A 230686-nucleotide genomic window follows, 5' to 3' on the forward strand; every position below is an offset into this window, starting at 1 on the left:
CAATTTGATTAACATGATAAATTTTTCTCAATTCAGCCGCATTCATGCGGTCTGGAAAATCTAAAACAGGATGTGGAAAATCGTTAGCTGTTAAGCAATGACAGGCCCGGCGCGGATGCCATGAATAGCAGCCTGCCAGTCAGCAGAAGTGTGAATTTGAGGTTCGCGATGACGCAGCGTTTCCTGCGGCTCTAATGCAATAGCGGGTTGAGCTGGCGATGTGAGTAGCGCCTGCAGCGAATCGATTAACGCCAGCTTTTGTGCCGCCAACGGGACTGTATGACTCTGTTCCGCTTCTGCAGGTGGCGTCATGCTAAATGAGAGGTGGCGAATGACCGTGCGAATGGCATGCTGATGCCAGTAATCGACATTGAAATTAGGTCGACGCGCACTTTCCTGCAGACGGATTAAATGATCGAAATGAACAACATTGCCGACAAACAGGCTGCTGATGGGCGAGTCTGTCGCCGTGGACTCCGCACTTTGCGCACAGGCAGGCAAGCCCAAACTGGCCGCCACCATCCCTAATAAGAGATGAGGCCAGAAGTAGCGTCTGCCTAATTGTCGCCAGCGTGAGAAAATCCCGATCACAACCTGTCCACAGTTAAATAAAGTAATGAAGCCGTTGCGGTTATCCGCGAACCTGCTCATATGAGCGCCAGATAATAGCACTTATGTGGGGCCAGGACACCAGTGATTAAAGGGCTTACGGGGGATTTCACGTTTATTTGTACAGGCTTTCGCCAGTGATAGCAGAGAATTGAGAGCGGTCTTGCAGGAATAAAAAACAGGCAATAAAAAACGGCAGCTTCCACTGACCGGAGAGGGTGTCAGGGAAACTGCCGTTTTTATGACTGACTTACGCCAGGACTAAATTTGGTGCTTTGAATGCCAGTGGCAGTTCAGCTTCGTCTTCGAAGGTTGCCCATTCCCAGGCTTCCTGCTTCGCCAGTACCGCTTGCAGCAATTTATTGTTTAAAGCATGACCAGATTTAAACGCAGAGAAAGCGCCAATCACGTTGTGGCCACACATAAACAGATCGCCGATCGCGTCCAGCATTTTGTGACGAACGAACTCATCTTCAAAGCGCAGACCGTCTTCGTTAAGTACACGGAAATCATCAAGACCAATCGCACAATCTAAGCTACCGCCCAGGCACAGGCCTTTAGACTGCAGATATTCGATTTCACGCATAAAACCAAAGGTGCGCGCACGACTGATTTGGCGAACAAACGCCTCAGCCGAGAAGTTCAGCTGGTAACGCTGCGAGCTTGAGTCAATTGCCGGATGTTTGAAGTCGATAGTAAAGTCGAGTGAGAAACCGTTATAGGGTTTGATCTCGGCCCACTTATCGCCATCTTCAACACGCACCGTCTGCTTAACGCGTACGAATTTCTTCGCACTGTTCAGCTCTTCGACGCCTGCATCCATCAGCAAGTAGACAAAAGGCGCGGCACTGCCATCCATAATCGGAATTTCGGGCGCATCGACTTCAACAATGATGTTGTCGATACCCAAGCCAGCCAATGCAGCATTCAGGTGTTCAACCGTCGATATACGCACGCCTTCATCATTCACCAGGCAGGTACTCAGCATGGTGTCGCGCACGTATTTTGCATCAGCCGGGAAATCAACCGGTGGATTCAAGTCAGTGCGACGATAGATGACCCCGGTATTAGCCGACGCAGGGCGTAAGGTCAGCGTGACTTTCTTGCCGGTATGTAAACCGACACCAGTCGCCTGAACAATACGTTTTAATGTCCTTTGTTTGATCATCGCATTATCTCGCAATATTACCCATCCGACCGCCAGTATAAATCACCAGCGGGCGAATACTTTAGCACAAAGAGCGGAGAATCCCAATTCTCAGGATATTCTTAGTCTGCCTGCTTACGCAGGAAGGCTGGAATATCAAGATAATCTGGCTCTTTATTGGACGATGCTGGCTGGTCGTTGACCACTTTCGCTGCCGGCTTCTGCTCCTGCGGCAACGGCGCCATGCCGTGCTGCTGGTAGCGATGATCCATCACTGGCTGCGAAGCCGGTTTGTTGGTCACCAGCGTAATTTCTGGACGCTTGTCCATGCCAATACCGGTCGCAACGACGGTCACGCGCAGTTCGTCGTTCATCTCTGGGTCCAGAGAAGTACCGATTACCACGGTCGCGTTGTCAGAGGCGAAGGCGCGGATAGTGTTACCCACGGTTTCGAACTCATCCAGACGCAGGTCGAAGCCCGCCGTGATGTTGACCAGCACGCCGCGCGCACCAGACAGATCGATATCTTCCAGCAGTGGGCTGGAGATCGCCATTTCGGCTGCCTCTTCGGCACGGTCTTCACCGCACGCCACGCCGGAGCCCATCATGGCGTAACCCATTTCTGACATCACGGTACGCACGTCCGCGAAGTCAACGTTCATCAAGCCTGGGCGAGTAATCAGCTCGGCGATACCCTGCACCGCACCTTTCAGTACGTCGTTGGCTGCACCAAAGGCATCCAGCAGAGAGATACCGCGACCCAGCACTTTTAACAGCTTGTCGTTCGGGATGGTGATCAGTGAATCGACATGCTTAGACAGCTCAGCGATACCCTGTTCAGCAAAAGCCATACGCTTTTTGCCTTCGAAGTTGAAGGGCTTGGTCACCACCGCAACGGTCAGGATACCCAAATCTTTTGCTACTTCTGCCACGACTGGCGCGGCACCGGTACCGGTACCGCCGCCCATGCCTGCAGCGATAAACACCATGTCTGCCCCTTCCAGTGCAGAACGCAGTGCTTCACGATCTTCCTCAGCTGAGGTACGACCCACTTCCGGGTTTGCACCCGCACCGAGACCCTTGGTGATACCGGTCCCGATCTGGATCGTCTGGCCAACCGCTGTCTTACGCAACGCTTGCGCGTCGGTGTTTACAGCGAAGAATTCTACACCTTCGATACGCTCGCGTACCATGTGCTCTACGGCGTTGCCACCGCCGCCGCCGACGCCGATGACTTTAATCACCGCGTCATTGGTTAATTCCATAGGTTCAAACATGATTTCTCTCCGTTATGTGCCTGTCGCCTGGAGATCATAAACATTGCCTGCATGATCTCCTTTTTCAAAAATTAAAACTCTTTCTTCAGCCAGCTATTGATACGTTTAAACCAGTTGCCCACTGAAGCACGTTTTTCCGTTTCTGCATCACCGTTCATGTGTGACTCTTTGCCGTAATGCAGCAGACCGACTGCAGTTGAGTAATACGGCTCCTGCGCATAATCCGTCAGGCCGGTGATGTTAAGTGGCTGACCAATACGCACCTGCGTATGGAACACACGCTGGGCGCAAGCGGCCAAACCTTCAATCTGTGCTGCGCCACCGGTCAGCACGATGCCTGCTGCCAGGTGGTGTTTCACGCCCTGCTGGCGCAGTTGCTCCTGCAGTTGCAGAATCTCGTCATTCACCAGATTCAGCAATTCGGTGTAACGCGGCTCAATCACTTCTGCCAGCGTTTGGCGTTGCAGACTGCGCGGTGGACGTCCACCGACGCTCGGCACTTCGACGTTTTCATCTTTGCCAACAATCGAACCCAGCGCACAACCATGGCGTACTTTGATCGCTTCCGCATCGGTTGGCGGTGTGCCGAAGGCATAGGCGATATCACTGGTCACCACATTCCCTGCATAAGGGATCACTTTGGTGTGACGCAGTGCGCCGCCGGTGTAAACCGCGATATCCATTGTACCGCCACCGATGTCAACAACACAGACGCCCAGCTCACGTTCATCTTCAGTCAGAACCGAGAAACTGGATGCCAGTCCGGCAAAAATCAGTTGGTCAACTTTCAGGCCGCAACGTTCAACGGCTTTAACAATATTTTTCGCCATATCATTATGGCAGGTGATCAAGTGCACTTTCGCCTGCATACGCACGCCGGAAAGTCCCACCGGATTCTTGATGCCTTCCTGATAATCAATGGCATATTCCTGAGGAATAACATGCAGGATACGATGTTCATCGCGTACGCGTACGGATTTCGCCGTATGTACCACGTTCTCTACATCATCCTGAGTCACTTCCTCTTCCGAAATCGGAACCATCCCGATTTCGTTCTGACAACTGATATGTTTGCCCGATAAAGCAAGGTAAACCGACGAAATCTGGCAATCAGCCATTAGTTCAGCCTGGTCGATGGCGCGTTGAACGCATTTCACCACCGACTCAAGGTCATTTACGCCGCCTTTATCCATACCGCGAGACGGGCAGCTGCCCACCCCAATAATGTTGACCATACCATCAGGCAGAATTTCCCCAACCAGGGCGGCAACCTTTGCGGTGCCGATTTCAAGTCCTACTACCAGTTTTCTGTCCGTTGCCTTGATCATTGTGGTTTAGCCTGTGCCTGGTTTTGTTGCTGATTACTGTCCTGTGGCTCCAGCGGGGCCGCTGCCCAGCCTACTGCGGCACCGGAGTCGTAGCGCAAATCGACATAGGTAATGCGCTTGTTCTGACTCTGGCCTTGCTGCAGCAGCTCCGGATAGAGCTCAATAAAACGGTTCAGACGCTTCATGGTGTCGCTGCGTCCCAGTTCGATGCGCACATCGTCGCTGGTCACTAACTGCCACGAGCGCCGCGCTGTCATCGACGCGACCTTCAGGGTAAACTTGCCGGCTTTGAGCACATCACTCATGGTGTGATAGCCCGCCAACACCTCTGTTTCACTGCCTTCCGGGCCATATAACATCGGCAATGTTTCTTTACCGATGTGACTGGCCGGGACGCTGAAGGAGACGCCATCGGCGTCTACCATGTGTGAGTCATTCCAGCGAGCCACCGGAACGTACTCCACCAGGTTAATCTTCAGCTCATCAGGCCACTGCTTACGCACACTGACCTGTTTGATCCAGGGTAAACGCTCAATCTGTTGCTGGATGATGTCCACGTTTTGCGACATAAACGTGCCAGGCGCCCCGAGCGACAAAATGGCCTGGCGAATGTCATCATGCGTGGTGTAATGCGTTTCCCCGGTCACCACAAGCTTCGACAGCGGTAAACGCGACGCATCATTCATCCACTTCAGCACCACCAGCCCACCGGCGGCCATGATGCCCAACACCATCAGCAGGAATACGACGCCAAACAGTCGGGCACCGTTGCTACGCCCGGTGCGCGCACGCTCCTGGGGTTCGCGATTTCGTACACGTATCGCCGCCTGAGACATATCAGTCAGCCAGTTCCAGAATACGCGCCACCAGCTGCGGGAAACTGTATCCTGCCTGCTTCGCGGCCATCGGCACCAGACTGTGGCTGGTCATGCCCGGTGAGGTATTCACTTCCAGCAACTGGAATTTACCCTCAGCATCCGTCATCACATCGACACGCCCCCAGCCGCTGCATCCCAGTGCACGCCAGGCCGCCCATACTAACGTCTTCAATTCTGCTTCCTGCTCTGCACTCAAACCGCTTGGGCAGAAGTATTCAGTATCGTCAGAAATGTATTTCGCTTCATAGTCATAGAACTCGCTGGCGGTTTTTATTCTGATAGAAGGCAGAATTTCATCACCCAGAATGCCAACGGTATATTCCGCACCGCTCAGGAAGGCCTCAATCAAGACATCATTGTCGTGGCGAAACGCTTCATCCAACGCAGCAGGCAATGCTTCTAACGTGTTCACTCGGCTGATGCCGACACTTGAACCTTCACAGCTTGGTTTCACAAACAGCGGCAGGCCGAGCGCATCGATTGCAGCCTGGGTTTGTGCATCTAAACCCAATTCCCGCTGCTGGCGCGTTAACCAAACAAATTTTCCTGATGGCAGTCCCCTGCCCTGCCACAGCAATTTGCTGCGCAGTTTATCCATGGTGATCGCCGAAGCCATCACGCCGCTGCCGGTATACGGCAACTGGAGGAACTCCAATACCGCCTGCAGCGTGCCATCTTCACCGCCACGACCATGCAGGGCGATAAAGGTTTTTTCAAAGCCCTGCGCTTTGAGGTCCAGCACTGACACATCACGGGTATCCACGCCGTGTGCATCAATGCCCATCTCACGCAATCCTGCCAACACGGCACTGCCCGACATTAGCGATACATCACGCTCTGCGGAGGTTCCGCCCATCAGGACGGCGACTTTCTCAGCCATGACGCACCTCCGTTTTCGCAGCTGGCTGCAACTCAAGCTCAGCCAGTTTGCGGGCGATTTTGCCGATATTGCCGGCGCCCTGCACGATGACCAAATCGTCACCTGACAACAACGGGGCCAGCGCTTCCGGCAACGCATCGTGCTCAGAGACCAGAATCGGGTCAACCTTGCCACGATGGCGAATCGCGCGGCACAGTGAACGGCTATCTGCGCCTGGAATCGGCGCTTCACCGGCCGGATAAACATCCAGCATCAGCAATACATCAACCTGAGACAGCACGTTAGCGAAGTCATCGAACAGATCACGCGTTCGCGTGTAACGGTGCGGCTGGAACACCATCACCAGTTTCTTATTTGGCCAGCCGGCACGGGCGGCTTTGATGGTGACGTCGACTTCCGTTGGGTGATGACCGTAATCATCTACCAGCATCGCGCTGCCTGGATTGCCATTGACCGCTGTGGTATCAAATTCGCCCAGCACATCAAAGCGGCGTCCAGTGCCCTGGAAACTCTCCAGCGCGGCCAAAATCGCGTTATCTTCAATGCCTTCTTCCGTCGCCACTGCAACAGCGGCGGCTGCGTTTAAGGCATTGTGACGACCCGGCGCATTCAGGGTCACTTTCAGCACCGGCTTGTCCTGACGAATCAGGGTAAAGTGCCCCTGCGCGCCACGTTGTTCATAGTTTTCGATGCGCACATCGGCGTCATCACTGAAGCCGTAAGTGGTGACCTGACGGCCCACGCGTGGGATCAAATCGCGAATCACCACATCATCCACACACATCACAGCACGTCCATAGAACGGCAGATTATGCAGGAAGTTAATGAACGTCTGCTTCAGGTTCTCGAAGTCGCCCTGATAGGTGTCCATATGGTCCGCTTCGATATTGGTGACAATCGCCACCATCGGCTGCAGATGCAGGAACGACGCGTCACTCTCATCCGCTTCCGCAATCAGGTAACGACTGGTGCCCAAACGCGCATGGGTGCCCGCCGCTTTCACCAGGCCGCCATTCACGAATGTCGGATCCAGTCCACCTTCGGCATAAATACTGGTGACCATCGCTGTGGTGGTGGTTTTGCCGTGCGTACCGGCAACCGCGATACCATGACGGAAGCGCATCAGCTCAGCCAGCATCTCTGCACGGCGGATCACCGGGATACGCTGCTCACGGGCCGCGACCAGTTCCGGATTGTCCTGTGCCACTGCTGTCGACACCACCACCACGCTCGCATCCGTCACGTTTTCCGGGCGATGGTTGAAATAAATGGTCGCACCTAACGAGGCCAGATGCTGGGTCACCGGGTTAGGCGCCAGATCCGAACCGCTGATGTGATAACCTTCGTTCGCCAACACCTCGGCAATACCGCCCATGCCAGCACCACCGATGCCGACAAAGTGAATGTGCCGGACGCGACGCATCTCGGGCACAATAGAACGCAGTTTTGCCAATTGTTGTGTATTCATCTGTCTCAATTACCTGTTGATCTCATGTGTACCTGCATTCAGGTACAGCCGGTCAAACCGACCTATTAATTACTTCGCGACGCGTGCCACTTCCTGCGCAACCCGATCGGTTGCATCAGGAATCGCAACCTGGCGCGCTTTCTCAGCCATCGCCAGCAGCGTTGTGCGATCCCAGTGGCGCAACGTGTCCGCTACTGCAGTCGCGGTAAATTGCGGCTGCTCGAAAATTTTGGCTGCGCCCGCTTGCTCCAGCGGCAACGCATTCCAGTACTGCTGGCGGTCTTTATGCTGAAACGGCACAAAGATTGCCGGTAAACCTGCGGCGGCGACTTCGCTCACCGTTAAGGCGCCCGAACGACACACCACCACATCCGCCCAGGCATAGGCTTCCGCCATATCATCGATAAACTCGGTGACCTTGTGCTGCGGCTGTCCGGCATCGCGATAAGCCTGCTGCACCATCTCCAGCGCGCCTTTACCGCTTTGATGCCAAACCGTGATGGCATCACCCAGTTCTGCGGCCACTTGTGGCACGGTCTGGTTTAAAATGCGTGCGCCCTGGCTTCCGCCAACTACCAGCACACGAATCGCGCCGCTGCGTCCACTCAGGCGATCAGCCGGCAGCGGCAGGGCCAACACATCGGTACGCACGGGATTGCCAACCACATCGGCTTTCGGGAATGCACCCGGAAATGCCTGCATCACTTTGGTGGCAATTTTCGCCAGCCATTTGTTGGTCAGCCCGGCAATGCCATTCTGCTCATGCAGCACCACCGGGATACCGCAACTCCACGCGGCTAATCCGCCCGGGCCGGAAACATATCCGCCCATGCCGAGCACCACATCCGGCTGCCAGCTCTTCATGATGCGACGCGCCTGACGCCATGCATTGAAGATGCGCACCGGTGCCAATAACTGTGCTTTGACACCTTTGCCGCGCAAACCACTGATGCGGATAAAATCTATCTCAATGCCATGCTTCGGCACCAAATCCGCTTCCATTCGGTCAGCGGTTCCGAGCCAGCGCACCTGCCAGCCCTGTTCGATCAGATGGTGTGCCACCGCCAGACCAGGGAACACGTGCCCACCGGTTCCACCGGCCATCACCATCAGCCGCTTACTACTCATCGAGCACCTCGGGTAAACGCCTGCGCTTTCGCCAGACGCGTTTCATAATCAATGCGCAATAAAAACACGATGGCGGTCGACATAATGATCAGACTTGAGCCACCGTAACTGATCAGCGGCAGTGTCAGACCTTTGGTCGGCAGCATGCCTGCGGCCGCACCGACGTTAACCAGCGCCTGGAAGCTAAACCACACGCCAATTGAGCAAGCGAGGAAGCCAGAAAAGCGCTGATCGATCTCCAGAGCACGGCGACCAATCGACATCGCGCGAAAAGCCACGAAGAATACCATTAACAGCGCCAAAACCACACCGACATAACCCAACTCTTCACCAATGATGGAGAAGATAAAGTCGGTATGCGCCTCGGGCAGATACTCAAGTTTTTGCACCGAGTTGCCGAGACCCTGGCCCCAGAATTCGCCACGGCCAAAGGCCATCAGAGACTGAGTCAGCTGGTAGCCGCTGCCAAAGGGATCTTCCCATGGGTTCCAGAAAGAGGTCACACGGCGCATACGATAGGGTTCAGCGATGATCAGCAGCACCACGGCAAAAATACCGGAGCCGATGATCGCCAGAAACTGCCACATTTTGGCGCCCGCGAGGAACAACATCGCCAGCGTTGTGACAAACAGCACCACCACCGTGCCGAGATCGGGTTGCGCCAGTAGCAGAACGGCCAGCACCACCATCACACCCATCGGCTTACAGAAGCCCCAGAAGTTGTTACGCACTTCTTCTACTTTGCGCACCAGATAGCTGGCGAGATAGCAAAACAGGGACAGCTTGGATAATTCAGCCGGCTGAATACGCAATGGGCCCAAGGCAATCCAGCGCGATGCACCGTTAACCGAGCTGCCCACCACCAAGACAATCAGCAGCATTGCAACAGACGCCATCAGCATCACGTTGCTGTAGCGCTGCCAGAAATCCATGGGCACGCGCAATGTCACCAGCGCCATACCTACCGCCAGGGCAATATAAAAAGCGTCGCGTTTAGCGAAGTAGAACGGGTCTTCGTTAAGACGCTGGCCGACCGGCATCGACGCTGAAGTCACCATCACAAAGCCGATAATCGCCAAACCAAAGGTCAGCCACAGCAGCGTGCGGTCATACAGCACCACTGGCGCATCATCATTTTCACGGCCCCCCATCACCCAATCGCGTAAACGCACGGAGAGGAAGCTGGCAATACTGGCACCCGGAATGCGCATCAGCTCAGCTCCTTCGCCAGTTGCGCGAAAATATCACCGCGCTGTTCAAAATTACGGAACTGATCGAGGCTGGCGCAGGCCGGTGACAGCAGCACCATGTCGCCCGCCTTCGCCTGAGGGGCAATCTGCTCCATGGCTTGCTGCATCGTTTCTGTGCGCGTAGCGATCTCAGGGCGCAATGCAGCGAGCGCATCGCCGTCGCGGCCAAAGCAATAGAGACGTACGTTGTCGCCCTGCAAAAAGCGCGTCAGCGAACTGAAATCAGCAGATTTGCCATCGCCGCCCATCAGCAGCCATAAGGTGCCTTTCACCTGCAAACCATTGAGTGCCGCTTCAGTGCTGCCGACGTTGGTGGCTTTGGAGTCATTGATCCAGCGCACACCGTTCGCTTCATGCACCAGCTGAAAACGGTGTGCCAGGCCAGTGAAAGTGGTTAACGCTTTCAGACTGGAAGCGCGCGGGATATTCACCGCATCTGCCAGAGCCAGCGCCGCCAGTGCGTTGGTGTAGTTGTGCTGGCCCACCAGAGTCATTTCATCAGTGTTTAGCACTCTTTCGCCCTGCGCCCGCAACCAGGTGCTGCCTTGCTGCTGGGTCAGGTGATAATCACCCAGATTAATGCCAAAACTGACACATCGTGCATCAACACCACGCACGGGCATGGTCATACCATCATCGGCATTGACCACACAGACGCGGGCGTTTTCATAAATGCGCAATTTCGCCGCACGATACTGCTGCATGCCCAACGGATAGCGATCCATATGATCTTCCGTCACGTTGAGAATGGTGGCAGCCGCAGCTTGCAGACTGTAGGTGGTTTCAAGTTGGAAGCTGGAAAGTTCCAGCACATACAACTGTGGCGGAGATTTCAGCAGGGTTAGCGCCGGTAAACCGATGTTACCACCCACGCCAACCTGCCAACCTGCTGCACGGGCCATTTCACCCACCAGCGTGGTGACAGTGCTTTTACCGTTCGAGCCGGTGATCGCGACAATCGGAGCCTGAGCTTCACGGCAGAACAGTTCGATATCACCGACGATTTCGATACCGGCATCCGCAGCTTCACTTAATGCAGGGTGCGCCAGCGCGATGCCTGGACTGGCAATGATCAAGTCCGACGCCAGCAACCAGTCGCTGTTGATACCGCCCACATAGCGTTCAACCGCCTCAGGCAACTTGTCGAGGCCAGGCGGAGACACACGGGTATCCATCACGCGAGGCGTCACGCCCTGCGCGAGGAAGAAATCAACACAGGACAGGCCAGTGATGCCGAGTCCAATGATGACGACTTTTCTGCCCCGATAGTCAGCCATGATTAACGTACCTTCAGCGTTGCCAGGCCAATCAGCACCAGCATCAGTGAAATAATCCAGAAGCGCACAATGACGCGCGGCTCCGGCCAGCCCTTCAATTCATAGTGGTGGTGAATCGGCGCCATGCGGAAAATGCGTTGGCCGCGCAGCTTGAACGATCCCACCTGCAGGATCACCGACAGCGTTTCAACCACAAACACGCCGCCCATGATCACCAGCAAAAATTCCTGGCGCAGCAGCACGGCGATAGTGCCTAACGCGCCACCCAGTGCCAGTGAACCCACATCGCCCATAAAGACCTGAGCCGGGTAGGTGTTGAACCACAGGAAGCCAAGACCTGCACCGACAATCGCGGTACAGACAATCACTAATTCACCGGCATGGCGCAGATAGGGAATATGCAGATACTCAGCAAACTTCACGTTACCGGTCGCCCATGCCACCAGCGCAAAACCTGCTGCCACGAACACGGTTGGCATAATCGCCAGGCCATCCAGACCATCAGTCAGGTTGACCGCATTACCGGTGCCGACAATCACAAAGTAAGCCAGCAGCACATAGAACAATCCAAGCTGCGGCATGATGTCTTTAAAGAACGGCACCACCAACTGTGTGGCCGGTGTACCTTTACCCGCAGCGTAAAGCGCAAAAGCCACGCCAAGGGAAATCACCGACATCCAGAAGTATTTCCAGCGGGCAATCAGGCCTTTGGTGTCTTTGCGCACCACTTTGCGATAGTCATCCACAAAACCGATGATGCCGAAACCAATCAGCACCGCCAGCACGCACCACACATAAGGGTTGGATGGATACGCCCACATCAACACCGATACGGTGATGGAAGTGAGGATCATGATGCCGCCCATGGTTGGCGTACCGCGCTTACTAAAGTGCGATTCAGGACCGTCGTTACGCACCACCTGGCCTATCTGCAGCTTCTGCAGCCAGGCGATCAGGCGCGGGCCCATCCAGAGTGACAGGAACAGGGCGGTCAGCAGGCTGACAATGGCGCGAAACGTCAAATAAGAGAAGACGTTAAAGCCGGAATAAAGTGCGACCAAATGTTCGGCCAGCCAGACTAGCATGTTCCTTTCTCCTGTAAGCTCTCGACGACCTGCTCCATGGCGGCGCTACGTGAGCCTTTAACCAAAATAGTGATGTCCTGATGTTGGGACAGCAATGCGCGTAAACGTTCAGTCAGCTCGGCTTTGGTGGCGAAATGCTCGCCTTTGCCGCTACTTTCACCGATCAACCGACTCAAAGTGCCGGTACTCAGCACACAATCAATACCTGCTGCCCTGGCTGCTTCACCCACCTGCTGATGGCAAGCTTCCGCTTCATCGCCCAGTTCGGCCATATCACCGACGACCATCACGCGGAACCCCGGCATATCGCCCAGTACCTGTGCGGCCGCCGTCATCGAGCCGACGTTGGCGTTGTAGCTGTCATCCAGCAGCAGTTGGTTATCTGCCAGACGTATCGGGAACAGACGGCCCGCTACGGGCTGCAGTGTTTTCAAACCGGTTTGGATCGCGCTTAGCGGGGCATCAACAGACAGTGCCAGCGCAGCAGCAGCAAGTGCGTTCGCGATGTTATGGCGGCCTGGCAGCGGCAGCGCAACATCGATATCCCCGCGCGGCGTATGCAAAGTAAACAGCGTGGCATCAGCGCGCAGCACGATTTCACTGGCACGGAATTCTGCATCCGCCATCGGCTGGGGTGAGAAGCGCCACAGCGTTTTATCGACAAACTGCGACTGCCAGTTAGCGAGGTCGTTGCTGTCCGCATTGACGATGGCAGTGCCGTGTACCGGTAGCCCGCCAAAGATTTCACCTTTGGCTTTCGCCACACCGGCCAGTGAACCAAAGCCTTCCAGATGCGCTGCAGCCAGGTTATTTACCAACGCCGTTTCGGGACGCACTAAATCGGTGGTGTACGCGATTTCGCCCTGATGATTGGCACCGAGCTCAATCACCGCGAACTCGTGTTCAGGAGTCAGACGCAGCAACGTCATCGGCACGCCGAAGTCGTTGTTCAGGTTGCCAGCGGTATACAGGGTTTCACCACACTGACGCAAAATGGCAGCGGTCATCTCTTTGACGGAGGTTTTACCGGATGAACCGGTCAGGGCTACCACACGCGCCTTCGATTGCTGGCGCACCCAGGCGCCGAGCTGACCAAAGGCGATGCGCGTATCAGCGACCACCACTTGCGGCACATCTAAAGGCAAGTGCTTACTCACCAGCAGCGCTTTGGCACCCTTGGCAATAGCATCCTGAGCAAAGTCATGCGCATCAAAACGCTCACCGACCAGTGCGACAAACAAGCTGCCATCAGCAACTTTGCGCGTGTCGCTGGTCACATCATTCAGCGTCAAATCAGCGCCATGCAGTTGACCGCCGCTGATTTCAGCCAGTGTTTTCAAAGAAACCGGAATCATGCCATCACCCCCAGTAAACGGGCGACGGTGTCGCGATCGGAGTAATCCAGACGACGGTTACCAATGATTTGATAATCTTCATGGCCTTTACCCGCCACCAGCACGATGTCATCAGCATTGGCCTGCATCACGGCGTTAGTGACCGCTTGCGCACGTCCTGCGACCACGCGGGCACGACCGGGATCGAGCAAGCCAGTCAGAATGTCATTCACAATCGCGGTCGGCTCTTCGCTGCGCGGATTGTCATCAGTGATCACCACGATGTCAGAAAACTGTTCAGCTATCGCGCCCATCAGTGGACGTTTGCCTTTGTCGCGATCGCCGCCACAGCCGAATACGCACCACAGCTTGCCTTTGCAGTGCAAGCGCGCGGCTTCCAGCGCTTTTTCCAGCGCATCAGGGGTGTGGGCATAATCCACCACCACTGTGGGTTTTTCTGGTGCCGTGAACACTTCCATACGGCCACATACCGGTTGCAGCTGTGCAGCGCTTGATACCAGTGCCTCCAGCGAATAATCGAGCGTCAGCAAGGTGGCCAGTGCCAGCAGCAGATTGCTGACGTTGAATGCGCCCATCAGGCGGCTATCAAACTCGCCATCGCCCCAGCTCGACTGGAACTGAACATGGGCGCCACCATCGTGATAATTCACCGCAGTAGCTTTCAGCCAGCGCCCACGACAGCCAGGCTGCAAGTTGTCATCCATGGTGACGGCAACGGCATCTGGCAGTTTTTCCAGCCAGCGGCGTCCGACCTCGTCATCGGCGTTGATAATGGCTTCGCCAACCTGATGCTCAGAGAACAGCAGCCATTTGGCGGCTTCGTAGCCCTGCATATCACCGTGATAATCCAGGTGATCGCGGCTCAGATTGGTGAACACGGCAGCCGCGAACGGCAATGCCGCCACGCGATGCTGCACCAGGCCGTGAGAAGAGACTTCCATCGCGGCCAGCGTGGCACCCTGCTCCACCAGATCATTTAATACATGTTGTACATCCACTGCGGAACCGGTGGTGTTTTCGGTGGCCACCAGTTGGCCATATAGGCCATTACCCACGGTGCCCATCACGGCACCGGTTTCACCCAGCAGATTGGCCCACTGCGCCATCAGCTGCGTGGTGGTGGTTTTTCCGTTGGTGCCGGTGACACCGATTAATTTGAGTTTTTCAGCAGGCTGCTGATAAAAGCGCCCGGCCAGTGCAGAGAGACGCTGCTGCAACTGCGCCAGGTAGATAACCGGGACGCCGTGCATCTCGCGGATATCTCCATCGCTGGCTTCGCCTTCGGCTTCGGCAATCACTGCCGCGACGCCCTGAGCAATTGCCTGCGGAATAAAACGACGTCCATCAGCATGATGGCCCGCCACGGCGATAAACAGATCGCCAGCAGCCGCAGCGCGGCTATCCAGTGTCATGTCACGGAGTGGACGCGCCGGCGCGCCCGGCACCCACGGGGCCAGTAAATCGCGCAGGTTACGATCGGTCACTTGGTTCCTCACTTCTGTTCTTCACCAACTCGTCTTTATCAACTGTTGGCAACGCATCAGGTTCGATATTCATGGTACGTAATACACCGCCCATGATGGCGCCAAACACCGGTGCAGAAACCGCACCACCATAATATTTGCCGGCCTGAGGATCGTTGATCACCACCACCAGCGCAAAACGAGGGCGACTGGCAGGCGCAACGCCTGCCGTGTAAGCAATGTATTTATTGACGTAGCGTCCGTCCGGTCCCACTTTTTTCGCAGTACCGGTTTTAATCGCGATGCGATAGCCCTTGATGGCGGCTTTGACCCCACCACCGCCAGGCAACGCCACGCTCTCCATCATGTGCATCACCGTTTTCACCAGGTCTTCCTGGAAAACGCGTTCACCCGCCACAGGCGGGTCAACTTTGGTGATCGACAGCGGGCGATTGATGCCGTAGCTGCCAATCGTTGCGTAGACTCGCGCTAACTGTAACGGCGTTACCATTAGCCCGTAGCCGAAAGAGAAGGTGGCCCTCTCTATGTCAGACCACCGTTGTTTTTGAGGGTATAAGCCACTACTTTCCCCGACCAGCCCCAAATTGGTCGGTTTACCCAGTCCAAAGCGCGCGTAAGTGTCTACGAGTGCTGAGGAGGGCATCGCTAACGCCAAACGTGAAACCCCGACGTTACTCGACTTCTGTAAAACCCCGGTAAGGGTCAATTCGTTGTAGCGCGCCACGTCCTTGATCTCATGACCATTGACGCGGTACGGCACGGTATTCAGTACGCTGTTCTCTTTCACCACACCACGCTGCAGCGCGGTCATCACCACCATCGGTTTCACGGTGGAGCCGGGTTCGAAGATGTCGGTAATGGCACGGTTGCGCATCACATCTTTCGGCGTGTTGGAGAGATTGTTCGGGTTGTAAGCCGGGCTGTTTGCCATCGCCAGCACTTCGCCGGTGTTCACATCCACCAGAACGGCAGTGCCTGACTCCGCCTTGTTGAAGGCTACAGCATTGTTCAATTCGCGGTAAACCAACGCCTGCAAACGCTCGTCGATACTGAGCGTCAGGTTGTGCGCCGCGCGGCTGTCCACGGAGGAGATATCTTCGATCACACGACCATAGCGATCTTTACGCACCGTACGCTCGCCTGGCGCACCGGTCAGCCACTTGTCGAAGCTCTTTTCGATGCCCTCAATGCCCTGGCCATCAATGTTGGTAAAGCCGATCAGATGCGCAGTGACCTGACCCGCTGGATAGTAGCGGCGCGACTCTTCACGCAGATAAATGCCGGGTAACTTGAGCTTTTTGACGTACTCGCCAATGGCCGGATTCACCTGGCGCGCCAGATAGATAAAGCGCCCTTTGGGATTGGCATTCACGCGCGCGGCGAGTTGATCGAGTGGGATAGATAAGGCATCTGAGAGGGCTTTCCAGCGGCTGTCGAGTGACACACCGCCATGTTCCATCAGTTCTTTAGGGTCAGCCCAGATGGCATTCACCGGTACACTGACGGCCAATGGACGTCCAGCACGGTCGCTGATCATGCCACGTGCAGTAGGAACAGATTGCACCCGCAGCGAACGCAGATCTCCTTCTTTCACCAGTTTATCCGGGCTGATGACCTGTAACCACGCCACGCGTGACAGCAATCCGCCCAAAGCCAGTAAAATACAGCCGCACAGCAACGCAAAACGCCAGCTTATAAAGCTGGCCTTATCTTCCTGTTTTTTTAACTTCAGCGTTTTGCCTGCGCCGCTCATTGAGGTCTGCGATTCCTTATTTATCTCTGCACCACGATATTTTCCTGTGAAGGATCAACATGCTGCATCTGCAGCTTATCGGTTGCTATTCGCTCAACCCGGCTATGATCGCCGAGCGCATTCTCTTCCAAAATCAGGTTACGCCACTCGATATCAAGCGCATCACGTTCTAAAACCAACTGTTCGCGCTGCGCCGTTAACAGGCGCGTTTTGTGTGTGGTGGTGACCACTAACACCGAGGACACAAGTACCGCAATCAGTAGCAACACCGGGATCTTGCCGAATCGCAGCAGGTCACCGCCGATGACGCCAGGCAGGCTGTGTCGCTCGTTGCCAATCATGTCGCGGTCCTCTCAGCAATTCGCAGTACCGAACTGCGCGCGCGTGGGTTCTCGTTAACTTCCGCTTCGCCCGGAATCAGCTTGCCTAAGGTTTTCAGCTCACGTCCGCCCAGCGCTTTAAGTTGGCTTTCGGTCATTGGAATACCCGCTGGAACTTGCGGGCCACGGCTCTGATCGCGCATAAAGCGTTTGACCAACCGATCTTCCAGCGAGTGGAAGCTGATAACCGATAAACGACCGCCAGGTGCCAGCACCGACATTGCCCCTTTCAGCGCGGTGTCGATCTCTTCCAGTTCGCTGTTGATCCAGATACGAATCGCCTGGAAGGTGCGCGTGGCCGGATGCTTAAACTTGTCTTTCACTGGCATCGCAGCAGCGATCACAGTGGCTAATTCCTTGGTGCGCGTCATTGGCTGTTCACGATTGCGCTCGACGATGGCGCGTGCGATACGTTTGCCAAACTTCTCTTCACCGTAGGTCTTGATGACGAAAGCGATATCGGCTTCCTCGGCGTTCATCAGCCACTCGGCCGCAGACTGGCCCCGTGTCGGGTCCATACGCATATCCAGCGGCCCATCACGCATAAACGAGAAACCGCGCTCTGCGTCATCCAACTGCGGTGATGACACGCCAAGATCGAGCAATACGCCATCGATCTTGCCGGTGAGACCACGCGCTTCGACATACTCTGCCAGCGCCGAAAAGGGTCCGTGCACAATCGAAAAACGTGGATCCTGAATTTCAGCTGCGGCGGCTATGGCTTGCGGATCGCGATCGATCGCCAGTAACTGCCCCTTCTCGCCCAGTTGCGAAAGGATCAGACGTGAGTGACCGCCGCGCCCAAAAGTGCCGTCAATGTAAATGCCGTCTTCCCTGATATTGAGACCGTTAACCGCCTCATCCAGCAGCACTGTGGTGTGTTTAAAATTATCCTGCATAGCTATAGCGACAAGTCCTGCAACCGCTCAGATAAAGGCTCCTGAGCCGACTGTTCTGCGTCAATATCGTCCTTAACTTGTTGATACCAGGTCTGTTCATCCCACAGCTCAAACTTATTGAACTGTCCAACCAGCATCACTTCTTTGGTCAGGCTCGCATGTTGTCGTAACGTATTCGCTAGCAACAAACGACCTGCATTATCCATCTGGCATTCACTGGCATGTCCTAACAGCAGTCGCTGCACGCGACGTTCGTTCGGATTCATGCTGGATAAGCGCGCCAGTTTTTTCTCGATGATTTCCCATTCGGGCAGGGTATAAAGCAACAGACATGGCTGGTGGAGGTCAATGGTGCACACCATTTGCCCCTGAGACTCCGCGACAAGCAATTCACGATAGCGTGTTGGTACCGCCAATCGGCCTTTGCCGTCGAGATTGACTAACGTTGCTCCTCGGAACATGTCAGTCCTACCCCCCAATCACCCGTTTTCACCACTTTATCCCACTTTTTACCACGAAACGAGTTTACGGAGCCTATGAAATCCTTGTCAAGCCGCAACGACAAGTGAATATCACTCTTTACAAGGGTGAGAATTATTTAATGGAGGGCAATTAAGGGGAATGATTGGCAAAATAAGAAATTAACCTGATGAATAATGGAATAAAAATTTTCACGATTTGAAAAATGGCGAAAAATAAAGCGTTTTAATCGCAAAAGATAATTATCCCGGGATATGCGACAGCGGCTGCATTTTAGGGGATTTCTGAAAGGAAGCCCAGCACCATCGCGCCAGCTCTGCTACGCGTCACTGCTGAAGATGTAAACAAATAAGAAAATTCAGCGCAGTTAATTCGTTAGGGAAAGTGGTGACTATTTACGCTTTTTTACCCCAGTCCTATGGCAGAAAAATATCTGGATGATTAATAAGTGCGGGCAGCGATCTGCCCGCGATTTCATTTCATACGTCGGCTTAATTGGCCACGACGGAATAAATTGCGTCGAATACGGGTTAATCCCGGCTTCGGTTTACGCGGTTCATCCAGCGAGGCCAAAACTAATTCCAGCACTCGCTCGGCGACATCGCGATGACGCTGCCCCACCGCCAGTACCGGGCACTCTAAAAAGTCCAGTAATTCGTGGTCGCCAAAGGTGGCGATAGCCAGATCAGTGGGCAGGCGGCCATCACGCTTCAGGGTGATATCCATCACGCCCTGAAGCAGACCGAATGAAGTGGTAAACAACGCATCCGGCATCGGATGATCTTCGAGGTATTTCTCGAACAGTGAGGCAGCCGCAGCGCGATCAAAGCTGTTGCAGTAGAGGTAATCCACCGTACGTTCATCGTCTTTCCACGCATCGCGGAAGCCCATTTCACGCAGGAAACTGACTGAAAGCTCAGGCAAGGCCCCAAGGAACAGCACGTTTTTCACCGGAAGCTGACGCAATTCAGCCGCCAGTGCATGCGCATCGTCCTGATCGGCACCGACCACACTGGTGAAGTGTTCACGATCCAGCGCGCGGTCCAACGCGATAATCGGCAGCGGATCGTTAATCCAGCGCTGATAAAACGGGTGTTCTGGCGGCAGTGTGGTGGAAACGATGATCGCATCCACCTGGCGCTGTAGCAGATGTTCAATACAACGCATTTCATTGTCAGGCTGATCTTCCGAGCAGGCAATCAGCAGCTGATAGCCACGTTGACGAGCCTGGCGCTCCAGATAATTGGCAATGCGCGTGTAACTGGTGTTCTCAAGATCCGGGATCACCAGACCAATTGAACGCGTACGCCCGGCGCGCAGGCCTGCCGCAACAGCATTGGGGTGATAATTATGTTCACGCACCACCGCCATCACTTTTTCGACGGTTTTGTCGCTGACACGATACTGCCGCGCTTTGCCATTAATAACGTAGCTGGCCGTGGTGCGCGACACGCCCGCCAGGCGCGCAATTTCATCCAGTTTCACGATGACACCTTAATTCTGATAAGCCAGGGCTGGGCAAATGTCCGCAGAGTAGCTATGGGTAAAACATTTGTAACATCTAACCGCAGAACACTACGCTGAGCAACCGCTTTTATCGGGCAGCACTCACAAGCGCATTAAATAAAAAAACCCGGCATTACGCCGGGTTAGCTTTGAAGCAGGATGATAACTCTGCGGAATTAACGCATCACACGATCGCCACGTGACACGCCCACAATCCCTGATCGCGCCACTTCAACGATCTCAGCAACATCGCGCACCGTGTTAAGGAAGGCGTCGAGTTTATCGCTGGTGCCTGCCAGCTGAACCGTGTACAGCGTTGGCGTCACATCGATAATCTGGCCACGGAAAATTTCCGCGCTGCGCTTCACTTCTTCACGGCCATACCCGCTTGCCTGAATCTTCACCAGCATGATTTCACGTTCAACGTAGGCACCCTGCCCTAACTCGCTGACACGTAACACGTCCACCAGCTTGTGCAGTTGCTTTTCAATCTGCTCCAGCACTTTTTCATCGCCGACCGTCTGAATGGTCATGCGTGACAGCGTTGGATCGTCGGTTGGCGCAACGGTCAGGCTTTCGATGTTATAGCCGCGCTGTGAGAACAAGCCCACCACGCGAGACAATGCGCCGGATTCATTTTCCAGCAATACCGATAACACACGACGCATAATTAAGTCCTCTCCGTTTTGCTCAGCCACATCTCATCCATCGAACCACCGCGAATCTGCATCGGGTAAACGTGCTCGCTGCCGTCGATATTCACATCAACAAACACCAGACGCCCTTTCGCCAGGGTATCCAATGCCAGCTGCAGCTTCTCTTCCAGCTCAGCGGGGTGCGCGATGGAAATACCCACGTGTCCGTAGGCTTCGGCTAAACGCACAAAGTCAGGCAGAGATTGCATGTAGGATTGCGAGTGGCGGCCGGAATAAATCATATCCTGCCACTGTTTCACCATACCGAGGAAACCGTTGTTGAGGTTCAGTACCAGCACCGGCAAATCGTACTGCAGCGCAGTCGACAGTTCCTGGATGTTCATCTGAATACTGCCATCACCGGTCACGCAGATGACGGTTTCATCCGGCAGCGCCATTTTCACGCCCAGCGCAGCCGGTAAGCCGAAGCCCATGGTGCCAAGGCCACCGGAGTTGATCCAGCGACGCGGCTTATCAAACTGATAATAGAGCGCGGCGAACATCTGATGCTGGCCGACATCAGAGGTAACATACGCATCCCCCTTAGTCAGACGCCAAATGGTTTCGATAACCGCTTGCGGTTTGATCTTGTCGCTGGTGCGATCAAATTCCAGGCACTTACGGCTACGCCAGCCATCAATGGTCTGCCACCAGTCGCGCAGGCTATCCAGCTCTTGCTTCGCATCGCTTTGTGCCAGCAGTTCCAGCATCTGCGACAGCGTCTGCTTCGCATCACCCACAATGGGGATATCGGCGCTGACGGTTTTGGAAATCGAGGTCGGATCGACGTCGATATGCATGATGGTGGCGTTCGGGCAATATTTTGCCAGGTTGTTGGTGGTACGATCATCGAAGCGCACACCAATGCCGAAAATCAAATCGGCATTGTGCATGGTCATGTTGGCTTCGTAAGTACCGTGCATGCCCAGCATGCCTACACTCTGGCGATGCGTGCCAGGGAACACGCCGAGGCCCATCAGTGACATGGTGACCGGAATATTCAGCTGTTCAGCTAACTGCAGCAGCTCCGCCTCACAGCCTGACATAATCGCACCGCCACCGGCATAAATCACCGGCTTATGCGCGGCCAGCAGCGTTTGCAATGCACGCTTAATCTGTCCTTTATGTCCCTGAATCGTCGGGTTATAAGAGCGCATGCTGACCGATTCAGGATAGACGTACGGCAGTTTGTTCGCTGGGTTAAGAATGTCTTTTGGCAGGTCGATCACCACCGGGCCTGGGCGGCCGCTTGCTGCCAGCCAGAAGGCTTTTTTCAGCACGGTTGGGATCTCTTCGGCGTTTTTCACCAGGAAGCTGTGTTTGACCACCGGACGGGAAATCCCGACCATGTCGCACTCCTGGAACGCATCGTAGCCGATCAGTGAAGACGGCACCTGACCCGACAGAATCACCATCGGAATCGAATCCATATAGGCCGTCGCAATACCGGTAATGGCATTGGTTGCGCCTGGACCAGAGGTGACCAGCACCACGCCGACTTCGCCGGTCGCGCGTGCCAGACCATCAGCCATATGCACTGCGCCTTGCTCGTGACGCACTAATACGTGGTCAATACCACCGACCGTTTGCAGCGCATCGTAAATGTCGAGCACTGCTCCGCCCGGATAGCCGAATACCTGCTTAACGCCCTGATCGATTAACGAACGGACGACCATTTCGGCTCCTGACAACATCTCCATTTTCTGCCTCCAGGCTTGAGGAACCGGATCCCGTGACGCGCATTGCCCCTGCGCCACTGGCACCCAGCCCCGTATTCGCCAGTTAAGATCAAAACCTTATGTTTATGCTCAGATGACAGAATTCATTTCTGCCTTCCAGGTACAGGGAATCTACTTGAGTTGATTCTTTTAAGAGTAGGTCGATTACCATAACCGCAGAAAACCCGGCCTGCAAACGACAGGACGCTGCGACAGGCTTATTTCGGCACAAAAGGCACTGACACGTGATAATCGCTCGCGAGGATTAAACTAATGCCATCCCACAACCACAGATGAAAATGCTGGTTTCATGATTATTTGCAGCGTGTTCTAAGAAATATGATTTTCATATTGCCTGGCCGGTTAGCCCACAATTTTTCCTGAATATTACTTTCTGGCGTGATTAACTTTAAAATCCGCTTCTTGCATGACATTGTGCTAAGCAACCCGCCAAATCTTGTTTTTATGATTGTACCGAAAACCCAGATAAACCCATTAAATTCAATGCATTAAAATTAATTCACTTTTATAAAAAATTTTTTAGGCTGTTTAAGCCATTATGCATGCAGCTAATTAATGCCAAAGCTCTGTATAGCGGGATATTCGCAGCAGATCACCCTTAACCGACAAAAGAAATACCCTTTCACTTAGGGTTGACTTCCCGCAGCAATCCCAGTATCAATATGTGCAGCACAAAATTTACGAGGTTTGATTCATGTTTCATTCTTTCCGCCTACTCGGTCTACTACTAAACGCATTCAGTTTGCGCGGTAGACTTGTGGGTGGAATCAATCACTGATTCGAACCTGAAGAAGTTTAAAGAACCCGCGCCGATGCGCGGGTTTTTTTATGCTCGTTACACCGGCGAAGTTGAGTTAAAGCAAAAGGAAGATGACCATGAGCCAGCAAGTTATTATTTTCGATACCACTCTGCGCGACGGCGAGCAGGCATTACAGGCCAGCCTGAGTGTTAAAGAAAAACTGCAGATCGCCCTGGCGCTGGAGCGTATGGGCGTGGATGTAATGGAAGTCGGTTTCCCTATCTCTTCGCCTGGCGATTTCGAATCGGTGCAGACCATCGCGCGCTCGGTGAAAAACAGCCGCGTTGCCGCCCTGGCTCGTTGTGTGGATAAGGATATTGATGCCGCCTACGAGGCCTTGCGTGTGGCTGAAGCATTCCGCATTCATACTTTCCTCGCCACTTCGCCAATGCATATCGCCACCAAATTGCGCAGTACGTTGCCTGATGTGATTGACCGCGCGGTAGCCTCGATTAAACGTGCCCGCAACTACACCGATGACGTTGAGTTCTCTTGCGAAGACGGCGGTCGTACACCGATTGACGATCTGTGCCGCGTGGTAGAAGCCGCGATTAACGCCGGCGCGACCACCATCAACATCCCGGATACGGTCGGCTACACCTTACCGCACGAGTACGCCAACATCTTCAGCCAGTTGCGCGAACGCGTACCGAATATCGATAAAGCCATTTTGTCCGTTCACACCCATGATGATTTAGGCATGGCAACCGGCAATGCCGTAGCAGCGGTGTTAGCGGGTGCGCGTCAGGTTGAAGGCACCATCAATGGCCTGGGTGAACGTGCCGGTAACTGTGCACTGGAAGAAGTGATCATGACGATTAAAACCCGTCAGCAGATCATGAACCTGCACACCAATATTCATCATCAGGAAATCTACCGCACCAGCCAGTTGATCAGCCAAATCTGCAACATGCCGATTCCGGCCAACAAAGCGATCGTCGGCACCGGTGCTTTCGCCCACTCTTCCGGTATTCATCAGGATGGCGTGTTGAAGAACCGCGAGAACTACGAAATCCTGACCCCGGAATCCATCGGCCTGCATAAAATCCAGTTAAACCTGACCTCACGTTCAGGCCGCGCTGCGGTAAAACATCGCATGGAAGAGATGGGCTACAAAGACTCCGACTACAACGTTGATGCTTTGTACGATGCCTTCCTGAAACTGGCCGATAAGAAAGGCCAGGTATTTGATTACGACCTGGAAGCGCTGGCCTTCATCAACAAACAGAATGAAGAGCCAGAGTATTTCCAACTGAACGAATTCAATGTGCAGACCGGTTCCAGCGTGACTGCTACCGCGTCTGTGCAGTTGGGCTGTGGAGAAGAGACCAAAGCCGATGCCGCGACCGGTAACGGCCCGGTGGATGCCGTGTATCAGGCCATCAACCGCATCACCGGCTTTGAAGCCGAGCTGGTGAACTACAAGTTGACGGCAAAAGGCCACGGCGAGAACGCGCTGGGCCAGGTTGATATCGTGGTGAACTACAACGGTCGTAAATTCCATGGCGTTGGCCTGGCGACCGATATCGTCGAATCTTCTGCCAAGGCTATGGTGAACGCCCTGAACAACATCTGGCGCGCCAAACAGGTAGAAAAAGAATTGCAGCGTAAATTTAAAGATCAGAAGGAAACGGTGTAACTATGACTCAGTCTTATCATATTGCGGTAATGCCAGGCGACGGAATCGGCCCGGAAGTGATGGCGCAGGCCATCAAAGTTCTCGATGCAATTCGCGCACGCTTCGACATGCGTATCACCACCAGCGAATATGATGTTGGCGGTATCGCCATCGATCGTCACGGTGAACCGCTGCCGCCAGCCACCGTGGCCGGTGCTGAGCAAGCCAATGCGATTCTGTTCGGCTCTGTTGGTGGTCCAAAATGGGAACACCTGCCGCCGGCGGTTCAGCCTGAGCGTGGTGCACTGTTGCCGCTGCGTAAACACTTTAAGCTGTTCAGCAATCTGCGCCCCGCTTCCTTATATAAAGGTCTGGAAGCGTTTTGCCCACTGCGCAGCGACATCGCCGCACGCGGTTTCGACATTCTGTGCGTGCGTGAATTAACCGGCGGTATCTATTTCGGTCAGCCAAAAGGTCGTGAAGGTAGCGGTCCGCATGAGCGTGCATTTGATACCGAGGTGTATCACCGTTTCGAGATCGAGCGTATTGCGCGCAACGCCTTTGAAGCCGCACGCAAGCGTCGTAACAAAGTGACGTCAGTGGATAAAGCTAACGTGCTGGCAACTTCTGTGATGTGGCGTGAGATCGTCAACGAAGTGGCAAAAGATTATCCGGATGTGCAGTTGAGCCACATGTACATCGATAACGCCACCATGCAGCTGATTAAAGATCCATCACAGTTTGACGTGCTGCTCTGTTCTAACCTGTTCGGTGACATCCTGTCAGACGAATGTGCAATGATCACCGGTTCCATGGGCATGCTGCCTTCTGCCAGCATGAACGAAGAAGGTTTCGGTTTGTATGAGCCTGCGGGTGGTTCTGCGCCAGATATCGCCGGTCAGAACATTGCCAACCCGATTGCACAGATTCTCTCGTTGTCTCTGCTGTTGCGCTTTAGCCTGAATGCAGGTGAAGCCGCAGACAGTATCGAGCGTGCGGTCAGCCGTGCGCTGGAAGCGGGCCATCGTACCCGCGATTTAGCCGGTAACGGCCCAGCTGTGAGCACAGATGAAATGGGCAGCATCATTGCCGGTTTTATCGCTGAGGAAAAGTAATAAAATGAAAAGCTTATACCAGAAGTTATTTGATGCACATGTCGTCCACGAAGCACCTAATGAAACCCCGTTATTGTACATCGATCGCCATCTGATCCATGAAGTGACGTCACCGCAGGCCTTCGATGGCCTGCGCGCGCACGGCCGCAAAGTGCGCCAGCCGTCGAAGACGTTCGCCACCATGGACCACAACGTTTCTACCCAGACCAAAGACATTAACGCGTCGGGTGAGATGGCGCGTATTCAGATGCAGGAGCTGATCAAGAACTGTGCTGAGTTCGGCATTCAGCTGTATGACCTGAATCACCCGTTCCAGGGCATCGTGCACGTTATCGGACCTGAACAAGGGATGACACTGCCGGGCATGACCATCGTCTGCGGCGATTCCCATACCGCAACCCACGGCGCATTCGGCTCGCTGGCATTCGGTATCGGTACCTCCGAAGTTGAACACGTGTTTGCCACCCAGACCCTGAAGCAGGGCCGTGCCAAAACCATGAAGATTGAAGTGCTGGGTGAAGCGGCACCAGGCATTACGGCCAAAGATATCGTGTTGGCGATTATCGGTAAAACCGGCAGCGCCGGCGGTACCGGTCACGTTGTCGAATTCTGTGGCCCAGCGATTGAAGCGCTGAGCATGGAAGGCCGTATGACGCTGTGTAACATGGCGATTGAAATGGGTGCGAAAGCGGGTCTGGTCGCACCGGATGACACCACTTTCGCTTACCTGAAAGACAAACAGTTCGCACCGAAAGGCGAGCAGTGGGATGAAGCCGTCGCTTACTGGCGTACGATGAAGTCCGACAGCGATGCCAAATTTGACACCATTGTCACTTTGAACGCGGCCGATATTGCTCCGCAGGTGACCTGGGGCACCAACCCAGGCCAGGTGATGGCGGTTGATCAGGCGATCCCAAATCCTCAGTCCTTTGCCGATCCGGTTGAGCGTGCTTCTGCCGAGAAAGCCTTGGCGTACATGGATTTACAGCCGGGTATCAAACTGACTGAAGTCGCTATCGACAAAGTCTTTATCGGCTCCTGCACCAACTCACGAATTGAAGATTTGCGCGCAGCGGCAGCCATCGCTAAAGGCCGTAAAGTCGCACCTGGCGTTGTTGCCATGGTCGTCCCTGGCTCAGGCCCAGTGAAGGCACAAGCCGAAGCCGAAGGTCTGGACAAAATCTTCCTGGAAGCGGGTTTTGAATGGCGTCTGCCGGGTTGCTCCATGTGTCTGGCGATGAACAATGACCGTCTGAACCCAGGCGAGCGTTGTGCCTCCACCAGTAACCGTAACTTTGAAGGTCGTCAGGGCCGTGGCGGTCGCACTCACTTAGTGAGCCCGGCGATGGCTGCAGCGGCAGCAGTAACCGGTCGTTTTGCCGACATTCGTGAATTGACTCAGGGAGCTTAAGCCATGGCGAACAAATTTACTCAACACACTGGCATTGTAGCGCCACTGGATGCCGCAAACGTCGATACCGATGCCATCATTCCAAAGCAGTTCCTGCAAAAAGTGACGCGCACCGGTTTTGGTGCGCACCTGTTCCACGACTGGCGTTTTGAAGATGATGCGGGCACCGTGCCAACCCCAGGTTTCGTGCTGAACAAGCCGGAATTTAAAGGCACCAGCATTTTGCTGGCGCGTGAAAACTTCGGCTGCGGCTCATCACGTGAGCACGCACCGTGGGCGCTGACCGACTTCGGTTTCCATGTGGTGATTGCACCAAGCTTCGCGGATATTTTCTATGGCAACAGCTTCAACAACCAGTTGCTGCCGGTGAAATTGAGCGATGAAGAAGTGGATGAGATGTTCAAACTGGTGGCCGCGCAGCCAGGCGTGACCTTTACCGTGGATCTGGAAGCGCAGACCGTCACGGCGGGTGATAAGTCTTACAGCTTTGAAATCGACAGCTTCCGCCGTCACTGCATGATTAACGGTCTCGACAGCATTGGTTTAACGCTGCAACACGAAGCGTCCATCTCCAACTACGAGACCACTCAGCCAGCATTCCTGCGGTAATGCCCTTTTCGGTGCGCTTCAATGCGTACCGAAAAGATTCGCCCTGAATGTCTATCAAGTCGCCTTTGCTGGCGACTTTTTATTTATTGGGCATCACGCACGCGCGACGCCAGCCCCAGCGCCACAACCGCCATCGCTAATGCCAGCCAATACACCGACTCATGGCCAAAGCGCTCGCTCAGCGTGCCCTGTATCAATCCCGCAATAATCAAACCGGTCGATATCGAGGTGGTAAACATCGTGGTCGCCGCGCCCGCGCGTCCCGGCATGAGATCCTGAAACCACAACATGCCAATCCCGGCGACGATGCCGATAAACGCCGCGTTGAACAGCTGCAGCACCATCAATGCCGTGCGCGACTTGAACAACACCAGTCCGAGATAGAACAGGATCGCCGCCACTAGCGCTAGCAGCACCAACTTGCGCTTACCAAAGCGTTTGGCATAGTGCCCAGCCAGCAGCATGATAGGAATCTCCAGCCCTGCCGCCGTCCCCATCAATAATCCCGCCAACTTTTCCGGCAGCCCCAGCGTTGAGCTGATATACAGCGGCATGTCGATGATATACATGGTGTTGCACGCCCACATCACCACGGAGGCGATAAACAGCATCCGCACCTGGCTATCTTTCCATGGGCTGAGCTGGTTCAATACCTGCTCTGGCGTCGCGGCCACGCGCGGTACCGATGGCAGAGTACGCCAAATCAACAGCATACTGAGCAGGAAGATCGCCGCCGCTACGCAGAACAGCGTCACGAAGCCATAATTGAGGGCTAAGGCGAACGACAGCGGCGGGCCAATCACCCACGCCAGCGACAGTTGCGCACGCATCACTGAGCTGAACATCACCACTTCACGCGCCGACTGATCGGCATATTCCCGTGCCAGCGCAAATATCTGCGGTATTGCCACGCTGGCCAGTGCCGATAGCAACACCCCCACGCTGATCAGCGTCAGGTAATGGCGATTAAAGGCAAACAGCAGCGCATTCAGTACCGCCATCAGACAGCAAAATAGAATCAGATTGCGACGATCGCCACGATTGTCCGAACGCTTCGCCATTAGGAGGCTAATCACGATCCCAGCAATCGCGTTAATAGTAAAAAACAGCCCAACCCAAAACGGTCGCACCTGCACTTCCCGCGTCAAAAATAAACTGAGCGTGGGCGCCTGTAGAGCACCGGCGACGCCGCTCATAAACGACACCGCCATAAAAGAGAGATAAACCGGGTTGAGACGACGCTGGCGCGTTAACAGCGATTTCATGCAGAAATCCCTTTGCGGAGAAATGAGGCTAAGACAAAGAGGGTAGAAGATTTCACAGCAAAACGAAAAAAGCCAGCAGAGAAAACGCTGCTGGCGGTGAAATGCACCCTACTCAGAAAAGGCTCCACGTCGGCGGAACCGCTGGCAGAGCGCCATTCATTGCTGAATGCCTCCCGCTCTTCCATTACCTGGCAGTATGCCTCTAATATGGGGCAGGAAAAACTGAGCGATTCTGAGAAGGAGTTCCCCTTTTATGTCCTCTGCGCGACTGCAACAGCAGTTCATCCGCCTATGGCAAAGCTGCCAGGGAGTGGACCAGGAAACCACCTTAAGCGATCTGGCTGAACGGCTGCACTGTTCGCGACGCCATATGCGCAATCTGCTAAATGCCATGCAGGATGCGGGCTGGCTGATTTGGCAGGCAGAAGCCGGGCGCGGCAAGCGTTCTAGTCTGAGCTTCAATTACACCGGCTTAGCACTGCAGCAACAGCGCGCGGAAGATTTACTGGAGCAGGACCGCATCGAACAGTTGGTGCAACTGGTGGGCGATAAGAATCAGGTGCGGCAGATGATTGCGGCCCATCTCGGGCGCAGTTTCCGCCAGGGCAAGCATATCCTGCGCGTGCTCTATTACCGCCCGCTGCCCAATCTGCTGCCTGGCTCGCCGCTGCGTCGTTCGGAAACTCATCTGGCGCGACAAATCTTTAACGGCCTGACGCGAATAAATGAGGAAAAGGGGGAAATCGAAGCGGATATCGCCCACCACTGGCAACAAACCTCCCCGCTCCACTGGCGTTTCTTTTTACGACCCGCGATTCGCTTCCACCACGGCCGCGAACTGGAGATGGAAGACATCATCGCCTCACTGGAACGTGTACGCAGTCAGCCGCTGTTCTCACATATCGATAAACTGCACTCTCCCGCGCCCTGGACACTGGATATTCATCTGGCGCAGCCTGATGACTGGCTGCCCTGGCTGCTGGCCAGCGTCAGCGCCATGATCCTGCCACGTGAGTGGCCGACGTTGCGCCATTTTGCCCGTCAACCCATCGGCACTGGCCCCTACAGTGTGGTGCGCAATCAGCAGACGCAGCTGAAAATTGCCGCCTTTGATGACTATTTTGGCTATCGCGCGCTGATTGATGACGTGTCGATTTGGGTGCTGCCGGAAATCAGCGACGAGCTGGTGTATGCCGGCGTGAAGCTGCAGGGGGAAACCGCCGATGAGAAGTCAGAAGAGAGCCGTCTGGAAGAAGGCTGCTATTTCCTGCTGTTCGACCAGCGCTCAGAGCGTGGTAAGGATAGCCATTTTCGCCGCTGGGTGAGCTATCTACTCAATCCGATTGCCCTGCTCAACCATGCGGGTGTGGGCTATCAGCGCTACTGGTTCCCGGCATACGGTTTCTTACCGCGCTGGCACCATCGCCGCGATCTCACCCCGGCCGAAAAGCCCGATGGGCTAACGCAACTGACCATCAGCTGGTATAGCCATCATGTTGAGCATGAAGGTATTGCTAACGCCCTGCGCCCGTTGCTGGCTGAACAGGGTGTCGAACTGATCACGCGCGAGCTGAGTTATGAAGCATGGTTCGAAGGTGAAGGAGAGAGTGACATCTGGCTCGGCAGCGTCAACTTCACTCTGCCGCTCGACTACGCACTGTTTGCGCAGCTCTACGAATTGCCGCTCATGCATCACTGCGTTCCGATTGACTGGCACGCAGATGCACAACAGTGGCGACAGAAAGCCTTGCCGCTGGCCGAGTGGAGCAAACAGTTGGTGAACAGCGACTTTGTTCATCCGCTCTTCCATCACTGGTTACTGCTGGAAGGCCAGCGCAGTATGCGCGGTGTGCGGCTCAACACGCTCGGCTGGTTTGACTTTAAATCGGCCTGGTTTGCGCCACCGGAGCTGTGACACTTTCGCGCTGTCACAGAAGTGTCTAAAATAAGCCGTTCTCAACGGGGTGCCCTGGTTTTGGGCTGAGAGAAACCCGTCGAACCTGATCCGGCTCATACCGGCGTAGGGATTTGAGATGAGCGATAACTCAGATCCTTTGCGACTCAACCTTATCTTCTCCTCAAGGAGCGCAAAGTGTTAAACAAAGTCTTGCCCATGTTGCTGTTGGTCTCTGCCCCGGTGTTAGCTGCCAAGCCTGTTCTTACTGTTTACACCTACGACTCGTTCTCTGCAGATTGGGGCCCCGGCCCTGCCGTCAAAAAAGCCTTTGAAGCCGAGTGCGGCTGCGAACTGAACTATGTGGCGCTGGAAGATGGCGTGTCGCTGCTTAACCGCGTGCGGATGGAAGGCAAAAACAGTAAAGCCGATGTGGTGCTGGGCCTCGATAACAACCTCGTGCAAGCCGCCGAAAAAACCGGCCTGTTCGCGAAAAGCACCGTCGACACCAGTAAGTTGCAACTACCTGATAGCTGGCATAACGACACCTTCATTCCGTTTGATTACGGCTACTTCGCCTTCGTCTACGATAAAAACAAGCTGAAGAACCCACCGAAAAGCCTGAAAGAACTGGTCGAAAGCCCGGAAAAGTGGCGCGTGATCTATGAAGATCCACGTACCAGCACACCGGGATTAGGCCTGCTGCTGTGGATGCAAAAAGTGTATGGCGATAAAGCACCTGACGCCTGGCAGAAGCTGGCACAGAAAACGGTCACCGTCACTAAGGGCTGGAGCGAAGCCTATGGCCTGTTCCTGAAAGGCGAAGGCGATCTGGTGCTGAGTTACACCACCTCTCCCGCTTATCACATCATTGAAGAGAAGAAAGATAACTACGCCGCTGCGCCGTTTAGCGAAGGCCATTATCTGCAAGTGGAAGTGGCTGCTCAGCTCGCTAGCAGCAAACAGCCGAAACTGGCGCAGCAGTTTATGCAATTTATGGTGTCGCCAGCCTTCCAGCAGACTATTCCGACTGGCAACTGGATGTATCCGGTGATCAAAAGCGATCTGCCTGCGGGTTATCAGTCGCTGACCGTTCCGGCAAATGCGCTGCAATATCGCTCAGCCGAAGTGGCCGATCATCGCGCTGACTGGATTCGCACCTGGCAACAAGCCGTTAGCCGTTAATGCCAGCCTGGTTAATTCCTGGAAGTGCCGTTGCGCTGCTATTGTGCGCAGTGGCACTGCTGGCGTTTGGTGCCTTAACGCTGGCCGCGCCCGTCACTGACTGGCGCGCCTTGCTCACTGACAGCTATCTGCATCACGTGCTGGCGTTTTCGTTTGAGCAGGCACTGCTGTCCGCATTGTTCTCGGTGCTGCCATCAATTCTGCTGGCACGCGCGCTGTATCGCCGTCGCTTTCCAGGGCGCACGCTGCTGCTGCGTCTGTGCGCCATGACGCTGGTCTTGCCGGTTTTGGTTGCGGTATTTGGCTTGCTCAGTGTCTACGGTCGCAGCGGCTGGCTGGCACAACTCTGCGCCATAGCAGGACTCGACTACCACTTCTCACCCTATGGCCTGCAGGGCATTCTGCTGGCACACGTGTTCTTCAATCTGCCGCTCGCTACCCGCATGCTGTTGCAGGCGCTGGAAAGTATTCCCGGCGAGCAGCGTCAGTTAGCCGCCCAGCTTGGCTTGCGCGGCTGGAACCAGTTTCGTTTCGTCGAGTGGCCATGGCTGCGACGCCAGATTCTGCCCACCGCCGCACTGATTTTTATGCTGTGCTTCGCCAGCTTTGCCACCGTGCTGGCACTGGGCGGTGGACCGCGCGCCACCACGCTGGAACTGGCCATCTATCAGGCGCTGAGCTTTGATTACGATCCCAGCCGTGCAGCCCTGCTGGCACTGTTACAGCTTGGCTGTTGTCTGCTGCTGGTGCTGTTAAGCCAGCGCTTCAGTAAAGCCATCCCCACCGGCAGCCAAAATATTCGAGGCTGGCGCGATCCCCAGGATTGCTGGCATGCCCGGATCGGCGACACGCTACTGATTGTCTGTGCGCTACTGCTGTTACTGCCGCCGCTCGCTGCGGTGATCGTTGATGGCTTGCGCGGTGGTGTTGCAGGTGCGCTGCAACAACCCGCGTTATGGCAAGCGACCTTCACCTCACTGCGCATCGCCCTCGGCGCCGGATTGCTGTGCGTGGTACTGACGATGATGTTGCTATGGAGCAGCCGTGAGCTACGGCAGCGCCAGCGCAACATGGCGGCACAGGCGATGGAACTGAGCGGCATGCTGATTCTGGCGATGCCAGGCATCGTGCTGGCCAGCGGCTTTTTCCTGCTGTTCAACGCCACCATCGGCCTGCCGCAGCGTGCCGATGGCTTAGTGATCTTCACCAATGCGCTGATTGCCATCCCCTATGCGATGAAAGTGCTGGAAAACCCGATGCGCGATATCAGCGCTTGCTACAGCCCGCTCTGCGCCTCATTGGGCATTGCTGGTATTCATCGCCTGAAACTGATTGAACTGCGCGCGCTGAAGCGGCCCATTGCGCAAGCGCTGGCGTTTGCCTGCGTACTGTCGATTGGTGATTTCGGCGTGGTGGCACTGTTTGGCAGCGCCGATTTCCGTACGCTGCCATTCTATCTGTTCCAGCAAATTGGCGCTTACCGCGGCGCGGACGGTGCCGTGACGGCACTGCTGCTGTTACTGCTGTGCCTATTACTCTTTACCCTGATGGAAAAACTGCCGGGTCGCCATGCTGACACTGAATAACCTCACTTACCTTTACCAGCATCTGCCAATGCGCTTCCGTTTTGAAGCCCAGGCGGGTGAACGTCTGGCAATCCTTGGTCCCAGCGGCGCAGGCAAAAGCACCTTGCTCAGTCTGATCGGTGGTTTTTTGCCAGTGAGCCAGGGAACCCTGATGATGAATAGCGTCGATCACACGCGCAGCGTGCCCTCTGCACGGCCAGTGTCGATGCTGTTCCAGGAGAACAATCTCTTCCCGCACCTGACAGTGCAGCAAAATATGGGGTTAGGTTTGCATCCGGGCTTGAAACTGACGAGGGAACAGCAACAACAACTGGCCACCATCGCTGAGCAGACCGGATTAGCGGAGATGCTGAACCGCTTGCCCGCGGAGCTTTCTGGTGGTCAACGCCAGCGTGTAGCCTTAGCACGCTGCCTGTTGCGCGATCGGCCAATCCTGCTACTGGATGAACCCTTCTCTGCGCTCGATCCGGCGCTGCGCGGTGAGATGCTGCAACTGGTGCGTTCGGTGTGCGAAAGCCGCAACATTACTTTGCTGATGGTGTCGCATAGCCTGGAAGACGCTCAGCAAATTGCGCCGCGCAGTCTGGTGGTGGTTGATGGTCGGATTTATTGGGATGGCAGCACGGCGAGCTTGATCAGTGGAGAGAGTGAAGCGGCTGCCATCCTTGGCGTGAAAAAGCCTTAAGCGAAGAACACCTTCCACAACAGATGGCGGAAGATGGGCATCATCGGGTGATACTGAATGGCGATAAATGCGGCCACGCCGATAACAGCGGCCAGCGGTGCCAGCCAGCGCAAGCGCGCCTGCGGCAGATATTTCGTTGCCCAGTCAGTGGTTTTGCCACTGCGCCACCAGCGCCACATCAGCCAGCAGCCCATCCACACCAGCAACGCCACCAGCAACAGCAGCCACTTAAAATTGCCGCCTTGCGCGGCCTGCGGTACATCAATCGCCACACCGGCGAGGATACCCGGCATCAGATAAGCCGGGGGCCAGAGAATACAGCCAATCAAATTGGGCGGCAGGAATTTGCGCACCGGCAGCTCCAGCATGCCCGCCGCCAATGGAATCAACGGCCGCGTCGGGCCGACGAAGCGCCCCACCAAAATCGTAAACATGCTGTGTTCATGCAGCGCGTGCTCGGTTTTATCCAGCAGGCCCTGATACTTTTTCAGATATTTCCAGCGGTGTAATGGCCCCTGGAACTTCCAGCCGATGCCATACGAGACCCAGTCGCCAATCAGGCAACCGGCAAAACCCGCCGCCCAGGCAGGATAAAGGCCAATTTGTCCGCTGCCCACCAGCGCCCCAAGACTGGCCATTAATACGGTTCCTGGCAACAGCAATCCCACGAACGCCAGCGACTCAAGGAAGGTCACCAGCGCCACGGCCATCAGCGCGTACTCCAGCGATTGCGAAAACAGATGTTGAATCCAGGCTTCCATAACTATCCTCTGCGGAATATAGAGGCTGGATTGTCCGGAGCCAGCGCCGAACCGTCAAGGCAAGAATTGTAGAACGATGTTGACAGAGTGCTGACACTATCGCCACACGCAGGCACTGTATAAACATCCATGATATACTTCAGGCAATTCATTTCCCGGAGTTAACGTGACCGAACCGCGTGCAGGTTTTCTGCTTACCCGCCACTGGCGAGATACCCCAACCGGCAGCGAAGTGGTGCTGTGGCTGGCGACTGATGAGGGTCCACAGCGGCTGGTGCTACCGGCACAGGAGTCCGTGGCTTTCATTCCAGAAGAATTCCGTCAGCAAACCGAAACGTTGATCCGAGGCGAGCGGCATACCCGTGTGCAATCGCTCAAACTGAAAGATTTCCGCCGTCGTCCGGTGTTTGGTCTTTATTGCCGCAGCCACCGCCAGCTGCAAAACCTGGAAAAGCGGCTGCGGGAAAATGGCATCGCGCTGTATGAAGCCGATATCCGCCCGCCAGAGCGCTATTTGATGGAGCGTTTCATCACGGCACCAGTGTGGTTTAGCGGCGAGGTGCGCGGCGATAGCGTGGTCAATGCTCGTCTGAAACCGCATCCAGATTATCGCCCGCAGCTAAGATGGGTTTCGCTGGATATTGAAACCACGGAACACGGTGAGCTGTATTGCATCGGGCTGGAGGGCTGCGGTCAGCGCCAGGTTTACATGCTGGGTCCGCCCAATGGCGATGCCAGCACGCTCGATTTCGATCTCATCTATGTGGATAGCCGCCCGCAGTTGCTGAAGCAGCTCAATGCCTGGTTCGCTCGCCACGATCCTGATGTGATCATCGGCTGGAGCGTAGTGCAGTTCGATCTGCGCGTCCTGCAAAAACACGCCGACCGCTACAGCATCCCGCTGCGCCTGGGCCGCCAGAACCAGGCGCTGGAGTGGCGTGAGCACGGTTTTAAACCTGGGGTATTCTTCGCACAAGCCACAGGACGATTAGTGATCGATGGCATTGAAGCGCTGAAATCCGCGTTCTGGGATTTTCCCTCTTTCAGTCTTGAGGCGGTGTCACGCCAGCTCCTCGGCGAAGGAAAAGACATCGACAACCCGTGGCAGCGCATGGAAGAGATCAACTGGCGCTTTGCCCATGACAAACCCGCGCTGGCGAAGTACAACCTAAAAGACTGCGAGCTGGTGACGCGCATTTTCCAGCACACCGCCATCATGCCATTTTTGCTGGAGCGCGCCACGGTGAACGGCCTGGCGGTCGATCGTCACGGCGGTTCGGTGGCGGCTTTTGGTCATCTTTATATTCCGCGCATGCATCGTGCAGGATTCGTGGCACCTAACCTCGGTGAAGTCGCCCCCGAAGCCAGCCCCGGCGGTTATGTGATGGACTCACGGCCCGGACTGTATGATTCGGTGCTGGTGCTCGATTACAAAAGCCTTTATCCCTCCATTATTCGCACCTTCCTGATCGATCCCGTCGGTCTGGTGGAGGGGCTGGCGCATCCAGACGATGCCGATTCCGTGCCCGGCTTCCGTCATGCGCGCTTCTCACGCCAAACCCATTGCCTGCCAGCGATTGTGGAGCAGATTTGGCAAGGGCGTGAAGCAGCGAAACGCGACGGCAATCAACCTTTGTCACAGGCACTGAAAATCATCATGAATGCCTTTTACGGCGTGCTGGGCACCAGCGCCTGTCGCTTCTTTGATCCACGTCTTGCGTCTTCTATTACCCTGCGTGGCCACGCCATCATGCAGCAAACACGCGAGCTGATTGAAGCGGAAGGTTTCGATGTGATCTACGGCGATACCGACTCGACCTTTGTCTGGCTCAAAGGCGCGCACAGCGAGGCAGAAGCCGCCGCCATTGGTCATCGTCTGGCTAAACAGGTCAATGCGTGGTGGCAGCAACATCTGCAGCAGACTTACGGGCTAGAGAGCGCACTGGAATTAGAGTACGAAACCCATTTCAGTCGCTTCCTGATGCCGACCATTCGCGGTGCCGAGCAGGGCAGTAAAAAGCGTTACGCCGGGATGATTCGCAGCGACGGAACAGAGCGGTTGGTGTTTAAAGGGCTGGAGTCGGTGCGCACCGACTGGACGCCGCTGGCGCAGCAGTTCCAGCAAAATCTGTATGGCCGAATTTTCCGTGGCGAACCGTGGCAGGATTATATCCGCGAGACCGTGGCCCAGTTGCTGGCAGGCGAACTGGACGAATTACTGGTCTATAAAAAGCGTCTGCGCCGCCCGTTAAAAGATTACGAAAAAAACGTGCCACCCCATGTGCGCGCCGCGCGCCTCGCCGATGAGCAAAATCGGAAATTACAGCGTCCGCTGCAGCACCAAAATGGCGGGTCCATACGCTATGTGATGGCGACCGCTGGCCCGGAACCGCTGGAAGCGCGCACCACGCCGCTCGACTACGATCACTACGTCACCAGGCAGTTACAACCGGTGGCAGATGGAATTTTACCTTTCGTTGGCGATGACTTTGCTACACTTATCACCGGGCAGCTGGGGCTTTTTTGACAGGTGACGAATGCCCTGCCATCCAGTACCATAGCGCCCTTCCTGTTTCTCACCGCATAGACACCCTGACCAAACTCATGTTTGGCGGTGTTGTATTGCCTGAGTGCAGGTGAACTTCTTTATGGCATGTCAGAGAGTCGAGCTAAAAATATATGGTTTTTACACTGGGTCAGCGCTGGATTAGTGATACGGAAAGTGAACTGGGATTAGGAACGGTGGTGGCGATTGATACCCGCATGATCACCATGATGTTCCCGGCAACCGGCGAAAACCGCCTGTATGCCCGTAATGATGCTCCCGTCACCCGTGTGATTTTCAATCCGGGCGACACCATCACCAACCACGAAGGTTGGCAGATGAGCGTCGATGAAGTCCGCAACGATAACGAATTAATGACTTACATCGGCACGCGTCTCGACACCGAAGAAAGCGGCGTGGTGATGCGCGAAGTGATGCTGGACAGCAAACTGGTATTCAGTAAGCCTCAGGATCGCCTGTTCGCCGGTCAGCTCGACCGTATGGACCGTTTCTCCCTGCGCTTCCGTGCGCGTAAATACCAGAGCGAGCAGTATCGCCTGCCGATCAGCGGTCTGCGTGGCATGCGCACCAACCTGATTCCGCATCAGCTGCATATCGCCCATGATGTCGGCCGCCGTCATGCGCCACGCGTGTTGCTGGCGGATGAAGTGGGCCTGGGCAAAACCATTGAAGCCGGGATGATCATTCAGCAACAGCTGCTGGCTGGTCGTGCCGATCGCGTACTGATCGTGGTGCCGGAAACGCTCCAGCACCAGTGGCTGGTAGAGATGTTGCGCCGCTTCAACCTGCGCTTTGCCCTGTTTGATGACGACCGCTACACCGAAGCCCAGCATGACAGTGATAACGCCTTCGAAACCGAGCAGTTAATTATCTGCTCGCTAGACTTCGTGCGTCGCAATAAGCAGCGTTTGGAATTACTCGCTGATGCCGACTGGGATTTACTGGTGGTCGATGAAGCTCACCATCTGGCCTGGAGCGAAGAGGCACCCAGCCGTGAATATCAGGTAATTGAACAGCTGGCGGAAAAAACGCCTGGCGTATTGCTGCTGACGGCAACGCCGGAACAGCTGGGCCTGGAAAGTCACTTTGCCCGTTTACGTCTGCTCGATCCAAACCGCTTCCACGACTTCAGCCAGTTTGTGGCTGAGCAGCAGAATTATCGCCCGGTGGCTGATGCCGTCAGCTCATTGCTGGCCGATCAGGCGATCACCAAAGAAGAGATGAACCTGATCAATGACCTGATCGGCGAGCAGGACATCGAGCCGCTGCTGCAGGTGGCGAACAGCGATCGTGATGGCAAAGAAGATGCGCGCAAAGAGCTGGTCTCGATGTTGATGGATCGCCACGGCACCAGCCGCGTGCTGTTCCGTAACACCCGTAACGGCGTGAAGGGCTTCCCGAAACGCGAGCTGCACCAGATTCGTTTGCCACTGCCCGCGCAGTATCAAACCGCGATTAAAGTTTCCGGTATTATGGGCACGCGCAAGAGCGCAGAAGAACGCGCACGTGACATGCTGTATCCGGAAAAAATTTATCAGGAATTTGAAGGTGATAGCGGTACCTGGTGGAACTTCGACCCGCGCGTAGAGTGGCTGATGGGCTACCTGACCAGCAACCGTAAAGAGAAAGTGCTGGTGATTTGCGCTCAGGCCGCCACTGCGCTGCAACTGGAACAGGTGCTGCGTGAGCGCGAAGGTATTCGTGCCGCGGTGTTCCACGAAGGATTATCCATTCTGGAGCGTGACCGTGCTGCGGCATTTTTCGCTTCAGAAGAAGAAGGTGCGCAGGTGCTGCTGTGCTCGGAGATCGGTTCTGAAGGCCGCAACTTCCAGTTCGCCAGCCGCCTGGTGATGTTCGACCTGCCGTTTAACCCGGATCTGCTGGAACAGCGTATTGGCCGTCTTGACCGTATTGGCCAGATGCACGACATCCAGATTCTGGTGCCGTGGCTGGAAAAAACCGCTCAGGCGGTGCTGCTGCGCTGGTATCACGAAGGCCTGGATGCGTTTGAACATACCTGCCCGACTGGCCGCACCATCTATGACAGCGAATACAGCAAGCTGATTGAATACCTCGCCGCGCCAGAGAACCCGCAAGGGCTGGATGAGTTCATTGCAGAGAGCCGCAAACAGCACGACACGCTGAAATCGCAGTTGGAACAGGGTCGTGACCGTTTGCTTGAGCTGAACTCCAACGGCGGCGAAGCGGCGCAAGCGCTGGCGAATGCGATTGGTGAACAGGATAACGACACTGATCTGGTCAACTTCGCACTGAATCTGTTCGATATCGTCGGTATCAATCAGGAAGATCGCAGTGACAGCCTGATCGTGCTGACGCCATCCGATCATATGCTGGTGCCGGATTTCCCAGGTTTGCCGGAAGACGGCTGCACCGTGACTTTCAACCGCAACCAGGCGCTATCGCGTGAAGATACCCAATTCATCACCTGGGAACATCCGCTGATCCGTAATGGTCTCGATTTGATCCTGTCCGGCGATACCGGCAGCTGTGCATTATCACTGTTGAAAAACAAAGCGCTGCCGGTAGGTACGCTGCTGGTTGAGATGGTCTATGTGGTTGAAGCGCAGGCACCGAAAAGCCTGCAACTCACTCGCTTCCTGCCGCCAACGCCGGTGCGTTTGCTGATGGATCGTGCTGGCAACAACCTGGCAGGCAAAGTGGAGTTTGAGAGCTTTAACCGCCAGTTAAATGCCGTGAATCGCCATACCGGTAGCAAACTGGTTAACGCAGTGCAGCAGGAAGTGCACGAGATTCTGACGCAGGCCGAAAAAGTGGTGATTCCGGAAGCACAGGCGATCATCGCAGCGGCGAAAGTTGAGGCGGATGAGAAGCTGAGTGCCGAGTTGTCACGTCTTGAAGCGCTGCGAGCGGTCAACCCCAACATCCGCGATGATGAAGTTGAAGCGCTGGAAAGCAATCGCGAACAGGTGCTGGCAAGCCTCGGTGATGCGGGCTGGCGTCTGGACGCGCTGCGTCTGATCGTTGTTACGCACCAATAATTGCTGAAGGCCACTACGACATGTTGATGGAAGCCTACAATCCGCCGCTCGAACCCTGGCTACATATTCTGTATCAGGACGAGCACATTATGGTGGTCAACAAGCCAAGCGGGTTGTTGTCGGTGCCGGGCCGGCTGGAGGAGCACAAAGATAGCGTGATGACGCGTATTCAACGTGATTTCCCCCAGGCGGAATCGGTGCATCGACTGGATATGGCGACCAGCGGGGTGATCGTGGTGGCACTGAATAAAGCCGCAGAGCGCGAGTTGAAGCGGCAGTTCCGCGAGCGTGAGCCGTCAAAGTACTATGTGGCGCGCGTTTGGGGTCATCCAGCCGCGGAAGAAGGATTGATCGATCTGCCGCTGATTTGCGACTGGCCCAATCGCCCGAAGCAAATGGTGTGCTTCGAGAACGGCAAAGCGGCGCAGACGGAATATCAGGTGCTGGAGTACGAAGCCAGCCATAGTGCGCGAGTGCTGCTCAAGCCGATTACCGGGCGCTCGCATCAGCTGCGCGTGCATCTACTGGCGCTGGGTCACCCGATTTTGGGCGACCGCTTTTATGCTCATGAAGAAGCGCTGGCAATGGCGCCGCGTCTGCAACTGCACGCGGAGTCATTAACCATTACCCATCCGGCGTTTGGCAATAGCATGACGTTTAAGCAGCCAGCAGATTTTTAATCTGCAGGTCATAAAAAAGGGCCGTCAGTCATGACGGCCCTTTCAATTTACGCTCAATGTCTCAGACTATTTAAATCCCTTCTCTTTACGAATCAAATCGTAAGCGGCCTGAATTTCCTGAGCCTTCTGCTTTGCCATCTCCATCATTTCTGGCGGTAACCCTTTCGCCACCAGTTTGTCCGGATGGTGCTCACTCATCAGCTTGCGGTAGGCTCGTTTAATCGTAGTGCTGTCGTCACTGCTTTTTACACCCAGCACACTACAGGCATCATCCAGCGTCGGTCCGCGTTTCGCCTGTTGATAAGCACCGCCATATGAGGAGCCACCGCCACCAAATTGTTGCCCACCTTCCATCATGCGCAGGAACTGATCGAACTGTGCCCGCGAGATGCCCAGCTCTTCCGCAATCACATACAGCACCTGGCGTTCATTGGGATGCAGCGAACCATCAGCAAATGCCGCCTGAATCTGAATTTCCAGAAACATCCGAATCAGATCAAAACGGCCAAAGCAGGCACTGCGCAGTTCACGCAACTTATTTCGCAGCGGATAGTCACTTTGCTTCCCTTCGCGGAAAGCGCGCTGCGCTGCCGTGCGGGCATCGCCATGCAATTGCATACGATCCATAAATAAGGAGGCAATCTGGATATCTGCCTCGGTGACGCGCCCTTTTGACTTGGTCAAATGACCCATCACCTGAAAAGTGGTACTGAAAAACAGCGTCTGTCGCGCCTGATTATTGGCGAAATAGCCCTGTCCTTTTACGCTGCGCACTTTGTCAAACATATGACCAATGATCAGACCCAGTACAATGCCCCAGAAGCCTGCTCCGGAAAGTAAGCCGAGAGCCAGACCAATAACTTTTCCCCAGTAGCGCATAAACTCCTCAATTCGCCATGCTTGCGGCTGAAAATTGCATTATCATACCTTTCATTTACTTCAGTGCCTAACAGCAACGCGATCAGACAAGGATTAACACTGGCACAACGCCGGGCAGTAAGTTAGTCTCTGAGCCGATTGTCGGCATGATGCCCGTTCTCATGGAAATCCCGAACCGCGTATGAAAAAACAGATACCTACCCTGCTGGCAACCATGATTGGTGCAGCGCTCTACAGTCAGCAGTCATTCGCCGACGATCTGATGTCGCAATGTATGCTGGGCGTGCCGAGCTACAACCGTCCGCTGGTCAGCGGCGACACCAATTCGCTGCCTGTCACCATCAACTCTGACTCGGCCAAGGGTAACTACCCGAATGACGCGGTATTCACGGGCAATGTTGATGTGCAGCAGGGCAATAGCCGCTTACGTGCCGATGAAATGCAACTGCATCAGCGTCAGCAGGATGGACAGACAACGCCAGTGCGCACCGTGGATGCGCTGGGTAATGTGCACTATGACGACAACCAGGTCATCCTGAAAGGTCCGAAAGCCTGGTCCAATCTGAACACCAAAGACACCAACGTGTGGAACGGTGATTACCAGATGGTGGGCCGTCAGGGCCGTGGCGTCGCAGATCAGATGAAACTGCGCGGCAATAACCGTTATACCATTCTGGAAAACGGCAGCTTTACCTCCTGTTTGCCGGGTTCCAACAGCTGGAGCGTCGTCGGTTCCGAAGTGATCCAGGACCGCCAGGAAGAAGTGGCGGAGATTTGGAACGCACGCTTTAAACTCGGCAATGTGCCAGTATTTTACAGCCCTTATATGCAGTTACCGATTGGCGATCGCCGTCGCTCCGGTTTCCTGATCCCGAATGCCAAGTACGGTAGTAATAACGGCTTCGAATTTATGCTGCCGTATTACTGGAACATCGCGCCGCAGGCCGATGCCACGATTACGCCGCATTACATGAGCAAACGTGGTCTGCAATTGCAGAACGAATTCCGCTATCTGACCGTGTTTGGTGCCGGTTTGATGGAACTGGATTATCTGCCTTCCGATAAGCAGTACGATAACGACAAAGCGGTGCGTGGCATCGCCGAAAATGATAACTCTGACCGTTGGCTGTTCTACTGGCAGCATGCTGGCGTTTACGAGCAACACTGGCGCTTCAACGCCAACTACACCAAGGTCAGCGACCCGTATTATTTCAACGATCTCGACTCGAAGTACTACAACTCCACTGATGGTTATGCGACGCAGAAATTCAGTTTTGGCTACGCGGATACCAACTGGGACGCCACGCTGTCGACAAAAGATTTCCAGGTATTTGGTAACACAGATTCGACTAACGTCTATCGTGCCATGCCACAGCTCGACCTGAACGCCTATCAGAACGATATTGGACCATTTGATGGCCACATCTACGCGCAGGCAGTGAAATTCACTAACGTGAATAGCAAAATGCCTGAAGCAACGCGTCTTCACATTGAGCCAACATTAAACTTACCGCTGTCTAATGGCTGGGCCAGCCTGGATACCGAAGCAAAATTCCTCGCTACGCACTATCAGCAGGACAATATTGATCGTTATAACAATAACGAAATCTCTAATATTTCCAGCAACGGTAACCAATTAGATAGCTCCGTCAACCGCACTCTGCCACAGTTCAAAGTGGATGGCCGTCTGATATTTGACCGCGATATGGATTGGGAGCCGGGTTACACGCAAACGCTGGAACCGCGTGTGCAGTACCTGTATGTCCCGTACCGTAACCAGAGCAATATCTATCCGTACGACTCGACTCTGCTGCAAACCGACTACACCGGTCTGTTCCGCGATCGTACTTATAGCGGCCTGGATCGCATCGCATCGGCTAACGAAGTCTCAACCGGCGTGACCACGCGAATTTATGATAACGATCTGGTTGAACGTTTTAACGTTTCTGTAGGTCAAATCTACTCGTTTACCCCGTCTCGTACCGGCGTAAACCAGACAAATGATGATGATGACACCGGCAGCCTGGTGTGGGCGGGTGACACCTACTGGAAAATCAGCGATCGCTGGGGCGCACGCGGCGGACTGCAGTATGACACCCGCCTCGATAACGTCGCCCAGGGCAACGCTATCCTGGAATACCGTCAGGATGCGGATCGGATGGTGCAGCTGAGCTACCGTTACAGCAGCCCGGAATATGTGGCACAAGCGTTGAACAACGCCAGCTTGCTGACGAACCCGATCTACAAAAACGGGATTTCACAAGTCGGTGCGACCGCGAGCTGGCCAATTGCTGATGCCTGGTCACTGGTCGGCGGTTATTACTACGATACCCGCAACAGTCGTCCGGCTGAACAACTGGTAGGCCTGCAGTACAGCTCGTGCTGCTACGCCATTCGTCTGGGTTACGAGCGCAAGATCAACGGCTGGGAAAACAACGACAGTAAGTACGACAACCAAATCTCATTCAACATTGAGCTACGTGGTCTGAGTTCTAACTATGGCTTAGGCACCAATGAAATGCTGCGTCAGGGCATCATCCCTTACCAGCGCGCTTTCTGATGTTGTGATATTTGACAGGCTATCCCGCAGTGCGGAAACAACAATGGATAAAGTATGAAGAACTGGAGAATGCTGATTCTTGGTGTAGCGATCACCGCTAACACTGCGTTCGCAGCCCCACAAGAGGTTGATAAAGTTGCTGCCGTCGTGAATAACGGCGTGGTACTGGAAAGTGACGTTGATAACATGATGCGCACCGTGAAATCACAGGCGCAGCAGGCTCATCAACAGTTACCTGATGACAAAACCTTGCGTCATCAGATCCTTGAGCGTCAGGTCATGGATGCCATCATTCTTCAGATGGGCGAGAAAGCCGGCTTGCAGGTCAGCGATCAGCAGTTAGATCAGGCCATTCAAAATATCGCCGCACAAAATAAGATGAGCATGGACCAGTTGCGTAGCCGCCTGGCCTATGACGGAATGAACTACAACGCTTACCGTGCGCAGATCCGTCAGGAAATGCTGATCTCTGAAGTGCGTAATAACGAAGTGCGCCGCCGTGTCACCATCCTGCCGCAGGAAGTGGATGCGCTGGCAACGCAGATTGGTTCTCAGAACACTCAGGGTACCGAACTGAACGTGAGCCAGATCTTGCTGCCGCTGTCAGAAAATCCGACGCAACAGCAGGTTGACGATCAGGAAGCGCTGGCGCGTCAATTAGTTGGTCAACTGAAAAGCGGTGCCGATTTCGGCAAAATGGCAGTGACTTACTCTGCCGATCCGCAAGCGCTGAAAGGCGGCAACATGGGTTGGGCAAAGATTGAAGAGCTGCCTACCCTGTTCTCGCAAGCGTTGAGCACCGCGAAGAAGGGTGACATTGTCGGCCCAATCCGCTCTGGCGTTGGCTTCCACATTCTGAAAGTGAACGACCTGCGCGGTGAGAGCAAAAACATCTCTGTCACCGAAGTGCATGCGCGTCACATTCTGCTGAAGCCTTCTCCGATCCTCACTGACGCGCAGGCACAAGCGAAGATCGAGCAGATTGCTGCAGATATCAAAAGTGGTAAAACCACCTTTGCCGCCGCAGCAAAACAGTTCTCTGACGATCCGGGTTCAGCCAATCAGGGCGGCGATCTCGGCTGGGCAACCCCGGAAATCTACGATCCAGCCTTCCGTGATGCGCTGCTGAAGCTGCAAAAAGGCCAGGTCAGCGAGCCGGTACACTCATCCTTCGGCTGGCATTTGATTCAGTTACTGGATACCCGCCAGGTTGATAAAACCGATGCGGCGCAGAAAGAGCGTGCTTATCGTCTGCTGTTCAACCGTAAATTTGCCGAAGAAGCACAAACCTGGATGCAGGAACAACGCGCCAGTGCTTACGTGAAGATTCTGGACAGCAATGGTCAGTAATTATCGTGTGGTGATCACCCCCGGCGAACCCGCCGGGATTGGTCCTGATCTTACCGTTCAACTGGCTCAGCTCGACTGGCCAGTTGAACTGGTGGTCTGTGCCGATGGCCATGTGCTGCGTCAGCGCGCCCAGCAACTGGGCTTACCGCTGACGCTGCGCGATTACCAACCGGGTGTTGCGGCACAAGCACAGCAGGCCGGTACGTTAACGCTGCTGCAGGTTGATACTGCGCAGCCGGTCACGCCCGGTGAATTAACCGTCGCGAATGGGCATTACGTATTGGAAACGCTGGCGCGTGCCTGCGATGGTTGCCTCAACGGTGAATTTGCCGCATTGATTACCGGACCGGTACACAAAGGCGTCATCAATGACGCCGGCATTGCGTTTACCGGTCATACCGAATTTTTCGCCGAACGCGCGGGTGGCGATCGCGTCGTGATGATGCTGGCCACCGAAGAGCTGCGTGTCGCCCTCGCGACCACGCATTTGCCGTTGAAAGATGTCGCTGACGCCATTACTCGCGACTGTCTGCATGAGGTCATTACGATTCTGCATCAGGATTTACAGCAGAAATTCGGTTTACCGCATCCCCATATCTTCGTCTGCGGCCTGAACCCGCATGCGGGCGAGAGCGGCCATATGGGCCGTGAAGAAATTGATACTATTATTCCGGCACTCGACGAACTGCGTCAGCAAGGTATTCAGCTCACCGGCCCGTTACCGGCTGATACGCTGTTCCAGCCGAAGTATTTACAGCATGCTGATGCGGTCCTGGCGATGTATCACGATCAGGGCTTACCAGTGCTAAAATTTCAGGGGTTTGGTCGCGCGGTGAATATCACCCTTGGCCTGCCCTTTATCCGGACTTCTGTCGACCATGGTACCGCGCTGGAATTAGCCGGTCAGGGCAAGGCGGAACCGGGCAGCTTTATCACGGCGCTTAATCTCGCCATCACTATGATCAAGAGCAGTAATGAATAATCGCGTCCATCAGGGGCATTTTGCCCGTAAACGTTTCGGGCAGAACTTCCTGAACGATCAGTACATTATCGACAGCATTGTCTCCGCTATTCACCCGCAGAAGGGAGAAGCGATTGTGGAGATTGGTCCCGGCCTTGGTGCCTTAACTGAACCGGTGGGCGAACGCCTTGATGAACTGACCGTTGTAGAGCTGGACCGCGATCTGGCTGCACGTTTGCAGACCCATCCGTTCCTCGGACCAAAGCTGACCATTTATCAGCAAGATGCCATGACTTTCGATTTCTCGGCGCTGGCGCAGGAGAAAGGTCAGCCACTGCGTGTCTTTGGCAACCTGCCGTACAATATTTCGACCCCGCTGATGTTCCACCTTTTCAGCTATACTGGTTCGATTAAAGACATGCACTTCATGCTGCAGAAAGAAGTGGTAAACCGTTTGGTTGCCGGACCAGGCAGTAAAGCCTATGGCCGCCTGAGCGTGATGGCGCAGTACTATTGCCAGGTGATTCCGGTGTTGGAAGTACCACCCGAATCCTTTACGCCTGCGCCAAAAGTCGATTCCGCCGTGGTGCGTTTGATGCCTTACCCAGAGCCGCCTTATCCGGTGAGCGATATTCGCCTGCTGAGCCGCATCACCACTGAAGCCTTTGGTCAACGCCGTAAAACCCTGCGTAACAGCCTTGCACATATGTTTACTGCGGGTGCGTTGGATGAACTAAACATTGATGCCTCGCTGCGTGCTGAGAATGTCACCGTGGCGCAGTATTGCCAATTGGCGAACTGGCTGGGTAATCATCAGGCTGAAACCCCGGAGAAATAAGTGTATGAGTGAACTGGCCCGCGTCTGTATTCATGTATTGAGTCAATATGTGGAATCACAATCCTTGCCCGACGAGGATCGTTACGTGTTTGCCTACACCATCACCATACGTAATCTGGGACGAAATAGCGTTCAACTGCATAGCCGCTACTGGCTTATCACCAATGGCAACGGTCGTGAGACTGAAGTTCAGGGGGAAGGTGTGGTTGGCGAGCAACCGCACATTGCCGCTGGCGGTGAGTATCAGTACACCAGCGGTGCGATTCTGGAAACCCCAATGGGCACCATGCAAGGTCACTATGTGATGATCGACGATGAAGGTGAAGAATTTCACGTCGACATTCCGGTGTTCCGACTCGCCGTGCAAACCCACATACATTAATCCCCCTCCGCCCGGCCTGTCCGGGCGGCGCGTTTTGATCGGACTGACGTAATGAGTACATACCTGATTGGCGATATTCACGGCTGTTATGACGAGCTACGTGCGCTGCTGGCGCAGGTTGATTTCGATCCGCAGCAAGACGAGCTTTGGCTCACCGGCGACTTAGTGGCGCGTGGCCCGGGTTCGCTGGATGTGCTGCGCTATGTGAAATCGCTGGGAGATTGCGTGCGACTGGTGCTCGGCAATCACGATCTGCATCTGCTGGCGGTTTATGCGGGCATCAGCCGTAACAAACCTAAAGATCGTCTGACGCCATTGTTAGAGGCGCACGACGCTGATGAACTGATCAACTGGTTACGTCGCCAGCCGCTGTTACAGGTAGATGAAGAGAAAAAGCTGTTGATGGCTCATGCGGGTATCACACCGCAGTGGGATCTCGACACGGCAAAACTCTGTGCGCGTGAAGTTGAAGCCGTACTGGCCAGCGACACCTATCCGCTGTTCCTGGATGCGATGTACGGCGACATGCCGAACAACTGGACGCCGGAATTGAGCGGATTGGCACGTCTGCGCTTCAGTACCAATGCTCTGACGCGCATGCGTTTCTGCTTCCCCAACGGTCAGTTGGATATGATTTGCAAAGAAGCCCCCAACTCTGCGCCACCGCCATTAAAACCCTGGTTCCTCGTTCCGGCCAAAATCGGCCGCGACTATACGCAGGTGTTTGGCCACTGGGCTTCGCTGGAAGGTAAAGGGACACCTGAACACATAATCGGACTGGATACCGGTTGCTGCTGGGGCGGAACGCTAACGCTGCTGCACTGGGAATCACAACGCTATTATGTGCAGGCCTCCAACCGCGAAAAGGCGATGGCAGAGAGTGCCGCCAGCGCACATCCGCCATTGAGCGACATGCATTAATAAATGCCCCGGCCAATTAACCATTGCCGCAGATCATAAACAAAAAGCCCCGCAAATTGAGCGGGGCTTTTTTTCTTTCGCCATAATCGATGGTGCTGAGATTTCCCGGTCGCCGAAATGGCGACACTACGACGATATGGCACAGTCTTCGTCAGGGGCGCATTGACGCGCACCGGGATAAACATCAACGGCGATCTAAAATCTCAAAGCAGTAGCTGTGCGAGTTTTGTGCATCGGCGTCATGAAACTCGCTAAAGGTCGATTGCCACTCATCCGGCTCGTAATCCGGGAATTGGGTGTCACCTTCGACTTCGGCATCAATGTGTGTGAGATACAAACGATCGGCACGCGCCAGCATCTGTTCGTAAATGCGACCGCCACCGATCACCATGACCTCTTCCACGTCTCCCGCCGCTTTCACTGCTTCGTCCAGTGAAGTCACCCAGGTCACGCCGTCATGGGTGCCAGGCTGGCTGCTCACCACAATATTTAAACGTCCCGGTAGCGGGCGGCCGATTGATTCAAAGGTCAGACGCCCCATAATCACCGGCTTATTCAGCGTATTACGTTTGAACCACGCCAAATCAGCAGGCAGGTTCCATGGCATGGCGTTTTCCATACCAATAATGCGATCGGCTGCCAGTGCTGCGATCAGACTAATCATGTTAAAAGACCTACAGGAAAAAAATTGGCGCCATCATACGTAAAGGCGAAAGTTTCGTCGATAGGCCGCCCCCGCTATTTGCGTAAAGCTCCTATGCGACCGCATTTTTGTTATTGGACAGAGTTTTACACCGACTTTTCCACCATACATGGAAATAGACGCCAGATTAGTCCAGCTGAACGCTACAACTCAGGGCGAAATGAGGCTTTGACGTGATGGAGTGTAAAGAAAACCGCACTGTCTGCGACAAAGAAAAACGGCTCCCGCAGGAGCCGTTGTCACTTCGATTAGAAATCGTAGCGCAGACGCACCAGGTTCATATTACCCAGTGATTTGTCGGTGCTTGAGGTGATCACGTATTCGTAGTCCACCTGGAAGCCGTAATCCAGTTTAGTGCTGATACCGACACCATTGTCGATACGTTTGTAGTTACGTCCATTGACGAACTCCAGACGGTCGCCCATGAAGTATGGCTGGATCGATTTAACCGCATACTGATCGATAGCGAATTTGTAGCCCGCGAAGTATTCAACGCCCCACGCATCATCTGCGAAGTAGTTGTTGACGTTCTTCACTGTGGTTGGGGAGAAGTTCTGGTACCAACCCGCACCGGCAGACAACGTCCAGTTATCAGGTTTCCAGCTCAGCGCGGTACCGTAGATGTTCTGGTTGTAATCTTTGTCATCGCCATTGGCCGCATTACGCATGGTGGCGCGCGTATAGTTCCACGCGGTGCCCCATGTTAAATCTTTCGTGATGTGGTAATCGATACCCAGTGAACCACCGCTCTTACGCTTATAGCGCAGGCTGTTGTTCTTCTGCAGCAGTTCATTATCTGCAAACAGATAAGACGCATAAACATCAACGTCGCCGAAGGTGTTTTTGTACTTCAGCATCTTACGTGAACGGTATGAACCGTCGTAATCGCCGTTGATACCATTGCCCGGTGCCTGAGCCAGCATATCGTAGTCCCAGATATCGGTCTTTGCGCCAACCACATCATAGTAAACGCTGTTCTGCTGACCAAAGGTCAACTGACCCCAGGTTTTGCTCTTCAGACCGGTGTAAAGCTGGCGACGCGTGGTGTTGTTCTGGCCATCGGCATAGTGGTGATCCCAACCCCACCAGGCCGGGAAGTTCACGCCCAGCTCGTAGTAGCTGACCCAGCTAATGTCATCAAACAGGTAGTAATCAGCGGAGAAACGGAAACGTGAACCGCCATCGTAGCCGTTACGTTTATACGATTGGTCACTGACACCAGCCTGATGCTGGAACTGAGGACGAATACTGCCGCCGACTTTGAAATCAAGACGACTAAGTGGATCGCCCGCCTGCGGATCCTGCTTCAGCAGGGTAATTTCCGCCTGGCTGGCGAGAGGCGCAGCAACTAATAACGCAGCCACTGCGCTGAGGGTGAAAGCACGCATTTTCATTTTTTATATCCCAGTTAAGGTGAGCGCTCTATTGATGAGCGCTCAAGATAGTACGGTGCGCTTACCGGGATCGTATTTATAAATTTGTGCGGATAATCCGAGGTGTAACCGTTACCGCATCAACTGATAAATACTATGTCAAATCAATAGATTTTTCACACATAACCTTATTCAACTAATGATAAACAGGCGAAAAAAAACGGCTCCCGAAGGAGCCGTTCTCAGTCGGTCAACTTATTGATTAACCTTTGATTTGCGCATGCATTTCCTGCACTGAAATCACTTTCTCAGTCGGGTCGGCATTCAACGCCATCGCCGTAGCAAATCCACCGTTCAGCGTGGTGTCATAATGCACTTTATATTGCAGCGCACTGCGGCGAATCAGTTTGGAATCTTCAATCGCCTGACGACCCGCGGTGGTATTGACGATGTAGGTGTACTCACCATTCTTCAGACGGTCCTGAATGTGTGGACGACCTTCATGCACCTTGTTAACCAGACGTGGGTTGATACCGGCTTCACCCAGCACCACAGCGGTACCGTGTGTAGCATCTAACTCGAAGCCAAACTTCTGCAGCTTCGCCGCCAGGTCAACAATACGTTTCTTATCGCCTTCGCGCACTGACAGTAACGCACGACCGGTTTTCTTCATGTTGCTCTGCGCACCCAACATCGCTTTGGCAAACGCCTCAGCGAAGGTACGGCCGACACCCATCACTTCACCGGTAGAACGCATCTCTGGGCCAAGAATCGGGTCAACACCCGGGAACTTGTTGAACGGCAGCACCACTTCTTTCACCGAGTAATACGGTGGAATGATTTCTTTCGTGACGCCCTGCTCAGCCAGGGTTTTACCTGCCATCACACGCGCAGCCACTTTCGCTAAAGGTACACCGGTCGCTTTAGACACGAATGGCACGGTACGCGCCGCACGTGGGTTCACCTCAATCAGGTAAACCTCGTTGTCCTTCACTGCGAACTGCACGTTCATCAAACCGCGTACGTTCAGCTCGAAAGCCAGTTTCTCGACCTGTTGACGCATCACGTTCTGGATTTCAGTGCTCAGCGTATAAGCCGGCAGTGAACAAGCGGAGTCACCTGAGTGAACACCAGCTTGTTCGATGTGCTCCATGATGCCGCCAATCAGTACGCGCTCACCGTCGCAAATCGCATCCACGTCGACTTCCACTGCATCATCCAGGAAGCGGTCCAGCAGTACCGGTGCATCGTTGGAAACAGAAACCGCGGTCTGGAAGTAACGCTTCAGGTCGATTTCATCATAAACGATTTCCATCGCACGGCCGCCCAGCACATAAGAAGGACGCACCACCAACGGATAACCGATACCTGCGGCTTTCTCGACGGCTTGCTCCAGCGTAGCCACGGTGGCGTTAGCCGGCTGCTTCAGGCTCAGGCGTTCAACCGCCTGCTGGAAGCGCTCACGATCTTCAGCGCGGTCAATCGCATCTGGGCTGGTCCCAATCACGGGCACGCCTGCCGCTTCCAGCGCACGAGCCAGCTTCAGCGGGGTCTGACCGCCGTACTGCACGATGACGCCTTTAGGCTTCTCGATGCGCACGATTTCCAGCACGTCTTCCAGCGTCACCGGTTCGAAGTACAAGCGGTCGGAGGTGTCGTAGTCAGTCGATACGGTCTCCGGGTTACAGTTCACCATAATGGTTTCGTAACCGTCTTCGCGCAGCGCCAGCGCCGCATGCACGCAGCAGTAATCGAACTCGATACCCTGACCGATACGGTTTGGACCACCGCCCAAAATCATGATTTTGTCACGATCCTGGTTTGGATTCGCTTCGCACTCTTCTTCATAAGTGGAGTACATATAAGCGGTATCGGTGGAGAATTCTGCCGCACAGGTGTCTACGCGTTTGTAGACTGGGTGCAGGTTGAACTGCTGACGCAGTTTGCGAATTTCGCTCTCCGCCACGCCCGCCAGGTTTGCCAGACGCACGTCAGCAAAGCCTTTGCGCTTCAGTGCACGCAGGAAATCGGCGTTCAGTGAGTTAACACCTTCACGCGCAACCTGCTCTTCCAGGCGCACCAGCTCTTCGATTTGCACCAGGAACCAGCGGTCAATGTTGGTCAGGTTGAACACGCCATCCACCGACATACCGGCACGGAACGCATCGGCGATGTACCAGATACGGTCAGAACCGGCATCTTTCAGCTCACGGCGGATGCGGGTCAGCGCTTCGGCATCATCCAGATCCACTTTCGGGTCGAAGCCGTTTGCACCGACTTCCAGACCGCGCAGCGCTTTCTGCATTGATTCCTGGAAGGTGCGGCCAATTGCCATCACTTCACCCACAGATTTCATCTGCGTGGTCAGGCGGTCATTGGCGCCAGCGAACTTCTCGAAGTTGAAGCGAGGAATCTTGGTCACAACGTAGTCGATTGACGGCTCAAACGACGCCGGCGTACGACCGCCGGTGATGTCATTCATCAGCTCATCAAGGGTGAAGCCCACCGCCAGTTTCGCGGCGACTTTTGCAATCGGGAAACCGGTGGCTTTGGAGGCCAGCGCTGACGAGCGCGACACACGCGGGTTCATCTCAATAACAACCAGACGACCATCTTTCGGGTTGACTGAGAACTGGACGTTAGAACCGCCGGTTTCAACACCGATTTCACGCAGTACCGCCAGCGAGGCGTTACGCATGATTTGGTATTCTTTATCCGTCAGGGTTTGCGCCGGTGCCACGGTGATCGAGTCACCGGTGTGGATACCCATCGCATCGAAGTTTTCGATTGAGCAGACGATGATGCAGTTGTCGTTTTTATCACGCACCACTTCCATCTCGTACTCTTTCCAGCCAATCAGCGACTCATCAATCAGCAGCTCATTGGTAGGGGAGAGATCCAGGCCACGCTCGCAAATCTCTTCGAACTCTTCGCGGTTGTAAGCGATACCGCCACCCGTCCCGCCCATGGTGAACGAAGGACGAATGATGCACGGGAAGCCCACATCTTCAGCCACGGCCAGTGCTTCTTCCATGGTATGCGCGATACCAGAGCGAGCAGTACCCAGACCGATACTTTTCATCGCTACATCAAAGCGGCGGCGGTCTTCGGCTTTATCGATGGCATCTGCGGTTGCACCAATCATGGTGACACCGAACTCTTCGAGTACGCCGTGACGCTCCAGCTCCAGCGCACAGTTCAGCGCAGTCTGGCCGCCCATGGTTGGCAGCACCGCATCCGGACGCTCTTTTTCGATAATTTTGCGTACCACTTCCCAGTGAATCGGCTCGATATAGGTCGCATCGGCCATTTCCGGGTCGGTCATAATGGTAGCCGGGTTGGAGTTTACCAGAATGACGCGGTAACCCTCTTCACGCAGCGCTTTACACGCCTGCGCACCGGAGTAGTCAAATTCACATGCCTGGCCGATAACGATCGGGCCAGCGCCAAGGATCAGGATGGATTTTATGTCTGTACGTTTTGGCATCGTGGGCTCCTGATTACTTCGCGTTAGAACGGTAAGCTTCGATCAGTTCGATAAAGTGATCGAACAGCGGCGCCGCATCGTGCGGGCCTGGGCTCGCTTCAGGGTGTCCCTGGAAGCTGAAGGCCGGTTTATCTGTGCGGTGAATACCTTGTACCGTCTGGTCGAACAGCGACACATGCGTGACGCGCAGATTCGCTGGCAACTGGCTGTCATCAACCGCAAAACCGTGGTTCTGCGCGGTAATCATCACCACATTGTTGTCGAGATCTTTGACCGGATGGTTGCCGCCGTGGTGGCCGAGTTTCATCTTGATGGTTTTCGCACCGCTTGCTAGTGCCAGCAGCTGATGGCCAAGGCAGATACCGAACACCGGAATATCGGTTTTCAGGAACGCCTGAATTGCATTGATGGCGTAGTCACACGGCTCCGGGTCACCAGGACCGTTCGACAGGAAGATGCCATCTGGATTCAGTGCCAGCACCTCTTCTGCGCTGGTTTTAGCCGGGACAACCGTCAAGCGGCAGCCACGATCCACCAGCATACGCAGGATGTTGCGCTTAGCGCCGAAGTCGTAGGCGACAACGTGGAACGGCAGCTCTGCAGCCGTTTTCTGCTCAGGCAAATCCCCTTCCAGGGTCCAGCTACCCTGCTGCCACGCGTAAGTTTCTGCGGTGGTCACTTCTTTTGCCAGATCCATTCCTTTCAAGCCCGGGAACGCCTGCGCCTTTTGCAGCGCCAGTGCCGCATCTGGATTATCACCCGCAATAATGCAGCCACTCTGTGCGCCCTTCTCACGCAGCAAACGCGTCAGTTTGCGCGTATCAATGTCGGCGATACCGACAATGTTATTGCGCTGCAAGTAAGCTGAGAGGCTTTCTTCACTGCGGAAATTGCTGGTGATTAGCGGCAGGTCGCGAATAACGAGGCCTTGAGCATGGATTTGGCTGGATTCTTCATCGGCGGCATTAACGCCAACATTGCCGATATGGGGATAAGTGAGGGTAACGATTTGGCGGGAATAGGAAGGATCAGTGAGGATTTCTTGATAACCAGTCATTGACGTGTTGAAAACGACTTCCCCCACTGCCGACCCCGTTGCCCCGATGGCCCGACCGTGGAATTGGGTTCCGTCTTCCAGAACCAAGAGCGCTGACTTAATCAAAACATCCTCCAGGGAATAAACAGTCACAATATTTGCATATTAATTCAAAATACATGCCCGAATCAATGCAAAATCCGCCTGAATGCTCGAATTTTGGCAAATTGCGCGCATTCTAATGATCGACCTTCAGCTTGTCTACCCTGAGCGACTATTTTTTTGTATTTTTAAGGCTGTTGAATGTTAAAAGGCGAGAAAGGCGATAAAAGAGTGAGACAAGTGAGGAAAATAAACGGTTGCTAAGCGGCAATAATCGCAAACACGTGCTACCACGCATAAATTTTTGACCAAATGGTCAAAAATCGCATCTTACTGACTTCTTAATAGACATAAAGATTGTAAAATGCCAACCACAAGACAAAACAACAACCAAGCCATCATTTTAACAAGTAAAATAAAGGGCAATGATCACATTGCCCTATTCAATCATCATCTTACCGATTGAAATAACCACATCACGATGGTTCACAACACTCACAACATCGATAAATCCAGCACATCTCGCATATCATAGAGGCCAGATTTCTTGTTCTTCAACCAACTTGCCGCCTTAACTGCGCCATTAGCAAAGGTCATGCGGCTGGAAGCCTTATGGGTAATCTCTACACGCTCGCCAATATCAGCAAACATCGCGGTATGCTCACCGACAATATCACCCGCGCGCACGGTTGCGAAACCGATGGTCTGTGCTTTACGCTCGCCGGTATGGCCTTCGCGGGCGTAGACCGCGTGCTCGTCTAAATTCCAGTTCATCGCATCGGCAATGGCTTCGCCCATCGCTAACGCTGTACCTGATGGTGCATCAACTTTATGACGGTGGTGCGCTTCAACGATTTCAATATCAGCATAGTCACCCATCACTTTGGCCGCTTGCTGCAGCAGATTCAGCACCAGGTTCACTCCAACACTAAAGTTAGCGGCAAACACAATGCCAATTTCTTCCGCAGCAGCGCGAATCGCTTCTTTGCCCGCTTCATCGAAACCTGTGGTGCCGATCACCATCGCTTTTTGATGCTCACGGCAGAACGCCAGATATTCCAGCGTGCCTTCCGGGCGAGTAAAGTCGATTAGCACATCAAAATCATTGACCACTTTCAGCAAATCATCGGTAACGGTAATACCGGTTTTACCGATACCAGCCAGTTCACCTGCGTCAGCGCCCAGCAGTGAAGAACCGCTGCGTGCCAGTGCTGCGCCTAACGCGACACCTTCCGCTTGCTGCACGGCCTGAATTAAATTGCGTCCCATGCGGCCCGGCGCACCAACGATAGCAATGCGGATATCACTCATAATTATTCATTCCTGATACAAATCTATGCATGCAAAGCGTAAACAGGTTAACGGTCAGATAACAGTCACGCCACAATAAAAAAGGGATAATAAGAATTTTATGCCAGCCGCCAAACATTATCAGTAAAAGCAATCCCACCTGCTGGAAGTGGTCTTTTTGGCGACGACAGATAAAGAAAAGGCCGAACGATGTCGGCCTGATTCTGTTTCGATAGCAAACGCTTACTGGACGTTGCGCACTTCGACACGCAACTCTTTCGGCACTTCAAACACAATGTTCTCTTCGCGGCCAATCAGCTCAATCGCGGCTTCACCGCCATACTCTTTCAAGCGCTGAATCACCTGCTGCACCAGAATATCCGGTGCCGAGGCGCCCGCCGTCACACCGATGATCTGCTTGCCTTTAACCCACTCTTCCTGAATGTCATCCGCTGAATCGATCAGCTTAGCCAGTTTCCCCGCACGCTGTGCCAGTTCGGCCAGACGGTTGGAGTTAGAGGAGTTTTTCGAGCCAACCACCAGCACCACTTCCGCATCACGCGCCAGAACACGCACGGCTTCCTGGCGGTTAGTGGTGGCGTAACAGATATCATCTTTGCGTGGGCCAATAATTGCCGGGAAGCGCTGACGCAGTGCATCAATCACATCTGACGTATCATCAACCGATAAAGTTGTCTGCGTCATGAAGCACAGATTGCCTTCGTCCTTAACGCTCAGCTTGAACACATCTTCCGGTGACTCCACCAAATACATGCCACCGTTGGGGTTGTTGTACTGCCCCATGGTGCCTTCCACTTCAGGATGTCCGGCATGACCAATCAGAATGGCTTCCACACCTTTACGGCTGGCGCGCGCCACTTCCATATGTACCTTGGTCACCAGCGGACAAGTGGCGTCAAACAGCATAGTGAGATTGCGCGCCTTCGCTTCCGCCCGCACCGCCTGAGAAACGCCGTGAGCGGAGAAAATCAGAATGGCATCGTCTGGCACTTCACTGATCTCTTCAATGAAGATCGCTCCCCGATCGCGCAAGCTACTTACCACGTAGCGGTTATGTACCACTTCGTGACGCACGTAGATCGGTGCACCGTACATCTCCAGCGCGCGCTCCACAATACTGATGGCGCGATCCACGCCTGCACAGAAACCGCGAGGGTTAGCTAACAGGATTTGCATCGCTGGCCTCCAGCACCGGGTCAATCTCCAGCACTTCAATTTCAAACTGAATGCGCTGGCCGGCCAACGGATGGTTAAAATCAACGGTGATAGAGTCACCGGAAATTTCACGGATCACACCCGGCATCTCGCTGCCACCTCTGCCGCTGAACAGCATGATGGAACCGACTTCAGGTTCGCCAGCATCTTTAAAGTCACGGCGCGAAAAGTACTGAACCAGGTCCGGACTGGTGCCACCAAAGGCATCTTCCGGTGCCAGCGTAAAGGCATGCTTATCGCCGACTTTACGTCCTAACAGTTCCTGTTCCAATGCACCCGACAAGCTGCCATCTCCCAGACGGAACAGCGCTGGTTTGCCGTTGGCGCGTGTGGATTCCGCTGTTGAGCCATCTTCCAGCTTCAGCGTGAAATGCACCAGCAACGCGCTATCGCGCTGTACGGACTCAGTCATTTGTTACCCTTTCTCTTTGACCTGTTTGTCTTTCGGCGTGAGGAATCCTTCCAGCACCACCAAGGCCGCACCAATACAGATGCCGCAGTCAGCGATGTTGAAGGTGGCAAAATGCCAGTCACCAACGTAGAAGTCGATGAAATCCACCACGAAGCCGTGATATGCACGGTCAAACAGGTTACCCAACGCCCCGCCGATAATCAGCGCGTAGGCAATATTGGTTAATTTGTTACTTGCACGGTTGCGATACATCATCACCACCAGCGCGACCACAATCGCAATCGCGATGCCGGCAAAGAACCAACGCTGCCAGCCACCTTTATCCGCCAGGAAACTGAACGCCGCGCCATAGTTGTGCGCGTAGAACAGATTCAGGAACGGTATCAGCGGCTGTGTTTCATGCAGCATCATGTTGTTCATGATCCACTGCTTGCTGGCGAAATCGACCACGATCACCACCAGCACCAGCCACAACCAGCGCAATCCGGTAGAGCAGAGTTTACTCATCAGGCAAATTTCCGCACTTCACCGTTGCCGGCTACGTTGGTGTAACAACGTCCACAGACCGCAGCATGCTCCGGATTCTGGCCAACGTCAGTAGTGTAATGCCAGCAACGCGGACATTTCTCGCCTTCTGCTTTATGTAGTGCGATTTTCAGACCTTTCAGTACTTCGCTCTGCTGCGCTTCATCGCTGGCAGTGGCGTAATCCGCCACCGTCGCACCGGAAGTCAGCAAGACAAAACGCAACTCATCGCCCAGCGCCTGCAGTTTAGCGGCCAGTTCAGCATCCGCGTAAAGCGTTACTGCGGCTTCCAGTGCGCCACCGATACGTTTATCGCTGCGCGCTTGCTCGATCACTTTGTTGACTTCGCCGCGCACTTTCAGCAGCTCATCCCAGTAGGCGTCGTTCAGTGCTTCGTTATCCGCCAGACCAAACAGGCCTTCATACCACTCTTCAGTGAATACGTATTTAGCACGTTCACCCGGCAGGTAGCCCCAGATTTCATCAGCAGTGAAGGACATGATTGGCGCCATCCAGCGCACCAGCGCTTCAACAATGTGCCACAGCGCGGTCTGGCAACTACGACGCGCCAGGCTGTCACCTTTCGCGGTGTACTGACGATCTTTGATCACATCAAGATAGAACGAGCCCATTTCGATGGAGCAGAAGTGCATTAGACGCTGCACCACTTCATGGAAATCGTAGTTCTCGTAAGACTGGACGATGTCTTGCTGTGCAGCCAGCGCACGGCCAACCGCCCAGCGATCGACCACCACCATCTCTTCGGGTTTCACGCAATCGGTCGCCGGGTTGAAGCCCGCGAGGTTTGCCAGCAGGAAGCGCGCGGTGTTACGGATACGGCGATAACTGTCAGCGGCACGCTTCAGGATCTCATCGGACACCGCCATTTCACCGGAGTAATCGGTTGAGGCGACCCACAGACGCAAGATATCCGCGCCCAGTTTGTCCATCACATCCTGCGGAGCCACGGTGTTGCCGATGGATTTCGACATCTTGCGGCCCTGGCCGTCCACGGTGAAACCGTGCGTCAGTACCTGACGATAAGGCGCTTTGCCTTTCATCGCCGTCGAAATCATCAGCGAAGACATGAACCAGCCACGATGCTGATCTGAACCTTCCAGATACATATCCGGCGCATGGCCGCCAAATTCCGGGCGCGCATCGACCACGGAGTAGCTGGTTGAGCCTGAATCGAACCACACATCCAGTGTATCCGGCACTTTGACGTAGTTGTCAGCGTCGTCGCCCATCAGATCGCGCGGATCGAGATCCCACCACGCCTGAATGCCATCCTGTTCTACGCACTTCGCGACTTTTTCCATCAGCTCCAGCGTATCCGGATGCAGCTGCTCGGTCTCTTTGTGCACGAACAGCGCCATCGGCACGCCCCAGGTACGCTGACGTGAGATACACCAGTCTGGACGGTTCGCCACCATCGCTTCGATACGCGCCTGGCCCCAATCCGGGATCCATTGCACGCCTTTGATCTCTTTCAGCGACTGCGCACGCAGGCCTTTCTGATCCATGCTGATGAACCACTGAGGGGTAGCACGGAAGATGATCGGAGTTTTGTGGCGCCAGCAGTGCGGATAGCTATGCAGCAGTTTTTCAACGTGCAGCAGTGCGCCTTTCTCTTTCAGCAGCTCAACGATCATTTCGTTGGCTTTAAACACGTTTACGCCGTCCAACGTTGGATAGGTACCTGGCAGGTACGCGCCATCTGGACCGACAGGGTTAGCGGTTTCCAGACCGTATTTCTGGCCGATCACATAGTCATCCGGGCCGTGTCCAGGTGCGGTATGCACTGCACCGGTACCCGCTTCCAGCGTAACGTGCTCGCCCAATACGACTTTCGACTGGATCTGCTCAAGGAACGGGTGCTGGAACAGCTGCAGCTCAAGTGCTGCACCGTTGCATTCGCCCAGGACCGTCCACTCAGCGATGCCCGCGCGCTTCATCACGCTCTCAACCATCTCTTTCGCGAGGATCAAGCTGCGGCCTTCAATCTGCAGCAACTGGTATTCGAACTCAGGATGCAGGGAGATGCCACGGTTGGCCGGCATGGTCCACGGGGTGGTGGTCCAGATCACCAGAGAAACCGGGCCTTCAGAGGCTGCAACGCCAAACTTAGCGCGTACCGCATCAGCATCAACGGCGTTAAACATCACGTCGATAGAAGGGGAGGTTTTGTCGTAGTACTCCACTTCCGCTTCAGCCAGTGCTGAACGGCAATCCATGCACCAGTGCACCGGTTTGGCGCCTTTGTGCAGGTGGCCGTTGCCAATAATTTTACTCAGCGCACGAATGATGTTGGCTTCAGTTTTGAAGTCCATAGTCAGGTACGGACGATCCCAGTCACCCAGTACGCCCAAACGGATAAAGTCTTTCTTCTGGCCTTCAACCTGCTCAGCAGCATAGTTACGGCAGGCGGCACGGAATTCCGCAGCGGAGACTTTCTCGCCCGGTTTACCGATCATCTGCTCAACTTTGTGCTCAATCGGCAAGCCGTGGCAGTCCCAACCGGGTACATATGGCGAGTCGTATCCCGCCATGCCTTTCGACTTAACGATAATGTCTTTCAGAATCTTGTTAACGGAGTGACCAATATGAATGCTGCCGTTCGCGTACGGAGGGCCATCATGCAAAATAAAGGTTTTTTTCCCTTTTTTGGCTTCGCGGATGATGCCGTACAGGTTGTCATCAGTCCAACGTTGCAGCATTCCCGGTTCGCGTTTGGCCAGATCGCCACGCATCGGGAACCCCGTTTCCGGCAAATTCAGGGTAGATTTATAGTCACTCATCAGATTCTCGGTTCCGTATTTCGGTCATTAAGCCGGTGCGTTAAGCCCAAAAAATTGGCGGGCCGTCACCACATCTTTCGCAATTTGTTCTTTCAACGCGTCCAGCGAAGCGAAACGCTGTTCGTCGCGAATCTTCTGTTTCAGCACCACCTCAATGTGGTGGCCATAAAGATTCATATGTGTGTCAAGCAGGTGAACTTCAAGCTGCTGACGCAGACCTTTTACCGTCGGACGTGTGCCAATGTTGGCCACGCCAGCGATGGGCTTGTCGCCCAGGCCTAACACTTCTACCGCAAACACCCCTTTCACCGGCGTTACTGTGCGGCGTAATGGAATGTTAGCGGTGGGGAAACCAATGGTGCGCCCCAGTGCATCACCGTGCACCACGCGCCCTGAAATGCTGAATGGATGGCCCAGCAGCGCTTCTGCCTGCGCAAAATCATCCTGTGCCAGTGCCTGACGTACCGCCGTGCTGCTGATACGCGCACCGCCATCACAATAGGTCTGGGTGCTGATGACGTCGAAGCCATACTCGACACCGGCTTTCTGTAATAACAGGAAATCCCCCTGGCGACCAGCGCCAAAGCGGAAATCATCACCCACTGCGAGAAACTTCACGTTGAGTTTATCGACCAGCAGTTCAGCGATAAAACTTTGTGCGGAGTGTGCCGCAAAACGGCGATCAAAACGGACGCAGAGCACCGCATCAACACCTGCCTGTTCGAGATACTTCAGCTTCTCGCGCAAACGCGTCAGGCGTGCCGGGGCTTTGTCACCGGCAAACAATTCAAGTGGTTGCGGTTCAAACAGCATCACCACCACCGGCAGATTGCGTTGACGTCCTTCAGCAATCAACTCCGCCATCAATGCCTGGTGGCCGCGATGTACGCCGTCAAAATTGCCAATGGTCAGGACGCAGCCGCGATGCTGCTCTTTCAGATTATAAATACCGCGGATAAACTTCATGGCTGACTCAAACCGGTGGAAATCGGCGGATTATACCCTTGAATGGCCTTCAGGTTAACCCGTCTGCGTGCCTTTCCTGCGTATGGTGCAGCTTAATGCGCACGCAACCCATTGCTCAGGCAGGTAATGAAGATTTTTAATGCGAAATACTGTATTCAGCGACGTGTTGCTGGTAGAATCCTGCGCCATCAATTACGTAATCAAGCGCCGTTGCTAAAACGACGCTTATTTGCACAAATCCATTGACAAAAGAAGGCGCAAAAGGCATAGTCCTCGGCCTTTGATTTGTCCATATAGATCACATTTGGGAGTTGGACCTTGGCTAATATCAAATCAGCTAAGAAACGCGCCGTAACATCTGAGAAACGTCGCAAGCATAACGCAAGCAACCGTTCAATGATGCGTACTTTCATCAAGAAAGTATACGCGGCTATCGCAACAGGCGACAAAGCTGCTGCGCAGAACGCATTCAACGAAATGCAACCAATCGTGGACCGTCAGGCTGCTAAAGGTCTGATCCACAAAAACAAAGCTGCACGCCATAAAGCAAACCTGGCTGCACAGATCACCAAACTGGCTTAATCGCCTGTTAGGTTATCGCTTTGTCGAAAGAACCGGCGCTTAGCCGGTTTTTTTATGCCTGCGATTTATGCTCTTCCCGTAAAGCCTTTTCCAGATGCGCATGAATGCGCACCCGACGACACCTTGTAAGGTCACCATTTATGGCGACCACAAGTTACCGTTTCTTAACGCAACTTCACTCGCAACAGTGTATAGCCAATCACTGCTGACAGTAGCGATCCACTCAGAATTCCCAGTTTCGAGAATGTCACCAGCTGCTCATGCGCGGCATCGAAGGCCAGCGAGCTGATAAATATCGACATGGTGAAGCCAATACCACAAAGCACACCTATCGCCATGATATCGCGAATGGTGGTACCGCCTGGCAACACTGCCAGCCGCCATTTCACCGCCAGCCAGCAGAACAGCGTGATGCCCAACGGCTTCCCAATCAGCAGCCCCAGAATGATGCCCAGCGGCTCTGGTGACAGCACATCGCCGAAGGTAATGCCACTCAGTGAAATCCCGGCATTAGCGAAGGCAAACAGCGGCAGGATCAGCCAGTTCACCCATGGCATCAGACCGTGTGCCAGGTGCTCCGCAGGGGAATGCCCTTCTTTCTCTTCTAACGGCACAAAGAAACCGACCACTACGCCTGCCAACGTGGCATGCACGCCTGATTTTAGCACCGCCGTCCACAACACGATGCCCACTAACATATACACCGCGATGTTGCGTACACCACAGCGATTAAGGATTGCCAGCACAACAATTGCGCCTGCTGCCACGCTGAGCGACAGCACGGAAAGATCGCTGGTGTAGAACAGCGCAATAATCACGATAGCGCCGAGATCATCGATGATCGCTAATGCCATCAGGAAAACTTTCAATGCAGTTGGTACACGGCTGCCCAGCAGCGCCAGCACACCAAGGGCAAAGGCAATATCGGTGGCGGTAGGGATTGCCCAACCGTTGCGTGCAATCGGATCGCCATGGTTAAAGAACAGGAAGATCAGTGCGGGCGCGACCATACCGCCCAGCGCCGCAATCACCGGGAAGATAGCCCGGTCACGGCTTGCCAGTTCGCCAGTAATCAACTCACGCTTCACTTCCAGGCCTATTACCAGGAAAAACAGCGCCATCATGGCATCGTTAATCCACAGCAACAGGTTTTTGCTGATATCCAGCGCACCAAAGCGAATCTGTACCGGTTCGGCGAGGAAAGATTGATAGCCACCGGCGGTAGACGGATTGTTGGCGAGAATCATCGCAGCGACCGCTGCCAGAATTAGCACGATACCGGTACTGGCATCGCTCTCAATGAAGCTCTTCAGTAAGCTTCGAAGACTACGGGGTTTGTTCACAACTCCTCCTGAGTAGGGACATGTCGCCCGGTAGTTTAGCGGCGGAATCATCTGGTTAAAAGCAGCTTATGGCTCGTTCATCGCAGGATAAAGCCCTACAAGTTAGCCTAGACCCTAGCCGGACCTTTCACTGCGCTTATTTTGATGACACCACAGGCGAACATAGCACAGAGATGAGGTGCACAATTAAAATCCTGCCTTGTGGCATTACAGCCATAAAAAAAGCGGAGAGTCGCCTCTCCGCTTTAGGGTGAACCACTGACCCGATTAGCGGGTCAGATCGTCAAAGAACTTTTTCACACCGTCGAAGAAGCTTTTGGAGCGCGGGCTGTTTTTCTCACCCGTTGGGCCACCAAAGCTCTCTTCCAGCTCACGCAACAGCGCTTTCTGTTTGTCGTTGAGGCTAACTGGGGTTTCCACCACCACACGACACAGCAGATCGCCCACCGCGCCACCGCGCACTGACTTCACGCCTTTACCGCGCATGCGGAACAGCTTGCCGGTTTGCGTTTCAGACGGCACTTTCAACTTCACGCGACCATCAAGAGTAGGCACTTCGATCTCGCCACCCAATGCCGCCATCGCGAAGTTGATCGGCACTTCACAGTACAGGTTGTTATCTTCACGCTCGAAGATCGGGTGTTTTTTCACCGAGACCTGAACGTACAGATCGCCCGCTGGCGCACCATGTTCACCCGCTTCACCTTCGCCGCTCAGACGAATGCGATCGCCGGTATCCACGCCTGCCGGGATTTTCACCGACAAGGTTTTCTGGCGCTCTACACGGCCATGACCATGACAGGTATTGCACGGATCTTTGATCACCGAGCCACGACCGTGACAGGTCGGACACGCCTGCTGTACGGTAAAGAAGCCCTGACGCATCTGCACCTGGCCTGCACCGTGACAGGTCGAACAGGTTTGCGGCTGGGTACCCGCTTTAGCCCCGCTACCGTGGCAGACATCACACTCTTCCAGGGTTGGAATGCGGATCTCTTTGGTCACGCCGCGTACCGCTTCTTCCAGCGACAGCTCCATGTTGTAGCGTAAATCGGCGCCACGGGCAGCACGCTGACGGCGTCCACCACCAAAAATATCGCCAAATACGTCGCCAAAGATATCGCTGAAGTCAGCACCGCCGCCGCCAAAGCCGCCGCCACCGAATCCACCACCGCCCATGCCACCCTGTTCGAAGGCTGCATGGCCGTACTGGTCATAGGCCGCACGCTTTTGCGCATCGGTCAGGACTTCGTAGGCTTCTTTAATCTCTTTAAACTTAGCTTCGGCTTCTTTATTGTCCGGGTTACGGTCCGGATGGTATTTCATCGCCAGGCGCTTGTAAGCCTTTTTGATTTCACGCTCATCTGCGGATTTAGAGACGCCTAAGATCTCGTAAAAATCACTCTTAGCCATTTTGTTCTGCCCTTAACATGATCGCACGGGCGTGGAGAGATCTCCTACGCCCGTGCTGGTTTCAACGGCTGTCAGGCCAGCCGTCGCGCCCGGTCAGGGGCAATTATTTTTTATCTTTAACTTCTTCGAATTCAGCGTCGACAACATCGTCATCTTTCTTCGCTGAAGCGTCGCCAGCATCTGCTGCGCCCGCCTGGCCTTGCTGCTGCGCCAGTTCCATCAGTTTGCCAGACACTTCCATCAGAGCCTGCATTTTGGCTTCGATTTCTGCTTTATCTTCGCCTTTCAGCGCGGTGTTCAGCTCGGTCAGCGCAGACTCAATCGGTGCTTTGTCTTCAGCAGACAGTTTGTCACCGGCTTCATCCAACTGCTTACGGGTGCTGTGCGCAATCTGGTCACCCTGGTTACGTGTCTGTACCAGTTCTTCGAACTTACGGTCAGACTCGGCATTCGCTTCTGCGTCACGCACCATTTTTTCGATCTCTTCTTCGTTCAGACCTGAAGAAGCTTTGATGGTGATCTTCTGCTCTTTACCGCTGTTCTTGTCCTTCGCAGACACGTGCAGGATACCATCGGCATCGATATCGAAGGTCACTTCGATCTGCGGCATACCGCGCGGTGCAGCCTGGATACCGTCGAGGTTGAACTGGCCCAGAGATTTGTTATCACCTGAACGCTTACGCTCACCCTGCAGCACGTGAATGGTCACGGCAGACTGGTTATCTTCAGCGGTTGAGAACACCTGGCTGTGCTTGGTTGGGATGGTGGTGTTCTTGCTGATCAGCGCAGTCATCACGCCACCCATGGTTTCGATACCCAGCGACAGCGGGGTTACGTCCAGCAGCAGAACGTCCTTCACTTCACCAGCCAGCACACCGCCCTGAACCGCAGCACCCACAGCAACTGCTTCATCTGGGTTCACATCTTTACGTGGCTCTTTACCAAAGAACTCAGTGACTTTGGCCTGAACCATTGGCATACGGGTCTGACCACCAACGAGGATAACGTCGTTGATATCAGAAACAGACAGACCTGCATCTTGCAGCGCAACTTTCAGTGGCTCGATAGAACGGGTCACCAGATCTTCAACCAGTGATTCCAGCTTCGCACGGGTCACTTTGATGTTCAGGTGCTTAGGACCGGTTGCATCTGCAGTGATGTATGGCAAGTTAACGTCGGTCTGCTGTGCAGAAGACAGTTCAATCTTCGCTTTTTCAGCCGCTTCTTTCAGACGCTGCATTGCCAGTGGATCGTTATGCAGATCGATACCCTGGTCTTTCTTGAACTCTGCTACCAGGTAGTTGATCAGACGGCTGTCGAAGTCTTCACCACCGAGGTGAGTATCACCATTGGTCGCCAGCACTTCGAAGGTTTTCTCGCCATCAACTTCATCGATTTCGATGATAGAGATATCGAAAGTACCACCACCCAGGTCATATACCGCGATAGTGCGGTTGCCCTGACCTTTGTCCAGACCGTAAGCCAGTGCAGCTGCGGTAGGTTCGTTGATAATACGTTTTACGTCCAGACCCGCGATACGGCCGGCATCTTTGGTTGCCTGACGCTGTGCATCGTTGAAGTAAGCTGGAACAGTGATAACCGCTTCGGTTACCGCTTCACCGAGGAAATCTTCCGCGGTTTTCTTCATCTTTTTCAGCACTTCAGCAGAGATCTGCGGTGGTGCCATTTTCTGGTCTTTCACGTTCAACCATGCGTCACCGTTATCAGAACCGATGATTTTGTACGGCATGATTTTGATATCACGCTGCACTTCTTCGTCCTGGAAACGACGGCCAATCAGGCGCTTGATCGCGAACAGGGTGTTCTGCGGGTTAGTCACCGCCTGACGTTTAGCCGGCTGACCGACCAGAGTTTCGCCATCTTGTGTATATGCAATGATTGACGGTGTGGTGCGATCGCCTTCGGCGTTTTCAAGCACACGTGCTTTACCACCATCCATAACCGCAACACATGAGTTGGTTGTACCCAAGTCAATACCAATAATCTTACCCATCTAAACGTCTCCCACTTAAATTCTTTGTCAATTAGCGTTGTTAGCAGATGTGCGGTCAAACTGACCCTTTTCAACTGCTGTAACAGGCTTTTTTTGCTGCCTGCCATCACTCGATGACAACTAAATGGGGCCGCTTCAGAGCGCATCAAGGGTTAAAACTAAAATATTTTTAAAAAAATGCGGAAAAGAAAAAGGCGCTTACGCGCCTTGAGTTAAACATTTACCTGATTGAGCAGTGTCGATCGCTGTTTTTCGCTCTGAAGCCAGAGGCCGACCAGCAAACCAATCAACGCCAGCGCCAACACATACCAGGCAGGTGCCATCGGCGTGAGTTGCATCATTAGCGTCACGCTAATGGGTGTCAGACCGCCGAAAATCGCATAGGCCACATTGTATGAGAAGGAGATGCCGGTGAAACGCACCGCCGCCGGGAACGCTTTAACCATCACAAAAGGCACCACACCCACCACGCCAACGCTCAATCCCGCCAGTCCATACCAGACAAACAGCATCTCCGGCGAACCACCCAACTGATGGAAGAAGTTCCAGCTAAAGATAGCCAGCAGCAATGAGCCGATAATCAGCGTCAGCGCAGCACCAAAGCGATCCACCAGCCAGCCCGCTATCACACAGCCAAACAGCAGCATAATGGTAGCGACACTGTTGGCTTGCAGACTCAATGCTGCAGGGATGCCATGCTGTTTCTGCATCAGCGTGGGCGCCATCAGAATCACCACCACGATGCAGGCCGAGAGCAACCAGGTCAGCAGCATCGAAATCACAATGCCGCGCTTATGGCTGGCAAGGATGGTTTGCAGCGGCAGCTTGTCAGACAGCGCTTTACGCTGCTGCATCTGCTTAAACACCGGCGTTTCGTGCAGCCAGCGGCGCAGATACATCGCCAGCAAGCCGAATAAGCCACCGAGGAAAAACGGAATGCGCCAGCCGTGATCGCGAATCGCAGCCGGTGAAAGTGTGGTGTTCAGCACCGTCGCCACTAGCGAACCCAGCAAAATGCCCGCGGTTAAACCCGCTGTCAGCGTGCCACAGGCAAAACCAATACGTTTTTCCGGCACATGTTCAGCCACGAAGACCCACGCACCCGGCACCTCGCCACCAATCGCGGCGCCCTGCAGCACGCGCATCAGCAACATCAAAATCGGCGCTGCGATGCCAATGCTGGCATAAGTCGGCAGTGCGCCCATTGCCAGCGTGGGTAACGCCATTAACAGAATGCTCAGACTAAACATCTTCTTGCGCCCAACTTTGTCACCAAAGTGCGCCATGATGATGCCGCCCAGCGGACGCGCCAGATAACCTGCGGCGAAAATCGCGAAGGTCTGTACCTGACGCAACCACTCTGGGATATCCGGTGGGAAAAATAGCTCGCCGATTACGGCGGCGAAGAAAACGAAGATGATGAAGTCGTAGAATTCCAGTGCCCCGCCGAGGGCGGCCAGCGACAGGGTTTTATAATCCTGGCCGTTGAGACGGCGCGTTGTATGTGCATCCATAGTCGTGCGGTATCCAGAGACAAAGTCAGTGTGGTTGTAAAGCTGGAGTTACTATACCGTCAATATTTCGCCACACCAGTATCGCTGAATTTTATGCCTGAAAACGGCGATTTTCAGACGTTTGTCTCACGCCTTGCACTTTTAGGACGAAATGCTGCTACCACTTCGGGATCGGTTTCCACGTAGGGCCCTTCCAGCAACTGTAAACAATAAGGTACAGCAGCAAAAATACCCGGCACTTTCACTGCACCATCTTCTGCTTTCAGCCCTTCCAGTGTCTCTTTGATGGATTTGGGCTGGCCCGGCAGATTAAGGATCAGCGACTGTTTGCGGATCACCCCCACCTGACGCGAAAGGATCGCAGTCGGCACAAACTGCAGGCTGATTTGACGCATCTGTTCGCCAAAGCCCGGCATCTCACGATCGGCGACTGCCAGTGTAGCATCGGGCGTAACATCGCGGCGCGCAGGACCGGTTCCGCCGGTGGTCAGCACCAGATTGCAGAACAGTTCATCGACCAGTTCACAGATCGCCTGTTCAATCATCGGCTGCTCATCGGGTACTAAACGGGTTTCGATTTCAAACGGGGTAGTCAGCGCGGCGGCGAGCCAGCTTTCCAGCGCCGGAATGCCTTGATCCTGATAAATGCCATTAGCAGCACGATCGGAAACGGAAATTAATCCAATACGCAAAGTATCCATTGAGTTATCGCTGTGGTTGACCGCAAGGCGGCAAATAAAGAGGGATGCAAAGAGGATAATACAAAGCGGAGTCGAGGGAAAAGCGTAAAACCGTGGCGACAGCTGCCGCCACGGTAAATCACCTTACAGCAGTTCGGCGATCATCTTCTCAAGTTTGCCCTGATCGATGGCAAAGTTGCGGATACCTTCAGCCAGTTTGGTCACGGCCATTGGATCCTGGTTGTGCTGCCAGAAGAACTCAGCTTCGGTCATTTTCGCAGGGCGCGCTTTGACTTCACCGGTATAGCTCAGCTTGCGCTCAACCGCACCTTCGCTCTCTGCCAGCTCTTTCAGCAGGCCCGGAGAGATGGTCAGACGGTCACAGCCGGCCAGTTCGATGATTTCACCGATGTTACGGAAGCTGGCACCCATTACCACAGTTTCATAACCGTGCTGTTTGTAATAGTTGTAGATTTCCGCCACCGACACCACGCCTGGATCTTCATGCGCAGCGTACTCTTTCTTATCGGTGTTCTGCTTGTACCAGTCGAGGATACGGCCTACGAATGGCGAGATCAGGAACACGCCTGCTTCCGCACATGCACGCGCCTGCGCGAAAGAGAACAGCAGAGTCAGGTTACAGTTGATGCCTTCTTTTTCCAGCTGCTCAGCAGCACGGATGCCCTGCCAGGTTGAAGCCAGTTTGATCAGGATACGGTCGTTGCTGATGCCCGCATCGTTGTACAGCTTGATCAGGCTACGTGCCTTCGCGATGCTCGCTTCGGTGTCGTAGGAGAGACGTGCGTCAACTTCGGTAGAGATACGGCCTGGGATCAGTTTCAGAATTTCCAGACCAATGTTGACGGCCAGCTTGTCAGAAACCAGTGCCAGCTGCTCTTCTTTGTTGCTGCTCTGCTGACGTGCCCAGGTAATGGCTTCGTCAATCAGTTTGCGGTATTCAGGGATTTGAGCGGCGTTGAGGATCAAAGAAGGGTTGGTGGTCGCATCTTGCGGCTGATAAAGCTTCATCGCCGCGATATCACCGGTGTCGGCGACCACAGTAGTCAGCTGACGCAAGGAAGTAAGTTTGTCCGTCATGGTTCTCTTTCTCTTAGGTTGACTGTCAGGGTGTAAAAGGCTGTTGGGATAATATCACGCACAATTCAGTGCGCAACATCACGAAGTGCCTCATTACGATAGCGCTAACAAATGGGAGCGATTTGCCGATCCGTGCAGCTTTTTTGCTACACTCGTCGCAACTTAATTCCCATCAATCCCCTGTTAACAGGCGGGTCAACAAGGACAAACACGATGCTGATGGTTATCTCGCCAGCGAAGACACTGGATTTTGAAAGCCCGCTGGCGACACAGCGCTTTACGCAGTCAACACTGTTAGAAAAATCACAACAGCTGATCGATGTTGCGCGCGATCTTTCACCGGCGCAGATCAGTTCACTGATGGGCATCAGCGATAAACTGGCACATCTGAATGCCGAACGCTTCAACCAGTGGCAGCCGCCCTTCACGCTCGACAATGCCCGACAGGCAATTCTGGCGTTTAAAGGCGACGTGTACACCGGTTTGCAGGCTGAGACGTTCAGTGATGCAGATTTCGATTTTGCCCAGCAGCACCTGCGCATGCTGTCCGGTTTATACGGCGTGCTGCGTCCGCTGGATTTGATGCAGCCTTACCGCCTGGAAATGGGCATCAAGCTGGCCAACCCGGCGGCAAAAGATCTCTACGGTTTCTGGGGTGATTTACTGACGCAGAAGCTGAATGACGCAATGGCCGAGCAAGGCGATGAGGTGCTGATCAACCTCGCATCCGATGAGTACTTCAAAGCGGTGAAGCCGAAGCAACTGAACGGTGAGTTGATCAAGCCGGTGTTCCTCGATGAGAAAAACGGCAAGTTTAAGGTGATCAGTTTTTACGCCAAGAAAGCGCGTGGCCTGATGAGCCGCTATGTGATTCAGAACCGCCTGAGCAAGCCCGAGCAGCTGAAACAGTTTGATGTCGATGGCTACTTCTTTGCGGCTGACGAGAGCAAGGGTAACGAGTTGGTGTTTAAGCGCCGCGAGCAGAAATAAAAAAAGGTCGCCAACAGGGCGACCTTCCTCTCTTTGACGCGCATCAATGCGCGCCTGTTTGCATCACTTCAGCAAAAACTTACGCAGCTCAGCAAAGTCTGCCGTCATATTATGCGACAGCAGTGGCAGCTCAGCGCGCCCTGCCAGTTCTTTCGGCAACGGCAGTTCCTGACCCAAAATCTCATCCACGCTCTCTTTGAACTTGGCCGGATGCGCAGTGCCGAGGAACAGACCGAATTCGCCTTCCTGCAGGTTGTCACGCAGCATGCGATAGGCAATCGCCGCGTGCGGCTCAGAGATATAGCCAATTTCCGCCAGCTCACGCATGGTGGCTTTGGTGGTCTCATCCGATACCGCGCCAGACACCAGATCGGTCAGGCGCCAGGTTTTACGACGGAACAGCTCTTCCACGCGCGGCCAGTTATTCGGCTGGCTGACATCCATGGCGTTCGACAGGGTTGCCACTGTCGCATTCGGTAGCCATTCACCGTTGCCCAGGAAGCGTGGCACGGTGTCGTTGGCGTTGGTTGCCGCGATAAAGCGCTTGATCGGTAAGCCGAGTGATTTCGCCAGCAGACCCGCGGTCAGGTCACCAAAGTTACCGCTTGGCACGGAGACCACCAGCTGATTGCGCTGCTCTTGTGGCAGTTGCGCCACCGCTTCGAAGTAGTAGCAAATCTGCGCCAGCAAGCGGCTGATGTTGATGGAGTTAGCCGAGTTCAGGCCAATCGCTTTCTTCAGCTCTTCGTCATCAAACGCCTGCTTCACCAGCGCCTGGCAGGCATCGAAATCGCCTTCCACCGCGATGGTTTCAATATTGCCGCCCAGCGTACAGAACAGTTTTTCCTGCAGCGGGCTGATCTTGCCCTGCGGATAGAGGATAACGACGCGCACGTTTTCCATGCCGTAGAAGGCATGGGCCACCGCGGCACCGGTGTCGCCGGAGGTCGCGGTCAGAATGGTGATTTGCTCATCAGCGCCCGACACATAAGAGAGCATCTGCGCCATGAAACGACCGCCGAAGTCTTTGAATGCCAGCGTTGGGCCGTGGAACAGTTCGAGGCAGGCCACATCGTCACTGACTTTCGCCACTGGCGCCGGGAAGGCAAAGGCGTTTTTCACGCGCTCAGCCAGCTGGTGCGCGGCAATCTCATCGCCAATATAAGCTGAGAGAATTTTGCTGCTGCGGCTGACGAAATCCATCTCCAGCATCGCATCGATGTCGGTCAGTTCGAATTCCGGCAGTTCGAGCGGGAAGAACAGCCCTTGCTGCGAGCCGAGGCCCTGTTTAACGGCCTGAGCAAAACTAACCTGCTCGTTGTGATCCTTAAGGTTGTAGAGTTTCATGCGTTATCCCAAGTTACGTGCGCCAGCCGTATCAAGACGGCAGATATGGACGAAGCCTTCATCGTTCTGCAGATAGTGCTGGCTCAGCCAGTCTGCCATCCGCTGTGCCGTTGCCATCTCGTTGCAAACGGCGAAAAGTGTCGGACCGGAGCCCGAAATACCGCAAGCCAACGCGCCGATATCGGCAGCCGCCTGGCGCGCCTCAGCGAAGCCCGGCAGCAGTTTGGTGCGGTAAGGTTCTGCAATCACATCCTGCATCAGTTTAGCTGCCAGCAGCGGCTGGCGGGTATGACAGGCGTGAATAAAGCCCGCCAGCAGACGGCCATGCTTGATGGCATCGTCTTTGCGGTACTGCGCAGGCAGAATCGCGCGTGCTTCAGCGGTTGAGACTTTAATGCCTGGGTAGGCCATCACCCACAGCCAGTCATCAAAGCACGGCACATCCTGTGAGATGATACCGTTCTCTTCAATCATCAGCTGCACACCGCCGAGGAAGCAAGGCGCAACGTTATCAAAGTGCACGCTGCCCGAAATACGCCCTTCCAGCTCGCCCATTAAGGCCAGCAGCTCGGTATCGTTCAACGGCTTGCCGCAGAACTCGTTCATCGCCATCAAACCGGCCACCACCGAGCAGGCGCTGGAACCCAGACCTGAACCGATCGGCATATTTTTTTCCAGCGTCATCGCGACAGGCACTTCTTTGCCAATCGCCTGGCAGAAACGTTCCCAGCACTGATAAACGATGTTCTCTTGCGGATTGGTTGGCAGCTTGCTGACAAAGCGCCCGATGTTCACCAGACTGAAGCTGTCGGCCGCTTCTACCGATACGCAGTCACCCAACAGGGTGCCATCCACCGGCGAAACCGCCGCGCCCAGCACATCAAAGCCGACGCTGACGTTACCTATTGAGGCCGGTGCATAAATTTTTACCATCATCAAACTCCCAACTTCCACGACAGTGTACGCAGCAAGTCGGCAAACACGCCGGCCGCTGTGACATCATTCCCCGCGCCGTATCCACGCAGAACCAGCGGGATCGGCTGATAATAGCGGCTGTAAAACGCCAGCGCGTTTTCGCCGTTCTTCACTTTGTACAGCGGATCGTTGCCGTCCACCGCATCGATTTTCACTTTGCAGACGCCGCCTTCTTCAATGGCGCCGACGAAGCGTAACACTTTACCTTCATCACGCGCTTTGGCAACGCGGGCGGCAAAAGCATCATCCAGTTCCGGCAGGCGCGCCATAAACTGCTCAACGTCAGCGATGTCGGTGAGTTCAGCGGGCAGCAGCGGCTCAATCTCGATATCGCTCAGCTCCAGTTGATGTCCCGCTTCACGCGCCAGAATCAGCAGTTTACGCGCCACATCGGTACCGGAGAGATCGTCACGCGGATCCGGCTCGGTGAAGCCCATTTCACGCGCCATTTTGGTGGCTTCCGACAGCGAAACGCCTTCATCGAGCTTGCCGAAAATAAAGGAGAGCGAACCGGAGAGGATACCGGAGAATTTAATCAGCTCATCACCCGCATTCAGCAAGTTTTGCAGGTTTTCGATCACCGGCAGACCCGCACCGACGTTGGTGTCGTACAGGAACTTACGACGCGATTTCGCCGCGGCCGCACGCATCTGCTGATAGTAATTCCACGACGAGGTATTGGCCTTTTTGTTCGGCGTCACCACGTGGAAACCTTCAGCGAGGAAGTCAGCATATTGATCGGCCACCGCCTGGCTGGAAGTACAGTCCACGATCACCGGGTTCAGCAGGTGATACTCCTTCACCAGACGCATCAGACGACCCAGGTTGAACGGCTCTTTGGCTTCGCTCAATGCGCCTTTCCAGTTGCTGAGATCGATGCCGTGCACGTTGGTTAACAGCGCACGCGAATTGGCGATACCACACACGCGCAGATCGATATGTTTCTCTTTCAACCACGCCTGCTGACGATGCAGCTGCTCCAGCAACGCCGCGCCGACACCGCCCACGCCCACGACGAACACTTCGATCACCTGATCGGTGGCGAACAGCATCTGATGCACCACGCGCACGCCAGTGGTGACTTCATCGTTGCTTACCACCACCGAAATGGAACGCTCGGAAGAGCCCTGTGCAATCGCTACGATGTTGATGTTGGCGCGTGCCAGTGCCGAGAAGAATTTGGCGGAGATGCCGCGCAAGGTGCGCATGCCATCGCCGACCACGGAAATCACCGCCAACTGCTCCAGCACATCAAGTGGATCCAGCAGGCCATCTTTCAGCTCCAGATAGAACTCTTCTTCCAATACACGGCGCGCGCGCGCCTGCTCACTCTGCGGCACGCAGAAACTGATACTGTATTCAGAAGAGGATTGGGTGATCAGCACCACTGAGATGCCGGTGCGCGACATCGCCGCAAACACGCGTGCTGCCATACCGACCATGCCTTTCATGCCCGGACCGGAGACGTTAAACATCGCCATATTATTCAGGTTGGTGATGCCTTTCACCGGGTTCTCATCCAGCTCGCCTTCGCCACCGATTAAGGTGCCGGGCGCTTGCGGGTTAGCGGTATTTTTGATCAGGCAAGGAATCTGGAACTGAGCAATCGGGGCAATGGTGCGCGGATGCAGGACTTTTGCTCCGAAATAAGACAGCTCCATCGCTTCCTGGTAGGACATCGACTTCAGCAGTCGCGCATCCGGCACCTGACGCGGGTCGCAAGTATAGACGCCGTCTACGTCAGTCCAGATTTCACAGCAGTCCGCACGTAAGCATGCCGCCAGCACTGCTGCCGAGTAATCAGAGCCATTACGGCCCAGCACCACCAGTTCGCCCTTCTCGTTTCCGGCGGTGAATCCCGCCATCAGGATCATGTGATCGGCAGGGATCTGGCTGGCCGCGATGCGACGGGTAGATTCGGCGATATCCACAGTGGATTCAAGGTAATGACCGACAGCCAGCAGTTTCTCCACCGGGTCGATCACCGTGACTTTGTGGCCGCGCGCCTGCAGCAGCGCTTCCATGATGGCGATAGAGAGCTTCTCACCACGACAGATAATGCCGGCATTCACCGCATCCGGGCACTGGCCCAGCAGGCTGATGCCGTGCAGCACCTGTTTCAGCTGGGCAAATTCCAGTTCAATGCGGGTTTTCAGGCCATCATAATCGAAGCCCGGCTGCGCCTCCGCCAGGCCCTGCAGCAGGTCGGCAAAAATCCGTTCGGCATCGCTGATATTCGTCAGTGCGTCCTGGCCGCTAATGGTTTTCTCAATCATCGCCACCAGATGATTGGTGATTTTCGCTGGCGCAGAGAGCACGGTAGCAACCTGTCCCTGTTGCGCGTTGCTTTCCAGAATATCTGCCACGCGGAGAAAACGTTCCGCATTGGCTACTGAGGTTCCGCCGAATTTCAGCACTCGCATGATTGAAGCTCTCCTGAATTTTTGCCGAAAAAAAAGCCCGCACTGTTTAGGTGCGGGCTTTTTTCTTTGTTTTTCCTGTATGCGTCAGCCCGCACCGTTACCTGTGGTAATGGTGGTGGTAATAATAATTGTGGTGTTCAGGCTGTGATTACGCATTGAGATTTTTTCTGTCTGTCTTTGTCTTGTCCGTCTGCCTTCCAGAAGTAAAGCAAAGCGCACGTTAAGTCAACGAATTTGTCTTAGCCGCAATTTTGAGGCGACTGCGCAGAGTTCGGTTTTTGCGCGTAAATCATATTGGGATCGTTCAACTGATCGCCCTGTTTCCCGATCAGTCACTATTAAAACCGATATTCACCGATTATTTATCTATAAGTTTTTTTTCTACATCATGTAGCAGGCGATGCAGCATGGCGCTATCGCGCTGTTCCAGCAGGCCAATACGCTGATCGATCCAGTCTGTCATTTTGGCATCATCGCTCACCTCCAGTTTCACCAGCAGTTGGTGGAAGCGCTCGCGCAGCGCCTGCAGCTGGTGTTCGTTCGCCACCTCTTTCACTTCTGCCGCGACCTGATTCAGCGCCGACAGCTGATAGCAGTAAACCATCACCGCCTGTCCGAGGTTGAGTGAAGGGTAATCATTGGCCATCGGAATGCCGGTCAGCAGATCGACCTGATCCAGCTCTTCATTGGTTAAGCCGCTGTCCTCACGACCAAACACCAGCGCGATTCGGCTCAGCCACTGGCGCTTCTCTTGCAGAATGGTTTCGACTTGCGCCGGCGTGGCGTAGTAGCGGAACTTCGCACGACTGCGGGCGGTGGTGGCGACCGAGAAATCGACATCGGCCAGCGCCTCACTCAGCGTGGCGTAGGTTTTGACATTATCGAGAATCTCACCGGCACCGTGCGCAACACGACGCGCAGCCGGGTCTTGCCAGGCATCGCTGGCAACAATACGCAGTTCGCTAAAACCCATGGTTTTCATGGCACGAGCGGCCGCGCCGATATTTTCCGGACGGGCGGGTGAGACAAGGATCAGGGGGAAATGCATGATTTTTCCATCGAACTGTTAACAACTCGCCCTATGTTGGCACGCAGTGGCAAAAATACCAACCGCACGGACAAGAGAAAATAAGATGTTAAGGATGTTAAAAGAGGATAAAAGCGATGGAGAGAAGATATTGTGGGATATAACTAAAATTTCCATGCTTAATTAATATAATTCTATTATTTTTCATATTATTAAAATATTATTTCCTGCAGGTTTTAGTTTTACCGTTATGCAGCCAAAATGTAGCAAAAATGCTGCTTTTTGTGAGCTAAGCTGGCATTCCTGGAGAAGTTTTTCATAAAAGTGTTAACGTGCTACACTTGCATTTGATATAAGTCAACGAAGCGTTGTTTTTATGCTTATCGGTTGTTGTTGGTGCTGTTAGGTTGCTGTTAATACGGTTAGGATAAGCGCCAGTCCGATACCCACGGGGCACGCAAATATTCATCCTGACTGGCTGAGCTAACACTGAAGTTGACATAGATGGATGGTGTATTCCGAAGATTATTTCGTACACCGGTTGCGTAAGGCACGCTGTTTTGATGAACAGTAAACGCAGCCATCGTACGCCCTGTTTTCGATTTGTTGGCAAATTTTAGGTAGCGAAACATGCAGACCCCGCACATTCTTATCGTTGAAGACGAACTGGTCACGCGTAACACCCTCAAAAGTATTTTTGAGGCGGAAGGTTACGTGGTCTATGAAGCCACCGACGGCGCCGAGATGCATCAGGTTTTGACGGAAAATGACGTCAATCTGGTGATCATGGATATCAACCTGCCAGGCAAAAACGGTTTGCTGCTGGCACGCGAATTGCGTGAACAAGCAAACGTTGCGCTGATGTTCCTGACAGGTCGTGATAACGAAGTAGATAAAATCCTCGGCCTGGAGATTGGCGCCGATGACTACATCACTAAACCGTTTAACCCACGTGAGCTGACGATTCGTGCACGCAACCTGTTATCGCGCACCATGAATCTGGCGATGCCAAGCGAAGAACGTCGCGCGGTTGAAAGCTATCGCTTTAACGGCTGGGAGCTGGATATTAACAGCCGCTCACTGATCAGCCCGAACGGTGAACAGTATAAGCTGCCGCGCAGTGAGTTCCGCGCGATGCTGCACTTCTGCGAAAACCCGGGCAAGATTCAAACCCGTGGCGATCTGTTGAAGAAGATGACGGGACGTGAGCTGAAGCCGCATGACCGCACCGTGGATGTCACTATCCGCCGCATCCGTAAGCATTTCGAATCCACCCCGGATACACCAGAAATCATCGCCACCATTCATGGCGAAGGTTACCGCTTCTGTGGTGAATTGCAGGATTAAGTTTGCTGCAGTTAAAGAAAAACGCCCATCAGGGCGTTTTTTTATGCCTCAATGCCACGGCATGATTGGCACAGCGCTCAGCGCGTTCTTCGGCGAACCGTCCACCACTTTATCTGAGTAGCTTAAGTAAACCAGCGCATGGCGTTTCTGGTCAAAGAAGCGTACCACCTGCAATTTCTTAAACACCAAAGAAGTGCGCTTTTGGAACACCACTTCTCCTTGCGCCTTGCCTTGTGCGATTTTATCGCTAAGCTCTACAGGCCCAACCTGCTGGCAGGAGATGGCCGCGTCGGAAGTATCTTCCGCCAGACCTAATCCGCCCTTGATCCCACCGGTTTTCGCCCGGCTGATATAACAGGTTACATTTTTTACGTCGGGGTCGTCGAAGGCTTCCACCACGATCTTATGGTCGGGGCCAAACATCTTGAAAACCGTGTCTACCGAGCCGATCTCCTCGGCCTGAACGCCCGCGCTGAAGAGACAAGTTGCAAGCGTGATTATAAGAAAGCGAGTTATTGTCATTGAGTTACCATTGGCAATCGAATAGATGAGACTGTAATGTACTGTCAATCGAACCCGGAACCAAACCTAAACGGGTTGTAACCCGCATTGATTTAGCACAGCCGATTGACAAACCGCCCCCACGCTTTTGTGCATTTCGTGCTATTATTCGACGACTTCATAGTTGCGCCACCAGAGAGTTATGAGGATGTTTTATGGACCAAGCCGGTATCATTCGCGATTTGCTTGTCTGGCTGGAGAGCCATCTGGATCAACCCCTTTCACTCGATAATGTTGCGTTGAAAGCGGGCTATTCCAAGTGGCACCTGCAGCGTATGTTCAAGGAAGTGACGAGCCACGCCATCGGCGCTTACATCCGCGCGCGTCGCCTGTCGAAAGCCGCTGTGGCCTTGCGCCTGACCAGCCGCCCGATCCTCGACATCGCTTTACAATATCGCTTCGATTCACAGCAGACTTTTACCCGAGCGTTTAAAAAGCAGTTTAATCAAACGCCCGCCTGGTATCGTCGCTCATCGGAATGGAACTCCTTCGGCATTCGTCCGCCGATTCGTCTGGACGATCACCACATGCCTGAGGCCACGTTTGTCACGCTGCCGGAAACGGTGCTGGTCGGGCAAACGCAGAGTTATACCTGTACGCTGGAGCAAATTTCCAGCTACCGTGACGAAATGCGCATCCACTTCTGGAAACAGTTCCTGCTGGAAACCGATACCGTGCCACCGGTGTTATACGGTCTGCATCAGGTACGTGCCAGCCATGAAAAGGATGACGAGCAGGAGATTCTCTACACCACAGCAGTGCCTGCCGATCAACAGGCATTGAGCATGCAGTCGAATCAAAATGTGATTCTCGAAGCCGGGGATTACGTGCAGTTTACCTATAACGGTGCGCGCAGCGCGCTGGGTGAGTTTATCCTGCTGCTTTACGGCACCTGCATGCCAACGTTGGGTCTGGTGCGTCGCCAGGGTCAGGATATTGAGCGCTTCTTCACGCATGGCGGTAAGAAACGCAGCGAGCCGCCAACGGAAATCCGTTGCGAATACCTGATTCCGATTCGCCCGCAGCAGAATCGCTGATATGAAAATGCCGTCATGATGACGGCATTTTTTTGGCTTCAATCACGGCAGGTCGTCATAAATGACGACCCTACGATTTAACCGCGTGCGCGTTGATCACGAACCCGCAATTTGGCAGAGTGCGTATTCATCACACCCCCACGAATTTGTAGGGTACGCATTCATGCGCACCGAAACCGGATGACAATTAACGCTGCAACTCATCCAGCGCAGGGGCATCCAGATGCGACACATCGCCTGCCGTCTCGACCACCCAACCTGCTGCCAGCCACGCGCTCTGCTGATGATCCACGCGTGAAATAGAGCAGTTGCGCAGGCGCAAACGGCGCTCAGCGTGCGCCGGCAATCCCAACAGCGTACTCACTAACACGCCTAACGCCATTCCGTGGCTGACAATCAACGGGCGGCTGCCTGCTGGCAGTTCGAGCAACGCGTTCAGCGCTTCGTGCATGCGCGTCGCCATCTCCAGCATCGATTCACCGCCAGGGATGCGGCCGTCCTGGGTGCCATCCACCAGCGTTTTACGCCAGCTCTCCTCTTCCGGCGTTAAGCCATCAAGGGGGCGCTGTTCGAGACAACCCATATTCAGCTCACGCAAACGTGCATCAACCGTGACCGTACAACCGCAGGCATCCGCGATGATCTCGGCGGTGCGGCGCGTGCGGCCTAAATCGCTGGCAATCACATGGGTGATCCCCTGCGATTTCATCCTTTCGCCCACTTGTTGGGCCTGTTGCTCACCTTTTTCCGTCAGCGGACTGTCGGATTGACCTTGAATGCGTCGGGCCGCATTCCATACCGTTTCGCCGTGACGAACAAGATAGACCTGTAGCATGCTTAATTTCCGTTATACTGCGACAAATTTGCCTTGAGGGTTCAAACAATTATGTACCACGTTGTCGCAGCCACCATCAACCCGGCAAAAATTCGCGCGATTGCTCAGGCGTTCAACGACGTCTTTGGTGAAGGATCCTGCCATATTGAAGGGGTCGAGGTCGAGAGCGGCGTTGCCGCACAGCCGTTAAGCGATGTCGAAACGCGAACTGGCGCACGTACCCGCGTGGCGAATGCGCGTTTGCAGCGTCCTGAATCTGACTACTGGGTAGCGATTGAAGCCGGTATCGAAGGCGATTGTGCTTTTGCATGGATGGTGATTGAAAACGCCCAGCAGCGCGGCGAATCACGCTCCGCCAGCTTCACCTTGCCGCCGATTGTCATGGAGGGCTTAGCCGCCGGACACGAACTCGGTCACGAGATGGCGCGCTTAACTGGCGTTGATAATATTAAGCAGAAAGGTGGTGCCATCGGTGCGTTTACCAACGGCCTGCTCAGCCGCTCCAGCGTTTACCATCAGGCGCTGATACTGGCACTCTGCCCGTTCACCCATCCGCTGTATCAGCAATAATTAATGGCGGCCTAAGCGCGCTTCCAGCCAGCGTTTCAGCTCGGGAGGCGCCTCTTTCAGACTGTTGGAGCCACGCGTAATGGTTGCGATACCGACACCCAGCTCATTCTTCAGCTCACGCTGGCTCATGTCGCCGTTCATCAGCTCTTCAATAATGCGCAGGCGTGTGCCAAACGCTTCACGTTCATCGGGCGTCATCATCAGTTGCAGCAAAGGCAACGACACACCGTCCGCGAAAGCGTTCTGCATTAAATCGATAAAACGCAGCCAGTTATCTTCAACAGGCTCAGCCGAATCTGGCTGGGAGGAAAGGGGTTGGCTCATGAAGGGCTTCCGTACTCATTGACGAGTACGGAAGCATAGCACAGCTAGTAACGGCGATTCCACTCACCATCAGCGAGAATCTTATCCGGCTTGCCCATGAAGTAACGGTAGTAGGCATCATAGGCCAGTACGTTTTTCACGTAGCCGCGCGTTTCAGAGAACGGGATGGTTTCGATAAACGCCACCGCATCCAGTTTGCCGCCGCTGTTGTTCAACCAGCTGCGCACCCTGCCCGGCCCGGCATTGTAAGCTGCCGAGGAGAAGATGCGGTTCTGATCGAACTGCTGATAGACATACTCCAGATACTGCGTACCAATCTGGATATTGGTCTGCGGATCCAGCAGCTGGCTGCTGTTCACATAGCCGGGGATGTTGTACATCTTCACGGTATGCGCTGCTGTCGCTGGCATCACCTGCATCAAACCGCTGGCACCGACCGGTGAACGCGCTTTCGGATTCCACGCGCTCTCCTGGCGGGAGATCGCCATGGCATAGCTCTGCGGAATGCCTTTGTCGCTGGTGTATTGCTGATACAGATTGCGCCACGCCAGCGGGAAGCGCTCTTTCAGGCTATCCCACATTTTGGCGGTAATGGTGGCCTGCACGCTGAGATCCCACCAATCCTGCTCGTTGGCGTAACGCGCCAGCATTTGCTGCTGCGAATGGGTTTTGCTGGAGATCAGATTGGCCCATTCGCTGCGCGCCAGGTTATCTAACCCCCAATACATCAGCTCACGCACGCGCGCCAGTTCGGGCCCCTGCACTACCGCATTGTCCGCCGCCGGGGCCTGATCGACCTGCAACGGATACTCCACGCCAAGACGCTGCGCCGCCACCATCGGGTAGAAGCCACGTGCCTGCATCAGTTTACGCAGGATCTCATCGGCCTCGTCTTTACGACCCTGAGAGATCAGCAGATCGGCCTGCCAGTATTGCCACTCATCTTTCTCTTTGGCTTCAACCGGTAAACGAGCGATCCAGGTGTTCAGTCCACGACGATCGTTCTGACTCAGTGCCAGCCGCACACGGCGTTCCACCAGTGCAGTGGATTCACTGTTCATCACCACTGCATCACGCCAGCGCGCCTGCTCGGAAGTCAGATCCGCGCCCATCATGCGCCACACCACGGTTTCCTTCAGATCCTGCTCTTCCGCCGGGCTCATTTTCTGCGCCTGTACCAGTTGCGGGATCATCATGCGCGCATTATCCATGTCTTCACGCGCGACGCGGGCAAAGGCATAACTGGTGGCCATCCGAGTGAAATCGGTCGGACCGAGGCTACTGGCAAACGTGGTGACGGTCTGCGGATTTTGCTGCAGCGCAATCAGCGCGCTGGAGGTGGTCTGGTAATCCGCGGGCAACATTTTGGCCAGGTAATTGACCAGACTGTCGTTGCCGGCTTTCATCGCCAGGCGAATACGTTCGAGAATGGTAATCGGCGACATCTGTCCGGACGCTTGCCACACCGAGAACAGCTGATCGCAATCATTCGGTAACGCGGAACCGCGTAGCCAGATCGATTTCGCGCCATCAAACGCTACCTGCTGTTGGCCGGTAGCCCACTTGGCGTAATACCAGTTACAGCGCGCCTGCACCGGTTTTGGCTCATCCGGGCTGAAGCTCAATACGCCCTGCCAGTCCTGACGATGTGCCAGCACGTTGACGAAGCGTGTCGAGAGCGAACGCGCCGGTGGCAGCGTTGGATATTGCTGAATGAAATTCTTCACCGCCAGCGGCGTCTCTTGATCGAGATCCTGCGCCAGCAAACGGTATTGCAGATACGGATAGAGCGGATAATCCTGCAGCGTTGGCATCAGCTGCGAGACCTGGTCCATTTGATTGTTATCCCAGGCTTGTTTGATTTGCGCATAGCGCTGTCTTTGTTGATCCAGCGAGTCGGCCCACACGCTGCTGGCCGTGCTGACCAGACAGATCCCTATCATCCAGTTACGCCACTTCTCCACTCTGCTCTCCTCTCTGCTGCGATCCAGCTCATGCCAGACTTAACTCATGCTAACCAGGCCAACGGTCTCTTGCCATGTTCTTCACAAAATTTACGCAGGCGCACCGTGATTGCACACCGTCTGCGCTGTGAATGTGCAAATTATCATCACAAAATCTTATGTCATATCAATTAGCTACAACTATTCATTTACTTACAAAAATGGCACGCGCTTTGCTCTGTTGAATTCCATCTTGTATACCAGTTGGAATTCACTCATGGCAGCAACCTTCGGATACACGCTTCAGGATTGGCAACACCGCTACCAGCAGGACCCACAGTGCATCAGCACCTTGTTGGCAGCACACCTCGACGCCATCGACCAGCAGGATAACGCCTGGCTGTATGTCGCTTCGCCCGCTCAATTGCAGGCTCAAATTGAACCCTTGCTGGCCAGCTACTTGCGCAATCCCGCTGCACTGCCGCTGTTTGGCGTGCCGTTTGCGGTGAAAGACAATATCGATGTGGCAGGCTGGCCGACCAGTGCCGCCTGCCCGGCCTTAACCTACACGGCTGAAACCGATGCCTTTGTGGTCGCACAGCTCAAAGCAGCCGGTGCGGTGGTGATCGGCAAAACCAACCTCGACCAATACGCCACAGGGTTAGTCGGCACGCGTTCTCCGTTCGGTGCAGTGAGTAACACCTTTAACCCCGAATATGTGAGCGGCGGTTCCAGCTCCGGTTCTGCTTCGGTGCTGGCGCGCGGCCTGGTGGGCTTCTCGCTGGGCACCGATACCGCCGGTTCTGGCCGCGTCCCGGCAGGTTTTAACAACATCGTCGGTCTGAAACCGACCAAAGGCTGGTTCTCGGCCAGCGGCGTGGTGCCTGCGTGCCGTTTGAATGACACCATCTCCGTCTTCGCTCTGACGGTGGAAGATGCCTTCGCCGTTGCCACCGCTGCAGGCGGTTACGATGCCGGAGATGCCTACTCGCGCAGCAATCCGCACACCGCGCCTGCCAGCTTCAAGGCTCAACCTGATTTCGCCATTCCCGCCACGCCTGAATTCTTTGGTGATAAGCAGGCCGAAGCGGCGTGGTTGAGTGCCCTGGATCAACTGCAAGCGGGCGGCGCGACGCTGCATCCGATCGACTTCACCGCATTCCACCAACTGGCGGAACAGCTTTATTACGGCCCATGGGTTGCCGAGCGCACTGTCGCTGTCGGTGAGATGATCAATCGCCCGGAAGAGATGGACCCGGTGGTGTACGGCATTGTCAGCAGTGGCCTGAAATACACCGCAGTCGAGGCTTATCAGGCGGAATACCTGCGCGCTGAGTTGACGCGTCAAATCCAGCAAACCCTGGCGCAGTTCGATGCGGTCGTGGTACCGACCTCGCCGACCATTCACACGCTGGAAGAGATGAAGCAGGAGCCGGTACACTACAACTCGCAGTTTGGCACCTACACCAACTTCACTAACCTCGCTGATCTCAGCGCGCTGGCGCTGCCTGGCCCGTTCCGCGCTGATGGCCTGCCTGCTGGCATCACCCTGATTGCACCGGCCTGGCAAGATCGCGCGTTAGCAGGCTTCGGCATTCAGTGGCAGCAGCAGATGGCGCTGACGTTAGGCGCTACCGGCAAAGCTCAGCCCTCTCAACACAGTGCCTTCCCGCTCTCTGCCGATCACGTACGCGTGGCAGTCGTCGGTGCGCACCTCACCGGCATGCCGCTGAATTTCCAACTCACCACCCGTGATGCGGTGTGGGTGGAAGAGACGCAAACCGCCAGCCACTACCGTCTGTTTGCGCTGCTCGATGGCCCCATTAAGAAGCCCGGCCTGCTGCGCGGCGACAGCGGTGCCGCCATCACCGTGGAACTGTGGGATATCCCGCTGGCACGCTTTGGCGAATTCGTGGCGGAAATCCCGGCACCGCTCGGCATTGGCTCACTGACGCTGGCTGATGGCCGCGTGGTGAAAGGGTTTATCTGTGAACCGGCGGTGCTGTCGCAGGCGCTGGAAATTACCGAATTCGGCGGCTGGCGCAACTGGCTGGCCTCTCTGGGGAGTAAATAACCATGTTCAGCACCGTACTGATCGCTAACCGTGGCGAAATCGCCTGCCGTGCGATTCGCACCCTGAAACGTCTTGGTGTGAAGAGCGTCGCCGTTTACTCCGATGCCGACCGTAACGCGCGCCATGTCAAAGAAGCCGATGTGGCGATTGCGCTGGGTGGCGATAAAGCCAGCGACAGCTATCTGCGTATCGATAAGATTCTGGCCGCCGCCAAAGAGACCGGCGCAGAAGCCATCTGGCCGGGCTACGGCTTCCTCTCCGAAAGCCTGCCGTTTGCCGCCGCCTGTGAAGAAGCGGGGATTGCTTTTGTTGGCCCGACGGCGCAGCAGATTGGCGAGTTCGGCCTGAAGCACCGCGCACGCGAGTTGGCCGCCAACGCGGGTGTGCCGATGACGCCTGGCACACCGCTGCTCAACTCGCTGGAAGAGGCGCTCAGCGCGGCAGAAAACATCGGTTATCCGGTGATGCTGAAAAGCACGGCGGGCGGCGGCGGCATTGGCTTAACCCGTTGTGACGATGCAGATGCGCTGCGCAATGCGTGGGAGAGCGTACGTCGTCTCGGCGAACAGTTTTTCAGTGATGCTGGCGTGTTCCTGGAGCGCTTTATCGACCGCGCGCGCCACGTTGAAGTGCAGATTTTTGGCGATGGCACCGGCAAAGTGATTGCCCTCGGTGAGCGCGACTGTTCGTTGCAACGCCGTAACCAGAAGGTAGTGGAAGAAACCCCGGCACCGAACCTGCCGCAGGCAACGCGTGAAGCGCTGCTGTCATCCGCCGTGCGTCTGGGTGAGTTAGTGAATTACCGCAGCGCGGGCACCGTGGAATACATCTACGATGCCGAACAGGATGCCTTCTACTTCCTCGAAGTGAACACCCGCTTGCAGGTGGAACATCCGGTCACCGAATGTGTCACCGGCCTCGATCTGGTCGCGTGCATGCTGCAAGTTGCCGCCGGTGATGCCATCGACTGGTCGCGTCTGCAACAGGCCCCCAAAGGCGCATCGATTGAAGTGCGTATCTACGCGGAAGATCCACTGAAAAACTTCCAGCCAAGCCCCGGCACGCTGACCGGCGTCAGTTTCCCGGATGACGTGCGCGTGGATGGCTGGATCGATACCGGCACCGAAGTCTCAGCGTTTTACGATCCGATGATCGCCAAACTGATCGTTCACGCCGACACGCGTGAAGCGGCGCTGGCGAAAATGCAGCAGGCGCTAGATGCCACGCAGCTGCACGGCATCGCCACCAACCTCGATTATCTGCGCCAGATTGTTGCCACCGAAGCGTTCAGCAGCGGCAAAGTCTGGACGCGTTTCCTCGACAGTTTTACGCCGTCTGCCAGCGTGATTGAAGTGCTGCAACCGGGCACCTTCAGCAGCATCCAGGATTTCCCTGGCCGCCTCGGCTATTGGGATATTGGCGTGCCGCCTTCTGGCCCGATGGATGATTATGCTTTCCGTCTCGCTAACCGCATTGTCGGCAACCACGACAGCGCCGCCGGGCTGGAATTCACTCTGCAAGGCCCGACGCTGCGTTTCCACAGCGATGCGGTGATCGCCCTGACCGGAGCCGATTGCCCGGCAGAACTGGATGGCGCAAGCCTCAATTACTGGCAGCCAATCAGCGTGAAAGCAGGGCAAACCTTGACGCTGGGCCGCGCTCAGAGCGGTTGCCGCACCTATCTGGCGGTACGCAACGGTTTCGATGTGCCGGAATATCTGGGCAGCCGTTCTACCTTCTCACTCGGCCAGTTTGGCGGCCATGCCGGACGCACCCTGCGCGTCGCGGATATGCTGCCGATCTCTCAGCCGCTGCTGGCCGCCTGCACCACGCCCGCGCCGATCAGTGAACCGCAAGCGCTCGATCACGCGCTGGTGCCGCACTATGGCAGCGAATGGCGCATCGGCGTGCTGTACGGCCCGCACGGCGCACCGGATTTCTTCACCCAGGCTGCCATCGACGAGTTCTTTGCCAGCGACTGGCAGGTGCACTACAACTCCAACCGCCTCGGCGTACGTTTAGTCGGGCCAAAACCGACCTGGACGCGTGCCAACGGCGGCGAAGCCGGGCTGCACCCTTCTAACGTGCACGACTGCGAATACGCGATTGGCGCGGTGAACTTCACCGGCGACTTCCCGGTGATCCTGACCCATGACGGTCCAAGCCTCGGCGGTTTCGTCTGTCCGGTGACGATTGCCAAAGCGGAGCTGTGGAAAGTCGGTCAGGTGAAACCAGGCGACCGCATTCGCTTCCATCCGATCAGCGCTGACGAAGCGGTGGCGCTGGAGAAAGCGCAGGCGCACAGCGTGGAAACTCTGCGCAGCACTCATGCGCCTGCTTTTGAGGTGCCCTCACTGGCCGCCAGCGATATTGGCTCCGCCACCTTGCTCGCCGCCTTACCTGCTACGGCTGCCACACCAGCGGCGGTTTATCGCCAGGCCGGGGATAAATACGTGCTGATTGAGTATGGCGATAACGTGCTGGATCTGGCGCTGCGTCTGCGTGTGCACCTGTTGATGAATGCGCTGCGCGAACGCGCGGAGCCCGGCGTGGAAGAGTTATCGCCCGGTGTGCGTTCATTGCAGGTGCGCTATGACAGCCTGATCCTCAGCCAGAAACAGCTGATGAATCTGCTGCTGGAACTGGAAGCCGGACTCGGTGATGTCAGCCAGCTGAAGGTGCCGTCACGGATTGTCTGGATGCCAATGGCGTTTGAAGACAGCGCCACACTCGGTGCCGTCGAGCGTTACAAAGAAACCGTGCGGGCCAGTGCGCCCTGGCTGCCAAACAACGTCGATTTTATCCAGCGTATTAATGGGCTGGAGAGTCGTGAAGCGGTGCGCGATACCCTTTTCGATGCCAGCTATTTGATCCTCGGCCTGGGCGATGTCTATCTCGGTGCGCCTTGTGCCGTGCCGATCGATCCGCGCCATCGCCTGCTCAGTTCCAAATACAGCCCGGCACGTACCTTTACCGCCGAAGGCACGGTCGGTATTGGCGGGATGTACATGTGCATCTACGGCATGGATTCCCCAGGTGGCTATCAACTGGTGGGTCGTACGCTGCCAATCTGGAACAAATTCCTCAAGAACGACCAGTTCGCGGCGGATGAGCCATGGCTGCTGCACTTCTTCGATCAGGTGCGCTTCTATCCGGTGACCGAAGATGAACTCACTCAGCTACGCGATGACTTCCGCGAAGGCCGCGCCACGGTGCGCATCGAAGAAACCCTGTTTGATTTCGCTGCCCACCAGCAATTCCTCGCTGAACACGCCGACTCGATTGCCGAATTCCGTCAGCGCCAGTCAGCCGCTTTCGAACAGGAAGTGACGCTGTGGGCGCAGGAAGAGCAGAACGCGCCGCTGACCAGTGAAGAGACGCTGATGGCCCCGGAAGCCGACGAAGATGCACTGGCGGTCTGTGCCGATATGAACGGCAACATCTGGAAAGTGCTGGTGCAGCCAGGTGACGCGGTGGAAGCCGGTCAGACGCTGATCATCGTCGAAGCAATGAAAATGGAACTGGCGATTGTCGCGCCGCAGGCCGGCACGGTGAAACGCATCGCCTGCCAGGCAGGACGTCCGGTGAGTCCGGGCGACACCCTGCTGTGGCTGGAATAAGGAGCTGGTATGAATCAAAGCCCACGTAGCAAAGGCCGCCCGGAAGCACTGGCGGAGAAGGTTTATCAGGCACTGAAACAAGACATTTTTGAGTTTCGTTTGATGCCCGGTGACCGCTTTAGCGAAAACGAAATCGCCGATCGGCTCGACGTGAGCCGCACGCCGGTGCGTCAGGCGCTGTTCTGGCTGGAGCGCGAGGGCTATGTCGAAGTGTGGTTCCGCAGCGGCTGGCAGGTGAAGCCGTTCGACTTCGAATACTTCGAGGAACTGTACGACTTCCGCACCGTGTTGGAGCGCGAAGCCGTGCGCCGCCTGTGCGCGCTGCCACCGCTGGCCTGTGCGGAGATCCTGACCGAACTGAAAAGCTTCTGGATCGATGCAACACGCCTTGAGGATGGCAAAGCGGTGTCGGCGCACGACGAAGCCTTTCACATGGCGCTGGTGGCCGCCGCTGGCAATCAGGAGATGGCGCGTATCCACGCCGAATTGACCGAAAAGATCCGCATTATCCGTCGTCTCGACTTTACCCGTGACGACCGGGTGGATGCGACATACCGCGAACACGCTCAGATTTTACGGGCGATTTTCCAGCAACACACCGAGGAGGCACAGCGCATTTTAACCGACCACATCGCTGTCAGTAAGGCAGAGGTCAGAAAGATCACATTGCATATGTTACAGCAGGCCCGGCTTCAACCCATTGAATAAAAACACTAACACATTTAGAGGGTTAATGATGAAAAGACGTTCGTTGCTAAAAGCTTTTGCGCTCACCGCCACCGTGGCAAGTCTGGGATTCACCTTTGGTGCCCAGGCCGCTGATACCATCAAAGTCGGCATCATGTCGTCGCTTTCCGGCACCATGGCGATCTCCGAGACGCCGCTGAAAGATGTGGCCCTGATGACCATTGATGAAATCAACGCCAAAGGCGGGGTGCTGGGCAAGAAGCTGGAACCGGTGGTAGTCGATCCGGCATCTAACTGGCCGCTGTTCGCGGAAAAAGCCCGCCAGCTGTTAACGCAGGATAAAGTCGCGGCAGTATTCGGTTGCTGGACCTCGGTATCACGTAAGTCGGTGCTGCCGGTGTTTGAAGAGCTGAACGGCCTGCTGTTCTATCCCGTGCAATATGAAGGCGAAGAGATGTCGCCAAACGTGTTCTATACCGGTGCCGCCCCTAACCAGCAGGCGATTCCGGCGGTGGAGTACCTGATGAGCGAAGACGGCGGCAGCGCTAAGCGCTTCTTCCTGCTGGGTACCGATTACGTCTACCCGCGCACCACCAACAAGATCCTGCGCGCCTTCCTGCATACCAAAGGCATTCAGGATAAAGACATTGAAGAAGTCTACACGCCGTTTGGCTACAGCGATTATCAGACCATCGTTTCTAACATCAAGAAGTTCTCCGCCGGTGGCAAAACCGCCGTGATCTCCACCATCAACGGTGACTCCAACGTGCCGTTCTACAAAGAGCTGGCTAACCAGGGCATCAAAGCCACAGATATTCCGGTGATCGCCTTCTCGGTTGGCGAGGAAGAACTGCGCGGGATTGATACCAAACCGCTGGTGGGTCAGTTAGCCGCATGGAACTACTTCGAATCGGTGGATAACCCAACTAACGCGAAATTCGTGGCGGATTACCGTGCTTATGCCAAAGCGCACAACCTGCCGAACGCAGGCACCGTGGTGACCAATGACCCGATGGAAGCAACCTATGTCGGCATCCATATGTGGGCGCAGGCGGTAGAAAAAGCGGGTACCACCGATGTGGACAAAGTGCGTGCGGCGATGGCCGGACAGACCTTTAAAGCACCGGACGGCTTCACGCTGACCATGGATAAAACCAACCACCATCTGCATAAGCCAGTGATGATTGGTGAAGTCGAAGAGAACGGCCAGTTCAACGTGGTGTGGCAGACCGATAAAACGGTACGTGCCCAGCCGTGGAGCCCGTATATCGCTGGTAATGATAAGAAGCCGGATTATCCAGTGAAATCGACGAAGTAATGCCGTGGTCGCCTTCAAGGGCGACCCTACAAACTTCGCTCGGATAATGTCGGGGCGTCATTCATGACGTAATGACGCTCACTTAAGCCAATGAGTCCGTATTTAACCCGGCGTTCATGAATGCGTTCCCTATGAAAAGGCACCGGACAATGTAGGGTCGTCAATTAGGGTGGCCCTGCAAACTTCGCTCGGACAACATAGGGCCGTCGTTCATGGTGACCCTGCAAACTTTGCCCGGACAACGTAGGGTCGTCATTCATGGCGACCGTTTTCAACACTGCACCACCGTAACAGGACGATAACCATGATCCTCCGCCGTTATCTTTGCTGTCTGCTGCTGCTCCTGCCGTGGCTCGCCCAGGCGGGCGATGGCGCTGATTTCGCCGCCGCCAGCCGCACTGAACAGGCCAATCTGCTGCAACAGTGGGCGGCCACTCCGCAAGCCAGCCGCTTGCCGCTGCTGCAGGCGCTGCGTAACGAAAGCATGGTCATCGACCAAAATAAACAGCCATTCAGCAAGCAGGATGACAAACTCATCCCGCTGGACAGCGCACAACAGCCGACGGGTGAGACCAAAAAGCTGTTTATGAACAACCGGCTGCGCGTGTTAATCGCCAGCGCCCTCGCCGCCCACCAGCTGGTGAGCGATGATCCGGCTATCCGCCTGCGTGCCGCACAACAGTTGCAAAACGATGGAGCGGCCGATCAGTTGCCGCTGATCGAACAGCGCCTCGCCGTGGAAAAAGACACTCAGGTTCACGCCGTGCTCGCCATGGCCGCCGCCAACCTGCAACTGGCCAGCCCGGATGCCGCCGTACGCCTCAAAGCCGTCACGCTGCTCGGTGAATCCAGCGATCCTAATATGCAGGCCAGCCTCAATCGCTTAACGCAAGCCAGCAACGAACCCGATGCGCAGGTGCGCGCCGCGGCCACGGAGAGCCTGCAACAAATCAAACATCGCCTGATGTGGGGCGATCTGTTCGGTCAGGCGTTTACCGGCCTGTCACTCGGCTCGATCCTGCTGCTGGCCGCGCTGGGTCTGGCGATCACTTACGGCCTGCTTGGCGTGATCAACATGGCGCACGGTGAGATGCTGATGCTCGGCGCTTACGCCACCTGGTTTGTACAAAACCTGTTCCAGCAGTTCGCACCGCAGTGGCTGGCGTGGTATCCGCTGCTGGCGCTGCCTGTGGCATTCCTGATCACCGCAAGCATTGGCATGCTGCTGGAGCGCACCATCATTCGCCATTTATACGGCCGCCCGCTGGAAACCCTGCTCGCCACCTGGGGCATCAGTCTGATGCTGATCCAACTGGTGCGCATGCTGTTTGGCGCACAGAACCTGGAAGTGGCTAACCCAAGCTGGCTGTCTGGCGGCTGGCAAGTGCTGCCTAATCTGGTGCTGCCGTACAACCGTATTGCGGTGATCCTGTTTGTGTTTGCGGTACTCGGCCTGACCTGGCTGCTGCTCAATAAAACGCGTCTGGGCCTGAGCGTGCGCGCCGTGACGCAAAACCGTGCCATGGCCGATTGCTGCGGCGTACCAACCGGGCGCATCGATATGCTGGCGTTTGGTCTGGGTTCCGGCATTGCCGGACTGGGCGGCGTGGCGCTGTCGCAGCTCGGTAACGTCGGCCCGGAACTCGGCCAGGGTTACATCATCGACTCCTTCCTGGTGGTGGTGCTGGGCGGCGTAGGCCAACTGGCGGGCACGGTAGTCGCCGCCTTTGGTCTGGGCATCCTCAACAAAGTGCTGGAACCGCAGATTGGTGCGGTGCTGGGTAAAATCCTCATCCTCGTGCTGATCGTGCTGTTCATTCAGAAACGTCCACAGGGCCTGTTTGCCTTCAAAGGGAGGGTAATAGACTGATGAGCCAACCCCTGACGTTAACGCTGACGCGCAAAGCGCCGCGCCTCAGCATCAGCCTCGGAATCCTGATCACCGTGCTGCTGTTGGTGCTGCCGTTCTGCGCTCTGCTACCGGCCACACATCCGCTTGCGATCTCCACCTACACGCTGACCTTGATCGGCAAAATCCTCTGCTATGCGATTGTCGCGATGGCGCTGGATCTTGTGTGGGGTTACGCCGGATTGCTGTCTCTTGGACACGGTCTGTTCTTCGCATTGGGCGGCTATGCGATGGGCATGTACCTGATGCGCCAGGCATCGGGCGAGGGCTTACCAGCCTTTATGTCGTTCCTGTCGTGGAATGAGCTGCCGTGGTTCTGGGCGGGTACCCAGCACTTTGCCTGGGCGCTGTGTCTGATCATGCTGGTGCCGGGTTTGCTGGCGCTAGTGTTCGGCTACTTCGCCTTCCGCTCAAAAATCAAAGGCGTTTACTTCTCGATCATGACGCAGGCGCTGACCTACGCAGGCATGTTGCTGTTCTTCCGTAATGAAACGGGCTTTGGCGGTAACAACGGTTTTACCGGTTTCACCACCCTGCTCGGCTTTAACGTGACCGCCACCGGCACGCGTATTGGACTGTTCGTCGCCACCGTGCTGCTGTTGTTAATCAGCCTGGGCATTGGCTTCGCACTGGCGCGCAGCAAATTTGGCCGGGTGCTCACCGCCGTGCGCGATGCCGAAAACCGTTTGATGTTTGTCGGTTACGACCCCAAAGGCTTCAAGCTGTTTGTCTGGACGCTGTCGGCGGTGTTATGTGGTCTTGCGGGTGCGCTGTATGTACCGCAGGTCGGCATTATCAATCCCAGTGAAATGTCGCCGACCAACTCGATTGAGGCGGCTATCTGGGTGGCACTCGGCGGGCGCGGTACTTTAATTGGTCCGCTTTTAGGGGCCGCGATTGTGAACGGGGCCAAAAGCTGGTTCACCGTGGCCTTCCCCGAATACTGGCTGTTCTTCCTCGGCCTGATGTTTATCCTCGTCACGCTGTTCCTGCCGCGTGGTGTGATTGGCCTGCTGCGCCGGAGGCGTGATGACTGAGCAACTGTTTACCCAACCCCATCCCGCCGATCGCCATCGCGATCAGAGCGATCCGGTGCTGCAACTGGAGAAGATCAACGTCTCCTTTGACGGCTTCCGCGCACTCACTGATCTTTCGCTGAAGATCGGCGTTGGCGAGCTGCGTTGTGTGATCGGCCCCAACGGCGCGGGCAAAACCACGCTGATGGATGTGATCACTGGCAAAACCCGTCCCGACAACGGGCAAGTGATCTATGACCAGGACACCGATCTCACCCGCATGTCGTCGGTGGAGATCGCTCGAGCCGGCATTGGCCGCAAGTTCCAGAAACCCACGGTGTTTGAAGCCTTAACGGTGTTTGAGAATCTGGAAATCGCGCTGAAAAACGATAAGTCGGTGTGGGCTAGCCTGCGCGCACGACTCAACGGCGAACAGCAGGATCGCATCGATGAGGTGCTAAAACTGCTGCGGCTGAGCGGTGAACGCCAGCGCAAAGCGGGCTTGTTGTCGCACGGTCAGAAGCAGTTTCTCGAAATCGGCATGTTGTTAGTGCAGGACCCGCATCTGCTACTGCTCGACGAACCCGCGGCGGGTATGACCGACGCGGAAACCGAGTACACCGCCGAGCTGTTCCGCAGTCTGGCAGGCAAGCATTCGCTGATGGTGGTGGAACACGACATGGGTTTTGTCGAGACCATTGCCGATCACGTCACGGTGTTGCATCAGGGCCAGGTGCTGGCAGAGGGGTCGTTACGCGAAGTGCAGGCGAACGATCGGGTCATTGACGTTTATCTGGGGCGCTAAGATGCTGCAAGTATCCGAACTGAATCAATATTATGGCGGCAGCCATATCCTGCGCGGCCTCTCCTTCGAAACCAAACCGGGTGAAATTACCTGCCTGCTGGGCCGCAACGGCGTGGGGAAAACCACGCTACTGAAATGCCTGATGGGGCTGATCCCGGCAAAGTCTGGCGAGATTCGCTGGCAGGATAAGGTGATCAACAGCCGTAAGCCGCATCAGCGTGTGCAAGCGGGTATTGCTTATGTGCCGCAGGGCCGCGAAATTTTCCCGCGCCTGACGGTGGAGGAGAATCTGCTGATGGGGCTGGCACGCTTCTCGGGATCGCAGTCCAAATCCGTGCCCGAGGAGATTTACCAGCTGTTCCCGGTGCTGCGCGAAATGAAGGCCCGACGCGGCGGCGATCTGTCCGGTGGGCAACAGCAGCAGCTGGCAATCGGTCGTGCTTTGGCATGTAAGCCGCAGCTGTTGATCCTTGACGAGCCGACCGAAGGGATCCAGCCATCAGTGATCAAAGAGATCGGCGCGGTGATCCGCCAGTTAGCCCAGCGCGGTGATATGGCGATCCTGCTGGTTGAGCAGTTTTACGATTTCGCCGCCGAGTTGGCCGATCAGTATCTGGTGATGTCGCGAGGTGAGATTGTACAACGCGGCGAGGGATCCAATATGGAAGCAGAAGGCGTGCGCGGGCTGGTGGCGATTTGACCGTAGGGTGCGCATTCATGCGCACATAGATGGAGGGTGCCATTAATGGCGTCATGCTCTTCAGTTGTGTGTCGGCTGATAACGCAGTCTGGTGCTGTTCAGAGGCAGGCGGCACTCAGGCCGCCTGCGATTAGAGAATGCCTGTCTCCACGCTGAAATGGCGTTGCTCGCCCGATGCCAGCTCAATCAAGGTTCCAGCACGCTGTGCCGCCTTAAATCCTTCTGGCCGACAAGTTGAGGGCAGCACGTAAGCCGCGACCTGCTGATCGTGATTGTGCAGCAACCAGCGTGTGGCGTGGGGGAACTGTCGGCTATCGAAGCGCGTCATCAAGGCATAGCCTTCTGGGGCATGCAGTTCGAACTGCACCTCATTGCCGTACTGCGGCAGATTATCGGCAAAGAACACGATCTCAGGATCGCACATTTCGGGTTGATCTAACGGCTGAAATGCCTGGGGATCGTGCGCCAGCCGATCGTTATACGCGGTCCACTGCGGCGTGGGCTTCACATGTGCCGGGATCGAGGTGCGTAGCTTGAACGCATCCTGCGGGATCGACTGCTTAAAACGCCCATGTGTCTGCCAGGCACTGTTCAAATGGCACATGTACTGTAAAGGCATCGGCGCCCCCGCCAGATTCGTCACGTTCATGTCGATCTGTAAACGCGGCGTGTTGGCCTGCACGCGCACCGCAGGCGCCGCCAGATAGTGATGCCCAAAACCTTTCACATACTCGGTTTCCCCTTCGAGAGAAACGCGATCTTGCTCCAGCACGATCCACGCGCTGTCCATACGCGCGCAGGCCATTTCACCGTGCAGCGGATGATCGTCATCGGGCGCCGGACAGCCATTCGCCAGCAACCCAGAATGGAAGGCAAAACAGCCGTAGGTATCGATAATCGAACTGCCCAGCAGCGGCTGTTTAAAGCTGTGTCCCATGGTGAGGGAATGCCCATCAAAGGTCGCATCCCACACCATTTGACCGTAAAACGGCAGCACAATCACCGTGCCGCGCTGGTTGCTGATACGCACCGCTTCCACACCCGCCGGATAGCGAAACAACTCGACGTGGAAATACTCATTGTGCAACAGCGTGCTGGGCGTTTCATGAAACTGTTCACGTCTCAGCGGTAATCGGGTTTTCATGGCATCTCCTCAACCAAACGACCAGCCTGAATGGCCTGATTTTTATGGCGCAGCTCGCCCCAGAAATAGAACCCTACCCAGGCAAAGCACAGCAGCGAGACACCAAATGCCAGCTGCATCGATCCCAGATGATCAGAGGCGAATCCCTGTATAGCCGGGATAAACGCCGCACCCACAATCGACATCACGATAAACGCGCCTGCCACTTCAGTGTACTTGTTATCCACCGTAGCTAACGTGCCTGCATAGATAGTGGCCCAGCAGGGTCCAAACAGCACGCTGACAAACACAGCCGCATACACGGCGGTAAAGTTTGGCACAAACATCACCCACGCGAGGGTGATCACACCCAGAATCGAGTAGGCAATCAGCACTTTTTCCGCACGGAAGCGCGTCATCAGGAAGTTGGCGACAAACTTACCGATAAAGAAGCAGATAAAGCTGTAAATCATAAAGTTAGAGGCGTGACGTTCGTTTGTTGCCCCCAGCGTCAATGCCAGACGAATGGTGAAGGACCACACCGCCACCTGCATCCCGACATAGAGGAATTGCGCCACGATGCCACGTTTGAAGTGACGATTACCCGCCAGATAGCGGAAGGTTTCACCCAGCGAGGGCAACGATTTCTCACTGGATTCCGGCTTGCAACGTGGGTAGCGGGTGAACAGAAACAGCAGCATCACCACCACTAACACCATCACCAGATATTTGTAGGGTTCCAGCGTGTGCTCCAGCATGCTAAGACGGAAAGCGTGGGCCTGCTCGGCGTTCATGCCCGCCATCTGCGCATGCAGGCTTTCACCATCCTGAAACACCAGATATTTACCCAGTACGATGCCCATCAGCGCACCAATCGGATAGAACGTCTGGCTGATGTTAAGGCGTAGCGTGGCGTGATCGCGGTGGCCAATCATCGAGCTATAGGTATTCGCCGCCGTTTCGAGGAAGCTAAGACCAATGGCGATGGCGAAGATCGCCGCGAGGAACATGGTGTAAGTCGCCATATGTGACGCCGGATAGAACAGCACGCAACCGACGATATACAGCACCAGTCCCATCAAAATCGCCAGCTTGTAAGTGGCTTTGCGGATCACCAGCGAGGCGGGAATCGCGATCAGGAAGTAGCCACCGTAAAACGCACTCTGCACCAGGGCACTGGCAAAATCGCTTAGCGCAAACACGCTTTTGAATTGCGTAATCAGGATATCGTTTAAGCTCGCGGCACAACCCCACAATGGGAACAGGCACGAGAGCAAAATGAACTGAAACAGTGGCGTCTTATTCAGATAGCCGTCAGGTTGCTGAACAATGTTCTGTTGCATGACTCGACCTCAGTTTAGGTTGAGAAAACGCTGGAAGGTTTCCGCGTCAGGATAGGAGCGCTGCGTGCCACGGCCGGTCACGCTGCACGCGGCATAAGCCGAGGCTTGCGACATTGCGGCCGCGATATCGCCGGTTTTTACCAGCTCGTGGGCAAAACAGCCGATAAAGGCATCACCGGCGCCGCTGGTATCCACCGCCTGCACTGCCGTTGGTGCCACATGATGCAGATGGTCGCCGGACATCCACAGTGAACCGCGTCCACCCAGGGTGATAATCAGGTTCTTCAGACCGCGCTTGAGTAATACCTGCCCCGCCCGTTTCACCTCATCATCCGTGCTCACCGGCATACCGGTGAGAATCTCCAGTTCGGTTTCATTGGGCATAAAGAAGTCACATTTGCAGGCGTAGTCGATATCCAGATTCGCCACCGCCGGTGCCGGATTGAGAATCACTTTGATGTCGTGTTGACGTGCAAAATCAATCGCGTAGTAGACGGTTTCCAGAGGAATTTCGAGTTGCAGGATGATCAGCTGGCAGGCTTTCAGCGCCTCGGCTGCCGCATCAATATCGGCGGGTTTGAGCTGCTGGTTAGCGCCTTTGATGATCAGAATGCGGTTCTGCGATTGGTCATCGACAAAGATCGGTGCCACGCCGCTGGAGGTGCCCGGCGCGGTGGTGACAAATTGGGTATCGACGCCCTGCTGCTTGAGGTTCGCTACCGTGTTCGGCGCAAACAGGTCGTCGCCCACTTTGCTGACCATCATCACGCTGGCACCCATTTTCGCGGCGGCCACCGCCTGATTCGCCCCTTTGCCACCACAGCCGATGGCGAAATCAGGCGCTTCCAGTGTTTCGCCCGCTTTCGGCATCTGATTGGTGTAGGTAATAAGGTCCACCATATTCGACCCAATAACCGCGATATCCATTGTTTACTCCCCGGTGAATTTTTAGCTTTTAAATGTTATTTAAATCACATTAGCAGGTATAAAAAGTGATCGGTGTGATAAAATTCACATCCTGAGCAGCCCGTGAAAACGATTTATTCAACAAAGGCGGCAATAGATATGTGATTATTTTAACAAAACCACATCAGCGCCGTTGACGCTTTCAGCGCGGTGTGGGAAGTTTGCGAGGCGATCTCATTACAGGTAATATTGAAAAATTGCCGGCTGGAAAAGTCGCAAATCATTAAAATATGAGAGATTTACCGCGAAATTTCAGTGGCGCTTCTGCCACGCCGACGGGTAAAACCTTTCTTCCTCAGGATAGTCATTACACAGAGATGCTCATGGAAACCCGGCGCGAAGAACGTATTCACAAGCTGGCGCAAGCACTGAAGCGCACCGATAAGCTGCACCTGAAAGATGCGGCGCAACTGTTGGGCGTCTCGGAGATGACCATTCGTCGCGATCTGACCGAACCAGCCTCTACGGTGGTCCTGTTGGGGGGGTATATTGTCAGCGATCCGAAAAGCCATGCCGGGCACTATTTCGTCTCCGATCAGCACGGGCAAAATGCCGCACGCAAACAGCGCCTGGCGCAGGCCGCAGCCAGTTTGATCAGTGAAAACGACACGGTGTTTTTCGACTGTGGCACCACCCTGCCTTATATCGTGGATGCCATTCCGGACACGCTAGCGTTTACCGCGATTTGCTGCGCCATGAACACCTTCCTCGCGCTGAAAGAGAAACCCGCCTGTAATGTGATATTGAGTGGCGGCGAGTTTCATGCCGATAACGCGCTGTTTACGCCGATTGGCGCGCACTCGATCCTCGACGATCTCTGCCCGACGCTGGCCTTTATCTCAGCCGCGGGAATCGATCAGGAACAGGGCGCGACCTGCTATAACATCAATGAGTTAGCGATGAAACATCACGCCATGCTGCGTTCGCGCACGCGCGTGTTGGTGGCGGACAGCAGCAAATTTGGCAAAGTGCTGCCCGCGCGCATTGGTGAGCTACGTCGTTTTGATTTGCTGGTGAGCGACAGCGCGCCAGAGCCGGCGATGAAGAGCTGGCTGGCGCAACAGAACATCCCGCTGCGCCTGCCTTAAAATTATGCCTTGCGATCGATCACCGCGTCGCCATCGCGCAGACGGCGCAGGTTATCGCAGATCCCTTTGATAATTCCCTTCATTGAGACATCGGTGACGCCGCCAATATGCGGCGTCGCGATCACGTTATAGCGGAACACCGGATCTTGTGGATCGGGTGGCTCCTGCCAGAACACGTCCAGCCCGGCGCCAGCCAATTTTTTCGTTTCCAGCGCTGCCAGAAACGCCTGCTTCTCGATCAGGCCACCGCGACCCAGGTTGATCAGGAAACTGTCTGGTTTCATCTGCGCCAGCGCATCGGCATTAATGATGTTATGCGTCGTAGCATTGTCAGGCAGGCTGAGCACGACAAAATCGGCCTGCTGCAACAGTTCCGGCAGCTGCGCCATATTGCCGACCCAGTCGAGTTGATGTTGGTGCGCAAAAGCTTCATCCGCTTCACGTTTTACCCCAATCATACGCATGCCAAACGGAGCCAGTCGCTTCGCCAAAGCTTTGCCGATGCCGCCCAGCCCCACCAGTCCCACGGTTTTGCCCATCAGACCTAAGCCAATGGGTTGACCCAGCCTCTGCTGTGCCAGGCAATCGGCGATCTCATGCTGACGACGTGCCAGACCAATCATCATCCAAATCCCCAACTCCGCCACCGAATCGGCATTACCGGAATGATCGGAGGGAACGTTCGCCACCATAATGCCGGCCTTTTTGGCCGCTTCAAGATCGACACCTTCCAGCCCGACACCCGCCTGCTGCACCAGCTTCAGGCGATCGGCCGTGGCGATCAATCGGGCATCCACCCGGCACATACCAGGAATTAGCGCATCAAAACCGGCCAGACTCTCCGCCGCATGGCCCGCCGAGGCAATAAACTCCATATCCGGTAACGTCTGACGAATGGCCGGAATTAATCCGCCCCAGGCATGTTCATCCGCAGCAATCAGCACTCTCATCGAACCCCCTCCGTTTTCCAGGCAAAAAAGCAGCATAGCGACTGTTGAGTGAGAATCAATCAGTTATGGGCACTCCAGAAGATTCAACGCCATGCGGCTGTGATTGCCAGGTGAAAACGGCTAAACTTCAGCATCTGAGGTTCCACCATTCACAGACCAGAGGCTCATTACAACGTGGCTCAATTCGTCTATAGCATGCATCGCGTCGGCAAAGTGGTTCCGCCGAAGCGTCACATTCTGAAGAACATCTCTCTTAGCTTCTTCCCTGGCGCCAAAATCGGTGTACTCGGCCTGAACGGCGCGGGTAAATCCACCCTGCTGCGCATCATGGCCGGTATTGATACCGATATCGAAGGGGAAGCACGCCCACAGCCGGGCATCAAAGTCGGCTATCTGCCGCAGGAACCCAAACTCAACCCAGAGCACACCGTGCGTGAATCTGTGGAAGAGGCGGTTTCTGAAGTGGTTGGTGCACTGAAACGTCTCGACGAAGTGTACGCACTGTATGCCGATCCTGATGCCGATTTCGATAAACTGGCTGCCGAACAAGGTCGTCTGGAAGAAGTGATCCAGGCGCACGATGGCCATAACCTCGACACCCAGCTGAACCGTGCTGCTGATGCGATGCGTCTGCCAGATTGGGATGCCAAAATTGGCAACCTGTCCGGTGGTGAGCGTCGCCGCGTTGCGCTGTGCCGTCTGCTGCTGGAAAAGCCAGACATGCTGCTGCTCGACGAACCGACCAACCACCTGGATGCAGAATCCGTGGCCTGGCTGGAGCGTTTCCTGCACGACTTCGAAGGCACCGTGGTGGCGATCACGCACGACCGTTACTTCCTCGACAACGTGGCTGGCTGGATTCTGGAGCTGGACCGCGGTGAAGGTATTCCGTGGGAAGGCAACTACTCTTCCTGGCTGGAGCAGAAAGATCAGCGTCTGGCGCAGGAAGCTTCTTCTGAAGCGGCACGTCGCAAGTCGATTGAGAAAGAGCTGGAGTGGGTTCGTCAGGGCGCGAAAGGCCGTCAGTCTAAGGGCAAAGCCCGTCTGGCGCGCTTCGAAGAGCTGAACAACACCGAATACCAGAAACGTAACGAAACCAACGAATTGTTCATTCCACCAGGTGCGCGCCTCGGCGACAAAGTGCTGGAAGTGACCAACCTGAGCAAATCGTATGGCGACCGCGTACTGATCGACGATCTGACTTTCTCAGTGCCGAAAGGCGCGATTGTCGGCATCATCGGCCCGAACGGTGCCGGTAAATCGACCCTGTTCCGCATGATGTCCGGTCAGGAACAGCCCGATTCTGGCACCATCGAGCTGGGCGAAACCGTCAAGCTGGCGTCCGTGGACCAGTTCCGTGACGCGATGGACAACTCCAAAACCGTGTTTGAAGAAGTGTCTGGTGGTCAGGACATTATGCGCGTCGGCAACGTTGAGATGCCAAGCCGCGCCTATGTTGGCCGCTTCAACTTCAAAGGCACCGATCAGGGCAAACGCGTTGGCGAGCTGTCCGGTGGTGAGCGTGGCCGTCTGCACCTTGCGAAACTGCTGCAGGTTGGCGGCAACCTGTTGCTGCTCGATGAACCGACCAACGACCTGGACATCGAAACCCTGCGCGCGCTGGAAAACGCTCTGCTGGAGTTCCCAGGCTGTGCCATGGTGATCTCGCATGACCGTTGGTTCCTCGACCGTATCGCCACCCACATCATCGATTATCAGGATGAAGGTAAGGTGGAGTTCTTCGAAGGTAACTTTACCGAGTACGAAGAGTACAAGAAACGCACCCTCGGCGCTGACGCGCTGGAGCCAAAGCGTATCAAGTACAAGCGTATGGCGAAGTAATTGTCATGATGTGAAAAAGGCGCCGATTGGCGCCTTTATTATTGCTGTAAGGTTAAGCCCCCAGCATCTGCTTTACCAGCTCAACACAGCGCAGGAAGCGCGTATCGTAGTCATCCTCTTTCACATGGACGAACTCAATGTTGTTTTCACGCAACATGGTCACCAGCATCGACTGAAACTCGCGGCGATCCATCGAACTGCCCAGGCTGCGCAAACCGTCTGCCACCCACGGCACGTTGTTTTCCAGCAGAATCACCAGATCGAAACGGTACTCATCGATCAGCGCCTGCACAAACGGGTGCTCGCGCCCTTCATACTTGAGGCAAAACGCCTGCGTAGTGACAAAGTCGGTATCAATAAACGCCACTTTGCTGGCGTATTTCACTGCAAAATCAATGTACTGTGCCTGACCCAGCGCAATCTTATCGTAGTCAGAATACTGCAATGCCATCTCATCGCCACCGAGGTGCGAGAAGACATAATCGCGGCCATATTCCCAGGCACTGGTGGTGTTAAAGATGTTCGCCAGCTTGTTCACCAACGTGGATTTGCCACTGGATTCACCGCCGAGGATCGCCACAGTGCGCACAAAGAACGGCTTCACTTCAGTCGGAATGTATTCCCAGTAACGGAACGGATCCTGACGAATCTGCCCGCCGCTGATGTTCATAAAGGATCGATTGGGATCGATCACCACCGTCGAAATACCGAGATGCTGCTGGTACATCGCCGCATCAGGCTCTTCGCTGGTGTAAATGCAATCCGGTTCAATACCCTGCTCGGAGAGAAATTTCTTCACCCCTTCGCTCCACACATCCCAGCCGTGCGGATAAGGTTCGATCCCCTCTTCATCAAACGAGTGGATGCGAATGTTCTTCTGGTACTTGAAGGTCTGTAGCAACCAGCGCAGACGATCGCTAACGGTTGGCTGCTGCGACATGGCGCTGTTTTCAAACAGCTCGCGATCGCGCGGATCGTCGTGTCCCATAATGATGTGCAGCTCATCCACCTGGCTGCAGGCGCGCTGGATCAAATAGATGTGGCCGGTGTGCAGCGGGTAGAACTTACCGAACACCACGCCAACGGTTTTGTCACGACGGGGAAATTCCAGCCCAAGAAATCGGTGCAGTGCTTCCAGCTTTTGCGCGCTGGGGCTTTTGATCTTGGCATTCAGCAACTGGCTCAAGTAGCCTTTGGTCATCCCGCTGGCATCTGCAACCTGCTGCAGCGTATGGCCCTGCTGGCGTATGGCGGTTTTCAGGTAGTCGAACGATGACATTTGGTGCCTCCTGCATGGGAAATAATGGGATGGGGTATGCGCTGGCCCTCACCCCGGCCCTCTCCCGTTTACGTGAGAGGGAAAAGTCTGTGCGGTACGTTTATCAAGATGCGCATGAATGCGCACGCTACATTGACGGTGAATGGCGGGGGCGGCATGTATGCCGCCCGGCGAAATTACAGCTCGTCCAGTATCGCCAGTGCATCCGCCAGCTTTTTGGCGCTATACACTTTCATGCCATCGATGGCTTTTTTCGGTGCATTGCCCGCCGGCACAATCGCGCGCTTAAAACCGTGCTTGGCGGCTTCGGAAATTCGCTCCTGACCGCTTGGCACCGGACGAATTTCACCGGCCAGCCCGACCTCACCGAAGATCACTAAATCCTGCGGCAGTGGGCGGTCACGCAAGCTCGATACCATCGCCAGCAGCAGCGCGAGGTCAGCACTGGTTTCGGTGACTTTCACACCACCGACCACGTTGACGAACACATCCTGATCCGCCATTTGTAAACCACCGTGCCGGTGCAGAACAGCCAGCAAAATCGCCAGACGGTTTTGCTCCAGGCCAACTGCGACACGACGCGGGTTGCCCATCATTGAGTGATCCACCAGCGCCTGAATCTCCACCAGCAGCGGGCGCGAACCTTCCCACACCACCATGACCGAACTGCCAGAGGTGACTTCATCGCCGCGTGACAGGAAAATGGCTGACGGGTTGCTGATTTCACGCATGCCCTGCTCGGTCATGGCAAACACGCCCAATTCGTTCACCGCACCGAAGCGGTTTTTGTGACTGCGCAGCGTGCGGAAACGGGAATCGGCATCGCCATCCAGCATCACTGAACAGTCGATGCAGTGTTCCAGCACTTTTGGCCCGGCCAGCGAGCCATCTTTGGTGACGTGGCCGACCATCACAATCGCTACGCCGCGTGTTTTAGCGAAGCGCGTCAGGTAAGCGGCCGTTTCACGCACCTGCGCTACGCTCCCAGGCGAAGACTGGATATCCGCCATGTGCATCACCTGGATGGAGTCGATTACCATCAGTTTCGGCTGTTCCTGCTCGGCGATCAGACAGATCTGCTCGATACTGGTTTCCGACAACATATTCAGGTTTTCAGTGGGTAATCCCAGACGATGGGCGCGCATTGCGACCTGTTGCAGTGACTCTTCACCGGTGACATACAGGGTTTTCATCCCTTCGGACAGCTTGCACATCACCTGCAACAGCAGCGTCGATTTACCGGCTCCCGGATTACCACCGATCAGTATCGCGCTGCCTGGCACCACGCCGCCGCCCAGCACGCGATCAAACTCTTTGAAGCTGGTGGAGAAACGCGGCACGGCTTCGAGGCTGATCTCTGACAGCTTCTGCACCCGGCTGGGTCCCGCGCTCCCGGCATAGCCACTCAGACGCTCGTTACGCGCTGCCGCAGGCGAGGCGGCAATACGCACCTCGGTGATGGTGTTCCACGCGTTGCAGGCGCTGCACTGCCCCTGCCAGCGTGGATAATCTGCGCCGCACTCGTTACAAACGAAGGCGCGTTTTGCCGCTTTGGCCAAATCAAATCCTCAGTTAACGCTCTTCGTGAATCAAGCTGCCGGTCAGGATGCAGAACACACCCATTAAATCGGCATGGCGGATAATGATCGACGCCTGCTCATTCACTTTGGGTTTAGCGTGGTAAGCGATACCCAACCCCGCCGCCTTGATCATCGGCAGATCGTTGGCGCCATCGCCAATCGCGACAGTTTGTTCTGGCGCAATGTCATGGCGTTCGGCGAGATTTTTCAGGGTATCGGCCTTAAATTGCGCATCGACAATCTGCCCCAGCACTTCGCCCGTCAGCTTGCCATCGCGCATTTCCAGCTCGTTGGCGACGGCCGCAGCCAGATGCAGTGTCTGACGCAAATGGTCGGCATAGTAGGTGAATCCACCGGAGGCAATCGCCACCTGCCAGCCCAGCGCCTGCAGTTTATGCACCAGCGTGGTCAGGCCTGGCATCAGTGGCAGCGTATCGCGCACCTGCTTAAGGATGTTGGCATCAGCACCCGCCAGTTTTGCCACGCGCTCACGCAGGCTGGCTTTAAAGTCCAGCTCACCGCGCATCGCACGTTCGGTGACTTCTGACACCTGCTCGCCGCAGCCCGCCAGTTTGGCAATCTCGTCGATGCATTCAATCTGAATGGCGGTGGAATCCATGTCCATCACCAGCAATCCTGGGGTTTTCAGATGCGGGATCTTGCCAAGCGGCGCCACATCAAACCCCGCATCGTGCGCCAGTTTGGTCGCACGTGGCGTCAGTGAACCGGCCAGACGAACCACCTGATACTCATCGACATTCCAGGCGCTGACGATCACCATCGCCGCACCCAGCAGATGCTGATAATCGGTCAGTTTTTGTTTATCGAGTCCGCGCCCATACAGCAACCAGCCAGTCCGACCGGCACGGTAATCCAGCGGCATCACTTCATCACCGCTGAGAGAGAGGGGGAGACCCGGCCAGAGTGAAACATCGGCGGGCAGATCGCACCAGGTAAGACGATTTGGCATTACAGCTCCTGTAGGGACAACAAAACCACGCAAGAGGCTACCTTGTCTGCGCGGGTTCTGGCAACATAATTGCCAGCCTTTCTGCTGTTACGTCACACGGGTTTCTGATGGTTAAAACCGCACTGAAATTTCGCCTGCATCGCACGGTGATTGTTCTTATCTCGCTGGCCCTGTTAGTGGTGCTGATGCAAGGGGCATCCTGGTTCAGTCTCGGCCATCAAATGGCACGCTCTGAGCAGGTGGAAGAACTGGCGCACACGCTGACGCGTCAGGTGGCGTTTAGCCTGAAACCGCTGATGGACAACAGCGACGACAACCGTACGCAAATCGAAGCCATCCTTAATCAGATGACCGATAACAGCCGCATTCTGGATGCCTCAGTCTATGCCGACGACGGCAGTCTGGTGGCACACAGCGGTGAAAGCATTAATGTGCGCGATCGCCTGGCGCTGGATGGTAAACGCGCCGGCAGCTACTTTAACCACCAAATCGTGCAGCCGCTGGAAGGCAAAGAGGGGCCGCAAGGCTTCTTACGCGTGACGCTGGATACCCATGTGCTGGTCACCGAATCACGTCAGGTGGATAACACCACCAACATTCTGCGTTTGATGATGCTGCTGGCGCTGGCGATTGGCATCATCCTCACTCGTACGCTGCTGCGCGACCGTCGTACCCGCTGGCAGCAATCACCGTTCCTGCTCACCGCCAGCCGCGCGGTGAAAGAGGATAAGGAACGAGAGGAAGAAGAAGCGGCCACCACCTCAGAGAATGAAAAAAGCCCTTAAGCCATTTTATGGATGGTCTCATCCAGCGTATCCAATTGCTGCAATGCTTGCGTGGCGATACGCTGGAAATTGGCGCTAAACATTTCGTCATCCGCAACCGCCTGCCAGTATGTTTTCGCCATTCCACAAGCAGTTCGCCACACTTCACTCGGTAATGAGATATCTAACTTTAATGCCAGTTCATCACGCATATGCCCCTGCGAGTTAGGTGCCAGTGCCATTGGCAGCATGTCGTAGGCAGGTGTCAGATTGAATGTTTCCCGGTCGGTGAAGAAAGATAAATTCCCTGCGTGCATATCACTGTTACCAATCAGGCGACCAAATGCCCATTGCAAAGTGCCACGCTGTAGGGTGACATCATCAATGCGCTGCTGATGGTGCAGTTCACGCAGCGCAGCAGGCCAGTGTTGTTGATGACCAACAAACTCTGCGCTGACGGCCTCAAGTGAACTCATCTCGCGTCGACCACGCTCACCGATGCGATCAAAACGCTGTACTTCAAGAAATAGCTGCTCTTTACCTGCAATCAATTGGCTTTGCGCCGCCGTCACGCCTGCGGCTTGAAGATGCTGCAATGCCAGATGTTCCGCACGGAGCAAATCACGCCAGCGCTGCGCATTATCGCTGTGGCGCGACACAGTGAATTTCACCAGACAGTGACGATCGCCATTCGCTGTCGTGGCATAGCAGAGAAATTTCGGTTGCTCGCCGCCCGCTGATGACCCTGGCTCATCGCCATTTAGCGCATGCAGTGCTCGCTGCGGGTAAGATGACGCTTTCTCTTCTTCACTGATGGCGCGCGGTGCTTCCTGCTCTAACCAACGCTGATAGGTGCGCTCACCGATGATGAATGCGCCCGGCATGTCGACGCCGCCGCTTGCCAGCGCCATTAAGCACTGATCGTCACTCCACAGACGAATGTCGTCATTTAATCCCAATGGATGGGCATTCTCTATGCCCCACTGACGACCAATAAAACCTTGCGGGCGCATATCCTGTAAAAACCACGGCAACCCTTCGTAAAAGTGGCCTCGCCCCTGCTCATCGTTATGCAGGCAACTGCCCTGCGGCCAGGTCGGTAACAAAGTGCCTGCGGGCTGCGCCTGGCCATGTGCAGAGATGCGATACAGCGGGAAGTGGTCTTCACCGCGAATCGGACGGAGCAAAGCATAACGCGACGCACGGGCTCTGCCCCATTTCACTATTTGGGGTTGTTGCCGTAATTGCCGCGACAACGTCGCCTGACTGATGCCAGAGCGTTGCAGTAAATCGGCTGCACCGAGCGGTCCCGCCAGCAGCAAATTTTGCAGATCGACCATTGTCGTTCACCCTATCAGCGCCTGATGAATAGATTCGTGAATAGATTTATGCATAGATTTTATCATAAAAAAAGCCCGCACAGCGGGCTTCTTCGAATCATCACAACGTTAACGGTGAATAGATATTTTTAACGTTGTGTCAGCAACGCCTGCAGCTCAGCCAGCGTCTTCACCTGCCAGGTTGGCGTAATGTGTTCCGGCAGCGGACGCGTGCCGTGATCGATCCAGCAGGTTTTTAGCCCGGCATTCATCCCGCCCAGAATGTCAGACTCAGGTGTATCCCCGACCATCAACACGCGGCTGCGATCCGGGTTGCCGAGCAACGCCAGCGTGTGGTCGAAAATCGCCACGTCCGGCTTCGGTACGCCGACCTGCTCAGAGATCACCAGCTCATCAAAGAACTCGCGGAAACCGGTACGTTCCAGACGCGCCTGCTGTAAGGCGGTAAAACCGTTGGTGATGATGGCGATCTTCACTTTACCCTTCAACGCGTTGAGCAACTCAGCTGCGCCGTCGAGAGGCAGGCAAATATCTGCCATCGCACTGAGGAAATCGCTGTTCAGCACTTCAGGCGCGACGCTGAGTTTCTCACCCCACAAGGTGAAACGACGTGTTTGCAGCTGCAAGGCTGAAATGGTGCCGTTTTGATAATCGACCCACAGCGGTTTGTTGATCGCCTGATAATCGGCGTAATCTTGATCGCTAAAATGCACGTCATAGCTAGCAAACATTCGCTGTAAACCGGCGTAGGCGTCAAAATGAAAAAGTGTGTCATCCGCATCAAACAGGATGCAGTCCCAGTCGTTTAACATAGTGTCCCTTTTTACAGAGTTAGCGCCATGATAATGGCATCTTCACGGCCGTTGGCGGTGGGATAGTAGTTGGGTCGAACGCTGACCTGATGGAAATCCAGTTGCTCATACAGCGCAATCGCCGGGTGATTCGAGGCTCGCACCTCAAGCCACAGCGTCATCACATCGCGCTTTTCCAGCTCAGCAATCAAATGTTGCAGCAGCTGGCGCGCATAGCCGCGGCGCTGAAAATCGGGATCGACCGCAATGTTGAACAGCGAGGCTTCATCCAGCACCACTTGCGTAATGGCGAACCCTGCCAGTTTACCCTCGGCTTCCAGACGATAATTCACAAAACGTTCGCCCTGATTGCTGGCAAACGTCTGCTCGCTCCACGGAAACGCGTGGCTGCGACGCTCAATCGCCAGCAGCTGCGGCTGGTCTTCAGGGATGACTAAAGAGATTGCTGTCATGGTTACACATCTGTTGCCACAGGGCGCGTTTTGCCGCACCGCTGCTGATTAATTCGTTGAAAACGGCGGTGGAAAAGGTGATGCCGTTAAAGGTGTATTCGCTCTCGACGCCCAGCAACCAACCGGCACAATCCACCTGATCAGGCAGCATCGGCAGCTGTTCCGGCGTCAGCGTCATCACCTGCGAAGGCTGAATATTCAGGGCTCGCAGGACATCGCGAATTAAGGGTTCCTGCAGCGCGGGGGCATGTTCAGCCACCATCACCAGACGGGTGTCCGGGGCCAGCGTCACGGCAATTTCGCCCTGCAGCACGCGCGGACGCCGCAATTGATACTGCGTAATCCCCATTTGCTGTAGAAGCCAGTCGCGCCTTGTGCTCATGCTATTACCCGTTATGCTGCCAGAATGCGACGCTATGCTAGCAAACCCATCGAACATGCGCCAACAAAGCACTATAATCCCCGCTCTGATTTAACAGGAGCGTTCCATGTCTGCTTTTACCCCGGCCAGCGAAGTCATTCTGCGCCACAGTGATGAATTTACCGCCCGCCATGTTTTGTTTGCTGGCGACCTGCAGGATGACCTGCCCGCCCAGCTGGAAACCGCATCAACGCGCGTGCACACCCAGCAGTACCATCACTGGCAGAACCTGAGCCGTCGCCTCGGTGAACGTGCGGTTTACAGCATGGTGGCCACTGCCGCCGATGTTGAAGGCTGCGATACGCTGGTTTATTTCTGGACGAAGAACAAGCCAGAAGCGCAGTTCCAGCTGCAAAACCTGCTGTCGCTGATGCCGGTCGGCTGCGATATCTTTGTGGTCGGTGAAAACCGCAGTGGCGTGCGCAGTGCAGAAGGCATGCTGGAAGACTGGACGAAACTGGAAAAAGTCGACAGTGCGCGTCGTTGCGGTCTCTATCATGGTCGTCTGGATACACAGCCAACCTTTGATGCCAGCAGCTACGGCAATACTTACATGATCGAGCACCTCACCATCCACACGCTGCCGGGTGTATTCAGCCGCGATGGCCTGGATATTGGTAGCGATCTGCTGCTCTCCACGCTGGAGCCGCACTTCCGTGGCAAAGTGCTGGATATCGGCTGCGGCAGCGGCGTGCTCGCCACCGTGATGGCACAAATCTCCCCACGCATCCGTTTGTGGCTGTGTGATGTGCATGCTGCTGCCATCGAAGCCAGTAAACTGACGCTGGCCGCCAACGAACTGGAAGGGGAAGTGTTCGCCAGTAACGTCTTCTCGGATGTCACTGGCCGTTTCGATATGATCATCTCTAATCCACCGTTCCATGACGGCCTGCAAACCAGCCTCGATGCGGCCAACACGCTGATTCGTGGTGCCTTAAAGCATCTGAACAGCGGCGGTGAACTGCGTATTGTGGCTAACGCCTTCCTGCCCTATCCGCAGATTCTGGATGAGACCTTCGGTAACCACGAAGTGCTGGCGCAGACCGGACGCTTTAAGGTCTACCGTGCCGTGTACGGACGCGGCGCCAAAGCGCGTAAATAACCCATTTTGCGCTTCCCGACGGTGAAAATGTTGTTTTTTGCAGCAATCGTTTCATCGTCGTGAAATATGTATTGACGCAAAGAGTAAAATCTCTAGAATGCGCCTCCGTGGTTAGCAATACTTTAGAGTGTTGCAGGGTACGCGACGGTGGCGGAATTGGTAGACGCGCTAGCTTCAGGTGTTAGTGTCCTTACGGACGTGAGGGTTCAAGTCCCTCCCCTCGCACCAATAATCACAAAGTTTATATCATAGCACTGAGCGATGGTGGCGGAATTGGTAGACGCGCTAGCTTCAGGTGTTAGTGTTCTTACGGACGTGAGGGTTCAAGTCCCTCCCTTCGCACCACGTTGTCTTACTTTCCTGGCAGTACATTCCCAACGTTGAATTAAACGAAACAATCACGCGCTAAGCGTGTTTTGTCGTTTCTGCCGTTCGGAAGAAACGGCATCAGATAATGTGGAAGTTCACCGTAACGGCCGCAGCGCCCCCGGCCAATGCCAGGCAAGAAGGCAGCAGCAGATAGTGACGCAGACGATGATGGAACAGCATCACTACCGTCAGCAACAGTGCCACAATCATCACCACGCGCCACTGGCTGAAACTCGGCTCCCACAGCGCGAAAATCGGTAAAGCAGCACAGGGCAACAAGACTCCCCAACCGCTGTCCAGCCGCTTACCCATCATCCAGCTCACGCCCCATAAGCCGCAGGCAGCCATCATCGCCATGATCATCGCGCAACCCTCAAATGATAAATATTCGTATTATCATATGACAATATTTCTCATCTTGCAGCGAATTTTTTATCGCGGGATGCGTTGGATGACAGATTTACTGGAAAATGCTAAATTGCCGCCGATAACTATTTCGATAACACGTCAATAACGTGCTCACTATCCGATTTGCGGGAGTATTTCCCACGGGTAGCGCTTTGATATTTCAGGGCTGTGAAGAGTAATAATAATGAAATTACAATCTTATGATGAGTTGAAACACAGCAAATATCGGCTTTCGCTGATGCTCTTTTTGTTTTTAAATGTCGCCGTTTCGCTTTTTTGCCTGATGCCTTTTTTAGGCACAGACAGTCCGGTAAGCTCGCTGCCAGTAGGCATTGTCGCGGCTTTCAGCCTGACGTTACTGACCGTTTGTCTGATGATGCCAAAACGGAAATTACCGCTATTAAATCCTGTTGCCATGATATTAGGTGCGCTCTGGGCATGGCACATTAACCACAGATACCATCAGGTTTTTTATTTTGATGGCAGCTTTTTAATAATCAGCTTGTTAAGCGTATTTTTTATCAGTGCCATTGCGCTCAGTGATTATTTGATCGCATTTTGTTTACACATTACGCCCCCCGTATTAACCGTATTGTTATTAGATGATGGTCAGCATTTAATGATGATCATTTTTACGATTACGCTGCCGTTGATTGGTTTCTCGCTGCATCATTTAATGCGCCGCCGTTTTGATACTTTTACCCGACGACTGGTTAGCCAGCTGTATGAGGAAAAAGAGAGTTTTAGCGATTTGAGTATGCTGGATCCGCTCACCGGTTTGTATAACCGCCGCGGCCTGAAAAATCGCCTCGACACCATTCTGGAAAACCACGCTGGCAGCCATTACGTACTGCTGCTGGATATTGACCACTTCAAAGCCTACAACGACAACTACGGTCATGCGATGGGCGATCAGGCGCTGGCGCGGGTGTCGGTTGCCATTCGCGATGCCGTGCGTTCACGCGATGTCGTCACACGTTATGGCGGTGAAGAGTTTCTGGTGCTGATGACCAACGTTAACGCATCGATTGCGATGAAGCTGGCGGAGCGCATTCGTCAGTACGTAGTGGACCTCGAAATCCCCCATCGCTTTAATGAAAAGGTCTCCACCCACGTCACCATCAGTGCGGGGATCGCACCTATTTTTGGCGATGAGTTTGACCAGGCGGTGGCAAATGCTGACCGCGCGTTATACGTCGCGAAAAATCAGGGGCGTAACACCATACTCGCCTGGGAAGATTTGCCGAAGCTGACGCAAGTCAGTAATGACCTGATTTAATCGGCAGATGAGCGAAGCCATTTATCACCAAGCGGCATCGCCTGCTGATAAGTGGCTCCGTCCCCTTTCTTCGCTTGATGACATCTTGTTCGCATTGACAGTAACGATTATCATTTGTCTCACGATTCCCGTTATCACTCAGGACCGGCATGACCATTATCACGCGTCAGGATCATCGCTTTAGCGACCATCCTCTGATCTTTATGCAGAGCGACCGCAGCTTAGCGAGCGCACTGGAAGATCTGATGCGTGATCAACGCAGCTACATGCTGGATAACGTCAAACTCGGCCAGGCCGCTCCCGCAGGGACCTTGACGCTGGCCGAGTGGTCCACACCGCTTCACTATCGCCGCCTGACACAACGCTATAGCGATTATCTCTATCGCAATCACCCTGATGTGCAACATGAAGCCAAACCGCTGCAGTCACTTTGGGCACAATGGTATTTTGGCTTACTGCTGGCCCCGCTGATGCTGATGTTGCTGCAGGAGCCGCGGGCATTGAAGTGCGCCCCCCATCTGATTCATGTGGAATTTCATGAAAACGGCCATCCCTGTGCTTTCTGGATAGATGTGCAGGAAGATGAAGAGGCGCGTTACCTGAGTGCACAGCAGCGCATTGACCGCCTGATTCAGCAATGCCTGATCCCGGCTGTCAACGGCATGACGCAGCACGGTGATATCAACGCCAAACTCATCTGGAACAACATGGGTTATTCGTTTTACTGGTTCCTCGGTGAACTGAAAGGCCAGTTATCCGCGCCCGTCATCACTCAGCTGGAACAGGCATTGTTCTTCACCCAGACGCTGCTGGATGGCAGCGACAATCCGCTTTATCGCACCATGATCCCGCGTCATGGCGAGATGGAACGTCGCAGTTGCTGCCAGCGCTATCGCATTCCGGACGTGGAACGCTGTGGTAACTGCACGTTAAAAGTGGTTTAACCTGCGTGCATTCTGTTACAGATTCTCTTTTTATCCCGTTTACACTTTTCCCCCCTTGTGGCAGCTTTTAGGCTCTGTTTTTACCGGAGAAAAAAATGAGCCTGGAGTCGGTACGGCACTTCTTTGCCGAACATGCACCGGATATCGACATCATCGAGATGCCGGAGAGCACCGCCACGGTAGAACTGGCCGCACGCGTCCATGGCGTGATGCCGGGGCAAATCGCCAAGACCCTGTCGTTAAAAGTGAAAGATGCCGTTGTACTGATTGTGACGCGCGGTGATGCCCGTCTCGACAACCGCAAGCTGAAAGCCGCACTCGGCGCTAAGGCACGCATGTTGAGTGTGGATGAGGTGGTGAACTGGACCGGGCATCCGGTGGGTGGCGTCTGCCCTTTTGGCCTGGAAAATCCCCTGACCGTTTACTGTGATGTGACCCTGCGCGGTTTTGATGAAGTGCTGCCCGCAGCAGGTTCGATTCACAGTGCTGTGCGCATTTCGCCGCAGCGCATGGCTGAACTGACTGCGGCGAAATGGATCGACGTCTGCGAGGCGCTTTAACGCTGTTCGCGCGCGACCGCACCGGATATTTCAATACCCCGCGTCTCTCGCCCAAAGGCGACAAACACGCAAATCAGCACCGCTACCGTACCGGCAACGATCGCCATCCCCAGGCCGTAGTTGCCGCCGTGGGCCTCGGCAATGCGAGACTGCAAGGTCGCATTGACCGAGGCAATCAGATTACCCAATTGGTAAACGAAGCCCGGCAGCACCGCACGCGCATTTGCGGGTACCAGTTCGGTGAGATAGGTCGGCACCACGCCCCACGCGCCCTGCACCATAAACTGCATCAGGAACGCGCCAATCCCAATCATCCATGATCCGCTGGAGAACGCCCACAGCGGCAACACCGGCAGCGCAAGGAAGGAAGCAAGGATAATCGCTTTCTTACGGCCAATACGTTCTGACAGCGCACCAAAGGTAATCCCACCCAGCATCGCCGCAATGTTATAGCTGATGGCGATGATGCTCACCGTGTGCGGATCAAACTGATGCTGCACTTTCAGGAAGGTAGGATAGAGATCCTGGGTGCCATGACTGAAGAAATTAAAGCACGCCATCAGTAGCACCATATAGATGCAGATTTTCCAGTGCTGACGAATAATCGGCAGCAGCGCCGTGCTCTCTTTGCGTTCACGTGCGGCCAGCCAGACCGGGGATTCCGGCACTTTAAAATAGATAAACGGCAGCAGCAGAATCGGCAATGCGCCAATCAGGAACATGCCGCGCCAGCCTACCGACTCGAAAAACAGTCCGAAAATGATCGATGCCAGCAGGTAGCCACAAGGGTAGCCCGCCTGGAAGATGCCGGACATCAGCCCACGCGAGCGATCCGGAATGGTTTCCATTGCCAGTGACGATGCCACGCCCCAGATACCGCCCATCGCCACCCCGTAAATCACGCGGAAGGCAAGGAAGGCGGTGAAGTTCGGTGACCATGCAGAGAGCAGCTCAAACAGTGAGAACATCACAATATTGAGCATCAGAATCGGGCGGCGGCCATACTTCTCAGCCAGACGGCCAAAAATCAGCGCGCCAATCGGTCGAACCGCCAGCGTGAGCATAATGGCAACAGAAACATCGGAGACGCTGGTGTTGAAATACTGGGCAAGATCGCTGAGTACAAACACCAGGATAAAGAAGTCGAACGCATCCAGCGTCCAGCTGGCGAAACTGGCAAACGCCACGTTTCGCTGGGTCGCAGTCCAGTTGAACATAGGGGTATCCTGTCTGATTAGCTTCCGGTTCATTGACCAGAATTTATTGGAACGTTATCCGGCGAATGATTTCGCTGGTTATTATTGTGTTAACTATTTGTATATAGCATGTCAGAAAGGAGGGCTGCGGCGGGGAATTGTCAGGGAGTGATTCGCGGTGTAAGGAAGCATGTCATCGAGTGAAACATTGCACCGCCGTACAGCAGTGCAATCTGAAAGGGCAAATTCCTGGCGGCATGGCAGGAAGACCGGTGCGACTCAGTGTGCCGCACGCATTTATGGGCAATCAGCGCTGCAGTTGATTAAACGCCTTCTCAATCATCTCCAGCAGCAACGGATTGTTGACGTTCTGCATCACATGCACCAATGCCCCGGTCTGCTCCGGCACGCCAATGTCCAGGCGCAGTGGCGATCGATACCGCCAGCTCTTGCCGCGCGTTGCGCCAGCGCGTAACTCAATATCGACAAAGTAATCCACCCCATCCGCCACGCGCTGATTCAATAGCCAGGCAATCACCAGCGCATCGTGGATCCAGCAGCCTGGCAGATGGCGGGTGCGAATCGAGTAATCAATCCACGGGCGCAACGTTTCACGGACAAATTGCGGTAACGGATGGTCGTTGGTCGTCAGACGATTAAGATCCTGATGGGTCATCAATGTTTGTGTCGTGGCGTCCATCGGCACCAGCGTGATGGCTGCGCCGCTGTGCAGCACCTGATGCGCCGCTTCGGGATCCAGACCAAAGTTGGTGTCTTTGATGTAATCATCTAAAGCGAACACACCGCCCATAATCACAATTTCTGCCACGGATTCCGCCATCTGTGGATAGCGCTGCAGCGCCTGCGCCACGTTGGTCAGAGGACCGATCGCCACCAGAGTAAATTCGCCGGGATTATCGCAAATCAGCTGGCCCATCACGCCTGCGGCATCATTGCCATCTGCCGCGAGCAACTGCGGCTTACGCACGCCCCGCCACAGTTCAGCGAGGTTCGCGTCCTTGACGCCATCGAGGCGTGCGCGCCAGGGGGCGGGGTCTTCGCGGAGTGCCTGCAACGCGCCCTGCACAACGGGAACATTGAGTCCTAATCGCTGGAGTAAATCTTTGGCAACCTGCGCCCCTAACGCACTCGGCGTGTTACCAGTGACAGTGGTAATCAGTTCAACCGACAGCGAAGGTGATGCCAACGCCAGTGCCAGCGCAAGGCCGTCATCGGTATTCGCCCCTGCAATTCCATTTCCCGGATCACAATCAATAATCAGTCTTTTCATGATGTTATAGGTTTATTTTTGTTGAGTAAGCAGGCAGCCGCAGGACTCACCGATTTCAAGATAGTGAGGGAACTCTGCCAGTTGGGCCTCGCCATCCCCATTTTTCAGCATGGCGATAGCGCTGCGTGCCATTTCCCGTAGCGGTTGACGTACGGTTGTCAATGTCGGGACATGGAATGCGGATTGATCGGTGCCGTTAAAGCACACCAGGGCGACATCCTGCGGCACGCGCAAACCGTGTTCAGAGAGCGCGCGGATACAGCCAATCGCCTGGCCTTCATTGCTGGTAAACAGCGCGCGCGGCACCTTTCCGCTGGCAAGCATACGTTTTGTGGCGTCATAACCGCCTTGTCGCGAGTAGCTGGCAGGGAAAATCAGGGTTTCATCGACCTGCAGGCCTTTCTCTGCCATGGCATCGCGCCAGCCCTGAATACGATCCTGGGCATTCAGCATCTCCAGCGGACCGCTGATCATGCCAACCTGTTGATAACCGTGGCTGAGCAGATGTTCTGTCACCTGACGCGAGGCCTCGCGCTCATTCACCCGCAACATGCTCACGCCGGGACGGGGGTCAACGCGATCCAGCATCACCAGCGGTGTACCACTGGCCTGAATCACGTCAATGTATGGGTGGCGGTCGACACTGGTATAAAACAGGCCATCCACCTGACGATTCAGCAAGCCCTGAATCAGTTCCAGCTCACGCTTGCGATCATCTCCAGCATCCCCCAGCAGCATCACGTGGCCGTGATCCAGTGATTCCTGCAGCAGCATATGCGCCATTGAGGCCACGAAGGGGTTACTGATGTTCGGCACCACCAGGCCAAAGGTTTTGGTGCTGCCGGAGGCCAATGCACGCGCCACTGCATTCGGTCGATAACCCGTCTGTTTAATCGCTTCCAGCACGCGCAACCGCGTGGCTTCCGCCACCGGGCGCGGTCCGTTGTTAATCACGTAGCTCACTACCGCCACTGAGGTGCCGGCGGCTTTCGCCACATCGCTACGTGTTACATTTCCGCCTGGGGATTTCGCCAACTCTCTTGCCTCAGCATGAATGCCATTGGCCGGCATAACCGGCCAATGGCACTGTTTCACTTACAGCGTGTTGCGCGTCAGATCGCATCTTCCGGAAGATTCAGATCGCGCCCACGCGTTTCCGGTGCCACAAACGTGGTCAGAAAACCGATGGTCGCCATCGCCGAGAAGTACACGGCAATCGCCCACCAGTGTCCGGTGAACGATAACAGCGCCGCAGCCACCAAAGGTGCTGTCCCTCCAGAAAGGATAGACCCCAGTTCTTTCGCCACCGCCATCTTGGTGTAACGGTGTTTGACACCAAACATTTCCACACCCCACGCGGCCTGCACCCCAAAAATACCGAGCGAGGCCAGCGCCATGCCGACAACCATCACCGGAATCACAATCGCCGGGTCACGACTGTCCATCAGGCTGAATGCCGGCCAGGCATAAATCATCAGCAGCAGACAGAAACCACGATAGGTGATACGGCGGCCAAAGCGGTCAGACATCCAACCGGCAAACGGAATAATCAGGAAACCCAGCAACGAGGCAATAAACACCGCCGTCGTTGGCACCGACTTATCGAGCATCAGCACTTTCGCGACATAACCGACGATAAAGCCCTGCGCCAGATAGGAAGGACCGTTTTCGCCGATACGTAAGCCGACCATCGTCCAGAACGCACGGCTGCGCTGCCAGAAACTGCGGGTATCAACCTCGGCGGCGGCATGCTGCAATGTGGCGTTACGCTCTGCCTGCAGTTGCGCCTGCTGGCGTTCAAACACCGGGGTTTCACGCAGATGACGACGCAGCCATAACGCGACCACGGCAATCAGCACGCTACTGAGGAACGGAATACGCCATCCCCAATCCAGCAAGGTTTGTTTATCCATCTGAATCACGGCAAGCCACACCAGCGAGGCGATCAGCGTGCCACTATTCGAGCCGAGGGCAATCACGGAAGAGACCAGACCGCGACGCGCAACCGGGGCATACTCGCCCAGCATCACGGTGCCACCAGACAGTTCTGCACCGGCGCCCAACCCTTGGGTAAAGCGCAACAGCACCAGACAAGCGGGTGCCCAGACGCCGATCGTGGCGTAAGAAGGGATGAGACCAATCAAGGTTGTCGATGCGCCCATCAGGATGATGGTAGCGATCATCACGGTTTTGCGGCCTTTCCGGTCACCGATCCAGCCAAACAGCAGCGCACCAATTGGGCGTGCAATAAACCCGACGGACCAGGTGGCAAAACTGGAGAGCAGCGCCATAGTGGGTGTGGCATTGGGGAAAAACACATCGCCAAAGATGATGCCTGCTGCCAGGCCATAGAGCGCGAAATCCGCATACTCCATTGCCGTGCCGAGCCAGCAAGAGAAGGTGGCGCGCCAGAAATCTTTGCGGCCAGAAGAGGTTTCCAGCCGCATGTCAGCAGCTGAAGAGGTGCTCAGTGAAGTTTGTTGCGAAACGGACTGATGTACCGTCATGACCTTTTCCCTGAAATAGGTGAAAACAGCAAACGCCCTTCCGTGGGACGGTTCCCTTGCAACAAGCGGAACTCCCCGGTGACGACGTTCAGTAGGCAAACCTGGATGAAAGTCAAAGAACTCCCTGGTGTTGGAATTCACTCATTCGCCTGTTCTCGTCGATGTTTTTTTCATTGATCGCATTAGTAAGGCAAATGTAACCACGTCATCTCAAGGCCAACTTTGTCTCTGGCACCGTGAGTTATCACTGTGGACACAGTCTATCTACGCGCGTAGATAAATCAAGTGATAAAAGTGAAAATAATTAATTTATCTTCACTATAACTCGGGATTAGAAAGCAAAAATGGCGTTAATTCATAACATTACAGCTCATTCAAACCAACAGCAGCGCATTAACCTCAATGTAATTAACGAGCGTTGCTTATCATTAGCTGAGTTGTGGCTGATCCTTCATCGCGCTTTTTTTCGCACAAATCAGTTAAGCTTTGATGACAATTGCGAATTAATCTTAAAACCCTTTCGCCAGTGCGGTTCAGCTATCACCTGCATTACACTGGGTAAAAATCACACAGGGCGCCTATGACCATCATCCTCATGCGACACGGTAAACCTGACCATCCGGTCAGCGGGCGCTTTACTGCGCGAGCGCTGGCCGACTGGTGTGAGGGCTATGACCAGGCGGACATTTGCGACTCACCGCCGCCGCGCAGTATGGCCATCGCGCGAATGGCCCGCGTGATCGCCTCCAGCCCGCTACCCCGCGCGCGTTCCTCACTCACGCGTCTCGGCCTGCAACCGCATGAGGTGGATGAGGTCTTCAGTGAAGTGGCCATGCCGCTGCTGCCGTTCGAACGCCTGCACCTGCCGCTGACCGTTTGGCTCGCCCTTTTGCGCCTGTTATGGTTATGCGGTTACGCCGGGCATGTGGAATCGTTGACCCATGCCCGAGCACGGGCGCGTCAGGCGGCAGATAAGTTGGTCACGTTATCAAAACAGGGAACGGTGTTGCTGGTGGGGCACGGCATCATGAACAAAATGATCGCCCGGGAACTGCGTAAACGCGGCTGGCAGGCGGAAAAACATGCCAGCAGCCGCCACTGGAGCAGCGCGATTTACCATCGCCCGTTTATTTAACCCTGATACGCCCAATCAAACATTGCGAGCAGGTGCCTGACGATCGCTGCCACAAGGAGATACCCCGCCGTCAGTTCAACTGGAAGTAACTCAGCACCTCACAGCCTTTTCCGGCGTTCGGGGTCGCTATCACCTTCATTTGCAGCAAATCAATCACGCTCAATGATCCATCGCCTTCATTGGCAATCAGCAGCGTTCGATTATCCGCACTGAAACAGCCATCCATCGGTTTGTTGCCGACCGGAACATCTCCCAACGGATTGAGTAAATCATCAAACAGTGTGATGAGCGGCTCCTGATCGCCAATCGCCACCAAACGCTCGCCGTTGGCGCTAAAGCGCACGACCTGGCAGGGCTGTTGATGGGCCGTGAGTTTAATGCGCTGGCGAATACGATGACTTTGGCGATCGACCACATACAGTAACGGTGCGTCGGCCGCGCTAGCGACCAGATAAGGATGCTTCGGCGAGGCCGCGATACCGGAGATCGGCCCCGGCAGCAGAATATTGTCAATGATGCGCCCTTCTGCCTCGCACAGATCCACCACCGTGATGCTGGCGTCTTCTTCGTTCTCTGTGAACAATTTACGCCCGCTGGGTGAAAGCGTCAGACGATGCGCATTGTGCGACGGCAGCTTAATGATTTTCTCCACCCTATCGGTAACGGGATCGATGACTGCCACAGCCGCACTGTTTTCACAGCAGAGGTAGACTTTGCCATCACGGCCCAATTGGCCACTGTGGGGCGACTGCAACGGAGATAAATCGATAAAACCGCTGATCTGGCGTTTGCGTAGATCGATCACCGCCACTTTGTGACCAGGATGGGGATTGTCGCCATGAATGCCGTCACCATAGATCGGCACATAGGCTTTCTCTTGCTCAGGTAACATCAGTAACTCATGCGGACGCGGCGGAAACGCATTCAGCTCCTGTTGCACGGCAAAGGTGTCGGGATCGAGAAACAGAACTCGATTCCCCTGCTTATCGACCGCCAGTAATCCACGGTTGTGTGGCTGCATAGTGCCTCCTTTGTGTTAACCACCTCGTCTAAGCGTAGTTAACCTGCATCAGGAAGGGGCAAATCCCTGCCAGGCCAGCGAAAAATGTAGCCGATTTAAACCATTTGAATGCGGGGATTTTTTATCTAACCCGCAGCCAGCGCCAAGGCTAAGTTATTTTATTAGGAATAGTCCTAACGACGATTAATTATAAAATCAGTCGGCCAGTCAATTATTTTTGGGAAATTTTACGCTTAACGGATCCTTCATTTTCCGGTTTATCTGAAAGCAAAAAAAAGTAATAGCCTCTAAGACCAGAATGCTTTATTAAGCTGATGTGAGTACTTTTTACACACAGCCGTGAGGAAACATAAGAGCGCATAAGCTGCCAGCATCAGGGAATCCTTGCCACCATAATCACAATAATCAGGTGCACCATGAATAAAAAACGTCTCCAGCCAGCGCTCGTGCTCTGGCAGAACTGGAAAAGAATCGCTTTTACCAGCCAGACATTACTGCAGAAAAAACAGCATACTGCGCTCTGCGCGCCGGAGTACGATCCTGGCGAAGAGGACAATATCGTGTTGTTTTCTGGCGAAAAGTCGCTGCCAGAAATACCGAAAAAAGTGTGGATGTATTGGGATAGTGAATATTTACCGAAATCTATGATGTTAAATATTCAAAAGCTGCGCAAAGATAATCCTGATCACGATATCTATTTGCTCAATCGATTAACGGTAAAAGAAGTTTTACCTGATTTTATTTTCACCTCAACATTATTAAGCGAACAGCAAAAAAGCGAAGTCATTCGTCTGGAACTGCTGTTGCGCTACGGCGGTATTGCCATTGATTGCAGCACGCTGTTATTTGAAGATCTCTCATGGGTGCATCGTGCCCATCAAGAGCGCTGCATGGATGTGATTGGTTATTATCGTGAAAATTCCACCGTCAATTATCTGGCGCCAGTGATTGAAAACTGGTTCCTGGCGGCGGCACCGAATAACCCGTTTATTCGTGAATGGCAGAAGCAGTACGCCCCCATCAAACATCTGGGTGAGCAGAATTATTTCAACGAGCTCAACAAGCGCGATGACTATGCACTCCTGACCCAGAAAATTGACCAACCGCAGCAGCAGTTGGGTTCACTGGCACAACAGGCGGCGATGCGGGAATATCGTCGGGTGAATCTCTATCTGCGCAAGTGTGAAGCCAACGCTTACTATTATCAGCGTTTGAGCGGCTGGAAAAGCGAGGCGTTTGCACATGCTATCCTGTTCAACCAGCGTCCTATGACGCCACCACCGGTGATTAAACTCAGCGGTAACGAACAGATGCACCTCGACTTCAACCTGCGTTTAGGCAATTACAACCGCAGCAGCCTGCTGGGTGAGATGATGCAGCCGCATGCGGCGATAGCGTTGGCTTCACCCATCAACAAAGCGCGCGCGTAGCCAGTGGATAAAGGTGGTCACCGCCCGTGGCACTTGTGCTGCATACGGGCGCACCACCCACAGCCTATCGGCAAAAGCATCCACGGTTTGCCACTGCGGCAGAACCTGTTGCAACGTGCCCGATTTCAGCGCCGCCGCGGCGCTGAAATCGGGCAGCATGGCAATGCCCAATCCTTGCAGCGCGGCATCGCGGATTGATTCGCTGTTATTGGTAGCAAAATTACCCTGAATTTTTACCTGCACGGATTCACTGCCGCCACTCACCGGGCGGAAACGCCATTGTGGCGATTCCAGACCACGCGGATAGTAGAGGCAGTTATGTTGCTGCAACGATTCTGGCACCTGAGGCACACCGTTTTGCGCCAGATAAGCCGGCGAGGCCACTAACAGCGCGCGCGTCTCACACAGCGGCAACGCCACATGGGTTTCGGGCAATGTCTGGCTATGGCGGATGGCGAGATCAAATCCTTCACTGCCTAACGACACTAAGCGATCGGTAACATCCAGCTGCAGCCGCACCTGCGGATACTCTCGCAAAAAATCACCGATAATCGGCACCAGCTGCTGACGTGCAAACGCCACCGGCGCGCTGACACGCACCAGGCCGCGGACTGGCCCGGCCTCATCGCGCACGCTGAAAAAACTTTGGGCGATGCGTGCGAAAGGATCGCGCAACTCATCCACCAGCTTCTCGCCCGCCGAGGTCAGACGCACGCTGCGCGTGGTGCGCTGCACCAGTGACACCCCCGCCATCTCTTCCAGCTCTTTAATCTTTTGGCTCATAGCCGCTTTGCTGACATCTAATCGTTCAGCTGCACGAGTAAAACTGCCCAGTTCAGCCAGCACCGTTAGCCAGTGCAAATGCACCCAGAGTGCATCAGTTTTGATTTCTTTCATATGGATTGTTCAAAATAATAAATAATCATTTCAACCAGCGCGCTTTTTCTTTCCTGCAGCAAGCGGCAGCATAAAGCCACATCCTACTCTTATCTTGTGAGCAAAAACGAGGGTTTATTTATGCCGTTACTGACTTTTGATGTGATTCAGGGCCGTTCTGAATCAGAAATTCGTACCTTGCTGGACGCCGCGCACCGCGCGGTATTAAGCGCGTTCAAAGTCCCCGCGCGGGATCGCTATCAGATTGTTCATGAGAATAAACGCTATCAAATGGAGTTTCAGGATACCGGGCTGGGTTTCGAGCGGACCGATAACCTGGTGATGGTGCGCGTGTACACCAGCCCAAGAAGTGAAGAACAGAAAACGCTATTCATGGCAGAGTTAGCGCGCGAGTTGCAGGAAAATTGTGGCGTGCAGGGCAACGATCTGATGATCAGTTTTATCACTAACAGCAAAGGCGACTGGAGCTTTGCCGACGGCGAAGCGCAGTATCTGACTGGCAAGCTCTGATCCCTCCTCGCCCCTCGCTGGCAGCGGCGCGTGCGTTGCTGCCAGGTCAAACCATAGTCAATCTAAACCTGCCTTAAACGGATCGGAACCCACCGCACAATTCTGTGTGGTTATGTTGCAGCACTGTGACAGCCCATATAAATTGACGCATAACCCCCAAAGAGGGCCGAGGGCGCAGGGATGGCGTCACTATTTTATGTGAGGATCAAACCTTGTCCGAGTTGGTTTCGGTTGTACTCTTTTTAGCGGCAATCGCCGTTTACTCCTGTAAAGCCGGGCGAAATAAATTCTGGTTTATCCTGATCTTAGTGCTGCTCACGCTGTTTATCGTGCTCAATGCCACGCTGTTCGCCAGCAACTATTTTACCGGCGATGGCATCACCGATGCGGTGCTGTATACCCTGACCAACAGCCTGACAGGTGCCGGCGTCAGTAAATATGTGGTGCCCGCTATTGGATTAATCATTGGCCTGTTTTTGCTGTTTTGCCTGCTTTCCTGGCTGCTACGCCGCCGTAAACGGCCGCATCATTTAGGCTGGAGTTTACTGGCTATCGCCTGCGCTGCAGGTTCGGTGCAAACCACACCTGCTTTTCGTCAGGTGAAGGATCTTATTGCCTCACATTCACGTCTGGCCGACTCTGATTTCGATAACTATTTTAAGACGCCCAATAAAACCATTCCCGATCCCAAACTCAACCTGGTGTACATCTACGGTGAGAGCCTTGAACGCACCTATTTTGATCAAGATGCTTTCCCCGGACTCGCGCCGGAACTGAGTCGCGAAAAAGACCAGAGCATCGATTTCAGTGAAACCGAGCAGTTACCAGGCACCGATTACACCATTGCTGGCATGGTCGCTTCTCAATGCGGTATCCCACTGTTTGCCCCTTTTGATGGTAACGCTTCGGCCTCGCTTTCCAGCTTTTACCCGCAGAATATTTGCCTCGGCGATATCCTGAAGAATTCCGGTTATGAAAACTGGTTTATCCAGGGCGCAGACTTACGTTTTGCTGGCAAAGATACCTTCCTGCTGTCACACGGCTTTTCGCCCGCACATATGTACGGCTCGCAAGAGCTCATCAGCCGCGTCGCCGATCCCAGTTACCGCAACAACTGGGGTTTTTACGATGATACGGTGATGGATGAAGTGTTTGAGAAATACGAAGCGCTTTCACGTCAGCAAAAACGTTTTGCCTTGTTCACCCTGACGGTGGACACCCATCATCCTGACGGATTTATCTCGCGCAGCTGTCAGCGCAAAAGCTACAGCTACGATGGCAAACCGAACCAATCCTTCAGTGCGGTGGCCTGCTCACAAGAGCATGTCGCGCGTTTGATTGCGCGCATCAAAGCGTCACCCTGGTTTAAAAACACCATCATCGTCGTCAGTTCGGATCATCTGGCCATGAATAACACCGCGCATCAGTACCTGATCAAGCAGCCGCGCCGCGATCTGTTTATGGTGATTCGTGGTGACCAGCCACAAGCGGAAGTGCTGGATGGCAAACGCAGTACCCTGGATAACGGTGCGACGGTGCTGGATATTCTGGGTGGTGATAAGGCGATTGGACTCGGCCGCAGCGGCCTCTCTTCGACGTCTTTATCGGCGCAGTTTGAAGACATGGCGCAAAAAGTGACCGCATGGAAAGCCGATATCATCCAGCTGTGGAATTTCCCCAGCAAGCTCGATGCGTTTACTGTCGACCAGCAAAAAAACACCTTCAGCTTCTCCGGCTCTACCTTTAAATTGCCTATTCTATTTCGCATTGGGCAAGATCGCGTCGAGCCACTGCCAGAAGGCGAATATTCGGCACCGCTGCGCTACCAGCTCGCAGACTTTACCGCTTCTGATAAATTTGTCTGGGTCGATCGCTGCTTCAAGATGGGCCGTTTATGGCAGCCCGATTTGGCACTCTCTAGCGATCTCTGTGTCGCCATGGGTCAAATGGGGGCAAAACCGACGGTAACGCGCATCGAAAAACCGCAGTGGAAGGGCAAAGCGCAATTCCCGAAAGCCGAGGTGAGTGCCGCGACTTATCAACTCAACGAGCAGCAGATTCGCGTGGAAGATAATGCGATTCGCTATAACGCCGACAGCTTCCTGCTGACTGTGCCAGGCGCTCCCGACAGCGTGAAGCGTTTCACAGGAATATCTCGCCCCGAAAGCTGGGGACGTTGGTCAAATGCGAATCTGGCACCTGAAGTGAATATCGAATATGTCGAACCTTTACCGTCTCGCTTTGATGTGCAGATCACCGCACGCGCTTTTGGACCCAATGCGCATCGACTGATTCCAGTTCGCGTCGGTGATGAAGAGCAGATGCTGAATCTGGGCGATGATTTCTCGACCACCACACTGCATTTCAGCAACCCCAACGGCAGTCACAACCTGATTATTGCGCCACCTGAGCCGCAACTCTCTAACGTCGGCAATATTACCGGGCAGGATCCGCGCAAATTGGGCATTGGTATGGTGGAGATAAAAATTATTCCACATCCGTAAAATTAAGCCATTCCCCCACCCATGCAGGCCTGCCAACGCGCAGGCCTTTTTTATTAGTTGTTTTCGTTACTTATTGTAAGCATTGATTTTTTTCGAGATACCGCGCAAAATCCATTTCATTACATTGTGAAACTATCACCTACTGGATAGGCTTTCATTTTCACGGAAGGACACCAGAGGAATGAAAGGATGATACTGACCATGATTAACACGCATAAAGCCTATAAAGCGTTACAGGATGCAGGCGTCGCCGATAGACAGGCTGAGGTAATGGTGGAGATTTTTGCTGATATGCAGCAGGAAAATGCCTTAACCAAATTTGACTTGTCACAGGCGACAGAAAGCTTGATCCGGGCGCAAAGCGCGACAAATAACCGACTCGATGCTCTCGAAGGCCGCTTAGACCAATTTCAAAACGAGGTTACATTACAATTTCACGCGGTGAATCAGCGTTTTGAAGCGCTCGAAAAAAGTATCGATGAGCGGTTTGATAAAGTTGATAAAAGGTTCGATAAAATCGATGAGCGGTTCGCAAGAATCGATGAAAAGTTTGAGAAGATTGATGAGAAATTCGCAAAAATCGATGAGAAATTTGAAAAAATCGATGAGAAATTTGAAAGAATCGATGAGAAATTTGAAAAAATCGACGAACGGTTCAATCAGCAAGACATTAAAATCAACGCGTTAGACCAACGGATGCAGATTGGTTTTACCGAATTAAAACAAGACAACATCTGGATCAGACGCGTTCTGCTCACTATCGCCACCGCATTAATTGCCATGACGACCAAATATCTCTTAAACAGCTGAGCCAGGCGGGCAGCCCGGCCCTTCACAGCCTTAACGCAGCGCTTCCAGTTTCATGCGCTGCGTCCCTTCTGCATTGAAATTCTCCGCTGCCAGCCAGCGTTCGAATGCCTGCTTAAGCGGCGGCCATTCGCCATCAATAATCGAGAACCAGCAGGTATCACGACTGCGCCCTTTATAAACAATCGCCTGGCGAAATAGGCCTTCAAACTGGAATCCCAGCCGCAATGCCGCTTTGCGTGAAGGTAAATTACAGCTGTCGCATTTCCATTCGTATCGACGATAGCCCAACTGTTCAATGGCATAACGCATCAGCAGATAGTGCGCTTCTGTTGCCATAGAGGTTTGCTTGAGCAGCGGTGAAAATGCCACATGCCCCACTTCCACCACACCGTGCGCGGTGTCGATGCGCATCAATGCCAATGTGCCCACCGCACGCTGACTGCGCAGGTCAATCACCGCAAAATGCATCGGATCCTTACCCTGCTCAATCTTGCGCGCATAAGCCAGATACTCCGCCTCACTGGTAAAGGGCTCAGCAAACATATAAGTCCAGTCACCGCCATCAATGGCCAGCGCATAGGCGGCGTAGAGATCGCGACCGTGGCGTTCCGCACTTAAAGGTTCCAGACGGCAGTACTGGCCGTTGAAAGTCTCATAAGAGGGCCAGCTGCGCGGTTGCCAATCTGGCAATGGTGCACCGACTGGTTGTCCGTAGGCGTTGGTGTGTTGCGTCATGGTTCCGTTCCTTTGTCAGTGAAAGCGTAATGAGCAGCGTGCCACTTTTCCGGCGCATTAAAAAGCACCCGAGAGGATGAATCTGAAGGAGGAGGGATTTGCAGGAAGCGTGGCAGCCTGACGGCCGCCACACAAAGGGAGAGATTAACCCTTAAAGAAGATGTCGCCAGATTTACCCATCACAATCTTGCCGCTGTCGTCGGTGATCAGGATGTAGTTGGCATTGATATAAGCCCAGTGTGTACCAGGCTGCGGTGCTGGCAGGTGGCGTGGCTGCCACTCCACAATGGTGTACTGCTTTTTACGATACTCATCGGGTACTACATCACCGACTTTGTACTCTTTGTAGTCGATAATGATGGTATTCAGATCGTAATTATTTTGCCCGGCAGGGGCATCTTGCATCCCGTTCTGCGATGGGCGAATCGGTGCCACATCGCCGCTGGATTCCGCTGGTTCGTTGCTGGCCGGGGCATCCACTGCCGGAGCCTGAGTTTGTGCGTCGGGTGCGGTCTGCTGCACCTGAGGTGGCGGTGGTACGTTATCCGTTTGCTCGCCTTCAGCCAGTGCGGCTGGAGTCAGGCTCAAAGCGCCCAGAAAAATTCCTGCAGAAAGAAGGGTGACGTGTGTCCTGCGCATTGGTGATTTCCACTCTGGTTAATTATTAACTGTCCAATTTACTGACAAGTGCAGCACGCAGAAGGTTCCCCCGGCGCGCTTTGCGCGTCAAATTTCGCTGCACAGCATACCTCAGCAAAAGCGATTTTTGGCGCAGTAAAATTGCAAGCAACCATGTTCGTTACTCTGCCTGGTTCTTCTGCGCCAGATCCATCAACAGAGCAATGCCCAGATAGTTGCTCCAGTTAAAGGCATTTTGCAGCACCACAATCGCATTGCCATTTTGTTTATCAAAACCGATAAAGCTGGAGTAGCCGCCAATATAGCCCACCTGATAGGTGATTTTCTGCTGACCGTAGGTGTCCGTGACCCAGGCAATATTTTGAGACTGGTTGCCATGCTGTTCATAGCCTTGATTAACCTGAGCAAAAGCGGCATTGATGGGGGCGCTGGCGTCATTGTGTAAATGCGCATCCAGATAGCGGATTAAATCACGTGCGTTGCTATACAAACTGGCGGCGGCCACCATGTTATTGCTGAATGCCCAATCCGGCGTCAACTCACCACGCGGAATCAGCTTTGGCTGATCGCCCGCATGGCCCAGCGCACGGATCGGATAGCCGCGCAGGCTTTGCGGTGTGAAGCTGCTGCTGGTCATGCCCAGGGGCTGGAAAAGATTGCGTTGCGCCAGGCTTTCGATGCCCTGATGCAGGCGATGCTTCAGAATATAGCCGAGCAGCGCATATCCCAGATTGGAATACTGCGCCACGGGTTTTGCTGGTGCGTCAAAATCAGCCAGATAGCTCAGCACGGCATCGCTATCGAGGTTGCCGTAAAAATTCTCACCACTGCGCAGATACGCCATAAATTTCATAAACATCGGCAAATCCATATCCTGACGCGGCAGGCCAGAGGTGTGCGTGACCAGTTGCAGCAGCGTGATGCGTTTTGCATCTTCACTGAGCGGCACTTCCGGCGGCAGCAACGTAGCAAGCGTATCGTTCCAGTGCAGCTCGCCGCGATCCACCAGCTCAATGATCACCTCCGCCGTTATGCCTTTACTGAGCGATCCAAGCGCAAACAACGTATCGGGTGTGATCGGATAACGGTGTACCGCATCAGTCACGCCAAAACTATAAAACTGCGCAGGCTGGCGCTGATGGATAATCGCAATGCTGATGCCCGGCACCTGCTTTTGCTGCATGTAATGCCGCACGATGTCATCGACGTTTTCATTAAAGGTCGCATGGGAGAGATAGACTTTATCGCCGACCGGAGCAGAGGTTTGTGACAGCGTGCCACAGGCGCTCAGCAATAGACTGCAGCACAACAGCAGCAAAAGCGGAATGATGCGCCGCATCATTCAGGAATCCTGGTAAAAGTTTTCATAACAATTGATTTATATAATATTTTTTATTTTTAGCAAAACGTGCGATGGGTGTTTGTGGCGAAATATAACACAGATGGGGGTAATCGCCACCTGCCAGAAACAGGTGGCGGCTGGGAATTATTGATTCACCGGAATCACCGATCCTTGATAGTGCTGGTTGATAAATTCGGCAGTTTGCTTTGACTCCAGATCTTTGGCTAATTCAAGAATCCGCGGGTCATGTGCCAGTTTTGGCGTGGTCACCAATACATTGGCATACGGATTATCTTTCGCTTGCTCCAGCGCTAGCGCATCTTTCGATGGCACTAGCCCTGCCTGCAACGCGTAGTTACCGTTGATGATTGCCAGTTGTGCATCATCCAGTGCACGCGGCAGTTGTGGCGCTTCGATTTCAATGATTTTCAGATGGTGTGGGTTGTCACTGATATCCGCTGTCGTGACCAGCGAATGGGATTGACTGCCCTTGAGTTTTATCAAGCCGCTGTCCTGCAACAGATACAGCGCACGGCTTAGATTAGTGACATTATTGGGTACCGCGACCTGCGCGCCATCAGTCAGATCTTTCAGGGATTTCACTTTATGCGAGTAAATGCCTAACGGCTCAATATGCACCGTCGCCACCACGGAAAATTTCTCCCCCAGGGCTTTTTCCTGATCGCGCAAATAAGGCACATGCTGGAAATAATTAGCATCAACATCGCCGCGCGCTAACAGTTCATTGGCGTTGAGATTGCCGTTGAGCTCAATCACTTTCAGATCGAGCTTTTTATCGGTTTGTTTGATGTGGTTGAGGATTTCACTGTGTGGCACCGGATCGGCCGCCACACGCAAAGCCGCTGCCGAAGCAGAGGTGCTGAACATCGAGAGTAGTGTCAGCGTGGCTATCACCTTTTTAGTCATATGCTTTCCTTAATTTTATGATGATTGAACCGTGTTCTGGGCGTCGGCGTAGTAACGCGCTGCCACGTCGCGATGCGATCGCAAACGCCCTTTGAGATAGTTCCAGCCCACTTCACGCAGCAGCGGATTATTGGGATCGCTGGTCGGCCCACGCGCTTCAGCCGCGAGCGGCGCGGGTAATTGATAAATCGGCACTTCGGCATCCAACTGCGCCCCCAGGAAAAAGGCGATGGAAACACGCTCCTTGTGTACAGGTGGTGACAGCACGCGGTGTATCGTTGCGCGCAAATAGCCATTGGTCGCAATCTCTAGCAGTTCACCGATGTTCACCACAAATGCACCCGGTTTTGGCAACGCATCCACCCAGTTTTCTGGCGTCACTTCCACCTGTAATCCGCGCTGTTCATCCTGCAGCAGAAATGTCAGGAAGCCAGAATCTTTATGCGCACCTACGCCCTGTTGGCTGGCATTGCTCGCCTGCCCGGGGTAGCGAATCAGCTTCACATGTTCATTGGGATGCGAACCGTACAGCGCATCAAACGCATCCGCCGGCAACGACAGTGATTTGGCGAACGCGCGCAACAGGCGCAGTGCGACATCCGTCATTGCCTGCTGCCAGGCGTGGATCACCGGCCTTAGCTGCGGCAGCGCCTCTGGCCATAGATTTGGCCCCTGCAGACGCTTCCAGGCGGGATCGCCGGCTTGCAACGTTAAGGCCACGCGTTCCGCGCCAATATCGAACTGCTCACGCTGATCGCGCTGTTCACGGGTGTATTCCACACCAGCCCGGTTGTAGCCGCGGAAATGTGGCGAGTGGATCATTGAGACGCGTTGCTTCTCCTCATCCGGCAGGGCAAAAAATGCCTGAGTGATGCTTTTCACGTTCTGCAGCAGCTGTGGATTGATGCCATGATTGATCAGGTAGAAAAAACCGACATCACGCGCCGTGGTGCGCAGTTCAGCGAGATAAGGCGACTGTTCAGCATCCGGGAGTTCCAGCAGCGCCAAATCCAGCACCGGCAATGTTTCCGCCATAAAATTTGCTCCTTAACGCAGTAAAATTCTGCGTTTACGCTGCCATTGGCGTCCCATTCCAGCCAATACTGTTGCGCAATATGTTATGGCGAATGATTTTTAGGAAAGCTTCAGCAATCGATATGCAAAAAGCGGTAAATCCGTGCCGCTTCCCGCTATAATCGCGCCGTCAAAACTTTGCCTACCCGCACCACACAGGAGATGCCGTATGAACCAAGGCCCGTTAACCGAGAAAGAACTGAACTGGCTGGAAGATATGCTGGAGAAATACGGCAATGAACAGTCGGTGGTGGATACCTCCGAGCTGGATGGCATGCTGACGGCTCTGCTCTCCGGCCCGAACGATATCGAACCGAGCGAGTGGCTGGTGGCGATGTGGGGTGACAAGAAGCACATTCCAAAATGGTCCAGCGAGCGTGAAATGGATCGTTTTATGGCGCTGATTTTCCAGCACTTCAACGACATTGCCGAACGTCTGGCGGAGTTCCCGGATCAGTTTGATCCGCTGTTTGGCATGCAGGAAATGGAAGGTCAGGAGTTCACCGTAGTGGAAGACTGGTGTTATGGCTATCTGCGCGGCGTGGCGTTAGATCAAGACTGGGATCAGCTGCCAGAGAGCCTGCAACCGGCGATGGAAGCCATTAAGCTGCACGGTAGCGAAGCGCAGTTGGCAACGCGCGAAGCGTTCTCGCCAGAGGAGTTTGAAGCCAGCATTGACGCCATTCGCCCAGCGGCGCTGGAACTGCATGAATACTGGCAGGAACAGCGCATGGCGCAGCCGGATCCAGAACCTCAGCTGCCACACTTCGCGGGCGAGAAAACCGGCCGTAACGATCCCTGCCCGTGTGGTAGCGGTAAGAAGTACAAGCAGTGTTGCGGTAAATAATGCCACATCACCGTAAGAGGGCGTCAGGTCGCGCCCTCATCTCAATCTGCTTTCAATGCTGCAATTTCACTGAACCCAACTCACGTCGTATTCGGCCCTCAGGCTGTCTCGTGCGGGCTTTTCGCAACATCTCCCAAGGTATTAAGAGGCAGGCTTCACTTCAGTGACCAGGGTCGGCAATTGCCATGCACCGCCAGCGCGAATCGCACGGCACATGCCGGTGGTGGCATCACTACTCTGGACGAAATCTTTGCCATCCCATACCCAGGCCGCTGTGCTCCAGCAGTCGCCAATACCGCGTCCTTTCTGTGCCTCAGAAATCACACCCTGGCTGTAATCGGAACCGGAATCGGTGATCAGCTGCGGTTTACCCTGTAATGCACGATCCATCAGCCAGTAGCCATAGCCTTCGTTATAGGCGCCGCGCCAGCATAGCGCGGCAATCAGCACATGCGCGTCATCCACTGGCGTTAATGTGAGTGGCTCAGCGCCTTCTTCGGGTTGATCATCCGTAGGGTCCAGATTATCGCAGCTGTCATCATCGGTCAGTGAAGCAATCAGCTTCGGCTTGAGCAACGCCAGTTCATCCGCACTCAACGGACGCGGCGCGGCTTTTTCGACGTTGACCTGCTGGATCACCGGCATCGCCACTGCTGCGGGAACACTGTTTTCAGGTTTATTGCCTTTGCGCACCAGTGCGCCAGGCGTACTCAGACGGCCCTGCGCATCGTCCATCTTCAGCAGCGTGGCAAAGGCACCATTACTGGAAAGCTCGAACGGCTCTTCGCCCCCGCGAAACTCCACTTTGCCACTGCCTTTGATAGCATTAATCAGAGCCAGCGTTTGAGCGTCGGTTAGCGTCCACTCATCGTTCTCCGCTTTGGTGACCTCGCCCTGTGCGTGATCATCAATCCACAGCGCCAGAACATCCACTTGCTTAGAGTCATCATCGCCAGTATCAGCCAGTACCACACGTCCGTGGGTCGGTGCATTGGGCCCGCCCTCACGCGTAAGCAGTACTGAGCCCCCTGCGCCCTCTTCAGCACTGTAACCCGCAGCACGGCAGGTCAACGTATTGTCACAGGCGAGTTCCCAGTCTTTATGGCTAAAGGAGACGCCGTCTTCATCTGCCAGCAATGGTGCGCTCAAACTGGTGAGCAGTGCGAACGCCAGCAGCAATCGGGTTTTCATGCCATCACTCCATAACGGTAAAGGTGGCTAGTGTGATGATTTTTAGGGCGCGGGAGAAGTGAATTTTTTGCGCTGATAGCCAGTCTACAGTGACGCCACAATCTGCTGGCGTAACCACTGTTGGGCGGGATCGCGGTGGAGCCGTTGATGCCACAGCATTAAAATATCAAAGCCGGGAATCTCCAGTGGTGGAGTGAAGACGTGAAGATGTGCGGCACTGCGCACCAGCCGCTCGGGTAGCACAGCGACCAAATCACTGTTCGCCAGCGCTTCCAGCATAAACAGGAAATGCGGAACCGACAGCACGACGCGACGCGAGCGTCCCAATTTTGCCAGCGCGTTATCAGTTGCGGCACTGAACCCGCCACCATCAGGCGAGATCAGCACAAATTCCAGCTGACAGAACTGATCCAGCGTCGGTGCCTGCTGTAACTGTGGATGGTCTCGCCGACCCGCCAGCACGTAGCGCTCACTGAACAACTTGCGCTGATGCAGGTTCGCTGGCGCGTTGTCACCGGTATGGAACACCACATCCAGCGCTCCTTTCTCCAGCTGTTGAGCAATCTGCGGCGGGTTAAGCGCGAAGACCGCCATCCGGCTTTGTGGCGCGGCCTCGCGAATGTTGTTGAGCGCGGGCAGCACCAGGGCTGTGGACATGTAATCGGTGGCAGCTATTCGCCAGGTGTCTTCAGCATGGGTCGGATTAAAGGCCTCCGGCGGAGCAACGGCACGCGTTAATCCCTCCAATGCCTTTCGTAGCGGTTCACGCAGACCTTCAGCGCGCGCAGTGGGCAACATACCGCGCGGCCCCGGCAACAGCAGAGGATCATCGAATACCGTGCGCAACCGGGCCAGCTGCGCACTCACCGAGGGTTGCGATAAATTCAGCCGCTGCGCCGCGCGCGTTACGTTCAACTCCTGCAGCAGAACATCCAGTGTCTGCAGCAGATTCAAATCCAGCGCATTGATATTCACTGTGACTATACCTGTGATATGAGCAATTGATTTCTACTATATCCAGCGGCGTCATAACCTGCAGCTGTTTTCAACTCACAGGACTCAGCCATGAATGTACTGATTGTGTATGCCCATCCAGAACCGCGTTCACTGAGCGGTTCGTTGAAAGATTTCGCCGTCAATCACCTCCAGCAAGCAGGCCATCAGGTGCAAGTATCTGACCTCTATGCCATGCAGTGGAAAGCTCAGCTCGATGCTGCAGATACACTGGCGCCACTGGTGGGCGCACACTATGACGCCACACTGGATTCCCGTTGCGCTTTTGACCAACAGCTACAGGCTGCCGATGTTGCCGCAGAGCAGGAGAAACTGCGCTGGGCCGATACGGTGATTTTCCAGTTTCCGCTGTGGTGGTTCAGCATGCCCGCCATCATGAAAGGCTGGTTTGACCGGGTTTATGCTAATGGATTTGCTTACGGTGTCGGCGAACACAATGAACAGCACTGGGGGGATCGTTACGGCGAAGGTACGATGACAGGCAAACGCGCGATGCTGGTGGTCACTACCGGCGGCTGGGAATCACATTATAGCCCGCGCGGTATCAATGGGCCGATTGATCAACTGTTGTTCCCGATTCAGCACGGCATGCTGTTCTATCCCGGCTTCAGCGTGTTGCCGCCTCTGGTGTTTTATCGTGTACAGAAATCCGCGCAGGAACGCTTTGCTGGCTGGTGCGATACCCTGGCCACGCGGCTGGATACGCTGGCGGACACGGCACCGATTGCCTTTCGTCAGCAAAATGGCGGCGACTATGCAATTCCCGCGTTAACGCTGAAAGATACGTTAGCGAAAGGAGAAAGTGGTTTTGCTGTGCATGTGAAATGATTAAACGGCGTTGGCGCTACTCATACAGCCAACGCCCTGCCTTGGCAGATTCAATCAGCATGCTCAGGGTAAAATCAGGCACCACAGGGACTTCACGCTTGTTGAAGGGATTCAGTATCTGCGCCAGTGACGGTTCGTCCGGATAGTAGGTATCAATCAAAAAACCGCCGCGATCTACCGCGAATTCGCTGAAGAACTCGTCCATCAACGCCTGCGCTTCTTCACGCTCGAAGTTCAGATCGGTATCGATATCAATCTGCGGCGTGAGTGTTTTTTGTTTAAACAGATAGACACCGTCGTAGCGGCGCACTAATTCGTAGATACGCTGGTCGATTTCGTCGGTCATCACCTACCCTCCTGTTAAACCAGCGGCTATTCTGCCATGCAATCTCATCTGCCAGGTAGCGCAAATGATAGCACTGTGCCGCTCTGCTTCATGCGCTGCCAATAAACCGTCGTTCGATGGCTTGAAACCGCGCAGCCAATTGGCTTCCGCCAGAAAAAACATTAAATTACATAAAGATAAACAATAAAATTCATTCAATGATTCCTTCAGTGTTAATAGCCCGCACCTGAGCGCGGTGCGGGCTAATAACTTTCTGGTCATCATGGATGATTTACCAGCCTCACACGGTCACCGGAAGAAAGGTGGCGGCTGCCAGGACGTGCTGTTTATTCACGTGATCGACAGGAGATTTTTTACAGGCGCGGGAGGGGGGACTGCACAAACTGCAGGTAAAGGGTTTTTTGATGTTCTCGGTGATCACCACATATCCTCCCTGGCAGATTCTGCACGTTGTGCGGGAAATAATACCGCAATCAATAAAGCGTAATAAGGTCCAGGCGCGTGTTAGCCCTAATATTGGCTTTTCATGGCTTTGAGCAGCACACTGTTCCAGATAGAGTCGGTAAGATTTCATCAATACGTTAATTGGCGGCCCTTTTTCCGTCAATTTTAAATAAAGATAGATGTTATAAAACATCGATGCGTGAATATTTTGTTCCCATGACATAAACCAATCTTCTGAGAAAGGCAGCATACCTTTTGGCGGAGGTGCTCCTCGTAACGCTTTATACAAGCGTAATAATCGTCGACGGCTTAGAGATGTCTCAGATTCTAAAACCTGCATACGTGCGCCGAGCGAAATCAACTCCATAGCGATATGATCATCAAGCACTTCCTGCAACAAATTCTTCTTACTCATTCTGATCACCTCAATCTGTTGTTACGAGATCTTTATTGAGCGAATTCAGTAAATCCGTCGACAAGATAATGCCCGTGTGAATGCTCTGTAGTGCCTCAATTCGTGATTCTTTCGTGAGATTCTCAATCAAGAATTCATCATCAATGCGTAAGCGGCAAATGAATTGATTGGTCGAGGCCAACTTCATCAATTGGGGTAACGTCAGAACCTTGAGATTATCGATGGTCGCTTCCGATAACCCAAGACGGAAGCCTGCTGCAAACTTATCCTGTCTAATTAATTGTTGCGCCAGTAGAAGGTAAGATAAATTCAAATCGTGGATATGCGGAAGATACTCATCAAAGTCAGACATTGATAACACCTTGTGTTTATCGTGCGGAGCACGGGTTCAATAAGAGAGGAATATCTATTCCCATGTGATGCTAATCATCGTGTGATCGTGAGCTAAACGTTTTTGCCAGCGACGCGAAAACCACTGATCAACGATTGAGTCGCATCCAGCAATGAAAAAATGATATCCATCAGAAATTCCCGTAACAATACCGCAGAAAAGACTGACTGAGGAAATCTCTTTAAGATCATGATTAATAAAGATAATAAGATTATTAATTCTTATTAATTATCAAGTTCATCCGTTAGCGGATCCTGAGTTGCTTCAAACCTTTAGATCGCTTCATCATAATCCAGACGACTGCGCAAACGTTTTAATGCCAGACTGTGAAGCTGGCTCACCCGTGTTTCTGAAATATTGAGAAACAGAGCGATTTCGCGCATAGTGAGATCATGATGATAATAAAACTGTAAGATGACTCTTTCTCGCTTCGGCATAAAACGTAAGTATTGCGTAATAAGCTGAATCAAATCTTGCTGGATTGAATAATGCAAGGGGTTTAACAAAGCATGTTCATCGTTGGCCTGTTCCCATAAATCGGCATAATGCTCTCGCAGTTCATCAATCGAGTGAAGCTGGCTATTATATTTATCTTCCAGCATCTGATGGAAACCCCGCAGTGGCACCCCCATTCGCTCGGCAATATCCCGTTCACTCGCGCTCGAGCCTTTCTCCTGTTCAACAATCTTGATAATTGCAGAAATTTGACGCGAATGCGTTCTGACACGACGCGGTACCCAATCACGCCCGCGCAGTTCATCAATTAACGCCCAACGCACACATTGTGTCACCCAGGCGCTGAGGGCAACGCCTTTCTTCTCGTCAAAGCTGTCAACGGCGGCAATAAATCCCATTGCACCTGCTTGAATGAGATCATCGAATTCTACGCTATGTGGTAGCCTTTTTTTCAGGCGCAACACTTCCTCTCTCACCAGAAAATGATATGTCGACCACAACTCACTTTTATCATCAATTCCGGATGTTGTGTATAACACATCCATATTAACCACCCTGTAACCGTCTTTAAACTGATTATCGGGCGAGTGCTATTGTTTAAATAGTGCGATAAGATTTCATTACCAATGCTATTTAATCTCTTTCATTCGTCAATGAATAGCGCGTTAAAATATCTCTCTCAACTGAGTCTTTTGTACCGATATTAGATAAAGCCAGCCCCCTTCGTTTGTCAACAGCAAAATCCCGTTGATGCCAATGCTCTGCTCGTCTGATGCTGAGATAATTTTCCTATTCTCTCTCTCACTCGCACGACCGCACTCACGATTTCCTGCTTCACCACCCTGTCATGATTCACCTAACACGATCCGGCACCGAAATGCAGATCCTCAAAGACACAAGGGCGATGGCTTCCTGTCAGCATCAGCGAAGCATCTTCACGTATTCAGAATGCTGATTTCCCGAGAAAAGTCCCCGCCATGAACCGCGACAACCCCCTGCAGTAGCGAGTATTTCCGTGCTGTCTCAAGTCAATCAGGTGTAGCAGAGTGGGCTGAGCCTGCGGCATCAATCAGTACCTCACCTTGCTAACATTTAGCGTGCCATTTTCGCCCTCCCGCTATGGGGCTACCTGGCTGGTTCGCCTTTTTTCTGATGAAAAATACTAATCATTATTACGCTAACAACTTACGAGTAGCGGTTATTAGCATTGTTAATTATCGATAAAAAATAACCACATAATTTTAGTGGTTTACCTATCATAAAAAACCTTAATGATTAAGTGGCTTTTCAACATTTTTCAGGAAAATAATCGCAGGAAAGTGCTGAAAATCTGGCACTCTTTAGCTGAAAAATGGGAACGGTGACCGCAAAAATAACATTAACAACCGACCCGCTCTTTACCCTAATTGATAGACAACTTCTTTATGCCCAACACAATCCTACTTGGACAGGCAGCCAGATTAGACAGACGTACTCGTATACTAAGCCGGACGCTGGATAATATGTCCGTGACGTTGCCCGCCAGCGCCGCGCGCTGCCTGTATGCACTCGCGGAGGCGCAAGGCGAAGTGCTGACGCATGAACAGTTGATGGAGATTGGCTGGCGCCGTGACGGTTATGCCGCAACCGATAACAGCGTACGCGTGATGATTAACAAGTTACGCCGTGCATTCATGTCGCTGGAGCTTGAGCAGCAGATTAACCTGCTGGCCGTCACGCGCAGCGGTTACCGCTTAATCATTAATGTCCCACCAGCCGTCGATCACTCCGTTCCTGTGGCGATGCCCCTGGCGCCGCCTGCTCGTGGCACGCTGACCTGGCGACGCGTAACAGGCATCACTGCCGCCGGTATCACCGCCGGGTATCTGGTGGCATTGCTGGTACAACACTTCTTTCTGCTCACACCAAAACCGATCGATTTTGTCAGCTGGCATGGCCCGGCGATTCCGGATGGCAGCAGCGTCTGGGTGCCGAAAGGACATCATACGCAGCACGCATTGATTGAAACCACACTGCGCACCTATCGCCGTTATGTGCTGGATGCGAACCCGGACAAACCCGCGGCAAGAGTGCTGTACGTCACGCTCAGCTCCGCCAACAATCCGCAACATCAGGGCGTGATTGCCTGCCAACAACCCTTTGAGGAGGCGAAAAATGCATGCGAGTCCTTCTATTTTCGCCTCAATTAAATCCCCGTGGCTCTGGCTGTTTGTCGGCGGCTTTGTGCTGGCGTTTAGCGGCGTGATCGGGCGCTGGCTGGCCACCAGCGCGCAGCAGTCCCAGTGCCGGTTTCCACTGGCGTTTTATGACATCAAAAGTGAGCGTGAATGGGTGCTGACGCAGGGGATTTACCGCAGCTATCACGATGGCTTCAGTGAGGGGCATTTAACCTATCTCGGCACGCTTTCTCGTTTTATGGATGGGCAACTTATCGCACCTGCCACCCCGATTCATCGTGCGGTGTGGTTTAACGGCGAGTTCAACCACAACCTGCTGAAAATCACCGTCACGCAACACAGCCGTGGCCTGGGTGACAAAAGCCGCGACGAGGACGTGCAAAAGTATGTCTTCCCGCATTGGCAAGCAGGCGATGTCAGCGTGATTGCGCTTTATCTCTTTAATGGCCGCGTGCTGGCCTCCGGCACAGAGAGCGTGGCGCGTAATGTCTGCATCAGGTAGCCAGAAATTTAGCGCAGCGCTTCTGACAACGGCTCAGGGTGCTCGAACAAGTGTGATGTAAGGGGTTAGCCTGGTATCGCCCATCAGGAACTTCATACCTATCCCCTAACGTCAGAGGGAAAGCAGGTGCCGGTATTCTGCGGCCAGAGTATCAGTAGTTAGCGCAACGTGCGTATGGCCTGGCTGATTAGATGAAAATCGGCGCGCCGTACGAGCGGTGACGGTGTTGAGTCATCAGGCAGAAATTGGGTATTGAGTGCGGCAAGGATTATGCTTTCGAAATGAATATTACTGTTGATTATGAAGGCGTTGCTGCTGAATTTCAGACACAAAAAAAGCCGCTCGTAAGCGACTTAATTTTGCATCAATCGATGGTGCCGAAGGTCGGACTCGAACCGACATGTATCTCTACGGTTGATTTTGAATCAACTGCGTCTACCGATTTCGCCACTTCGGCACTGAAGAGGATGCGGAAAACGTTGGCGATTATACCGTTACGCGCAGAGTGCGCAACACTAATCGACAGCGCTGTGCGCTAAGCGTTGAAAAAACCAGCACTTCGCCATTTATGTGGCGCAAACGCGGCAGCTCGAGCGCCCTTTCGGCGCTTTCCGGTACAAACTCCAGAACATTCCCAAACTCCCTCTACTTCGGAACTTTCTGTGCTTACGCCTCTCTTAACCAAAACTGACAACGTCAGATGTATAAAACAAAGAGGTTGAGATGAACAAAGCAGCACAACGCATCATTTTGGGATTGGGTATCGCGGTGGCAATGGCGGCAGGCAGTGCGTCGGCAGCGAGTTGGCAGGACCAGCTGAGCAGCGCGGCATCGCAGCTGTCTCAGCAAAACAGCGGTTCTACCACTACCAGCAGCACGCAGAACGGCGGTCTGTCGCTCTCTTCGCTGAGCGGTTTACTGAATGGCGGTGACAAAGCGGTCAGCTCCAACAGCATGACCAACGCCGCAGGCGTCATGTCCTACTGCGTGCAGCACAACGTGGTGGATAACAATGTGGCATCGGTGAAAGATCAGGTACTGAGCAAGCTTGGCCTGAGCAGCCCTGCCGCACAAGAGCAGAAAACCGATTATCAGCAGGGTCTGCAAGGTTTGCTGAACACCGGCAACGGTCAGCAGCTGAATCTGCAGAGTCTGAGCAACTCGCCGATGGGTGAGAAACTGAAGACCAAGGCCTGTGACGTAGTGCTTAAACAAGGCAAGAAGTATATCGGCATGTAATCCCCGCCCTATTTCGGGTAGCAGGTGCGCTGGCGGCTTTTTTCCCCCGCATCGCTTACTGAGTAAGTGCATCGGGCGTCTCTCGATAGCCGCCGTACTGCATCCGGAATGATAGTGGGTGAAGTGACCATGAATAAGACGCGAGCTGTCCCTCGCGTCTTATTTAGTATTGATGGGGGGCGCAATAAATTGCGCCGCCACTGGCCATTAATCCATCAGCTCATCAACCCTTTAGTTTCTTCTACCACCCTGCCCAGCACATCCACCGCCTGTTCAAACGATCGAATATTGGTGTAGCCGATCACCAGTCCGTAGCGTTTCTGGGTTTGCGTATACCAGCCTGAAAGCGGCAACACGCGCAGCTGATGACGCTGCCAAATCTCCGCCAGCGCCACATCCTGAATGCCTCGCCGCAGGAAGGCCACGATATGCATGCCGCCATCAGTGAGTTCAAAGTCAAACAGCTGCGGGAAACAGTGCTGTAGCGCATCCAGCATCATGCGGCGGCGCTGCTGGTAGAGAACCCGCATCTTCTTGATATGACGATAGAAGTGCCCTTCACTGAGGAACTGTGCGAGGATTTTCTGCGGTAACAACGGCATACCGGTTTCGAGGATTTCACCCAGCTCGCGGAAGCGTTCAATGGTCTGTTGCGGCATCACCAGATAACCCACGCGCATCGCGGGCATCATGGTTTTGCTGAAAGTGCCGGTATAGATCACCCGATCGTGCACATCAAGACTTTTTAGCGCCGGGATCACTTTGCGCGTGTAGTGAAACTCGCCGTCGTAATCATCCTCAATGATCCAGCTGCTGTTCTGCTGCGCCCACTCCAGCAATTGATGCTTACGGGGTAGTGATAACGTCACCGCAAGCGGGCTCTGATGGGTTGGCGTGACCACCGCAAAGCGTGCGTCTGAGTGATAACGCTGGAGGAAATCCACGTCGAGACCTTCCCGATCTGCCGGCACATAGTGCAGATTCGGTGCGATGCGCTTTAACAGTTTCTGCCCAAAGAAATAGCCCGGGTCTTCAAACAGCACTTTGTCGTGAGGATGGGCTAGCACGGCCAGGATGAGGCGCAGGTTGGCACGATAACCGGTGGTGATAAAAATCTGCTCCGGCTGGCAGTTAAGCCCGCGCGAAATATTGAGATAGCTGGCAATCGCCTCACGCAATGGCTGGTAGCCCATAATGGCGGGCATGATCATTTCATCGGGCCGCAACGTTCGCGCCGCCTTTCCGGAGATCAGCAGCCACTTCTTGTGCGGGAACTCATCCAGTGCCGGAATACCCAGCCGCAGCTCGCCTTTGCTTTCAATCACCGGATGTTCAAGCGGTGTGGAAGGTGGCGCCGTGGTGACCACGGTGGCTTCACCGAGATTCAGTGCGGGGTTCACGCGCGTGCCCTTCGCGCCCTGGCTGACAAAATACCCCTCTCCAATAAGGATCTCGTAGGCGGCCTCCACGGTTTTGCGCGCGACTTGCAGCTCACTGGCTAACACGCGGATCGCCGGCACCCGGTCGCCTGGCTTTAAGCGCCCTTCCAGGATCTGCTGGCGATAGCGAGCGTAGATTTCTTTGTAACCCATCTGTCTTCCTTCATCACGATGAGGAGCACATGAATGCGCTCTGGAGAGTGAGCGCAGGATTCAGCAGCATAACCATGTCCTACCTGTTTTCTCCTATATTGACCCTTTTCCCTTCGACATAGAAGTTTAAGATGTCCCCATCAACCCGACAACCGCTTGCAGGCTGCTATGAAGATTGTTCATTACCAAACGCCCACGGAGCTGGCCTGCTGCTATGCATTGATGCGCGAGTTGCGTTTCAAGCTGAAGGATGAAGCTGCGTTTGTGGCGCAGGCACAGCGTCAGCAATTACAGGGCTACCAACTGGCGGGTATCGAACAGGATGGTCAACCGGTGGCGCTGGCGGGCCATCGCCTGCTGGAAAACTTTATTCATGGCCGTTTTTGCTACATCGATGATTTGGTGACCTGCACCAACACGCGCAGCCAGGGTTTGGGGGCCGCACTACTGCACGGTCTGGCGCAGCATGCACGGGAACAAGGCTGTGGCCGCATCGTGCTCGACACCGCGCTGAGCAATCAACGGGCACAACAATTTTATCAACGCGTCGGTTACCACGCGTTGGGACTGCATTTTTATCGCGATCTCGCTGAGGGAGAAAATTCATGAAACTGCTGCATATTCAGGTCAGCCCGGATCTGGCCGGATCGGCCTCACGTAACGCCTCGGCGCGTTTGGTGGAGAAGCTTCGCGCCCAGCATAGTGATCTCGAAGAGACGGTACTGGATCTGGCGCAGCATCCGTTGCCGCACCTGGATGCCTTCACCATTGGCGCGTTCTTTACCCGCCCGGAGGATCGTAACGATGCACAGCGTACCGCCATTCAGACTTCCGAAAAAATGGTGGATCAGCTGTTCGCCTGCGACACCCTGGTTATCTCGTCGCCGATGTGGAACCTCGGTTTGCCGTCGGTGCTGAAAGCCTGGTTCGATCATATCACTCGCGCCGGACGCACCTTCGCGTTTACACCGCAAGGCACCAAAGTCGGTCTGGTGAACGGCAAAAAGGTGTACAGCGTGGTCGCCAGCGGCAGTGTGTTTGCCCACGGCCCGTTTGTGCAGGATGACCAGTTCACCCCTTACATCCGCGTGGCACTGGAATACATCGGCATCACTGATGTGGAATTTATCCGCGTGGACGGTACGCACGATCCCGTTAGCCGCGACACCGCATTACCCCTGGCTCTGCAAGCTATTGACCGCTTATTTTGAATGAGGAAAACATCATGACTTCACGCGTTAACCATTTTAAAACCGCGCCAGCACTGGCCAAATCCATGTCTGATTTCTCTAACACCGTGGCGAATACCGCGCTGGAGAAGTCACTGAAACACTTGATCGATATCCGTGCTTCGCAGTTGAATCACTGTGCCTTCTGCCTCGACATGCATGTGAAGCAGGCGAAAATCGACGGCGAGCGCGAACTGCGTCTTCATCACGTTTCTATCTGGCGTGAATCTCCACTGTTCAGCGCTCGCGAGAAAGTGGCTTTTGCCCTGACCGAAGCCCTGACCCGCATTGGTGAACACGGCGTGGATGAAGCGCTGTACGGTGAAGTGCGTGAACATTTCTCTGAAAGCGAAATCAGTGAGCTGACCTTTAAGATCGCTGCCATCAACACCTGGAACCGCCTGATGATTTTGTCACAGATGGCACCGGGTGCACTCGATAGCGCTTACGGGCTGGATCGTGCTGATTTGCGTTAATTTTTACCGCCAGTAGCCCGTGCTGCTGGCGTTGTCATGTTCATCTGCGCTGCCTGACGCTATAGTGAGATTTTGCACCACACAGGACAGCGCGCATGAAAGGCATCAATATTGCGATTTACTTCGATCCCGACCTGATTCACATCAGCGTTCACCAACAGGATGACAGCTATCTCAGCCACCACTTCAGCTACGATGACAGCGTGATTGAAGAGATTTACCAGTGGCTGGAGCAGTTCACGCCTAATCGCACCCACATTTGCCTGATTGAGCACGATACTGCCGACATCCTCGCCGATGAGCTGGTGGATAACGGCTATCACGTCCATCAGGTGACGCAGCACGATCTCCTGAACTGGTTTGCCAGCGAGCCTCCCGCAGAACCCGATGGTTCGCCAGTGCGCGCCCTGCTGCGCTATCTGGAAAACGAAAACCCATCTGAATACCAGTCCCGTACTCCGCAGATCGAAGCCTTAATGGATATGCTGGATGAGCTGGACGATCTGGAAGGCGTGGACGAAGTCGAGGATGAGGACAACCTGCCGGATGACGTACTGCGCTTAATGAAGCAGAAGAAAATCACCGCCAACCAAGCCGCTGAGCGTTTGCTGCCCGACGTCAATGAACGTATTCGCGAGCACCTGATAAGCTATCCTGAGCTGATGACGCCCGAGCTGCTGGAAGATTTCTTCCCGGAGTTGCTGGAAGCGTTAGAAACGCCAAAACATTGATGCATTTTGCACACGCGCTTAATCGTGCCGCGACGCACCTTGACGGTGTGTCGCGCTGCCATTGGAACTCGGGGAAAATCATGCTGGAACTGTTTAAAGCCATCGGGCTGGGATTGGTGGTGCTGTTGCCGCTGGCCAATCCGCTGACCACGGTGGCGCTGTTTCTCGGACTGGCGGGAGACATGAATTTTCAGGAACGCAATCGTCAGGCGATGCAGGCCTCGATCTACGTGTTCCTGATTATGATGGTGGCGTGGTACGCCGGGAATGCGGTGTTGCACACCTTTGGCATCTCGATTCCTGGACTGCGTATGGCCGGTGGGTTGATCGTCGCCTTTATCGGTTTTCGCATGTTGTTTCCGGCAAAACCGGTCGGTCACTCCGTCGAAGCCCGGCATAAACAGGATGAAATCGACGCCACGGATGCAAATCGTGAATCGGTGAATATTGCGTTTGTGCCGCTGGCGATGCCCAGCACGGCGGGTCCGGGCACCATTGCGATGATCATCAGTTCGGCCTCTACGGTGAAATCGGGCGTTGATTTTCCAGCGTGGGTTGTCGCGGTCGCGCCGGTGCTGACCTTCTTATCGGTGGCCGTGATTTTATGGATTTCGCTGCGCAGTTCGGGTGCCATCATGAAGCTGGTGGGTAAAGGCGGAATTGAAGCCATTTCGCGATTGATGGGCTTTTTGCTGGTGTGTATGGGCGTACAGTTTGTGATTAACGGCGTATTAGAAGTGGTGCGGACTTTTCATGGGTGAAAGTGCGGCCCGAAGGCCGCACCCGATTTACTCTGCTTTCAACGTCTTGCGCACATCCGCGACCTGATCTTTGGTCACGGCTGGGGCATTGTTACTCCAGCCCTGACGGATAAAGGTCGCCAGCTGCGCCACTTCATCATCCGTCAAACGCTTGCCAAAGCCCGGCATCGCGAGGGTTGACGGCGCCTTCTCGGTCGATGGCTGCTGCGCACCGGCGAGAATGGTGTGGATCAAGCCGGTAGGATCGTTGGCATTCACAATGGTGGCCTGATCCAGCTCCGGGAAGATGCCTGGCGCGCCTTTACCGGTCACGAAGTGACAGGCACCGCAGTTATCGATGTACAGACGCTCACCTTCCGTCAGGTTTTTCGCTGCGGTCAGTTTGGCTTCCGTGGCCTGCTGCTTCTGCACGTTGTACGCCTGCAGCGGTGGGTTGCCACCGATGAACTTCAGATAAGACGCAATGGCTTTCAGATCGGCATCCGTCATGTGCGAGCTGGAGTGCTCAATCACTGACTTCATCTCTCCACCCACGGCGGCTTTGTCGTTACGACCAGTTTGCAGGTAGTCGACGATCTCCTGCTCACTCCAGCGCGGTAAGCCACGCAGCGACGGCACATCCCAGTTGTTCAGGCTACCACCAGCGAGAAATTTGTCGTCACCGCTGTCCAGCGCTTTCTCGTTCATGCCGAGACCGCGTGGCGTATGGCAGGAGCCACAGTGCCCCAGGCTTTCCACGATGTAAGCACCGCGATTCACTTCTTCCGACGCGCCGCCAATCGGCTGGAATGGCTTATCAGAAGTGAATGCCCAGTTCCAGAAGCGCATGCCCCAGCGCTGACTGAACGGGAAGCTCAGTTTGGTCTCTTCCGGTTGCTCGCTGCTCGGCTTCACACCCTTCATGAAGTAGACATACAGCGCGTGCATGTCTTCATCGCTGATTTTGGCGTAATCCGGGTATGGCATGGCCGGATACAGACGTGAACCGTCCGGCAGCACACCTTTACGCACGGCATCAGAGAACTGCTGCTCGCTGTAGTTGCCGATGCCGTGTTCTTTGTCCGGCGTAATGTTGGTGGAGTAGATGGTGCCGAGATTCGACTCAATCGCCAGACCACCGGCGTAATCGGCCTTGCCCGCTACGGTATGGCATGCCATACAGTCGCCGAGACGTGACAGATATTCACCCTGCTTGATCAGCGCGGCTTCATCTTCCGCGTGAGCCTGGACCGCAAAGCTTCCCAGCAGTACGGCGTTAGCGATTAACAATGATTTTAATTTCATGTGCTTATGCCTGTACCAATGGACCTGGGTTTTTCAGATAGTGTTCTTTGATCGCCTGCGCAGCCATCAGGGTAATCGCGCCGATGGTATCGGTCGGGTTCGCCTGGAAGTTTTGCGGGAAGGCGTTGCCGCCCGGTACAAACACGTTATGCACATCCCAGCTCTGCAGGTATTTGTTCAGCGCAGAGGTTCTCGGGTTATCGCCCATCACCGCACCACCCACGTTATGGGTAGATACGTATTTGGTCAGGTCAAAGTCCGCGCCCATTGGCAGGAAGCTCATGCTCATGCTGTCTGGGTTCAGCTCTTTGGCGATATCGCCGACGATACCTTTCAGATGCTGTTGCAGCTTGAGTTCGTTCTCTTTCCAGTTAAAGGTCATGCGCAGCAGCGGCTGGCCACGATGGTCGGTGTAATGCGGATCCAGATCCAGATAGATATCGCGATACGACTGACAAGTGGTGGTAATGCTGATCTTCATGGAATGGTTGTACCACTCTTCCAGACCTTCTTTGTAACCCATACCCCAGGCTGGCGTGCCCTTTGGCAGCGCTGCCGCCATTGGCGTGCCGGTAGCTTGCGAGCTGTGAATCTTCGCGCCGCCGAGGAAGCCGAGGCCAGGACCATCAAAGTTGCCTGGTGAGATGTCGTTGAACATCTGGCCGGTGGCGCCTGCGGTGGCGTAAGAGTTGAAGTTCTTGTCTTTGAAGAACAGGGTTGCGCCGCCGTTCGACAGGAACGCGTAGTTACGGCCCACCACACCTTCTTCGGTGATTGGGTTGTACGGCTTGCCGATACCTGACAGCAACATCAGACGCACGTTGTACAGCTGGAAGCTCGACAGCACGACGATTTTGGCCGGCTGGAACACTTCGTTGCCGTCTGCATCGAAGTAGAGAACGCCCTTCGCCGTTTTACCATCGTCGTGCAGCACCACTTTGTACACTTCCGCATGCACTTCGTAAGAGAAGTTAGGCATACGCTTCAGTGCATCCATCACAGCGGTTTGCGGTGAGGCTTTGGAGTAGTTCAGGCACGGGTATTTCGAGCAGTAACCGCAATAGTTACAAGGCGCGATCTGGTTGCCGTACGGGTTTTTCCACGCGCGAGACACGCAAGCAGACGGGTTCGGGAACGGGTGGTAACCCAGCCTGGTCGCGGCTTCTTTGAACATCACGTTGTTCAGCGTATCTTCCAGCGCAGGCAACGGATAAGGCTCAGAACGTGGACCTTCAAACGGGTCACCGCCTTCCAGAATCTGGCCGCGCAGGTTGCCGGTGTTGCCCGACTGACCGCAGATCAGTTCAAACTTGTAGTAATACGGCTCGATCTCTTCCCAGGTGAACGGGAAGTCCATCACGCGCATATCTTCCTGCAATACGCCGGGTTTGTAAGCCTGATCGACGTAGGTCTTCAGTTTGATATCGGTTGGGGTTGGGCGAATCAGTACCGCCGTCCAGTGCATACCTGCGCCGCCCACACCGGTACCCGGAGCGAATGCGCCCCATTTACGCGTCGGGAGTGCCGTCTGGCTCATGTTGTAACGCACGGTGACCGCCACTTCTTTCGGCGTGGCGAACACTTTGTTACGCACGTTATAGGCGTATTCATCAGCGGGTTTCGGGTAAGCGAAATCCGGGTAATCACGCTCGCCGCCGCGCTCTAACGCGCGAACTTCCAGCCCGGCCATTGCCAGTTCGATGCTCATCAACGAGCCGGCCCAGCCGAGGCCGCAAACGACGACGTCGACTTCTTTCTTTGTAATCTGTGCCATGTTAAATCCTGTCTCACATACCAAATACGGGGGGAGGCTTAAGCGCGCTCACCCAAGAGGCTGACCGGTCCCAGCGGGTACGGCACGTTGTGCTGCTTCACCCACTCGGTGAAGCTGGCGCGTGCGCCTGGGAAACCAATCGCAATCCAGGCTTTCATGCCTTTGTTGCCGCCGTACATCGGGTCAGCGAGGTAGCCGTGTTTGGTATCTGCAAGCAGTTGACCAAAGAATTGTGAGGCTTTCAGGTTGGGTTCGCCCAGTGCGGCAAAGTCGATACCGTCGTTTTTGTTCACTTTGGTCAGCACAGCATCTTTCTCTTCCAGCGTCAGTTCATGGAAGGATTTTTTGTAGGTGCTCTGCGTCCACTGTTCCACCAGCTTGATGCCTGTGCGATACAGTTCCTGCGGGGTGTAAGGGATCTGATAACCCATGGTGGCTGGCGCGTGCACGTCGAACGGACCCTGCATGTAAATTTCGCCGCCGAACTCAGGGCTATGGAGTTGCTGATCGATAAAGATCGGCACGTTAGTTTCCAGTGCACCTGGCGCCTTGCCCTTACCACCGGCCGGAATCAGACGATCGGTCGCGGCCAGAATAAACTGCCACTCCTGAGCGCTGAAAAAGATCGGTTTGTAATCGGCGAGTTCCGGTGCTGCCATTTCCGCAGCTTGCGCCGCAGTTAATCCCTTAAATACCAGGTCGCTTAATGGCAAAGCCAATAACGACCCAAGCAAAAACTTACGTCTGGTGGTCGGTTTATTTAGAAGCATGGCGCGACGACTCTCACTTGCTAAGAAAGATAATTATTTTTGTTAATGGCTTTATAAATCGGTAAATAACCTGGCAATCTTAGGGATATAAATATTTCTGAATGTAAGAATCAATGTTCGGATGTGTTTTGATGAGAAACCATCATGATGTTGAATTTAGGTTAAGGGCAGGTAAAGGGCTTTCGGAGGGTGAATTGGACTTTTAACCGTACAATTGCTGTGTTTTTAGCGAGTCTGGATGGGCAAATGACCAAAATTGATCGCGTAAAGAAATAATCGCTCAATTCAATCGATAAAAATAAATCATACTTCCATACAAGAGAATTATTCTCATTAATAACATCTTATTTACTTAATTGACCAGTACATGAACGATCTATTTCCTGAAAATGACAGGCGGCGCACAAAACAAGCGAAATAATCGCAAGATGTTATCATTTGTTAATTTCCGGCACAGCTCAGAACAAACTGGCATTTTGCCTGAACGGCAGCAGCGATAGAGTCGATTAATCTATCACTCAGGATAATAATAAATGCGTTCATTGATTTTGTTCCTCGCCTTGTGGGGCAGCACGTTTGCGTTGCAGGCCGCCACGCCGAAAGACACGTTAGTGGTCGCCGTACCGCTGGATGGCATCATCAGCTTCGACCCTGCAGAAAGCTTTGAAACCGTCAGCAACAGCGTACAGCGCAATATCTACCAGACGCTGGTACAAGCCGACCGCGATACGCCACAGAAACTGGCACCGCTGCTGGCAACATCCTGGCAAAGTGGCAGTTCGCCACACAGCCTGGTGTTTAACCTCAAACCCGGCACTCGCTTCTCCAGCGGTAATGCGGTGACACCGCAGGATGTGATTTTCTCACTGACGCGCGCCGTGCAGTTGAACAAGGCACCTTCTTTCATTCTCGCCGAATTTGGCTGGACCCGCGAAAACATCGCCAGCCAGTTTAAGGTGCTGAGTAACCATCAGCTGGAGATACAGTGGCCTGCACAGATCGGTCAGGATTTGGCGCTGCGCCTGCTGACTGCGCCGGTCGCCTCGGTGGTGGACAGTAAAACCGTGCAGCAGCATGAGGTAAATAACGATCTGGGTAATGGCTGGCTGCACACCCACACCGCAGGCAGCGGCGCGTTCACGATTCAACAGTATGTGCCGCAGCAGGCGCTGGTGCTGAGCGCCAATCCGCAAGCTAACCCGCAGCCACACCTGAAGCGTATTTTGCTAAAAGGCGTGGCCGATGCCGGTGCGCGTCGCCTGTTGATCCAGCAAGGCGATGTGGATGTCGCTTATCAACTCGGCCCGGATCAAATCGATGCGCTGAAGAGCGATAAAAACCTGCGCATCGAGGCGTTCCCTTCGAGCCTGGTGTATTACCTGGGCTTCAATACCCAAAACAAAGCGCAACCGGCACTGGTCAACCCGGCCCTGTGGGAAGCGGCGCGTTGGTTGGTGGATTACCAGTCCATCTCAAAAGATTTGCTGAAAGGTCAGTACCGCATTCATCAGAGTTTCCTGCCGCAGGGCTTTGATGGCGCACTAGAGGCTCAACCTTTCCACTACGATGTGGCGAAAGCCAAAGCGATTTTGGCCAAAGGGGGCATTAAACCCGGCAGCAAGTTTGCGCTGACGGTGATCAACCAGCCGCCGTACATTGATGTTGCCCAGGCGCTACAGGCCAGCTTTGCCAAAGCGGATGTGCAGATTGAGCTGCAGCCGGTGGCAGAATCCGAGTTGTGGAGCAAAATGCGCGGCCGCGATTTCCAGTCGATCTTTATCTACTGGGGCGCGGATTACGTTGACCCCAATACCAATGCCAGCGCATTTGCTTACAACGTGCCGGGCGGCTCAAAAACGCTGGCGTGGCGAGTCGGCTGGGAGATTCCTGCACTCAGCGCGAAGACACGTGCCGCTGCGGGTGAAAGTGACGCCACCCAACGCCGTGCGCTTTACACCGATCTGCAAAATACCGTGCAGCAGAATTCCCCGTTTGTGGTGATGCTGCAGGGTGCGCAGCAGGTCGCGGTGCGTAACAACGTCAATCATGTGCAGCAAGGGATTGGGGTGAGCTTGCTATTCTTTGATGTGGTACAAAAGCAGTAAATTCTGTTGATGGGGGAATGACTTCCCCCCTCAACACTTTCAGTACAATCTTCATCCTTCTCCTCGCATCGCTTGCTATTCTTTCTGGCATAACCTGTTGCCTGCGAGTGAAAAAATATGACCACCCCGTTGCTGATTGCTCAAACGCCCGACATCCAGTTATCCTTGCTTTCCAATATGGCGAACCGCCACGGCTTAATCACTGGCGCCATCGGCACCGGTAAAACCGTGACGCTGCAAAAAATTGCCGAGTCCTTCTCCAATATCGGCGTGCCGGTGTTTATGGCCGATGTGAAAGGCGATCTGACTGGCGTAGCCACCGCCGGTGAAGGCTCGGAAAAGTTGCTGGCACGGCTGGAAAAGATTGGCGTGACCGACTGGCAGGCACAGAAAAATCCGGTGATGGTGTGGGACATTTTTGCCGAGAAAGGCCATCCAGTGCGCGCCACCGTTTCCGACCTTGGACCGCTGTTGCTGGCGCGCTTGCTCAACCTCAATGATGTGCAATCGGGCGTGCTGCAAATCATCTTCCGCATCGCCGACGATCAGGGCCTGTTGCTGCTGGATTTTAAAGATCTGCGCGCCATGACGCAATACATCGGCGATAACGCTAAATCTTTCCAGACGCAGTACGGCAACATCAACAGCGCCTCTGTGGGGGCGATTCAACGTGGCTTACTGGCGCTGGAACAGCAAGGCGCTGAACACTTCTTCGGCGAGCCGATGCTGGATATCCGTGACTGGATGCGTTGTGACAGCGAAGGCAAAGGTTTCATCAATATCCTTTCCGCCGAGAAGCTGTATCAAATGCCGAAACTCTATGCCACCAGCCTGCTGTGGCTGCTGGCGGAGCTGTACGAACAATTGCCCGAAGCGGGCGATCTCGATAAACCGAAAATGGTGTTCTTCTTTGATGAAGCACATCTGTTGTTTACCGATGCGCCGCCGGTGCTGCTGGAGAAAGTGGAGCAAGTGATCCGTCTGATTCGATCCAAAGGCGTCGGCGTCTATTTCGTCACGCAGAATCCCTCGGATATCCCTGACAACGTGCTCGGCCAACTAAGCAATCGTGTACAACACGCCCTGCGCGCCTTCACGCCGAAAGATCAAAAAGCGGTGAAAAGCGCCGCCGAAACCATGCGCGCCAATCCGGCATTCAATACCGTGGAAGCCATTCAGGCGCTGGGCACTGGCGAGGCGCTGATTTCGTTCCTCGATGAAAAAGGCAGCCCATCGATGGTGCAGCGCGCCATGGTGATTGCGCCCGGCTCGCGCATGGGGCCGATAACGCAGGATGAGCGTAACGGCCTGATCAATAACTCACCGCTGTACGGCAAATACGACACCGAAGTGGATCGCGAATCCGCGTTTGAGATGCTGCAAAAAGGGGTGCAAGCCGCGCCACAGCAGGCCGATGCGCCGGAAGCCAAAGGCAATAGTGTCGAAGTTGATGATGGCATTCTCGGCGGGTTGAAAGACATTCTGTTTGGCACCACCGGACCGCGCGGCGGCAAGCGCGATGGCGTGGTGCAGAGCGTGGCAAAAAGCGCGGCGCGCCAGGTAACCAACCAAATCATTCGTGGCGTACTGGGGAGTTTGATGGGCGGCCGTCGTCGATAACACACTGGAAATATTATCTTCCTCCGCGGCGCTACGTATGGCGCGGGTATCAGCAACGCTGCAGTGACACCTGCGCGCCGCGACATCAATGACGCTGATTGAATAGGTGCAATGATTCGCGCCGCCACCATAAGGTGTGGTCTGCTAAGATCGTTCTATGGATAAATATCAACAACTCAAACGGAGCAAGCGTCTGGCACTCGCATTGCTGCTGGTTGCCGCAGTGACTTTTGTCGTGACGCTGTTTCTGCCACCCAATTTTTGGGTGCTTGGTCTCAAGGCCATTGCTGAAGCGGCGATGGTCGGTGCGCTGGCAGACTGGTTTGCGGTGGTCGCGCTGTTTCGCCGCGTGCCGGTGCCCTTCATCTCGCGTCATACAGCGATTATTCCGCGCAATAAGGATCGCATCGGGGAGAATCTTGGCCGCTTTGTGCAGGAGAAATTTCTCGATACCGATTCGTTGCTGGCGCTGATTCGCCGCCACGATCCCTCGCAGATGCTGGCGCATTGGCTCAACACACCGGGCAACGCCGATCGCATTGGCCGCCATCTGTTGCAGGTGATGCGCGGCTTCCTTGATCTCACGGATGATGAACGCATCCAGCGCTTCCTGCGGCGTGCCGTGCATCGCGCCCTGGATAAGGTCGATCTGACGCAATCCAGCGCACTGCTGCTCGACAGCCTGACCAAAAACAATCGTCATCAGGAACTGCTCGATGCCGCAGTACAACAGCTGCTGCGTCTGCTGCATAAGCCTGGCACGCGTGAATTTATCGCGGCTCAGATTGTGCGCTGGCTGAAGCGTGAACATCCGATCAAAGCCAAAATGCTACCCACCGAATGGCTGGGCGAGCACAGTGCTGACCTGGTGGCTAATGCAGTGGACTCGATTCTGGATGAAGTGGCAATCAATCAAGGTCACGAACTGCGTCTGGGCTTTGACCGCGCAGTACAGCGACTGATTGAGAAGCTGAAAACCGACCCCGAAATGGCCGAACGCGCCGAGGTGATCAAAAGCTGGCTGAAAGAGGATGAGTCGCTGAATCGCTACATCGGCGAGCTGTGGCAGGATTTGCGTAGCTGGCTGAAGGCCGATCTTAACAGTGAAGATTCTCGCGTGCAGGAGCGCGTGCGTCTTGCCGCGCTATGGTTCGGCGAAACGCTGGCAGCAGATGAAGCGCTACGTACCTCGATGAATCAACACCTGGAAGATGCCGCCCGCAGCATTGCACCAGAGTTCGCCGAATTCCTGACGCGCCACATCAGCGATACCGTAAAGAGCTGGGATGCGCGAGAGATGTCACAACAGATTGAGTTGAACATTGGCCGCGATCTGCAGTTTATTCGTATTAACGGGACGTTGGTGGGTGGCACCATTGGATTAGTTCTGTATCTGCTATCGCAGCTGCCAACGTTGATTCATACATTGAAGTAATAAAAAAACCGCCATGGAGATGGCGGCTTCAATGGGTTTTCGTGATAGCTGCGGGTTATCCCTTTACCATCATTAACTGCGCTTCATCAACAGATACAAGCTGATGGCAAAGAACGCGGCGCTCGGCAATAGCGCCCCCAGAAGCGGCGGGATGCCATACACCAGGCTCAGCGGTCCGAAGATCTGATCCAGCACGTAGAACAGGAAGCCGAAGCTGATACCCGTCACCACGCGCACGCCCATCGACACGCTACGCAGCGGACCAAAGATAAACGACAGCGCCATTAGCATCATCACCGCCACGGACAGCGGCTGGAAGATTTTACCCCACATGTTTAGCAGATAACGCCCTGACACTTGGCCACTCTGCTTAAGGTATTTGCTGTAGTTGTACAGACCGCTAATGGACAGCGCATCCGGATCCAGCGCGACCACGCCGAGTTTGTCAGGCGTCAGGTTGGTTTTCCACTCCCCACCCAGACTTTGCGAACCGGTAATCTGTTTCGCATCACTCAGGTTGGACTCATCCACCTGCGACAGCTGCCACAACTTCTTGTCTTTGTTCCATGTCGCACTGGCGGCATAACGCACGCTGAGAAGACGACGCTGATCGGTGAAGGTGTATATGCTGACGCCATCAATCTCGTTGTCGCCTTTGATACGTTCGATGTAGATGAAGTCATGGCCGTCTTTCGCCCACAGCCCATTCTGCGTCGACATCAGCGAGCCGCCGTACAGTTGCTGCGCACGGTAGTTACGCGCCATCTGCTCGCCCTGCGGTGCCACAAATTCGCCGATAGCCATGGTCAACAACACCAGAGGAATCGCGGTTTTCATCACCGCCAGCGCCACCTGCATACGGGTAAAGCCCGATGCCTGCATCACCACCAGCTCGCTGCGCTGCGCTAGCGTTCCCAAGCCCAACAGTGCACCCAGCAGTGCGGCCATCGGGAAGAAGATTTCAATATCTTTCGGTACGCTGAGCAGCGTGTAGTAACCGGCGTCGAGCGCGGTGTAAGCGCCCTGCCCGGTTTTACGTAGCTGATCGACAAACTTGATGATGCCCGATAGCGACACCAGCATGAACAATGTCAGCATGATGGTGTTGAAAATGGTTTTGCCGATATAGCGGTCAAGGACCTTAAACATCACTGCGATCCTCCACGACTAAAGCGACCACGAATGCGTCGCATCGGTACCGTATCCCACAGGTTCAACATCACGGCCAGCGCCAGATAAGCCAGGTTCACTACCCACATCCAAATCGCGGGATCGAACCTGCCTTTCGCTGCGTTAGAACGTAACGAACTCTGCAGCAGGAAGAAGATCAGATACAGCAGCATCGCAGGCAGCATTGACAGCACACGCCCCTGACGAGGGTTGACCACGCTGAGCGGCACCACCATCAACGCCATCACCAGCACCGCAAACACCAGCGTTAAACGCCAGTGGAACTCAGCCTGGAACTGCGGCGTTTTGTTTTGGTACAGCGTGCTAATGCTCGCCTGATCGGCATCATTCGGATCGAGCGTGGCTTCTTTATAGCCCACCAGCGCCTGGTAGTTGGTGAAGTCGGTGATGCGGAAATCGCGCAGCATCGCCGTGCCCTCGAAGCGCGTGCCTTTATCCAGCGTCACCACTTGAGAACCGTCTTTGCGTTGTTCCATATGACCGCTGTCAGCCAGCACCACCGATGGGCGTGCATTGCCTTTCGGACGCAACTGGGCCAGGAATACGCTACCAAAGTGATTACCCTTCACATTTTCCACAAACAGCACAGTATTACCGTCGCTGGAGGTCTGGAACTGGCCCGCCGCCAGTGCCGCTGCGCCAGGGTTGGCTTTGGCATTTTGTGTGACTTCATCCTGGTAACGCGATGACCATGGTCCTAACCAAAGGACGTTGACAGCCGCTACCGCTGAAGTCAGCAGCATCAGGATCATCGCGGCCTTGACCAGCACGCTTTTCCCCAGGCCGCAGGCATGCATCACCGTGATCTCACTTTCGGTGTACAGCCGCCCAAGGGTCATTAAAATCGCCAGAAACAAGCTTAGGGGCAGGATAAGTTGTGCCATTTCAGGCACGCCAAGTCCTAACAATGTCAGAACCAGATTTGTTGGGATCTCGCCATCCACCGCTGCACCCAAAATCCTGACTAACTTCTGGCAAAAGAAGATCAGTAGCAGGATGAACAGGATAGCCAGCTGGCTTTTGAGCGTTTCCCGAACCAGATATCTAATGATGATCACGCTTAGTACGCCTGTGATAACTTGTCTTTTTGCAGGAAAATCGCTAGTTTCAACGCTTATCAGCCATTTTTCTTCATCAATGGCCGTCATCGTAGCTAAAATAGTATGACGAACGCGTTAGGGTGGTGAAAAAACAACACATTGCCACCACATCTCATTATGACCGTCGGCGTTAAATTGTCATGGCGCCGCTAAAAATAATGGGTTACGAACGCGCTACATTCTAACGACAGCTAAGGCCGTTGTCTTTAAGATTCAGGAGAGTGCATGGAGTTCAGTGTAAAAAGCGGTAGCCCGGAAAAACAGCGTAGCGCCTGCATTGTTGTAGGCGTTTTCGAACCGCGCCGTTTGTCACCCATTGCTGAACAGCTGGATAAAATCAGCGACGGCTACATCAGCGCCCTGCTGCGCCGCGGTGAACTGGAAGGCAAAGTCGGTCAGACCTTGCTGCTGCACCATGTGCCTAACATCCTGTCTGAACGTATCCTGTTGATCGGCTGCGGTAAAGAGCGCGAGCTGGATGAACGCCAGTATAAGCAGGTGATTCAGAAGACCATCAATACGCTGAACGACACGGGTTCGATGGAAGCGGTGTGCTTCCTGACCGAACTGCATGTTAAAGGGCGCAACACTTACTGGAAAGTCCGCCAGGCGGTTGAAACCTCAAAAGAAGCGCTCTACAACTTCGACCAGCTGAAAAGCAATAAAGTTGAACCGCGCCGTCCACTGCGCAAGCTGGTGTTCAACGTGCCAACCCGTCGTGAACTCACCAGCGGTGAACGTGCGATTCAGCATGGTTTAGCGGTGGCAGCGGGCGTCAGAGCCGCCAAAGACCTCAGCAATATGCCGCCAAATATTTGTAACGCCGCGTATCTGGCGTCGCAGGCGCGCCAGTTGGCTGATGCGTACAGCAAAAATGTCACCACGCGTGTCATCGGCGAACAGCAGATGAAAGAGCTGGGCATGAACGCGTATCTGGCGGTCGGTGCTGGCTCACACAACGAATCATTGATGTCGGTGATTGAATACAAAGGCAGTACCGATCCGGAAGCGCGTACGATTGTGCTGGTCGGTAAAGGCCTGACCTTCGATTCCGGTGGTATCTCGATCAAACCTGCCGATTCGATGGATGAAATGAAGTACGACATGTGCGGCGCGGCGTCCGTGTACGGCGTGATGCGCATGGTGGCGGAACTCAATCTGCCATTGAACGTCGTCGGCGTACTGGTGGGTTGTGAAAACATGCCGGATGGTCGTTCGATGCGTCCAGGCGATGTGCTGACCACCATGTCGGGCCAGACCGTTGAAGTGCTGAATACCGATGCGGAAGGCCGTCTGGTGCTGTGCGATGCGCTGACTTACGTTGAGCGCTTCGAGCCAGAAGTGGTGATTGACGTCGCGACCCTGACCGGTGCCTGCGTGATTGCGCTGGGCCATCACGTCAGCGGTTTGATGTCGAACCATAATCCGCTGGCGCACGAGCTGATCAGTGCCTCAGAACAAGCAGGTGACCGCGCGTGGCGTCTGCCGATGGCGGATGAGTATCAGGAGCAGCTGGAATCCAATTTTGCCGATATGGCAAACATTGGCGGCCGTCCCGGCGGTGCCATCACGGCAGCCTGTTTCCTGGCGCGTTTTGCGCGTAAGTTTAACTGGGCGCACCTGGACATCGCAGGTACCGCATGGCGTTCTGGCAAGGCCAAAGGCGCCACCGGCCGCCCGGTTCCGCTGCTGTCGCAGTTCCTGTTGAACCGCGCGGGTCTGAACGGCGACGATTAAAGCCGCGAAAAAATATACACAAATAATCCGAGGTGCAGGAAGGCGGCAAATGAGCGACAAATCGACTTGTCGATTTTAACAGCGCTTACGCTGGCCCGCAGGGTGAACCTCCTTCGGGAGGTTCATAGTCCCGATGAGCTTACTCAAGTCAGTGATTCGGGTGAGCGAGAGCAGCCAACGCATCTGCACCTTGAAGTATGAAGTGTATAGACGTATGAACTCATGGGGCGCAAAATGCGCCCCACTGTCATTAATGGAAATATTCCCGCCATGAAAAACGCCACTTTCTATGTGATGGAGTCGGAAAGCGCCAGTGACGGCCTGAGCGCCATCGAAGCACTAGTGTGCGATCTGGCCGAAACACGCTGGCGTGACGGCAAACGCATTTTGATTGCCTGCGAGAATGAAGAGCAGGCGAATCGTCTGGATGAAGCGCTCTGGCAGCGTCCCGCCAACGCCTTTGTGCCGCACAATCTGGCGGGGGAAGGCCCTCGCTACGGTGCCCCGGTTGAGCTGGCCTGGCCACAACGGCGCGGCAGTTCGCCACGAGACCTGCTGATCAGCCTGCTGCCACAGTTCGCAGATTTTGCTACTGGTTTCCATGAAGTGATAGACTTTGTTCCTTACGAAGAATCCTTAAAACAACTGGCGCGCGATCGCTATAAAGCGTATCGCAGCGTTGGTTTCCAATTGAATACGGCGACGCCACCTCCGCCGCAAACGACAGTGTAGAAATGGAAAAGACATATAACCCGCAAGATATCGAGCAGCCGCTCTACGAGCACTGGGAACAGCAGGGCTACTTTAAACCGAATGGCGACACCAGCCAGGAAAGCTTTTGCATCATGATCCCGCCGCCGAACGTCACCGGCAGCTTGCATATGGGTCACGCTTTCCAGCAGACCATCATGGATACCATGATTCGCTACCAGCGTATGCAGGGTAAAAACACCCTGTGGCAGGCAGGTACTGACCACGCCGGTATCGCGACTCAAATGGTGGTGGAGCGCAAGATCGCCGCTGAAGAGGGCAAAACTCGCCAGGATTACGGTCGTGATGCCTTCATCGATAAAATCTGGCAGTGGAAAGCAGAGTCCGGCGGCACCATCACCCGCCAAATGCGTCGCCTCGGTAACTCCGTGGATTGGGAGCGTGAGCGCTTCACCATGGATGAAGGCCTGTCGAATGCGGTACGTGAAGTCTTCGTGCGCCTGTATAAAGAGAACCTGATTTACCGTGGCAAACGCCTGGTGAACTGGGATCCAAAACTGCGTACCGCTATCTCCGATCTGGAAGTGGAAAACCGTGAGAGCAAAGGCTCCATGTGGCATATCCGCTACCCGCTGGCCGATGGCGTGAAAACCGCAGAAGGCAAAGATTACCTGGTGGTCGCCACCACTCGTCCGGAAACCCTGCTGGGCGATACCGGCGTGGCGGTGAATCCGGAAGATCCACGTTACAAAGATCTGATCGGCAAAGAGCTGATCCTGCCGCTGGTGAACCGTCGTATTCCTATCGTGGGTGACGATCACGCCGATATGGAAAAAGGCACCGGCTGCGTGAAGATCACCCCAGCGCATGACTTCAACGACTACGAAGTGGGTCGTCGTCACAAGCTGCCAATGATCAACATCCTGACCTTTGATGGCGATATCCGCGAGCGTGCGGAAGTGTTCGACACCAACGGTGAAGTCAGCGACGAATGCGCCGATGAGATCCCAGCGCAGTTCCAGAAAATGGAGCGTTTCGCTGCGCGTAAAGCCATGGTGGCTGCGATTGATGAGCTCGGCCTGCTGGACGAAATCAAACCTCACGATCTGACCGTGCCTTACGGCGACCGTGGCGGCGTGGTTATCGAGCCAATGCTGACCGACCAATGGTATGTGCGCACCGCCCCGCTGGCGAAAGTTGCGGTGGAAGCGGTCGAAAACGGCGACATCCAGTTCGTGCCTAAGCAGTACGAAAACATGTACTTCTCATGGATGCGTGACATTCAGGATTGGTGCATCTCCCGTCAGCTGTGGTGGGGACATCGCATCCCGGCCTGGTACGACAACGACGGCAACGTCTATGTCGGCCGTACTGAAGCCGAAGTGCGTCAGGAAAATAACCTGGCTGACGTTGTGGTGCTGCGCCAGGACGACGACGTGCTGGATACCTGGTTCTCATCAGGTCTGTGGACCTTCTCGACCCTTGGCTGGCCAGAGAATACCGAAGCGCTGCGTACCTTCCACCCAACCAGCGTGCTGGTGAGCGGCTTCGACATCATCTTCTTCTGGATTGCGCGCATGATCATGCTGACCATGCACTTCATCAAAGATGAAAACGGCAAGCCACAGGTGCCGTTCAAAACCGTGTACATGACCGGTTTGATCCGTGATGAAGAAGGCCAGAAGATGTCCAAGTCGAAAGGCAACGTCATCGATCCACTGGATATGATCGACGGCATTTCGCTGGAAGATCTGCTGGAGAAACGCACCGGCAACATGATGCAGCCACAGTTGGCTGAGAAGATCCGCAAACGTACCGAGAAGCAGTTCCCGGACGGCATTGTGGCTTCCGGCACCGATGCCCTGCGCTTTACCCTTGCTGCACTGGCCTCAACCGGCCGTGACATCAACTGGGATATGAAGCGTCTTGAAGGCTATCGCAACTTCTGTAACAAGCTGTGGAACGCCAGCCGTTTCGTGCTGATGAACACCGAAGAGCACGATTGCGGCCAGAACGGCGGCGAACTGAAGCTGTCACTGGCGGATCGCTGGATTCTGACCGAATTCAACAGCACCGTGAAAGCCTATTGTGAAGCGCTGGACAGCTATCGCTTTGATATCGCTGCCAACATCCTGTACGACTTCACCTGGAACCAGTTCTGTGACTGGTATCTGGAGCTGACCAAGCCGGTAATGAGCAACGGCAGCGAAGCGGAACTGCGCGGCACGCGTAATACGCTGGTCACCGTGCTGGAAGCAGTGCTGCGCCTGGCGCATCCGATTATTCCTTACATCACCGAAACCATCTGGCAGCGTGTGAAAGGTCTTAAGAACATCGATCACGATACCATCATGCTGCAGCCGTTCCCGCAGTTTGACGCGGCGAAAGAAGATGCCGAAGCCAAAGCGGATATCGAGTGGATCAAGCAGGCGATCGTGGCCGTGCGTAACATCCGTGCTGAGATGAACATCGCACCGGGTAAACCGCTGGATGTGCTGCTGCGTGACTGCTCGCCAACCGCTCAGCGTCGTGTTGATGAGAACCGTAGCTTCCTGTCGCGCCTGGCGCGTCTGGAAAGCCTGACCATCCTGCCTGCGGGCGAGAAAGGTCCGGTCTCAGTCACCAAGATCGTCGAAGGCGCTGAGTTACTGATCCCGATGGCGGATCTGGTCAACAAAGAAGCCGAGCTGGATCGTCTGGCGAAAGAGCTCACCAAGCTGGATGTCGAGATTGAGAAAATCCAGATCAAACTGGCGAACGAAGGCTTTGTGGCACGCGCACCGGAAGCGGTCGTGGCCAAAGAGCGCGAGCGCATTGTTGAGCTGGAACAATCAAAAGCAAAACTGATTGAACAGCAGGGCGTGATTGCGGCATTGTAAGCGCATCAGTCCAACTGCTTAATCCAGGCCGGGCACTGCCCGGCTTTTTTACACCGGAAGAAAATGATGACCACCGCTACGCCACTGAATTTACAGGTGCGCCCGATTGTTGCGGCCGATAATCCGCTGATTGCCCAGGTGATCCGTGATGTGTCCGCAGAGTTTGGCCTGACCGCAGATAAAGGCTACACCGTGTCCGATCCAAATCTGGATCGCTTGTTCGAGTTGTACAGCGAAGCCAACAGCGCTTACTGGATTGTCGAGCATGAAGGTCTCGTCGTGGGCGGCGGTGGCGTGGCACCGCTGGCGTGTAGCGCGCCGGATATTTGTGAACTGCAGAAGATGTACTTCCTGCCTCAAGTGCGCGGTTTAGGGCTGGCGCGTGCGCTGGCTTTGCGGGCGATGGAGTATGCGCGTCAGCAGGGCTTCCGCCGCTGCTACCTGGAAACCACCGGTACCCTCACCCGCGCGATTAAGCTGTATGAGTCATTGGGCTTTGAGCTGATTGACAGCGCCATGGGTTGTACCGGGCACGGCGATTGTGAAGTGCGGATGCTAAAGGTGTTGTGATGAGTGCGCATGACTGCGCACTCGTTTAAAATGCGGGCACACCGCTATGAAAACGCAATTCACCATCTGGCTCGCTGATTAAGCGCGCCTCGGCGGCACCAAAGGCCTGCACGCGCGGGGCAATATCCTTCGCTGAAATTTGTTCCGCCAGCTTCAGGTAGTCCTGATAGTGGCGCGCTTCAGAACGCAGCAGTGAGATATAGAACTTCTGCAGTTGATCATCCAGATACGGCGCCAGGCTGGCGAAACGTTCGCAGGATCGCGCTTCAATGTAGGCTCCGCAAATCAACTTATCCACCAGCGCATCCGGTTCAAAGGTGCTGATTTCGCGTATCAATCCTTTGGCATAACGGCTGGCAGTGATTTTACGGTACGGCAAACCCCGCGACTGCATAATCTCCCACACCTGATAGAAGTGATGTAGCTCTTCTTTGATCAGCAGAATCATCATCTCGACTAAGTCATCCGCCCATGGCAGTTCATTACGCACGATGATGCTCTTGGTCAGATTCTTATGCGCATTGATAAAGTTGCTGTCCGGCTCATCACGATAGATGAAATCTTCATAGGGTTTGAGCCACGCCAGAATGGCATCGCCACTCGGCTTATCGGCCACATATCGACGAATAATAAACACCGCGGTTTGAGCCGCTTTCAGCTCGCACACCATGTGGTCGGTCAGCAACAGCGTCAGGTTTTCTGGCTTACGTGCCTCATCAATCCACGCTTGTGGCGTGCGGCAGTGCAGGAATTCATAGATGGGTTCTAACAGTGGAGCGTAATTCATCGGCGTTCTTTATTCTGGCGGGGAATGAGAGTTGGGCGACGAACGCCGCCCATCAAAACTTAGTGACGCACACCGTCGTCTTCTTCGTCGTCGATGAAGTCGCCATCGTCGTCTTCATCTTCCGCGTCCGGGTCTTCGAAATAAGTGCCCCAGCCGTCGTAATCGACGTTGAATTTGCCGGCCAGATTCACCAGTTGCTCAACCTGCGCATCAATCAGCTCTGGCTTTAATGCGCCTTCGCTCAGGATGTCCACGCACATTACGGTGCCGCCCTCTTCCAGCTCCAGCTCTTCCGGCTCGCTCACTTCAAAGCCCAGTTTGAAAGCCTCAACCGCCACTTTCTCCAGTGAGTCGAAGTTGTTGCAAGAGAGGTGATGCTCGATAGTGTAAAGCGCATCCGGATCGCTGCCGTCTTCCAGCAACTCTTCAATGATCAGGCGGGTTTCTTCGCGCTGTTCTTCCAGCAATGCTTCATATGCCATGTGCGTGTCCTCAAAATGTTCGACGTGAATGCAATTATTTTCCCACACTGCCTCGCGCGCCACTACACAAAACAGAAAGTTTCTTAACGCCGGGGTTGAAAATGCATATTCATACGGTTAGATTGAATTTTAATTCATTGTTAGTCCCTATCTGGAGCGCTGTATGAGTCAGCTGTATTCGAGACACTTCCTGAGATTGCTGGATTTCACCCCCGCTGAAATCGCCGACCTGCTAAGTCTGGCAGGTGAATTAAAACACGCTAAGAAAAATGCCCAGGAAACGCAGTACCTGAAAGGCAAGAATATCGCGCTCATCTTCGAAAAAGACTCGACCCGTACCCGATGCTCTTTCGAAGTTGCCGCATACGATCAGGGCGCTAACGTCACCTATCTCGGCCCAAGCGGCAGCCAAATCGGCCATAAAGAGTCAATGAAAGATACTGCGCGCGTCCTTGGCCGCATGTATGACGGCATTCAGTATCGTGGCTTCGGTCAGGAACTGGTGGAAACGCTGGCGGAATTTGCCGGTGTGCCGGTGTGGAACGGCCTGACCACGGAATTCCACCCGACGCAGTTGCTGGCAGATTTGCTCACCATGCTAGAACATCTGCCAGGTAAACCATTAAGCGACATGACGTTGGTGTATGTGGGTGACGCACGCAACAACATGGGCAACAGCATGCTGGAAGCGGCGGCACTGGTGGGTCTGGACCTGCGCCTGGTGGCACCGAAGGGTTGCTGGCCGGAAGAGCAGTTGGTTGAACAGTGTCGCGTTGCCGCACAGAAAACCGGTGGCAAAATCACCCTGACCGAAGACATTGGCGAAGGCGTGCAAGGTGCGGATTTCATCTACACTGATGTGTGGGTGTCGATGGGTGAAGCGAAATCAGTATGGGAAGAGCGTATCGCCCTGCTGCGTCCGTATCAGGTCAACAGCGCCATGCTGGCACTGACCGGCAATCCGCAGGTGAAATTCCTGCACTGCCTGCCCGCCTTCCATGATGATCAAACCACGCTGGGCCGTCAGATGGCTGAACAGTATGGTCTGAAAGACGGCATGGAAGTGAGTAATGAGGTGTTTGAATCGGCGCACAGCATCGTTTTCGATCAGGCCGAAAACCGCATGCATACCATCAAAGCGGTGATGGTCGCCACGCTGGGTAATAATTAAAGCAAACGTTTACCTTGCGGCGATTTCTGCTTGAAGCAAATCAGTGAATGCGTATAATGCGCCACAATTTGCCGGAGGAAACATGCAACAGCGCAGCGCACAATTTGCCGCTCTACCCCGCCTGACCACAGGCGATGCAGCTGTTTCTTTCCGTCAACCATTGATCGTAAAAAAAGCCCCTTAAGCAGGGGCTTTTTTTTGTCCGCAATCCGGCAGCGCAGAGGAGAACGCTATGGCCAACCCGCTATATCGCAAGCACATTATTTCCATTAACGATCTCAACCGCGAAGAGCTGGAGCTGGTGTTACACACCGCTGCCCAGCTAAAGGCTCATCCCCAGCCGGAACTGCTGAAGCATAACGTGATTGCCAGCTGCTTCTTTGAAGCTTCAACACGTACCCGTTTGTCGTTTGAAACCGCCATGCATCGCCTCGGCGCTTCGGTGGTGGGCTTCGCCGACGGCAGCAACACCTCGCTGGGTAAGAAAGGCGAAACGCTGGCCGACACCATTTCGGTGATCAGCACTTATGTCGATGCGATTGTGATGCGTCACCCACAGGAAGGCGCCGCGCGTCTGGCGACCGAATTCTCCAGCGGCATTCCGATTCTCAATGCCGGTGACGGTGCCAACCAGCACCCGACGCAAACCCTGCTCGATCTCTTCACCATCCGTGAAACCCAAAGCCGCCTGGATAATCTCAACGTGGCGATGGTCGGTGACCTGAAATATGGCCGCACCGTGCACTCGCTAACGCAGGCGCTGGCGAAATTCACCGGCAACCGTTTCTACTTTATCGCGCCGGATGCGCTGGCGATGCCGGCCTACATCACCGACATGCTGGATGAGCAGAACATTGTCTGGACGCGTCATGACACCATCGAAGAAGTGATGCCAGAACTCGACATTCTCTACATGACCCGTGTGCAGAAAGAGCGTCTCGATCCGTCTGAGTATGCCAACGTTAAAGCACAATTCATTCTGCGCGCGGCCGATTTAGCCGGTGCACGCGATAACATGAAAGTGCTGCATCCGCTGCCGCGTATTGATGAGATCACCACTGACGTCGATAGCACGCCGCACGCCTGGTATTTCCAGCAGGCGGGCAATGGCATCTTCGCCCGCCAGGCTCTGCTGGCACTGGTATTGAATAGCGAACTGGCACTGTAAGGAGAAACCGATGACTCACGATAATAAATTGCAGGTTGAAGCCATCAAGCGTGGCACGGTAATCGACCATATTCCTGCGCAGGTCGGTTTTAAATTGCTGTCACTGTTTCGCCTGACCGAGACCGACCAGCGCATCACCATCGGCCTGAATTTGCCTTCGGGTGAGATGGGCCGCAAGGATTTGATTAAGATCGAGAATACCTTCCTGACCGACGATCAGATCAATCAGCTGGCGGTGTATGCGCCTCACGCCACCGTTAACCGCATTGATGAATACGAAGTGGTGGCGAAAATCGCCCCAACCTTGCCGGATCGTGTCGAGCGTGTGCTCACCTGTCCGAACAGCAACTGCATTAGCCGCAGTGAGCCGGTATGCAGCAGCTTTGCGGTGAAACAGCGCGACGATGATGTGCACCTGAAGTGCAAATATTGCGAGAAAGAGTTCGCGCGCCACGTGGTGCTCGGTCACTGGTAATCGTGCCTATCGTCCCTATAATGGGGCGAACCAATACGCGGCTGACAAGGGTCGGCTGCGCACTTCTAAGGAGAAGCAATGTCTCGCGAAATCAGCACAGAAAAAGCACCCGCAGCAATTGGCCCTTATGTGCAGGGCGTGGATCTCGGCAGCATGATTATCACTTCAGGCCAGATCCCTGTTGATCCGGCGACCGGTGCCGTCGCGGATGATGTGTCTGCGCAGGCGCGTCAGTCACTGGAAAATGTGAAGGCGATTGTGGAAGCCGCTGGCCTGAAAGTGGGCGACATTGTGAAAACCACCGTGTTTGTGAAAGATCTCAACGACTTCGCTACCGTCAATGCCACTTACGAAGCCTTCTTCACCGAGCACAACGCCAGCTTCCCGGCACGTTCTTGTGTGGAAGTCGCGCGTCTGCCGAAAGATGTGAAGATCGAGATTGAGGCAATTGCCGTTCGTCGTTAAGTAAAGGCAATGCGCAATACATTGCGCCGCTACAAACTTTTGCTCAACTGTGGCGGCGCAATTAGTGTGTGAGAACATCACGTTAGCGGCATCATTTCATGGCTTGCTCTTCACTCCCGTAGCGGCCTGATTTTATAGTGTGCCATCTCCTCGTAGAGGCATAATTCTATGGTGTGCCATCCCCCGGTAGCGGCGCGATTCAAGAAGTGAACCTCGAAAGTTGGACACCATTCCAACGAGTAGTGGAGTGACCCCGTTCCCGTAGAAATTCATCGCGCATCCGTTTATTTAGACGACCTCAATAACTTCTCCAGCGGCCTGACCAACGCCAGCACAGTTTCATCCTGCACCTGTGCCGCAGCATCCAGTTTGGCATGCATCCCGGCGACTTCGCTGGCACCGTACGCCTGATTACGCTGCATCGCATTGACCAAATCAATGCCCATGCGGCTCAGTTCCGCCACCTGCTGAACCTGCTGCTGCAACGGTTTCAATTGGTCATTGCTCAATATCAACGGCATCACAGCATCACTGTTGTTTTGCCAACGCTGAAATTGCTGGCGAATGGCGTTGGCCGCGCCGCGATCCTCGCGATTTGCCATCAGAGCATCCACCTGTTTGTCCAGTAAGCGCACCGCTTCGCTCTCGGCAGGTAGCACATCCGCCAGACGGTTGAGCGGCTCAAAGTAATCGTAATGCCCTGCCTGGAACTTCAGGTGCTGACGCGTGTAATACTGTGCCGGTTCCAGCACCTCCGCCAGCACGCGCAGCGGCGTGATATCGCGGGTGTTGGCCAATCGCATCATCTGCACGTCCGCCTGCTGATGCTGTTGTAATCCCACCGATACCGTGCCCCAGCGGTCCACCGCGTTTAAACGCTGATACATGTTGTCGCTGTCGGTGACATCCTTCGCCGACCACAGGCGCTCAGCCACCACAAAGGCACGCGGCCATAGACGCGTATCAATGACCCGACTATTGACGTTTTCCGCCCACAGCGCAGCCTCGCCGCCAATGAGATTGTTTTGCATCTGTTGTGGCGTAGGGACGGAGGGTTGAATGCCGGTTGGCACCTGCGCCAGCTTATTGCCCTCGGTGGGATAGCGCACATTGCCCACCAGCATGTAGCCGGTCAATTTGTCCTGCGTCAGAGTGACCATTGGCTGGAACGGCCCCATCCAGGTATCAACGCTAAAGGTCAGCTGCGTGGGTGACAGCCAGCGAATATCACTCACCATACGCCGCGCTTTGCCGCTGAAATCAACAAAGCCACGCCAGCCGTTTTTCGCTTCCACCAGAGTGAAACTGCCTTTGACCGGGCTGCCCTTCAAACGCGGCATGGTGAACTGCCAGCTCTGCGCTTGCTCTCCAGCTTGAATCTGATCCTGCCCCTGGAGTCCCTGCGGCCAGGGCTCGTTGCGGTAGTGGTAGGCTGCGGTTTGCGGTTGATCGAGATAGAAACCGGTTGAGAGAATGCCACGGAAATCGTGCTTCGCCACCTCACCTAACGCATCCTGCCCCTGCCAGGACTGGATCAAAATGCTGTTCGGCAGATCCGGATGGTAAACCTCATCCCAGCCAATCATGCGACGTTGATGCGCTTCCAGGATCTTCTCCACCCGCTGATTGAACCACGCCTGTAATGCGTGCGTGTCTTTCAGACCATGGTCGCGCATAAACTGCTGTATTTTCGGCGAGTCATTCCACTGTGTTGGGTCCACTTCATCTCCGCCGATATGGATATAGGGATCCGGGAAGATCGCGGTGACTTCACCCATCAGCGTATCGATAAAGGTGAAGACGGCTTCGTTGCTGGGATCAAGCAACGGTTTAAACACACCCCAGCCGCGTTCCATCTTGTACGGGCCCGGCGCGCTGAGCAGTTCTGGCATCGCCACCGCGATCGCCGAGGCGTGCCCCGGCACATCAATTTCCGGCACCACGCGCACACCGCGCTGTGTGGCATAACGCACCACATCGCGCATTTGCTGCTGCGTGTAGTAAAGGCCGTCGCTGGCCTTCTCCTGCAACTGCGGATAGTGGCTGGAAGCAAATCGCCAGCCCTGGTCATCGGTCAGATGCCAATGGAATACGTTCATACGCGCAGCGGCGATACCGTCTATTTGCCGTTTCACGGTTTCAATCGGCAGGAAGTGGCGTGCCGAGTCGATTAGCACCCCGCGCCACGGGAATCGTGGTTTATCGTCAATGGTGACATAGGGGATCTGCGTTCCCGTCTCATTATTCTCAATCAACTGCAGCAGGGTCTCCATGCCGCGCATCGCACCGAAACGCGTATTGGCTTTTAGCGTCACGCCGCCGCTGTTGACCTCAAGATGATAGCTCTCATCGCTGTCCGGCTGTGGCAAGGGATCCACCGCCTGAGCGATTTGCACCTGGATCGTCGCCTGATCGCCCGGTGCGCTGGTGGGCAGCAGCGGCCAACCGGTTTGACGTGAAATACGTGCACGCCAGCGTGCTTCAGCCCCCTCCAGATGATCACCCGTAATATTCAGCGTGAATTGCGGCGTCAGCGTGAGCTCGCCACCGCTGGCGGGCTGTACCACTTTTTGCGGCCAGGGCATTAAAGGCAGATCAGAGGCGGGGGCAGCAACAGCGGAAAAAGTCAGGGATAAACAACAGGCGAGCAGCGTTCGTTGCAGAGGCATGTAAGGCATCCTTGTAATTAAATGACGGGCCAAAAATAGGCAAAAAAAAAAATCATTAAACCTGCTTCGCAGCGCAAATCAAGTTGTAAAAGGTCGAAGTTTGGCCTGCTTAAAACTTTTGAAGTTTAGTCCGCTTTACCATTGTGCGGCTTTCAATCTTCGTTATGTCTTCTTTGCGGCAGGTCAAAAACAACGCAATTAATTTCAGCCAAAACACCACATATTGCGATTACACTCTGCACAAATATCTACATATAGTTTCACGGAGAGAAAATGGCGGCGGTGGTGATTAAGCGAGACGGCTGTAAAGTGCCGTTTGAAGCGCAGCGTATTGCGCTAGCGGTTCAGGCGGCGGCGCAGGCTGCTCAGATTGATGATGCGAGTTGGTGTACAGAGGTCGCAGAGCAAGTGAGCCAGCGATTGTCCGATCGCATTGAGGTCGATATCCGTGACATTCAGTGCGCAGTGGAAGAGACGCTGATGGCCGGACGCTGGCCGCAGCTGGCGCGCGCCTATATCGAGTATCGCCATGACCGTGATTTAGCCCGTGAACAACGTGGCAAACTGCACCACGCCATTCGCGGCCTTGTGGAACAAACCAACGCCGCGCTGCTCAATGAGAACGCGAATAAAGACAGTAAAGTGATCCCCACGCAGCGCGATTTACTGGCGGGCATTGTTGCCAAACATTATGCCAAGCAGCAACTGCTGCCGCGTGATGTGGTGCTGGCGCATGAGCGCGGCGAGATTCATTACCACGACCTCGACTATTCGCCATTTTTCCCGATGTTTAACTGCATGTTGATCGATCTTCAGGGCATGTTGAACAACGGCTTCAAGATGGGCAATGCCGAAATCGAGCCGCCAAAATCTATTGCCACCGCGACGGCGGTGACAGCACAAATCATTGCGCAGGTCGCCAGCCATATTTACGGTGGTACCACCATCAACCGCATTGATGAAGTGCTGGCGCCGTTTGTGACGCTTAGTCTGGAGAAACATCGCGCCGTGGCACAACAGTGGCAGATTCCGGATGCGGAAGCCTATGCGCGCGTGCGCACCGAGAAAGAGTGCTTTGACGCATTCCAGTCCCTGGAATATGAGGTCAACACACTGCATACCGCCAACGGCCAGACGCCGTTTGTCACCTTTGGCTTTGGACTCGGCACCGATTGGGCCGCGCGCCTGATCCAGCAGTCGATTCTGCGCAACCGCATCGCGGGGCTGGGTAAAAACCACAAAACCGCGGTGTTCCCTAAACTGGTGTTCGCCATCCGCGAAGGTGTGAATCGCCGCCCCGGCGATTTTAACTACGACATCAAACAGCTGGCGCTGGAGTGTGCCAGCAAACGTATGTATCCCGACATTCTCAATTACGACAAAGTGGTGGAAGTCACCGGCTCGTTCAAAACCCCGATGGGCTGCCGCAGCTTCCTCGGCGCGTATGAGGAAAACGGTAAGCAGATCCACGAAGGGCGAAATAATATTGGTGTCATTAGCCTGAACCTGCCGCGCATCGCGCTGGAAGCCAAAGGTAATGAAGCCCATTTCTGGCTGCTGCTGGATGAGCGGCTAGAACTGGCTAAGCGCGCTTTAATGACACGCATCGCCCGGCTGGAGAAAACCAAAGCACGCGTCGCGCCGATTCTCTACATGGAGGGCGCGTGTGGCGTACGTTTGAATGCTGATGACGAAGTCGGCGCGATTTTCCGCAACGGCCGTGCTTCGATCTCGCTCGGCTACATCGGCCTGCATGAAACGCTGAACGCGCTGAGCGGCAATGAAGTCCATCCGTATGATGCGCAGCACCTGCGGGAAAAAGGCGTGGCGATTGTACAGCGTCTGCGCGACGCCGTGGATGCGTGGAAAGACGAGACAGGCTACGGTTTTAGTCTGTACAGCACGCCGAGCGAAAACCTGTGTGATCGCTTCTGCCGACTTGATGCCGCCGAATTTGGCGTGGTGCCAGGCGTCACCGACAAAGGCTATTACACCAACAGCTTCCACCTCGACGTCGAAAAGAAAGTGAATCCCTACGACAAGATCGATTTTGAAGCGCCCTATCCTGCCATCGCCAATGGCGGCTTCATCTGTTATGGCGAATACCCCAATATTCAGCACAACCTCAAGGCGCTGGAAGATGTGTGGGATTACAGCTATCACCGCGTACCCTATTACGGCACCAATACGCCAATCGATGAGTGCTACGAATGCGGCTTTACGGGTGAATTCAGTTGCACCAGCAAAGGTTTTACTTGTCCGTGCTGTGGTAACCACGATCCGGCGCGGGTTTCCGTCACGCGCCGTGTTTGTGGCTATCTGGGCAGCCCTGATGCGCGGCCGTTCAATGCCGGTAAGCAGGAAGAGGTGCAGCGTCGCGTTAAGCATCTGGATACCGGACCGCTGGGATGATGCGTATTCACCGCTATTACCCCGTCGATATCGTCAACGGGCCGGGTACACGCTGTACGCTGTTTGTCGCGGGCTGCGAGCATCAGTGTCGCGGCTGTTATAACCAGAGTACCTGGCGGCTGGATTCCGGCGTGCCTTTTACGTTAGAGAAGGAAGAGCAGCTGATTGCCGATCTCAAAGATCAGCGCATTCCACGTCAGGGGCTGTCGCTGAGCGGCGGCGATCCCCTGCATCCGCACAACGTACCACACATCCGCCGTCTGGTGAGACGCGTGCGGCGTGAATGCCCGGGCAAAGATATCTGGCTGTGGACCGGCTACGAGATGGCGGAACTGAGCGCAGCACAGCGTGAAGTGGTGGATGAAATTGATGTGTTGATCGACGGGCGGTTTGTGGAAGCGGAGAAAGATGCGCGGCTGCTGTGGCGCGGCAGCCGCAATCAGAAGATCTGGTATTTACGTCAGCCACAGGGCGAGTGTGCCGAGGAGCATGCCGCTCAGCGCCACGCCAGCCAGGGCGATCCACAAGGCGCGCGCCGGGAAGGCACGGTGCAGCATCAGTAAGGACGGCACACTCACGGCGGGTAAGGTCACCAGCAGCGCTAACGCAGGTGCGAGCCCCATGCCCGCCATCATCATGGTCTGTACAATGGGAATTTCTGCGGCTGTCGGGATGACAAACAAACAGCCCGCTATCGCCATCAGCATCACCCAAAACAGGGTGTTGCCCACTGCGCCATCGGCATGCGGAAACAGCCAGACGCGTGCCGCACCCAGCAACAGCACGGCAAAGATATACAACGGAATGGTGTTCCAGAACAGTCGCCACATGACGCGCAGCCAGCGAGTCAGAAACGGCTGCTCGCTGCCGGCAGCCATCACCATGGGTGCGGCAATGGTTTGTTCCGGCACGCTGCGCTGTACCAGCGACGCAATCCCCAACACCATGATTAAGCCCGCCATCAGCCGAATCGCCGCGAAGTGCCAGCCCAGCACAAAGCCCATAAAGATTAGCGTGGCCGGATTCAGCAGCGGGTTCGCCAGCCAGAAGGCCATCGCCGCCCCGCTGGATACCTGCGACTGACGCAACCCCGCCGCCACTGGCGCGGCACAACAGGTGCACATCATGCCCGGCAAACCCAGACCGGTGCCGATCAGCGTCGATCCAAACCGCGAGTTGCCCATTAAGCGAAGCAGCCAGTTGCGCGGAATAAGCACTTGTACCAGCGATCCCAGCATCACACCTAACACTGCGGCTTTCCAGACGGCGAGGAAGTAAACCATCGCGTAATCCAGCGCCGCGCGCCACGGTGAGTCCGCGGCATTCGCCAGAATGGATTTGCCGATCGAGTGGGTTTCAGCCGCCGTGAAGGCTTTGCCGTAGTAGGGCTGCCATTTGACGTACCACAGGCCAATGACGACAACGGCGAGGAACAGCAAGGGTTTCCACCATGCGAAGCGCGTCGCCGGGGCAGATGTTGCAAGTTGGGTCATAGCAGATTCCGTATTCTACAGAATAACGAATGCCGCACCGGAGAGTGTGGCGGTTAATCCATAGTGTTATTCAGGTTATTGGAATCTGCTACGCAAAGTTAGCGTAAGTTTGATCGGGCGCGTAAATTTAACTTTCGCCGGTTTTGTCTCGCTGCCAGACAATTTTTTTGCCGAAACCCAGCGCGTTGTCGGTCATCTTCACTGCATCCAGCGTGATTTCCCATAATGGTGCCTGAACCTTGCGGGCAATCGGAAAACGGTTCTGGTAAGCGTGACGCGCCTGGGCTTCACGCTCGCCATTTAGCCGCTGAATTCGGCCACTGTACTGCACGCCTTTGATTAGCAACACGGTTTTCGGCTGGCCGTTAACCGTGCCCGCCACGCGCGGATGGGCTTGCATAAGGGTGCCGTGTCGCGTATCGGGTTCGGTCATCAACCAAAATGCCATACGCGTTTCATCGAAGACGTAAAAGCAGTTTGCACACCACAGATCGTCGCCATGACTGGCGCACAATGACAGGGCACGCTGTTTTTTGAGATAGCGAATAAGATGAGAATGGTCAGACACAATGCAACTCCATGCGGCACATAGCGAGGTTAACCTAAGCGCGCTACACTGCCCAACAGCCATCGAACAGGAAAAGTCATATATGCAACAGGGCTGGCAGCTTTACATGCTGCAAACCGCCGCCGGGATGATTTACACCGGCATTACCACCGATGTGCATCGTCGCCTGCAGCAACATCAGAGCGGAAAAGGTGCACGCGCATTGCGTGGCAAGGGTCCGCTGACGCTGGTGTTTAACTGTGATGCAGGCGATCGCGCGGCCGCTTCGCGCCTGGAATATCAGGTGAAGCAGCTCAGCCGCACGCAAAAGCTGCTGCTGGTTGCACAGCAGCCTGCATGCCTGAACACATGGTTTAATCGAAACGATTAAAAGGTTCAGCGAATGCGATCAGCCCTTCTGCGCCCGTAAACGCATCATCCGCTAACTTGTACACCTGAAACGCCGCTTCACTGCCCAGCCAGCGACAGTGCAAGCCATGACGTGCCGCCGGTTCGAAGCCCAATGGGTTGTAGAATTCGGGATCGCCCAAGACCACCACCGCGCTGTAGCTGAACTCGTTCAGGGAATCGAGCCCTTCATACACCAGCTGTTTGGCAATGCCCTGCTTACGAACGGATTCATCTACCGCCAGCGGCGCCAGCGCCACCCAGTTGCGGTCTTCACCTTGCAAGGTCACCGGGCTAAAGGCGGCATAACCCAACACCTGCCCTTCATCGTCCGTGGCCACCACACCCAGCGTTAACAGACCATCTTCACGTAGCTGCTGCACCAGTTCAGCCTCGGCGGAGGTCGCAAAACTGCGCTTCAATAACGTGTCGATGCCCGCCGCATCTACACCAATTTCAGTACGAATTAACATGAGATCCCCGCGCGCGCCTCAGCGGCCTCCGCGTCCTGTTTCATTCCTGCCTCAACAAAGGCAGCCAGCTGCTGCAACCCCGTGCGCAAAGGCGTGGGCATGGCCTCCAGTTCAATGGCATCCATCAAATTCTTCACCTCCAAACCCAGCTCCGTGTCGCCCTCAATCACCAGACGGCGTTGGAAGAACAACATATCGGGGTCTGCTTTGCGTGCTGCCACCAGCAACAAGTCGTTGGCTTCACCGCGGAACCAGACATCTGCCTCGGCGTCGCGTGAAACGGTCAGGCGTCCATTCTGCAAGGTGGTGATCCAGCGCAGATTCACATCTGCAATCTCAATCCCCAGAAAGCGCCCTTCCAGAAAGTCTAACTCACCTTCAGACAAAGCATGACGAAATTGCCAGTTTAAGAGTTGTTGCAAAACCACTTTTTTTACAGGGAATGGGGTGAGTGAAACAGGTAAGGTAAGGAATTCTGGGCCTTTTTTCACCATCAGGCCGCGTAAGCGCGAAAACATCATCAACAATCCCTTCAGAAAATTTTACCTATATTGCCACATCCAGGCGCCCTCGCCTCCACTGAGATCAAGGAAATCGCTGAACAATTGATTAAATAACCTTCACTCTGCATGCTGAGTGACGCTTTCACTGCCTTAAATCAACATTCACGCCTGTCGCCTTCCCTACACTTTAACGCTTCGGAATTCGGGGGGAGGAAATGTATGGAACTGCTGTGTCCAGCGGGGAATTTACCTGCGCTGAAATCGGCGGTGGAGCATGGCGCCGATGCAGTGTATGTCGGTTTGAAAGATGACACCAATGCCCGCCACTTTGCTGGCCTTAATTTTACTGACAAGAAGCTGGCAGAAGCGGCGCGCTTCCTGCACCAGCACCGCCGCAAGCTGCACGTGGCCATCAACACCTTTGCCCATCCTGATGGGATGAATCGCTGGCAAACGGCCATTGATGTGGCGGCGCAGAACGGCGCAGATGCCTTGATTCTCGCCGATATCGCCACGCTGGAGTATGCCGCGCAGCGTTATCCGCAGGTGGAACGCCATCTTTCCGTGCAAGCTTCGGCCACAAATTTGCAGGCCATCCACTTTTACCATCGCCATTTCGATCTCAGCCGCGTGGTGTTGCCACGCGTACTGTCGATGCATCAGGTGAAACAGCTGGCGCGTGAAACACCGGTGCCGCTGGAAGTGTTTGCCTTTGGCAGCCTGTGCATTATGGCGGAAGGCCGTTGCTATCTCTCCTCCTGGCTGACGGGGGAATCACCCAACAGTGCGGGTGCCTGCTCGCCGGCAAAATTCGTGCGCTGGCAGCAAACGCCGCAGGGGATGGAATCACGCCTGAATGAAGTGCTGATTGATCGTTACAGCGCCGATGAGAGCGCCGGTTATCCCACTCTGTGTAAAGGGCGCTATGAAGTGGATGACCAGCGCTATCACGTGCTGGAAGAACCCACCAGCCTGAACACCTTATCGCTGTTGCCGGAGTTGCTACGCGCCAATATCGCTTCGGTAAAAATTGAAGGCCGCCAGCGCAGTCCGGCTTATGTGGCGCAAGTGGCAAAAGTGTGGCGCCAGGCGATTGATCGCTGCATGGCCTCGCCCGAGCAATTCGCGGTGCAGGAACCCTGGATGCGCGCGCTGGGCGAACTTTCTGAAGGTAGCCAGACCACGCTCGGTGCCTATCACCGCAGCTGGCAGTGAGGAGACGCTATGAAATATGCCATCGGGCCGGTGCTGTGGTACTGGCCAACGGAGACGCTGGAACACTTTTATCAGCAGGCAGCCGACAGCTCTGCTGACATCATCTACCTCGGCGAAGCGGTATGCAGTAAACGTCGTGCGACCCCATTCCAGCAATGGATGGAATTAGGCCGTCATCTGGCACAACACGGCAAACAGGTGGTGCTCAGCACGCTGGCGCTGTTGCAGTCACCTTCGGAAGTCAAAGAGCTGCGGCGCTATGTAGAGAACGGTGAGTTTTTGCTGGAAGCTAACGACATCGGCACCGTTAACATGGCGGCCGAACGTAAGCTGCCGTTTGTCGCCGGGCCGACGCTTAACGTCTACAACGCGCAAACACTGCAGCTGCTGCTAAAAGAAGGTATGACGCGCTGGTGTTTGCCGGTCGAGATGTCGCGCGACTGGCTGATTCAGCTATTGCAGCAGTGCAATGCCGCAGGCCTGCGCGACAAGTTTGAAGTGGAAGTGATCGGCTATGGCCATCTGCCACTGGCGCTGTCAGCACGTTGCTTTACCGCCCGTTCCGAAAATCGCGCCAAAGATGACTGCCAGACCTGCTGTATTAACTATCCTACCGGGCGCCGTGTGCTGTCGCAGGAGGGCCAGCAAGTGTTTGTGTTGAATGGCATCCAGACCATGAGCGGCTACTGCTATAACCTCGGTAACGATTTGGCCGGTATGCATAACTGGATCGACATCGTGCGCCTCTCGCCGCAGGATGAAACTACGCTGGCAGAGGTCGATCGCTTCCGCGCGAACGAAGCCGGCGAAGCGCCGCTGATGATGGCGCGCGGCAGTGACTGCAATGGTTACTGGCGTCGTTTGGCCGGTATCGCGCTTGAAGGCGGACGCTAAAGGCACATTCCGGCTATATTCCTGCTGTTAATAGCAGTTTTAATATGGGTAATGATGCGTAATACTGACTGGCGCAGGTCTGATAACACCTGCGCCATCCTTATCTGGAGTGCCCATGTCTGAGAAAAAAACAGTTCGCCTGTCCGTACTGGATCTTGCACCTATCCCGCAAGGTTCTGCTGCGCGCGAAGCTTTCCACAATTCGCTGGCGCTGGCGCGTCAATCTGAAGCCCTTGGTTTCCATCGTTACTGGCTCGCTGAGCACCACAACATGACCGGTATCGCCAGTGCGGCAACCTCCGTGTTGATTGGCTACCTGGCCGCGAATACCGAAACTCTGCGCCTCGGTTCTGGCGGTATTATGCTGCCCAACCACGCACCGCTGGTGATCGCTGAACAGTTTGGTACGCTCGAATCGTTATACCCTGGCCGTATTGATTTAGGGCTGGGCCGTGCACCGGGTTCTGACCAGCGCACCATGCTCGCGCTGCGCCGCCATCTCTCCAGCGCCCAGGCCGATAGCTTCCCGGAAGATGTGGCAGAACTGATTCGTTGGTTTGATGCCGAAGAGGGTGAACATCCGCCAGTGCAGCCAGTGCCGGGTTTAGGCTTGAAAATTCCTGTCTGGCTGTTGGGTTCCAGCCTCTACAGCGCACAGCTGGCCGCGCAGCTCGGCCTGCCGTTCGCCTTTGCTTCCCACTTTGCACCGGACCTGTTGTTCCAGGCCCTGCATCTCTATCGTGAGAAATTCAAGCCTTCAGCACGTCTGGCAAAACCGTATGCCATGGTGTGCGTCAACGTGGTCGCGGCGGATAGCGAGCGCGATGCGCGGTTCCTGTTTACCTCGATGCAGCAGCAATTTATTAATCTGCGCCGTGGCAAACCCGGCCCGCTGCCTGCACCGGTCGAGAACATGGACAACCTCTGGTCGCCATCAGAGCAGTACGGTGTACAGCAGGCGTTGAGCATGTCGATTGTCGGTGACAGCGATAAAGTGCGTCAGGGACTGGCTGCGCTGATGCGTGAAACGCAGGCCGATGAAATCATGGTGAATGGCCAGATTTTCGATCCGCAAGCCCGCTTGCGCTCGTTCGCGCTGGCCATGGAAGCCGCTCGTTCACTGTAAAGCTTACTGCGGTGGGGACAGGCCTTCTGGCCCCACTGCGACCATGCGCACATCCCGCGCTGGCGATTGCCCGTAAAAGCGGCTGTATTCGCGGCTAAACTGTGAAGCACTCTGATACCCCACGCGATACCCTGCGGTTCCCGCATCCAACTTATCAACCAGCATCAGACGCCGCGCTTCGTTAAGACGCAGCTGCTTTTGATACTGCATTGGTGTCATGGCTGTGACCGATTTGAAGTGATGGTGCAGCGATGAAATACTCATGCCCACACTGCTGGCCAGCTGATCCATTTTAAGCGGCTGATGAAAGTTTTCGCGTAGCCAACGTGCCGCGCGCGCCACTTTGTTGCCCGGTCGTTCCGTCAACGCCATGTTGAGGATGCGCGGCCCTTCCGGACCGGTGAGGAGTCGATAGAAAATTTCCTGTTCAATTAACGGTGCCAGCGCCGGAATATCCTGGGGCTGATCCAGCAGCTCAATCAGGCGGATCACGGCATCGACCAGTGGCGGCGCCACTTTGTGTACCGTAATCCCACGTTCATTGGTTACCGTTGCGCCAATCTGCTGTAGCGGGAAATGTTCGAGGTAGTGCATCAGGCGCGTTTCGTTGATGGTGATCCCGACGCCCAGATTCGGTTTTTCCGCCGTAGCCTGCACCACGCAGGATTGCACCGGCATATCCAGCGTCACTAACAGCAGATCGCCCGGTCCGTAATGCATCACGTCTTCACCCATGCGCAATGCTTTTTGCCCTTGCGCCACCAGTGCAAAACTGGCCCAGGTGGCAATGTGCGACAGGCTCGTGGGTTTGGAGCTTCGGCCAAAAGAGAGAAAATCGATGGGGCTGAAGTGGCGGCCATCTTCGGGGGTATGGCGAGCGATCATCGCCACCAACTGCTGCCACTGTTCCTGATGAATCATGCGTTGCGCACTCCGTGATGAGTGATCACTGTCCCCGCATTCTCGCCTTTCGCTCGCGTTACGCCTAGTCCCTGCACAGCACATTTGCAGGATTGTGCAAAAAGCTTGCAGGATTGCGCTACCGCAAAATTGTAGGGACAGCGCATGCTTACCCTTCCCCGAATTCTCAGGTGGAGAAACACAATGAAAGCACTTGAAGGCAAAATCGCGCTGGTGACGGGCGCCTCGAAAGGCATTGGCGCCGCCATTGCTATGACTTTCGCGGCGGCCGGCGCTCGCGTCATTGTTAATTACCGCCAGGATGAAGCGGGTGCGGCAGATGTGGTCACGGACATCTGCGAGCTAGGCAGCGATGCCATTGCGGTACAAGCAGATATCTCCCGCGAGGCCGATGTGCAGCGTTTATTCGCGCGCAGCATCGAGCAGTTTGGCGCACCGGATATCGTGGTCAACAATGCCGGTATTTTCCATCACGGCGATTTCGCCGAACTCAGCCTCAGTGAAATGCAGCAGCAGCTCAATGTAAATGTATTGGGCACGTTACTGGTCTGCCAGCAGGCGGCGAAACATTTCCCGGCTCGCGGGGGCACCATCATTAACCTGAGCGCCCTTAACAGCCAACGCAGCACACCCGGCTCGGTGTTATGGGCAGCGACCAAAGGGGCGATTGATACCTTAACCCAAGGCCTGGCGCGTGAGTTGGGCCCGCGGAATATTCGCGTCAATGCGCTGGCACCGGGCATTATCCTGACTGAAGGCTTGCTGGCCGCGAAGAAGATGAATCCGGATGTCAAAGCGAAGCTGATCGCTGCGACGCCGTTGGGACGATTTGGTCTGCCGGAGGATGTGGCGCAGGTTGCCCTGTTTCTGGCATCAGAAGAGTCAGCCTACGTGAGTGGAGAGCGGGTGTTGATTGCCGGCGGCGTGTAACGTTTAATTTACGAACATAAAAAAAGGGACGCCGAGGCGTCCCTTTTTATTTTTAAGCGTTTATCGCTTAAGCGTCACGACGACGTGGTGCAGAAGCACCTTCTGGACGTGGGCCACGACCGCCTTCACGGCTGAAGCGTCCGCCTTCACGGCCTGAGTCACGACCACCTTCACGACGCTCAGAGAAGCGACGCGGTGCGCCTTCGCCACGCGGTGCGCCATTACCACGACGCTCACCATCACGACCGCCTGGACGACGTTCACTACGTTCGAACGCAGGAGCATCACCCATCAACTGCATGTTCATCGGCTTGTTCAGAATGCGCGTGCGAGTGAAGTGTTGCAGAACTTCGCCCGGCATACCTTTTGGCAGCTCGATAGTTGAGTGGGTACCAAACAGCTTGATGTTACCGATGTAACGGCTGCTGATGTCACCTTCGTTAGCGATCGCGCCCACGATATGACGAACTTCAACACCATCATCACGGCCCACTTCAATGCGGTACAGCTGCATTTCGCCAACGTCACGACGTTCACGACGTGGAGCGCCATCACGGTCACCGCGATCGCCACGGCTTTCGCGTGGACCACGTGAGTCGCGAGAATCACGACGATCATCACGGTCGCGGAACTCACGACGTGGTGGACGTGGTGCTTCTGGTGGCAGAATCAGTGGACGTTCGCCCTGTGCCATTTTCAGCAGTGCTGCGGCCAGTGTTTCAAGATCCAGATCTTCGCCCGGCTGCATTTTGCTCAGCAGTGCACGGTACATATCCAGATCGCTGCTTTCCAGCTGCAGCTGTACTTTGGCGGCGAATTTAGCCAGACGGCGCTCGCTCAGCAGTTCTGCATTTGGCAGTTCAACTTCTGGAATAGTCAGCTTCATGGTGCGTTCGATGTTACGCAGCAGACGACGCTCGCGGTTCTCAACGAACAGCAGCGCACGGCCCGCACGACCTGCACGACCAGTACGGCCGATACGGTGAACGTAAGACTCAGCATCCATTGGGATGTCATAGTTAACAACCAGGCTGATACGCTCAACGTCCAGACCACGTGCTGCAACGTCGGTTGCGATCAGGATGTCCAGACGACCATCTTTCAGGCGCTCCAGTGTCTGCTCACGCAGAGCCTGGTTCATGTCACCGTTCAGTGCTGCGCTGTTATAGCCGCTGCGCTCCAGCGCTTCAGCCACTTCCAGCGTGGCGTTTTTGGTACGCACGAAGATGATGGCAGCATCAAAGTCTTCCGCTTCCAGGAAACGCACCAGCGCATCAGTTTTACGGCCGTAAGCGGTCCAGTAAGACTGAGAAATGTCAGGACGCGTGGTCAGGCTTGACTGAATGCGCACTTCCTGTGGATCTTTCATGAAGCGTTTGGTGATACGACGAATCGCTTCTGGCATGGTTGCTGAGAACAGCGCGGTCTGGTGACCGTCTGGAATCTGCGCCATGATGGTTTCAACGTCTTCGATGAAGCCCATACGCAGCATTTCATCAGCTTCGTCCAGCACCAGGCCGCGCAGGTTAGACAGATCTAACGTGCCGCGTTTCAGGTGGTCCAGCAGACGACCAGGCGTACCTACGACAACCTGTGGTCCCTGGCGCAGTGCGCGCAGCTGAACGTCATAACGCTGGCCGCCGTACAGGGCAACCACGTTCACGCCACGCATGTGTTTAGAGAATTCCGTCATGGCTTCAGCAACCTGAACAGCCAGTTCGCGGGTTGGAGCCAGCACCAGAATCTGTGGTGCGCGGACAGTTGGATCAATGTTGTTCAGTAACGGCAGGGAGAATGCCGCTGTTTTACCACTCCCGGTCTGCGCCATACCCAGCACATCACGGCCCGCCAGCAGGTGAGGAATACACTCAGCCTGGATTGGGGATGGCTTTTCGTAGCCCATACCGTTCAGTGATTCGAGGATGTCAGCGTTCAGGCCAAGGTCAGAAAAAGTGGTTTGAATATCAGTCATGTAGTACACGTGCCTCTTAGATTGCGGCGGCCAGTCTACATAACTCGTCGTGAAAATTTTCAGTCATTTTCATCAAAAAGTGTGAACCGGCTCAAATTAGAAGTTTTGACGAACAGAAAAGCCCTCACCTTGAAGATGATGACTTTACAAGTATTCAGGCAATAAAAGTTCGTCAGCTATTGCTGGTCAGATTCTGATAAATCGTCTTGTGTCTGGCCGAGTTGCGCCAGTTCCAACAATGCGTATCGGTGCTCAACAAAGTTGTTAACATTGTTAGCGACCGCCAGTTTGAACAACGCTTTCGCGTCGTCCTTCTCCCCCAGACTTAGGTAGTACTTACCTAAATAGAAGTTGGTTTCACTGAGATGTTCAGCGAGCGAGGTGTTATCCGTTGCGTCCGCCTTGAGACGTTCCATCAGCGTTTTTTCACTGATGTCGCCAAGGTAGAACTCGACAATATTCCATCCCCATTGGTCCCGGACCGCTTTGTCATGTCGCTGTCTCAGCGTGACTTTGGCCTTGTCGGCGTCCATATCGCTTTCAACGAGATAGAGCCAAAGGCTGCGGAAAGGATCGTTAGGATCGTCTTGATAAAACGCCAGCAGATCATCTTGCGCTAACTTGTATCGACCGCCGTAATAGAGGGCGATACCACGGTTTAAATGCGCATAGTTGTAAGTTGGATCAAGCTCAAGTACAGAATCAAACGCTTCATAGGCAGCATCAAAATTGCCTGCCTGCGTTAAATATATACCGAGGTAGTTAAACACCTCAGGCATATCCGGTCTTATAGACAGCGCTTGCGAGAAATCGTTTCGCGCTAATGCCCTCAGACCCAAACTATCATACAACACTCCGCGCTCATATAATAGCTGTGCGCGTTCATCATCGGTCAGGGCACGACTGGCAAGAATTTGTTCCATTCGCGCCAGGATCACCTCTTGCTGCAGTGTGGGCTGCAAAGGTACTGCCAGAACTTCGTTCTTACGCCAATTGGAGTTGCTGCATCCTGCCAGCGTGATAGCTGTCGCAACAAAACACCAGCGCAAAAAAGGCTTCATTTCCCACTCCCGAATACAAACATTGGGATAACCATCCTGTCATCCGCCTGCTGTGCACAAGGATTCCCGCCCTCGCGATGATCCAAACACTTCTCCCCGCAGAGCAGGGAGAAGCCAATCAGTAAACGCTTACTCGGCGTCAGGTGCATTCGTCGCAGCGGTAGTGTCTTCCGCTGGTTTCTGCTCTGTCGCTTCTTTGATGCTCAGGCGTACGCGGCCTTGACGGTCCACTTCCATCACTTTGACTGGAACTTCCTGACCCATCTGCAGGTAATCGGTCACTTTCTCAACACGCTTGTCAGCGATCTGAGAGATGTGGACCAAACCTTCTTTACCGCCTCCGATCGCCACGAAGGCACCGAAATCAACGATACGCGTCACTTTACCAGCGTAGATACGACCCACTTCGATTTCAGCGGTGATCTCTTCAATACGACGAATTGCTTCTTTCGCTTTGTTGCCGTCGGTTGCTGCGATTTTCACGGTGCCATCATCTTCGATTTCGATGGTGGTGCCGGTTTCTTCGGTCAGCGCACGGATAACAGAACCGCCTTTACCGATGACATCTTTGATCTTGTCTGAATTGATCTTGATGGTGTAAATGCGCGGTGCGAACTCAGAGATTTCCTGACGCGGTGTGCTGATTGCCTGTTCCATCACGCTCAGGATGTGCAGACGCGCACCTTTAGCCTGGTTCAGAGCAACCTGCATGATTTCGCGGGTGATACCTTCAATTTTGATATCCATCTGCAGAGCAGTGATACCGTCGCGGCTACCCGCCACTTTGAAGTCCATATCGCCGAGATGATCTTCATCGCCCAGGATGTCAGACAGAACCACGAAGTTTTCGTCTTCTTTAACCAGACCCATCGCAATACCGGCTACGGCTGCTTTGATTGGTACGCCTGCATCCATCAGTGCCAGAGAAGCACCACACACGGAAGCCATTGAAGAAGAACCGTTAGATTCAGTGATTTCTGACACCACACGTACGGTGTACGGGAATTCTTCCTGCTTAGGCATGACTGCCAGCACGCCACGCTTCGCCAGACGGCCGTGACCAATTTCACGACGCTTCGGTGAGCCAACCATACCGGTTTCGCCCACAGAGTACGGAGGGAAGTTGTAGTGGAACAGGAAGCTGTCAGTACGCTCGCCCATCAGCTCGTCCAGACTCTGTGCATCACGGGCAGTACCCAGAGTTGCAGTAACCAGAGCCTGAGTTTCGCCACGGGTGAACAGAGAAGAACCGTGAGTACGCGGCAGTACGCCAGTGCGCACGTCCAGACCACGAATCATATCTTTTTCACGGCCATCGATACGTGGCTCACCACGGATGATACGGCTACGCACGACGCTCTTCTCGAGATCGTGAACGATGTCAGCGATTTCGCCAGCATCCAGCGTTTCGTCTTCAGCCTGCAGCGCAGCGATAGTCGCATCTTTAACTGCGCCAACTTGAGTGTAACGCTCTTGCTTATCAGTGATGCGGTAAGCATCAGCAATACCGGCTTCTGCCAGTGCAGCAACACGTGCAATCAGTGCATCGTTAGCTGGCTCTGGCTGCCAGTCCCAACGTGGTTTGCCCGCTTCAGCAACCAGTGCGTTGATGTTTTCAATCACAACCTGCTGCTGATCGTGGCCGAATACCACCGCGCCCAGCATCTGATCTTCGGTCAGCACTTCTGCTTCAGATTCAACCATCAGAACCGCGTTCTGCGTACCGGCAACCACCAGGTCCAGACGTGAGGTTTTGATCTCATCAGCAGTTGGGTTCAGAACGTACTGGTCGTTGATGTAACCTACGCGTGCAGCACCGATTGGGCCGTTGAATGGCAGACCAGACAGCGCCAATGCAGCAGAAGCACCGATCATCGCAACGATGTCCGGGTTAACTTGTGGATTTACAGAAACAACGGTCGCAATAACCTGCACTTCGTTGATGAAACCTTCCGGGAACAGTGGACGCACTGGACGGTCAATCAGACGAGAAATCAGGGTTTCGCCTTCGCTTGGACGGCCTTCACGACGGAAGAAGCTACCCGGAATACGACCAGCAGCGTAAGTACGCTCCTGATAGTTAACCGTCAGCGGGAAGAAATCCTGACCTGGTTTGGTTTTTTTCTGGCCAACAACAGTCACGAATACCGCGGTGTCATCCATGCTGGCCATAACTGCTGCAGTGGCCTGGCGCGCCATCATGCCGGTTTCCAGCGTGACGGTATGCTGACCATATTGGAATTTGCGTACGATCGGGTTCAGCAAAATTTAAGTCCTTAAATTCGAGGGGCTGAGCACTTTTGGGCTCGCCGGGGTTTACCGATCTTTAGTTGCATCCTCGCGACTAATGACAATCTTCAACCGCTCATGCGGTAAAGCCTCTCATTAGCCGCGCGAAACGCTGCAAGCAAAGATCACTCTCAGCAACAATACATGAGTTTGGTACGGAATGCTGCGGATTGCTCGAAAAAAGGGGCCATAAAGGCCCCGTTTTCGCGAAACTCGCACAAATCTGATCGTCAGATGCGCTTTTCTGCATAGTGCATGTGCTACATCGTTGATCAGATTCTTCAGACTTAGCGACGCAGACCCAGGGTTTCGATCAGGCTGGTGTAACGTGCTACGTCTTTACGCTTCAGGTAGTCCAGCAGCTTACGACGCTGAGATACCATGCGCAGCAGACCGCGACGGCTGTGGTGGTCTTTTTTGTGCTCAGAGAAGTGACCCTGCAGGTGGTTAATCTGAGCAGTCAGCAGAGCAACCTGAACTTCAGTTGAACCGCTGTCGTTAGCACCACGACCGAATTTAGCAACGATCTCTGCTTTAGCTTCTACGCTTAGAGACATAATGAACTCCGAAATAATAAATGAATGGTTGGGTGCCGATCTCTAATTCAGCAGCCCGCTTTAAAAGCCGCGCTATTCTACTCTTCGCCACATAGCAACGCAAATGCGCCGTTAGGTCTAAGTGAGCTTAATGATTAGGCGGGAAACTCAACCACCAGACGACGCGGCGCCACGCGCCCATCCTCGGCGATTTCAGCCATGCCGATAAATTTGTGCTCTTCACCTTCAGTGACACGCACTAATCCCTGTTCAGGCGCATTCGCCGCCTGCACTGGCATCCCTTGCTTGAAATAAGCAGCGACAGAGGGCAACAAATTCACGATGGGGAACTCTTCCGCTGGGCTATCCATCGGCAGCAGCAGCGCATCAAGTGCACTGTAGTCTGGCGTTTCTGCTGCGTTGGCTTCCGCCGCCATCGCCTGCAACTGCTCAAAGGTGATCATGCGCTCAATCGGATACTTCGCCACCTGCAAACGACGCAACATAATTACATGTGCGCCACAGCCGAGCTTCTCACCGAGGTCATCGATGATGGTACGAATATAGGTACCTTTGGAAACGTGAATTTCCAGCTCCAGCTCATCGCCTTCCCAGCGTATAAACTGCAGTTCAAACACGGTAATCGGACGCGCTTCACGCGGTACGGTAATGCCTTCACGCGCGTACTCATACAGCTTGCGGCCCTGATACTTCAGCGCAGAGAACATGGTGGGTATCTGTAAGGTGTCACCAAGGAAGCTCTCCAGCGCCGCATCAAGCTGGGCTTGATTGAAGGTCACCGGGCGCGTTTCGACGATATTGCCATCAGCGTCTGAGGTATCCGTACGCTCGCCAAGGCGTGCAATAACGCGATAGCGTTTATCGGAATCGAGCAGGAACTGCGAGAACTTCGTCGCTTCACCGAGGCAGATCGGCAGCATGCCTGTCGCCAGCGGATCAAGCGCTCCGGTGTGGCCCGCTTTGTTCGCGTGAAACAGACGCTTCACTTTCTGCAGCACATCGTTTGAGGATGCGCCCTGATGCTTATCCAGCAAAAACACACCGTGGACGTCGCGACCGCGACGACGAGGACGACTCATTAGTCCTCCTTGTCATCTTCCGCCGGGCTTTCACCACGACGCTCAACGTCACTCTTGATCACGTTGCTAACCAGGTTTGACATCCGCATCCCTTCGATCAGCGAGTTGTCATAGAAGAAGGTCAGTTCAGGCACGATACGCAGACGCATCGCTTTACCGACCAGAATACGGATATAGCCCGAGGCTTCTTTCAGCGCCTTGAGGCCATTTTTTACCGCATCTTCATCCTGGTCATTCAAAAAGGTCACGAACACTTTGGCATACGCCAGGTCACGCGACACTTCCACGCCGGATACCGTCACCATCATGCCGAGGCGTGGATCTTTAATTTCACGTTGCAGGATAATTGCGATTTCTTTCTGCAGTTCCTGAGATACGCGCTGTGGGCGGCCAAATTCTTTTGCCATTTTTCTTTCTCCCAAATAATTCGGGAGGCCAGAGGCCTCCCAAATTGCAACACATCAAGTGATGATCAATCGATGGTGCGTTTAATTTCAATCACTTCAAAGACTTCGATCATGTCACCAACGCGAACGTCGTTGTAGTTCTTCACGCCGATACCACATTCCATGCCGTTACGCACTTCGTTGACATCGTCTTTAAAGCGACGCAGAGATTCCAGCTCGCCTTCGTAAATCACCACGTTGTCGCGCAGTACGCGAATCGGGTTGTGACGTTTGATGTTGCCTTCGGTAACCATACAGCCGGCAATGGCGCCAAATTTCGGTGACTTAAATACGTCACGCACTTCGGCCAGACCGATGATCTGCTGTTTGAATTCCGGTGCCAGCATGCCGCTCATTGCCGCTTTAACTTCGTCAATCAGATTATAGATGACGGAGTAGTAACGCAGGTCAACGCTTTCAGCATCAATCACGCGGCGGGCAGAAGCATCAGCACGAACGTTGAAGCCAAGAATAATCGCGTTAGAGGCTGCTGCCAGGGTGGCGTCAGTTTCAGTAATACCGCCCACGCCTGAACCGATAATTCTCACTTTCACTTCGTCGGTAGAGAGTTTCTGCAGGGAATCGGAGATCGCTTCCACAGAACCCTGAACGTCGGACTTCAGCACGATGTTTAGCTCGGACACTTCGCCTTCGGTCATGTTGGCGAACATGTTCTCCAACTTCGACTTCTGCTGACGTGCCAGCTTCACTTCGCGGAACTTGCCCTGACGATACAGTGCAACTTCACGTGCTTTCTTCTCATCACGTACAACGGTCGCTTCATCACCCGCTGCTGGCACACCAGACAGACCGAGGATTTCGACTGGAATCGATGGACCCGCTTCCAGCACTTCACGACCCAGTTCGTCACGCATCGCACGCACACGGCCATACTCGAAGCCGCACAGCACGATATCGCCTTTGTTCAGCGTACCTTCACGCACCAGAACGGTAGCAACCGGACCACGACCTTTATCAAGGAAGGATTCGATAACCACGCCGCTCGCCATACCTTCACGGATTGCGGTCAGCTCCAGAACTTCAGCCTGCAGCAGAATCACGTTCAGCAGGTCATCAATACCGGTACCGGCTTTTGCAGACACGTTAACGAACATGTTCTCGCCGCCCCACTCTTCCGGAATAATTCCGTACTGAGTCAGCTCGTTCTTAACGCGATCTGGATCGGCTTCTGGCTTATCAATCTTGTTCACCGCAACCACAACCGGCACTTTCGCCGCTTTGGCGTGCTGGATAGCTTCGATGGTCTGTGGCATCACGCCGTCATCGGCTGCAACGACGAGGATAACGATATCCGTTGCCTGCGCACCACGTGCACGCATTGCGGTAAACGCGGCGTGGCCCGGGGTGTCCAGGAAGGTGATCATACCGTTGTCAGTTTCAACGTGGTAAGCACCGATATGCTGAGTAATACCGCCAGCCTCGCCTGAAGCGACTTTGGTTGAGCGGATGTAATCCAGCAGGGAGGTTTTACCATGGTCAACGTGACCCATGATGGTGACCACTGGCGCGCGAGCTTCCTGCGCGGCATCGGTGTCACGATCGTCCATTACCGCTTCTTCCAGCTCGTTCTCGCGGCGCAGGATCACTTTGTGACCCATTTCTTCCGCAACCAGCTGGGCAGTTTCCTGGTCGATAACCTGGTTAATGGTCGCCATCGCGCCCATCTTCATCATCGCTTTGATAACCAGAGAACCTTTGATCGCCATTTTATTGGCCAGTTCCGCTACGGTGATAGTTTCACCGATGACAACATCGCGGTTAACAGCCTGCACCGGCTTGTTGAAGCCCTGCTGCAGAGAGCTTGGCTTACGATGCTTACCGCCTTTACCACCACGAACTTGCGCACGCGCTTCTTCACGGTCGGTTTTGGCTTCGGAATGCTTGTTACCTTTTTTAACCGGGCGCGCAGCTTTAGCAGTACGTGTACGCGCACGACCCGCTTCAACTTGACGATCGTTCTCGTCTTCGGCCTGACGGGCATGAGTAGACGTGGTGACGTGATAGTCGCCTTTGTCTTCTTCTTCAGGTTTTTCCCATTCCGCCGCTTTTTCTTCAGCCAGGCGTTTAGATTCTTCTGCTACGCGGCGGGCATCTTCTTCCAGCTTGCGGCGTGCTTCTTCTTCCGCTTTGCGTTTCAGTTCAGCCGCTTCGGCTTCACGGCGCGCTTTATCAGATTGCGCAGCCTTGGTTACTTCGTCGGTTGGTTGATTAGTCACTTTCTCATTTTCCGCTGCTTCACGTTTAGCCTTGTCAGCGGCTTCGCGCTTGGCTTTGTCTTCGGCTTCACGTTGCGCTTTTTGTTCAGCTTCGCGACGGGCTTGTTCTTCCGCCTCGCGACGCGCCTGCTCTTCCGCTTCACGCTGCGCCTCGGCTTCTGCTTCTGCCTGAGCTTGCTCAGACTCTGCATCACCTTTCACGTATGTGCGTTTTTTGCGGACTTCGATTTGCACCGACTTACTTTTACCCCCGGTGACGGGAATATTCAAGGTGCTGCGCGTTTTGCGCTGTAATGTCAGTTTACTTGAACCGGTCTGACCGTGCTCACGATTCAAATGGGACAGTAAGGTTTCTTTCTCTTGCTGGGACACCGCATCGTTTTCAGACTTGCGGATCCCTGCGTCAGCAAATTGCTGTACCAGGCGATCGACCGGAGTCTGAATTTCGGCGGCCAGCGATTTTACGGTTACATCTGTCATGCTGTTCCTTCCTGTTATTACGCGTCATCGCCGAACCAGCAGATATTACGTGCAGCCATAATCAGCGCACCGGCCTTCTCATCATCCAGCCCTTCAATATCTGTCAGATCGTCAACACCTTGCTCAGCGAGATCTTCCAGCGTGCAAACGCCTTTAGACGCCAGGCGATACGCCAGCGCACGATCCAGGCCCTCAAGATTCAGAAGATCCTCAGCGGGCTCCTGATTACCAAGGCTCTCTTCTTTCGCTAATGCCAGGGTGGTCAACGCATTTTTGGCTCGTTCACGCAGGGCTTCAATGGTCTCTTCGTCGAGGCCGTCGATTTCCAGCAACTCGTTGATTGGCACGTAAGCCAATTCTTCCAGCGAAGAGAAGCCCTCTTCCACCAGTACGGTGGCGAACTCTTCGTCGATGTCGAGATGTTTGGTGAACATATCGATCGCTGCGTGGGCTTCAGCCTGATGCTTAGCCTGCAGATCATCGACGGTCATCACGTTCAGTTCCCAACCGCTCAGTTGGGAAGCCAGACGCACGTTTTGGCCGTTACGGCCGATCGCCTGAGCCAGATTACCGGCTTCAACAGCGATATCCATGGTGTGATTGTCTTCATCCACCACGATTGACGCCACATCGGCTGGCGCCATGGCGTTAATCACGAACTGCGCCGGGTTATCGTCCCACAGCACGATATCGATACGCTCGCCACCCAGCTCGCTTGATACAGCCTGGACGCGCGCACCGCGCATACCCACACAAGCGCCTACCGGATCAATACGTTTATCGTTGGTTTTCACCGCGATTTTAGCGCGTGAACCTGGATCGCGCGCAGCCGCTTTGATCTCGATAACTTCTTCACCGATTTCTGGCACCTCAATGCGGAACAGTTCGATCAGCATTTCTGGTTTAGAACGAGTGACAAACAGCTGTGCACCACGCGCTTCCGGGCGAACGGCATATAACACGCCGCGAATACGGTCGCCTGGACGGAAGTTTTCACGTGGCAGCATATCTTCACGTCCGATCACAGCTTCAGCATTGCTGCCCAGATCGAGTGAGATACTGTCGCGGTTTACTTTCTTCACCACGCCGGTGATGATTTCACCTTCATGTTGACGGAACTGATCAACCACCATCGCGCGCTCAGCTTCACGTACTTTCTGCACGATAACCTGCTTGGCGGTTTGGGTGGTGATACGGTCGAAGGTGACAGATTCAATCTGGTCTTCAACGTATTCGCCCAGATTGAACGCTTCGTCTTCAAAGCGGGCCGCATCCAGCGTAATTTCACGAGTCGGCTGTGTCACTTCTTCCACAATCTGCCAGCGACGGAAAGTATCGAAATCACCGCTGCGACGGTCAATGCTGACGCGCACTTCGATCTCTTGCTCATACTTCTTTTTAGTCGCAGTGGCCAAAGCGCTCTCAAGCGCTTCGAAGATTTTCTCACGTGGCAGGGCTTTTTCGTTAGAAACGGCTTCTACTACAGCTAAGATCTCTTTGTTCATCCTGGTTAGCCTCAATCCGGACTTTTAAAAGTGGGGGACCAGGTTCGCTTTCTGAATATTACTCAGCGCGAACACCTCATCGTTACCCTCAACGGTTACCGTGATCATCTCACCTTCCACGGATTTGATGATCCCCTGCCATTTACGGCGGTTCTGTACGGCCATGCGCAGTGTCAGGCTCACCTCATCACCGGCGAAACGTGCATAGTGTTCAGCAGTGAAAAGAGGACGCTCGAGACCTGGCGAGGAGACTTCAAGGTTGTAAGCCACCGTAATGGGATCTTCCACATCCATTACCGCGCTGACCTGGTGGCTAACATCGGCACAATCATCAACATTGATACCATTCTCACTATCAATATAGATGCGCAAAGTCGATGTGCGACCGCGAACGAATTCGATACCGACCAATTCGTAGCCAAGCGCTTCTACTGGAGCGGTGATCAAATCAGTCAATTTTTGCTCTAATGTGGACAAGCCCACCCCCAAGACATAAAAAAAGGGCCTATAGCCCAGTATTGCGATTCCTGATAACAAAAAACCCCGAAAATTCGGGGCTTTTTGTGACTGGACCCTGTACGCCGCATAGCGGCTTCGGCACACAATCCAAAAGAATTTTTTTCAAAAAACACTGAGGATGCGTCCGTCGATGCATACAGTATATTTGAAAAAGAACTCTAAGGGAAAGTGGTTGCGGGGGCCGGATTTGAACCGACGACCTTCGGGTTATGAGCCCGACGAGCTACCAGGCTGCTCCACCCCGCGTCCGAAAACGTGGCGAATAATACGCCGACCTTGCTAAAAAAGCAAGTTTTACTGAGATTTGGTACCGAGGACGGGACTTGAACCCGTAAGCCCTTTCGAGCACTACCACCTCAAGGTAGCGTGTCTACCAATTTCACCACCTCGGTACTGCACTGACTGCGACGTTATGTTGCCGCTAAAGCATTGACGATGTTACTGCGGGATATCATTGCCCGGGGTTGCCGGTTTAGCTGGCTGAGTCTGCTGTTCAGACTGAGCTGGCGCAGTGAGGTTTTCCCACTCGCTTCCTTTAGAAGACTTGTTCGTGTTCAGATTGCCCAGGATCAAGCTGATAATGAAGAACAGGGTAGCCAGTACTGCAGTCATACGTGTCATGAAGTTACCTGACCCGTTTGAACCGAACAGTGTACCAGAGGCGCCTGCACCGAATGAGGCTCCCATATCAGCGCCTTTGCCTTGCTGAAGCATGATCAGACCTACAAGGCCAATCGCAACAATAAGGAAAACAACTAACAGAGCTTCGTACATAATCAACCTGTTTCCTTGCGCGTTATCCGCACAGTTAAAGCTTCACCAATATTGACGGGGAGTATCGTCATCACCCATCAGAAGCGGGTTTGAATACTAACCAATGGGGCATACCTCTGCAAGCGCAATTTTCACGAACTTTATTGATTGCGGAAAAAAACGCCAGGGTGGTGATTTAACAGGCGGAAAGTCGAGATCTCGCCGCCTGATAACACCCTTTAAACCGCTTTAACTGCATCAGCAATTTTATGCGCCAACTCGGTGACTAAAGTTTCGTCTTCCCCCTCAACCATCACGCGGATCAGCGGTTCAGTACCTGATTTACGTAACAATACACGACCACGCCCTGCTAACGTTTTTTCGACTTCAGCACTAACGGCTTTAACGCTCTCGGATTCCAGAGGATCATGACTGCCGCTGAAGCGTACGTTAACCAGAACCTGCGGCAGCATTTTCATGCCACTGCACAAATCATGCAGACTCATGTGATTACGCACAATAGCAGTGAGCACTTGCAAACTTGCCACGATGCCGTCACCGGTACTGATTTTGTCCAGCAGGATGACATGGCCAGAGTTTTCAGCCCCCATGCGCCAGCCCTTCTCCTGCATTTTTTCCAGCACGTAGCGGTCACCCACTTTGGCACGCGTGAAGGGAATGCCCAACTGTTTCAACGCCAGTTCCAGCCCCATATTACTCATCAACGTGCCCACCACGCCGCCGCGCAGTTGCCCCTGACGCAACGCTTCACGTGCAATGATGTAGAGAATCTGGTCACCATCGACCTTCATGCCCAGATGATCAACCATCATGATGCGGTCGCCATCGCCATCGTAAGCAAGGCCCAAATCGGCCTTCTCTTCCAGCACGCGCTGCTGCAGCATGCGGAGATCGGTTGCGCCGCACTCTTTGTTGATGTTCATGCCATCGGGCTGAACGCCAATCGCAATCACCTTAGCGCCCAATTCACGCAGCACGTTAGGCGCGATGTGATAGGTCGCACCATTAGCGCAATCCACCACAATTTTCAGGCCGTTGAGGCTTAACTCGCTCGGGAATGTGCCTTTACAGAACTCAATATAGCGGCCGGCAGCGTCAACAATACGGCTGGCGCGCCCCAGCTCAGCGGACTCGACACAGGTTAGCGGCTTCTCTAACTCAAGCTCAATGGCCTCTTCCACTTCATCCGGTAATTTAGTGCCTTCCGCAGAGAAGAATTTGATACCGTTATCGTCGAAAGGATTATGCGATGCAGAGATTACGATGCCGGCTTCTGCGCGGAAGGTCCGCGTCAGATAGGCAATCGCGGGCGTTGGCATGGGGCCCGTAAAGGCCGCCGACAAACCGGCTGCAGCCAGGCCGGCTTCCAGTGCCGATTCCAGCATATAGCCAGAAATGCGTGTATCTTTACCAATCAATACTTTACGCGACCCCGAACGCGCCAGGACCTTACCCGCAGCAAAACCCAGCTTCAGGACAAAATCAGGGGTAATCGGCGCTTCACCGACCTTGCCACGAATACCATCTGTACCGAAATATTTACGATTACTCATGCTTTATCCTTTTGCTCTCCGTGTCGCTTCAACAATACGCATCGCTTCGACAGTCTCTTTAACATCATGCACGCGAATAATTTGTGCACCCTGCATAGCGGCAATCACCGCACAGCTCAGGCTGCCGGTCAGACGCTGCGTCGGGCCGACATTTAACAGCTGGCCAATCATCGATTTACGTGACATTCCGACCAGCAGCGGTAAGCCAAAATGGTGGAAATGGCTGAGTTCTGCCAGCAGTTGATAATTGTGGTTGAGATTCTTACCGAAACCGAAGCCAGGGTCGAGCAACAGATTCTCTTTTTTAATGCCTGCCGCTTCGCAGCGTGCAATCTGTGCATGGAAGTAAGCGTCCACTTCACCCACGATATTCTGATATTCAGGTGCTTGCTGCATGGTACGAGGTTCGCCCTGCATATGCATCAGACACACCGGCAGACCGGTTTCTGCTGCTGCTGCCAAGGCACCCGGTTCTGACAGTGAGCGAATATCATTAATGATGTGAGCACCCACTCGCGCTGATTCACGGATCACTTCTGGCTTTGAAGTATCCACGGAAATCCACACTTCAAAACGCTGAGCAATGGCTTCCACTACTGGAATCACGCGCGCTAACTCTTCATCTACGCTGACTTCATCGGCACCTGGCCGCGTAGATTCCCCGCCGACATCGATGATGGTTGCGCCCGCATTCACCATCTCATTGGTATGGGTCAGCGCATCCACCAACGTGTTGTGTGTTCCGCCATCAGAGAAGGAATCCGGCGTGACATTCAAAATACCCATCACATGGGGAAACGACAGATCGAGATGGGAATCACGGGCGAACAACTTCATGGCGGGAATCTCCTTGGGAATCACGGTATCACTGAATGTAAAAAACCCCGGACCGGCCGGGGTTTTTGCTGAGGTTTGTGGCCTCTTATTTGTCGAGCTGTTCTGACATGGTGTTGCCAGGATTTGGCGTACGCGGTTCATCAACCGGACGTGGCGCCTTTGGCGTGCCATTGTTGTCCGATGAACTGCTGCTGCCTGAATCATCCCAACCTGCAGGTGGGCGAACTTCACGGCGAGCCATCAAGTCATCAATCTGTGGCGCATCAATGGTTTCATACTTCATCAGCGCGTCTTTCATCGCGTGAAGGATGTCCATGTTCTCACCCAGCAGAACACGAGCACGCTGGTAGTTGCTATCGATCAGGTGTTTAACTTCCTGGTCGATGATGCGTGCTGTTTCATCTGACATGTGTTTAGCCTTGGCCACTGAGCGGCCGAGGAACACTTCGCCTTCTTCTTCAGCATACAGCAACGGACCTAACTTCTCGTTGAAGCCCCACTGCGTCACCATGTTGCGCGCCAGGTTAGTGGCGACTTTAATATCGTTAGATGCACCGGTAGAAACGTGTTCTGCGCCGTAGATGATCTCTTCCGCCAGACGACCGCCGTACAGCGTCGAGATCTGACTTTCAAGTTTCTGGCGGCTGGCGCTAATCGCATCGCCTTCTGGCAGGAAGAAGGTCACACCCAGCGCACGTCCACGCGGAATAATCGTCACTTTGTGCACCGGATCGTGTTCCGGTACCAGACGACCAATAATTGCATGGCCCGCTTCGTGGTAAGCGGTGGATTCTTTCTGCGCTTCCGTCATCACCATGGAGCGACGTTCTGCACCCATCATGATTTTGTCTTTCGCTTTCTCGAACTCAACCATCGAGACCACACGCTTGTTGCCACGTGCAGCAAACAGTGCCGCTTCGTTGACAAGGTTAGCGAGGTCAGCACCCGAGAAGCCCGGCGTACCACGTGCGATGATCGCTGCATCGATGTCAGTGGCCAGCGGCACACGACGCATATGCACTTTCAGAATCTGTTCACGACCGCGAACATCTGGCAGACCGACCACAACCTGGCGGTCAAAACGACCTGGGCGCAGCAGCGCGGGGTCAAGTACGTCTGGACGGTTAGTTGCGGCGATAACGATGATGCCTTCATTACCTTCGAAGCCATCCATCTCAACCAGCATCTGGTTCAGCGTCTGCTCACGTTCATCATGACCACCGCCTAAACCGGCGCCACGTTGACGGCCTACGGCATCGATTTCATCGATAAAGATGATGCACGGTGCGGCTTTCTTCGCCTGCTCGAACATGTCACGCACACGAGATGCACCGACACCCACGAACATTTCAACGAAGTCAGAACCGGAGATAGTGAAGAACGGTACTTTTGCTTCGCCAGCAATCGCTTTAGCCAGCAAAGTTTTACCCGTACCCGGAGGGCCGACCATCAGGACGCCTTTCGGGATCTTACCACCCAGTTTCTGGAAGCGGCTTGGCTCGCGCAGATACTCAACCAGTTCACCCACTTCTTCTTTCGCTTCATCGCAACCTGCGACATCTGCAAACGTGGTCTTGATCTGGTCTTCGGTCAGCATGCGGGCTTTACTCTTGCCAAAGGACATTGCGCCTTTGCCACCGCCGCCCTGCATCTGCCGCATAAAGAAGATCCAAACGCCAATCAACAGCAGCATTGGGAACCAGGAGATGAAGATGGAAGCCAGCAGGCTTGGCTCTTCTGGTGGTTCGCCAATCACTTTGACGTTTTTGGTCAAGAGGTTATCAAGCAACTTGGGATCGTTGACAGGAATGTAAGTCGTATATTTATTACTGTCTTTTTTGACAACGTTAATCTCACGCCCGTTAATACGTGCCTCGCGGACCTGATCCTGGTTCACTTCCGACAGGAAGGTTGAATAATCAACCCTACGGCCATTCGACTCGCTGGGCCCAAAGCTCTGGAAGACAGACATCAGCACGACCGCGATGACTAACCAGAGAATCAGGTTTTTCGCCATGTCACTCAAGGGATTAACCTCATATTACAACGGTGTTAACAGACAGCGTAGGGTACTATATATCCTTCAGACCTGGAATCGCGGCGCTGATGATTTTACTGCTTTCCACTGAAACTCAGAATTACACATCAGAGTAAACGCAGTTCGCCTTGCTTTGATTCCGGTACCGAGGGCTATAGTTTGCGCCCTGTCGCCACAATATACACTTCACGCGAACGTAAACGAGAAGCGTCTGGCTTACGAATTTTCACTTTCGTAAATAGGGAGCGAATTTCCCGCAGGTATTCCTCGAAGCCATCTCCCTGAAACACTTTCACTACAAAACTGCCGCCAGGCGCCAGGATATCCCGACACATTTCCAGCGCCAACTCTACCAAATACATCGATCGTGGAATATCAACCGCAGGTGTACCACTCATATTCGGCGCCATGTCAGACATGACAACTTGCACCTTTTGGTCACCTACTCGCTCCAGCAATGCGTTCAGCACTGCCTCTTCACGAAAGTCGCCCTGTAAAAAATCGACACCGACAATCGGGTCCATGGCAAGCAAGTCACAGGCAATAATACGACCGTTGGATCCAATCTGTTGTACCGCATATTGCGACCAACCACCGGGTGCAGCACCCAGATCTACCACTGTCATGCCGGGTTTGAAAAGCTTGTCACCCTGCTGAATTTCGTCCAGTTTAAACCAGGCGCGCGAACGCAACCCCTTTTTCTGTGCCTGCAACACATATTTATCGCTAAAGTGTTCCTGTAGCCAGCGACTGGAACTGGCCGAACGCTTTTTACCCGTCATAATTTTTCCAATTAAATCTTCATCGTAGCGATAAATCAGTACGCAATGAGTCGCGTTGATTTGGCGATATACCCGAGATGGCGGTAGAATGAACCGTTTTCAATCCCTGAGTAAGTAAAAAATACGATGAATCTGAGTACCAAACAAAAACAGCACCTGAAAGGCCTTGCCCATCCACTTAAGCCCGTTGTTATGCTGGGCGGTAATGGCTTGACCGAAGGCGTGCTCGCCGAAATCGAACTGGCGCTCGAGCATCACGAATTGATCAAGGTGAAAATTGCCTCTGAAGATCGTGAAACCAAGCAGCTGATCGTTGACGCTATCGTACGTGAAACAAAAGCTTGTAACGTACAGGTCATCGGCAACACGCTGGTGCTGTATCGCCCTGCAAAAGAGCGCAAAATTACTCTGCCACGTTAATTAAGCCGTAAAGGCTGCCATGACGGGCAGAGAAAGTGCCATGCTCCTGCATGGGATAAAAGGCCGCTATGCGGCCTTTTTCCTTTCTTTACAATATGCGGCTACACATTTCAAAGCGTAGCAATATCTTAAAGGTATTCCACCTTTAACACTTCATATTCCACATCGCCGCCCGGTGTCTTCACAATCGCAACGTCGTCTGCTTCTTTTCCAATCAAACCACGCGCCATCGGCGAGTTCACTGAAATCAGGTTTTGTTTGAAGTCAGCTTCATCATCACCCACGATGCGGTAAGTGAATTCTTCGTCCGTATCCACATTCAAAATGGTCACGGTAGCACCAAAAATCACGCGGCCGGTTTTCGGCATCGTCGTGATATCAATCACCTGAGCGTTGGAGAGTTTGGCTTCAATCTCCTGAATACGGCCTTCGCAAAAACCCTGCTCTTCACGGGCAGCGTGGTATTCGGCATTTTCTTTGAGATCGCCGTGCTCACGAGCTTCGGCAATAGAGGCGATGATGCGCGGACGCTTCACGGTTTTCAGTTCGTTCAGCTCTTCACGCAGGCTCTCAGCGCCTTTCAACGTCATCGGAATCTGATTCATTTTGGCTCCTCGTCATCTATCCTGGTTAACGGCGTCATCCTGACCGGTGACAGCAGAAAACAGCTTCTGCGGCACGTTACCTCTTTTCACAAGCAAAAGAAGCCTGACCCGGAAAGCTTTCCGGGTCAGGTTCGGTTTTGCATTTTGATACGTATTTTACCCCAGAGTTCCCTGTGGGTCATCGTTTACTTTGCACCGCCTCGGGACGTAGTATTGACGCCTTCACCCGTCAGTTACCGCGAGATTATGCGATTTTCACGACTTGTTACCGGATTAACCTGTGCGTTTATGCTGCAGGCACAAGCAGCCCCCGTTGAAGAATACATGCAGTATTTGCCAGACGGCGCAAACCTGGCGCTGATGGTACAAAAAGTGGGCGCATCAACCCCGATAATCGACTATCACGGCAAACAGATGGCATTGCCGGCCAGTACCATGAAGGTGATTACCGCGCTGGCGGCCCTGCTGGAACTCGGTCCGGACTTCCGTTTTCAGACCACGATGGAAACCAAGGGTGCGATCAGCGATGGCACGCTTAATGGCGATTTAGTGGCGCGTTTTGGTGGCGATCCAACGCTGAGCCGTCAGGATCTGCGCAATATGGTGGCGGCCCTGAAAAAGCAGGGCATCACGCATATCAAAGGCAATCTGGTGATCGATACGTCCGTGTTTGCCAGCCACGACGCTGCGCCAGGTTGGCCGTGGAACGATATGACGCAGTGCTTCAGTGCCCCGCCTGGGGCGGCCATTGTCGACAAAAACTGCTTCTCGGTCTCGCTCTATAGCGCCACCACGCCGGGCGAAAACGCGTTTGTGCGCATTGCGTCCTATTATCCGGCACATATGTTCAGTCAGGTGCGTACCCTTGGCCGCAACAGTGGTGATGGGCAATATTGCGAACTGGATGTGGTGCCAGGCGAACTAAACCGCTACACGCTGACCGGCTGCATGCGCCAACGCGCCGAACCTTTGCCGCTGGCGTTTGCTGTGCAGGATGGTGCCGCCTGGGCGGGCGAAATCCTCAAGGCCGAACTGCGTGCCGCGGATATCGATTACAGCGGCCATTTAGTGCGCCAGACGCAGGTTACCTCACCGGGAACCGTGCTAGCGTCGACGCAATCCGCGCCGCTGCACAATCTGCTGCACACCATGCTGAAGAAATCGGACAACATGATTGCGGATACGGTGTTCCGTACCATCGGCCATCACTATTTCAACGTACCAGGCACGTTCCGCGCCGGTTCCGATGCGGTACGCCGCATACTGCGTGAAAAAGCGGGCGTCGATCTCGGCAACAGCATTCAGGTCGATGGTTCAGGCTTGTCGCGTCACGATTTGATTGCGCCAGATACCATGATGCAGGTACTGCAATACATCGCGAAAAATGACTCAACGCTGAACTACATCTCCATGCTGCCGCTGGCAGGATACGATGGCACGTTGCAATATCGTGGTGGCCTGCATGAAGCCGGACTGGATGGCAAAGTGTCGGCAAAAACCGGTTCGCTGCAGGGCGTCTATAATCTGGCTGGATTTATTACCACTTCCAGCGGTGCACGTGTCGCCTTTGTGCAGTATCTTTCTGGTTATGCGGTGCCGCCTGAAGATCAGAAAACGCGGCGCATTCCTCTGGTACGCTTTGAAAGCCGCCTCTACTCGGATATCAACAAAAACAACTGATGAAATTGCTGATCGTTGAAGATGACGCGCTGTTGCAATCGGGCCTTGCTCAGGCCCTTAGCGCACAAGGATATGCGGTTGACTGTGCGAGTACTGCTGCAGAGAGTAATGCTTTCTTACGCAGTGGGCAGTACAGCCTGATCGTTCTGGATCTCGGTTTACCGGATCGCGATGGTGCCACGCTGCTGCGTCAGTGGCGGCGCGATGGCATCAACGTGCCGGTGTTGATCCTGACGGCGCGTGATGCACTGGAGGATCGCGTGGATGGCCTGGATGCCGGTGCCGACGATTATCTGGTCAAACCCTTCGCGCTGGTGGAGCTGCAGGCGCGCGTGCGTGCACTGATTCGCCGTTTTCAGGGCCACAGCGACAATTTGCTGCAACAAGGTGATCTCACTCTCAATCTCAGTTCGCAGCAGGTATTGCTGGAAGAGCGTCCGCTGGAAATCACCCCAAAGGAGTTCGCACTGCTGACGCGCCTGTTAATGCGCGTCGGTCAGAACGTCCATCGCGAAACGCTGCAGCAGGATCTCTACAGCTGGAATGACGATCCTGGATCCAATACGCTGGAAGTTCACATTCACAATCTGCGCCGTAAGCTCGGAAAAGATCGTATCAAAACCGTGCGTGGCGTGGGCTACCGCCTGGAAGTGCGCGAATGAACAGCATGCGTCAGCGGTTACTGATTATGCTGGCGCTGATTCTCCTCACCTGCCAGGTGATGAGCGCCATCTGGTTATGGCATGAGAGTCGCGAACAGATCAGTTTCCTGGTCAACGAAACGCTGTCTGCTCAGGCGCGCAACGACCGCGTCGAGAATGAGATCCGTGAAGCCATCGCTTCACTGCTGTTGCCTTCACTGGTGATGATCGCTCTGACGCTGCTGCTGTCATTCTGGGCGATTAACTGGATCATTCGTCCATTACGATCCCTGCAGGATAGCCTCGCCCATCGCTCCGCCGATAATCTCACCCCGCTGCCGGTTTATTCAGAAATGGATGAAATCGTTGCCGTGACCACCTCCATTAATCAGCTATTTTCGCGGCTCGACCACACGCTACAACAGGAACGCCTCTTTACCGCCGATGCCGCGCATGAATTGCGTACCCCTTTGGCCGGTTTACGTCTGCATCTTGAACTTCTGCACCAGCAGAACGTGCCGCAGAGTGAGATGCTGATTGAACGTATCGACCAGTTGATGCACACCGTGGAGCAACTGCTGATGCTGTCGCGAGCTGGACAGGCGCTGGCAGGCGGTCACTATCAGCAGTTGCAGTGGCAAAAAGACATCATGCAGCCGCTGGAGCCGGAAATGGCCGAACTTTATGCACAGCGACAGCAAACACTGCACTGGCCGCACGGCAAAGATATTCCACAGCAAGGTGAAGCCGTGTTACTGCGTCTGATGCTGCGTAATCTGCTGGAAAACGCCTCACGTTACAGCCCGGAAGGCAGTGAAGTCAGTGTGAAAATGCAGCAGGATAAACAGCAGGTGATCATCGAAGTGTGGGATCAGGGACCAGGCATTGAGGCCGATGCGGCAGAAGAACTGACGCAAGCCTTCCGTCGTCGCGATCAGCGCTACGGTGGCAGCGGGCTAGGTCTGAACATTGTGCTGCGTATCGTACAGATGCATCGTGGCAGGCTGGAACTGGTGAATCGAAAAGATAGCAACGGGCTGATTGCCCGCTGCTATTTACCGCATCAGCTGCTTTAGAAGTGAGTGTTGAGGCTCATGTAGTAAGTACGGCCTGACTCGTTATAAGTATTCGCACCCGCACCGTAGAGGTAGGCGCCTGTTGTCGCGTTCCCGGTGGTTTGCGCATTACCTTCGCGGAAGTGACGCTTATCAAACAGGTTGTCGATACCCAGGGTGACGCTGGCGTACTTATTCACATCATAAGTCCCGCTCAGGCCAACGATAGAGTAAGGACTGACTTTATCGGCCGCGCTTCCCGTCACCGGCTGACCTTTATAGTCATACTTTTTCGGTGTTTGCGTGCCGTACCAGGTCAGGGTGGTTTGCAGCGACAGATCCTGCGTTGCCTGCCAGCTCAGCGTTGAGTTCAGGGTGTATTCCGGGATGATTGACAGACGATCGCCGGTTTCCTTGTTCTTACTCTGCAGCATATAAGTGAAGTTGTTGTTCCACATCACGCTATCAGAGAACGGCACGTTAACCGTACCTTCCAGCCCTTCCACCACTGCTTTCGGTACGTTTTCCCACTTGTAGATATCCGTGGTGCCGTTTGAGGCTTTACCGACGGCTGCGTAACCCGCTTCAATCTTGTTGCGGTAATCGTTACGGAACCAGGTCAGACCCGCCTGATAGCCTTCGTGTTTCCACTCCAGTCCAATCTCTTTGTTGAAGCTGTTTTCAGCTTTCAGGTCTGGGTTACCCTGCAGATAACAGGCGCCGGTGCTGGCAGCACAGCCTTGGCCGTTGCTGTACAGCAGGTAGTTCGGGTTGGTCTGGTACAGGCTTGGCGCTTTATAAGCCAGGCCCGCCCCCATCTTCAGCGTGAAGTCATCACCCAAACCTTGCGACAGGTTCAGAGACGGACTCCAGTTGTTACCCACAATCGAGTGATGATCGAAACGCAGGCTCGGCGTCAGCATGGTGCTGTCGGTCAGCTCCATGTTGTCTTCGGCGAACAGCGAGAAGATTTCCGCCTGCGAATACGGACTACGACCGGTATTCGACACGCCAGGCACAGAGCCATAGTTAGCAGCCTGAGTGGTTGAAGAGGGATCCTTCATGCTCTGCTGATTCCATTCGGCGCCCAGCGTTGCCGTCTGATTAATCAGCCACTCAAACGGAATGCTAACTTCGCTGTGCAGCAAAATATCGTCTAACTGAATGGTGTTAAAACCATCGTTAGAGAAGATACCTTCCGTTCCGCCCGCCAAACCTTCGTTAATGCGGCTGTTACGGGTTTTCTCATAACGTGCGTAGGTATTGGTGCTGACACCGTTATCCCAGGCACCAGTCCATTTCAGCGAGATGTTCTGGCGATACAGGCGGTTAGTTTCATCGCCATACAGGCTTTTCACCAGCGCACTGGTGTTGGTGTTCTGCGTATCGCCTGCATACAGGTTGCCTTGACGGCTGTAGCCCGCTTGCAACTCCAGGGTTTGCATCGGAGCAAACGCCCAGCTCAGTAACGCATTGATATCTTTATTGACCGAGCCTTCACGGCCTGAAGGATAGCTACCCGCATAAGTACCGGTACGTGCCGCTGCATGGCCTTCATTGATGTCATACGCATCGGCCTGAGTTTTGGCTAATCCCCCGTACAACCGGAAGTTGAAGTCGTCACCCAGCGGCCCTTCAAGGCTGAAGTTAGTGCGTTTGGTTGCGCCTTCTGCTTTGTGTTCCGGTGCATTGAAGTAGGTGTTCCAGGAACCGTGCCACTGCTGGTCGGTGTACTTTTTGGTGATAATATTCACCACCCCGCCCGCCGCGCCATTGCCGTAACGTACCGCAGCCGGGCCACGAATGACGTCGATATGGTCGATCATCTCTGGCGGCACCCAGTTGGTGTCACCGCGCGTATCACGCTCACCGCGCCAGCCCAAACGCACCGAGTTGCGGCTGGTGATTGGCATGCCATCCACCATAATCAGGGTGTTTTCCGGGCCCATGCCGCGAATATCGATCTGGCGATTGTTGCCGCGCTGGCCGCTGGTGGAGTTACCGGTCAGGTTAACGCCTGGCATGGTACGAATAATTTCAGAGACATCACGCGCCGGTGGATGCTTTTTAATTTCATCTGCGGTGATGGTGGAAACGCCGGGTGCCTGCAGGTTCTGCTGCTGTGCGGTCACCATTAACGTGCCGCCATTCATCGATTCGGCGTCAGTGGTGGATTGGCTGCTGGTCGTCTTGCTGGAAGTGTCTGCTGCCCAGGCGCTGCCGGAGAGCAGTGAGGCGCTCAGCCCCAGTTCAATCAAAATAGCTAATGATAATCGTGAGTAACGCGTCATTGTTTTTCATTCCTGGATGGCCAGTAAAAATGCCGTTGGATTCTTAACTGGCGAGCCGGTGAGAATATCCCTGTCCTTATCGCGCCCAGTTCCAGACCTGGCAGTGCCATCCGTTGCGTAACCTTCCAGGAAGGAAAGAGTCAGGCGGAACGAGCGTGCTCTTTTGAGCGGAAACACCCTATTGCAAATGCAAATAGTTATCAATAGTATTAATTATTAATCTTATGTAAATCTTTCCCTACACAGTGACTGGCAGCCCCTATGACCTGGCGAAATGATGTAACCGGTAGTGAAGCCTGGTGGCAGGAGCAACACACTCAAGGTATTCCGCGAATTGCCCCTCAGCAGGATGGCACCTGTCTGGTGACTTTCTTCTGGCGCGATCCACAAGGCAGCGAAAAAACCTCAGCAACTCAGCGCGTGTGGATCAACATTACGGGCGTGACCGATCATCATCAGAAGCGTCCACCGCAGTCATTGGTGCGGGTAACGGGCACCGATGTGTGGTACTGGCAAACCGCGCTGCCCTCCACCTGGCGCGGCAGTTACTGCCTGATGCCCGATGAACAGGCAATCGACTTTAGCGGTGAAGCCGACATGTACGCGTTACGTAACTGGTGGCGTGACAAATTCCCCACGGCGAAGGCCGATCCCCTGAATCCATTACGTGGCTGGGCCGGTGGGCGCGGCATGGGCGTCTCGCCGCTGCATCTCCCGCAGGCTCCTGACCAGCGGGTCTGGAAATCTGTCGATGAGGGCAACGCACCTGCTGTTTCTTTGCAGCAGTATCAGTGGGATAGCGCGCTATTAGGCAACAGTCGCAAAGTGTGGATTTATGCCACTGGCGAGTCCGATGCGGAGCAACGCCCACTGGCCATTCTGCTTGATGGCCAATTCTGGGCAAATCAAATGCCGATTGCCGGGCCGTTGCAGCAACTTACTGATGCCGGAAAACTCCCTCCTGCGGTCTATTTGTTTATCGATATCATCGACCGTGAACACCGTAGCCGCGAACTGCCCTGTAACCCGCAGTTCTGGCAAGCCGTGCAGCAGGAATTACTGCCGCAGGTGGCGCAATGGGCACCTCATCGCCAACAGGCAGACAGCACGCTGGTGGCCGGGCAGAGTTTTGGTGGGCTGGCTTCCGTTTTCGCTGCACTGCATTTCCCGCAGACGTTTGGCAATGCACTAAGTCTTTCGGGATCTTTTTGGTGGCCCGAACGCGGTAATCCTTACGGATGGCTACTACAGGCGCTGGATAGCGGCCTGGCACCCGAACAGCCGCTGCGTTTCTGGCTGGAAGCAGGTAAACGTGAAGGCCTGATTCTGCAAGCCAATCAACAATTAGAACAAAAACTTACCGCTGCCGGTTACCAGGTGAATTACCTGCCGGTGGAGGGCGGCCATGACGCGCTATGCTGGCGCGGTGGTCTGCTCGACGGTCTGCAAGCCCTGTGGCGCAATCCGACTTAACTTCATCACGCAGGACGCAAACCGGAGCACAGATGTCTGAATCTCTGATGAACAAAACCATGACTGACCAACATACTTTGCCATTAGTGGCAGCCCAGCCCGGCATCTGGATTGCCGACCAGCTGACCCAACACCACAATGCCTATGCCGTGGCCCACTTTGTCGAATTACGCGGCGCGATTAACAGCGACCTGCTGGCGCAGGCCGTCGTGGCTGGCATGCAGGAAGCCGACACCCTGAATATGGCGTTTGCCGAAGTGGAGGGCGAAGCACTGCAGTGGCGACAACCGCAGGCGTTCAGTGCGCCAAAAATCGTTGATTTAGGTGCTGAAACCGATGCGGCCGCCAAAGCTCGCGCGTTGATGCGTGAAGACATGAACGGTGATTTACGCGTACTGAGCGGTGCCCCGTTATGGCATCACACGCTGTATCGCATTGGCGATCAGCACTGGTTCTGGTATCAGCGTTATCACCATTTAGTGGTGGATGGCTTCAGCTTTACCGCCATCACTCGTCGTATTGCCAACCTCTACACTGCAGCCGTCGAGCAACAGGATGCCGAGCCGACGCCCTTTATCCCGTTTAGCGAAGTGGTGGAGGAGTACCAGCGTTACCAGGCATCCTCTTCTTTCACCCGCGATCGTGAATTCTGGCGCGAAAAAGGGACTGCCCTGCCTTCACCGGCTTCGCTATCACCCATACCGCTGGCTGGACAAAGCGCGACCACCGATCTGCTGCGCCACAGCGTAACGCTTGATCGCCGCACCTTTCAGACGCTGGTTAATCAGCATCCACAATCCAGCGCTGCTGACCTGGCTTTTGCGCTGGTGGCGCTGTGGCTGGCGCGACTCAGTGGACAAAATGACTTTGCCGCTGGATTCATCTTTATGCGCCGCATCGGATCCGCCGCGCTGTGCGCCACCGGTCCGGTGATCAACGTGCTGCCGATGGCCGTGCATTACGATCCCACCGGGCCACTGAGCGCGCTTGCTGCGCAGCTGGCCGGTGAAGTGAAGAAAATGCGTCGCCACCAGCGTTATGATGCGGAACAGGTGCAGCGCGATCTCGGTCGTCTGGGCGATGGCGATCCGCTGTACGGCCCGGTGATCAACCTGAAGATGTTTGATTATCAACTCGATTTCGCGGGCGTTGAAGGCCTAACCCATCAGCTGGCATCCGGTCCGGTACGCGACCTGGAAATCGCTATCTACATCAGCGAACAGGGTGAACTGACGCTGGAACTGCTGGCGAATGCGGAGCGCTATAGCGAATCGACGCTGATTCGCCACGCCAGCCGTTTTGCTTTGCTGCTGGATCAGTTGGCGGAGCAACCGCATCGTGCGTTGGGTGAACTGGATCTGTTAACCGCAGAAGAGCACGTACAAATTGCCGCTATCAACCAGACTGCGTATCCCGTTCCGGCAGAAACGCTGGCTTCACTGCTGGCGCAGCAAGTCGCACGCACACCTGATGCCCCGGCGCTGGCCGATGCGACTCACCAGTTAAGCTATCGTGAGATGCAGCAGCAGCTGTATGTCCTGGCCGCCGATCTCAGCGCTGCGGGCGTACAGCGCGGCGATATTGTTGCGGTGGCGTTGCCACGTTCGGTGCAGCTCTCGCTGGCATTGCAGGCGATTGTGTCACTTGGCGCGGCATACCTGCCGCTGGATACCGGTTACCCCGACGAACGATTACAGCTGATGCTGGAAGATGCCACCCCCAAAACGCTCATCACCTCAGCAGAACTCAGTGCACGTTTCAGCGCCATCGATTCTGTTAAACAGCTGCACTTTGATACGCTTTATCCTGCGCCAGACGCGTCACAACCTGCCAGCGCGCCGACACCGCAGGATGGCGCCTACATCATCTACACTTCAGGGTCTACCGGGCGTCCGAAAGGCGTATTGGTCGGTCATGAAGCGATCGTCAACCGCCTGTTGTGGATGCAGGATCGCTATCCGCTGCACGCCGACGACGTGGTATTGCAGAAAACCCCGAGCAGTTTCGATGTATCCGTATGGGAATTCTTCTGGCCGCTGCTGGTAGGCGCGCAACTGGTCATGGCACCGCCGGAGGCGCACCGCGATCCGGAGGCGCTTCAGCAGCTGTTTGCGCGTCACAAAGTCACCACCACGCACTTCGTTCCTTCGATGCTGGCCGCCTTTGTCGCGGCGCTGGACAGTGAGCCGGCCGTTGCCTGTTGTGGCAGCCTACGCAACGTCTTCTGTAGCGGTGAAGCGCTGCCGACCGATCTGTCGCGTGAATGGGAAAAACTGACGCAGGTGCCGCTTCACAATCTGTACGGTCCGACCGAAGCGGCGGTGGATGTTAGCTGGTATCCGGCGTTTGGCGAAGCTTTGGCAGCCGTTGAAGGTGCCAGCGTGCCGATTGGTTTCCCGGTGTGGAATACCGGACTACGCATTCTTGATGCACGTATGCAGCCGGTGCCGCCCGGTGTGGCAGGCGATCTTTACTTAACAGGCGTACAGCTGGCACATGGCTATCTTGGCCGTCCGGATCTGACCGCCAGCCGCTTTATCGCCGATCCATTTGCCGCTGGCGAACGCATGTATCTGACCGGTGACGTGGCGCGCTGGCTGGATAACGGCGCGGTGGAATATCTCGGACGCAGCGACGATCAGTTGAAGATCCGAGGCCAGCGTATCGAACTCAACGAAATCGATCATGTGATGAGCGCACAGCCTGGCATTGAGCAGGCGGTCACGCACGCGGTGATACTCGGCGGTGCCGCTGCACAAGGCGGTGATGCGCGTCAGCTGGTGGGGTATGTGATTGCGGAGCACACTGTCGATGGTGACGCGCTGCGTGATGCGCTGGCGCAGCGCCTGCCTGCGCACATGGTGCCAGTGGCGATTGTGCAACTGGATGCCTTCCCGCTGAGCAGCAACGGCAAGCTGGATCGTAAAGCCCTGCCGCTGCCGCAAAACGCGGCTGGCAGCGTGGGTCGCGACCCTTCCCCAGGTTTGGAAACACAATTGGCGCAGGCTTTCTGCCAGTTGCTGGCGCGCGACACCATCAGCGCCCAGGATGATTTCTTCGCCCTCGGTGGTCACTCGCTGCTGGCGATGCGTTTAGCCGCCCAGCTGCGCCGCGAACTGCAACAGCCGGTTTCGGTGGGGCAGATTATGGTGGCTTCGACGGTGGAAAAACTCGCCCGGTTGCTGAGCGATACCCAATCGCATCAGCAGGCAGGTTTTGAAGCCGTGCTGCCGCTGCGTCAGAGCAACGGGCCTACGCTGTTCTGTTTCCATCCGGCGTCGGGTTTTGCCTGGCAGTTCAGCATTCTGCAGCGTTATCTCGATCAGCGCTGGTCGCTGGTGGGCATTCAGTCGCCGGATATCGCCAGCCCGCTGAATCAAAGCGCGCACCTCGACGAGGTGTGTGACGCGCATCTGCAAACCTTACGTGACGTGCAGCCGCACGGACCGTACTTCTTCCTCGGTTATTCGCTCGGCGGCACGCTGGCGCAAGGTATTGCGGCACGACTGGAAGCGGCAGGTGAAGAGGTAGCCTTCCTGGGCCTGCTCGATACCTGGCCACCGGAAACGCAAAACTGGGATGAGAAGCGTGGCGAGAATGTGCTGGATCCGGCGGTACTGGAAGAGGTGAATCGCGAGCGCGAGCAGTTTATCGCTGCGCAGCGTCATCAGGCGGGCGAAGAGATGCGCGCGATGTTTGACACCATTGAAGCCAACTACGCCAGTTCGGTGCGCCTGTTAGCCACCGCGCGCAGCGCCCGCTTCCACGGTCGCGCCACGCTGTTTCTCGCCGAGCAGACGCAGCAGCCTGGTCAGGATGCACGTCGCGCCTGGGCACCGTATGTGGGTGAGTTAGAAGTATGGCCAATCGATTGTGCACACGTGGAGATTATCTCTCCGCAGATGTTTAAGCAGATTGGCCCGTTGCTGCAGCGGATATTAGGCTAACCCAGGCCGATTGCCGGGAGGTCGAGGGGCCTCCTGGCAATAAAATTATCTGTCCTGAACAGGGCGCTGACATTAAGCCTCACTGCGATCAGCTTGCCTGCCATTTACAGGGCACTTCCTTCAGACCTTTCGACACGCTGCTCCAGGGTGCATGTTATAGCGTTCAGATTCCCGCTATAACCTGCTTTGCTGCAGCCAGGCCGCTTAATTTCCCCGCCCCAGCGGCACGATCATTGGCGTGTGCGCCACCGGATCTTCCACAATCACGCAGCGTAAACCGTACACCTGTTCTATCAACGCGGGCGTCACGATCTCTGCGGGCTTGCCTTCGGCCAAAATCTTGCCGTGACGCATGGCGATCAAATGGGTGGCATAACGGCAGGCGTGATTGAGATCGTGCAGCACCACCACTAACGTGCGGCCATGTTGCTGATTCAACTCCTGCATCAATTCCAGCAGTTCAATCTGATGGGTGATATCCAGCCAGGTGGTCGGCTCATCCAGCAGTAACAGCGGCGTTTGCTGCGCCAGTACCATGGCAATCCATACACGCTGACGCTGCCCGCCGGACAAGGTATCCACTGGCTGCTGCGCCAAATCGGCCACGCCGGTTGCCCGCATCGCCGTTTGCACAGCCTCTTCATCCTCGCTACGCCAGCGACCAAACAGCGGCTGATGGGGATAACGCCCGCGCGCCACCAGCTCGGTCACGCTGATGCCCGCCGGTGCGTTGGAACTCTGCGGCAGCAGCCCAAGTCGACGTGCGACCTCTTTAGTCGGGTAACGCGCTATCGCTTCACCATCCAGATACACTTCGCCTTTCAGCGGTGCATTAAGACGGCTCAGGGTACGCAGCAAAGTGGATTTACCGCAGGCGTTGGGGCCGATAATCACCGTCAGCTCACCTTCCGGGATCGCCACCGACAGATTTTCTGCCACCACTTTCTTGTCGTAGCCAAGCGTCAGGCCTTCGCCATACAGCCGTGAAGGGATATCGATCATTGGCGTCTCGCCTCCCGCACCAGTAACGCAATCAGATAAAGTCCACCGAGGCTGACGGTAATCACGCCAACCGGTAATTGATAAGGCAGGAACAGATGCTGTGCGGCAAAATCGGCTGCAATCAGCAGCAGAGCCCCACACAGTGCCGCCAGCAACAACGCACCTTTCTCGCCGCCGCCGAGTCGACGCGCGATCTGCGGTGCCAGCAACGCGACAAAGGAGATCGGCCCCACCAATGCGGTGGATGCCGCAGTCAACACCACACCAATCAGCATCAGCAGCAGCCGACTGCGCTCCACTGGCACGCCGAGCGCGCTGGCGGTGTCATCACCCATTTCCAGCAAACGCATGCGCCGGGTCAGCAAGGCCATCAGCAACAGCGACAGCAACAATACGCCCACTACCGGTGGCGTTTTCGCCCAGGTGATACCGTTAAGTGAACCGGCACTCCACAATCCGGCACTGAGCGCGGACTCCAGCGAGGCACTGATAATCAGCCAGGCATTCAGCGCCATCAGCAACGCGCGCACGCTGATACCGACAATAATCAGGCGGAAGGTTTCTACCCCGTTGCGCCAGGCAAACAGATACACCAATGCCGCCGTGCTGATACCGCCAATCAATGCTGCACCGGTCATGGCGGCGATGCCCTGATTGAACAGCACCAGTGCCACCAGTACGCCGCTGTAGGCACCGGTATTGAAACCGAGAATATCCGGGCTGCCGAGCGGGTTGCGCAGCAGTGACTGGAAAATCGCGCCGCTGACGCCAAGTGCCGCGCCAATCAGTAGTGCCATCAGCACACGCGGCAGCCGCCACTCTAAAACGATAAGTTTGACGTTGCTGGCACCCTGTCCAGCCAACACCTGCCAGAACTGCTCTGCACCAATCGGCAATGCGCCTCGCGTCATCGCCAGATACGCCAGCAGTGCGCATCCGAGCATCAGCCACGTGGTATGTAATCCAACACGACGCGTCATAGCGCACCTCGCCCGAGTTTACGGCGCACCAGCACAATCAGTACCGGAGCCCCCAACATCGCCGTGACAATGGAGACGCGCAGTTCACCCGCCACCAGCAGTCGTCCCAGAATATCCGCTGCCAGCAGCAGAATCGGGGTAATGATCGCGGTGGCGGGCAGCATCCAGCGGTGATCGTTGCCGACCATCCAGCGTGCAAAATGGGGCGTCATCAGTCCGATGAAAGCGATCGGTCCCACCGCAGCCGTCGCCGCACCGCACAGCAACGCAATCGCCAGCAATCCCAGCAATTGTGTACGCGCCACTCGCGTGCCCAGCGCGGTCGCCATATCGCCGCCCATGCTTAAACTGTTCAACGCCTGCGATAGATAAATCGCCACCCCGCTGCCAATGGCAACGGCCGGGAACAGGGTGCGCAGTACGGTGAAATTGCGGATATCCAACGATCCGCTGTGCCAGAAACGCAAATGGTCATAAATATCGGGATTCAGCAGCGACAGGCCAGACGTCAGTCCATCCAGCACTGCGCCCAATGCCACGCCCGCTAACGTCAGGCGCACCGGATTGACTCGCCCACCGCCAATCGCTCCCGTCATCGCCACTAGCAATGACGCCAACAGCGCACCCGCAAACGCGAAGCCGAGCCAATCAAGAGGCGAATCGGCGCCAAACAGCGCAATGCCGATCACCACCGCAAAACCGGCACCCGCATTGACACCGAGAATGCCCGGATCGGCCAGCGGATTACGCGTCAGGCTTTGCATCAGTGCGCCTGCTAACCCGAGGGCCACACCGGCCAGCAATCCGGCCAGCGTGCGAGGCAAGCGTGCATCACGCACAATCACGCACTCAGCGCTATTACAGCCTGAGGTAAATGAATGATATACATCGGAAATGGGTATCGATTTTGCCCCCAGCATCAAGCTGAGCGCGATGAGGAGCAAGAGCAGAATCCCTGAGCCTGCTAATGCACGGATTTGGCGCATCGTTCTAAACCTTCACTGTTCAACGTCGTCGCATGCGCAACGCAATTTGATAATGGTTATCGTTATTACTCGCGTTTGCCTATGTTACCATGACTCGCCTCGCGGACGATGAGGAAAATTGGTGCAAAAAGGCGAACAAATGAACAAATCTTCCCACTTTATCGATCTCTCCCTGCTGAAAACCCATGCGGCATTTCGCGCAGTATTTATTGCCCGTTTCATCTCGATTGTCGCGCTCGGCATGCTCGCCGTGGCGGTGCCGGTGCAGATCCAGCAGATGACGCACTCTCCGCTTTTGGTGGGATTGGCCGTCACCCTCGCCGCATCCGGTATGTTTATTGGTCTGCTGACCGGCGGCGTGTTAGCCGATCGCTACGAGCGTAAGAAACTGATTTTGCTTGCCCGATCCACCTGCGGCTTGGGCTTTATCGCGCTGGCTATCAACGCTGCGCTGCCGCAGCCTTCACTGATCGCGGTGTATCTGCTGGGATTTTGGGATGGCTTCTTTGGCGCGATTGGCGTCACGGCGTTGCTGGCGGCCACACCGGCGCTGGTGGGGCGCGAAAACATTATGCAGGCCGGCGCCATCACCATGCTGACGGTGCGTTTTGGCTCTATCCTCTCGCCGGCCATTGCCGGACTGGTCATTGCACACGGCGGCGTGGTGTGGAACTACGGCTTAACCGCGTTTGGCACACTGATTACCGTACTGACGCTGCTGAAATTACCGCAACTCCCGCCGCCACCTCAGCCGCGTGAACATCCGCTGAAGTCGCTGGCCGCCGGGGTGCAGTTCCTGTTTGCCAGCCCGATTGTCGGTATGGTGGCATTGATTGGTGCGTTGGTCACACTGGCCAGCGCGATTCGCGTGCTCTATCCCGCCCTGGCGCCACATTGGTCAGTGAGTGCTAACCAGTTTGGCATGCTTTACGCAGCCGTGCCGCTCGGTGCCGCTATCGGCGCTTTCACCAGCGGTAAATTGAAGCATGCCGCCCGACCGGGACAGCTGGTGCTGGGCAGTGCGGTGGCCGCCTTTTTCGCACTGGGATTATTCAGCCTGATGCCCAACCTGCCGCTGGCGCTGCTGTGCCTGGTGGCGTTTGGCTATTTCAGTGCCATCAACAGTCTGGTGCAATACGCGATGATTCAACTGCTGACGCCTGACCATTTGCTGGGCCGCATCAACGGCTTGTGGACCGCGCAAAATGTCACCGGGGATGCGATGGGTGCGGCGATGATAGGTGCTATGGGTTCATGGCTATTGCCGCCACAGGCTGCCGCCGCATTTGGCTTTGCGGCAGCGCTGCTTGGCATTGTGATGTGGTGCGTTATGGGACGCTTACGTCGTTATGCGCCGCCAGCTCCTGAGCTGGCGGAGCAGGCATCATGACTTAACGAACAGTTTCTCCAGACGCGCCAGCAGATTGCTGGCGCTGTAGTAATCCAGTCGGAACGAATCGACGCCAAGCGGGAACACCTGCTTATCCTTAACCGCCGCGTTTTGCGCGAGGAACGGATTGCCGATCACTGACTGTGTGGTTTTGTCATCCGCCGCAAACAGCAGGAAGGTTTTCCCCGTCAAGCCGCTACCCACATTCTCACCCGACAACTGAATGATGTCTTTACGCTGGCCCATGCTGTGACCTTGCTGCACACTGGCTGGCGGGACGGCAAGGGTAAAACCAAGCTGCTCCAGCAGTTTGCCCTGCGCTGACTCCGTGGTCCAAACGTTAACGGCACGCCCATCGCCGTTCCACACCATGGCAGACACGGGTTGCGGCGGTAAGGTGATGGTTTTTTTCAACGCTGCTTCACGATCGTCAAAAGCTTTCACTCGCTGTGCCGCTTGCGCTTCATGGCCGGTTGCCTGCCCGAGCAGCGTCACCACATCCTGCCAGCTTTTGTCATCGTAATTGACCACCAGCGTTGGCGCGATGGCGGAAAGCTGGCTGGCAAGTTTAATCGCAGAGTCATTACCTGTGGCGCTCACCAGAATCAGATCGGGTGCTTCTGCGGCTACCGCTTCGGCGCTCGGCTCGCCAATATAGAGACGTTTTACATGGCGCTGTTTTGCCACCTCACCCCATTGACGGAAAAAACCCTGATCGTCGGCCAGACGACTGTTCGGTGCGGTCGCACCGGACGCCACCACCGGCGCATCAATCGCCAGCAGCGATCCGGTTAAGGTGACGCTGGTTGAAACAATACGCTGCGGAGCTTTGTTTAAGGTAATCGAACCCTTTGCCCCTTGCACCGTGCGCGGCCATCCCTGTTCTGCCTGTGCGAGCCCTGTGAAAGTCTGGAAAATAAACAACAGGGCTGTCAGGCCCAATAAACCGCATTTATTCATAAGTTTTGGTCCACCTTTTAGCTTATTGCACGGCTCGACGTCACCTTCCGATTACGCCTAATCATGCGGGAAATCCCGTGAATGGATTGACTCTTTTGTCCAATCGACGTAGGTTACAGGCCCATAATAAAAATGATAATCATTCTTAATAATCTTATCATTTATAGGTGAAAATTATGGTGGAATCATCCATGTTTGAAAATGCCTTATTAGAGGATTTTTCTGCGTTATGCCGTGGGTTCCTCTTTACCTCGCCGTGGCGCAGCCTCGCGACTCAAGGCTGCTATACCACGATAACCACCTCTGTGGCAGACGCTGCATCATTGCAGGGTGATTTTCAACTTCAGCTGCATCAACATTTTGCGGCGGCAAAACAACAAGGCATTGAGAATCCGATCCTGGTGGGTGCGATTCCGTTTGACGTGAGTCAGCCTGCGGCCTTGTTTATCCCTGAAACGTATCAAACTTTTCATCGTGCCGACCTACAGAATGCGCTGCCTGCGGCTGCCAGTGAACTGCCGCAGGTACGTCGTCGCATGGCGGTGCCGGATAACGATGTCTTTACCCAAATGGTGGCCGATGCGGTGACAGCAACGCAACGTGGTGACCTCGATAAAGTGGTGCTGTCACGCCTGATGGATATTGTCACCGAGCAGCCAGTGGATACCGCGGCGCTGATGCAACGCGTGATTGCACAGAATCCGAATAGCTATCACTTCCACCTGCCGCTACCACAAGGCGGTGCACTGGTGGGGGCCAGCCCGGAACTGATGCTGCGTAAGCAGGGCCGCGATTTTAGCTCGTGCCCGCTGGCGGGCTCAGCACGTCGTGATCACCACGATAGCCAACAGGATCAGGCAGCGGGCAATACGCTGATGGACTCCAGCAAAGATCGTCATGAACACCAGCTGGTCACGGATGCGATGCGCGATACGCTGCAACCGCGCAGTCGCCTGCTGTCGGTGCCGACGGTACCGTCGTTGATCACCACGGCAACCTTGTGGCACCTCGCGACCCAAATCGATGGTGAGGTGCAGGATGATCGTGAGAACGCCTTGTCGCTAGCCTGCCTGCTTCATCCGACCCCCGCATTAAGCGGCTTCCCACACCAGCGTGCTCAGCAGCTGATTCAGCAGTTGGAGCCTTTTGATCGTCAGCTGTTTGGCGGCATTGTGGGATGGTGTGACAGTGAAGGAAACGGTGAATGGGTGGTGACGATTCGTTGTGGCACCGTGCACGGTGCACGCGTGCGACTGTTTGCGGGCGCAGGCATCGTTGCCGATTCCCAACCTGAATCAGAATGGCGCGAAACCGGCGTGAAGCTGGATACCATGTTGCGCGCTTTTGGACTGCAATAAAGGAAAGAGCATGAGCATTCCCTATACCCGTTGGCCTGAAGATTTGGCTGCGCGCTATCGCGAAAAAGGCTATTGGCTCGATGTGCCAATGACCGATATCCTGGCGCGGCATCAAGAGAATGATGCCTTCGCGGTCATCGACGGCGATCGTCAAATCAGCTATCGCGAGCTGAATCAACTAACCGATAACCTCGCGGCGGCCCTGCAGCGCCGTGGCCTGCAACAGGGTGATACTGCGTTAGTGCAGCTAGGCAACGTGGCGGAGTTTTACGTCACGGTCTTTGCGCTGTTTAAACTGGGCGTGGCATCCGTCTTCGCGCTGTATAGCCATCAGCGCACGGAGCTGACTGCCTACGCCACGCAGATTGAGCCTAAGCTGTTAATTGCCGATCGCCGTCACGCACTGTTTGCCGACGACACCTTTATTGGTTCGCTCTGTGCGGCACAGCCCTCTCTGCAGCAGGTGATTCTGTGCCATGACGGTGATAAAGAAAACACCCTCGAAGCCCTGATGGCGGAAGCGGCAGGCGATTACCAGCCAACGCCAACTGCTGCCGATGAAGTGGCGTTTTTCCAGCTCTCCGGTGGCAGCACCGGTACGCCGAAGCTGATCCCACGCACGCACAATGATTACTATTACAGTATTCGCGCCAGTGATGAGATCTGCGAAGTCACGGCTGACACGCGCTATCTGATCGCCCTGCCCGCACCGCATAACTTCGCCATGAGCTCACCGGGTTCACTCGGTGTGTTTTATGCAGGGGGCCAGGTGATTCTTGCCGCTGACCCAAGCGCCACGCTCTGCTTCCCGCTGATTGAGAAGCATCAGGTCACCGATACCGGTCTGGTGCCACCCGCAGTGAGCCTGTGGCTGCAGGCGATTCAGGAATGGGGTAGCAACAAGCAGCTGGCTTCGCTGCAGCGGATTCAGGTCGGCGGCGCGAAGCTCGGCGAAACCCTGGCGGCACGCATCCAGAGCGAAATTGGCTGCCAATTACAGCAGGTGTTTGGCATGGCCGAAGGCCTGGTGAACTACACCCGCTTTGGCGATGACGAGAAAATCGTGCTGACCACTCAGGGCCGACCGATTTCTGAAGATGACGAAGTGTGGGTGGCCGACGAACAGGGTAATCCGCTGCCGCACGGCACGGTAGGCCGCCTGATGACACGCGGTCCGTACACCTTCCGTGGTTACTATAAAAGCCCGGAGCACAACGCGGCCAGCTTCGATGCTAATGGTTTTTACTGTTCTGGCGATCTGATTGAGATCAATCCTCAGGGCTACATCACCGTGCAGGGCCGAGAGAAAGATCAGATCAACCGGGGTGGCGAGAAGATCGCCGCAGAAGAGATCGAGAATCTGCTGCAGCGTCATCCGGACGTGATCCACGCTGCGCTCGTGTCGATGAATGATGAACTGATGGGCGAAAAGAGCTGCGCCTTTATCGTTGCCAGTCAGCCGATCAAAGCGGTAGCACTGCGTCGCCATCTGCGCGATCTCGGTGTCGCCGAGTTTAAATTACCCGATCGTATTACCTGCGTAGATGCCCTGCCGCTGACCCCGGTTGGCAAGGTGGATAAAAAACGTTTACGCCAACAGCTTGCTGACCAACAAGCGCAAGCCTGACCTGTTCCGGAGATAATAATGGCTATTCCAAAACTCAATTCTTACGCGCTGCCTGCCGCCACTGAACTGTCGACCAATAAAGTGAAATGGAGCGTAGAGCCACAGCGCGCTGCGCTGCTCATCCATGATATGCAGGCTTATTTCCTGAATTTCTGGGGCGAGAACAGCCCGCTGATCGACCAGGTCGTCGAAAACATTGCGCGCCTGCGTGCCTACTGCAAAGCGCAGGGTATTCCGGTGTTTTACACCGCGCAGCCTAATGAGCAGAGCGATGCCGATCGCGCATTGCTTAACGACATGTGGGGGCCGGGCCTGAATAAGCATCCGGATCAACAGAAGATCGTGGATGCACTGGCGCCAGATCAGGACGATCAGGTGTTGACCAAATGGCGCTACAGCGCCTTTGTGCGTTCGCCGCTGGAATCGATCCTGCAAGAGATGGGCCGCGATCAGCTGATCATCACCGGCGTTTATGCCCACATCGGCTGTCTGACCACCGCCACTGACGCCTTTATGCGTAATATCCAGCCGTTTATGGTGGCAGATGCGCTGGCCGATTTTAGCCGCGAAGAGCACATGATGGCGCTGACTTACACTGCTGGCCGTAGTGGCAAAGTGGTGATGACCGCCGATCTCATGCCGCTGCCGCTAAGCAAAGATGATCTGCGTGCGCTGATTCTGCCGCTGCTGGAAGATGACGATGTGCCGGAAGATGATGAGAATCTGATCGACTACGGTCTGGATTCCGTGCGCGTGATGGCGCTGGCAGCGCGCTGGCGCCAGGTGCACAACGATATCGATTTCGTTAGCCTGGCGAAAAATCCTAGCATTGATGGCTGGTGGGCTCTGCTGTCACGGACGCCTGCCAAATGAGTGCCTCTTTCGACTTTAACGGAAAATTCGTCTGGGTAACCGGTGCGGGTAAAGGCATTGGTTACCACACGGCGCTGGCATTCCATCAGGCCGGCGCACAGGTGATCGGCTTCGATCTGCGTTTTGATCAGCCCGACTACCCGTTTGCCACGCAGGTTTTGGATGTAGCGAATGCGGCGGAGGTGAAAGAAGTTTGTCAGCGCCTGCTGACTGAGCAGCCTCGTCTGGATGTGCTGGTCAACGGCGCCGGGATCCTGCGCGTCGGCAGCACCGAAGCACTCGCATTCGAAGACTGGCAGGCGTGTCTGGCGGTGAACGCTGGCGGCGCCTTCAATATGTTCCAGCAGACGCTGCCGGTGTTCCGCCAGCAGAGCGCAGGAGCGATTGTCACCATCGCCTCCAACGCCGCTCATGCGCCACGCCTGGGGATGTCCGCTTATGGCGCTTCCAAAGCGGCACTGCGTAGCCTGTGCCTGACCGTCGGTCTGGAAATGGCACCGTTTGGCGTGCGCTGCAACATCGTTTCACCGGGTTCAACCGATACCGACATGCAACGTAGCCTGTGGCACACGCCGGAAGCAGAGCAGGAGATGATCAACGGCTTCCCGGATCAATATAAGCTGGGGATCCCACTGCGTAAGATCGCGAAACCGCAAGAGATCGTGAACAACGTCCTGTTCCTTGCCTCGGATCTTGCCAGCCACGTGGTACTGCAGGATATTGTGGTCGACGGTGGCGCAACGCTGGGATCCTGATATGGCAATCTGGAAACGATCGGTTGATCTGGCAACCTTAAATACCCTGGGTGATAACTCGCTGGTGTCGCACATCGGCATCGTGTTCACGGTGATTGGCGACGATTACCTTGAGGCCACTATGCCAGTGGACACCCGCACGCAGCAGCCGTTTGGCCTGCTGCACGGCGGTGCGTCAGTGGTGCTGGCGGAATCGATGGGATCGATTGCCGGTTATCTGAGTGTGGAAGAGGGCAAAAGTGTGGTGGGGATTGAGGTCAGTGCCAGCCACCATCGCGCGGTGAGCAGCGGTGAAGTCCGCGGCATCTGCCGTCCTTTGCATCTTGGCGCACGCAACCAGAGTTGGGAAATAGAGATTCGCAATGGACGCGATCAGCTGTGCTGCACATCGCGATTGACGGTGGCGGTGCTGGGGTAATTTTCCGCGACGGCCCCCTTATTCCAGGGGGTGAGAAAAATCGCGCCGGATTGCTGAACACGATGCCCTTTCATCGGGAGATGAAAATGGGCACTCAGCAGCCATAAAAAAAGCGGCCAATTGGCCGCTTTCTCTTTGGCGATTAACGCTGGTAAATGATTTCGACGCCTTCGTCGTCCTCCTCGTCCCAGTCGTCATCCCAATCGTCATCTTCTTCCACTTCCTGAGCGGTTTCCATGGCTTCGCGGTGATAGTCATCCCACATGAAGGCCACTTTCTCCGGCTCTTTCGCTTCTTCTTCCGCTTCTTTCGGGTTCTCGATGATGAAGGTCATCACGTCCCAGCAAAGATCTTTCACGCCATCATGGCTGGCCGCAGAAATCAGATAGTATTTGTCTTCCCAGCCCAATGCTTCCACAACCGCTTTAGCGCGGTTTTCTGCTTCTTCACGGTCCAGCAGGTCACATTTGTTAAACACCAGCCAGCGTGGCTTCTGGAACAGCTTCTCGCTGTATTTTTCCAGTTCACCCAGGATGATGCGGGCGTTCTCAACCGGATCGGATTCATCGATCGGCGCAAGGTCAATCAGGTGCAACAGTACACGGCAACGCTCAAGGTGCTTCAGGAAGCGAATGCCCAGACCGGCACCATCCGCTGCGCCTTCAATCAGGCCCGGGATATCCGCGACGACGAAGCTCTTTTCGTTGTCCATGCGCACCACGCCGAGGCTTGGCACCAAAGTGGTAAATGGATAATCCGCCACTTTCGGTTTAGCCGCAGACACGGAGCGAATAAAGGTCGATTTACCGGCATTTGGCAGGCCAAGCATACCGACATCAGCCAGCAGCATCAGCTCCAGCTGCAGGTCGCGTTTCTCGCCCGGCGTACCCATGGTCTTCTGACGTGGGGAACGGTTAACGGAGGATTTAAAACGCGTATTGCCCAAGCCGTGCCAGCCGCCTTTTGCGACCATCAGCTTCTGCTCGTGGCGCGTCATGTCACCCAGCGTTTCGCCAGTCCCCTGGTCAATCACGCGAGTACCAACAGGCACCTTGATAATGATGTCTTTGCCGCGTTTACCGGTGCAATCACGGCTCTGGCCATTTTGGCCACGTTCGGCGCGGAAAGATTTCTCGAAGCGATAATCGATCAGGGTATTCAGGTTTTCATCCGCCAGCAGGTAAACATCACCGCCGTCACCGCCGTCGCCGCCGTCCGGGCCACCGCGTGGAATGTATTTCTCGCGGCGGAAGCTTACGCAACCATTACCGCCATCGCCTGCGACCGCAAGGATCGTCGCTTCATCTACAAACTTCATTTTATTTCTCCGTCACGCTATCGTTCGCGGCGACTAAAGCACAGCAAACGGGTCCGCCAGGGTCTTCTGCGCTGACCGGCGGCGGATAATACAAGACTGGCAAAGCCAGGAGTACATAAATTGTACAGCAAACTGCGCGTTTTGGTCAGAGGGAATCCCGCAACCTGCGGCAGAATGTAAAAAGCCCCGCAAAGCTGCGGGGCCTTCAATTCGTGTGTTCAGACGTTAACCGTCTGCGTCACAACAACCTTACTCAGCAACGATGCTGATGTACTTACGGTTGTTAGGACCTTTAACTTCGAATTGTACTTTACCGTCTGCGGTAGCAAACAGGGTGTGGTCACGACCACAACCTACATTGGTACCTGCGTGGAATTTGGTGCCACGCTGACGAACGATGATGCTACCTGCCAGAACAGATTCACCACCGAAACGCTTAACACCCAGACGTTTTGCATTGGAGTCGCGACCGTTACGAGTCGAGCCACCAGCCTTTTTATGTGCCATTTGTCAGATCTCCTCTTACGCGCCGATCACAGTGATTTTCACATCAGTGAACCACTGACGGTGACCAGCTTGCTTACGGTAGTGTTTACGACGACGAAACTTAACAATCTTAACTTTCTCGCCACGACCGTGAGCAACAACTTCTGCCTTGATCACACCGCCTGATACCAGTGGCGCGCCGATTTGCACGTCTTCGCCATTTGCAATCATCAGAACCTGGTCGAACTCAATGGTTTCGCCGGTTGCGATGTCCAGCTTTTCCAAGCGAACGGTCTGACCTTCGCTTACTCGGTGTTGTTTACCACCACTTTGGAAAACCGCGTACATATAAAACTCCGCTTCTGCGCATGCCTTTCTATTCATCAGGCGGCGCGATAAATATTCACAATAGGGCGCGAATTCTACGCAAATCTCCAGCAGAAGACAAGTGCACTTTGCACTCTCTTGCAGAAAAAAAGCGCAGGACGAATGCAAACGTTTCTCAGCCCGATTTTTCAAGTACAATCAGTAACAGATTACCTGAACTCACGCTGGGTAAAAGCGCTTACCATGCAAAATACGAGTCAAAGCTGAACAGACGAATGAACTTAGAACAGATTAATGAATTAACCGCGCAGGACATGGCGGCCGTCAACCAGACCATCCTCGACCAGCTGAATTCAGATGTCTCACTGATTAATCAGTTGGGTTATTACATCATCAGCGGCGGAGGCAAACGTATCCGGCCTATGATCGCGGTGCTCTCGGCACGTGCGCTGAACTATCAGGGATCGCTGCATGTCACCAATGCGGCGCTGATCGAATTTATCCACACAGCGACTCTGCTGCACGATGATGTGGTGGATGAATCCGATATGCGCCGTGGCAAAGCCACTGCCAATGCCGCGTTCGGCAATGCTGCCAGTGTGCTAGTGGGGGATTTCATCTACACCCGCGCGTTTCAGATGATGACCAGCATGGGATCCTTAAAGATCCTCGCGCTGATGTCCGAAGCAGTAAACGTGATTGCGGAAGGTGAAGTGCTGCAGCTGATGAACTGCAACGATCCCGATATCACTGAAGAGAGCTACATGCGCGTCATCTACAGTAAGACCGCGCGCCTGTTTGAAGCGGCTTCTCAAGCCTCCGCGATTCTGGCTGAAGCCACGCCGGCGCAGGAAAAAGCGCTGCAGGATTATGGTCGCTATCTGGGTACCGCTTTCCAGTTAATTGACGATTTGCTGGATTACAGTGCGGATGGCGAAACCCTGGGTAAAAATACCGGTGATGACCTGAGTGAAGGCAAGCCGACGCTGCCGCTGCTGCATGCCATGCACAACGGCACGCCAGAGCAAGCTCAGATGATCCGCAAAGCAATCGAAGAAGGTAACGGTCGCCATCTGCTGGAACCGGTACTGGATGCCATGCAACAAACTGGCTCGCTGGAATGGACGCGCAAACGCGCTGAAGAAGAGGCGGATAAAGCCATTGCTGCCCTGCAGGCCCTGCCAGAAACACCGTGGCGGAGCGCACTCGAAGCATTGGCCCACATGTCAGTGCAGCGTGATTTCTGATTGTCATTACGGGGCAGCCTGGCCCCGTTTTCTTTCCTGCCTCACCCGTTTTCTCCCCCTGCTTTACTTCCCAGCCCTTCACCTGACTGCCCATTACATTCCTTGCAGCGCTTTTGCGAAAGAGAGCTCAGTTTAATGCGAGGCCAAAACAATTACTGGAAGCTTATGGAAATTATTTGCTATAAGGTTTTTGTTTTTTCCTAATATCTCTGCATTGGATACGCTCGCTGCGGCAGAGACAACGCAATAACATGGACAAGGAGCAGGACGTTATGAAAGCAAGGAAACAGGATTGGCATCCCGCAGATGTGATTGCAGCACTGCGTAAAAAAGGCACTTCAATGGCTGAATTGTCACGCAATTCGGGGCTGAACTCGTCCACACTCTCCAACGCACTTTCCCGCCCCTGGCCCAAAGGAGAGTGGTTGATCGCTGAAGCGATCGGTGTTCATCCCGCCGAGATCTGGCCAACTCGCTATTATGATCCTATTACATCGCGCTTGCTGGATCGCAAAAAACGTATTCGATCTCCCAGGGTTCGTCAGGAGATCTGAGATCTTTGGCATAAAAAAACCAGCCACGCTGCCGTGACTGGTTTTCTTCGCGTGCGAGATCTGTGTTATTCGCCGCTGACGCGCTCGATATTGGCACCCATGGCCTTCAGTTTATCTTCGATGTGCTCATAGCCACGGTCGATATGATAAATACGGTCCACAATGGTAGTGCCTTCCGCGATGCAACCGGCCAGTACCAGGCTCGCAGAAGCGCGCAGGTCGGTTGCCATCACTTGTGCACCCGACAGCGCCTCAACACCGTGGCAAATCGCAGTGTTGCTTTCGATTTCCGCGTGACCGCCCATACGAATCAGCTCAGGGATGTGCATGAAACGGTTTTCGAAGATGGTTTCGGTGATCACGCCAGTGCCTTCCGCCACCATGTTCAGCAAGGTGAACTGTGCCTGCATGTCGGTTGGGAAACCTGGGTGTGGTGCAGTACGGACGTTAACCGCCTTAGGGCGCTTACCGTGCATATCGAGGCTGATCCAGTCTTCACCGGTTTCAATCTCGGCACCCGCATCACGCAGTTTTGCGAGTACCGCATCCAGCGTATCGGGCTGGGCTTTATGGCACACCACTTTACCGCGGGAAATCGCAGCAGCGACCAGGAAGGTACCGGTTTCGATACGATCCGGCAGAACGCGATACACACCGCCACCCAGACGTTCTACGCCCTCGATGGTGATTTTATCTGTGCCTGCACCGCTGATTTTTGCGCCCAGCGTGTTGAGGAAGTTTGCCGTATCGACAATTTCCGGCTCACGAGCGGCGTTTTCAATAATGGTCGTGCCAGTGGCAAGCGTTGCCGCA

Annotated in this window: 201 protein-coding genes, 5 tRNA genes, 1 pseudogene, 1 riboswitch and 1 other annotated feature (2 of these 209 cut by a window edge); of the genes and pseudogenes, 87 read left to right on the plus strand and 120 right to left on the minus strand. The window is 54.7% G+C overall.

The annotated features are described in order from the left end of the window. The 21 genes from secA to ilvI all read right to left on the minus strand — a co-directional run. A protein-coding gene (gene secA / locus IAE30_RS05910; protein WP_038649061.1) for a preprotein translocase subunit SecA crosses the window boundary here: on the minus strand, positions 1-15 show its 5' end (the start). It extends 2691 nt beyond the left edge of the window; the window shows 15 of its 2706 coding nt (coding positions 1-15); it begins with the start codon at positions 13-15; its stop codon lies beyond the left edge, outside the window. Between the two features lie 75 nt (positions 16-90). Further along, positions 91-591 (minus strand): secA translation cis-regulator SecM, encoded by a 501-nt coding sequence (secM, locus tag IAE30_RS05915; RefSeq protein WP_038650264.1) that lies wholly within the window; start codon positions 589-591, stop codon positions 91-93. A 268-nt stretch (positions 592-859) separates the two neighbouring features. Then, a complete protein-coding gene (gene lpxC, locus IAE30_RS05920) occupies positions 860-1777 on the minus strand; it encodes a UDP-3-O-acyl-N-acetylglucosamine deacetylase (protein WP_034829665.1) in 918 nt (305 codons plus the stop codon). Positions 1778-1878: 101 nt separating this feature from the next. Next, positions 1879-3033 carry a cell division protein FtsZ gene (gene ftsZ, locus IAE30_RS05925; RefSeq protein ID WP_034829667.1) on the minus strand — a complete coding sequence of 385 codons (1155 nt, stop codon included), beginning with the start codon at positions 3031-3033 and terminating at the stop codon, positions 1879-1881. A gap of 71 nt (positions 3034-3104) precedes the next feature. After that, a complete protein-coding gene (ftsA, locus tag IAE30_RS05930) occupies positions 3105-4361 on the minus strand; it encodes a cell division protein FtsA (protein ID WP_013507861.1) in 1257 nt (418 codons plus the stop codon). After that, positions 4358-5197, minus strand: coding sequence for a cell division protein FtsQ (gene ftsQ / locus IAE30_RS05935; protein WP_160833545.1), 840 nt, complete (start codon positions 5195-5197; stop codon positions 4358-4360). Before ftsQ ends, ftsA begins: the two co-directional genes overlap by 4 nt. A 1-nt stretch (position 5198) precedes the next feature. Beyond that, the gene (locus tag IAE30_RS05940; RefSeq protein WP_038649068.1) at positions 5199-6119 is read right to left on the minus strand and encodes a D-alanine--D-alanine ligase; all 921 of its coding nucleotides are present in this window, start codon (positions 6117-6119) and stop codon (positions 5199-5201) included. Further along, on the minus strand, positions 6112-7587 hold the full coding sequence (gene murC, locus IAE30_RS05945; protein WP_200678501.1) for a UDP-N-acetylmuramate--L-alanine ligase: 1476 nt from the start codon (positions 7585-7587) through the stop codon (positions 6112-6114). Before murC ends, IAE30_RS05940 begins: the two co-directional genes overlap by 8 nt. A gap of 69 nt (positions 7588-7656) precedes the next feature. Then, positions 7657-8715: an undecaprenyldiphospho-muramoylpentapeptide beta-N-acetylglucosaminyltransferase gene (gene murG, locus IAE30_RS05950; protein ID WP_200678503.1), complete on the minus strand. Its 1059-nt coding sequence runs from the start codon at positions 8713-8715 to the stop codon at positions 7657-7659. Further along, on the minus strand, positions 8712-9926 hold the full coding sequence (gene ftsW, locus IAE30_RS05955) for a cell division protein FtsW (protein WP_038649075.1): 1215 nt from the start codon (positions 9924-9926) through the stop codon (positions 8712-8714). Before ftsW ends, murG begins: the two co-directional genes overlap by 4 nt. After that, positions 9926-11242: a UDP-N-acetylmuramoyl-L-alanine--D-glutamate ligase gene (gene murD, locus IAE30_RS05960; protein ID WP_200678512.1), complete on the minus strand. Its 1317-nt coding sequence runs from the start codon at positions 11240-11242 to the stop codon at positions 9926-9928. The genes ftsW and murD overlap by 1 nt, the downstream gene beginning before the upstream one ends. 2 nt (positions 11243-11244) lie before the next feature. Next, positions 11245-12327: a phospho-N-acetylmuramoyl-pentapeptide-transferase gene (mraY, locus tag IAE30_RS05965; RefSeq protein WP_034829683.1), complete on the minus strand. Its 1083-nt coding sequence runs from the start codon at positions 12325-12327 to the stop codon at positions 11245-11247. After that, entirely contained in the window at positions 12321-13682 is a 1362-nt protein-coding gene (murF, locus tag IAE30_RS05970; protein ID WP_200678514.1) for a UDP-N-acetylmuramoyl-tripeptide--D-alanyl-D-alanine ligase, read from the minus strand. Before murF ends, mraY begins: the two co-directional genes overlap by 7 nt. Then, a complete protein-coding gene (murE, locus tag IAE30_RS05975; protein WP_200678522.1) occupies positions 13679-15166 on the minus strand; it encodes a UDP-N-acetylmuramoyl-L-alanyl-D-glutamate--2,6-diaminopimelate ligase in 1488 nt (495 codons plus the stop codon). Before murE ends, murF begins: the two co-directional genes overlap by 4 nt. Beyond that, entirely contained in the window at positions 15153-16919 is a 1767-nt protein-coding gene (locus IAE30_RS05980; RefSeq protein ID WP_200678524.1) for a peptidoglycan glycosyltransferase FtsI, read from the minus strand. Before IAE30_RS05980 ends, murE begins: the two co-directional genes overlap by 14 nt. Positions 16920-16939: 20 nt before the next feature. Further along, positions 16940-17260, minus strand: a complete 321-nt coding sequence (gene ftsL, locus IAE30_RS05985) for a cell division protein FtsL (RefSeq protein ID WP_034825986.1) — start codon at positions 17258-17260, stop codon at positions 16940-16942. Beyond that, positions 17257-18198, minus strand: coding sequence for a 16S rRNA (cytosine(1402)-N(4))-methyltransferase RsmH (rsmH, locus tag IAE30_RS05990; protein ID WP_034825988.1), 942 nt, complete (start codon positions 18196-18198; stop codon positions 17257-17259). Before rsmH ends, ftsL begins: the two co-directional genes overlap by 4 nt. A 2-nt stretch (positions 18199-18200) precedes the next feature. After that, complete coding sequence (gene mraZ / locus IAE30_RS05995) at positions 18201-18659, minus strand: division/cell wall cluster transcriptional repressor MraZ (protein ID WP_038649082.1); 459 nt, start codon at positions 18657-18659, stop codon at positions 18201-18203. Positions 18660-19152: 493 nt separating this feature from the next. Then, on the minus strand, positions 19153-20163 hold the full coding sequence (gene cra / locus IAE30_RS06000; RefSeq protein ID WP_200678526.1) for a catabolite repressor/activator: 1011 nt from the start codon (positions 20161-20163) through the stop codon (positions 19153-19155). 197 nt (positions 20164-20360) lie between these two features. Then, on the minus strand, positions 20361-20852 hold the full coding sequence (gene ilvN / locus IAE30_RS06005; protein ID WP_034825997.1) for an acetolactate synthase small subunit: 492 nt from the start codon (positions 20850-20852) through the stop codon (positions 20361-20363). Between the two features lie 2 nt (positions 20853-20854). After that, positions 20855-22579, minus strand: coding sequence for an acetolactate synthase 3 large subunit (gene ilvI / locus IAE30_RS06010; RefSeq protein WP_034825999.1), 1725 nt, complete (start codon positions 22577-22579; stop codon positions 20855-20857). Between the two features lie 733 nt (positions 22580-23312). On the opposite strand from ilvI, the gene leuL reads away from it, so the two are divergent. The 5 genes from leuL to leuD all read left to right on the plus strand — a co-directional run bounded on the left by leuL (position 23313) and on the right by leuD (position 28171). Beyond that, a complete protein-coding gene (gene leuL / locus IAE30_RS30410; RefSeq protein ID WP_101749442.1) occupies positions 23313-23396 on the plus strand; it encodes a leu operon leader peptide in 84 nt (27 codons plus the stop codon). Positions 23397-23494: 98 nt separating this feature from the next. After that, on the plus strand, positions 23495-25057 hold the full coding sequence (leuA, locus tag IAE30_RS06020) for a 2-isopropylmalate synthase (RefSeq protein WP_038649086.1): 1563 nt from the start codon (positions 23495-23497) through the stop codon (positions 25055-25057). Positions 25058-25059: 2 nt separating this feature from the next. Next, a complete protein-coding gene (gene leuB / locus IAE30_RS06025; RefSeq protein WP_200678528.1) occupies positions 25060-26151 on the plus strand; it encodes a 3-isopropylmalate dehydrogenase in 1092 nt (363 codons plus the stop codon). Further along, on the plus strand, positions 26105-27562 hold the full coding sequence (gene leuC / locus IAE30_RS06030; RefSeq protein WP_370585485.1) for a 3-isopropylmalate dehydratase large subunit: 1458 nt from the start codon (positions 26105-26107) through the stop codon (positions 27560-27562). The genes leuB and leuC overlap by 47 nt, the downstream gene beginning before the upstream one ends. A 3-nt stretch (positions 27563-27565) precedes the next feature. Then, entirely contained in the window at positions 27566-28171 is a 606-nt protein-coding gene (gene leuD / locus IAE30_RS06035; RefSeq protein ID WP_038649091.1) for a 3-isopropylmalate dehydratase small subunit, read from the plus strand. Between the two features lie 83 nt (positions 28172-28254). Here leuD and IAE30_RS06040 read toward each other — a convergent pair whose 3' ends face one another. Beyond that, positions 28255-29436 (minus strand): MFS transporter, encoded by a 1182-nt coding sequence (locus IAE30_RS06040; RefSeq protein WP_200678530.1) that lies wholly within the window; start codon positions 29434-29436, stop codon positions 28255-28257. 253 nt (positions 29437-29689) lie between these two features. Here IAE30_RS06040 and sgrR point away from each other — a divergent pair, with 253 nt between their 5' ends. The 4 genes from sgrR to thiQ all read left to right on the plus strand — a co-directional run bounded on the left by sgrR (position 29690) and on the right by thiQ (position 34786). Then, positions 29690-31351 carry an HTH-type transcriptional regulator SgrR gene (sgrR, locus tag IAE30_RS06045; protein WP_200678532.1) on the plus strand — a complete coding sequence of 554 codons (1662 nt, stop codon included), beginning with the start codon at positions 29690-29692 and terminating at the stop codon, positions 31349-31351. Positions 31352-31386: 35 nt separating this feature from the next. After that, positions 31387-31481, plus strand: a riboswitch (TPP riboswitch). Between the two features lie 47 nt (positions 31482-31528). Beyond that, a complete protein-coding gene (thiB, locus tag IAE30_RS06050; protein WP_200678534.1) occupies positions 31529-32515 on the plus strand; it encodes a thiamine ABC transporter substrate binding subunit in 987 nt (328 codons plus the stop codon). Further along, a complete protein-coding gene (gene thiP / locus IAE30_RS06055) occupies positions 32515-34101 on the plus strand; it encodes a thiamine/thiamine pyrophosphate ABC transporter permease ThiP (protein ID WP_200678536.1) in 1587 nt (528 codons plus the stop codon). Before thiB ends, thiP begins: the two co-directional genes overlap by 1 nt. After that, positions 34085-34786, plus strand: a complete 702-nt coding sequence (gene thiQ / locus IAE30_RS06060; RefSeq protein WP_200678538.1) for a thiamine ABC transporter ATP-binding protein ThiQ — start codon at positions 34085-34087, stop codon at positions 34784-34786. The genes thiP and thiQ overlap by 17 nt, the downstream gene beginning before the upstream one ends. Here the strand turns inward: thiQ and IAE30_RS06065 are convergent. Further along, the gene (locus IAE30_RS06065; protein WP_200537420.1) at positions 34783-35547 is read right to left on the minus strand and encodes a DedA family protein; all 765 of its coding nucleotides are present in this window, start codon (positions 35545-35547) and stop codon (positions 34783-34785) included. The two genes, thiQ and IAE30_RS06065, sit on opposite strands and share 4 nt — an antisense overlap. A 166-nt stretch (positions 35548-35713) precedes the next feature. Between IAE30_RS06065 and polB the strand changes: the two genes are divergently transcribed. From polB to rluA, 3 genes are all read left to right on the plus strand, one after another. Further along, complete coding sequence (polB, locus tag IAE30_RS06070) at positions 35714-38074, plus strand: DNA polymerase II (RefSeq protein ID WP_200678541.1); 2361 nt, start codon at positions 35714-35716, stop codon at positions 38072-38074. A gap of 152 nt (positions 38075-38226) precedes the next feature. Beyond that, entirely contained in the window at positions 38227-41133 is a 2907-nt protein-coding gene (gene rapA, locus IAE30_RS06075; protein ID WP_038649113.1) for an RNA polymerase-associated protein RapA, read from the plus strand. A 20-nt stretch (positions 41134-41153) separates the two neighbouring features. After that, positions 41154-41813: a bifunctional tRNA pseudouridine(32) synthase/23S rRNA pseudouridine(746) synthase RluA gene (gene rluA / locus IAE30_RS06080; protein WP_045816732.1), complete on the plus strand. Its 660-nt coding sequence runs from the start codon at positions 41154-41156 to the stop codon at positions 41811-41813. Positions 41814-41879: 66 nt separating this feature from the next. On the opposite strand, the gene djlA is transcribed toward rluA, so the two are convergent. After that, positions 41880-42692, minus strand: a complete 813-nt coding sequence (djlA, locus tag IAE30_RS06085; RefSeq protein ID WP_034826068.1) for a co-chaperone DjlA — start codon at positions 42690-42692, stop codon at positions 41880-41882. Between the two features lie 181 nt (positions 42693-42873). On the opposite strand from djlA, the gene lptD reads away from it, so the two are divergent. The 6 genes from lptD to apaH are packed head-to-tail and all read left to right on the plus strand — an operon-like array spanning position 42874 to position 49704. Further along, complete coding sequence (lptD, locus tag IAE30_RS06090) at positions 42874-45252, plus strand: LPS assembly protein LptD (RefSeq protein ID WP_038649118.1); 2379 nt, start codon at positions 42874-42876, stop codon at positions 45250-45252. A 54-nt stretch (positions 45253-45306) separates the two neighbouring features. Beyond that, positions 45307-46602 carry a peptidylprolyl isomerase SurA gene (surA, locus tag IAE30_RS06095; RefSeq protein WP_038649120.1) on the plus strand — a complete coding sequence of 432 codons (1296 nt, stop codon included), beginning with the start codon at positions 45307-45309 and terminating at the stop codon, positions 46600-46602. Next, a complete protein-coding gene (gene pdxA / locus IAE30_RS06100; protein ID WP_038649123.1) occupies positions 46592-47584 on the plus strand; it encodes a 4-hydroxythreonine-4-phosphate dehydrogenase PdxA in 993 nt (330 codons plus the stop codon). Before surA ends, pdxA begins: the two co-directional genes overlap by 11 nt. Beyond that, positions 47577-48401, plus strand: a complete 825-nt coding sequence (rsmA, locus tag IAE30_RS06105) for a 16S rRNA (adenine(1518)-N(6)/adenine(1519)-N(6))-dimethyltransferase RsmA (RefSeq protein ID WP_034826076.1) — start codon at positions 47577-47579, stop codon at positions 48399-48401. Before pdxA ends, rsmA begins: the two co-directional genes overlap by 8 nt. Before the next feature lie 4 nt (positions 48402-48405). After that, a complete protein-coding gene (gene apaG, locus IAE30_RS06110; protein WP_034826077.1) occupies positions 48406-48783 on the plus strand; it encodes a Co2+/Mg2+ efflux protein ApaG in 378 nt (125 codons plus the stop codon). 51 nt (positions 48784-48834) lie between these two features. Beyond that, complete coding sequence (apaH, locus tag IAE30_RS06115) at positions 48835-49704, plus strand: bis(5'-nucleosyl)-tetraphosphatase (symmetrical) ApaH (RefSeq protein WP_038649126.1); 870 nt, start codon at positions 48835-48837, stop codon at positions 49702-49704. 184 nt (positions 49705-49888) lie between these two features. Here apaH and folA read toward each other — a convergent pair whose 3' ends face one another. The 10 genes from folA to ribF all read right to left on the minus strand — a co-directional run bounded on the left by folA (position 49889) and on the right by ribF (position 63635). Beyond that, the gene (gene folA, locus IAE30_RS06120; protein WP_038649129.1) at positions 49889-50368 is read right to left on the minus strand and encodes a type 3 dihydrofolate reductase; all 480 of its coding nucleotides are present in this window, start codon (positions 50366-50368) and stop codon (positions 49889-49891) included. Positions 50369-50655: 287 nt separating this feature from the next. Beyond that, the gene (locus tag IAE30_RS06125) at positions 50656-51801 is read right to left on the minus strand and encodes a porin (RefSeq protein ID WP_200537415.1); all 1146 of its coding nucleotides are present in this window, start codon (positions 51799-51801) and stop codon (positions 50656-50658) included. Positions 51802-52042: 241 nt separating this feature from the next. Continuing rightward, entirely contained in the window at positions 52043-55267 is a 3225-nt protein-coding gene (gene carB, locus IAE30_RS06130) for a carbamoyl-phosphate synthase large subunit (protein WP_200678547.1), read from the minus strand. A gap of 13 nt (positions 55268-55280) precedes the next feature. After that, positions 55281-56429, minus strand: a complete 1149-nt coding sequence (carA, locus tag IAE30_RS06135) for a glutamine-hydrolyzing carbamoyl-phosphate synthase small subunit (RefSeq protein ID WP_034826093.1) — start codon at positions 56427-56429, stop codon at positions 55281-55283. A gap of 471 nt (positions 56430-56900) precedes the next feature. Next, a complete protein-coding gene (dapB, locus tag IAE30_RS06140; RefSeq protein ID WP_038649141.1) occupies positions 56901-57716 on the minus strand; it encodes a 4-hydroxy-tetrahydrodipicolinate reductase in 816 nt (271 codons plus the stop codon). A 222-nt stretch (positions 57717-57938) separates the two neighbouring features. Then, positions 57939-58892 carry a 4-hydroxy-3-methylbut-2-enyl diphosphate reductase gene (gene ispH, locus IAE30_RS06145; protein WP_034826097.1) on the minus strand — a complete coding sequence of 318 codons (954 nt, stop codon included), beginning with the start codon at positions 58890-58892 and terminating at the stop codon, positions 57939-57941. Further along, positions 58873-59343: an FKBP-type peptidyl-prolyl cis-trans isomerase gene (gene fkpB / locus IAE30_RS06150; protein ID WP_034826099.1), complete on the minus strand. Its 471-nt coding sequence runs from the start codon at positions 59341-59343 to the stop codon at positions 58873-58875. The genes ispH and fkpB overlap by 20 nt, the downstream gene beginning before the upstream one ends. Positions 59344-59346: 3 nt before the next feature. Continuing rightward, a complete protein-coding gene (gene lspA, locus IAE30_RS06155) occupies positions 59347-59850 on the minus strand; it encodes a signal peptidase II (protein WP_038649144.1) in 504 nt (167 codons plus the stop codon). Further along, positions 59850-62669 (minus strand): isoleucine--tRNA ligase, encoded by a 2820-nt coding sequence (gene ileS / locus IAE30_RS06160; RefSeq protein ID WP_200678553.1) that lies wholly within the window; start codon positions 62667-62669, stop codon positions 59850-59852. The genes lspA and ileS overlap by 1 nt, the downstream gene beginning before the upstream one ends. Before the next feature lie 27 nt (positions 62670-62696). Beyond that, positions 62697-63635, minus strand: a complete 939-nt coding sequence (ribF, locus tag IAE30_RS06165) for a bifunctional riboflavin kinase/FAD synthetase (RefSeq protein ID WP_034826105.1) — start codon at positions 63633-63635, stop codon at positions 62697-62699. Between the two features lie 318 nt (positions 63636-63953). On the opposite strand from ribF, the gene rpsT reads away from it, so the two are divergent. Beyond that, entirely contained in the window at positions 63954-64217 is a 264-nt protein-coding gene (gene rpsT, locus IAE30_RS06170) for a 30S ribosomal protein S20 (protein ID WP_034826107.1), read from the plus strand. Between the two features lie 164 nt (positions 64218-64381). On the opposite strand, the gene nhaA is transcribed toward rpsT, so the two are convergent. The 6 genes from nhaA to tal form a co-directional block, all read right to left on the minus strand. Further along, a complete protein-coding gene (gene nhaA, locus IAE30_RS06175) occupies positions 64382-65560 on the minus strand; it encodes a Na+/H+ antiporter NhaA (protein ID WP_038649150.1) in 1179 nt (392 codons plus the stop codon). 267 nt (positions 65561-65827) lie between these two features. Continuing rightward, positions 65828-66973, minus strand: coding sequence for a molecular chaperone DnaJ (gene dnaJ / locus IAE30_RS06180; RefSeq protein WP_200678555.1), 1146 nt, complete (start codon positions 66971-66973; stop codon positions 65828-65830). A 103-nt stretch (positions 66974-67076) separates the two neighbouring features. Continuing rightward, positions 67077-68987, minus strand: coding sequence for a molecular chaperone DnaK (gene dnaK, locus IAE30_RS06185; protein ID WP_045816722.1), 1911 nt, complete (start codon positions 68985-68987; stop codon positions 67077-67079). Between the two features lie 212 nt (positions 68988-69199). Further along, complete coding sequence (locus tag IAE30_RS06190) at positions 69200-70501, minus strand: MFS transporter (protein ID WP_200678557.1); 1302 nt, start codon at positions 70499-70501, stop codon at positions 69200-69202. A gap of 113 nt (positions 70502-70614) precedes the next feature. Then, positions 70615-71202 carry a molybdopterin adenylyltransferase gene (gene mog / locus IAE30_RS06195; RefSeq protein ID WP_038649159.1) on the minus strand — a complete coding sequence of 196 codons (588 nt, stop codon included), beginning with the start codon at positions 71200-71202 and terminating at the stop codon, positions 70615-70617. A gap of 123 nt (positions 71203-71325) precedes the next feature. Continuing rightward, positions 71326-72279: a transaldolase gene (tal, locus tag IAE30_RS06200; RefSeq protein ID WP_034826122.1), complete on the minus strand. Its 954-nt coding sequence runs from the start codon at positions 72277-72279 to the stop codon at positions 71326-71328. Between the two features lie 213 nt (positions 72280-72492). On the opposite strand from tal, the gene yaaA reads away from it, so the two are divergent. After that, positions 72493-73269, plus strand: a complete 777-nt coding sequence (yaaA, locus tag IAE30_RS06205; RefSeq protein WP_045816719.1) for a peroxide stress protein YaaA — start codon at positions 72493-72495, stop codon at positions 73267-73269. A gap of 63 nt (positions 73270-73332) precedes the next feature. On the opposite strand, the gene thrC is transcribed toward yaaA, so the two are convergent. The 5 genes from thrC to IAE30_RS06230 all read right to left on the minus strand — a co-directional run bounded on the left by thrC (position 73333) and on the right by IAE30_RS06230 (position 79062). Next, complete coding sequence (gene thrC / locus IAE30_RS06210) at positions 73333-74616, minus strand: threonine synthase (RefSeq protein WP_200678559.1); 1284 nt, start codon at positions 74614-74616, stop codon at positions 73333-73335. 3 nt (positions 74617-74619) lie between these two features. Further along, positions 74620-75549, minus strand: coding sequence for a homoserine kinase (thrB, locus tag IAE30_RS06215; protein WP_200679082.1), 930 nt, complete (start codon positions 75547-75549; stop codon positions 74620-74622). A gap of 2 nt (positions 75550-75551) precedes the next feature. Beyond that, complete coding sequence (gene thrA / locus IAE30_RS06220; protein ID WP_200678561.1) at positions 75552-78014, minus strand: bifunctional aspartate kinase/homoserine dehydrogenase I; 2463 nt, start codon at positions 78012-78014, stop codon at positions 75552-75554. Positions 78015-78040: 26 nt separating this feature from the next. Further along, positions 78041-78163: a sequence feature (Thr leader region), on the minus strand. Continuing rightward, positions 78099-78170: a thr operon leader peptide gene (thrL, locus tag IAE30_RS06225; protein WP_128601299.1), complete on the minus strand. Its 72-nt coding sequence runs from the start codon at positions 78168-78170 to the stop codon at positions 78099-78101. It overlaps the preceding feature by 65 nt. Before the next feature lie 202 nt (positions 78171-78372). Continuing rightward, positions 78373-79062: a tRNA/rRNA methyltransferase gene (locus IAE30_RS06230; protein WP_200678563.1), complete on the minus strand. Its 690-nt coding sequence runs from the start codon at positions 79060-79062 to the stop codon at positions 78373-78375. A 609-nt stretch (positions 79063-79671) separates the two neighbouring features. On the opposite strand from IAE30_RS06230, the gene arcA reads away from it, so the two are divergent. Next, positions 79672-80388: a two-component system response regulator ArcA gene (gene arcA / locus IAE30_RS06235; protein WP_034826183.1), complete on the plus strand. Its 717-nt coding sequence runs from the start codon at positions 79672-79674 to the stop codon at positions 80386-80388. 48 nt (positions 80389-80436) lie between these two features. Here the strand turns inward: arcA and creA are convergent, their stop codons facing one another. Further along, on the minus strand, positions 80437-80910 hold the full coding sequence (gene creA, locus IAE30_RS06240; RefSeq protein ID WP_200678565.1) for a protein CreA: 474 nt from the start codon (positions 80908-80910) through the stop codon (positions 80437-80439). A gap of 194 nt (positions 80911-81104) precedes the next feature. Here creA and robA point away from each other — a divergent pair, with 194 nt between their 5' ends. Then, positions 81105-81986: an MDR efflux pump AcrAB transcriptional activator RobA gene (gene robA / locus IAE30_RS06245; protein WP_034826193.1), complete on the plus strand. Its 882-nt coding sequence runs from the start codon at positions 81105-81107 to the stop codon at positions 81984-81986. 187 nt (positions 81987-82173) lie between these two features. Here the strand turns inward: robA and gpmB are convergent, their stop codons facing one another. Then, positions 82174-82821: a 2,3-diphosphoglycerate-dependent phosphoglycerate mutase GpmB gene (gene gpmB, locus IAE30_RS06250; RefSeq protein ID WP_038649182.1), complete on the minus strand. Its 648-nt coding sequence runs from the start codon at positions 82819-82821 to the stop codon at positions 82174-82176. Positions 82822-82872: 51 nt separating this feature from the next. Between gpmB and yjjX the strand changes: the two genes are divergently transcribed. Beyond that, on the plus strand, positions 82873-83391 hold the full coding sequence (gene yjjX / locus IAE30_RS06255) for an inosine/xanthosine triphosphatase (RefSeq protein ID WP_038649184.1): 519 nt from the start codon (positions 82873-82875) through the stop codon (positions 83389-83391). Here the strand turns inward: yjjX and trpR are convergent, their stop codons facing one another. Then, the gene (trpR, locus tag IAE30_RS06260) at positions 83392-83715 is read right to left on the minus strand and encodes a trp operon repressor (RefSeq protein ID WP_084933772.1); all 324 of its coding nucleotides are present in this window, start codon (positions 83713-83715) and stop codon (positions 83392-83394) included. It lies immediately after the preceding gene. Between the two features lie 44 nt (positions 83716-83759). Beyond that, positions 83760-85679, minus strand: coding sequence for a murein transglycosylase (gene sltY, locus IAE30_RS06265; protein ID WP_200537406.1), 1920 nt, complete (start codon positions 85677-85679; stop codon positions 83760-83762). Between the two features lie 256 nt (positions 85680-85935). Between sltY and atzF the strand changes: the two genes are divergently transcribed. The 8 genes from atzF to urtE all read left to right on the plus strand — a co-directional run bounded on the left by atzF (position 85936) and on the right by urtE (position 97787). Beyond that, positions 85936-87732 carry an allophanate hydrolase gene (gene atzF / locus IAE30_RS06270; RefSeq protein WP_200678567.1) on the plus strand — a complete coding sequence of 599 codons (1797 nt, stop codon included), beginning with the start codon at positions 85936-85938 and terminating at the stop codon, positions 87730-87732. A gap of 2 nt (positions 87733-87734) precedes the next feature. Then, the gene (gene uca / locus IAE30_RS06275; protein WP_200678569.1) at positions 87735-91352 is read left to right on the plus strand and encodes an urea carboxylase; all 3618 of its coding nucleotides are present in this window, start codon (positions 87735-87737) and stop codon (positions 91350-91352) included. Between the two features lie 9 nt (positions 91353-91361). Then, positions 91362-92060: a GntR family transcriptional regulator gene (locus IAE30_RS06280; RefSeq protein WP_200678571.1), complete on the plus strand. Its 699-nt coding sequence runs from the start codon at positions 91362-91364 to the stop codon at positions 92058-92060. A 28-nt stretch (positions 92061-92088) separates the two neighbouring features. After that, positions 92089-93357 (plus strand): urea ABC transporter substrate-binding protein, encoded by a 1269-nt coding sequence (urtA, locus tag IAE30_RS06285; RefSeq protein ID WP_200679084.1) that lies wholly within the window; start codon positions 92089-92091, stop codon positions 93355-93357. Between the two features lie 304 nt (positions 93358-93661). After that, on the plus strand, positions 93662-95227 hold the full coding sequence (gene urtB, locus IAE30_RS06290) for an urea ABC transporter permease subunit UrtB (protein WP_200537403.1): 1566 nt from the start codon (positions 93662-93664) through the stop codon (positions 95225-95227). Next, on the plus strand, positions 95227-96303 hold the full coding sequence (gene urtC / locus IAE30_RS06295; RefSeq protein ID WP_200678573.1) for an urea ABC transporter permease subunit UrtC: 1077 nt from the start codon (positions 95227-95229) through the stop codon (positions 96301-96303). The genes urtB and urtC overlap by 1 nt, the downstream gene beginning before the upstream one ends. Continuing rightward, positions 96296-97087: an urea ABC transporter ATP-binding protein UrtD gene (gene urtD / locus IAE30_RS06300; protein WP_034826215.1), complete on the plus strand. Its 792-nt coding sequence runs from the start codon at positions 96296-96298 to the stop codon at positions 97085-97087. Before urtC ends, urtD begins: the two co-directional genes overlap by 8 nt. A 1-nt stretch (position 97088) precedes the next feature. Next, a complete protein-coding gene (gene urtE, locus IAE30_RS06305) occupies positions 97089-97787 on the plus strand; it encodes an urea ABC transporter ATP-binding subunit UrtE (RefSeq protein WP_200678575.1) in 699 nt (232 codons plus the stop codon). Positions 97788-97917: 130 nt separating this feature from the next. Here urtE and IAE30_RS06310 read toward each other — a convergent pair whose 3' ends face one another. The 3 genes from IAE30_RS06310 to rbsK are packed head-to-tail and all read right to left on the minus strand — an operon-like array spanning position 97918 to position 101180. Continuing rightward, positions 97918-98931: an aldose 1-epimerase family protein gene (locus IAE30_RS06310; protein ID WP_200678577.1), complete on the minus strand. Its 1014-nt coding sequence runs from the start codon at positions 98929-98931 to the stop codon at positions 97918-97920. Continuing rightward, positions 98928-100253: an L-fucose:H+ symporter permease gene (fucP, locus tag IAE30_RS06315; RefSeq protein WP_045815942.1), complete on the minus strand. Its 1326-nt coding sequence runs from the start codon at positions 100251-100253 to the stop codon at positions 98928-98930. Before fucP ends, IAE30_RS06310 begins: the two co-directional genes overlap by 4 nt. 9 nt (positions 100254-100262) lie before the next feature. Further along, positions 100263-101180 carry a ribokinase gene (gene rbsK, locus IAE30_RS06320; protein ID WP_200678579.1) on the minus strand — a complete coding sequence of 306 codons (918 nt, stop codon included), beginning with the start codon at positions 101178-101180 and terminating at the stop codon, positions 100263-100265. A 362-nt stretch (positions 101181-101542) separates the two neighbouring features. On the opposite strand from rbsK, the gene deoR reads away from it, so the two are divergent. Further along, positions 101543-102307: a DNA-binding transcriptional repressor DeoR gene (deoR, locus tag IAE30_RS06325; RefSeq protein ID WP_038649214.1), complete on the plus strand. Its 765-nt coding sequence runs from the start codon at positions 101543-101545 to the stop codon at positions 102305-102307. A gap of 2 nt (positions 102308-102309) precedes the next feature. On the opposite strand, the gene IAE30_RS06330 is transcribed toward deoR, so the two are convergent. Next, complete coding sequence (locus IAE30_RS06330) at positions 102310-103257, minus strand: 2-hydroxyacid dehydrogenase (RefSeq protein WP_200678581.1); 948 nt, start codon at positions 103255-103257, stop codon at positions 102310-102312. 174 nt (positions 103258-103431) lie between these two features. Between IAE30_RS06330 and ettA the strand changes: the two genes are divergently transcribed. Then, the gene (gene ettA, locus IAE30_RS06335) at positions 103432-105099 is read left to right on the plus strand and encodes an energy-dependent translational throttle protein EttA (RefSeq protein WP_072017012.1); all 1668 of its coding nucleotides are present in this window, start codon (positions 103432-103434) and stop codon (positions 105097-105099) included. A gap of 52 nt (positions 105100-105151) precedes the next feature. On the opposite strand, the gene nadR is transcribed toward ettA, so the two are convergent. From nadR to serB, 3 genes are all read right to left on the minus strand, one after another. Beyond that, positions 105152-106378, minus strand: coding sequence for a multifunctional transcriptional regulator/nicotinamide-nucleotide adenylyltransferase/ribosylnicotinamide kinase NadR (gene nadR / locus IAE30_RS06340; protein WP_200678583.1), 1227 nt, complete (start codon positions 106376-106378; stop codon positions 105152-105154). 176 nt (positions 106379-106554) lie between these two features. Continuing rightward, positions 106555-107937 (minus strand): DNA repair protein RadA, encoded by a 1383-nt coding sequence (gene radA / locus IAE30_RS06345; RefSeq protein ID WP_038649226.1) that lies wholly within the window; start codon positions 107935-107937, stop codon positions 106555-106557. A gap of 13 nt (positions 107938-107950) precedes the next feature. Next, positions 107951-108928: a phosphoserine phosphatase gene (gene serB / locus IAE30_RS06350; RefSeq protein WP_038649229.1), complete on the minus strand. Its 978-nt coding sequence runs from the start codon at positions 108926-108928 to the stop codon at positions 107951-107953. Between the two features lie 107 nt (positions 108929-109035). Here serB and IAE30_RS06355 point away from each other — a divergent pair, with 107 nt between their 5' ends. Continuing rightward, on the plus strand, positions 109036-109713 hold the full coding sequence (locus IAE30_RS06355; RefSeq protein WP_038649232.1) for a YtjB family periplasmic protein: 678 nt from the start codon (positions 109036-109038) through the stop codon (positions 109711-109713). Here the strand turns inward: IAE30_RS06355 and yjjJ are convergent. From yjjJ to IAE30_RS06375, 4 genes are all read right to left on the minus strand, one after another. Next, positions 109710-111032, minus strand: coding sequence for a type II toxin-antitoxin system HipA family toxin YjjJ (gene yjjJ, locus IAE30_RS06360; RefSeq protein WP_200537398.1), 1323 nt, complete (start codon positions 111030-111032; stop codon positions 109710-109712). The genes IAE30_RS06355 and yjjJ overlap by 4 nt on opposite strands. 128 nt (positions 111033-111160) lie before the next feature. Continuing rightward, positions 111161-111844 (minus strand): pyrimidine 5'-nucleotidase, encoded by a 684-nt coding sequence (gene yjjG, locus IAE30_RS06365; RefSeq protein ID WP_200537397.1) that lies wholly within the window; start codon positions 111842-111844, stop codon positions 111161-111163. 11 nt (positions 111845-111855) lie between these two features. Next, complete coding sequence (rimI, locus tag IAE30_RS06370) at positions 111856-112296, minus strand: ribosomal protein S18-alanine N-acetyltransferase (protein WP_038649241.1); 441 nt, start codon at positions 112294-112296, stop codon at positions 111856-111858. Further along, on the minus strand, positions 112268-112678 hold the full coding sequence (locus IAE30_RS06375) for a DNA polymerase III subunit psi (protein ID WP_200537396.1): 411 nt from the start codon (positions 112676-112678) through the stop codon (positions 112268-112270). Before IAE30_RS06375 ends, rimI begins: the two co-directional genes overlap by 29 nt. A 106-nt stretch (positions 112679-112784) precedes the next feature. Between IAE30_RS06375 and rsmC the strand changes: the two genes are divergently transcribed. The 3 genes from rsmC to IAE30_RS06390 all read left to right on the plus strand — a co-directional run bounded on the left by rsmC (position 112785) and on the right by IAE30_RS06390 (position 114164). Continuing rightward, positions 112785-113819 carry a 16S rRNA (guanine(1207)-N(2))-methyltransferase RsmC gene (rsmC, locus tag IAE30_RS06380; protein WP_038649247.1) on the plus strand — a complete coding sequence of 345 codons (1035 nt, stop codon included), beginning with the start codon at positions 112785-112787 and terminating at the stop codon, positions 113817-113819. A gap of 141 nt (positions 113820-113960) precedes the next feature. Then, a tRNA-Leu gene (locus tag IAE30_RS06385) sits at positions 113961-114047 on the plus strand. Between the two features lie 30 nt (positions 114048-114077). Continuing rightward, positions 114078-114164, plus strand: a tRNA-Leu gene (locus IAE30_RS06390). 102 nt (positions 114165-114266) lie between these two features. On the opposite strand, the gene IAE30_RS06395 is transcribed toward IAE30_RS06390, so the two are convergent. Then, positions 114267-114551 carry a DUF1435 domain-containing protein gene (locus IAE30_RS06395; RefSeq protein ID WP_034826266.1) on the minus strand — a complete coding sequence of 95 codons (285 nt, stop codon included), beginning with the start codon at positions 114549-114551 and terminating at the stop codon, positions 114267-114269. Positions 114552-114780: 229 nt separating this feature from the next. On the opposite strand from IAE30_RS06395, the gene IAE30_RS06400 reads away from it, so the two are divergent. The 3 genes from IAE30_RS06400 to IAE30_RS06410 all read left to right on the plus strand — a co-directional run bounded on the left by IAE30_RS06400 (position 114781) and on the right by IAE30_RS06410 (position 117379). Further along, positions 114781-115875, plus strand: coding sequence for a diguanylate cyclase (locus IAE30_RS06400; protein WP_038649250.1), 1095 nt, complete (start codon positions 114781-114783; stop codon positions 115873-115875). Between the two features lie 149 nt (positions 115876-116024). Further along, positions 116025-116819: a siderophore-iron reductase FhuF gene (fhuF, locus tag IAE30_RS06405; protein WP_038649253.1), complete on the plus strand. Its 795-nt coding sequence runs from the start codon at positions 116025-116027 to the stop codon at positions 116817-116819. 95 nt (positions 116820-116914) lie between these two features. Continuing rightward, a complete protein-coding gene (locus IAE30_RS06410; RefSeq protein WP_038649256.1) occupies positions 116915-117379 on the plus strand; it encodes a YbaK/EbsC family protein in 465 nt (154 codons plus the stop codon). Here the strand turns inward: IAE30_RS06410 and IAE30_RS06415 are convergent. The 4 genes from IAE30_RS06415 to IAE30_RS06430 all read right to left on the minus strand — a co-directional run bounded on the left by IAE30_RS06415 (position 117376) and on the right by IAE30_RS06430 (position 122373). After that, positions 117376-118629 carry an MFS transporter gene (locus IAE30_RS06415; RefSeq protein WP_182057222.1) on the minus strand — a complete coding sequence of 418 codons (1254 nt, stop codon included), beginning with the start codon at positions 118627-118629 and terminating at the stop codon, positions 117376-117378. The two genes, IAE30_RS06410 and IAE30_RS06415, sit on opposite strands and share 4 nt — an antisense overlap. Positions 118630-118882: 253 nt before the next feature. Continuing rightward, positions 118883-119866: a nucleoside hydrolase gene (locus IAE30_RS06420; protein ID WP_038649259.1), complete on the minus strand. Its 984-nt coding sequence runs from the start codon at positions 119864-119866 to the stop codon at positions 118883-118885. 12 nt (positions 119867-119878) lie between these two features. After that, a complete protein-coding gene (locus tag IAE30_RS06425; RefSeq protein WP_038649262.1) occupies positions 119879-120901 on the minus strand; it encodes a LacI family DNA-binding transcriptional regulator in 1023 nt (340 codons plus the stop codon). A 77-nt stretch (positions 120902-120978) separates the two neighbouring features. Beyond that, positions 120979-122373, minus strand: a complete 1395-nt coding sequence (locus tag IAE30_RS06430; RefSeq protein WP_200537394.1) for an MFS transporter — start codon at positions 122371-122373, stop codon at positions 120979-120981. A 580-nt stretch (positions 122374-122953) separates the two neighbouring features. Here IAE30_RS06430 and IAE30_RS06435 point away from each other — a divergent pair. Then, on the plus strand, positions 122954-123508 hold the full coding sequence (locus IAE30_RS06435; protein WP_038649268.1) for a histidine phosphatase family protein: 555 nt from the start codon (positions 122954-122956) through the stop codon (positions 123506-123508). Positions 123509-123578: 70 nt separating this feature from the next. On the opposite strand, the gene IAE30_RS06440 is transcribed toward IAE30_RS06435, so the two are convergent. Next, positions 123579-124529: a YncE family protein gene (locus tag IAE30_RS06440; protein WP_038649273.1), complete on the minus strand. Its 951-nt coding sequence runs from the start codon at positions 124527-124529 to the stop codon at positions 123579-123581. 416 nt (positions 124530-124945) lie between these two features. Here IAE30_RS06440 and IAE30_RS06445 point away from each other — a divergent pair, with 416 nt between their 5' ends. Beyond that, on the plus strand, positions 124946-125959 hold the full coding sequence (locus tag IAE30_RS06445) for a glycosyltransferase family 32 protein (protein WP_200678584.1): 1014 nt from the start codon (positions 124946-124948) through the stop codon (positions 125957-125959). On the opposite strand, the gene IAE30_RS06450 is transcribed toward IAE30_RS06445, so the two are convergent. After that, on the minus strand, positions 125933-126856 hold the full coding sequence (locus IAE30_RS06450; protein ID WP_038649279.1) for a LysR family transcriptional regulator: 924 nt from the start codon (positions 126854-126856) through the stop codon (positions 125933-125935). The genes IAE30_RS06445 and IAE30_RS06450 overlap by 27 nt on opposite strands. A 120-nt stretch (positions 126857-126976) precedes the next feature. On the opposite strand from IAE30_RS06450, the gene IAE30_RS06455 reads away from it, so the two are divergent. The 3 genes from IAE30_RS06455 (at position 126977) to IAE30_RS06465 (ending at position 130680) form a co-directional block, all read left to right on the plus strand. Beyond that, positions 126977-127366 carry a tautomerase family protein gene (locus IAE30_RS06455; RefSeq protein WP_038649282.1) on the plus strand — a complete coding sequence of 130 codons (390 nt, stop codon included), beginning with the start codon at positions 126977-126979 and terminating at the stop codon, positions 127364-127366. Between the two features lie 212 nt (positions 127367-127578). Then, positions 127579-129870 carry a phosphatidylglycerol--membrane-oligosaccharide glycerophosphotransferase gene (gene opgB / locus IAE30_RS06460; RefSeq protein WP_200678585.1) on the plus strand — a complete coding sequence of 764 codons (2292 nt, stop codon included), beginning with the start codon at positions 127579-127581 and terminating at the stop codon, positions 129868-129870. Positions 129871-130059: 189 nt separating this feature from the next. Beyond that, complete coding sequence (locus IAE30_RS06465) at positions 130060-130680, plus strand: hypothetical protein (protein ID WP_038649287.1); 621 nt, start codon at positions 130060-130062, stop codon at positions 130678-130680. A 30-nt stretch (positions 130681-130710) separates the two neighbouring features. Here IAE30_RS06465 and IAE30_RS06470 read toward each other — a convergent pair whose 3' ends face one another. The 5 genes from IAE30_RS06470 to IAE30_RS06490 form a co-directional block, all read right to left on the minus strand. Continuing rightward, positions 130711-131415 (minus strand): GNAT family N-acetyltransferase, encoded by a 705-nt coding sequence (locus IAE30_RS06470; RefSeq protein ID WP_038649290.1) that lies wholly within the window; start codon positions 131413-131415, stop codon positions 130711-130713. A 144-nt stretch (positions 131416-131559) separates the two neighbouring features. Beyond that, positions 131560-132054: an RcnB family protein gene (locus IAE30_RS06475; protein WP_034826295.1), complete on the minus strand. Its 495-nt coding sequence runs from the start codon at positions 132052-132054 to the stop codon at positions 131560-131562. Between the two features lie 160 nt (positions 132055-132214). After that, positions 132215-133396 carry a serine hydrolase gene (locus IAE30_RS06480; RefSeq protein WP_200537391.1) on the minus strand — a complete coding sequence of 394 codons (1182 nt, stop codon included), beginning with the start codon at positions 133394-133396 and terminating at the stop codon, positions 132215-132217. Between the two features lie 144 nt (positions 133397-133540). Further along, entirely contained in the window at positions 133541-134323 is a 783-nt protein-coding gene (locus IAE30_RS06485) for a MetQ/NlpA family ABC transporter substrate-binding protein (protein WP_200537390.1), read from the minus strand. Between the two features lie 15 nt (positions 134324-134338). Continuing rightward, positions 134339-135358, minus strand: a complete 1020-nt coding sequence (locus IAE30_RS06490) for an isopenicillin N synthase family oxygenase (protein ID WP_200678586.1) — start codon at positions 135356-135358, stop codon at positions 134339-134341. Between the two features lie 208 nt (positions 135359-135566). On the opposite strand from IAE30_RS06490, the gene IAE30_RS06495 reads away from it, so the two are divergent. Next, on the plus strand, positions 135567-136244 hold the full coding sequence (locus IAE30_RS06495; protein WP_038649296.1) for a YecA family protein: 678 nt from the start codon (positions 135567-135569) through the stop codon (positions 136242-136244). Positions 136245-136385: 141 nt separating this feature from the next. On the opposite strand, the gene IAE30_RS06500 is transcribed toward IAE30_RS06495, so the two are convergent. After that, complete coding sequence (locus IAE30_RS06500; RefSeq protein ID WP_200537388.1) at positions 136386-137435, minus strand: DUF1176 domain-containing protein; 1050 nt, start codon at positions 137433-137435, stop codon at positions 136386-136388. A gap of 84 nt (positions 137436-137519) precedes the next feature. Continuing rightward, the gene (locus tag IAE30_RS06505) at positions 137520-138410 is read right to left on the minus strand and encodes a LysR family transcriptional regulator (RefSeq protein ID WP_200678587.1); all 891 of its coding nucleotides are present in this window, start codon (positions 138408-138410) and stop codon (positions 137520-137522) included. Positions 138411-138500: 90 nt separating this feature from the next. Here IAE30_RS06505 and IAE30_RS06510 point away from each other — a divergent pair, with 90 nt between their 5' ends. Continuing rightward, entirely contained in the window at positions 138501-139277 is a 777-nt protein-coding gene (locus tag IAE30_RS06510; protein ID WP_200537386.1) for an NAD(P)H-dependent oxidoreductase, read from the plus strand. A 16-nt stretch (positions 139278-139293) separates the two neighbouring features. Here IAE30_RS06510 and IAE30_RS06515 read toward each other — a convergent pair whose 3' ends face one another. The 4 genes from IAE30_RS06515 to fliA form a co-directional block, all read right to left on the minus strand. Further along, positions 139294-139623, minus strand: coding sequence for a DUF1493 family protein (locus tag IAE30_RS06515; protein ID WP_081946746.1), 330 nt, complete (start codon positions 139621-139623; stop codon positions 139294-139296). Positions 139624-139903: 280 nt separating this feature from the next. Then, positions 139904-140482 (minus strand): flagellar transcriptional regulator FlhC, encoded by a 579-nt coding sequence (gene flhC / locus IAE30_RS06520; protein WP_045832984.1) that lies wholly within the window; start codon positions 140480-140482, stop codon positions 139904-139906. A 10-nt stretch (positions 140483-140492) separates the two neighbouring features. Continuing rightward, entirely contained in the window at positions 140493-140834 is a 342-nt protein-coding gene (gene flhD / locus IAE30_RS06525; protein ID WP_200678588.1) for a flagellar transcriptional regulator FlhD, read from the minus strand. A 311-nt stretch (positions 140835-141145) separates the two neighbouring features. After that, positions 141146-141874 (minus strand): RNA polymerase sigma factor FliA, encoded by a 729-nt coding sequence (fliA, locus tag IAE30_RS06530; protein WP_200678589.1) that lies wholly within the window; start codon positions 141872-141874, stop codon positions 141146-141148. A gap of 957 nt (positions 141875-142831) precedes the next feature. On the opposite strand from fliA, the gene IAE30_RS06535 reads away from it, so the two are divergent. Both IAE30_RS06535 and IAE30_RS06540 read left to right on the plus strand, forming a co-directional pair. Then, positions 142832-143518, plus strand: a complete 687-nt coding sequence (locus IAE30_RS06535; protein WP_052059458.1) for a helix-turn-helix domain-containing protein — start codon at positions 142832-142834, stop codon at positions 143516-143518. Continuing rightward, positions 143484-144008 carry a hypothetical protein gene (locus IAE30_RS06540; RefSeq protein WP_045832986.1) on the plus strand — a complete coding sequence of 175 codons (525 nt, stop codon included), beginning with the start codon at positions 143484-143486 and terminating at the stop codon, positions 144006-144008. The genes IAE30_RS06535 and IAE30_RS06540 overlap by 35 nt, the downstream gene beginning before the upstream one ends. A 372-nt stretch (positions 144009-144380) precedes the next feature. Here IAE30_RS06540 and IAE30_RS06545 read toward each other — a convergent pair. Further along, positions 144381-144465: transfer RNA gene (locus IAE30_RS06545), tRNA-Leu, on the minus strand. A 266-nt stretch (positions 144466-144731) separates the two neighbouring features. Between IAE30_RS06545 and IAE30_RS06550 the strand changes: the two genes are divergently transcribed. Further along, entirely contained in the window at positions 144732-145247 is a 516-nt protein-coding gene (locus IAE30_RS06550; RefSeq protein WP_200537381.1) for a DUF2501 domain-containing protein, read from the plus strand. A 215-nt stretch (positions 145248-145462) separates the two neighbouring features. Here the strand turns inward: IAE30_RS06550 and IAE30_RS06555 are convergent, their stop codons facing one another. Continuing rightward, positions 145463-146839: a PLP-dependent aminotransferase family protein gene (locus tag IAE30_RS06555; protein ID WP_200678591.1), complete on the minus strand. Its 1377-nt coding sequence runs from the start codon at positions 146837-146839 to the stop codon at positions 145463-145465. Positions 146840-147007: 168 nt separating this feature from the next. Between IAE30_RS06555 and IAE30_RS06560 the strand changes: the two genes are divergently transcribed. From IAE30_RS06560 to IAE30_RS06580, 5 genes are all read left to right on the plus strand, one after another. Beyond that, positions 147008-147448: a GNAT family N-acetyltransferase gene (locus tag IAE30_RS06560; protein WP_200678593.1), complete on the plus strand. Its 441-nt coding sequence runs from the start codon at positions 147008-147010 to the stop codon at positions 147446-147448. Further along, the gene (locus IAE30_RS06565) at positions 147445-148050 is read left to right on the plus strand and encodes an FMN-dependent NADH-azoreductase (protein ID WP_200678595.1); all 606 of its coding nucleotides are present in this window, start codon (positions 147445-147447) and stop codon (positions 148048-148050) included. The genes IAE30_RS06560 and IAE30_RS06565 overlap by 4 nt, the downstream gene beginning before the upstream one ends. A 14-nt stretch (positions 148051-148064) precedes the next feature. Continuing rightward, positions 148065-148544, plus strand: a complete 480-nt coding sequence (locus IAE30_RS06570; RefSeq protein ID WP_038649331.1) for a carboxymuconolactone decarboxylase family protein — start codon at positions 148065-148067, stop codon at positions 148542-148544. A 95-nt stretch (positions 148545-148639) separates the two neighbouring features. After that, positions 148640-149275 carry a hypothetical protein gene (locus IAE30_RS06575; RefSeq protein WP_034826425.1) on the plus strand — a complete coding sequence of 212 codons (636 nt, stop codon included), beginning with the start codon at positions 148640-148642 and terminating at the stop codon, positions 149273-149275. 80 nt (positions 149276-149355) lie between these two features. After that, positions 149356-150036 carry a MarC family NAAT transporter gene (locus IAE30_RS06580; RefSeq protein ID WP_200678597.1) on the plus strand — a complete coding sequence of 227 codons (681 nt, stop codon included), beginning with the start codon at positions 149356-149358 and terminating at the stop codon, positions 150034-150036. 27 nt (positions 150037-150063) lie between these two features. Here IAE30_RS06580 and IAE30_RS06585 read toward each other — a convergent pair whose 3' ends face one another. From IAE30_RS06585 to IAE30_RS06595, 3 genes are read right to left on the minus strand one after another with little or no spacing between them, the layout of a single operon-like run. Further along, the gene (locus tag IAE30_RS06585; RefSeq protein ID WP_038649336.1) at positions 150064-151320 is read right to left on the minus strand and encodes a cytochrome c; all 1257 of its coding nucleotides are present in this window, start codon (positions 151318-151320) and stop codon (positions 150064-150066) included. 4 nt (positions 151321-151324) lie between these two features. After that, positions 151325-153094: a GMC family oxidoreductase gene (locus IAE30_RS06590; protein WP_200678599.1), complete on the minus strand. Its 1770-nt coding sequence runs from the start codon at positions 153092-153094 to the stop codon at positions 151325-151327. 38 nt (positions 153095-153132) lie between these two features. Further along, a complete protein-coding gene (locus IAE30_RS06595; RefSeq protein WP_200678601.1) occupies positions 153133-153864 on the minus strand; it encodes a gluconate 2-dehydrogenase subunit 3 family protein in 732 nt (243 codons plus the stop codon). 533 nt (positions 153865-154397) lie between these two features. On the opposite strand from IAE30_RS06595, the gene IAE30_RS06600 reads away from it, so the two are divergent. From IAE30_RS06600 to IAE30_RS06610, 3 genes are all read left to right on the plus strand, one after another. Further along, positions 154398-155969 carry an ABC transporter substrate-binding protein gene (locus IAE30_RS06600; RefSeq protein ID WP_200678603.1) on the plus strand — a complete coding sequence of 524 codons (1572 nt, stop codon included), beginning with the start codon at positions 154398-154400 and terminating at the stop codon, positions 155967-155969. A gap of 117 nt (positions 155970-156086) precedes the next feature. Then, positions 156087-157589, plus strand: a complete 1503-nt coding sequence (locus IAE30_RS06605; RefSeq protein WP_200678605.1) for a helicase HerA-like C-terminal domain-containing protein — start codon at positions 156087-156089, stop codon at positions 157587-157589. Between the two features lie 157 nt (positions 157590-157746). Then, positions 157747-159024 carry a DUF445 domain-containing protein gene (locus IAE30_RS06610; protein ID WP_200678607.1) on the plus strand — a complete coding sequence of 426 codons (1278 nt, stop codon included), beginning with the start codon at positions 157747-157749 and terminating at the stop codon, positions 159022-159024. Positions 159025-159096: 72 nt separating this feature from the next. Here IAE30_RS06610 and lptG read toward each other — a convergent pair whose 3' ends face one another. Then, positions 159097-160173 (minus strand): LPS export ABC transporter permease LptG, encoded by a 1077-nt coding sequence (gene lptG, locus IAE30_RS06615; RefSeq protein WP_038649352.1) that lies wholly within the window; start codon positions 160171-160173, stop codon positions 159097-159099. Next, a complete protein-coding gene (gene lptF, locus IAE30_RS06620) occupies positions 160173-161273 on the minus strand; it encodes an LPS export ABC transporter permease LptF (RefSeq protein ID WP_045815904.1) in 1101 nt (366 codons plus the stop codon). The genes lptG and lptF overlap by 1 nt, the downstream gene beginning before the upstream one ends. Before the next feature lie 267 nt (positions 161274-161540). Between lptF and pepA the strand changes: the two genes are divergently transcribed. The 4 genes from pepA to IAE30_RS06640 all read left to right on the plus strand — a co-directional run bounded on the left by pepA (position 161541) and on the right by IAE30_RS06640 (position 167212). Continuing rightward, positions 161541-163052 (plus strand): leucyl aminopeptidase, encoded by a 1512-nt coding sequence (gene pepA / locus IAE30_RS06625; RefSeq protein ID WP_200678609.1) that lies wholly within the window; start codon positions 161541-161543, stop codon positions 163050-163052. A 270-nt stretch (positions 163053-163322) separates the two neighbouring features. Continuing rightward, positions 163323-163784, plus strand: coding sequence for a DNA polymerase III subunit chi (locus IAE30_RS06630; protein WP_058971041.1), 462 nt, complete (start codon positions 163323-163325; stop codon positions 163782-163784). A gap of 2 nt (positions 163785-163786) precedes the next feature. Continuing rightward, the gene (locus IAE30_RS06635) at positions 163787-166642 is read left to right on the plus strand and encodes a valine--tRNA ligase (RefSeq protein ID WP_200678617.1); all 2856 of its coding nucleotides are present in this window, start codon (positions 163787-163789) and stop codon (positions 166640-166642) included. A gap of 63 nt (positions 166643-166705) precedes the next feature. Continuing rightward, positions 166706-167212 carry a GNAT family N-acetyltransferase gene (locus tag IAE30_RS06640; protein ID WP_369801881.1) on the plus strand — a complete coding sequence of 169 codons (507 nt, stop codon included), beginning with the start codon at positions 166706-166708 and terminating at the stop codon, positions 167210-167212. A 25-nt stretch (positions 167213-167237) separates the two neighbouring features. Here the strand turns inward: IAE30_RS06640 and IAE30_RS06645 are convergent, their stop codons facing one another. Both IAE30_RS06645 and rraB read right to left on the minus strand, forming a co-directional pair. Further along, the gene (locus IAE30_RS06645; RefSeq protein WP_038649364.1) at positions 167238-167999 is read right to left on the minus strand and encodes a tRNA-(ms[2]io[6]A)-hydroxylase; all 762 of its coding nucleotides are present in this window, start codon (positions 167997-167999) and stop codon (positions 167238-167240) included. Between the two features lie 59 nt (positions 168000-168058). Next, positions 168059-168481, minus strand: a complete 423-nt coding sequence (gene rraB / locus IAE30_RS06650; protein ID WP_034826466.1) for a ribonuclease E inhibitor RraB — start codon at positions 168479-168481, stop codon at positions 168059-168061. A 163-nt stretch (positions 168482-168644) separates the two neighbouring features. On the opposite strand from rraB, the gene argF reads away from it, so the two are divergent. The 4 genes from argF (at position 168645) to ridA (ending at position 171760) form a co-directional block, all read left to right on the plus strand. Continuing rightward, positions 168645-169652, plus strand: a complete 1008-nt coding sequence (gene argF / locus IAE30_RS06655; protein ID WP_200678619.1) for an ornithine carbamoyltransferase — start codon at positions 168645-168647, stop codon at positions 169650-169652. Between the two features lie 232 nt (positions 169653-169884). Then, positions 169885-170820 carry an aspartate carbamoyltransferase gene (gene pyrB, locus IAE30_RS06660; RefSeq protein ID WP_034826472.1) on the plus strand — a complete coding sequence of 312 codons (936 nt, stop codon included), beginning with the start codon at positions 169885-169887 and terminating at the stop codon, positions 170818-170820. A gap of 10 nt (positions 170821-170830) precedes the next feature. Further along, positions 170831-171295, plus strand: coding sequence for an aspartate carbamoyltransferase regulatory subunit (pyrI, locus tag IAE30_RS06665; RefSeq protein WP_038649369.1), 465 nt, complete (start codon positions 170831-170833; stop codon positions 171293-171295). 78 nt (positions 171296-171373) lie between these two features. Then, positions 171374-171760, plus strand: coding sequence for a 2-iminobutanoate/2-iminopropanoate deaminase (gene ridA / locus IAE30_RS06670; protein ID WP_034826478.1), 387 nt, complete (start codon positions 171374-171376; stop codon positions 171758-171760). A gap of 284 nt (positions 171761-172044) precedes the next feature. Here ridA and IAE30_RS06675 read toward each other — a convergent pair whose 3' ends face one another. Beyond that, entirely contained in the window at positions 172045-174429 is a 2385-nt protein-coding gene (locus tag IAE30_RS06675; protein ID WP_200678621.1) for a beta-N-acetylhexosaminidase, read from the minus strand. A gap of 273 nt (positions 174430-174702) precedes the next feature. Here IAE30_RS06675 and nrdD point away from each other — a divergent pair, with 273 nt between their 5' ends. Beyond that, on the plus strand, positions 174703-176841 hold the full coding sequence (gene nrdD, locus IAE30_RS06680; protein WP_200678623.1) for an anaerobic ribonucleoside-triphosphate reductase: 2139 nt from the start codon (positions 174703-174705) through the stop codon (positions 176839-176841). Beyond that, positions 176838-177302, plus strand: a pseudogene (gene nrdG / locus IAE30_RS06685) (anaerobic ribonucleoside-triphosphate reductase-activating protein); the annotation flags it as partial. The gene nrdD and the pseudogene nrdG, both read left to right, overlap by 4 nt. Here the strand turns inward: nrdG and IAE30_RS06690 are convergent. After that, the gene (locus IAE30_RS06690; RefSeq protein WP_045833000.1) at positions 177297-178334 is read right to left on the minus strand and encodes a permease; all 1038 of its coding nucleotides are present in this window, start codon (positions 178332-178334) and stop codon (positions 177297-177299) included. The pseudogene nrdG and the gene IAE30_RS06690 overlap by 6 nt on opposite strands. A 127-nt stretch (positions 178335-178461) precedes the next feature. Continuing rightward, the gene (locus IAE30_RS06695; RefSeq protein WP_200678627.1) at positions 178462-178902 is read right to left on the minus strand and encodes a YhbP family protein; all 441 of its coding nucleotides are present in this window, start codon (positions 178900-178902) and stop codon (positions 178462-178464) included. 82 nt (positions 178903-178984) lie between these two features. Between IAE30_RS06695 and IAE30_RS06700 the strand changes: the two genes are divergently transcribed. Continuing rightward, positions 178985-179272, plus strand: a complete 288-nt coding sequence (locus tag IAE30_RS06700) for a GIY-YIG nuclease family protein (RefSeq protein ID WP_200678629.1) — start codon at positions 178985-178987, stop codon at positions 179270-179272. On the opposite strand, the gene IAE30_RS06705 is transcribed toward IAE30_RS06700, so the two are convergent. Together IAE30_RS06705 and IAE30_RS06710 are read right to left on the minus strand one after the other, a co-directional pair. Further along, on the minus strand, positions 179256-179762 hold the full coding sequence (locus IAE30_RS06705; protein ID WP_045815895.1) for a GNAT family N-acetyltransferase: 507 nt from the start codon (positions 179760-179762) through the stop codon (positions 179256-179258). The genes IAE30_RS06700 and IAE30_RS06705 overlap by 17 nt on opposite strands. Continuing rightward, entirely contained in the window at positions 179756-180280 is a 525-nt protein-coding gene (locus tag IAE30_RS06710; RefSeq protein ID WP_038650280.1) for an SCP2 domain-containing protein, read from the minus strand. Before IAE30_RS06710 ends, IAE30_RS06705 begins: the two co-directional genes overlap by 7 nt. A 204-nt stretch (positions 180281-180484) precedes the next feature. Between IAE30_RS06710 and IAE30_RS06715 the strand changes: the two genes are divergently transcribed. The 3 genes from IAE30_RS06715 to IAE30_RS06725 all read left to right on the plus strand — a co-directional run bounded on the left by IAE30_RS06715 (position 180485) and on the right by IAE30_RS06725 (position 183500). Continuing rightward, a complete protein-coding gene (locus tag IAE30_RS06715; protein WP_038649392.1) occupies positions 180485-181480 on the plus strand; it encodes a peptidase U32 family protein in 996 nt (331 codons plus the stop codon). A 9-nt stretch (positions 181481-181489) separates the two neighbouring features. Beyond that, positions 181490-182374, plus strand: coding sequence for a U32 family peptidase (locus tag IAE30_RS06720; protein ID WP_200678631.1), 885 nt, complete (start codon positions 181490-181492; stop codon positions 182372-182374). Between the two features lie 115 nt (positions 182375-182489). Further along, the gene (locus IAE30_RS06725; protein ID WP_038649397.1) at positions 182490-183500 is read left to right on the plus strand and encodes a luciferase-like monooxygenase; all 1011 of its coding nucleotides are present in this window, start codon (positions 182490-182492) and stop codon (positions 183498-183500) included. Between the two features lie 3 nt (positions 183501-183503). Here IAE30_RS06725 and IAE30_RS06730 read toward each other — a convergent pair whose 3' ends face one another. Next, positions 183504-184421 carry an AraC family transcriptional regulator gene (locus tag IAE30_RS06730; protein WP_200678633.1) on the minus strand — a complete coding sequence of 306 codons (918 nt, stop codon included), beginning with the start codon at positions 184419-184421 and terminating at the stop codon, positions 183504-183506. Between the two features lie 183 nt (positions 184422-184604). On the opposite strand from IAE30_RS06730, the gene IAE30_RS06735 reads away from it, so the two are divergent. After that, on the plus strand, positions 184605-185351 hold the full coding sequence (locus IAE30_RS06735) for an SDR family NAD(P)-dependent oxidoreductase (protein ID WP_038649403.1): 747 nt from the start codon (positions 184605-184607) through the stop codon (positions 185349-185351). Positions 185352-185418: 67 nt separating this feature from the next. Here the strand turns inward: IAE30_RS06735 and IAE30_RS06740 are convergent, their stop codons facing one another. The 17 genes from IAE30_RS06740 to rlmE form a co-directional block, all read right to left on the minus strand. Further along, positions 185419-187323, minus strand: a complete 1905-nt coding sequence (locus IAE30_RS06740) for a DEAD/DEAH family ATP-dependent RNA helicase (RefSeq protein WP_038649405.1) — start codon at positions 187321-187323, stop codon at positions 185419-185421. A 16-nt stretch (positions 187324-187339) separates the two neighbouring features. After that, positions 187340-187396, minus strand: coding sequence for a protein YrbN (yrbN, locus tag IAE30_RS30415; RefSeq protein WP_100229640.1), 57 nt, complete (start codon positions 187394-187396; stop codon positions 187340-187342). A gap of 103 nt (positions 187397-187499) precedes the next feature. After that, complete coding sequence (nlpI, locus tag IAE30_RS06750) at positions 187500-188384, minus strand: lipoprotein NlpI (RefSeq protein WP_008104288.1); 885 nt, start codon at positions 188382-188384, stop codon at positions 187500-187502. A gap of 129 nt (positions 188385-188513) precedes the next feature. Further along, on the minus strand, positions 188514-190649 hold the full coding sequence (gene pnp, locus IAE30_RS06755) for a polyribonucleotide nucleotidyltransferase (protein WP_200678635.1): 2136 nt from the start codon (positions 190647-190649) through the stop codon (positions 188514-188516). Positions 190650-190960: 311 nt separating this feature from the next. Then, entirely contained in the window at positions 190961-191230 is a 270-nt protein-coding gene (gene rpsO / locus IAE30_RS06760; protein ID WP_034826514.1) for a 30S ribosomal protein S15, read from the minus strand. Positions 191231-191364: 134 nt separating this feature from the next. Continuing rightward, the gene (gene truB / locus IAE30_RS06765; RefSeq protein WP_200678637.1) at positions 191365-192309 is read right to left on the minus strand and encodes a tRNA pseudouridine(55) synthase TruB; all 945 of its coding nucleotides are present in this window, start codon (positions 192307-192309) and stop codon (positions 191365-191367) included. Further along, positions 192309-192716 carry a 30S ribosome-binding factor RbfA gene (rbfA, locus tag IAE30_RS06770; RefSeq protein ID WP_034826517.1) on the minus strand — a complete coding sequence of 136 codons (408 nt, stop codon included), beginning with the start codon at positions 192714-192716 and terminating at the stop codon, positions 192309-192311. Before rbfA ends, truB begins: the two co-directional genes overlap by 1 nt. 65 nt (positions 192717-192781) lie before the next feature. Continuing rightward, complete coding sequence (gene infB / locus IAE30_RS06775) at positions 192782-195472, minus strand: translation initiation factor IF-2 (RefSeq protein ID WP_038649419.1); 2691 nt, start codon at positions 195470-195472, stop codon at positions 192782-192784. A 17-nt stretch (positions 195473-195489) separates the two neighbouring features. After that, entirely contained in the window at positions 195490-196977 is a 1488-nt protein-coding gene (gene nusA / locus IAE30_RS06780) for a transcription termination factor NusA (RefSeq protein ID WP_034826526.1), read from the minus strand. 24 nt (positions 196978-197001) lie between these two features. Next, positions 197002-197454 (minus strand): ribosome maturation factor RimP, encoded by a 453-nt coding sequence (gene rimP, locus IAE30_RS06785; protein ID WP_034826528.1) that lies wholly within the window; start codon positions 197452-197454, stop codon positions 197002-197004. A 211-nt stretch (positions 197455-197665) separates the two neighbouring features. Further along, positions 197666-197742, minus strand: a tRNA-Met gene (locus IAE30_RS06790). 59 nt (positions 197743-197801) lie between these two features. Beyond that, positions 197802-197888: transfer RNA gene (locus IAE30_RS06795), tRNA-Leu, on the minus strand. 46 nt (positions 197889-197934) lie between these two features. Further along, on the minus strand, positions 197935-198270 hold the full coding sequence (gene secG / locus IAE30_RS06800) for a preprotein translocase subunit SecG (protein ID WP_034826531.1): 336 nt from the start codon (positions 198268-198270) through the stop codon (positions 197935-197937). 218 nt (positions 198271-198488) lie between these two features. Further along, entirely contained in the window at positions 198489-199823 is a 1335-nt protein-coding gene (glmM, locus tag IAE30_RS06805) for a phosphoglucosamine mutase (protein WP_038649421.1), read from the minus strand. Between the two features lie 3 nt (positions 199824-199826). Beyond that, positions 199827-200660 carry a dihydropteroate synthase gene (gene folP, locus IAE30_RS06810; protein ID WP_034826536.1) on the minus strand — a complete coding sequence of 278 codons (834 nt, stop codon included), beginning with the start codon at positions 200658-200660 and terminating at the stop codon, positions 199827-199829. Between the two features lie 85 nt (positions 200661-200745). Then, complete coding sequence (gene ftsH, locus IAE30_RS06815; RefSeq protein ID WP_034826538.1) at positions 200746-202677, minus strand: ATP-dependent zinc metalloprotease FtsH; 1932 nt, start codon at positions 202675-202677, stop codon at positions 200746-200748. Positions 202678-202850: 173 nt separating this feature from the next. Continuing rightward, positions 202851-203480 (minus strand): 23S rRNA (uridine(2552)-2'-O)-methyltransferase RlmE, encoded by a 630-nt coding sequence (gene rlmE, locus IAE30_RS06820; protein WP_200678639.1) that lies wholly within the window; start codon positions 203478-203480, stop codon positions 202851-202853. Between the two features lie 126 nt (positions 203481-203606). Between rlmE and yhbY the strand changes: the two genes are divergently transcribed. Then, positions 203607-203900 carry a ribosome assembly RNA-binding protein YhbY gene (gene yhbY / locus IAE30_RS06825; protein WP_034826542.1) on the plus strand — a complete coding sequence of 98 codons (294 nt, stop codon included), beginning with the start codon at positions 203607-203609 and terminating at the stop codon, positions 203898-203900. A 128-nt stretch (positions 203901-204028) separates the two neighbouring features. Here yhbY and greA read toward each other — a convergent pair whose 3' ends face one another. Beyond that, positions 204029-204505 (minus strand): transcription elongation factor GreA, encoded by a 477-nt coding sequence (greA, locus tag IAE30_RS06830; RefSeq protein WP_034826545.1) that lies wholly within the window; start codon positions 204503-204505, stop codon positions 204029-204031. Positions 204506-204751: 246 nt separating this feature from the next. On the opposite strand from greA, the gene dacB reads away from it, so the two are divergent. From dacB to pmrB, 3 genes are read left to right on the plus strand one after another with little or no spacing between them, the layout of a single operon-like run. Then, positions 204752-206185: a serine-type D-Ala-D-Ala carboxypeptidase gene (gene dacB, locus IAE30_RS06835; protein ID WP_200679086.1), complete on the plus strand. Its 1434-nt coding sequence runs from the start codon at positions 204752-204754 to the stop codon at positions 206183-206185. Next, positions 206185-206847, plus strand: coding sequence for a two-component system response regulator PmrA (gene pmrA, locus IAE30_RS06840; protein WP_034826547.1), 663 nt, complete (start codon positions 206185-206187; stop codon positions 206845-206847). The genes dacB and pmrA overlap by 1 nt, the downstream gene beginning before the upstream one ends. After that, positions 206844-207902 carry a two-component system sensor histidine kinase PmrB gene (gene pmrB / locus IAE30_RS06845; protein WP_200678642.1) on the plus strand — a complete coding sequence of 353 codons (1059 nt, stop codon included), beginning with the start codon at positions 206844-206846 and terminating at the stop codon, positions 207900-207902. Before pmrA ends, pmrB begins: the two co-directional genes overlap by 4 nt. Here pmrB and IAE30_RS06850 read toward each other — a convergent pair. Beyond that, the gene (locus IAE30_RS06850; RefSeq protein ID WP_038649431.1) at positions 207899-210172 is read right to left on the minus strand and encodes a TonB-dependent siderophore receptor; all 2274 of its coding nucleotides are present in this window, start codon (positions 210170-210172) and stop codon (positions 207899-207901) included. The two genes, pmrB and IAE30_RS06850, sit on opposite strands and share 4 nt — an antisense overlap. 261 nt (positions 210173-210433) lie before the next feature. On the opposite strand from IAE30_RS06850, the gene fes reads away from it, so the two are divergent. After that, positions 210434-211645: an enterochelin esterase gene (gene fes, locus IAE30_RS06855; RefSeq protein WP_038649434.1), complete on the plus strand. Its 1212-nt coding sequence runs from the start codon at positions 210434-210436 to the stop codon at positions 211643-211645. 32 nt (positions 211646-211677) lie between these two features. After that, entirely contained in the window at positions 211678-215592 is a 3915-nt protein-coding gene (locus tag IAE30_RS06860; protein ID WP_200678644.1) for an enterobactin synthase subunit F, read from the plus strand. Between the two features lie 204 nt (positions 215593-215796). On the opposite strand, the gene IAE30_RS06865 is transcribed toward IAE30_RS06860, so the two are convergent. Genes IAE30_RS06865 through fepD form a run of 3 tightly spaced genes read right to left on the minus strand, consistent with a single transcriptional unit; the run spans position 215797 to position 218560 of the window. Further along, positions 215797-216594 carry an ATP-binding cassette domain-containing protein gene (locus tag IAE30_RS06865; protein ID WP_038649442.1) on the minus strand — a complete coding sequence of 266 codons (798 nt, stop codon included), beginning with the start codon at positions 216592-216594 and terminating at the stop codon, positions 215797-215799. Beyond that, positions 216591-217574: an iron-enterobactin ABC transporter permease gene (fepG, locus tag IAE30_RS06870; RefSeq protein ID WP_200537362.1), complete on the minus strand. Its 984-nt coding sequence runs from the start codon at positions 217572-217574 to the stop codon at positions 216591-216593. Before fepG ends, IAE30_RS06865 begins: the two co-directional genes overlap by 4 nt. Then, a complete protein-coding gene (fepD, locus tag IAE30_RS06875; RefSeq protein ID WP_200678646.1) occupies positions 217571-218560 on the minus strand; it encodes a Fe(3+)-siderophore ABC transporter permease in 990 nt (329 codons plus the stop codon). The genes fepG and fepD overlap by 4 nt, the downstream gene beginning before the upstream one ends. Positions 218561-218699: 139 nt before the next feature. Here fepD and entS point away from each other — a divergent pair, with 139 nt between their 5' ends. Beyond that, positions 218700-219950, plus strand: a complete 1251-nt coding sequence (gene entS, locus IAE30_RS06880) for an enterobactin transporter EntS (protein ID WP_038650284.1) — start codon at positions 218700-218702, stop codon at positions 219948-219950. Here the strand turns inward: entS and fepB are convergent. After that, positions 219945-220910 (minus strand): Fe2+-enterobactin ABC transporter substrate-binding protein, encoded by a 966-nt coding sequence (fepB, locus tag IAE30_RS06885; RefSeq protein WP_045815881.1) that lies wholly within the window; start codon positions 220908-220910, stop codon positions 219945-219947. The two genes, entS and fepB, sit on opposite strands and share 6 nt — an antisense overlap. Before the next feature lie 176 nt (positions 220911-221086). On the opposite strand from fepB, the gene IAE30_RS06890 reads away from it, so the two are divergent. Genes IAE30_RS06890 through IAE30_RS06910 form a run of 5 tightly spaced genes read left to right on the plus strand, consistent with a single transcriptional unit; the run spans position 221087 to position 225941 of the window. Further along, on the plus strand, positions 221087-222268 hold the full coding sequence (locus IAE30_RS06890; protein WP_200678648.1) for an isochorismate synthase: 1182 nt from the start codon (positions 221087-221089) through the stop codon (positions 222266-222268). A gap of 10 nt (positions 222269-222278) precedes the next feature. Continuing rightward, entirely contained in the window at positions 222279-223895 is a 1617-nt protein-coding gene (locus IAE30_RS06895; RefSeq protein ID WP_200678650.1) for a (2,3-dihydroxybenzoyl)adenylate synthase, read from the plus strand. Between the two features lie 18 nt (positions 223896-223913). Beyond that, positions 223914-224768 (plus strand): isochorismatase family protein, encoded by an 855-nt coding sequence (locus IAE30_RS06900; RefSeq protein ID WP_200678652.1) that lies wholly within the window; start codon positions 223914-223916, stop codon positions 224766-224768. After that, positions 224765-225523 (plus strand): 2,3-dihydro-2,3-dihydroxybenzoate dehydrogenase, encoded by a 759-nt coding sequence (dhbA, locus tag IAE30_RS06905; RefSeq protein WP_038649461.1) that lies wholly within the window; start codon positions 224765-224767, stop codon positions 225521-225523. Before IAE30_RS06900 ends, dhbA begins: the two co-directional genes overlap by 4 nt. A gap of 1 nt (position 225524) precedes the next feature. Then, a complete protein-coding gene (locus IAE30_RS06910) occupies positions 225525-225941 on the plus strand; it encodes a hotdog fold thioesterase (RefSeq protein WP_045815877.1) in 417 nt (138 codons plus the stop codon). A 142-nt stretch (positions 225942-226083) separates the two neighbouring features. On the opposite strand, the gene cgtA is transcribed toward IAE30_RS06910, so the two are convergent. From cgtA to rplU, 3 genes are all read right to left on the minus strand, one after another. After that, complete coding sequence (gene cgtA, locus IAE30_RS06915; protein WP_038649467.1) at positions 226084-227259, minus strand: Obg family GTPase CgtA; 1176 nt, start codon at positions 227257-227259, stop codon at positions 226084-226086. 249 nt (positions 227260-227508) lie between these two features. Next, positions 227509-227766, minus strand: coding sequence for a 50S ribosomal protein L27 (rpmA, locus tag IAE30_RS06920; protein ID WP_003851093.1), 258 nt, complete (start codon positions 227764-227766; stop codon positions 227509-227511). Between the two features lie 15 nt (positions 227767-227781). Continuing rightward, positions 227782-228093 carry a 50S ribosomal protein L21 gene (gene rplU, locus IAE30_RS06925; protein ID WP_034826596.1) on the minus strand — a complete coding sequence of 104 codons (312 nt, stop codon included), beginning with the start codon at positions 228091-228093 and terminating at the stop codon, positions 227782-227784. Between the two features lie 254 nt (positions 228094-228347). On the opposite strand from rplU, the gene ispB reads away from it, so the two are divergent. Both ispB and IAE30_RS06935 read left to right on the plus strand, forming a co-directional pair. Continuing rightward, positions 228348-229319, plus strand: a complete 972-nt coding sequence (gene ispB / locus IAE30_RS06930; protein WP_038649473.1) for an octaprenyl diphosphate synthase — start codon at positions 228348-228350, stop codon at positions 229317-229319. Between the two features lie 272 nt (positions 229320-229591). Further along, entirely contained in the window at positions 229592-229873 is a 282-nt protein-coding gene (locus IAE30_RS06935; protein ID WP_045815875.1) for a helix-turn-helix transcriptional regulator, read from the plus strand. 65 nt (positions 229874-229938) lie between these two features. Here the strand turns inward: IAE30_RS06935 and murA are convergent, their stop codons facing one another. Further along, positions 229939-230686: the 3' portion of a UDP-N-acetylglucosamine 1-carboxyvinyltransferase gene (murA, locus tag IAE30_RS06940; RefSeq protein ID WP_034826598.1), read on the minus strand. Its footprint extends 512 nt past the window's final position; the window shows 748 of its 1260 coding nt (coding positions 513-1260); the start codon falls outside the window, past its right edge — the gene reads right to left on this strand; its stop codon occupies positions 229939-229941.

The sequence above is a fragment of the Pantoea sp. S61 genome (assembly GCF_016625145.1).
GTDB lineage: Bacteria > Pseudomonadota > Gammaproteobacteria > Enterobacterales > Enterobacteriaceae > Pantoea > Pantoea rwandensis_B.

What these genes read in the sequence shown, in the direction of transcription:
- lpxC (WP_034829665.1), bottom strand. Translation starts at nt 1,777, where the DNA reads ATGATCAAACAAAGGACATTAAAACGTATTGTTCAGGCGACTGGTGTC.
- ftsZ (WP_034829667.1), bottom strand. Translation starts at nt 3,033, where the DNA reads ATGTTTGAACCTATGGAATTAACCAATGACGCGGTGATTAAAGTCATC.
- ftsA (WP_013507861.1), bottom strand. Translation starts at nt 4,361, where the DNA reads ATGATCAAGGCAACGGACAGAAAACTGGTAGTAGGACTTGAAATCGGC.
- ftsQ (WP_160833545.1), bottom strand. Translation starts at nt 5,197, where the DNA reads ATGTCTCAGGCGGCGATACGTGTACGAAATCGCGAACCCCAGGAGCGT.
- IAE30_RS05940 (WP_038649068.1), bottom strand. Translation starts at nt 6,119, where the DNA reads ATGGCTGAGAAAGTCGCCGTCCTGATGGGCGGAACCTCCGCAGAGCGT.
- murC (WP_200678501.1), bottom strand. Translation starts at nt 7,587, where the DNA reads ATGAATACACAACAATTGGCAAAACTGCGTTCTATTGTGCCCGAGATG.
- murG (WP_200678503.1), bottom strand. Translation starts at nt 8,715, where the DNA reads ATGAGTAGTAAGCGGCTGATGGTGATGGCCGGTGGAACCGGTGGGCAC.
- ftsW (WP_038649075.1), bottom strand. Translation starts at nt 9,926, where the DNA reads ATGCGCATTCCGGGTGCCAGTATTGCCAGCTTCCTCTCCGTGCGTTTA.
- murD (WP_200678512.1), bottom strand. Translation starts at nt 11,242, where the DNA reads ATGGCTGACTATCGGGGCAGAAAAGTCGTCATCATTGGACTCGGCATC.
- mraY (WP_034829683.1), bottom strand. Translation starts at nt 12,327, where the DNA reads ATGCTAGTCTGGCTGGCCGAACATTTGGTCGCACTTTATTCCGGCTTT.
- murF (WP_200678514.1), bottom strand. Translation starts at nt 13,682, where the DNA reads ATGATTCCGGTTTCTTTGAAAACACTGGCTGAAATCAGCGGCGGTCAA.
- IAE30_RS05980 (WP_200678524.1), bottom strand. Translation starts at nt 16,919, where the DNA reads ATGAGCGGCGCAGGCAAAACGCTGAAGTTAAAAAAACAGGAAGATAAG.
- ftsL (WP_034825986.1), bottom strand. Translation starts at nt 17,260, where the DNA reads ATGATTGGCAACGAGCGACACAGCCTGCCTGGCGTCATCGGCGGTGAC.
- rsmH (WP_034825988.1), bottom strand. Translation starts at nt 18,198, where the DNA reads ATGCAGGATAATTTTAAACACACCACAGTGCTGCTGGATGAGGCGGTT.
- mraZ (WP_038649082.1), bottom strand. Translation starts at nt 18,659, where the DNA reads ATGTTCCGAGGAGCAACGTTAGTCAATCTCGACGGCAAAGGCCGATTG.
- ilvN (WP_034825997.1), bottom strand. Translation starts at nt 20,852, where the DNA reads ATGCGTCGTGTGTTATCGGTATTGCTGGAAAATGAATCCGGCGCATTG.
- ilvI (WP_034825999.1), bottom strand. Translation starts at nt 22,579, where the DNA reads ATGGAGATGTTGTCAGGAGCCGAAATGGTCGTCCGTTCGTTAATCGAT.
- leuL (WP_101749442.1), top strand. Translation starts at nt 23,313, where the DNA reads ATGTTTCATTCTTTCCGCCTACTCGGTCTACTACTAAACGCATTCAGT.
- leuA (WP_038649086.1), top strand. Translation starts at nt 23,495, where the DNA reads ATGAGCCAGCAAGTTATTATTTTCGATACCACTCTGCGCGACGGCGAG.
- leuB (WP_200678528.1), top strand. Translation starts at nt 25,060, where the DNA reads ATGACTCAGTCTTATCATATTGCGGTAATGCCAGGCGACGGAATCGGC.
- leuC (WP_370585485.1), top strand. Translation starts at nt 26,105, where the DNA reads ATGAAATGGGCAGCATCATTGCCGGTTTTATCGCTGAGGAAAAGTAAT.
- leuD (WP_038649091.1), top strand. Translation starts at nt 27,566, where the DNA reads ATGGCGAACAAATTTACTCAACACACTGGCATTGTAGCGCCACTGGAT.
- IAE30_RS06040 (WP_200678530.1), bottom strand. Translation starts at nt 29,436, where the DNA reads ATGAAATCGCTGTTAACGCGCCAGCGTCGTCTCAACCCGGTTTATCTC.
- sgrR (WP_200678532.1), top strand. Translation starts at nt 29,690, where the DNA reads ATGTCCTCTGCGCGACTGCAACAGCAGTTCATCCGCCTATGGCAAAGC.
- thiP (WP_200678536.1), top strand. Translation starts at nt 32,515, where the DNA reads ATGCCAGCCTGGTTAATTCCTGGAAGTGCCGTTGCGCTGCTATTGTGC.
- thiQ (WP_200678538.1), top strand. Translation starts at nt 34,085, where the DNA reads ATGCTGACACTGAATAACCTCACTTACCTTTACCAGCATCTGCCAATG.
- IAE30_RS06065 (WP_200537420.1), bottom strand. Translation starts at nt 35,547, where the DNA reads ATGGAAGCCTGGATTCAACATCTGTTTTCGCAATCGCTGGAGTACGCG.
- rapA (WP_038649113.1), top strand. Translation starts at nt 38,227, where the DNA reads ATGGTTTTTACACTGGGTCAGCGCTGGATTAGTGATACGGAAAGTGAA.
- rluA (WP_045816732.1), top strand. Translation starts at nt 41,154, where the DNA reads ATGTTGATGGAAGCCTACAATCCGCCGCTCGAACCCTGGCTACATATT.
- djlA (WP_034826068.1), bottom strand. Translation starts at nt 42,692, where the DNA reads ATGCGCTACTGGGGAAAAGTTATTGGTCTGGCTCTCGGCTTACTTTCC.
- lptD (WP_038649118.1), top strand. Translation starts at nt 42,874, where the DNA reads ATGAAAAAACAGATACCTACCCTGCTGGCAACCATGATTGGTGCAGCG.
- surA (WP_038649120.1), top strand. Translation starts at nt 45,307, where the DNA reads ATGAAGAACTGGAGAATGCTGATTCTTGGTGTAGCGATCACCGCTAAC.
- pdxA (WP_038649123.1), top strand. Translation starts at nt 46,592, where the DNA reads ATGGTCAGTAATTATCGTGTGGTGATCACCCCCGGCGAACCCGCCGGG.
- rsmA (WP_034826076.1), top strand. Translation starts at nt 47,577, where the DNA reads ATGAATAATCGCGTCCATCAGGGGCATTTTGCCCGTAAACGTTTCGGG.
- apaG (WP_034826077.1), top strand. Translation starts at nt 48,406, where the DNA reads ATGAGTGAACTGGCCCGCGTCTGTATTCATGTATTGAGTCAATATGTG.
- apaH (WP_038649126.1), top strand. Translation starts at nt 48,835, where the DNA reads ATGAGTACATACCTGATTGGCGATATTCACGGCTGTTATGACGAGCTA.
- folA (WP_038649129.1), bottom strand. Translation starts at nt 50,368, where the DNA reads ATGATTAGTCTGATCGCAGCACTGGCAGCCGATCGCATTATTGGTATG.
- IAE30_RS06125 (WP_200537415.1), bottom strand. Translation starts at nt 51,801, where the DNA reads ATGAAAATGCGTGCTTTCACCCTCAGCGCAGTGGCTGCGTTATTAGTT.
- carB (WP_200678547.1), bottom strand. Translation starts at nt 55,267, where the DNA reads ATGCCAAAACGTACAGACATAAAATCCATCCTGATCCTTGGCGCTGGC.
- dapB (WP_038649141.1), bottom strand. Translation starts at nt 57,716, where the DNA reads ATGAGTGATATCCGCATTGCTATCGTTGGTGCGCCGGGCCGCATGGGA.
- ispH (WP_034826097.1), bottom strand. Translation starts at nt 58,892, where the DNA reads ATGCAAATCCTGTTAGCTAACCCTCGCGGTTTCTGTGCAGGCGTGGAT.
- fkpB (WP_034826099.1), bottom strand. Translation starts at nt 59,343, where the DNA reads ATGACTGAGTCCGTACAGCGCGATAGCGCGTTGCTGGTGCATTTCACG.
- lspA (WP_038649144.1), bottom strand. Translation starts at nt 59,850, where the DNA reads ATGAGTAAACTCTGCTCTACCGGATTGCGCTGGTTGTGGCTGGTGCTG.
- ileS (WP_200678553.1), bottom strand. Translation starts at nt 62,669, where the DNA reads ATGAGTGACTATAAATCTACCCTGAATTTGCCGGAAACGGGGTTCCCG.
- ribF (WP_034826105.1), bottom strand. Translation starts at nt 63,635, where the DNA reads ATGAAGTTTATCCGCGGTATTTATAATCTGAAAGAGCAGCATCGCGGC.
- dnaJ (WP_200678555.1), bottom strand. Translation starts at nt 66,973, where the DNA reads ATGGCTAAGAGTGATTTTTACGAGATCTTAGGCGTCTCTAAATCCGCA.
- dnaK (WP_045816722.1), bottom strand. Translation starts at nt 68,987, where the DNA reads ATGGGTAAGATTATTGGTATTGACTTGGGTACAACCAACTCATGTGTT.
- IAE30_RS06190 (WP_200678557.1), bottom strand. Translation starts at nt 70,501, where the DNA reads ATGGATGCACATACAACGCGCCGTCTCAACGGCCAGGATTATAAAACC.
- mog (WP_038649159.1), bottom strand. Translation starts at nt 71,202, where the DNA reads ATGGATACTTTGCGTATTGGATTAATTTCCGTTTCCGATCGTGCTGCT.
- tal (WP_034826122.1), bottom strand. Translation starts at nt 72,279, where the DNA reads ATGACGGACAAACTTACTTCCTTGCGTCAGCTGACTACTGTGGTCGCC.
- yaaA (WP_045816719.1), top strand. Translation starts at nt 72,493, where the DNA reads ATGCTGATGGTTATCTCGCCAGCGAAGACACTGGATTTTGAAAGCCCG.
- thrC (WP_200678559.1), bottom strand. Translation starts at nt 74,616, where the DNA reads ATGAAACTCTACAACCTTAAGGATCACAACGAGCAGGTTAGTTTTGCT.
- thrB (WP_200679082.1), bottom strand. Translation starts at nt 75,549, where the DNA reads ATGGTAAAAATTTATGCACCGGCCTCAATAGGTAACGTCAGCGTCGGC.
- thrA (WP_200678561.1), bottom strand. Translation starts at nt 78,014, where the DNA reads ATGCGAGTGCTGAAATTCGGCGGAACCTCAGTAGCCAATGCGGAACGT.
- IAE30_RS06230 (WP_200678563.1), bottom strand. Translation starts at nt 79,062, where the DNA reads ATGCATTTCCCCCTGATCCTTGTCTCACCCGCCCGTCCGGAAAATATC.
- arcA (WP_034826183.1), top strand. Translation starts at nt 79,672, where the DNA reads ATGCAGACCCCGCACATTCTTATCGTTGAAGACGAACTGGTCACGCGT.
- creA (WP_200678565.1), bottom strand. Translation starts at nt 80,910, where the DNA reads ATGACAATAACTCGCTTTCTTATAATCACGCTTGCAACTTGTCTCTTC.
- robA (WP_034826193.1), top strand. Translation starts at nt 81,105, where the DNA reads ATGGACCAAGCCGGTATCATTCGCGATTTGCTTGTCTGGCTGGAGAGC.
- gpmB (WP_038649182.1), bottom strand. Translation starts at nt 82,821, where the DNA reads ATGCTACAGGTCTATCTTGTTCGTCACGGCGAAACGGTATGGAATGCG.
- yjjX (WP_038649184.1), top strand. Translation starts at nt 82,873, where the DNA reads ATGTACCACGTTGTCGCAGCCACCATCAACCCGGCAAAAATTCGCGCG.
- trpR (WP_084933772.1), bottom strand. Translation starts at nt 83,715, where the DNA reads ATGAGCCAACCCCTTTCCTCCCAGCCAGATTCGGCTGAGCCTGTTGAA.
- atzF (WP_200678567.1), top strand. Translation starts at nt 85,936, where the DNA reads ATGGCAGCAACCTTCGGATACACGCTTCAGGATTGGCAACACCGCTAC.
- uca (WP_200678569.1), top strand. Translation starts at nt 87,735, where the DNA reads ATGTTCAGCACCGTACTGATCGCTAACCGTGGCGAAATCGCCTGCCGT.
- IAE30_RS06280 (WP_200678571.1), top strand. Translation starts at nt 91,362, where the DNA reads ATGAATCAAAGCCCACGTAGCAAAGGCCGCCCGGAAGCACTGGCGGAG.
- urtA (WP_200679084.1), top strand. Translation starts at nt 92,089, where the DNA reads ATGAAAAGACGTTCGTTGCTAAAAGCTTTTGCGCTCACCGCCACCGTG.
- urtB (WP_200537403.1), top strand. Translation starts at nt 93,662, where the DNA reads ATGATCCTCCGCCGTTATCTTTGCTGTCTGCTGCTGCTCCTGCCGTGG.
- urtC (WP_200678573.1), top strand. Translation starts at nt 95,227, where the DNA reads ATGAGCCAACCCCTGACGTTAACGCTGACGCGCAAAGCGCCGCGCCTC.
- urtD (WP_034826215.1), top strand. Translation starts at nt 96,296, where the DNA reads ATGACTGAGCAACTGTTTACCCAACCCCATCCCGCCGATCGCCATCGC.
- urtE (WP_200678575.1), top strand. Translation starts at nt 97,089, where the DNA reads ATGCTGCAAGTATCCGAACTGAATCAATATTATGGCGGCAGCCATATC.
- IAE30_RS06310 (WP_200678577.1), bottom strand. Translation starts at nt 98,931, where the DNA reads ATGAAAACCCGATTACCGCTGAGACGTGAACAGTTTCATGAAACGCCC.
- fucP (WP_045815942.1), bottom strand. Translation starts at nt 100,253, where the DNA reads ATGCAACAGAACATTGTTCAGCAACCTGACGGCTATCTGAATAAGACG.
- rbsK (WP_200678579.1), bottom strand. Translation starts at nt 101,180, where the DNA reads ATGGATATCGCGGTTATTGGGTCGAATATGGTGGACCTTATTACCTAC.
- deoR (WP_038649214.1), top strand. Translation starts at nt 101,543, where the DNA reads ATGGAAACCCGGCGCGAAGAACGTATTCACAAGCTGGCGCAAGCACTG.
- IAE30_RS06330 (WP_200678581.1), bottom strand. Translation starts at nt 103,257, where the DNA reads ATGAGAGTGCTGATTGCTGCGGATGAACATGCCTGGGGCGGATTAATT.
- nadR (WP_200678583.1), bottom strand. Translation starts at nt 106,378, where the DNA reads ATGTCATCGTTCGACTACCTGAAAACCGCCATACGCCAGCAGGGCCAT.
- serB (WP_038649229.1), bottom strand. Translation starts at nt 108,928, where the DNA reads ATGCCAAATCGTCTTACCTGGTGCGATCTGCCCGCCGATGTTTCACTC.
- IAE30_RS06355 (WP_038649232.1), top strand. Translation starts at nt 109,036, where the DNA reads ATGGTTAAAACCGCACTGAAATTTCGCCTGCATCGCACGGTGATTGTT.
- yjjJ (WP_200537398.1), bottom strand. Translation starts at nt 111,032, where the DNA reads ATGGTCGATCTGCAAAATTTGCTGCTGGCGGGACCGCTCGGTGCAGCC.
- yjjG (WP_200537397.1), bottom strand. Translation starts at nt 111,844, where the DNA reads ATGTTAAACGACTGGGACTGCATCCTGTTTGATGCGGATGACACACTT.
- rimI (WP_038649241.1), bottom strand. Translation starts at nt 112,296, where the DNA reads ATGACAGCAATCTCTTTAGTCATCCCTGAAGACCAGCCGCAGCTGCTG.
- IAE30_RS06375 (WP_200537396.1), bottom strand. Translation starts at nt 112,678, where the DNA reads ATGAGCACAAGGCGCGACTGGCTTCTACAGCAAATGGGGATTACGCAG.
- rsmC (WP_038649247.1), top strand. Translation starts at nt 112,785, where the DNA reads ATGTCTGCTTTTACCCCGGCCAGCGAAGTCATTCTGCGCCACAGTGAT.
- IAE30_RS06395 (WP_034826266.1), bottom strand. Translation starts at nt 114,551, where the DNA reads ATGATCATGGCGATGATGGCTGCCTGCGGCTTATGGGGCGTGAGCTGG.
- IAE30_RS06400 (WP_038649250.1), top strand. Translation starts at nt 114,781, where the DNA reads ATGAAATTACAATCTTATGATGAGTTGAAACACAGCAAATATCGGCTT.
- fhuF (WP_038649253.1), top strand. Translation starts at nt 116,025, where the DNA reads ATGACCATTATCACGCGTCAGGATCATCGCTTTAGCGACCATCCTCTG.
- IAE30_RS06410 (WP_038649256.1), top strand. Translation starts at nt 116,915, where the DNA reads ATGAGCCTGGAGTCGGTACGGCACTTCTTTGCCGAACATGCACCGGAT.
- IAE30_RS06415 (WP_182057222.1), bottom strand. Translation starts at nt 118,629, where the DNA reads ATGAACCGGAAGCTAATCAGACAGGATACCCCTATGTTCAACTGGACT.
- IAE30_RS06420 (WP_038649259.1), bottom strand. Translation starts at nt 119,866, where the DNA reads ATGAAAAGACTGATTATTGATTGTGATCCGGGAAATGGAATTGCAGGG.
- IAE30_RS06430 (WP_200537394.1), bottom strand. Translation starts at nt 122,373, where the DNA reads ATGACGGTACATCAGTCCGTTTCGCAACAAACTTCACTGAGCACCTCT.
- IAE30_RS06435 (WP_038649268.1), top strand. Translation starts at nt 122,954, where the DNA reads ATGACCATCATCCTCATGCGACACGGTAAACCTGACCATCCGGTCAGC.
- IAE30_RS06440 (WP_038649273.1), bottom strand. Translation starts at nt 124,529, where the DNA reads ATGCAGCCACACAACCGTGGATTACTGGCGGTCGATAAGCAGGGGAAT.
- IAE30_RS06445 (WP_200678584.1), top strand. Translation starts at nt 124,946, where the DNA reads ATGAATAAAAAACGTCTCCAGCCAGCGCTCGTGCTCTGGCAGAACTGG.
- IAE30_RS06450 (WP_038649279.1), bottom strand. Translation starts at nt 126,856, where the DNA reads ATGAAAGAAATCAAAACTGATGCACTCTGGGTGCATTTGCACTGGCTA.
- IAE30_RS06455 (WP_038649282.1), top strand. Translation starts at nt 126,977, where the DNA reads ATGCCGTTACTGACTTTTGATGTGATTCAGGGCCGTTCTGAATCAGAA.
- IAE30_RS06465 (WP_038649287.1), top strand. Translation starts at nt 130,060, where the DNA reads ATGATACTGACCATGATTAACACGCATAAAGCCTATAAAGCGTTACAG.
- IAE30_RS06470 (WP_038649290.1), bottom strand. Translation starts at nt 131,415, where the DNA reads ATGACGCAACACACCAACGCCTACGGACAACCAGTCGGTGCACCATTG.
- IAE30_RS06475 (WP_034826295.1), bottom strand. Translation starts at nt 132,054, where the DNA reads ATGCGCAGGACACACGTCACCCTTCTTTCTGCAGGAATTTTTCTGGGC.
- IAE30_RS06480 (WP_200537391.1), bottom strand. Translation starts at nt 133,396, where the DNA reads ATGATGCGGCGCATCATTCCGCTTTTGCTGCTGTTGTGCTGCAGTCTA.
- IAE30_RS06485 (WP_200537390.1), bottom strand. Translation starts at nt 134,323, where the DNA reads ATGACTAAAAAGGTGATAGCCACGCTGACACTACTCTCGATGTTCAGC.
- IAE30_RS06490 (WP_200678586.1), bottom strand. Translation starts at nt 135,358, where the DNA reads ATGGCGGAAACATTGCCGGTGCTGGATTTGGCGCTGCTGGAACTCCCG.
- IAE30_RS06495 (WP_038649296.1), top strand. Translation starts at nt 135,567, where the DNA reads ATGAACCAAGGCCCGTTAACCGAGAAAGAACTGAACTGGCTGGAAGAT.
- IAE30_RS06500 (WP_200537388.1), bottom strand. Translation starts at nt 137,435, where the DNA reads ATGAAAACCCGATTGCTGCTGGCGTTCGCACTGCTCACCAGTTTGAGC.
- IAE30_RS06510 (WP_200537386.1), top strand. Translation starts at nt 138,501, where the DNA reads ATGAATGTACTGATTGTGTATGCCCATCCAGAACCGCGTTCACTGAGC.
- IAE30_RS06515 (WP_081946746.1), bottom strand. Translation starts at nt 139,623, where the DNA reads ATGACCGACGAAATCGACCAGCGTATCTACGAATTAGTGCGCCGCTAC.
- flhC (WP_045832984.1), bottom strand. Translation starts at nt 140,482, where the DNA reads ATGAGTAAGAAGAATTTGTTGCAGGAAGTGCTTGATGATCATATCGCT.
- flhD (WP_200678588.1), bottom strand. Translation starts at nt 140,834, where the DNA reads ATGTCTGACTTTGATGAGTATCTTCCGCATATCCACGATTTGAATTTA.
- fliA (WP_200678589.1), bottom strand. Translation starts at nt 141,874, where the DNA reads ATGGATGTGTTATACACAACATCCGGAATTGATGATAAAAGTGAGTTG.
- IAE30_RS06535 (WP_052059458.1), top strand. Translation starts at nt 142,832, where the DNA reads ATGTCCGTGACGTTGCCCGCCAGCGCCGCGCGCTGCCTGTATGCACTC.
- IAE30_RS06540 (WP_045832986.1), top strand. Translation starts at nt 143,484, where the DNA reads ATGCATGCGAGTCCTTCTATTTTCGCCTCAATTAAATCCCCGTGGCTC.
- IAE30_RS06550 (WP_200537381.1), top strand. Translation starts at nt 144,732, where the DNA reads ATGAACAAAGCAGCACAACGCATCATTTTGGGATTGGGTATCGCGGTG.
- IAE30_RS06555 (WP_200678591.1), bottom strand. Translation starts at nt 146,839, where the DNA reads ATGGGTTACAAAGAAATCTACGCTCGCTATCGCCAGCAGATCCTGGAA.
- IAE30_RS06560 (WP_200678593.1), top strand. Translation starts at nt 147,008, where the DNA reads ATGAAGATTGTTCATTACCAAACGCCCACGGAGCTGGCCTGCTGCTAT.
- IAE30_RS06565 (WP_200678595.1), top strand. Translation starts at nt 147,445, where the DNA reads ATGAAACTGCTGCATATTCAGGTCAGCCCGGATCTGGCCGGATCGGCC.
- IAE30_RS06570 (WP_038649331.1), top strand. Translation starts at nt 148,065, where the DNA reads ATGACTTCACGCGTTAACCATTTTAAAACCGCGCCAGCACTGGCCAAA.
- IAE30_RS06575 (WP_034826425.1), top strand. Translation starts at nt 148,640, where the DNA reads ATGAAAGGCATCAATATTGCGATTTACTTCGATCCCGACCTGATTCAC.
- IAE30_RS06580 (WP_200678597.1), top strand. Translation starts at nt 149,356, where the DNA reads ATGCTGGAACTGTTTAAAGCCATCGGGCTGGGATTGGTGGTGCTGTTG.
- IAE30_RS06585 (WP_038649336.1), bottom strand. Translation starts at nt 151,320, where the DNA reads ATGAAATTAAAATCATTGTTAATCGCTAACGCCGTACTGCTGGGAAGC.
- IAE30_RS06590 (WP_200678599.1), bottom strand. Translation starts at nt 153,094, where the DNA reads ATGGCACAGATTACAAAGAAAGAAGTCGACGTCGTCGTTTGCGGCCTC.
- IAE30_RS06595 (WP_200678601.1), bottom strand. Translation starts at nt 153,864, where the DNA reads ATGCTTCTAAATAAACCGACCACCAGACGTAAGTTTTTGCTTGGGTCG.
- IAE30_RS06600 (WP_200678603.1), top strand. Translation starts at nt 154,398, where the DNA reads ATGCGTTCATTGATTTTGTTCCTCGCCTTGTGGGGCAGCACGTTTGCG.
- IAE30_RS06605 (WP_200678605.1), top strand. Translation starts at nt 156,087, where the DNA reads ATGACCACCCCGTTGCTGATTGCTCAAACGCCCGACATCCAGTTATCC.
- IAE30_RS06610 (WP_200678607.1), top strand. Translation starts at nt 157,747, where the DNA reads ATGGATAAATATCAACAACTCAAACGGAGCAAGCGTCTGGCACTCGCA.
- lptG (WP_038649352.1), bottom strand. Translation starts at nt 160,173, where the DNA reads ATGTTTAAGGTCCTTGACCGCTATATCGGCAAAACCATTTTCAACACC.
- pepA (WP_200678609.1), top strand. Translation starts at nt 161,541, where the DNA reads ATGGAGTTCAGTGTAAAAAGCGGTAGCCCGGAAAAACAGCGTAGCGCC.
- IAE30_RS06630 (WP_058971041.1), top strand. Translation starts at nt 163,323, where the DNA reads ATGAAAAACGCCACTTTCTATGTGATGGAGTCGGAAAGCGCCAGTGAC.
- IAE30_RS06635 (WP_200678617.1), top strand. Translation starts at nt 163,787, where the DNA reads ATGGAAAAGACATATAACCCGCAAGATATCGAGCAGCCGCTCTACGAG.
- IAE30_RS06640 (WP_369801881.1), top strand. Translation starts at nt 166,706, where the DNA reads ATGATGACCACCGCTACGCCACTGAATTTACAGGTGCGCCCGATTGTT.
- IAE30_RS06645 (WP_038649364.1), bottom strand. Translation starts at nt 167,999, where the DNA reads ATGAATTACGCTCCACTGTTAGAACCCATCTATGAATTCCTGCACTGC.
- rraB (WP_034826466.1), bottom strand. Translation starts at nt 168,481, where the DNA reads ATGGCATATGAAGCATTGCTGGAAGAACAGCGCGAAGAAACCCGCCTG.
- argF (WP_200678619.1), top strand. Translation starts at nt 168,645, where the DNA reads ATGAGTCAGCTGTATTCGAGACACTTCCTGAGATTGCTGGATTTCACC.
- pyrB (WP_034826472.1), top strand. Translation starts at nt 169,885, where the DNA reads ATGGCCAACCCGCTATATCGCAAGCACATTATTTCCATTAACGATCTC.
- pyrI (WP_038649369.1), top strand. Translation starts at nt 170,831, where the DNA reads ATGACTCACGATAATAAATTGCAGGTTGAAGCCATCAAGCGTGGCACG.
- ridA (WP_034826478.1), top strand. Translation starts at nt 171,374, where the DNA reads ATGTCTCGCGAAATCAGCACAGAAAAAGCACCCGCAGCAATTGGCCCT.
- IAE30_RS06675 (WP_200678621.1), bottom strand. Translation starts at nt 174,429, where the DNA reads ATGCCTCTGCAACGAACGCTGCTCGCCTGTTGTTTATCCCTGACTTTT.
- nrdD (WP_200678623.1), top strand. Translation starts at nt 174,703, where the DNA reads ATGGCGGCGGTGGTGATTAAGCGAGACGGCTGTAAAGTGCCGTTTGAA.
- IAE30_RS06690 (WP_045833000.1), bottom strand. Translation starts at nt 178,334, where the DNA reads ATGACCCAACTTGCAACATCTGCCCCGGCGACGCGCTTCGCATGGTGG.
- IAE30_RS06700 (WP_200678629.1), top strand. Translation starts at nt 178,985, where the DNA reads ATGCAACAGGGCTGGCAGCTTTACATGCTGCAAACCGCCGCCGGGATG.
- IAE30_RS06705 (WP_045815895.1), bottom strand. Translation starts at nt 179,762, where the DNA reads ATGTTAATTCGTACTGAAATTGGTGTAGATGCGGCGGGCATCGACACG.
- IAE30_RS06710 (WP_038650280.1), bottom strand. Translation starts at nt 180,280, where the DNA reads ATGTTTTCGCGCTTACGCGGCCTGATGGTGAAAAAAGGCCCAGAATTC.
- IAE30_RS06715 (WP_038649392.1), top strand. Translation starts at nt 180,485, where the DNA reads ATGGAACTGCTGTGTCCAGCGGGGAATTTACCTGCGCTGAAATCGGCG.
- IAE30_RS06720 (WP_200678631.1), top strand. Translation starts at nt 181,490, where the DNA reads ATGAAATATGCCATCGGGCCGGTGCTGTGGTACTGGCCAACGGAGACG.
- IAE30_RS06725 (WP_038649397.1), top strand. Translation starts at nt 182,490, where the DNA reads ATGTCTGAGAAAAAAACAGTTCGCCTGTCCGTACTGGATCTTGCACCT.
- IAE30_RS06730 (WP_200678633.1), bottom strand. Translation starts at nt 184,421, where the DNA reads ATGATTCATCAGGAACAGTGGCAGCAGTTGGTGGCGATGATCGCTCGC.
- IAE30_RS06735 (WP_038649403.1), top strand. Translation starts at nt 184,605, where the DNA reads ATGAAAGCACTTGAAGGCAAAATCGCGCTGGTGACGGGCGCCTCGAAA.
- IAE30_RS06740 (WP_038649405.1), bottom strand. Translation starts at nt 187,323, where the DNA reads ATGACTGATATTCAAACCACTTTTTCTGACCTTGGCCTGAACGCTGAC.
- nlpI (WP_008104288.1), bottom strand. Translation starts at nt 188,384, where the DNA reads ATGAAGCCTTTTTTGCGCTGGTGTTTTGTTGCGACAGCTATCACGCTG.
- rpsO (WP_034826514.1), bottom strand. Translation starts at nt 191,230, where the DNA reads ATGTCTCTAAGCGTAGAAGCTAAAGCAGAGATCGTTGCTAAATTCGGT.
- truB (WP_200678637.1), bottom strand. Translation starts at nt 192,309, where the DNA reads ATGAGTCGTCCTCGTCGTCGCGGTCGCGACGTCCACGGTGTGTTTTTG.
- rbfA (WP_034826517.1), bottom strand. Translation starts at nt 192,716, where the DNA reads ATGGCAAAAGAATTTGGCCGCCCACAGCGCGTATCTCAGGAACTGCAG.
- infB (WP_038649419.1), bottom strand. Translation starts at nt 195,472, where the DNA reads ATGACAGATGTAACCGTAAAATCGCTGGCCGCCGAAATTCAGACTCCG.
- nusA (WP_034826526.1), bottom strand. Translation starts at nt 196,977, where the DNA reads ATGAACAAAGAGATCTTAGCTGTAGTAGAAGCCGTTTCTAACGAAAAA.
- secG (WP_034826531.1), bottom strand. Translation starts at nt 198,270, where the DNA reads ATGTACGAAGCTCTGTTAGTTGTTTTCCTTATTGTTGCGATTGGCCTT.
- glmM (WP_038649421.1), bottom strand. Translation starts at nt 199,823, where the DNA reads ATGAGTAATCGTAAATATTTCGGTACAGATGGTATTCGTGGCAAGGTC.
- folP (WP_034826536.1), bottom strand. Translation starts at nt 200,660, where the DNA reads ATGAAGTTGTTCGCCCGTGATTCCCATCTCGATCTGTCGTTTCCCCAT.
- ftsH (WP_034826538.1), bottom strand. Translation starts at nt 202,677, where the DNA reads ATGGCGAAAAACCTGATTCTCTGGTTAGTCATCGCGGTCGTGCTGATG.
- rlmE (WP_200678639.1), bottom strand. Translation starts at nt 203,480, where the DNA reads ATGACGGGTAAAAAGCGTTCGGCCAGTTCCAGTCGCTGGCTACAGGAA.
- yhbY (WP_034826542.1), top strand. Translation starts at nt 203,607, where the DNA reads ATGAATCTGAGTACCAAACAAAAACAGCACCTGAAAGGCCTTGCCCAT.
- greA (WP_034826545.1), bottom strand. Translation starts at nt 204,505, where the DNA reads ATGAATCAGATTCCGATGACGTTGAAAGGCGCTGAGAGCCTGCGTGAA.
- dacB (WP_200679086.1), top strand. Translation starts at nt 204,752, where the DNA reads ATGCGATTTTCACGACTTGTTACCGGATTAACCTGTGCGTTTATGCTG.
- pmrA (WP_034826547.1), top strand. Translation starts at nt 206,185, where the DNA reads ATGAAATTGCTGATCGTTGAAGATGACGCGCTGTTGCAATCGGGCCTT.
- pmrB (WP_200678642.1), top strand. Translation starts at nt 206,844, where the DNA reads ATGAACAGCATGCGTCAGCGGTTACTGATTATGCTGGCGCTGATTCTC.
- IAE30_RS06850 (WP_038649431.1), bottom strand. Translation starts at nt 210,172, where the DNA reads ATGACGCGTTACTCACGATTATCATTAGCTATTTTGATTGAACTGGGG.
- fes (WP_038649434.1), top strand. Translation starts at nt 210,434, where the DNA reads ATGACCTGGCGAAATGATGTAACCGGTAGTGAAGCCTGGTGGCAGGAG.
- IAE30_RS06860 (WP_200678644.1), top strand. Translation starts at nt 211,678, where the DNA reads ATGTCTGAATCTCTGATGAACAAAACCATGACTGACCAACATACTTTG.
- IAE30_RS06865 (WP_038649442.1), bottom strand. Translation starts at nt 216,594, where the DNA reads ATGATCGATATCCCTTCACGGCTGTATGGCGAAGGCCTGACGCTTGGC.
- fepG (WP_200537362.1), bottom strand. Translation starts at nt 217,574, where the DNA reads ATGACGCGTCGTGTTGGATTACATACCACGTGGCTGATGCTCGGATGC.
- fepD (WP_200678646.1), bottom strand. Translation starts at nt 218,560, where the DNA reads ATGCGCCAAATCCGTGCATTAGCAGGCTCAGGGATTCTGCTCTTGCTC.
- entS (WP_038650284.1), top strand. Translation starts at nt 218,700, where the DNA reads ATGAACAAATCTTCCCACTTTATCGATCTCTCCCTGCTGAAAACCCAT.
- fepB (WP_045815881.1), bottom strand. Translation starts at nt 220,910, where the DNA reads ATGAATAAATGCGGTTTATTGGGCCTGACAGCCCTGTTGTTTATTTTC.
- IAE30_RS06890 (WP_200678648.1), top strand. Translation starts at nt 221,087, where the DNA reads ATGGTGGAATCATCCATGTTTGAAAATGCCTTATTAGAGGATTTTTCT.
- IAE30_RS06895 (WP_200678650.1), top strand. Translation starts at nt 222,279, where the DNA reads ATGAGCATTCCCTATACCCGTTGGCCTGAAGATTTGGCTGCGCGCTAT.
- IAE30_RS06900 (WP_200678652.1), top strand. Translation starts at nt 223,914, where the DNA reads ATGGCTATTCCAAAACTCAATTCTTACGCGCTGCCTGCCGCCACTGAA.
- dhbA (WP_038649461.1), top strand. Translation starts at nt 224,765, where the DNA reads ATGAGTGCCTCTTTCGACTTTAACGGAAAATTCGTCTGGGTAACCGGT.
- IAE30_RS06910 (WP_045815877.1), top strand. Translation starts at nt 225,525, where the DNA reads ATGGCAATCTGGAAACGATCGGTTGATCTGGCAACCTTAAATACCCTG.
- cgtA (WP_038649467.1), bottom strand. Translation starts at nt 227,259, where the DNA reads ATGAAGTTTGTAGATGAAGCGACGATCCTTGCGGTCGCAGGCGATGGC.
- rpmA (WP_003851093.1), bottom strand. Translation starts at nt 227,766, where the DNA reads ATGGCACATAAAAAGGCTGGTGGCTCGACTCGTAACGGTCGCGACTCC.
- rplU (WP_034826596.1), bottom strand. Translation starts at nt 228,093, where the DNA reads ATGTACGCGGTTTTCCAAAGTGGTGGTAAACAACACCGAGTAAGCGAA.
- ispB (WP_038649473.1), top strand. Translation starts at nt 228,348, where the DNA reads ATGAACTTAGAACAGATTAATGAATTAACCGCGCAGGACATGGCGGCC.
- IAE30_RS06935 (WP_045815875.1), top strand. Translation starts at nt 229,592, where the DNA reads ATGAAAGCAAGGAAACAGGATTGGCATCCCGCAGATGTGATTGCAGCA.